Source organism: Gemmatimonadaceae bacterium, assembly GCA_035533015.1.
Taxonomy (GTDB): Bacteria; Gemmatimonadota; Gemmatimonadetes; order Gemmatimonadales; family Gemmatimonadaceae; genus JAGWRI01.
Window position 1 is genome coordinate 1 of the sequence record DATLUQ010000013.1, and the last position, 214,499, is coordinate 214,499.

Genomic DNA, 214,499 nt, shown 5'->3' on the forward strand with positions numbered 1-214,499 from the left:
GTCAACGCCGTGCTGGTATCGGCGGCGTGCTACTCGGTGTTCGTGCTCGTGCCGTTCGGGCGGTTGGTGGTGGCCGACGTGGTGCTGTACTCCCTGGCCCTGTTCCTGGAGTTCGGCTCGCTCATCGCGCTGCGCCGCCGCGAGCCCGGCCTGCGCGGCGCGTTCCGCATTCCCGTCGGCCGGGGCGGCGTGATCGCCCTGGCCGTCGTGCCTATGAGTATTCTGTTATTTCTGGTGTACGAGGGGCTGGTCGGGGGTGACTACGCCTGGCCGGCGCTGGCCGGCAGCGCGGGGGCCGTCGCGTGCGGTCCCCTGTGGTTCTACTTCGCGGCCCGTACGCCGCGCGGCGCCCGCCGGCTTCAGGGCCGCTTGTAGGCCGTCCCGTCCTCCATCACGAACGCCACCCGCCGGGTGGCGGTGATGTCCCGCGTCGGGTCGCCGTGCGCGATGGTATTCACGCCGGCATCGATCCGGGTAGGGAGATCGTGGCCGGCACCGCCGCGCCGAACAGCACGAACACGGCCGGCAGCATCGAGAACGGACGATCGAGACGCACGAAACTACCCCTGAATCAGGAAGGCGCAGGGGTGAGCACCGGGAGCCCGGCCGCCGTCCAGGCGTCGTACCCTCCGGTCATCGGGGTCACGTTCGCAAAACCTCGCCCAACGAGCACGCTGGCGCCAATCACGGCCCGGCTGCCGGCGTGGCACTGCACGATCACCGGGTCCTCCCGCGAGGCCGCGGCAGCCCAGTCGGCCAGGTCGCCCAGTGCCACGCCGATCGACCCGGGGATCACGCCCGCCTCGCGCTCGCCGGCGCCACGCACGTCCACGAGACGCGGAGGCCGCCTTCCCGCCAACCGCCGCCGCACCTCGGCCAGGTCGGCCCGGTCGAGGGTGGCCACCGGAGACCCCGATCGGCGCCGCGCCGCGAGCACCTCCGCCGCCACCGCCCATCCCGCCACGCGGTCAAAGCCGATGAGCCGCAGCCGCTGGACGAGGGGCGACACGTCGCTGGCGTTGTCGACCAGCACCACCACCGGCGCTTCCTCGGGGGCCACGGTGCCGAAATAGCCGCTGAACGATTTCGACTTTGGTACACAGATCGCGCCGGGCACGAACCCCGTGCAGAACGCGGCCGACGGTCGGGTGTCGATCACCAGGACGCCGCCGCGGATGGCCGCGTCCACCTCGCCGGCGTCGAGGCGCCGCGTCAGGTCCCCGGTCGGCGCCGCAGGCGCACCGTCGCGGTTCACGCGCTTCATGCGGGCGAAGTAACGCGGCGGCTCGGGCTGCGCGGCGAGGATCTCGCGCACGAATGCCGTCTCGTCGGTCTGGCGCAGCGCCGCGTTGACCAGCCGCTCGTAACCCAGCGTGGACTGAGGCATCGCGCCCAGCGCCTTGCCGCAGGCCGATCCCGCGCCGTGCCCGGGCCACAGTTGCAGATGGTCGGGGAGCGACGCGGTGCGGCGCAGCGACGCGAACAGCTGCCGCGCCGAGGTGTCCATCGTGCCGGCCACGTGCGCCGCGCGCTCGAGCAGGTCGGGGCGCCCCACGTCGCCCACGAAAATGAAATCGCCGCTCAACATGCCGACCGGCTGATCGGACACCGCCGTGTCGGTGACGAGAAAGGACAGATGTTCCGGGGTGTGTCCGGGGGTGTGCAGCGCGGTGAGGTGGATCGCGCCGACGTGGATCTCGTCGTTGTCGTGAACAAGCGTCGCACCGTCAGGCACCCGGTACTGCCAATCCGGTCCCCCCTCCGCCGACACCAGCAGGCGGGCACCCGTGGCGGCCGCCAACGCCCGCACCCCCGACACGAAGTCGGCGTGGATGTGGGTTTCCGTCACGTGCGTGATGGCGAGACCCTCGTCTTGCGCGGCGTCGATGTATCGCTGGATGTCCAGATTGGGATCCACGACAACGGCTTCGTGCGTGGCCTCGCAGCCGAGCAGATAGCCGGCCTGCGCCAATTCGTCGTCGTACAGGCGTCGAAGAATCATGGAATTTGGGGAGGTGATGCCTCGGCCAATCTAGCCGGCGGTAGCGCCGCGACGCCATGCGCCTCTGGCGCGCCCGGCGCACGGATGAGACGTTTCGTGCGCCGCTCCGGATTGCGCTCCCCCCATCGCCCTCTGCCGAGGTCGTCCCGTCATGCGCCGAGTCTTCCCCTCCGTCTCGTGGTCTTCTGCCGTCGCACTGCTCGCGGTCGCCGCGTCGGCCGCCGCCGCGCAAGCGCCCAAACGCCCGCTCACGCCAGCCGACTGGGACCACTGGCGCTCGATCACCGGCACCGCGATTTCGCCGGATGGCAAGTGGGTGGCGTACTCACTCACCCCCCAGGTGGGCGACGGCGAATTCGTCGTGCGCAGCACGGTTGGCCCCATCGAATACAGGGTGCCCCGCGGATTCATCGGGCGGCCCAACGTGACGCCGGGCTCTACCGGCCGCGGCGGCGGCCAGCCCGCCGGACGCATCGCGGCCGACTCGCGGTTCGCGGCCGTGCTGACGTACGCGCCGATGACGGCCTTCGATTCGGCGCGCCACAGTGGGCGGGGCGGCCGTCCCGGGCGGCCGCCCAAGTCGAAGCTCGCCATCATCGATCTCGCCACCGGGCACGTGACCATGATCGACGACGTGCGAGGCTTCGAGATGCCCGCCGACGCCGGCGGATGGATCGCGTATCAGCTCGACTCCGGCGATTCGACCGCCGGCGGTGGAAACGCGGCTGGGGAACCCGCAGGCGGGGGTGGCGGCCGCGGAGGTGGTCGGGGCGGTGTATCGCCGGTGGCTGAAGCGGGCCCGAGCGGGCGGCGCAAGCTTCCCGGGAGCACGCTGGTGCTGCGCGACCTTGCCACGGGTGCGGAAACGCGTATCGACAGCGTCACGACGTACGCCTTCGACGACAGTGCGAAGTGGCTCGGGTACGTCGTCTCGACCCGCGGCGGGGAGGGGGATGGCGCGTTCGTGCGCGTTCCTGGGAAGGACGCCCCCATCGCGCTCATGACGGGCAAGGGTGACTACCGGGGCCTGTCGTTCGATCGTGCGGGATCGCAGGTGGCGTTCATGACGGACCGCGACGACTTCGCCGCGCGGGTGCCGAGGTTCACGCTCTATTACGCTTCGCTCAAGGACGCGAAGCCGGTCGCGGTGGCCGGGGCAGGAAGCGTGGGCCCGGGCCTGCTCGTGGCCGACTACGGCCGCGTGGCGTTCTCGCGCTCCGGAACGGCGATCGAGTTCGGCGTGGCTCCACCACGCCCCGACACCGTGCCGCACGACTCGCTCTACGACAAGGCGATCTTCGATCTCTGGGCGTGGAACGACCCGCACATCATGCCGCAGCAGAAGGTGGACGCGGCGCGCGACCGCGACCGGACCTTCCTCGCGCTCTACCAGATCGCATCGAAGAGCCTGGTGCAGCTCACCGACGACTCGGTCCCCAACGCCACCGTATCCGAGGACGCGCGCGATGCGATGGAGACGAGCGACGTGCCGTATGCGATCCCCGCGATGTGGGGGGAGGGCGGGAGCGACGTGTATGCGGTCGACGCCGCCACGGGCCGGCGGTCGCTGATCAAGAAGGACCTGCGCGGCTCCCGCTCGACGCTCTCCCCGGGCGGCCACTTCGTCACCTACATGGACGGCGGGCACTGGTTCGCATACGACATGGCCACCGGGCACACGACCGACCTCACCGGGAGCCTCAACGGCGATCGGTTCGACAATGAACTGGACGACCATCCCGACATCGCGCCGCCCTATGGCATCGGCGGTTGGACGACGGACGACCGCTCGGTGCTCCTCTACGATCGGTACGACATCTGGGAGGTGGACCCGACGGGCGCGCGCGCTGCGGTGGTCGCCACCGACTCCGTGGGCCGGCGCGAACACCTGATCTTCCGCGTCGTCGATCTGGCTCGCGACAATCCATTCATCGACCCGCGCCAACCCGTGCTCGTCAGTGCGTTCAATGCAGACACGAAGGCCGACGGCTTCTACTGGCTGCGGCTCGGCGCGCGGCGCGCACCGGAGAAGATCCTGATGGCGGACGCCGACTTCGGGATCCCGCTCCAGGCCAAGCACGCGACGCAGCTCGTGGTGACGCGCGGAACGTTCGAGGAGTTTCCCGATCTCTACACGGGCGCGGACCTCAGCCATCTGTCCAGGATCTCCGACGCCAATCCCCAGCAGAAGGACTTCAATTGGGGTACGGCGGAACTGGTGCACTGGATCAGCGCCGACGGGATTCCCCTGGCCGGCATCCTGTACAAGCCGGAAAATTTCGACCCGGCCAAGAAGTACCCGATGATCACCTACTACTACGAGCGCCTGTCCGACAATCTCTACCATTACGTGCCGCCGGGCGGCCGCAACGTGATCAACCCGACGCACTACGTGTCGAACGGCTATCTGATCTTCGAACCCGACATCCCGTATGAAATCGGATATCCGGGACCGAGCGCGATGAAGGCGGTCGTTCCCGGCGTCGAGATGCTGCTCGGCCGCGGGTACGTGGACCTGAACGCACTCGGGCTCCAGGGGCACTCCTGGGGCGGCTACCAGACGGCGTACATGATCACGCAGACGCACATGTTCAAGGCGGCGATGGCCGGCGCGCCGGTGGCCGACATGTTCAGCGCGTATGGCGGGATTCGCTGGCAGTCGGGCCTCAACCGGTCCATGCAATACGAGCACACCCAGAGCCGCATCGGGGGGTCGATCTGGGAATACCCGCTGCGCTACATCGAGAATTCCCCGCTGTTCTGGGCCGACAAGATCACGACGCCGCTCCTGATGATGGCCAACGACGGCGACGGCGCGGTGCCGTGGTACCAGGGGATCGAGATGTACGTGGCGCTGCGCCGCCTGGGCAAGGAGGTATATATGTTCGATTATAACGGCGACGAGCACAACCCCACGAAGCGCGCCAATCAGATGGACATCGCCATGCGCATGCAGCAGTTCTTCGACTACCACCTGCGCGGATTCCCCGAACCCGCCTGGATGATCCACGGCATTCCCTACCTCCAGAAGGGGCGGGACCAGCTCGGGCATCCGGCCGGCGTGCTCCCGGCGTCCGCCGGCGGCGCCGACTCCTCGCGCACCCACTAACGGAGCGACTCCCATGGCCGACGTCATCGACTACAAGATCATCGGCGACGACCTCCAGGCAGTGATCATCACGCTCGACGCCGGCGAGCGGGTGATCGCCGAGGCGGGCGCGATGATGTACATGCAGGACGGGATTCGCATGGACACCACGCTCGACCCCAACGCCCAGGGCGGGAGCATGGTGGGCAAACTGCTGGGCGGCGCCAAACGGGCCCTGAGCGGCGACTCGTTCTTCATGACCACATTCACGAACGCGGCGGGCGTGCGCCGCGACGTGGCATTCGCCGCCGTCACGCCGGGCAAGATCCACCCCGTCGATCTCAAGGATTGGGGCGGACGGATCGTCGCCCAGCGAGACGCATTCCTGTGCGGCGCCCGCGGCATGAACGTCTCGGTGGCGTTCTCGCGCCGATTGGGCGCCGGCTTTTTCGGCGGCGAGGGGTTCATCCTGCAGCGCATCGAGGGCGACGGGCTGGTGTTCCTGCACGCCTCGGGCACCCTCTGCGAGATGCAACTCGCAGGCGGCGAGAAGATCCAGGTGGACACCGGCTGCCTCGTGGCGTTCGACGAACGCGTAGATTACGACATCGCGATGGTGCCGGGCATCAAGACCGCGCTGTTCGGCGGGGAGGGATTGTTCTTCGCCACGCTCACCGGGCCTGGCCGCGTGATCCTGCAGTCGATGCCGTTCTCCCGGTTGGCCGACCGGATCCTGGCCTCGGCGCCACGGGCGGGCGGCGCACGCAAGGAGGAGGGGGGGCTGGGCGGCGCGCTGGGACTGATGGGTGGCTTGCTCAACAACAGAGACTGACGCGTCGCGGCCGGCGCGCCGGGCGATCACCGTGGTGGAGGCGAGACTGGAGATGCCGGTGTCCGAAGATCGGGTCATTCCGTGAACGACGTGCCGTTCGCCGAGCCGTTCGCACGGTTCCGGTCGCTGCTCGACGAAGCCACGGCGTTGGACCGCGCCGTCCTTCCCGAGCCAACGGCATTCGCGCTCGGCACGGTGGACGCCGGCGGGCGGCCCGCGGTGCGGATCGTCCTGCTCAAGGGCGTCGACGAGCAGGGGTTCGTGTTCTACACGAACTTCGAGAGCCGCAAAGGGCGCGAACTCCGGGGCAATCCGCACGCTGCCCTCTGCTTCTACTGGCAAGCCCTGGAGCGCCAGGTGCGCGTGGAGGGCCTCGCGGCGCCGGTGGCCGAGGCCGACGCCGACGCCTACTTCGCCTCGCGGGCGCGGGGCAGCCAGATCGGCGCGTGGGCGTCCACGCAGAGCCGCGAGGAAGCCACCGAGGGACTGCTGCAAACGCGGTACGCGGAGTTCGAGCGGAAGTTCGAGGGGCAGGCCGTGCCGCGCCCGGCGTACTGGTCGGGGTTCCGGGTCGCGCCGGAGCGCATGGAATTCTGGCGCGGGATGCCCAGCCGGCTGCACGAGCGCGAGCTGTACGTGCGCGAGGGCGCGGGGTGGCGCGTGCGGACGCTCTTCCCGTAACGGACGTCGAGCCGCCGTGGCACGCGGGGGCGTGAGGCTGTAAGATTCCGCCATGGCGACACACACGGCGGAGCCGGCCCCTTCCGTGCCGGACGCGGGCGCGGCCGGCAGCGGCTGGACGATCGAATCGGCGCGGCAACTCTACAACATCGAAGGGTGGGGGGGCGGCTTCTTCGACATCAACGAGAAGGGGCACGTCGTGGTGCGCCCCGATCGCACGCAGCCGGAACACGAGCTGGACCTGTTCGAGCTCGAACTCGACCTCGAAGAGCAGGGCGTGGCCCTGCCGGTGCTGCTCCGTTTCTCCGACATCCTCCGCTCGCGCATCGACGCGCTCTCGGGGCACTTCCAGGCGGCCCGCGAGGAATACGGCTACGAGGGCGGGTACACCACCGTCTATCCCATCAAGGTCAATCAGCAGCGGCACGTGGTGGAAGAGATCGTGCAATTCGGTGCCGCGCACGGCGTGGGGCTCGAGTGCGGCAGCAAGCCGGAACTGCAGGCGGTACTCGGGCTGGCCGAGCACACGGCCCACGTGATCGTGTGCAACGGCTACAAGGACGAGGAGTTCATGCGCCTCGCGCTCATGGGCCAGAAGCTCGGCCACCAGGTGTTCATCGTCATCGAGCAGTTGAGCGAGATCGACGTGTTGCTCCAGGTGGCGGACGAGATGGAAGTGACGCCGACCGCCGGCGTGCGGATCAAGCTCGCCTCGCGCGGCTACGGGCGCTGGGCGGAGAGCGGCGGCGAGAAGTCCAAGTTCGGACTCAACGCGGCGCAGTTGGTGCAGGCAGTGGAGAAACTCCGCGCGGCCGGCCGACTCGACATTCTGCGGCTCATCCACTTTCACCTCGGGTCCCAGATCACCGACATCCGGTTCATCAAGTCGGGCCTGCAGGAGATCGCGCGGTTCTACGTGGAGCTGCGGTCCATGGGCGTGAACATCACGCACGTGGACGTGGGGGGCGGGCTGGGCGTGGATTACGACGGCACCAACTCGACGTCGGACGCCAGCGTGAACTACTCGCTGCAGGAATACGCCAACGACGTCATGTACACGCTGGCCGAGGCCTGTCGCGAGCACGAGCAGCCCATGCCGCACGTGATCAGCGAGTCGGGCCGCGCCCTCACGGCCCACCACGCGCTGCTCCTGCTCAAGGTGATCGACGTCGAATCGGTGGCCGAGCAGCCGCTGCCGCCGCTCACCGACGACGACCACCAGCTGCTGCACGAAATGGTGGCCGACTACAAGGATGTCTCGCGCAAGAACGCGTCGCGGCGGCGCGTCAAGGAAGTATTCCACGACGCGACGTTCGACAAGGAACGCGCCCACGAGTACTTCAATTCCGGCGTCTTGTCGCTCCGCGAGCGCGCGCTGGCCGACCAGATCTACTTCTCGACGATCAACCTCATCGCGCGGATCTGCCGCCAGAACCGCGACGCGTACGACGACATCATGGCCGACCTCGAGGCGACGCTGGTCGACCGCTACTTCTGCAACTTCTCGCTGTTCCAGTCGCTGCCCGACAGCTGGGCCATCGACCAGTTGTTCCCGATCATGCCCATCCACCGCCTGGACGAGGAGCCCACGCGGCGCGGGACGCTGCAGGACGTGACCTGCGACTCCGACGGCAAAATCGACCGGTTCGTGGGCGAGAAGAACGGCGCGCCAAGCCTCGAACTGCACGAGTTCCGCGACGGCGAGCCGTACGTGCTCGGGGTGTTCCTCACCGGGGCGTACCAGGAAATCCTGGGCGACCTGCACAACCTGTTCGGTGACACCAACGCCGTGCACATCCGGCTCGGACCGAACGGCGGCTACGACGTGAGCGACCTCGTGCACGGCGACACGGTGACCGAAGTGCTCAACTACGTCCAGTTCCGGGCGTCCGACCTGCTCCAGGTGTTCCGCCGCAAGGTGGCGGCCGCCAAGTATCTCACGCGGCAGGAAGCGAACACGTTCATCGCCGACTACGTCGCCGGCCTCGAAGGCTACACGTACCTGGAGGGCGAAGCGGCGCAGTGACGCCGCCCCATGCCCTGGTCCTCGCCGCCACCACCGGGCTGATCGGCGAATCGGCGGCGGCGCACCTGCTCGTCGCGCTGGCCGCGATCCTGGTGGCCACGCGCGCGCTGGGCGAGGTCGCGCAGCGGCTTCGCCAGCCCGCCGTGCTGGGCGAACTCATCGCCGGCGTGCTCCTCGGCGGGTCGGTGTTGGGCATCGTCGACGCCTCGAGCCCCGTGTTGTCCGCGATGTCGGAACTCGGGGTCATCCTGCTGCTCTTCGAGATCGGCTTGGAGACCGACGTCCGGAACCTCATCAAGGTGGGCGGCGTGGCCGCCACGGTGGCGTGCGCTGGCGTGGTGTTGCCGTTCGGCGCCGGCTATCTGGGTGCCGAGTTGTTCGGTCTGGGCCGGGTGCCGGCGCTGGTGTGCGGGGCGGCCCTCTGCGCCACGTCGGTGGGGATCTCGGCCCGCGTGCTGTCGGACCTGGGCATGCTCGACACCACGGAGGGTCGCGTCGTTCTGGGCGCGGCGGTGATCGACGACGTCATCGGGTTGGTGATCCTGGCCGTCGTGGCGGGCATCGTGGAGGGCGGGTCCGTGTCGCTGCCGCGAATCGCCCGGATTGCCGGAGTCGCCGTCGGGTTCGTGGTCGTGGCCGTGGCGGTGGGCTCGCGCGTGGCGCCGCTGGTTTTCCGGGCGGCCGAGAAGGTACGGGCGGCCGGCGCGCTCGGCCTGGTGGCCATCGCGTTCGCGTTCTTCCTGGCGTGGACGGCGCACCTGGCCGGATCGGCGATGATCATCGGCGCGTTCGCGGCGGGCGTCGTGCTGCACGATCTGCCGCAGCGCGGCGCCGTGCAGGAATCGACCACCCGCATCGGACAGTTCTTCGTGCCCATCTTCTTCGCCAGCGTTGGAGCTGCGGTGGATCTGCCCGCGCTCCTCCACGGCAGCGCGCTGCAGGTCGGGGCGATTCTGATCGGGGTGGGCATCGTGGGCAAGGTGCTGGCCGGGTACGTGCCGTGGTGGTTCAAGGGCGACAAACTGCTCGTGGGGGTGGCCATGGTGCCGCGCGGCGAAGTCGGGCTCATCTTCGCGCAGATGGGCCTCGCCTCGGGTGGCATCGACAACGGGCTCTTCGGCGCCATCATGCTGATGGTGCTGGTGACGACCTTCGTGACGCCGCCGGCGCTGGGCCGGCGCGCTGCGTCGCGGTTGCGTCAGGCGGCGGAACCTCAGGGTATCGATGACCTGGTCGCCGGACCATCCAGAAACAGAAAAGGGCGCTGACGCGGATTCCGCGTCAGTGCCCTCGATCGCGAAGGGCGCCGATTACATCCGGTCGGCCACCGCCTGCCAGTTCACCACGTTCCACCAGGCCTTGATGTAGTCCGGACGGCGATTCTGGTAGTGCAGGTAATAGGCATGCTCCCAGACGTCGAGTCCCATCACGGCGTGCTTGCCTTCCATGAGCGGGTTGTCCTGGTTGGGCGTGCTGGTAATCGACAGCTTGCCGCCGTCGGTGATCAGCCAGGCCCATCCCGACCCGAAGCGGCCGGCGCCCGCCGCGGCGAACTGCTCCTGGAACTTGGCAAAGTCGCCGAACGACTTCTTGATCGCGTCGGCCAGCTTGCCGGTGGGCTCGCCGCCGCCCTTCGGCCCCATGATCTGCCAGAACATGGAGTGATTCCAATGGCCGCCGGCGTTGTTGCGCACCGCGGTCCGCACCGCTTCGGGCACGGCGTTGAGATCCTTGAGCAGATCGTCCAGCGACTTGCCCTGGAACGCCGGCGCTTTCTCCAACGCCGCATTCAGGTTGTTGACGTAGCCACCGTGATGCTTGTCGTGGTGGATCTCCATCGTCCGCGCGTCGATGTGCGGCTCCAGCGCGTTGTTCGCGTAGGGCAGAGCGGGGAGGGTGAAAGCCATAGCGGTCTCCTTGGACGTCAGGCGTCCGATGCGATATCCGGAGCAGTCGCTCGGCGGCGCGCGCGCCACCATGCGATGGCGCCGGGCATGAGCGAGAGAACAATCACCACCATGATGACCACGTCGATGTGGCGATCGATCCCTGGAATGTAACGACCGAGGAAATATCCGGTGAACAGCATGCCCCAGATCCAGAGCAGACCGCCGACCACGTTGTATACGGTGTAGCGCCACCAGTCCATGGTGGCCACGCCGGCCACCACGGGCACGAAGGTGCGCACGATGGGCATGAACCGCGCGATCAGCACGGTTGCGCCACCGCGGCGCTCGTAGAAGTCGTGGGCCCGCAACAGATGCTTGCGCTTGAACAGCAGCGAATCGGGCCGGGAGTACAGTGCCCGGCCGGTAACCCTTCCGATGCCATACCCCGACGTGTTGCCGGCGATCGACGCCACCGACAGCAGGAGCCCCAGCAGATAGACGTCGAACTGGCCGAGCGCCGCGAACAGCCCCGCCGTGACGATCAGCGAATCACCCGGCAGGAAGAACCCCACGAGCAGCCCGGTTTCGGCGAAGATCACCAGCGTGAGCCCGACGTAGCCGCCCCAGGTGATCAACTCATGGACGTTGGTCAGGCGATGGAAGAGATCGAGAAGTTGGTCCATGAGGTGACGGGTAGGAGTGGCCCTGCCGCGAACCAGTGAACTTCGGCCCTCATGGAGGCCGGGTCAATGGGATAGGGCGCGCCCGCCTTGCCGCGGCGACGGCGGCGGAGCGAACTTCGCAGGGCCCGTCGTTCCCCTCTCGCCCGCTGCCGTGCTGTCCATCCACGTCGTTTCACACACCCACTGGGACCGCGAGTGGTACCACCCGGCGGCGCGCTTTCGCCAGGGCCTCGCCGCGTTGGTGGACGACTTGCTCGACGATCCGCCGGCGGGCGGCGCGAGCTTCCTGCTCGACGGCCAGGCGGTGCTGCTCGGCGACTACCTTGCCGTCCGGCCGGAACGCGCGCTCGACCTCACCACGCTCCTGCGCCGCGGAGCGCTCGAGGCGGGGCCCTGGTTCGTACTCGCCGACGAGCTGATTCCGGGCGCCGAGGCGCTCGTGCGCAACCTGATCATGGGCCTCCGCATGCTGCGCGCCTTTGGCGGGGAATCGCCGCCGGTGCTCTACTGCCCGGACTCGTTCGGGCACCCCGCAGCACTGCCCACGCTGGCCCGAGGATTCGGCCTCGAGATGGCCGTCGTGTGGCGTGGCTTCGGCAGCCGTCGGTGGCCCGCCGGCGACGCCTGCTGGTGGCGCGCGCCGTCAGGCGACCGCGTGCTGCTCTACCATCTGCCCCGGAGCGGCTACGAGTTCGGCGCCGACCTGCCGCCCGATCCCGTTGCCGCCGCAGCGCGGTGGCAGTCGATGCGCCACGAGCTGGCCGCGCGCAGCACGGTCGGCGCCGTGCTCCTGCCCAACGGCGCCGACCACCATGCCCGGCAACGGCGGCTGGGCGAGGCCGTGGCGGCGCTGGCCGATGCCGCGGCGCCCACGCGGGTGGAGGCGAGTTCTCTGCGTGTCTTCGCCGCCGCGGCGCTCGACGGCGCCGCGCATTCCGATCTGCCGGAGGTGCAGGGCGAACTGCGCGACTCCTACGGCTATACGTGGACGTTGCAGGGAACCTTGGCCACGCGGGCCCATCAGAAGCGCCGAGCCGCCCGTCTCGAGCGGTTGCTGGTGCGCGAGACGGAGCCGTGGGCGGCGCTCGCCGCCCGCCGGCCGGGGCGCTCGCGCCTGGGGTTGGTCCGCGCGGCGTGGCGCGACCTGCTGCTCGGCCAGCCGCACGACACGCTCTGCGGCTGTTCCATCGACGCCGTCGCGCGCGCATTCGACGGGCGCATGGACGAAGCGGGGGCGCAGGCGGCAGGGCTGCGCGACGACGCCGTGGCCGAGCTGGTCGGCCACGACCCCGAGCGCGCCAGCGCGTCGCGCGACGCGTGGCGGCCGCACCTGGTGGTGCGTAACCCCGCGGCGCGCCCGCGCGGCGGCGTGGCGATCGTCCAACTCTCGCGGTTTCTGGCACACGTGCGGGTGGGCCCTGGCTCGGGCGACGGTCCGCCGGTGCCACCGCGCCGAGCCGTGGCGCGGGTTCACGGGGCAGTGGCTGTGCAGGTGCTCGAGCGCGCGCTGGTGCACGAACGCTTCGAGTCGCCGCGCGCATACCCCGACGACGATCTCGTGGATCGCGCCCTGGCCGCCGTGTGGCTGGGCGAGCTGCCGGGCTACGGGCTTCGCGCCCTGCCGCTCGGCGGAGGACGCAATGCGGCGCAGGCCGTGCCGAATCCGGTGCGCGTTACCGAGCGGACGCTTTCCAATGGGCGGCTGTCGGTGGCCGTAGGCGACGAGGGTCGCGTGACGCTGCGCCACGAGGCCAGCGGTCGCGTGATCGATGACCTGTTGCGGCTCGAAGATCAGGACGACCTCGGCGACCTCTACACGCCTTCGTTGCGTGGCGAGGTTCGCTCGGCGCGCCTCGCCGGCATGCGCATCGTGTATCGTGGGCCCCTGCGCGGCGCCATCGAGACCCGATGGCGCGTGCGCGTGCGGACCGGCCAGGCTGTCACGGTGCGCGTGCGCTTCACCCTCGATGCCGACGCTGACATGTTGCGGCTGAGCGTGCGCGGCGAGAACGCGGCGGCCGATCACCGGCTGCGGCTCGATGTGGCGACGGACGTCGCGACGCCCACCGTGCGCGCCGACGCCGCGTTCGGGCCCGTGGAACGCGTGCCGCTGGTCCTCGCGCCCGACGAGGCGGCCATGGAAGCCGCCCCACCCACCGCACCGCTGCATCGGTATGTCTCGCTCAGCGGCGCGCTCGGCGGCGCCACGCTGTTCTCCGATGGTCTGGCCGAATACGAGGTGGACGGTGACGGCCGTGTTCACCTGACGCTCGTGCGCGCCGTCGGTGAACTCTCCCGCAACGATTTGCCCGAGCGGCCCGGACACGCGGGGTGGCCGTCGCCCACCCCCGAAGCGCAGTGCCGGGGTCCATTTGCCGCGGAGTGCGCGCTCATGCTGCACGACGCCTGGGGCGATGAGACGGCCGATCTCGTGGAGCGGGCGGCCGACGACGCGCTCGTGCCGCTCACCGGAGCCACGATCCGGTCGCTGACCTCGATCGCCCCGGAGATGCCGGGCCTCGAATTGCAGGGAAGGGGGCTCGCGTTCTCCGCGGCCAAGGAGAGCGAGGACGGCGCGTGGCTCGTGCTGCGCTGCGTGAATCTCCTCGACCGGGCCGTGCGCGGGCGGTGGGTGGTGGCGGGAGGCGTGCGCGAAGCGTGTCTGTCGCGGCTGGACGAGACGCCGGGTGAGGGGATCCCGGTGCGCGATGCCGCCGTGGAGTTCGCGGCGCCGGCCTGCGGGGTCGTAACCCTGTTGGTACGCTGAAGGACGGAGCGCGCTTCGCTCATGCTTGACTCCCCCGCTTCTCTGGTCCTGACCGCGCTCGCGGCGGCGTTGGTCATCGTCATGATTCCCCGCCTCGTCGCGGCGGTCCGGATCGCGTTCGGTGTTCGCCGCCAGGAACGCGCGCGCCTCGCGGCGCGCGAACCCGACTTCGACAGCGCGCGGGCGTATCACGAACGACTCCCGGACGCGGAGACACGGCAAGCGTTGGACGACCGCACCTGGCGCGACCTCGACCTCGACGACGTGTTCTGCCGGCTCGACTTCACGGTGAGCGAGCCCGGCCGTCAGCATCTCTACCACCTGCTGCGCACGCCGCGGTTCACGGCGGAGCCGCTCGCACGACTCGACCGGGCGGCGCGCCGGCTCAGTGACCGCGACGGGGCGGATGAACGCGTGAGAACCCCCCTGCGTGCCCTCCGGGATCCTCGGGCCGCCCGCCTCGTGGACCTCTGCTTCGACGAGCTGCCACCCCGTCCGCGACTCTGGCTGCTCTTCCCGGTCCTGACGACGGCGTCCGTGATGTGCCTGGCCCTCGTTCCCGTCTGGCCGCGAGCGGCGGTGTGGTGGGTTGGCGTGTGCCTCGTGAATGTGCTCGTGCAGCTCGCCTATAAGCCGCGGGTGAAGCGGTTCGTGCCGGCGCTGCACGAGGTCCCGGCCCTCCTGCGCGCCGCGGGGCAACTCGCGCGGCTCGACCTCGATGAATTCGCCCCCGAGCGCGCGGTGCTCGCCGAGGGAGTGCGGAGCCTGCGTTCGTTGGTCCGCCCCACCCGGTGGCTCATGTTCGAGCCCGGCCAGGCCGGCGGCATGATGAGCGACGTTTCCGGCAGCGCGTACGAGTACGCGAACATGCTCTTTCTGCTCGACGTGAATGCCTTCGTGTTCACGGTCGAGATCCTGCGGGCGTCCCGCGATCGCATGCGGGCGATGCTCGAAGCGATCGGCTACCTCGACGCGGCGCAGTCGGTGGCGACGTGGCGCGGCACGCTCTCACGCTGGTGCGTCCCGGAATTCACGCCGCCACAAAAGGCCATGCACGTCGAAGGACTCGTCCATCCCCTGGTCACCGACGCGGTGCCGAACGCGCTGGAGATCGACGGCGCGAGCGTCCTCATCAGCGGCTCGAACATGGCGGGCAAGACGACCTTCGTGCGAGCCTTGGGGGTGAACGCCGTACTGGCCCAGACGCTCTCCACCGTGTGCGCCGCGTCCTGGCAGGCCCCGTTCCTCCGCGTCCGCTCGTCCATCGGGCGGATGGACAGCGTCCTCGAGGGCAAGAGCTACTACCTGGCCGAGGTCGAGTCGATCCTCGCGCTCATCCGGGCCAAGGAGAGCGGCGACCAGCACCTGTTCCTGCTCGATGAGACGTTTCGCGGAACCAACACCACCGAGCGGGTGGCGGCGGCCTACGCCGTCCTGCGGCATCTGAATCGGGGCCGCGACCTCGTGGTGGTGGCCACGCACGATCTCGAGGTGCTCGATCTGCTCGACGGCGCGTTCGCGCCTCATCACTTTCGCGAGCAGATTGCGGGCGAGGCGTTGACCTTCGACTACCTGCTCCAACCGGGGCCGTCGTCCACCCGCAATGCCATCGCGCTCCTCCGGTTCATGCGGTACCCGGATGCCGTGGTTGCCGACGCGACCGCCCATCTTGACTGGCAGGCGCGGCGCGGCCCGCTCCCCGGCCGCGATCGCGAGCCTGGGTGATCGGGCGCGCGGCCGGCGCTACGCCCGGTCGCGCAGCAGGCCCCCCGCCTCGCCCGACAGCCGGTCGCGCAGCCAATCCCCGAGCAGCGTGCAGGCGCACACCGTGGCGATGAGCGCGAGGCCGGGCGCCAGCGCCACCCATGGGGCGGTCACGATGGCGTCTCGCCCGCCGGCGATCATGTTGCCCCAGCTCGGCGCCGGCGGCTGCACGCCCAGCCCGAGAAACGACAGTCCGCTCTCCAGCAGGATGGCATTGCCCACGCCGAGCGCCGTGGCTACGATGGCGGGCCCCAGCGCATTCGGCACCGCGTGCCGCCACAACACCCGCCCGCTCCGCGCGCCGAGCGCTCGTGCCGCGTCGATATACGGATGCGTCCGCACGCCCAACACTTCGGCCCGCACCATGCGTGCCACGCCCATCCACCCTGTGGCGATGAGTACGACGACCACGCTCGTGAGGCCGGGCCGCCACAACGCGGCGCATACTAAAAGTAGTATAAGACGCGGAACGGCGAGCAGCGCGTCGGCGACGGCCATGACCAGGCGGTCCGTGAGCCCGCCCATCCAGGCGGCCGTCGCCCCGACGGCCGTGCCCAGTGCCGCGGCCGCCCCCGAGCCCACGAGGCCCACGGCCAGCGAGATCCGGCCTGCCAGCATCATGCGCACGAACAGGTCGCGCCCGAACCCGTCGGTGCCCAGCAGATGGAACGCGCCCGTCGCATCGCGTGCCCCGGGCGGCAGGTCGCGCAGCGCGAGCACGTCGCCGATCGCCAACGGGTTCTGATGCGACAGCATGGGCACGATGATCACCGCCAGCGCCATCGCCCCGAGCAGGCCGAGCGCTCCGAGGGCGATCGGGTCGCGTCGCCGCGCGGTGGGCGGGCCGGCGCTCGTCACGGCGCGGCCCGCCGCGGGTCGAGGAGCGTGAGCGCGAGGTCGGCGGCGAGGTTGGCCGCAATCACCACGCCAGCGTACAGCATCGCGCACGCCATCACCACGGGGTAATCGCGCGACGCGATCGCGGTCAGCATCGCCGTTCCCATTCCGGGCCACGCGAACACCGCCTCCACGAACACCGAGCCCGCCACGAGGCCCGGCAGCGAGAGCGCGAGGAGCACGATCAGCGGGGGCAGCACGTTCCGCAGCACGTGGCGACCGAATACCCGGCTCGGGGCGGCGCCCTTGGCCCTCGCCGTGCGTACGAAATCCAGTCGCATCACGTCGGCCACGCTGTTGCGCGCGTACCGCGCGATGCCGGCCGCGCCGATGGCCGCCAGAATGGAAACCGGAAGTACGGCATGGCGCACGAGGTCGCGCGCCGCGGCCCAGCCGCTCAGTTCGGCCCCGGGGGTGTGCAGCCCGAACGCCGGCAGCCGCAGCCATTCCGGGAACCCCAGTAGGCTCGCGCCGTACGTGAACACCGCGACCAGGGCGAGTGCGATCCAGAAGGAGGGCATGGCAAAAACCGCCGTGGTGGCCACGGTCAGAGCGCGATCGACGGCGGTGCCGCGCCGCGCGCCCTGCACCATGCCGATCGGGACGCCGATCAGGAACGTCAACGCCAGCGACATGGCGCCGAGGCCCAGCGAGATCGGGGCCGCGCGGGCGAGAACCTGCGTCACCGGCTCGTGGCTGGCAAAGCTCTCCCCAAGGTCGCCCGTGAGCACGTCGCCGAGCCAGCGTGCATATTGCACGGGCCACGGCGCGTCGAGTCCGAACTGCTGGCGCAGCTGCGCCACGTCGGTCGGCGACGCGTTGGGGGGCACGAGCATCGTGGCCGGGTCGCCCGGCGCCAGCCGGACGAGCACGAACACCAGGCTCACCACGAGCCAGATCAGCACCAGCGCGTCGCGTACGCGGCGCGCAACCGGGAGGGCGGACACGCGTTGATTATGCGAGTGGCGCGGCGCGCGTCAATCGTGGCGACGGCGGCGGTGGTCGCGTGCGGGGCGCCCCCGCGGGCTCCGGGCGTGGTGGTCTACGCCTCGGGAACCGATCTCGAATCGGCCAATCCGCTCGTCACGATCCACCCGCTGTCGCGCCAGGTCCAGCGCTACGCGCTGTTCACCACGCTCGCCCGCTACGACTCGTCCCTCCGGCCGGTGCCCTACGCGGCGCGCGCGTGGACCTGGAGCGCCGACCGCCGCACGCTGCGCTTCGATCTCGAACCGGCGCTCCGCTGGGACGATGGCCGGCCGACCACGGCGCGCGACGTGGCGTTCACGCTGCTCGCCGCCAAGGACCCGGCCACCGGCTACCCGCGCGCCGGAGATCTCGCTGCGGTCGATACGGTGATCGCCGTCGACGACTCCACGGTGGACGTGCGCTTCGACGCACCGCAGCCGGGGTTTCCGCTCGTGCTGTGCGAGCTGCCCATCCTGCCCGCGCACCTCCTGGCCGCGGTACCGAGGCGCGCGATGCGCACGGCGGCGTTCGACGTGGCGCCGGTGGGCAACGGTCCCTTCCGGTTCGTGTCGCGCGAGCCCGGCCAGCGATGGGTGTTCGCTCGAAACGACGACTTTCCCGCTGCACTCGGCGGGCCGCCCTTGCTCCGTGGGCTCGTGATCGCGGTGGTGGACGAGGCAACCACCAAGTTCGCCGGCCTGGCAAGCGGCGAGCTGGACGTGGCCGGCGTCTCGCCGAACATGGCCGCCCTCGTCCGGCGCGATCCGACGCTCCGCCTCGTCGACTATCCGATCCTGTTCGAGACCGGCATCGTGCTCAACACCCACAGGCCGCCGTTCAATGACGTGCGCGTGCGGCAGGCGATCTCCCTCGCCATCGACCGCGAGCGGATCGTGCAAGCGGCGCTCGATGGGTTCGGCCGGCCGGCGGCGGGACCCGTCGCCCCCGAGGTTCCGTACGCCGACACCACGCCCCCGGTGTTCGATCCGGCGCGGGCCGACTCGCTGCTCGATGCGGCCGGTTGGCGCCGCGGCGCCGACGGACGCCGGATGCGCGGAGGCCACGCATTCGCCTTCGACCTGCTCACCGTGGGCACGTCCGACGACGCGCTGGAGCAGCTCGTCCAGGCGGATCTCGCGGCGCGGGGCATCACCATGGGCATCAGACAGATGGAATTGGGCGCGTTCCTCAGCGAGGCGCGCGCGCGGCCCAAGCGGTTCGACGCGCTCGTCACCGGCGTGTCGGGCGACCTCTCGCTGGCCTTCCTGCGCGCCATGTTCGAATCGCGGCAGGCCGGCGGGGCGCTGGACTACGCCGATTTTCACGAGCCGGCGCTCGATGCGGATTTCGCGCGCGCGTCGTTGGCGCGCACCGACAGCGCGCGCGGAGCGGCGTGGCGCAGCGTGCAAGCGGAGCTGGCTCGGCAGGAGCCCGTGGTCTGGCTGTACCATGCGAGGGGCGTTCAGGGTGTGACGCGACGGCTGCGCGGGGTCACGATGGATCTGCGCGGCGAACTCGCCACGCTAGCGCGATGGCGCCTCGTGCCGAGAGATTCCGGGTGATGGGTCTTCTCGTCGATTCCGAATTGCTGGCCGCGCGCCGCCTCGTGGCGGCCAGCGGCCTCGCACCGCTGGCCGACTCGCTGGCCGCTGATCTCGAGCGCCCGCTCGCGGCGCAGCTGCGTGTGCCGCGCGACAAGGCGCTGCTCTCGCGCGCCGGCGGCTATTGTGAACGCGACGGTTCGCCGCTCACCTTCGACCCGTGGACGCCGCACGAACACCACTGTCCTGCCTGCGGACTCGCGCACCGCGGCCCACTCCACGACCGGTGGTGGTTGTATCCATATCAGCTCTGGCTGGCCGAACGCGCGGTGCACGGCGCCGCGCTCTATGCGGTGCGCGGCGACGAACGCCACGCGCGATTCTCCGCCGACATCCTGTCGCAATACGCCGACGCGTATCTGCAATATCCCAATCGCGACAACGTCCTCGGCCCCACGCGCCCGTTCTTCAGCACGTACCTCGAATCGATCTGGCTGCTGCAGCTGTGCGTGGCGCTCGATCTGCTCGAGACCGCGGGATGGGCCGCGCCCGGTGCTGCGGTGCGCGAGCGGCTCATCGAGCCCAGTGTCGCGCTGATTGCCGGCTACGACGAGGGGGCGTCCAATCGCCAGGTGTGGAACAACGCGGCAATGCTCGCTGGCCGTCTGCTCCTGGGGCAGGAGTACGCGGTCGACCCGATCGTCTTCGGGCCGTCAGGCTTGCTGGCGCACCTCGAGGACGGCCTGCTGGACGACGGCACCTGGTACGAGGGCGAGAATTACCACCAGTTCGCGCACCGCGGCCTCTGGTACGGCGTGCAACTGGCGGAACGCGCCGGCTCTCGGCTGCCGGCCCACGTCGTGCCGCGCTTCGACCGCGGCTTCTCCGCGACGTTCGCCACGGCCCTTCCCGACCTCACGCTGCCTTCGCGCAAGGATTCTCAATACGCAATTTCGCTCCGCCAATGGCGATTCGCGGAGGTGTGCGAACTCGGGCTGGCCCGCGGTGACGATCCCGTGCTGGTCGCGACGCTCGCCGCGCTCTACGATCCCGCTGCCGCCGCGGCCACCGGCGACACGGGGCGCTCCACGTCGAGCGCCGAAGCGGAACGCAATGGCCGCGGCGTGCGCCTGACCCGGGCCGATCTGGGCTGGAAATCACTGCTTTTCGCTCGTGAGCATCTTCCCCCCCGCCGGCGGCTCGGACTGGAGAGCGTCCTACTCCACGGCCAGGGCATCGCCGTATTCCGACGAGAGCACGCCCAGGTGTTCGCCGCGCTCGACTACGGACAATCGGGCGGTGGGCACGGCCACCCCGATCGCCTGAACGTGCTGTTCTCGGTGGGCACCACGCGATGGCTCGACGACATGGGGACGGGGTCGTACGTGGATCCATCGCTCCATTGGTACCGCAGCACGCTGGCCCATAATGCGCCGTTCGTGGATGGCCACTCCCAGTGGCGCGTGGACGGCGTGCTCGAAGCCTTCGACGAACAGGACCAGGTGGGCTGGGCGCGCGCGCGGGTGTACGTCTGGCCCGACGTGCTTGCCGAGCGCACGCTCGTCGTCATGCCCGAGTACTTCATCGACCGGTTGCGGTGGCGCGCCGGCCATGCCGCGACGGTGGCGCTGCCCGTGCATTTCGACGCAGAGCTGGGGGGCGAGATCAAGAACGCCCGCGGACGATTCGCCGGTGCCGGTGGCCTCGAAGACGGCGACCAGTTCGTCACCACCGAACGCGTGCAACGCGCCGATGCGGGCGCCCGCGTGCTTCTCACCCCGCGCCGCGCCGACAGTGATCAACTTCGGTGCCTCGCGCGCGCCGGGACACCCACGACCTGGTACACGCTGTCGGGGCCCGGCCAGCCGCCGGCCGCGCGCCGCCGCTTCCTCGTGATCGAATCCACGAGCGCGCCCGTCGGCGAGGTGTGCATGGTGTGGGCCTGGTCGCCCGAAATCGAATCGGTGGAATGGATCGGCGACACGGTGCTCGTGCACTTTCGCGATGGGTCGCGTCACCGCCACGAGCCCGCGGTGGACGGGTGGCACGTCGAGATCGACCAGCAAGGCGCGTCGCACCACGTGGCGCTCGGCGGCATCATTCCCGAAGACGAATCACTCGAGGCAACCGCGGAACGAATGGGCACGCCGATTCCCGCCGAGGCGCGTGCGGCCGAAGCCGACGCCACGGTGGAACGCCCGCCCGACGATCACAACGGCGTACTCCTTTCGCCAGCCAAGTTCCAAGCCGGGTGGTGGGCGGACGCCACGCCGAGCGAACGGGCGCGGTATGCCGTGTACCACCTGGGCGCGTCCACCTACCGCCGGTCGGAGGAAACGTGGGAGGAGGCCGGCTCTCCCGTGGCCCGTGTGGCGGTTGCCGCCACGCCGAAGTCGCTGATCGTCGACATGCAGGTCACGACCCCGAGTCCGCGGTTCGTACCCGCCGACGCGGTCAATCCGTACGATAACGAAGCGCCCGACATCAACGGCGACGGCGTGCAACTCTACCTGCAGGCCAACGACAATGGCGGCGCGTGGGTGCTCGTGCCCGAGGTGCCCGGCCGGCCTGGCACCGTACGCGCCCGTCCGATCGACGGGTGGGGCAGCCTGAAGCTGTCCCGCGCGACGTGGCGCCGCACGAGCCACGGCTACGAATTGCGCGCTGAGGTGGCCCTGCGGGAGCCGCTGGAGGTGGGACACCAGTTCGCCCTCGACGTGCTGATCAATGAGACCGCGCCGGGCCGCGAACGGCGGCGAGGCCAGCTGATTCTGAGCGGGCCCGATGGGGAATTCGTGTATCTGCGCGGCGACCGCCACGATCCGTCGCGGCTCCTTCGCTTCACCATCGTCACGTGACTCACTCGCGATTGGCGCAGATCCGGGTCGTCCTCTACGAGCCGCAGGATCCGGTGAATATCGCCGCGACCGTTCGCGCGATGAAGAACATGGGCCTCGGCACGCTGCACCTCGTGCGCCCGGTGGAATACGACCCCCACCGCCTGGAAGGCATCGCCCACGGCACGCGCGACCTGATCGACCGCATCGTGACGTTCCAGGATTTCGATGCCGCGATCGCCGGCTGCGTGCGCGTGGTGGGGTTCACGGCACGCCGCCGCGCCGCGCGCTGGGCCGTGACCACCCCGCGCGACGAAGCCGCGGCCACCCTCGGTGCGGTGGAGCAGGGGCCCGTAGCCTACGTGTTCGGCCGCGAGGACAGCGGCCTTCCCAATGACGTGCTCGACCGGGTGCACGCCGCGGTCATGATCCCCACCACCGACCACGCCTCGCTCAACCTCGCGCAGGCGGTGCTCGTGGGGCTCTACGAACTGCACCTCGCGGCCGCCGACGCCACGCGCGCCGTGGCGCCGTCCCGCAAGGCCGCGCCCCCGCCCTCGGCCGAGCAGTTCGAGCAGTACTTCGCCGATCTCGAGCGGTCCCTCGACGGCATCGAATTCTTCAAGACGCGTGTTTCGGAGCACATCATGCGCACGCTGCGGTCGCTGACCTACCGCGCGGCGCCCGATGCCCGGGAACTGTCCCTCATCCGCGCCATGGCGCTCGAGGTCCTGAACTACCTTCGCCGCACCGATCGGGCTTGACGCGACTTCCACACCCCGCATTCTTCACGCCATGGTATTCAAACGATTTTTCGATCGCAGCGCCGCCGCCCCTCCCGCCGAGGTGGGCGACGCGTCCCCCGAGGAGTCCGACGACGGGGCGACGGAACCCGAAGACGACAGCGGCCTGCCCGAAGAGGCCCCTGATCGTTCGTGGGCGGAGCGCGCCGCCGCGGTCATCGCCGGCGGCGCGTCCACGGGCAGCAAGCGCACGGCGGCGCTCTACGGCACCGACGCGAGCGAAGCGCCCACGCACTTCATTCATGCGTCCGGGTGCCGGCTGGTCGCCACCGACGGTGATACCTACGTCGACTGCTCCATGGCCCTCGGCGCCGTCGCACTGGGGTACGCGGAGCCCAACGTGACCCGCGCCGTGCTCGATGCGATCGGTGGGGGCCACGTCTCGGCCCTCAACAGCACGTTCGAGGTCGCGGTGGCCGAGCGGCTGTGCGACGTCGTTCCTTGTGCCGAGCGTGTGCGGTTCATGAAGACGGGCGCCGAAGCGACGTCGGCGGCCGTCCGCATCGCGCGCGCCTACACCGGGCGCGATGTCGTGATCGCATCGGGATATCTCGGCTGGCACGACTGGGCGAGCGAAGGCACGGGGGTGCCGGAGGGTGCGCGGCGCGACGTCATCCGCGTACCGTACGACGACACCGCGGCACTCGAGACGGCCGTGCGCACGGCCGGCGACCGCCTGGCGGCGATCATTCTCGAACCTGTCGTGGAACGCATGCCGTCCACCACCTGGACAGCCCGTGCCCGCGAACTGTGCACGCAGCGTGGCGCGGCGCTCATCTTCGACGAGATGAAAACCGGATTTCGGCTGGCGCCCGGCGGATACCAGGAAGTCGCGAACGTCACCCCCGATCTCGCCACTTTCGGCAAGGCGCTCGCCAACGGGTTTCCGCTCTCGGCGGTGTGCGGCCACAAGGATATCATGGAGGCTGCGGCCAGGACTTGGATCTCATCCACGCTGGCCGGCGAAGCGAGCGCGCTCGCGGCGGCCATGACCGTGCTCGAGTGGCACGCCCAGGCCGACATCTGCGACACACTGGCCAAGAACGGAGCCGAGATGCGACGCGTGGTGTCGGCGGCGGTCGCGGCCAGCGGCATTCCCGGGGTGTCGGTGGAGGGACTCGACCCGATGTGGTTTCTGCGCTTCGAAGACGCCGCCGTGGAGGCCGAGTTCCTGCGGCGCGCCGCAGCGCACGGCGTCCTGTTCAAACGCGGTGCCTACAACTACGCGTCGATGGCCCACGACGAGCAGGCGATCCAGGAAATCGAACACGCAGCCAGCGCCTCGTTCGTCGAGATTCTCGAGGAGACGTGAGCCCCGTTTCGGCGCCTCCGTTGGGCGGCCCGGAGCCGCTGATCGACGTGCACGCGCACTTCCACCATGCCGGCGGTCCGCGCGCCGACTGGGCGGCCGTGAACGACGCCCGGTTCCGCGCCGGGGCGCGCATCGGCATCACGTATCACGTGGCGTCGGTCCTCGGCAGCTGGGGGTTCTCGTCGCCAATCTATTTCCCGTCGCCGCGTGACGTCACCGCCGGCAATGATGCCATGCTCGCCATCGCCGAGCGCGAACCGGCGTGCGTGCGTGCGTATGTGACGGTGAATCCCAATCACACGGCCCACGCCGTCCAGGAGATCGCGCGGTGCGCCGCGCGTGGAGCCGTGGGTCTCAAACTCGCCGCCAGCCGCCGCGCCGACGACCCGTTGCTCGATCCGGTGTGCGAAGCGGCCGCGCGACACGGGTTGCCGGTGCTGCATCATGTCTGGCAGCATCGGACGCGCGACTGGCCCACGCAGGAGATTTCCGACGGCGTGGACCTCGCCGCGTTGGCCCGCCGCCACGTGGGCGTGTCGTTCATCCTCGCCCATATCGGCGGGGGCGGGGATTATCTGCACACCCTTCCGGCCATCGCCGACACGCCCAACATCCTGGTCGACGTCTCGGGCAGCGGGGTCGATCGTGGAATGCTCGACGAGGCCATCCTGCAATTGGGCGCCGAGCGCATTCTCTGGGGATGCGACGTTACCATGGAAACCGGGATCGCCAAGCTCATGGGATTCGAGGCCATTCGCCTCGACGCGGGCCAGCGCCGGCTCATCCGCTACGGCAACGCGGTGCGGATATTCCCGGCGGGCAGCTTTCCCCTGGCCGAGCCGGCACCCGCATGATCGACGTCAATGCGCTCATCGGATCGTACCCGTTCCGATACGTGCCGCACCCCGATCCCGATGTCCTGACGCGCGTGCTGGAACGCGAAGGACTGAGCGGAGCGTGGGTGGGCCATCTGCCGAGCGCGTTCTATAGGGATCCGTCGGCCGGAAACGCGCAGTTGTACACGGCGCTGGCGCCGTATCAGCCCACCCTGCGCCCGGTGCCAGCCATCCGTCCCGATTGGCCAAAATGGGAGCAGGCCGTGCGCACCGCGGTAAAGGCGGGCGCTCCTGCCGTGCGCGCCTACCCTACCATCTGGCAATTCGGTCCGCACGATCCACGGATGAGGGAGCTTGCCCAGGCGTGCGGCGACGCTCGTTTGGCGCTCGTGCTCACCGTCCGGTTCGAGGACCTGCGCCAGCGCCATCCGCTCGATGCCGCCGGCGACCTCACCGCCGCTGCCATCCGCGACCTGGCGCGCTGCGGGCCCGGGGTGCGGCTCGTCGTGGCGGCCGCCGGCCGCGAGATGATCGAAGAGGTGCACTGGGGTCTCACCCCAGAAGAGCAACGCCGCGTGGTGTGGGACATCTCGTGGATCTGGGGTCCCCCGGAGGATCATCTGGCCAGGCTGTTTCGAACGATCGGCGCCGACCGGTTCGTGTACGGCACGCAGTGGCCCCTGCGCCTCACGCAGGCGCCGCGCGGGAATCTCGCGCTCCTGCCCGACGATGTCGCGGGGAAACCGCTTGCGGATCCCGATCGACTGTTCGTGTGACGCCGAGACCGCGCGGTGGGGTCTGGCCCTCAAAGTCTTAATACGAACGAAATCGTCGACAATACTTGCGCGAATCCGTTGCCACGGTGAAATTTTTCCGTCGCCCGCAGACTTGTGAATTTGTTCACAATATCGCCTCGCCCATTCACAAGGCTTCCGTTTTCCACGTGATACCCTTCCGCACCCGATCGCGATGACCAAGCGCAGGAAGTGGACCGCCATCCCGGGGCTGATCGCGCTCGCCACCGGGGCGGTGATGCTCTCCGCATACAGCGGCGCGTCGTCGTCGCAGAACAGTTCGCCCACGCAGCCCATCCCGTTCCAGCACGCGGTGCACGTCGGGAAACTGGGCATCAACTGCGTCTACTGTCATTACACGGCCAACAAGTCGCCCGATCCCGGATTCCCCGCCGTGTCGACGTGCATGGGGTGCCACTCGATCATCGGGCCCGACCGGCCGGCCAGCGACCTCGGGCCGGCGCGCAAGAGCGCCGGCATCCAGAAGCTGTGGGACTACGCCGGATATCCCGCCAAGCTCGCCAGCGCCAAGCCCATCCCGTGGGTGCGCATCCACAAGCTGCCCGAATACGTCCACTTTCCGCACATGCGCCACGTCAACGCAGGCGTCACCTGCCAGACCTGCCACGGGCCCATCCAGACCGAGGCCAAGGTGTACCAGTATGCCTCGCTCAACATGGGGTGGTGTGTGAGTTGCCACGTGAACGGCTACGACCCGGCCCAGGGCGAGGCGATGACGTCGATGGTCGCCGATGCACAGGGCCGCGCGGTCCTGCCGGCCGGCTACAAGATGTCCGCCGCGGCCACGCCCGATTCGGCGCGCACGAAGGCGCGTTACGACTGTTCCGTCTGCCACTACTGATGACCGCCCCGTTGATGCGTGGCTCCCGCTCGCTGATCTGCATCCTGACGCGCGCCCGGCGCGCCGTTCGCCGTTCGAGGACAACTTCATGAGCAAGGCTTCGGAACCGAAGGGGAAGGGCGTCAAGCGCCGGGATTTCTTGAAAATCCTTGGGGTGAGTGGCGCCGCCGTCGGTGCTGCCGGCTGTAGCCCTGAGAATGCCGGCAAGCTGATTCCGTATCTCGTGTCGCCGGATCAGACGGTGCCGGGGGTCGCCACGTACTACGCCACCACATGTCGTGAGTGCGCCGCCGCGTGCGGCGTCATTGCCGTGACGCTCAACGGGCGCACCATCAAACTCGAGGGTAATCCCGACCATCCTACCAGTCGCGGCGCGATCTGCGCTCGGGGCCAGTCGGCGCTCCAGGCACTCTACAACCCCGACCGCTTGCGCACGCCGCTCGTCAAGAAGAGCGGCGTATGGACGGCCATCTCGTGGGACGATGCCCTCACCCTGGTGAGCCAGAAGCTGGGGGAGGCCAGGAGCCGCAACGCGGCGGGCAGCGCGGTCTTCCTGAATCAGCACGAGAGCGGCAGTTTCCCCGACTTCGTCGATCAGTGGCTGGCGGCGTTCGGCATGAAGCCCCACGTGCGCGTGGACTTCGAGGCCGACCAGGCGGCCATGGAAGCCAACCGCCGCGCGTACGGCGTGTCATGGCCGCGGCTGGCGTTCACGGCTGCGCGGCTCGTCGTGTCGTTCGGCGCCGACTTCCTCGACGGCTGGGGCGCCTCCGTGCCGCAGCAACTCGACTTTGCCGACGCCAGGGCCAACATCGCCACGGCGCCGCGCGCCGTGTACATCGGCCCCCGGCGCACACTCACGGGGCTCAACTCGGACCAGTGGATTCCCTGCAAACCGGGCTCCGAGCTGGCCATCGCGCAGGCCCTTCAGGGCAAGTTGTCGCCGTCCCAGGCCGCAGAGGCGAGTGGCGTGAGCGCCGACGTGATCGGCGCGCTCGCCAAAGAAGTCGCCTCGGCCACGCCGAGCCTCATCGTCTCGGGCGTACGCACCGGCAATGCGCTCGACCTCGCACTGGCGGTGGCCGACCTCAACAAGTCACTGGGCAACGTGGGCAAGACGGTTCTGCCCGCCGAGCCGGTTACCGCGTTCGACGGCATCTCGCGCTACACGGAGCTGGCCGATGCCGTGGAGGATATGCGCGGCGGCAACGTCCCGTTGGCATTCGTGCGCGGCACGAACCCGGCGTACTATCTGCCCGCGTCGCTCCATTTCGCCGAGGCGTTCGCCAAGGTGCCGTTCAAGGTGGCGTTCGCCACGCAGCCCGACGAAACGGTGGAACTGTGCGACCTCGTGCTGCCCGACCTGCACTCGCTCGAGAGCTGGGGCGACGCGCAGCCGGTGAAGGGCACCCTCGGGTTGCAGCAGCCGACGATGGACCCGGTGTTCACCGGCACGCGGGGCGCCGGCGACGTGATGCTCGTGCTGGCCCAGAAGGATCCCACGGTGGCGGCCAGGTTCCCGCAGAAAGACTACCGGTCGTGGCTCATGGCGCATTTCGTCGGGGGCCCCGCGGCCTTCGCGGCGGGATTGCCCAAGGGCATCTCGGCGGGCACGATGCCCGTGCGCGCGACGCCCGCCGCAACCGCGGCGGCCAACGCTCCCGCGCTCGATTCCGCGTCGGGAGACTTCTATCTGATCACGTACCCGCATCCGCTACTCGGTGACGGACGCGGCGCCAACCGCCCGTGGCTGCAGGAACTTCCCGACCCGGTGGCCAAGATCGTGTGGAGTTCGTGGGTCGAGATCCATCCCGAGACCGCCACGCGGCTCGGCATCGAGCGCGGCGACATCGTCGAGGTGAAAACGGCGGACGGGACGGTGAAGGCGCCGGCGTATCTGTACCTCGGCGTGCGGCTCGACACGATCGCCATTCCGCTGGGGCAGGGGCATCGCTCGGCCACGCCGATCGCGGCCTGGGATCCGACACACCAGGATGCGACGCGGGACATCCAGTGGGGGTACGGGCGGTACGCGCGCAACGTGGGCGTGAATCCGTTCGATCTCATGCCGGGCGCTTCCGACGCGGCCGGTGGATTCGTGTGGACGGCGACCAAGGCCTCGCTCACCAGGACGGGTGACAGCGAGGTCATCCCCTCCACCGAAGGATCGGCGCGCCAACACGGTCGCGGAATCGCGCAGGCGATCTCGATCACCGACCTGCTCAGCGGCAAGGCCGAGGGTCCCACCGAAGTGCCGCTGCCCGGGGATGTGTCGCACGACTACCTGCCCGGCATGCGCGCGCCCGTCGCGGCCGACGCGCAGGGAGAGCTCGGCGCGCCGACGGCGGCCGATTCCGGCACGCACCTCGGGATGTACGATCCCAAGAACCCGCTCGGCATGGCCAAGCGGCGCTGGGCGATGACGATCGACCTGGCGCGATGCACCGGCTGCTCGGCGTGCGTCACGGCCTGCTATGCCGAGAACAACATTCCCACGGTGGGCGCGCACTGGCAGAACGCCACGGTCTACGCGGTGCAGAAGACCGGATATAACGTGGTCCGCGGCCGCGAGATGAATTGGATTCGCATCGAGCGGTACTTCGAGGGTGCCGATGACGCCAAGTTCGGCGAGGAGTTCGAGGGCCGCGTCGTGCCGATGCTGTGCCAGCAGTGCGGCAACGCGCCGTGCGAGCCGGTGTGCCCGGTCTTCGCGACGTATCACTCGCCGGACGGGCTCAACATCCAGGTCTACAATCGCTGCGTGGGCACGCGCTACTGCTCCAACAACTGCCCGTACAAGGTGCGCTACTTCAATTGGTTCGGGTACGGCGAGAAGGATCGCCGGCAGTACGCGTTCCCCGACCCGCTGAACTGGCAACTCAATCCCGAGGTCACGGTGCGCGGCAAGGGTGTGATGGAGAAATGCACGTTCTGCGTGCAGCGCATCCGCGCCGCCGAAAGCCGCGCCACGCTGGAGCATCGCGAGCTCATCCCCGATGAGTTCACGTCGGCGTGCGCGGCCAGTTGTCCATCCCGTGCCATCACGTTCGGCGACGCGGCGGACGAGCGCTGGTCGGTGAACCGGCTGATCGAGGACAGACGCGCCTATACCGTGTTCAAGGAAATCAACACCTACCCCGCGGTGGTCTACTTGAAGAAGGTCAACCATCCCTCGCCGGCAACGGCGGGTAACGCTTAAGGAGGGCACGGCATGGCCACGACTGCAGCGCCCTTCCCGGGTGCCGAGGAGCTGGGTCCCAACGTCGCTTCGGCGGATGTCCATTTCCCGGCGATCAAGAGCTACGAACAGGTCGATCGCGAGATCATCGCGACGATGCGCCCCACGTTGGGGTGGTTCGTGCTGCTCACGCTCGCCATCCTGTGCATGCTCATCGGGGCGGCGACCTGGACCTACCAGATATATGCAGGCCTCGGGGCGGCGGGCTACCAGCCCCCGGTGATGTGGGGCGTGTACATCGTCAGCTTCGTGTTCTGGGTCGGTATCGGTCATGCCGGCACGCTGATTTCCGCCATCCTCTATCTGTTCCGCGCCGGCTTCCGCACCAGCATCTACCGGGTGTCCGAAGCGATGACCGTGTTCGCGGTCATGACCGCCGGCCTGTTCCCGATTCTGCACCTCGGGCGCCCCTGGAAGTTCTTCTATCTGATCCCGTACCCGAACTGGCGGTTCATCTGGCCCAACCCGAAGAGCCCGCTGGTGTGGGACGTATTCGCGATTCTCACGTACCTCACCGTGTCGGCGACCTTCCTGTTCGTGGGACTGATCCCCGATTTCGCCGTGATGCGCGACCGCGAGAAGAACCCCATCCGCCAGCGGCTGTTCGCCACGCTCTCGCTGGGATGGCGCAACTCGGACAAGGAGTGGCGCCACTTCGCGCGGGCGTACCTGTTCCTGGCGGCCTTCGCCACGCCGCTCGTGCTGTCCGTGCACTCGGTCGTGTCGTTCGATTTCGCCATGGCCAACATGCCGGGCTGGCACGAGACCATCTTCCCGCCGTACTTCGTGGCCGGCGCGATCTATTCGGGCCTCGGGATGGTGTTCACCATCGTCATCCCGATGCGCAAGTTCTTCAAGCTCGAGCATTACATCACGCTCAACGATCTCGACGCCGCGGCCAAGATGTGCCTGTTCGTGTCGATGGTCGTGGGGCTCGCCTACCTCACCGAGTTCCAGATGGGGTGGCTGGCCGGCACGAGCTTCGAGCAGGAATACTGGTGGCAACGCGCCTTCGGTCAGTGGGCCTGGGCCGAGTGGATCATTCTCACCTGCAACTGCATGCTTCCGCTGTCGCTGTTCTCGCAGAAGCTGCGCCGCAACCCGACCTGGCTGTTCATCCTCTCGATCTTCATCAACATCGGGATGTGGTTCGAACGGTTCGTGATCATCGTCCCATCGCTGTCGCACGAGTTCGAGCCCTGGCAGTGGGGTACCTACGCGCCCACGTGGGTCGACTACTGCATCCTGCTCGGCAGTTTCGGGTGGTTCTTCATGTGGTTCCTGCTGTTCATCAAGCAGATGCCGGTGATGGCGATCTCCGAGTTCAAGGAACTCATTCCGGCGCGGCTGAAAGGCGCCGCTGAGGGAGGGGCCCATTGATGCAAGGCGTCATCGCGGCCTTTCATGAACTGGACTCCGCCGTGCACGCGGTGGAGGACCTGAAGAAGGAGCGGTTCGGGGAGATCACGGTCTATACTCCCACGCCGCACCACGAGTTCGACGAGGTGCTGGCGCGTCCGGAGAGCCACGTGCGGCGCTGGACGCTCATCGGCGGCGTGCTTGGCTGCACGTTCGGGTATTGGATCTGGGTGTGGATCTCGCGCTACTGGCCACTCGTCGTGGGCGGCAAGGCGATCGTCGCCTGGGTGCCGTACACGATCTTTGGATTCGAGGTGATGGTGCTCGTGGGCTCGCTTGCCACCGTGATCGGCATGTTCGCCAATTCGCGCCTGCCGCGGCTCACGATGACCGTGGGCTACGACCCGCGGTTCAGCGGGGGGCACTTCGGCGTGTGGGTCGAGACGACGCCCGACCGGGCCGACGCCGCGGCCGATCTCATGCGCCGCCACGGCGCGGAGGAGGTGCGGCATGAGCGCTGACCTCCGACGCCATTTCGTGCGGGCGGCGGCCTTCGGCTACGCCGCGGTCGTGCTCACCGGGTGCTCCTGGTTCAGCGACTTCAAACGCCAGCCGAGCTGGCACCCGTGGCAGAGCGAGGCCGACACGATTCCGGCGCGGGCCAACCCGCAGAACTCGGTGTCGGTGTACGGCTCCGTGGCGCCAGGATTCATCTATGGCCGTGGACACCTGCCGGCGTCCATCGATTCGATGTCGGGACTCGTGAATCCCATTCCGCCGGACGCGCGCTCGCTGGCCAACGGCCACAAGTACTTCGCCATCAACTGCTCCGTGTGCCACGGGTACACGGGGGCGGGCGACGGCGTGGCGACCAAGTACGGCATGGTGCCCATGCCGCTCACGTCCGATCAGGCCAAGTCGCTCTCCGATGGCTACATCTTCGGTATGATCCGTAATGGACGCGGCGTCATGCCGACCTACAACCGTATCGAGGAGCCCGACCGCTGGGACATCGTGAACTACGTTCGCGCGCTCCAGGGCAAGTTCCCGGGCGTGACGGTGGCCACGGGACCCGTAGGCAAACCGGGCGAGACCGGCACCACGCTGCCGGGCGTCACGCAGATGGGCCCCACGCGGCCCGCGCCCTACTATCACCAGGTCGGATCGCAGGCGATGATGACGCTCGATTCGGTGCAGCACGCCGTGGTCGGAACGCCGGCTGACACCACGAAGCAGGGAGGGCAACTGTGAGCCTCCACGAACCGCACGTCCCGACGCGCGACGAACTCCTCGCGGCCACCAGCAAGCCGCTGCCCAGGTCGCTCACCACGGTCAGCCTCGCCCTGACGGCCATCGGCGCCGCGGTGTTCATTGCTGGCTTGTTCGTCGACCCCGACCGTGCCTGGCACGCCTGGCATTTCAACTGGCTCTTCTTTGCCGGCGTTTCGTCCGGCGGTGCGACCATCGTCGCCGTCCAGCGCATCACCACCGCCCGCTGGTCGCGTCCGGTGGTGAGGATGCTCGAAGGCTACGTCGCCTTTCTGCCGGTCGCCTTCGTATTTCTGCTCATCTCGTTGTTCCTGGGCAAGGGACACATCTTCCCGTGGGCCCACGGCGGGTATCCGAATCCGGAAAAGGCGTTCTACTACAGCCCGCTGTTCCAGACCGTTCGCGATATCGTGGCCTTCGCGTTCCTGACCGTGTTGCCGCTCTGGTTCGTGTACAAATCGGTGCGGCTCGACGTAGGACAGATCCCCGAGAGCGGGGCGGGGTGGGCGGCCGGCATCCGCGCCCGCATGCGCCGCGGCTTCGGCGAGGAGCGCCGCGAGATCCACTCCACGCACTCCGTCCAGGGCAAGATCGCCGTGGCCATGGTGATCTTCTTCGCGTTCGGGTGGTCGGTGCTCGCCTGGGACCTGTCGATGAACCTGTCCATGCACTTCGAGAGCGACCTGTACGGCTGGTGGTTCTTCATGGGTGCGTGGCTCTCGGCGCTCATGGCGTTCACGATGATCGTCATGGCGTGGCGGCGGTACCTGGGCGCCGACGACCTGATCACCGAGCAACAGATTCACGATATCGGCAAACTCTGCTTTGCGTTCACCGCCTTCTGGGGCTATCTGACCTTCGGCCAGTACCTGGTGATCTGGTACGGCAACATGGGCGACCAGACGTTCTTCATGCGCTTGCGGCTCATCCATCCGTGGAAGGTGATCACCCTCGCCTCGATCTGGCTGGTGTTCGTGCTGCCGTTCTTCGGGCTGATCTCGAAGACCGCCAAGATGTACCTGCCCACGCACATCCTGTTCGCCACGTGCAGCCTCGTCGGCCTCTGGCTCATGCGCTATATCGAGGTTTATCCCTCGGCGTACGGTGTGACCGCCACGGCGCCGTTCGGCATGTGGGAAATCGGCGTCGGCGCGCTCTATCTCGGCCTCTGGGGCCTGTGCTACGCGAAATTCATGGACGCCTTCCCCCGCATGCGCCTCACCTTCATGACGTCCGAGTACCGCGACGAAGTGCAGGTTCCCGTGGACCCGAAGACGATGGAGCCGCTGCCGGCGCATGAGTAGGAGGGTAAGAGGAACTCCGCCGTTCGAGGGGCCCGGCACCGCCGGGCCCTTCCTTTTCCTCGCTGCTTGCCGTTGCGCCGTAGCGGCCCAGCGCTGTACTTGCCATGCGCTTTATATTTGTCATGACTGGGGCGTTAGCTCAGCTGGGAGAGCACCGCCTTTGCAAGGCGGGGGTCAAGGGTTCGAGCCCCTTACGCTCCACTTCCCCTTCCATGAGTATCCGCGCACGAGGACCACGGCTCCTGGGCCGGCGGGCCTCGTGCCCGTGACGGTCCGTCACGTTCCCTGCTCGCGGTCGCGTGTGCTATGACGATTTCCGTATTGCCCATCCCCACCGCTGGCCAGACCGCGCCCGACTTCTCCCTCGCCTCGACGGCCGGCTCGAGCGTCACCCTGTCGTCCCTCCGCGGGCGGCCCGTGCTCCTGGCCTTCTTCCCGCTCGCCTTCACCAGCACGTGCACCGCCGAACTGTGCGACATCCGCGACGACTACGACCGGTTCGCGGCCGCCGGTGTCACGGTCTATCCGATCAGCGTCGACTCGGTGGACTCCCTGCGCGAGTTCAAGAACAAGCATGGCATGAAGGTCGACCTGCTGAGCGACTTCAAGCGCGACGTATCGCGCCTCTACGGGACTCTCAGAGAAGATCGCTTCTACTCCAATCGCGCCTACTTCCTGATCGACGCATGGGGCGTGATCCGATGGGCACACGTCGAGGCAAAACCGAGCGACCGCCGCCAGAATTCGGAGATTTTCGCCGAGATTTCCAAACTCGGATAGGCGCGTGGCAGGAGTGCTACAGAGTCGGCAAACGGCAGTGGCTTTCGGTCAACTTGACCGCTCGGTTTCCGCTCCGTATGTTGGGCTTTCCTTCCCCACGGAGCCGTCAGCTGCCCCGCGCACCCCGCTCGTTATTGCCGCCCAACCCACCTTCCGCCACGGCGTCCCTCACCGATCGTCCTCTGCATCGCGTCACGAGGGCGTTCGCGCGCGGCGCCGGGCTCGATCAGGCCATCCCGGCAGCGCTCCGGGTGGTGTGCCGCGAACTGCGGGCCGTGGGGGCAAGCATCTGGATGGAAGACGCTGGCGTGTGGCGGCGTGCCTGGGCCACCGGGCGCGACGGGTTCACGGCCGAGGCCGCGCGAGGCGTCCAGGCCCGGCGGCGACCCGGGGGCGACCCGTATGTCGTGGTGATGCGGGTGGGCGAACGCCCCGTGGGGTTGCTCGTGGTGAAGGTCGGGCGTGATCCCGGCGCGGGAGGGCGCGACTTGTTGGGCGATGTGGCCGGCGTGCTCGCGCCGATCCTCGTTCAGTCGCAGCGTGCGCGCCAGCTCGAGGAGTCCGTGGCCGCCGGCACGCGCGCGATCGAAGCGCAGCGCGCCTTCTTCGAGCGCATCGTCGACGCGCTTCCCGTGGGGCTGTACGTGATCGATCGCGACTACCGCATCCGCGCCTGGAACAGCAAGCGGGAGACCGGCCTGCAGGGCGTGGCGCGCACGGAGGTGTTGGGGCACGCGATCTTCGACGTCCTGCACCGGCAGCCCGCCGATGTCCTCCGCGAGGAGTTCGAGGAGCTGTTCCACACGGGCGCGATCCAGCAGTTCCAGACCGAGTCGAGCGCCACCGGCGAACCGCGCGTGTACCGCCTGACCAAGATCCCGATGCGCGGCGATGGCGGGGAGATTTCCCACGCCATCACGATCGGTGAGGACATCACCGAGTGGAAGCAGGCCGAAGCGCGCATCGCCCAGGCGGAGAAGCTCGCCGCGCTCGGCACGCTCGCCGCTGGCGTGATGCACGAGATCAACAATCCGCTGGCCACGATCGCCGCCGCGTCCGAGTCCCTCGGCCTGCGGGTCAAGGATGGCCGGGTGGCGGGCGACGCGCTGGTGCAGGAGTTGCACACCGTGCTCGGCCTCATCGCCCACGAGGTGCACCGCTGCAGCACGATCGTGAACGGAGTGCTCGATTTCAGCCGGCCCACCCACGCCCATCGCGAACCGGTGGCCGTGAACGACATTGTCCGGCGGACGCTCTTCCTGCTCGGCCACCACGCGCGATTCAAGAACCTGCACGTGGACGTCTCGCTGGCGCCCGACGTGCCGGCCGTCGTCGGCAACGACGAGCAGCTCATCCAGGTGCTGATGGCGCTGCTCCTGAACGCCATGGACGCCATGCACGACCAGGGGACGATCGGATTGCGCACCGGCACGACGCCCAGTGGCGACGCGATGATCGAGATCGAGGACCACGGCGAGGGCATCCGCCGCGCCGACCTGCCGCGCATCTTCGAGCCCTTCTTCACGACCAAACCCGTGGGGCGGGGCACCGGGCTCGGCCTCTCGGTGTGTTATTCCATCGTCTCCGACCACGGAGGACGCCTGGAAGTGAACAGCGCGTTCGGACGCGGCAGCGTGTTTCGCGTGCTGTTGCCGGTGGCCGCAGGGGAAGATCGATGAACCAGGACCCGGGCATTCGCATCCTGATCGCCGAGGACGAAGCCAGACTGGCCGAGATCCTCGCGTCATATCTCAGCGGGCGCGGCCATTCGGTGCGCGTGACGTCCAATGGGCGGCAGGCGCTCGACGCGATCCGCACCGATTCGTTCGACGTTGCGCTGCTCGACATCGTGATGCCCGAGCTGGACGGCCTCGAAGTCATGCGGCAGGTGCGCGAGGACCCGGCGCCGCCGGAGATCATCATCATCACGGGCAACGGCACGATCGACAACGCGATCGCCGCCATGAAACTCGGCGCGTACGATTATATGACGAAACCGTACCGCATGGCCGAGATCGACGTCCTCGTGCAGCGGGCGTGGGAGAAGCGTCAGCTCGCGCGCGAGAACCAGTTCCTGCACCATCGCCTGTCGCGCATCGATGGCGCGCCTATCGTCCAGACGCGCTTCGCCCCCATGCAGGCGGTGCTCGACGTGATCGAGAAGGCCGCGCCGAGCGACGCCCCCGTGCTCATCACCGGGGAGTCGGGTACGGGCAAGGACCTGCTCGCCCGGGTCATCCACCATCTGTCGGGCCGCCTGGGGTCGTTCGTCGATCTCAACTGCGCCATGCTCTCCGACCAGAACCTCGAGACCGAGCTCTTCGGCTACGAACGCGGCGCCTTCGCCGGTGCCGCAGAGAGGAAGATCGGCTTCCTGGAGATGGCCACCAACGGCACGCTCTATATGGACGAGGTGAGCGAGCTGGAGTCGCGGATGCAGGGCCGCCTGCTCCGCGCGCTGGAGCACGGAAGCTACTTCCGTGCCGGCGGCATGCAGCGCGTGGAGATCCACACGCGGCTCGTCACGGCCACGAATCGCAATCTCGAGACGCTGGTGAGCGAAGGCCAGTTCCGCGGCGATCTCTTGTATCGCATCAACACCATCACGGTAGCGCTCCCGCCGCTGCGCGAGCGGACGGTGGACATCCCGCTGCTCGCCGAGCACTTTCTCCAACGGTTCCGGGGCCAGGGCGCGCCCACCCTGGCCAGCGATGCCGTGGAGATGCTGCAGGCGTACGAGTGGCCGGGCAACATCCGGGAGTTGCGCAACGTCATCGAGCGCGCGCTCCTCCTGCATCGCGGTCCGGTGCTCGCTGCCGCCGATCTGCCGATCACGCAGGCCCGGACGGCGCCCGGCCTGCCGGGCAGCCGGGTGTCGCTGGCCGACCTGGAGCGGCGACACATCGAATCGGTGCTCGCCCACATGGGGTGGCACCAGGGGCAGGCGGCCGATGTCCTCGGCATCTCGCCCAAGACGCTCTACCGCAAGATCCGCGAGTACGGCCTGCAACGGCCACGGCGGACCTGACCCATGCGTATTCTCGTCATCGAAGACGACCCGACGGTGGGCCAGCACGTCAAGCGCGGCCTTGAAGAGCAGCGATGGGCGGTGGACCTCGTCCCCGACGGCGAGGAGGGCGAACGCCGCGCCAGTTCCGAGGCCTACGACCTGGTGATTCTCGACATGCGGTTGCCTGGCAAGAGTGGGCTCGAGGTGCTGCAATCGCTGCGCGACCGGGGCTTCACGCGGCCGGTGCTCGTACTCACGGCGCAGGACGCCGTGGACGCCAAGGTCGCCACGTTGCGCGCCGGCGCCGACGACTACGTGACCAAGCCGTTCGCGTTCGAAGAGCTGCTGGCGCGCGTGGAAGCGCTGGCCCGGCGCCCGCGGGCCATCGCCTCGCCCGTCCTCCAGGTGGCCGATCTCGAACTCGATCTCGGCACGCGCGAGGTGCACCGCGGTCGCAAGGTCATCGAACTCACCCCCAAGGAGTTCACGGTTCTCGAATACCTGATGCGTCACCAGGGACGCGTCATGAGCCGCACCCTCATCACCGAGTACGCCTGGGGATACCACTTCGATCCCGGAACGAACATCGTGGACGTGGTGATCAACCACCTGCGCAAGAAGATCGACGCCGGTCGGCAGCAGCGATTGATCACCACCGTGCGCGGGGTCGGTTACATGGTCAAGGCCTGAACGCCGGCCCCGCCGGCCCCCCCGCATGTACAGCACGCGCACGCGGCTGACCACGGCCTACGCGGGCCTGCTGTTCGCGACGATGATCGCGTTCAGCGCGGCCCTCTACTTCGGGCGGCGCCTCGCCGCGAACGACGAGCTGGCGATCCAGGCGCACGCCGAAGCGGACCTCGTGCTGCAGACCATCGTCAACGCGCAGCGAAACGGCCGCGTGCTCACGACCGTGTTGGTCAACCCGCTCACCGGCCCCGTCATCCAGCCCACCAAGGCCATGGCCGAGGAGCTCGACCAGGTGCCCGGCTTCTTCCTGCTCGTCGATCCGCAGGACCGGCTGCTCTACTCGTCCACCACGCTGCAGCTGTTCAGCCACCGCGACCAGGACACGGTGTACACGGTCGGCCGCACGCTCACCGCCAACGGTCCCTCGGCCGTCGTCCCGTTGACCCAGGACACGCTGTTCGAGACGCACCTTCTCGTGGTGGCCGATTCGGATACCGCCACTGGGCCCAACATCTCGCGCATCGTCGCTGGCCTCCCCACCTCGACCGCCGAATTGGCCCCCCAGCTGCTCGTCGGCACGATGCTCCTGCTCGCCCCGGTGGTGTTGCTCATCTCGCTCGCCGCAGCGTATTACCTGGCCGGGCGCGCATTCAAACCGGTGGACCTCCTCATCAATGAAGTCGAGGCGATCACCGACGGTCGCAGCCTCCACCGCCGGCTCCCGACCGAAAACGCCGACGACGAGTTGGGCCGCCTGGCCGAGACGCTCAATCGCATGATCGCGCGCCTCCAGGCCTCGTTCGGCGCCCTGCGCCGGTTTACCGCCGATGCCAGTCACGAACTCAAGACGCCGCTCACCGTGCTCCGCGCCGACGTCGAGCGCGCCATGCACCCCACGACACCACAGGCGGACCGCTTCGTGGCGCTGGAAGAGGCCATCCAGGAGATCACCCGCATGGCTGATCTGGTGGACAGCCTCCTCACGCTGGCCCGCGCCGACGAGGGCCGGTTCGACCTGCACCGCGCGCCCATCCACCTCGAGCCCATCGTGCGCGACGTGACCGAGACGGCCACGATTCTCGGCGAGGACGCCGGCCTCGTCGTCACACTGCCGCTCGTCGAGGACGCGGTGGTGCTCGGCGACGCGGCCCGCCTCCGCCAGTTGTTCCTGAACCTCGTCACCAACGCCATCAAGTACACGCCCCGCGGCGGCAAGGTGGAGATGACGCTGAGTCATCGGAACAACAACGCGGTGGCGTTTGCCGTGCGCGATACCGGGCTCGGGATTTCGGCCGCGGACCTGCCCTACGTGTTCGAGCGGTTCTGGCGCGCCGACCGGGTGCGCTCCCGGGCCACGGAGCGCGGCGGGTTCGGCCTCGGGCTGGCCATCGCGCAGTGGATCGTGCAGGCCCATGGAGGCACGCTCAGCGTGCAGTCGCGCTTGGGGCGGGGAAGCGTATTCACCGTGCTCCTGCCCATGCTCGTCGAAACGGAACCGGCCCCGGAACCCGGCGCCGCCGCCGCTCCAGAGGCATGATGTGGGGGCCATGGCTTTCTAACGGCCGCTTCATCGACTTTTAATCTGAAGACCATTCCGCTCTCCAGATGAGGTCGTAGCTTACCCCGGGCAAGCTCCGAGCAGTCCTCCCCTCAGGCAGGATTCCCGAGCATCATGTTCAACAATCTCATCGAGTCGAAGGCCAAGAAGCAGCGAACCCCCGGGGGCATGGCGCTGAGTGTCGTGATTCACGCCGCGCTCATCGGCGGCGCCGTCTACGGTACGCTCCAGGCCGGCCAGCAGATCGAAAAAGTCCGGGCCGAGAAGGTCGAATTCATGAAGGTCGAGAAGAAGGAGCCGCCGCCGCCCAAGAAGGTCGCGGCGCCGCCTCCCGACGTGGTCGCTGCGCCGCCACCGCCCAAAGGCTTCCAGGTGCTGACGGCCCCGATCAAGATTCCCGACGTCCTTCCCAAGATCGACCTCTCCAAGAGTGTCACCAACGCCGCGGATTTCAGCGGCAAGGGTGTGGCGGGTGGTATCGCCAAGGGCGTCGTCGGCGGCACGCCGATCAATGAAGGCACCACGTTCTTCTCGTTCCAGGTGGAGAAGCAGGTCGAGATGGCGCCCGGCAATCAGCCGCCGCACTACCCCGACGTGCTCCGATCGGCAAATGTCGAAGGCGAGGTCATCGCGTCGTTCGTTGTCGACACCAACGGTCGCGCGGACATGAGCACGTTCAAGGTGATCAAGTCCACCCACGACCTGTTCGTGCAAGCCGTCAAGAACGCGCTCCGTGACTACCGTTTCTACGCTGCCGAGATTGGGGGGCACAAGGTCAAGCAACTCGTCCAGCAGCCCTTCCAGTTCACGCTGAACACTCATTAGTCTCGCTGCGGCCGCCGTCTGGTGGCGGCCGCTCACCCGCATCCTTTCTACCGGAGCTCGTCGAACCATGGATGTCTCACTGCTTGGCCTCTGGCACCAGATGGGCAATTTCGCCAAGGGGATCGTCTTCATCCTGGCGTTCATGTCCATCTACTCGCTCACCGTCATGGTTTCCAAGTGGTGGAACCTGCGGCGCGCGCAGAAGGAAACGATCAAGTTCGCGCCCGAATTCTCGCAGTTCCTCGAGGAGGACAACCTCACCGAGGCCATCAACCTGGCCGAGAGCTACAAGAAATCGCACGTCGCCCTCGTGCTCGGCGGCGCGCTCGGTGAGGTCAAGCCCCTCATCCAGGACGGCTCCGTGACCGTGGCCGACATCAACTCGGCCGAACGCGCCGTGGAGCGCAACATGCTCCTCGAGATCACCAACCTCAAGCGCGGCCTCGCCGTGCTCGCCACCGTGGGCGCCACCGCGCCGTTCGTCGGACTGCTCGGGACGACGATGGGTATCGTGAACGCGTTCACGGGCATGGCCGTCTCCGGGTCCGGCGGTCTGGCCGCCATCGGCGGCGGTATCGCCGAGGCCCTGATCACCACGGCGTTCGGCCTCATCGTCGCCATCCCGGCCGTGTGGGCGTACAACTACTTCACGACCAAGATCGACAATCTGACCGCGGAAATGACGTACGTGTCGAAGGAGATGATCGACTACCTGATCAAGGGCGTGTCGGGCGAGTTCGGCCGTTCCCGGTTCACGCGTGAATTCAACGCGTCCACCAGCGCCGGCGCTCCGATCAAGCAGTAAGCCCGTCCCTTCGAACTAGGAGTCAGGCCCATGGCCTTCTCACCAACCAGTGGGGGCGCGGTTCAGAGCACGCCCAACGTGACGCCGATGATCGACGTCATGCTGGTGCTGCTGATCATCTTCATGGTGGTCACGCCCGCCCTGTTGGCGGGGTTCAACGCAACCCCGCCCGAAGCGCAGAACATCAGGGATCATCCCGAAGACTCGAATTCCGACCACGTGCTCGGGATCGACGTCGACGGCCACTACTACCTCGACAAGAAGCCGATCGAATACACGCAGATCGGGGCGGCGATCAACGCCATCTACACCGCACCCGACCGCGACGACAAGGTGCTCTACATCAAGGCCGACAAGAACCTGGACTACGGCAAGGTGCTCGACCTCATGGACCTCGCGTCCAAGAACGGCGTGGTCGTCATCGCCATGATCGGTGACCAGAAGCCGCACACGGTGTCGACGGTGCCCGGCGACAGTAAGGACGCCCCGCCGCTCCCGCCGGGAGGAGGCAACTAATGGCCATGTCAACGGGCGGGTCGGGCGGTCTCAGCAACGAGATCAACGTGACCCCGATGATCGACGTGCTGCTCGTGCTGCTGATCATCTTCATGGCGGCGCTGCCCACCATGCGGAAAGCAATCGATCTGCAGCTCCCGCAGCCCAATCCGACGGCAGCTCCGGCCAATCCGAATTCCGACCAGATCGTGCTCGAGGTCGGGACGAACGGCTGCTACGCCGTGAACAGCAAGATCATCACGCACGATCAGCTGGCGCAGGAACTGCACGACATCTTCGATCCACGGCCGGACAAGATCATCTTCATCTCGGGCAATCCCAAGGTGAAGGTCCAGGACGTGATCGATGCCATGGACATCGCGCGCGGCGCCGGCGTCAAGGTGATCGGCGTCCCGCCAAAGGATGCGCCGGGACAGGGCACTCCGGGCACGTGTAAGGACTGACGCCACCCTCGTACCAGCACGACCTCACGGCGGCCGATCCGAAATGGGTCGGCCGCTGTGCGTTTGGCCGGCAATGAGCGCTCGGCACCCGCGCTCGCCGGTCGACGAACCCTTTCCGGCCGCCCGGTCGTATTACCATTCAGAGTGAGCGACGCCCAGCGCTCCCGCCACACATCATGACGCCTTCCCGCACCGACCAGACCCCGCCCTCGCATTCCGAGCGGCCGGCCTACCGGCCGCCGGTCGGGCTGCCCGAAGCGCGCGAGAACCGCCGAGCCGGTGCGGTCGTGTCGGTGCTCATCCACCTGCTCGTGATCTATCTGATCCTCGTTCCCTACGTTGCCCACCACCCGATTGCGGAGATTGCCCAGGGGGCGGGCGGCCCGGGGCCCGCCGGAGGCGGAGGAGGGGGCCGCGGGGGCACCGGAGGGCAGACGCGCCGGCAGACCGAGCACCTGGAGTACATCTCAGTGACGCCCGCTCCGGTGCCCCGGGCCGCCACGGTCCAACCCCCGCCCCCCAAACCGAAGCCGGTGGTCGTGCCGCCGGTGCCGAAGCCCGTGGTCATTCCGGAAGCGGTTTCGCCGGTGCCCACGACAGCTGCGCCGGCCGCCAAACCGCTCGACGTCGCATCGACGCTCGGCACAGGTGGCGGTTCGGGACATGATGGGTCGTCGGGGAACGGGCCGGGGCGGGGCGGGGGCACAGGGTCCGGCGTCGGTACCGGCCGCGGTTCGGGCACTGGCCCGGGCACTGGGGGCGGAACGCAGGCCAATTATCCGCCGCAGCCCATTGAGGTCTTCCTGCCACCCTATCCGATTCCCGACGACGTGAAGGGCTTCCATCTGGTGGCGGAATTCGACGTTGACTCCACCGGTCGCGTACTGAACATGGATTTCACGCCGACCCGGGATCGCGGGTACAACCGCCGCCTCACCGATGTGTTGCGCTCGTTCAAGTTCCGGCCCGGGACGACGCCGGACGGGACTCCGGTGCACATGAAGGCGCAGATCGTCGTCGATCTCTATTGAGCACCGGCGGCACCTGATCACAGCCGGCCGAGAACCGAGAGCTGACTGCGGATCGCCGGCGACTCACCGCTTGCCGTTCGGAGACGCTGCGCGCCGTTTCTGGGCCCGCTAACCTATTGTGGGTCCTTGTATTCCATCCTCCCGCACCAGACGTTATAATTCCGCGGCTTCCCGCCTCCCGGCGCGGCCCGATTGCCGGCCGCTCTCCCACATCCATTTGGGATTCGCATGACGAACGTGACCGCCCAGCACGACGAGTCATCGGCGCCCGCGCCCACCGGCTTCGTGAAGGCAATCACGCTTACCGATGCCACGATGCTCGTGGCCGGGGCGATGATCGGGTCGGGTATCTTCATCGTCTCGGCCGACATGGGCCGCTCGGTGGGGTCGCCCGGCTGGCTGCTCATGGCCTGGCTGCTCACGGGGGTCATGACCTGCTTCGGCGCGCTGACTTACGGGGAACTCGCCGCGATGTTCCCCCGAGCGGGCGGACAGTACATCTTTCTGCGCGAATCCATGAGCCCCCTGGTGGGCTTTTTGTACGGATGGACCCTGTTTGCCGTGATTCAGACGGGGACGATCGCCGCCGTGGGCGTGGCGTTCGGCAAGTTCCTCGGCGTGCTCGCCCCCAGCATCTCGCCCGACCGGTTTGGCTGGTTTCCGCAGTTGGACGTGTGCGCGGCCTGGCTGGGATGCTCGGATCCGTCCACGGCCATCCAATTCGGACTCTCTGCCCAGCGGCTCGTCGCGCTCGTGGCGATCGCCGTCCTCACCTGGGTAAATCTGCGCGGCGTGCGCGAGGGGAAGTTCGTCCAGACCTCGCTCACCATCGTGAAGACCGGGGTGCTGATCCTGCTCATGGGCCTCGGCCTCACGATCGGGCGCAATGCCACGGCGCTGGCCGCCAACTTCGGCCACGGGAATTTCTGGGGCCACGTGGACCTCACCGGCGCCTGGGTTGTGGCGTTCGGCGCCGCGTTCGTGGGGTCGCTCTTTTCCAGCGACGCCTGGAACAACGTCACCTTCGCCGCCGCCGAGGTGAAGAATCCCCAGCGCAATCTGCCGCGCGCGCTGATCATGGGGACGGGGCTGGTGACGCTGCTGTACTTCCTGACCAACGTGTCGTATCTGAGTGTGCTGCCCTTCCACGGCGATCCCGCAGGCGCCACCTCGCTTGCCCGCGGGATCACCGCCGCGACGCAGGATCGGGTCGGCACGGCGGCCATGGAGCAGATGTTCGGGTCGGCGGGCGGCACGATGATGGCCATCGGCATTCTGATCTCGACGTTCGGCTGCATGAACGGGCTCATCCTGGCCGGGGCCCGCGTGTACTACGCGATGTCGCGCGATGGGCTGTTCTTCAGAGCGGCGGGCACGCTGAGCGGCCGCGGTGTGCCGGCGGTGGGCCTGGTGCTGCAGAGCGTCTGGACGGCCGCCCTCTGCCTGAGTGGTACGTACGGGCAGCTGCTCAACTACGTGATCTTTGCGAACCTCGTGTTCTACGTGCTGACCACGGCGGGTCTGTTCATCCTCCGGGCCAAGCGGCCCGACGCCGAGCGTCCGTACCGGGTACTGGGATATCCGTTCGTCCCGGGACTGTACCTCGCCATGGCGGCGGGGGTTATGATTCTAATTCTGATGTCGCCGCAATCCCGGACCGAGGCGGTTTCCGGCCTGGTGATCGTCGCCGTCGGCGTCCCTGTGTATTTCCTCTGGCGCGCGGTGGAGAAGCCTGCCGCATGACTGCCGTGCCCTATGTCCGGCCGCAGCGTTTCGCCGCGGCCGGCCTCTGCCCGTCAACTTGGAGAACGACAACGATGCATCGGATGGACACCGTATTTCGCCGTGCCCTACCCCTGCTGATGGCGCTGCTGCTGGCCGTGGTCGCGGGAAGTCTCGCCGCGCCGGCCGCGCACGCCCAGACGCCGGGCGCCGCTGTGGCGGCGCCCCCCACCGCCGTCGTTGCCGCGCCGCCGGCGGCTGCCGTCGCAACGCCGGCTCCGCAGGAGGCCGGTGGCGAGGCCAACCTCAAGGTTCCCGACCTGTCGACCGTGAATTTCCTGGGCACGCCCGGCCACAAGCTGCTGATGTACGGGCTGATCGTCTGCGCCTTTGGCTTCGTGTTCGGCATCACGATCTTCAACCAGCTCAAGCGGCTTCCCGTGCACGAGTCGATGCGCGAGGTGTCGGAGCTGATCTACGAGACGTGCAAGACCTACCTGATCACGCAGGGCAAGTTCCTGATGATTCTGGAAGTCTTCATCGGGCTCGTCATGATCCTGTACTTCGGCGTGCTGCAGCATATGGAGCCGCTGCGCGTGGCGATCATTCTCGCCTTCAGCGTGCTCGGCATTGCCGGCAGCTATGGCGTGGCGTGGTTCGGTATCCGGGTGAACACGTTCGCCAACTCGCGCACGGCGTTCGCCTCGCTCAAGGGCAAGCCGTACCCGTGCTATTCCATTCCGCTCCGCGCGGGCATGAGCATCGGCATGCTGCTCATCAGCGTCGAACTGACGATGATGCTATTCATCCTGCTGTTCGTGCCCGGCGACTACGCGGGGCCGTGTTTCATCGGCTTCGCGATCGGTGAGTCGCTGGGCGCCTCGGCGCTCCGCATCGCCGGCGGCATCTTCACGAAGATCGCGGATATCGGCTCCGACCTCATGAAGATCGTCTTCAACATCAAGGAAGACGACGCGCGCAATCCCGGCGTGATCGCCGACTGCACGGGCGACAACGCCGGCGACTCGGTGGGCCCGAGCGCCGACGGCTTCGAGACGTACGGCGTGACCGGCGTCGCGCTCATCACGTTCATCCTGCTCGCGGTCAAGGATCCGACCGTCAAGATCCAGCTCCTCGTGTGGATCTTCGTGATGCGCATCGTCATGATCATCGCCAGCGGCATCTCGTATCTCGTCAACGAATCGTTCGCCAGGGCCAAGTACCAGCATGCCGACGACATGAACTACGAGGCGCCACTCACGTCGCTGGTGTGGCTCACGTCGATCATCTCGGTGGCCCTCACGTTCCTCGTGTCGTACCTCGTGATTCCCGACCTGAGCGGCAACCCCACTTTCTGGTGGAAACTGTCGGCGGTCATCACCTGCGGCACGCTCGCGGGCGCGATCATCCCCGAGTTCGTGAAGGTGTTCACGTCGGTCAGTTCCAAGCACGTGGCCGAAGTGGTGGAATCGTCCAAACAGGGTGGGGCGTCGCTCAACATCCTGTCCGGCCTCGTGGCCGGCAACTTCAGCGCGTTCTGGATGGGCATCACCATGGTCGCCCTCATGGGCGCGGGCTACATGGTCAGCCTCCACGGCTTCGACATGCTGATGCTGGCGCCGGCGGTGTTCGCCTTCGGCCTCGTCGCGTTCGGCTTCCTAGGCATGGGGCCGGTGACCATCGCCGTCGACTCCTACGGTCCGGTCACCGACAACGCGCAGTCGGTGTTCGAACTCTCGACCATCGAGCAGATCCCCAACATCGCCGCCGATCTCAAGAGCCAGTACGGGTTCGACGTGAACTTCGAGCGTGCCAAGCACCTGCTCGAGGAGAACGACGGCGCGGGTAACACCTTCAAGGCCACGGCAAAGCCGGTGCTCATCGGCACCGCGGTGGTCGGCGCCACGACGATGATCTTCTCGATCATCGTGGCGCTCACGGCCGGCCTCACGCAGAACCTCGACAAGCTGTCGATGCTGCATCCCCCGTTCCTGCTCGGTCTGATCACGGGCGGGGCCATCATCTACTGGTTCACGGGCGCGTCGATCCAGGCCGTGACCACCGGCGCCTACCGCGCGGTGGAATACATCAAGGCCAACATCAATCTCGAGAGCACCGAGAAGGCGTCGGTCAAGGACAGCAAGGCCGTGGTGGAGATCTGCACGAAGTACGCCCAGAAGGGCATGTGGAACATCTTCCTCGCCGTGTTCTTCGCCACGCTCGCCTTCGCATTCGTGGAGCCGTACTACTTCATCGGCTATCTGATCTCGATCGCGGTGTTCGGGCTGTATCAGGCCATCTTCATGGCCAACGCCGGCGGCGCCTGGGACAACGCAAAGAAGATCGTCGAGGTGACCCTCAAGCAGAAAGGCACGGAGCTGCACGCGGCGACGGTGGTCGGCGACACGGTGGGCGATCCGTTCAAGGACACCTCGTCGGTGGCGCTCAATCCGATCATCAAGTTCACGACGCTCTTCGGCCTCCTGGCCGTGGAGCTCGCGGTGTCGATGACGGCCCAGCGCGGCGCGATGTTCACCCGTGGATTCGCCGCGGCCTTCTTCCTGGTCGCCCTCGTCTTCATCTGGCGCTCCTTCTACCGCATGCGCATCGAGGTGGAGCCGGCGTGATGTACGCCGGTTCGCCGCGGCGCCGGAGGCGACCCTCGGTATGAATTCGCTGTTCGCGAGGAAGTCGGTCGCCGATTTCGAGGCCGACGTCGCCGAGCACGGCGGGCTCAAGCGCTCGCTCGGCAAATGGCATCTGACGGCGCTCGGCGTCGGCGCCACGATCGGCGCCGGCATCTTCGCGACCACGGGCACGGCGATCGTCGGCGACTCCCTCCGTCCCGGCGCCGGCCCGGCCATCATCTTCTCATTCATCCTCACCGCCGTGGCCTGCGGCTTCGCGGCGCTGTGCTACGCCGAGTTCGCGGCCATGGTGCCGGTATCCGGCTCGGCGTACACGTACGCGTACGCGTCGATCGGCGAGTTCGTGGCCTGGATCATCGGCTGGGACCTGATCATCGAGTACGCGGTGGGCAACATCGGCGTGGCCATCGGCTGGTCCGGGTACTTCCGCGAACTGGTGGGCCATTTCGGGATCAACCTCCCGGCCTGGACGGCCACCGACTACCGGTCGGCGCACGACGCGTTCAATCAACTGACCTCGGCAGGCGCGTCCGGCGTGGACGCCACCACGAAATACCTCGCCTCTGCATGGACGGCGGCGCCGCACCCGTTCGGCATTCCGGTGATCGTCAACCTCCCGGCCGTGCTCGTGGTGGCCCTGATCACGGTGATTCTCGTGATCGGCATCAAGGAATCGGCCGACGCCAACAACGCGATGGTGCTGCTCAAGGTGGCGATCATCCTGTTCTTCATCGGCGTCGGCATCTTCCTCATCCACCCGCACAATTGGACCAACCCGGCCACCGGCGGATTCAATCCCAACGGCGTCAAGGGTATCAGCGCCGCGGCGGCGATCATCTTCTTCAGCTATATCGGCTTCGACGCCGTGTCCACGGCCGCTGAAGAGACCAGGGATCCGCCCAAGGACATGCCGTTCGGCATCATCATGAGCCTCGTCATCTGCACGGTGCTCTACATCGCCATCTCGATCGTCATGACGGGCATGGCGCCGTGGAAGACGCTCGGGACGGCGGAGCCGATGATCACGGCGCTCCAGTTCGCCCAGGGCCCGGCGGCCCTCATCAACGCGTCGCGGTTCATCGTGTCACTCGGCGCCGTCATCGCCATGGGGAGCGTGCTGCTCGTCTTCCAACTCGGCCAGCCGCGCATCTTCTTTTCGATGTCGCGCGACGGATTGCTGCCGCCAGTGCTGGCCAAGGTTCACCCGAAGTACAAGACGCCGTACGTGGGCACGATCCTCACCGGCATCTTCGTGGCCGCCTTCGCCGCCTTCGCCAATATCGCGGAAGTGGTGGACCTCACCAACATCGGGACGCTCTTCGCGTTCGTGCTCGTGTCGGCCGGCGTGATCTTCCTGCGCCGCCTCGAGCCAGACCGCTACCGGCCGTTCCGCGTGCCTTGGGTGCCCCTCACTCCGCTCATTTCGATCGTCGCCTGCTTCTACCTGATGTGGCAGCTGCCGACGATCACCTGGATCAGGTTCGGGGTCTGGTTGGTGATCGGACTCGTCCTCTACTTCACCTACGGCTACACCCACTCCACGCTGCGCCTCCGCGAAGCGGCGCGGGGCGACCGGGCGTGACGGATGGCGCGGGGCAGGGGCCGACGCCGCTGGGCGGGCATCGCCCCGGCGGTGTTCCGACGGCGCCGCCCGCGCGCCGCAGCTTCCTCCGCCGCATCAGCCTTTCGCAGTGGATCCTCATCTCGATGGTCGTCGGCATTTTCATCGGATGGGCGTATCCCGAGAGCGCCAGGGCGCAGCACGGGTGGGCGGCCCCCGATCTCAAGATCTGGGCGACGCTCTTTCTTCGCATGATCAAGTCGCTCATCGTGCCCCTCATCTTCGGCACGCTGGTGGTCGGCATTGCCGGCCATGGCGACGATATGAAACGCGTGGGCAAGCTCGCCCTCCGGTCGATCATCTACTTCGAGGTCGTGACCACGCTGGCGCTCGTGGTGGGGCTCGCCGTGGTCAACATCGTGAAGCCGGGATCCGGCGTGCGGTTGGGCGCTCCCGACGCTGCGGCCGAGAGCGCGCTGACGGGCACGCACGCCACGTTCAGCAACGTCCTCGTGCACACCGTGCCGCAGAGTTTCTTCGAGGCCGCCGCCAACAACGAAGTACTGCAGATCGTCTTCTTCGCGATCATCTTCGCCGTGGCGCTCTCCCAGGTGCCGTCGGGCGGCGCCAAGAGCGCCATGCTCGCGTTCTGCGACGGGCTCTCCCAGGTGATGTTCAAATTCACGGGCATCGTGATGAAATTCGCGCCCATCGGTATCGGCGCGGCGATCGCGGTGACCGTGGGGACGAGCGGCATGGACGTGCTGCGCCAACTGGCCGTGCTCGTGCTCTCGCTGTACGCGGCGCTGATCATCTTCGCCGTTGCCGTGCTCCTGCCCGTGGCCCTGGTGTTCAAGGTGCCGATCAGGCGGTTCGTCGCCGCGGTCAAGGAACCGTGGCTCATCGCGTTCACCACCGCCTCGTCCGAGGCCGCGCTGCCGCTGGCCATGGAGCGCATGGAGGAGATGGGGGTGCCGCGCCGCATCGTGGCGTTCGTGATCCCCACCGGCTACTCGTTCAATCTCGACGGCACCACGCTGTATCTGGCGCTCGCCTCGGTGTTCGTGGCCCAGGCCGCCGGGGTGCACATGACGGTGGGCACGCAGATCGTCATGATGCTCACGCTGATGCTCACCAGCAAAGGCGTGGCCGGTGTGCCGCGCGCCGCGCTCGTGATCCTCTCCGGGGCACTGACCCAGTTCAACCTGCCGCTCGAGGGTGTGGCCATCCTGCTCGGCGTGGACGCATTCATGGACATGGCGCGCACGTCCATCAACGTGCTGGGCAATTGCCTGGCGTCGGCGGTGATGGCGCGCGTCGAGGGGGAACTGCCGGCCGCGGGAACGGAGCGGCGCGCGGCCTAGCTACACCGCGTTGCCCAGGAAGTGCATCGCCGACCGCACCGCCCCCCGCGCTCCCACCACTTCGTCCAGGCGCACCTGCGCCCCGGGCACCGCGTGCTTCAGACGGTGGGTCAGTCGCTTGCGCAGCGGCATCCGCGCGCCGAGCAATCCGCCGGTGAGAGCGATCGGCACGGCGGCCCGCTCGTCGGTGAACAGTTGCCGGGCCAGGGCGCGCGCATGGAGCGCCAGTTCTTCCGTGGCGATGTCGAGCAGCGCATTGGCCCGGAGGTCGCCGGTGTCGGCCACCTGGAACACCACGGGCGCCAGGGTGGCCAGCCTGGCCGGCGACGCATCGGCGCCCCAGCTGATCAGGTCGGTGACGTCGGGCGACTCGGTGGCCGTGAGAATGGCGCCGGTGAGCGCCGTCTCCGGCTCGCGGCCGTCGCTCGCCGCAGCCACGATGGAGAGCGCGCGCCGCCCGATCCAGGCGCCACCGCCTTCGTCGCCGAAGTCGGGGCCCCAGCCGCCGCACCGCGCCGTGGCTCCCGTAGGGCCGCGCCCGAGAGCCACCGAGCCTGTGCCGGCGAGCAGGAGAATGCCCGGGCCGTGCGGGAACGCGTCGTCGAACGCCACCGCGACATCGGTATGGATCACGACCTCGTCGGCGATCTGGCGCGCCGTGAGCGCCTCCCAGAGTTCGAGCCGCAGCGCCTCGCGCCCCGTGCCGGCAACCCCCGCGCACACGACGCGCGGCGTTTCGTCAATGCCGGCCTGGGCCAGCGCACTGCGCACCACGGCCGCAATGGCATCAGCGCTCGCGTCCACGCCCCCCGAGCGTACGGCGCTCGCGACGCCCGTCACTTCCACGATGGCGTGGCCCTGCTCGTCCGCCAGCAGCGCGGTCGTCTTGCTGCCCCCGCCGTCGATGCCGATTACGTATGCCGTCATGTCATACCCGCGCCGCTCGCGGGCCGGGGCGCGTGAGCGACGAAAGAGTTCCGGTGAGCAGGGTGATGGTCGTGCCGATCAGCACGTACCACGGCCACGCGATCGCCCCCAGCGGGCCGAGCATCGCAGCGAGGGAAGGATACGCACTGGCCAGTGGTTTCGCGAACACCACCACCGCCATCGCCGTGATCCCCACCGACATGCCGAGGATCGCGTCGCGCTGGGCGGCCCGGGGAACGAACAGCGCCAGGAAGAAACCTCCCAGCAGGCCGCCGTATGTGAACGATGCGATCGAAAGGGCGATCACGACCACCGGCGTTCCCTGCTGGCGAAAAGCCAACGCGCCCGCCGTCAGCACTACGCCCCAGAACAGCGCGAACAGCTTGCCCACGCGCAACGTGCCGGGGTCGGATGCCGAGTGGCCGGTGAGCGGCAGGTAGATGTCGTGCGTGGCCGAGGCGGCCAGCGCATTGATCGCGGCCGAGTGCGTGCTCATCGTGGCCGCGACGATCGCCGCCACCACCAGTCCTAATAGCCCCGGCGGCATGGCCTGGATGATGAACGTCGGGAACACGTCGTCGGGGGTGGAGAAGGGGCGGCCGGCGAAGTGGGCCCAGAGACCCACGCCGATGATGAGGAAGAGAGCCATCTGCGCGATCACCACCACTCCACTGCCGATCACCGCCTTCTGCGCGTCGCGCAGCGAACGGGCCGAGAGCAACCGCTGCACGATCAACTGGTCGGCGCCGTGCGACGCCATGGACAGGAATCCGCCGCCGAGCAATCCGGCCAGCATGGTGTACGGCCGGTCGAATCCCGTATACCAGTCGATCATGTGCAGCTTGCCTGCCGCGCCCGCCGAGTGCCAGATGGCCGGCCATCCCCCCGGCGCGGCGCGCCCGAGCAGCACGAGCGCCACCAGCCCGCCGAACACGTAGATGCCCGCCTGGATCAGCTCCGTCCACACCACGGCGCGCATGCCGCCCTTGTACGTGTACAGCACGGTGAGCGCGCCGAGGACGAGGATCGCTGCCGGCATCATGTACCGCGGTGGCACCGCGCCCGTGCCGCTGAGGATCATCGCCACGGGAATCGCCGTCGCGAATACGCGCACCGAGTCGGCCATGGCGCGCGTGCCCATGAACACCACCGACGTGAAGCGCCGGGTGGCCAGGCCGAAGCGCTGTTCGAGCATCGCATAGGCGGTGACGATCTCGCCCTGGTAGTAGCGGGGCAGCAGGGTGAAGGCCAGCGCGATGCGCCCCAGCAGGTAGCCGGCCACCACTTGCAGGAACCCCAGATTGCCGATGTACGCCAATCCGGGAACGCTGATGAACGTGAGGGCGCTGGTCTCGGTGGCGACCACCGAGAACATGACGGCCGGCCACGGGATGTCGCGGCCGGCCACGAAATAGTCCTTGGCGCTCTTCTGGCGGCGTCCGAGCCAGATGCCGAACGCCGTCGTCCCCGCGAGATATGCGACGAGGACGACGGCGTCGAGAAGGGTAAAACCGCGACTCAAGCGGTGAACGAGCTACCGCATCCGCACCCGCCAGTCGCGTTCGGATTCTTGAATGTGAAACCGGAGCCCTGCATCGACGACACGTAGTCGATGGTCACCCCGTTGAGGTACTGCGCCGAGAATGGATCGACCAGCACGCGCCAGCCGCCCTGGTCCACCACGAAATCGTCGTCCGCCGCCGCGTCCTCGATGAGCAGGCCGTACTTGAACCCGCTGCACCCGCCCGGCTGTACGCTCACGCGAAGGCCGCCCACCGTGGGATCGACGCCTTCCTGATCCATGAACTTCTTGACCTCGGTGCTGGCGACGTCGGTGACGACCACCATCACGTCGGGTTGCTGTGCCGTGCTCATCGAATCCTCCAAGTCGTTGGGTGGCATGAACTCCCACCCTCTCCAACGGCGAAATATAGCGGGGCCCGTCGGCGCTTCAAGCGCCGCGGCTCCCCACCGCCGCTCAGTGCGAGCCGCCCGTGCTTTGCACCGCCGCCGCTCGCTCCACCCGGTCGAGCACCGTCTCCACGGCATCGGCCACCTCGATGCGCACCGGCCCGATCTTGCTGTTCGCCCGCGTGGGGTCCACACGGTTGGTGAGGAGCACAATGAACAGGTCCTGCGCCGGATCGATCCAGATCGAGGTGCCCGTGAACCCGGTGTGGCCGAACGCCGCCGGCGACATCAGGTGGCCGGCCGAGTTGGTCCCATTGGGCTTTTCCCATCCCAGGGCGCGGTTGGAAAGCGCCCGATCCTGGACGGTGGTGAATGCGATGATCGTCTGCCGACGGACCACCCGCACGGGACCCAGCGCCCCGCCGTTCAGGTACATTTCGGCGAAGCGGGCAAGATCGTACCCGCTGCTGAACAGCCCGGCGTGCGCCGAAATGCCACCCAGATAGTACGCCCGCTCGTCGTGCACCTTGCCGCGCAGCTTGCCGCCGCGCCGCGGATCGACCTCGGTGGGCGCGATGCGCGGCCGCAGTGAGTCGGGCGGGTTGTACATGGTGTCGTGCATGCCGAGCGGCCCGAACACGTGCGCGGCCAGGTACCGGTCGAGGCGCTCGCCCGACACCCGTTCCACGATCTTCCCCGCCAGATACGCGCCGATGTCGCTGTACACGAATCTCGTCCCGGGCAGCGCCTCGAGCGGTTCGGCCATCATCAACTTGGCGATGCTGTCCCCGTTGGTGGTGATGCGATCGTAGGCGCGGAAGGCGGGGAGTCCCGATGTGTGAGTGAGCAGCTCCCGGACGGTGACCTCGGCCTTGTGCGGGCCGGTCCATTCCGGGAGGTAACGTTGGACCGGCGCGTCCAACGACACCTTGCCTTGCTCCACCAACTGCATCATCGCCGACGTCATCCCCACGACTTTGGTCAGCGACGCCAGGTCCCACATGGCGTGCGCATCGGGGCGGGGCGACGGATCCCAGTCGAGGTGCCCGGCGCCGTACTCGGCCACGATTCCGGCGTGATTGCCGACCACGGCATACGCGCCGGGAAAGGCGTGGTCCCGCACGGCTGCGTCGAGCACGAGCCGGAGCGTGTCGGACAGGGCGCGTCCGACCGTCGCCGACGACACCGTGGGGGCGGATGGCCCCCCCTGGGCGTACGCGGGGTGGGGCAGGGCGAGTAACGCCGCGGCGAAAGGAGTCCACGCCCGGGCACTAGGAAGGTGACGCATGAAGGAAGAATAAGCCCGCCGGCCCCGGCCCGAAACACTGTCGTTCCAGTTGCTACAAGTTGGTGAACTGGATACTTTTAGCCGCCGGGGCGTCGCTCCGGCTCTTTACTTTTTTGCCCCCCCGCCCCCGCCTGCAGTTCGCGCGGCGAGGCGTATGCCGAGTGCGCGTCTCGGAGCCGAATGAAGATTCTGCCGGACTGGCTGAAGAACGGATACCTGCGCCTCATCGATCCCGTCGCGGATTGGTGTGTCCGACACGGTGTGCACCCGAATACCATCACGGTGATCGGGACCGCGTGCACGGTAACGGGTGGAGTGGTGTACGGCACCGGGCATATCAGTGTGGGCGGGTTCTTTCTGGGGCTCACGGCCATCTTCGACGTACTCGACGGGACGGTCGCGCGCCGGTCCAACACCGCCTCGACGTTCGGGGCCTTCCTGGATTCCACGCTCGACCGGCTGGCCGACGGGTTCGTGCTCGGCGGACTGGCAGTGTTCTACGCGTTGAATTCGGTGCACCACTCATGGGCGAGCGTTCCGATGGTCGTGATGTGCCTGCTCGGGCTCATCGGCTCGTTCCTCACCTCGTACACCCGGGCGCGGGCTGAGGCGTTGGGAATCGACGCGAAGGTGGGCATGCTGCAGCGGCCGGAGCGCGTCGTGTTACTCTCGGTTCCGCAAGCGTTCTTCGGCCTGGCTCTTGACGGGGTCGTGCTGGCCGTCATCATCGTGGTCCTGACCGTCACGGCCTGGATCACCGTCTATCAGCGTGTGATGTGCGTCTACCACGCCACCACACCCACGGATGCTCCGTCGTCGGCGGGTTCCGGACAGCCATCGGCACCGCTGTCCACGCCGTCGTACGACGCGCATCCCTTGCTCAAAGGAGATTAACGTCGTGCAGGGATCGTCATCCGATACGCGCACGCCGCCGCGTCCGGCCACCGGCAGACTCGGTGTGCTCACGCCCGGGCTCGGCGCCGTTGCTACTACCTTCATGGCCGGCGTCGAGAGCATCCGTCGCGGGTATTCCAAGCCCATCGGGTCGCTGACGCAGATGGCGACGATCAGGCTCGGGAAGCGCACCGACAACCGGTCCCCGCTGATCAAGGACTTCGTCCCGTTGGCCGGGCTGACCGATCTCGTGTTCGGCGCCTGGGACCCCATTCCCGACGACGCCTACACCGCGGCCAAGAAGGCCGGCGTTCTCGAGGCCGCGGATCTCGAGCGCGTGGCGGATTTCCTCAAGGGCATCAAGCCCATGCCGGCGGTGTTCGACAATCACTACGTCACCCGTATCAACGGCACCAACGTCAAGAAGGGCAAGACCAAGCGCGACCTCGCCGAACAGCTGCGCCAGGACATGCGCGACTTCAAGGCCCGGCACAAGCTCGACCGTCTGGTCATCGTGTGGTGCGCGTCCACGGAGATCTTCATCCGGCCGGGCCCGCAGCACGCCACCGTGGAGCAGTTCGAGAAGGCGATGGAGAACAATGACGAGGCCATCTCGCCCGCCATGCTCTACGCCTGGGCCGCGATCATGGAGGGCATCCCGTACGCCAACGGCGCGCCCAACCTCGCCGTGGACACGCTGGCGCTGCAGCAGTTGGCCAACGATCGCGGCGTGCCGATCTCGGGCAAGGACTTCAAGACCGGCCAGACGTGGTTGAAGACCGTCATCGCTCCGGCGATCAAGGCGCGCATGCTCGGCCTCGCCGGGTGGTACTCCACCAACATCCTCGGCAACCGCGACGGCGAGGTGCTGGACGATCCGCAGTCGTTCAAGACCAAGGAAGAGTCCAAGCTCAGCGTGCTGCACACCATCCTGCAGCCCGAGCAATACCCCGACCTCTACAAGGACTTCTCGCACGTCGTGCGCATCAACTACTATCCGCCGCGCGGCGACAACAAGGAAGGCTGGGACAACATCGACATCTTCGGGTGGATGGGCTACCCGATGCAGATCAAGGTCAACTTCCTGTGCCGCGACTCCATTCTCGCCGCGCCCATCGTGCTCGACCTCGCGCTGTTCTCGGATTTCGCGCATCGCGCCGGCATGAAGGGAATCCAGGAATGGCTGAGCTTCTATTACAAATCGCCGATGGCGGGTCCGGGCTTGCAGCCCGAGCATGATCTCTTCATTCAGCAGACCAAGCTGAAGAACACGCTCCGCCACCTCATGGGAGAGGAGCAGATCACGCACCTCGGGCTGGAGTACTACCAGCCGTGACGCGATTCGCGCGTGCGGTGGCGATGGCGGCAGCCGCGGCAGTCCTCGCGGCCTGCGGGGGAGAATCGCGTCCGCTGCTGCACCTCCCCTCCAAGAGCTACGACTTCGTCATCGAACCGTCGGACATCCCGCCGCACGCCCGCGAGAGCATCACGTACAAGGTGATCGTTCGCGATCGCCAGACCCAGCAGCCCATCGAGAACGGCGAGGGCCAGATCTTCGCCAACACGCGCGACGGCGCCAGCACGTGGGACGGCTTCACCAACGGCCCCGAGCTGGGGACCTATTACGGCAAACTCAACTTCGTGATCGCCGGCCAGTGGGCCATGGCCATCCGCTTCCGGCGCGACTCCCTGCACCCATTGGAGCGCGTCGACTGGATGCAGGACGTATTCAACGAACGCCCCGATTCCACCCCGTGATGCGACACTTCTACCGGAGTCATCTCGTTCCCGCCCACGTGGTCGCCGCCGCCGACCGGTTCTTTCCTGAATTGGGCCTGGCGAGCACGGCCACGGCCGCGCGGTCGCGCACCTATTCCGGCCCGCTCGGCGCGGCGCGCGTCAACGTCAGGGCCGAAGGGGGCCACTACACCTTCATCGAGGTCGACACCGACCAGATGGGGGAGAGTCGCCTCGACCGCAACGTGAAGCGTTTCTTTTTGTCGCTCCATCGCGAGGAAGATCCGCGGCACGTGCTCGAAGCGGCGTACTGAGGCGGCAACGGTGCACCACGCCGAAGACCGTCCCGGCGGCCAAGCGAACGCGCCCGCACGGCCCCCGGTCGAATCCGGTGGCGTTTGGCAGTATGTTGGATTGGGGTGCATCACGCTCACCGCCGGTCTGTTCGGCGGTGGCATGCTGGGCGTCTTCGCGGCCAAGATCGTGGGTTGGGCGACGCACTGCGTCGCCGACCCCAACACGGGCGCGCCCTGCGCGTGGGGAAGCTATTGGTTCATCGGAGCGGCGGCGGGTGCGATTGCATTCCCGACGACCGTCTTCGTACTGAGAAGCCGCGGCCGCGCCGCGGCTGCCAAATCGGACAGAGGGTGATCCCGTGGCCCGCATAGATGTCATCATGCCGCAGATGGGCGAGTCGATCGCCGAAGGCACGCTCTCGAAGTGGCTCAAGAAGGTCGGCGATGCGGTCAAGCGCGACGAACCGATCTTCGAGATCTCCACCGACAAGGTCGACGCCGAGATTCCGTCACCGGAGGCGGGGATAATCGCCGAGATCCTGGTCACCGAAGGCCAGACGGTGGCGGTGCAGACGGTCGTCGCACGGCTCGAGACCGAGAAGGGGGCCGTGGTCGACGCGGCTGCCCCGGCGCCGGCCCCCGCTGCCGTCGCGGCGGCGATTTCGGCCCCCGTGACCCCGGCCGCACCCGTCGCCCCGCCGCCTGTCAGCGCTCCGATGGTCCCTTCCGGCAACGGCCATTCCCTCGAGGAGCGGCTCCGCACCAAATCGTCACCCCTCGTGCGCAAGATCGCGGCCGAGCACGGCATCGAGATTGCGGCCATGACGGGCTCCGGCATGAACGGCCGCGTCACCAAGCGCGACCTCCTGCAGTACCTCGACTCGGGCGCGCCGCGCCCGTCGATGCCCGCGCTGCCGGGCGCCGCGCATGTCGCGCCTACCCCCGAGCCGTGGCCGGGGGACCGCGTGGAACCGATGAGCAAGATGCGCGCGCTGATCAGTGAGCACATGGTGGTCTCGCGGCACACGTCGGCCCACGTGACGTCGATCATGGAGATGGACTTCACGCGCGTGGCCCGCATCCGCGCCGTGCACAAGGCGGAGTTCGAGGCCACCACGGGACAGAAGCTCTCGTACATGCCGTTCATCATCCGAGCCACCGTCGACGCGCTCAAGGCGTTCCCGGTGGTGAACGCATCGGTGGCCGGGGCCAGCGTGATCTACCGGAAGCCGATCAACCTCGGCATTGCGGTGGCGCTCGATTGGGGCCTCATCGTGCCGGTCATCCGGAACGCCGACGACCTCTCGCTCAGCGGCGTCGCCAAGTCCCTCAATGATCTGGCCGGGCGCGCCCGAGCCAAGAAGCTCGATCCGCGCGAAGTCCAGGACGGGACGTTCACGATCACCAATCCCGGCGTGTTCGGATCGCTCACCGGCACCCCGATCATCAACCAGCCGCAGGTGGCCATCCTCTGCGTGGGGGCGATCGAGAAGCGGCCAAAGGTGCTCACCGGTCCCGACGGCGAGGACACGATCGCCATCCGCACCTGTTCCTACCTCTCGCTCTCGTTCGATCACCGGATCGTCGACGGCGCCGTGGCCGACCAGTTCCTCGGTCACATCAAGCGCACGATCGAGTCGTTCCCCGACTCCGCCCTCTGACATGCCGCGCGCGCTCACCGTTCAGCGTACTCTCATCCCGCCGCAGGAGCGCAAGCGGTACGCCGAACGCCTGGCGCGGCGGCGGGAGTACTACGCCAAGGCGAACTGCCACTTCTGGGTGTTCGAGGAGGAGGCGTTGCCGGGAGCCTTTCTGGAATTCTTCGAAGCCCCTGACGTCGAGACATTGACGCGCGCCCACGCCGGCGCGCCGGATCCTGTCCTCGATGCCGGGCGCGTCTACATTGAAGTGGAGTTGGACTAGATGCCCATCCGCACACTGAACGTGAACGGGAAGACGTGGCGCGTCATGCCGTCGGGCCGCGTCACGCAGAGCGACCACGACGAGTTCTCGCTGCTCTTCGTCACCGGCGCCGGCGATGACCGCGAAGTGCGCGTCACGCGCTACTCACCCCAGGGCGCCCGCTCGCGCCAGCAGTCCCTGGCGCAGATGAACGACGCGGAATTGCAGCGCCTGTTCGGGTATTCGCAGCCGAGCTTCACGTCGCCCGAAGCCGACTACTCGGCGTGACGACACCGGCCGGCGCCACACCCGGTGGGGAGCGCGCCGCGTACGTCGATCTCCACACCCACTCCACGGCATCGGATGGTGCGCGCTCGCCCACCGACGTGGTGGCCGCGGCGCACCAGGCAGGGCTCGCCGCCGTTGCACTCACCGACCACGATACGGTGGCCGGCATCGCTGAAGCCCAGGCCGCGGCCGCCGAACTCGGCCTCCGTCTCGTGGCCGGCGTCGAGTTGAGTGCCGTGGAAGGCGACACGGAAACGCATGTCCTGGGCCTGCACCTCTCGCGCGTCTCGGAGATCGAGGCCGGCCTGATCGCGCTACGCGAGATGCGCCGCCAGCGGGCCGTGCGCATCGTGCAGCGACTCAACGACCTGGGCGTGCGCATCAGCTTCGAGTCGGTCGTGGAGCAGGCGGCCGGCGGCGCGATCGGCCGCCCTCACGTGGCTCGCGCACTCGTCCAGGAAGGCTGGGCCACCGACCTGCGCGACGCCTTCGACCGCTATCTCGGCAACGGCCGTCCGGCATTCGTGGCCAAGGACCGGCTGACGATGATCGACGCCGTGGCGATGATCCACCGCGCCGGCGGCATCGCCGTGATGGCGCACCCCGGGCACACCGGCAGCCGGACACGGCTGGAATCGCTGGCCGCGCACGGCATGGATGGGGTCGAAGTGCTCCACCCCAGCCATAGTGCCGAAGACGTGGCTCGCCTGCGCGCGCTGACCGAGCACCTCGGGCTCGTGCCCAGCGGCGGGTCCGACTGGCACGGCTCCGAGGACGGTCCGCGTACGCTTGGTTCCATGCACGTGCCGCAAGGCTGGCTGGCGCGCCAGGACGCGTACCTCGCCGCCATGGCGGCGAGCGCCGTCACGTAGTCCGTCTACACCGGAGGGACGATGGAACTGCGCGGACGGGTGGCACTGGTAACCGGAGCCGGAAGGCGCGTCGGACGCGCCATCGCCGTCGGACTCGGCGCGCGCGGCATGCGCGTGGCCGTCCACTACCACGGCTCGCCGACCGACGCCGAGGAGTCGGTGCGTCTCATCCGCGCGGCCGGCGGCGAAGCCGAGCCTCTGCGCGCCGACCTCGGCGACCCGGGCGCGCCCGGGCCGCTCATCGATGCGGTGGTGGGCCGGTTCGGCACGCTCGACGTGCTCGTCAACTCGGCCGCGATCATGGAGCGCACGCCCTTCGGCCAGGTGACCGCCGGACAGTGGGAGCGCATCTTCGCACTCAATCTGCGCGCTCCGTTCTTTCTCGCGCAGGCCGCGGCACCCCACCTGGCGGGCGGCGCCGGCGGCGCGATCGTGAATATCGCGGACCTGGCGGCGTTCGAGACGTGGCCGGGCTATCTGCCGCACGGCCTCTCCAAACTCGGCGTCGTGCGGCTCACCGAGTCGCTGGCCCGGATCATGGCGCCTGCCGTGCGGGTGAACGCGGTCGCGCCCGGCAACGTGCTGCTCCCCGATGGCTGGAGCGACGCCGACGCCGAGCGGCTACGGTCCACCACGCCGCTCGCGCGGAACGGTTCCCCGGCTGACGTCGTGCAAGCGGTGGCGTACTTGCTCGAGGCGGACTTCGTCACCGGCGAGACGATCGTCGTCGACGGCGGCCGTCGTGTCCGCGGCTAACCCGCGGTTCTCCGCGCCGCAGGCGTTCGGCCGCATCACGGTGGTCGGGGGCGGATGCTATGGGGGGTATTACGTGCGCCAGCTCCGGCGCGCGGTGGCGGCCGGCGCGGTGCGGTGCGCTGGCGTGACCGTCGTGGATCGCGATGCCGCGTGCCCGGTCGCGCGCCGCGTTGGCGCCGGTGACCCGCTGGTCCGCGTGGAGATCGCCGATTGGCGCGCGCACTTCGCTCGCTACCTGGCGGCGGCGCGCCGCGACGGTGACGCCGCCGAGGATGCCATCGTGCCGTCGCCGCTCATGCCGCACCTGCTGCGGGACTGGCTCGTGGACGCGGCGCGCACGCGGTGGCCCGGCCGCGACGTAAGGGTGGCGCCGCTCCGGGCGACGCCTCACGTGCCCTGGGAGCGGGCCGCCCCCGACGGCACGCACTACGTGAGCTTCGCGACGTGGATGTGTCCCATCAACTGCATAGAACCGGCGGTGTGCCCGCATACCAAGGGACCTCGCGACTGGAGCATGGCGCCCGCGATCCGCGAATACGCGGCCGCTCAGGCCGACCCGGGTACGGCGCGGGAGCCGATCCTCTTCCAGTGCACCCACCGCGCGTACGGCGTCGGTATGATCGATGTGCGCGACGTGCTGGCCGCCGACGCGGCGATCGCCGCATCGGGCGCGATCGGCGCGCCCGTGGATGTGCTGGTGGGCACGGTGTCGCACTGCCACGGCGCGCTCAGCCGCGTCGTCGTCGCGGCGGAGCCCGCCGTCGGGCAATTGCCCTAGCAGGGCGGGGCCACGGTTCCCCTCGCCGAGCAAACCGGCGAGATTCCATACCTATGGTAACGCCGGCGACCATCGGCTGCGCGCCGGCCCAAACGGTGAGAGACCAGTGGCCCATACCTACGAATATGAGGTCGTGATCATCGGTGCCGGGCCCGCGGGCCTGTGCGCGGGAATGTACGCCGGTCGCGGCATGCTCAAGACCGTCGTCCTGGAGCGCGGCGCGCCGGGCGGCGAGTTGCTCAATACGGAGTTGATCGAGGATTATCCCGGCTTCGAACACATTCTCGGCTATGAACTGGCCCAGAAGTTCGCCGACCACGCGACCAAGTTCGGCGCCGAGTTGCGCACGGGGGTCGTCGTCATGTCCGTCAAACGGCGCGATGACGGCCAGTTCGAAACCATTACGGAGGAGGGCGACGTCTATCTCTCGCCGACGGTGATCGTCACGGCGGGCGGTACTCCCGTGAAACTCGGCATTCCCGGCGAGTTGGAATACGCCGGCAAGGGCGTGTCGTACTGCGCCGTGTGCGACGGGGCGTTCTTCCGCGGGCACACGATCGCCGTGGTGGGCGGCGGCGATGCCGCGGTGGAGGAAGCCGACTACCTCACGCGCTACGCGGACAAGGTGTATCTCGTGCACCGCCGCGGCGAACTGCGCGCCTCGAAGATCCTGCAGGAGCGCGCGTTCGCCAATCCGAAGATTGAATTCATCTGGAACACGATGGTCAACCGCGCCGTGGGCGACGACCATGGGCTGCTCCACCATCTCGAACTGCACGACACCGTGACGGGCGCGCACCGCGATCTGCCCGTTACCGGCCTGTTCATCTTCGTCGGGTTCAAGCCCAACACCGGGATCATCGGCGAGCACGTGGACCACGATGAATTCGGCTACCTGCGCACCGACTGGAGCATGCAGACATCGGTGCCCGGATTATTTGCAGCGGGCGACGTGCGCGTGCAGATCACGCGCCAGGTGACGACGGCGGTGGGCGATGCCACGACGGCCGCCATTGCGGCCGAGAAGTACCTCAAGGCACGGGCCGACGCCGCTACCCCCGTGGGCGCGGCCTGAAGATGCGGGTTCCGTGATCACGATTCGCTTCGAGACCGTTGGCCCGTTCCAGGAGAACAGCTACCTGGTCGTCGATGACGCCACCGAGCGTGCGGCGCTGGTCGATCCCGGGGACGAACCCGAGCGGCTGCTTGAAATGGTGGCCCGCTCGGGCGCGACGCTTGATGCCATCTGGCTCACCCACGCCCACCTGGACCACGTCGGCGCCATCAATGGCGTGCGGCGGGTGCATCCGGTGCCGGTGTTCCTGCATCCGCTCGACCGGCCGCTCTACGATCGGGCGGCCGAGATCGCGGCGGCCTACGGGGTCCCGCTCGAGCAGCCCGATCCCCCCGACCGCACGCTCGCCGACGGTGACGTGGTCACCGTGGGTGCGCTGCGCTTCAACGTGCTCCACACGCCGGGTCACGCGCCCGGCCACGTGGTCTTTGTGGGCCCCGGGCTCGCGCTCGGTGGTGACCTCCTGTTCCGGGGATCGGTGGGTCGCACCGATCTCCCATTCTGCAACGGAGCCGACATGGAGGCATCGCTCGCCCGCGTGAGCGCACTCCCCGGCGAGATCGTCGTCTATCCAGGGCACGGCCCGTCGACCACCATCGACGAGGAACTGGCGAACAACCCGTTCCTGAACGGGACGGCGATGCCGGTGCGGCGGTGACCATCACGGGGCGCAGCGCCGGGCTGGCGCAGGTCGCGCTGTCGGCGTGGTGGCTGGGCGCGGCGATCCTGCTCGCGGCGGCCGTGGCGCCAGCGGCGTTCGCAGTGCTGCCAACGCGCAGCCTGGCCGGCGACCTCGTCGGCCGCTTGCTTCCCGTGATCTTCTGGGCTGGCATGGCGGTGTTCGCGTCCGTCATGGTGTTGGGCGCGTGGACCGACACCGCCTCCAAGTACAAGCCGCGCGTGCTCGCCGCCGCCGTCGGCGGCACGGCGTGCATGATCGCCCAGTTCGTGGTCGATGGGATGATCGCGCGCCTGCGGGCGCAGGCCCACGGGCCGGTGGACGCCCTGGCGCCCACCAACCCGCTGCGGGTGGCCTTCGGCCAGTTGCACCTGTTCAGCGTCGTCCTGCTCGGCGTGGCGATGCTCGCGGCCGCCCTCGTGCTCGTGCTCGCCTTGCGCGGGCAGCGAGATCTATCAGTACACTGATAACCTTCCGTTGGCTTCCCTGACTGTGGTTCCTGCCATGACCTCCGCGACCCGCTCCGAAACGGATCCCCTCGGCCCGCTCGATGTGCCGGCCGATGCATATTACGGTGTTCAGACCCAGCGCGCGCTCGAGAACTTTCCCATCAGCGGTCTGAGGCCGCTCAGGGAATTCGTGCGCGCCGTGGTCTGGATCAAGAAGGCGGCCGCCCTCACACACAAGGAAACCGGCCGCCTCGACGCCAAACTCGCCGACGCCATTGCCGCCGCCGCCGACGAGGTGCTGGCCGGCAAGCTCGACGCCCACTTCGTGGTGGACGTGTATCAGGCAGGCGCCGGCACCTCGCACAACATGAACGTCAACGAAGTGCTGGCCAACCGCGCCAACGAACTGCTCGGCGGCAAGCGCGGGGCGTATACACCGGTGCACCCAAACGACCACGTCAACATGGCGCAGTCCACCAACGACGTGATCCCGACGGCCATCCGGCTGGGCGCCCTCGACCTGTTGACCGGCCTCGACCGCGCGTTCGGCGCACTGCGCGACACCCTGGCCGCCAAAGGCCGCGCATTCGACGACGTGCTCAAGTCCGGGCGTACCCACCTGCAGGACGCCATGCCGATTCGCCTCGGCCAGGAGTTCTCCGCCTACGCCGATACGATCGACCGCAATCTGGCGCGGATCCGGCAGGCCGCTGACTTCCTGCGCGACCTGGGCATCGGCGGGAGCGCTGTCGGAACCGGCGTGAACGTCGAGCCGGAGTATCCCGCCCTCATGAACAAGTACCTCAAGCAGATCACGGGGCTCGATCTCCGCGCGGGCAAGGACCGCATTCAACTCATGCAGAGCATGGGCGACGCCGCGGCCTTCTCGGCGGTCGTGAAAGTGCTCGCCCTCGACCTCAGCAAGATCGCGAGCGATCTGCGGCTCATGGTGAGCGGCCCGCGCACGGGCCTCGACGAGATCACGCTCCCCGCCGTGCAGCCCGGCTCTTCGATCATGCCCGGCAAGATCAATCCGTCCGTCGCCGAGATGGTGAACCAGGTCTGCTTCCAGGTCATTGGCAACGACGCCTGCGTGGCTGCGGCGGCCGAGCACGGCCAGCTCGAACTGAACGTGATGATGCCCGTGATCGCCCACAACGTGATGTTCTCCATGATCATCCTCACCAACGCCGCGGCCGCGCTCGACGTGCGCTGTGTGGCGGGGATCACGGCCAACCGCGAGCAGTGCGCGTACTGGCTGGAGCGCTCGGCCGCGCTGGCCACGGCGCTCGCCCCGAAGATCGGCTACTCCAAGGCCGCGGACATCAGCAAGCGCTCGGTCAAGGAGGGCGTGCTCATCCGGGATCTGGTGAAGCGCGACCAGGTGTTGCCGCCGGCCGAGATCGATGAGGTGCTGGATCTGCGGAAGATGACCGAGATCGGGGTGCCGGGTGGAAAGCACGGAGGCGCGTAGGCATTCCCGGGCTGGCCGGGCTGGGGCTCCCCTTTCCGAGGGGAACGCCGGGCATTAACGTCCTCTTGTGCGTATCACCACCCTGGCCGAATACGGCGTGATCTGCGCGCTACACCTGGCGAAGCGCAGCGACGAGGGGCCCGTCACGGGCCGCGACATCGCGGCCAGTGAGCGCCTGCCCGTGGACTACGTGGAGCAGATTCTGCTCCGGCTGCGCCGTGCCGAGATCGTCAAGAGCACCCGCGGAGCACGCGGTGGCTACGCCCTGGCGCGCCCAGCCTGCGACATCACGGTGCGCGACGTGATCGCGGCTTCCGAACTCACCACCTTCGACCTGCACTGCGTGTCGCATCCGGTCGAGGAGGAGCGGTGCTCGGCCGCCCACGAGTGCAGCATTCGCCCGGTGTGGCTCATGCTGCAGCAGAAGATCGACGAGGTGCTCGAAGGGGTGTGCCTCTCCGACCTGCTGCACCAGGAGCGCGAGGTCCGTACGCGCGTGGGCCTCTCCGAGATCGCCGAACTCGATCGCGGGCGCGGTCTCCCCGTGTTGCAGAACGGCTGAGCCGACCCGGCCAGGCGATCCCTCGATGCCGATCTTCGGACGGTGGAGAGCCGAACGCCAATTGCAGGAGCGCGCCGAGCGCTTCGTCTCGGTCCTGAACGCCCCGCCTGACGGCACCGACGTCGCCTGGCTGGCCGCGGTCGCGACCCGCGGCGACACCGATCACGCTGCCTGGGAATTGCGGTATGCGCGGCGCGCTCTCGGGCTGGTCAGCGCCCAGCGCGACGCGCTGGACGACCGAACCGGCGCGATCGTGGCACACACCATGGCGGCGGCCTTCGAGCGCGACCGGAACATCGGGCGCGACCGCCTCGAGCTGGCACATCGCCAGTTCAACGCACGGCTGAGCGCCTATCGCGACGCGGTGGGCGCGCGCGTCTCCGGCGCCACCCCGGCGCGCCTCGGGCGCACGCTGCTGGCCTTCGCCGGAGGCTCGTTTCGCGAGGTCGATGCCAACGTGACGCGGGCCGGCGACTTGCTGGCCGGCTATCTCCAGGCGGCCAACGACTCACTCCGCGAGATCTTCGGCACGGCCACGCTGCCGGAGCACGTGCCCCCCTCGGCCATCGAGCGGCACTGAGCACCCGCCCCAAAAAGCCGAGGCGCGCTCCGACTGGAGCGCGCCCATGAGATTGCGGCAGAGAATGCCGAAGGCGGGACTCGAACCCGCACGGGCTTGCACCCACTGGCTCCTGAAGCCAGCGCGTCTACCAGTTCCACCACTTCGGCGCGAACGCGGATATTATTGACGGCTGACCATGAAGTCAACGAACGAAGCCAACGACACCGTTTCGATTGCGAAGAACAAGCGCGCCCGCCACGACTATCACATTCTGGAGACGTGGGAGGCGGGGCTCGTGCTGACCGGCACCGAGGTCAAGTCGCTCCGCGACGGCAAGGCACAACTCGTCGATGCCTATGGCATCGTGAAGGATGGGGAGGTCTACCTGCTCAACCTCCACATTTCCCCCTACAAGCAGGGCAGCTACAATAACCACGAGCCCACCCGCACCCGCAAACTGTTGCTCCACAAGCGTCAAATCCGTCGTCTGATTGGCGCGGTGGAGCGCGAGGGACTCACCCTCGTGCCCCTGGATCTGTATTTCAAGCACGGGGTGGCCAAAGTGACGCTGGCGCTGGGCAAGGGAAAGAAGCTGCACGACAAGCGCGAAACGGCCAAAGCGCGGGACGCCGAGCGCGAGATGGCGCGCGTGGGGCGCACACGGTGATCGCCCTCGTCCTCGCCGCGTTCCAGCTCGCTGCCGCCATGCCGGTGCGACCGGCCCCCGTCGCCGACCGCATCGGGCCGGCGCGTGCCGCCATCGGGTCGGACGGCCATCCCCATCTCCAGGGCGACACGCCGGCCGTCGTCGTCGTCGATGCCGGACACGGCGGCGTCGACAACGGGATGAGTGGCCCGATCGGTGCCACGCACAAGATCTACGAGAAGAACATCACCCTGCAGGTCGCCCTCAAGCTCGGTCGGGCGCTCCAGGCCCGGGGGGTGAAGGTCGTCTACACACGCACCACCGACACGCTGATCAACCTGTACGATCGCGGCCCGATCGCCAACCGCGCCCACGGCAATCTGTTCATCTCGATCCACGTCAACGCGTCCAACCCCAAGTGGAAGGACGCCGCCACGGCCCGCGGGTTCGAAACCTATTTTCTGTCCGAAGCGAAGACCGAAGACGCCCGTCGAGTGGAAGCCATGGAAAACTCGGCGGCCCGTTTCGACAGCGGCAGCCCCGTGTCCAAGGGTGATCCGCTAAGTTTCATCCTCAGCGACATGCAGCAGAACGAGCATCTCCGCGAGTCGATGAAACTGGCCGAAACCGTGCAGGATCAACTGGGGGCCGTGGAGCCGGGCCCGGACCGCGGCGTCCAGCAGGCGGCATTCGTCGTCCTCGAAACGGCGTTCATGCCGGCCGTGCTCGTCGAGATCGGCTTCGGCACGAATCCGCAGGAGGCCGCGTTCATTTCCAACCCGCGGTCGCAGACCAAGCTCGCTGGTGCGATCGCCGATGCGGCCGTGGATTATCTCAACGCCTACCGGGCCGGCGTGAACGGTGTGGCGGATCGCGTCGCCGGCCGCCACCAATGAGCCCGGAGTCCGTGCTTCGCGTCAGCGCTGCCGGACTCGAATTCCAGAATCCCATCGTTCTTGCCGCCGGAACCGCCGGCTATGGGCACGAGGTGTCGGGCGTGACGGATCTCGCGGCCATCGGCGGGCTGGTCACCAAGGCGGTGAGCCTCGAGCCGCGCCAGGGCGCCCCCGCGCCGCGCGTAGCGGAGTTCGAGGGCGGCATGATCAACGCCGTCGGGCTGGCCAACCCGGGCGTTGACGAGGTGTGCCGCACGCACTTGCCGTGGCTGGAGGTCGCCCTGCCAGGCACGCGAAAACTCGTCAACGTGGTCGGCTTCGTGGTGGACGAGTTCGCCGAAGTCGTGCAGCGGCTCGAAGCGAGCGAGCACGCCGGCGGTGCGATCGACGGCTACGAGTTGAACGTGAGCTGCCCGAACACCAAGGCCGGCGGGATGGAGTTCGGCGCCGACGACACGGCCCTCGCCGCGGTCGTCATGCAGGTGCGACGTGTCACCCATCGGCCGGTGTTCGCCAAGCTCTCACCGGCGCTCGCCGACATCGCTCATACGGCGCGGGTCGCCGTCGACGCCGGCGCCCACGGGATCACCGTGGTGAACACGATCCCCGGATTGGTGGTGGATGTCGAAACGCGACGCCCGGCGCTGGGCTTCGGCACGGGCGGCGTGAGCGGCAGCGCGATCCTGCCCGTAGGCGTGCTCGCCACGTGGAAGGTGGCGCGGGCCGTGCCCGTGCCGGTGATCGGCCTGGGCGGCGTCCGCCACGCCACCGATGTCGTGCAGTACGTACTGGCCGGCGCGTCGCTGGTTGGAATGGGCACCGCGGCCATGCGCGATCCACGGCGGCCGGAGCGGGTGGTGCGCGATCTCGTCCGCTGGTGCGCGGCGCACGGCGTGGCCAATCTCGCCGACCTGCGCGGCACCTTGGAGTGGCCCGCATGACCACCCCCATCGTGGCGCTGGACGTGTCCCGCGTGGCCGACGCGCTGGCACTGGTCGACCGGCTCGACGGGCTCTGCGGGTTCTACAAGGTCGGCTTGCAGCTGTTCACCGCCGAAGGACCGGCGATCGTCCGCGCGGTGCGCGAGCGGGGGCGGGGAGCGGAGGTGTTCCTCGACCTCAAGTTGCACGACATTCCCAACACCGTGCGCGGCGCGGTGGCAAGCGCGGCCGCCCACGGGGCGCGGCTGGTGACGGTCCACGCCTCTGGCGGACGGGCGATGCTCGATGAGGCGCAGGCGGCGGCAGCGGCGGGCGGGTGTTCCCTGCTCGCGGTGACCGTGCTGACGTCGCTCGACGCGGCGGCGCTGGCCGCTGCCTGGGGACGTGACGGCGGCAGTGGGCGCACGCTCGATGTGGGGGACGAGGTGCTGCGGCTCTCGGCGGTCGCGGCCGCTGCCGGGCTGCACGGGGTGGTGTGCAGCGGGCGCGAGGCGGGAGCGGTACGGAGCCGCTTCGGCGGGCGATTGGCCACCCTCGTGCCGGGAGTGCGGCTCGCGGGGATGCCGGCGAACGATCAGGCTCGGGTGGTGACCCCAGGCGAAGCCGTGCTGGCGGGCGCGGCCTACGTAGTGCTGGGTCGCACGGTGACTGCGGCCGGCGACCCGCGGATCGCCATGGAGCGGGTGTTGGCGGAGCTCGCGGCCGAAGGCTCGTCGGGGGGCTGAGCGGCGGGTGTTTCACCGTTCACTGGCGGCTTGCGTCAAGTTGCAGCCCCAATTACTCTTAAGGTCTGGCCAGGAATTCCTGGATACGTGATTTTTCGTCCGGACCGGAGCTTCCGTGAAAGTACGCAGCAGCGTGAAGCCGATCTGCGAGCACTGCAAAGTGATCAAGCGGAACGGCGTGATCCGCATCATTTGCAAGCGCAACCCTAAGCATAAGCAGCGGCAGGGCTAATTCATGGCGCGAATCAGTGGAGTCGATCTCCCGCGTGAGAAGAAGGTCGAGGTCGGCTTGACCTACATCTACGGCATCGGCCGCAAGACGGCCGCCGCCATCGTCCAGAAGGCAGGCATCGATGCCGCGTTGCGCGTGCGCGACCTGTCGGATGGCGACGTCAACAAGCTGCGCCAGGTGATCGAGCGCGACCATAAGGTCGAGGGCGCGTTGCGCACCGAGGTGGCGATGAACGTGAAGCGGCTGATGGACATCGGCTCGTATCGCGGCATTCGGCACCGCCGTGGTCTTCCGGTGCGTGGCCAGCGGACGCACACCAACGCCCGCACCAAGAAGGGGCCGCGCCGCGCGATCGCGGGCAAGAAGAAGGTAACCAAGTAATCCTATGGCGACTGGCAAGAAGTCCAAGCGCGTCGTGGAGGCGGAAGGCATCGCCCACGTGAACGCCACGTTCAACAATACGATGGTCACGATCACCGACGCGCACGGGAACACCGTGTCCTGGGGTTCGTCGGGCAAGGCCGGCTTCAAAGGCTCCAAGAAGAGCACGCCGTTCGCGGCAACGGTCGCGTCCGAACAGTGCGCCCGGGAAGCGCTCAGCCTCGGCGTCAAGCGCGTGCATGTGCGCGTGCAGGGCCCCGGCAGCGGGCGTGAGTCGGCCATCCAGGCGCTGGCCTCGGCCGGACTGCAGGTGAAGTCGATCAAGGACGTGACGCCGATTCCGCACAACGGCTGCCGTCCGCCCAAGCGTCGGAGAGTCTGAGTCATGAGTCGGTATCTTGGAGCGAGTTGCAAGCTGTGCCGGCGCGAAGGGACCAAGCTGTTCCTCAAAGGCACCAAGTGCTTCACCGAGAAATGCCCCGTCGAGCGCCGTCCGTACGCGCCCGGGCAGCACGGCCAGAGCACGGCGCGCCGCCGCAAGGCGTCGGAGTACGCCAAGCAGTTGCGCGAGAAGCAGAAGATCAAGCGCATCTACGGGCTGGGCGAGCAGCAGTTCCGCAACATCTTCGAGAAGGTATCCTCGCTGCCCGGCGTGACCGGCCACAATCTGCTCGCCAACCTGGAGAGCCGGCTCGACAATCTCGTCTACCGGATGGGATTCGCGGCCAGCCGCAAGGCGGCGCGTCAGCTCATCCGCCACCGACACGTCGAAGTGAACGGCAAGACGGTGGACGTCGCGAGCTACACGGTGCAGCCGGGCCAGGAGATCCGCGTGCGCGAGAAATCGCGGGAGCTGGTCTTCATCCAGGCGGCGCTGGAGCAGTCGAGCCGCGGTGGCTCCCTCTCGTGGCTCGCCGTGGACAAGGAGAGCTTCAGCGGCCGTATGCTGGAGCGTCCCTCGCGGCCGAACATTCCGATCGCCGCGCAGGAGCAGCTGGTCGTGGAGTTGTACTCCAAGTAATGCGGTAGGAGCGTAGGACAGTAGGACACAGAGACTGCGCCGACGTTTGCCGTCCTACCGTCCTACGGGATGGTGGGGGAGAGGCGGTGTGGTGGAGCTGGGCAGTGCAGTGCAAGGGGTCGGGACCCTAACTCCCATTCGAGCTTGCCGCGCGTTAGGGGCGGGGCAGGGCGACGCCGGTGATTTCCCGGTCGGACCGAGGTATCAACTGACTATGAGCAATTCGATCGATCTTCGCGGACTCGTCCGCCCGCAACTCGTCGAATCGACGACGCGCGATGATAATCCGAATGTGGCCGAGTTCCGGCTCCAGCCGCTGGAGCGCGGCTTCGGGCATACCCTGGGCAACGCGATGCGGCGCATGCTGCTGTCGTCGCTGCGCGGCTCCGCCGTGTGGGCATTCCGCATCGACGGCGTGGTGCACGAGCACCAGACCATCGCCGGCGTCGTCGAGGACGTCCACCAGATCATCGGCAACCTCAAGACGCTCACCCTGATGCTCGACGACGAGGTGGAGGAGGCGGTGGTGCACATCGCCAGGTCCAAGGCCGGCGTCGTGACCGCGGCCGACATCCAGGCGGCGAGCGGCGTACGCGTCATCGACCAGACGCACCACATCCTCACCCTGCAGGATCACCGCGACCTGACGATGGATCTGTACGTCAACAAGGGCCGCGGCTACATGGAGGCCGACCAGCATCCGCTCGACCGCGGCCGCCCGGTGGACCTCGTGCGCATCGACGCGATCTACAATCCCGTGCGTCGGGCCAACTTCTCGGTCGCCGAGACCCGCGTGGGTCAGCGCACCGACTACGACCGCCTCACGCTCACCGTGGAGACGAACGGCACGATCTCGCCGTCCGAGGCCGTGAGCTACGCGGCCGCGCTGGCCCAATCGCACTTCCAGTATTTCGTGGACTTCGGCTCGCACACCTCGGCGCCGCTGGTGCCGTCGGCGGAGTCGACCGACGCCGACGCGGCGCGTCTGGCGCAGTTGCTCAAGACGCCGATCGACGACCTCGAGCTGTCGGTGCGGTCGGTGAACTCGCTCAAGAACTCCAGCATCCGGTCGCTCGGTGACCTGGTGCGGCAGACCGAGAGCCAGATTCTGCAGGTCAAGAACTTCGGCAAGAAGTCGCTCCAGGAGATCGCCGATCTGCTCGAGCGTGAAGGACTGAATTTCGGGATGCGGTTCGAGGAGAACGGCGACGGGGTGCGCGTGATGGATTGGGGCACGCCGCCGAGCCGGGCTGCCGCTGCGGCGCCCGACGACATGGAGGAGTAGGTCATGCGGCATGCCAACGCCGGCCGCGCGCTGCGCCGTACCGGTGAACAGAAGCGCGCGCTGATGCGCAACCTCGCGACCTCGCTCATCGAGCAGGGCGCGATCGAAACGACGGAAGCGAAGGCCAAGGAACTGCGGCCGTTCGTGGAGAAGCTGATCACCAAGGCCAAGGCCGGCACGCTGCACGCCCGCCGCCAGGCCGGACGGGACATCGCCAAGCGCGCCGCCGCGGACAAGCTGTTCCAGGAGCTGGGACCGCGGTACGCCAAACGTCCCGGTGGGTACACGCGCATCCTGAAGACCGGCCACCGCAAGGGTGACGGGGCGGAGATGGCGCGCATAGAGTTGATCGAGGGCTGAACCATGGCAATCCAGAGAAACCGCTGCTACTGCTGCGACAAGGGCGTCGCCTTCGGAAACAATGTCTCCCACGCCAACAACAAGACGCGTCGCACCTGGAAGCCCAACCTCCAGGTGGTGCGGGTGATGGGGGGCGATGGCAAGATCGTCAAGGTCAAGGTCTGTACGCGCTGCCTGCACGCCGGCAAGATCAAGCGGGCGCCGCGCGGCCGCGCGGCCTGAACCGTGGCGCCACGGGCCGCGATGAGGGGGGACCGCACCGCGGCTCCCCCTTTTTTCTTCACGCCTGACTTCACCACCACGATCCGCCCTCCCACCCCATGCCCACCGCGCTGATCACCGGCATCACCGGACAGGATGGCTCCTACCTCGCCGAGTTCCTGCTCGACAAAGGGTACCGCGTCGTGGGCGTCGTCCGGCGCAGCTCCACCACGCCGTACGAGCGGATCGCGCACCTCATCGACCGCGTCGAGTTGGTCTCCGCCGACCTGCTCGACCAGACGTCGCTCACCGACGTCATGGGCGACTGCAAACCCGACGAGGTGTACAACCTCGCCGCGCAGAGCTTCGTGCAGACCTCGTGGTCGCAACCCGTGCTCACCGGCGAATTCACCGCCCTCGGCGTGACCCGCATGCTCGAGGCGGTCAAGAAGGCGGCCCCGAACGCGCGCTTCTACCAGGCCAGTTCGAGTGAGATGTTCGGCAAGGTGGTCGAGTCGCCCCAGATCGAGACCACCCCGTTCTACCCGCGCAGTCCGTACGGCGTGGCCAAAGTGTACGGCCATTGGATCACGGTCAACTACCGGGAGAGTTTTGGGCTGTACGCGGTGTCGGGCATCCTCTTCAATCACGAGAGCCCGCGCCGCGGCCTCGAGTTCGTGACCCGCAAGGTCACCGACGGCGCCGTGCGCATCAAGCTCGGACTGGCCACGGAACTGCGGCTTGGCAACCTCGAATCGCGCCGCGATTGGGGCTACGCCGGCGATTACGTGGACGCCATGTGGCGCATGCTGCAGCGGGATGCCCCCGAGGACTATGTCATCGGCACGGGGCACACCTGGTCGGTGCGGCAACTCTGCGAGAACGCCTTCAGGGCCGTCGGGCTCGACTATCGCGACTACGTCGTCCAGGACCCGCGGTTCCTCCGGCCCGCCGAGGTGGACCTCCTCGTCGCGAACCCCGGCAAGGCGCGCCGCGAGCTGGGATGGGAACCGAAGGTCGGGTTCGCGGAGCTCATCGAGATGATGGTCCGGGCCGACATGGACCGGCACGCCCCGCCCGGCCGGAAGTGACCAGACGCGCGCTCGTCACCGGCGGCGGGGGGTTCGTCGGCCAGTGGATCGGTCGCGCACTGCTCGGCCAAGGCTGGGAGGTCTACGCCGCTGGTGTCGGGACCCCCGGGGCGCGCGTGCTGAGCCGCACCGAGCATCAGGCCATCCATTGGCTGACCATGGACGTGCGCTCGCGGCAGGACGTGGCGGGCGCCCTCGACGAGAGCCGGCCCGACGCCGTCCTCCACCTGGCCGGAATCAGCTACCTGCCGAGCGCCGCCGACGCACCCGCCGAGGCGTGGTCGGTGAACGTCCTGGGCGCCGTGACCCTGCTGTCCGAGGTGACGCGGCGTCGGGCGGTCGGAGCGCTCGATCCGCGCGTGCTCGTGGTCGGAAGCGCCCAGCAGTACGGGCGCCACGATGCGGCGGAACTGCCCCTCTCCGAGACGGCAGAGCAGCGGCCGCTCACCGTGTACGCGGCGTCCAAGGCGGCACAGGAGATCGCCGCCCTCCAGGCTTTCCGCGCCGACGGCGTTCAGGTGCTCACGACGCGGAGCTTCAATCACTCCGGCGTGGGGCATGACGACCACTTCCTGCTCCCCGCGCTGGTCCGGCGGGTGCTGGCCATCCGCCGCGGCGCTCGCGACACGATCCGTATCGGGAACGGCGACACGATCCGCGACTATCTTCATGTGGCCGACGTGGTGGATGCCTACCTGGCGTTGCTCGACCGCGGGACGCCGGGCGAGGCCTACAACGTCTGCAGCGGGGAAGGGGTGGGGGTGCGCGAATTGACCGAATGCGTGCTGGATCGGGCAGGGGTGAGCGCCGAGATTTCGAGCGACCCGTCGCTGCAGCGTTCGGAGGACGTGCCGGCGCTGGTGGGCAATCCCGAGAAGCTGATCCGTGCCACCGGGTGGCGACCGCGCCTTACCCGCGACGATATCATCGACGATCTATTTCATGCCGCGACGCTCTGACATCCATCGCATTCTCGTCATCGGATCGGGCCCGATCGTCATCGGGCAGGGAGCGGAGTTCGACTACTCGGGCACCCAGGCCGCCAAAGCGCTCAAGGAAGAGGGCTACGAGGTCATTCTCGTGAACTCCAATCCGGCGACCATCATGACCGACCCCGAGGTGGCCGATCGCACGTACATCGAGCCGGTGACGCCCGAGTTCGTGGAGCTGATCATCGAGCGCGAGAAGCCCGACGCGCTGCTTCCCACGATGGGCGGCCAGACGGCCCTCAACGTGGCGATGGCGCTGGCCCAGTCGGGGGCGCTCGCGCGGCACGGCGTGGAACTGATCGGAGCCAAGGAGCGCTCGATCGCGATCGCCGAGGACCGCAAGCTGTTCGGCGAGGCGATGGCGCGCATCGGCCTGGCCGTGGCCAAGGGCGGCATCGCGACGAGGCTGGACGAGGCGCTGGAGATCGTCGAAGAGACGGGGTTTCCGGCGATCATCCGCCCCTCGTACACGCTGGGTGGCACGGGCGGCGGCATCGCCTACAACCGCGACGAGTTCGAGGACATCGTGCGGCGCGGGCTCGACGAATCGCCCACCACGCAGGTGCTCATCGAGCGCAGCGTGATCGGATGGAAAGAGTTCGAACTCGAGGTCATGCGCGATCACGCCGACAGCGTGGTCATCGTGTGCTCGATCGAGAATCTCGATCCGATGGGCGTGCACACCGGCGACTCGATCACCGTGGCGCCGGCCATGACGCTCACCGATCGCGAATACCAGGTGATGCGCGACGCTGCGGTGGCGATCATCCGCGAGGTGGGGGTGGAGGCCGGCGGCTGCAACATCCAGTTCGCCGTCAATCCGCGCGACGGGGAGATGCTGGTGATCGAGATGAACCCGCGCGTGTCGCGGTCCTCGGCGCTGGCGTCCAAGGCCACGGGGTTCCCGATCGCGCGCATCGGCGCCAAACTGGCCGTGGGCTACCGCCTCGAGGAGATCCCCAACGACATCACGAAGACCACGCCGGCGAGCTTCGAGCCGGTGCTCGACTACGTGGTGGTGAAGATCCCGCGGTTCGCGTTCGAGAAGTTCCCCCATGCCAATCCGTATCTCACTACGCAGATGAAATCGGTGGGCGAGGCGATGGCGATCGGGCGCACGTTCAAGGAGGCGTTGCAGAAGGGACTGCGCGCGCTCGAGATCGGGCGGCCGGGATGGACGGTGGCGCCGCGCCCGGTGGACGACCGGCTGCCCGACGACAGTGACGCCGCCCTGGCCGGCGCCCTGCGGCAGCCAACGCCGGAACGGATCTTCCAGATCAAGCGCGCGTTCGTGGCCGGCATGTCGGTGGCTGACGTGGCGGACCTCACCGCGATCGACCCGTGGTTCCTGCAGCAGATGCTCGAATTGGTGGATGCCGAGCAGTGGTACCGTGGATGCGCCTCGGTGGGTGCGTTCGAGATGCGGCGCATGAAGCGCATGGGATTCTCGGACCGCCAGTTGGGGGCGCTCCGGGGCGAGACCGAGCACGCGGTGCGCGCGCACCGGTGGGCGCTCGGCGTGCGGCCCTCGTACAAAATGGTCGATACGTGCGCGGGAGAATTCCCGTCGTCCACGCCGTACCTGTACAGCTGCTACGACGAGGAGACCGAAGCGCCGAAGAGCGGGCGCAAGTCGGTGATCATTCTGGGCAGCGGTCCCAACCGGATCGGGCAGGGGGTGGAGTTCGACTACTGCTGCGTGCGGGCCGCGATGGCGTTGCGCGAGCAGGGGTACGAGACGATCATGATCAACTCCAACCCCGAAACCGTCTCCACCGACTTCGACACATCCGACAAACTGTACTTCGAGCCGCTGACGCTGGAGGACGTGCTGGAGATCGTCCAGCGGGAGGAGCCGGTGGGGGTGATCGTGCAACTCGGTGGGCAGACCCCGCTCAAGTTGACGCGCCCGCTCGAGGCCGCCGGCGTCACGATCCTCGGAACGTCGCCCGACGCCATCGACATCGCCGAAGATCGGCGGCGGTTCGAGAAGATCGCGCGCGAGGTGGGGCTCACCCAACCGCCCAATGGCACGGCGACCAACGTCGAGGAGGCGGTCGCGGCCGCCCAGCGCATCGGGTATCCGGTGCTGGTGCGACCGTCGTACGTGCTGGGCGGGCGCGCGATGCAGATCGTCTACGATGCACCGTCGCTCGAGCACTATTTCGACACGGCGGTGAACGTGTCCGAAGACCGCCCGGTGCTCATCGATCGCTTCCTCGAAGACGCGTTCGAGGTGGACGTGGACGCGATCTCCGACGGCACGCGGGTGGTGATCGGCGGCATCATGCAGCACATCGAGGACGCCGGCATCCACTCCGGCGACTCGGCGTGCGTGCTGCCGCCGTACCTGGTCACCGAGCAGGACATGGAGGTCATGCGCGAGCAGACGGCGGCCATGGCCCGCGCGCTCGGCGTGGTGGGCCTGATGAACGTGCAGTACGCGATCAAGGACCACGTGGTGTACGTCCTCGAGGTGAATCCGCGGGCCAGCCGCACGGTGCCATTCGTGTCCAAAGCGATCGGCGTGCCGTTGGCGTCGCTGGCGGCGCGCGTGATGATGGGCGAGACCCTCGACGACATCGGGTTCACCGAGGAAGTGGCGCCGGGTTACGTGTCGGTGAAAGAGGCGGTGTTCCCGTTCAGCAAGTTCCCTGGCACCGACCCGGTGCTCGGCCCCGAGATGCGCTCGACCGGCGAGGTGATGGGGATCTCGGATTCGTTCGGAACCAGCTTTGCCAAGGCCCAGTTGGCGGCGGGGAACGGGCTCCCGCTCGACGGGACGATCCTCGTGACGGTCAACGACACCGACAAGCCGACCGTGACGCCGATCGCGCGGCGGTTCCAGGAGATGGGGTTCCGCCTGCTCGCCACGCGCGGGACGGCGCGTTACCTACGCCAGCGCGGTATTCCGTCGGACGCCGTGTTCAAGGTGCACGAAGGGCGACCCAACTGTCACGACCTCATCCTGAACGGCGACGTGCAACTCTTGGTGAACACGCCGCTCGGGAAGCACGCCCAGGCCGACGACTACACGCTGCGCCAGGCGGCGATCCGCAACCACGTGGCATACACGACCACGATGTCGGCGGCGAGCGCGGCCAGCGACGCCATCCTCGCCCTGCGGTCGCGCCGCCCGGCGGTGAAGTCGCTCCAGGAATGGCAGGCTGAACTCCGGGTGGAAGCATGAGCGACGCTCCGTTCATTCACGAGAGTTCCTATGTGGACGAGGGGGCCCAGGTCGGCCGCGGCACGCGCATCTGGCATTTCTGCCACGTGCTGGGCGGCGCGGTGATCGGAGAGCGGTGCAGCCTGGGCCAGAATGTCGTGGTCATGAACGGCGTGCGCATCGGGAACAACGTGAAGATCCAGAACAACGTCTCGGTGTACGAGGGCGTGGTGCTGGAGGACGACGTGTTCTGCGGGCCGTCGATGGTGTTCACCAATGTCGTCAACCCGCGCAGCCACGTCACGCGCAAGCACGAGTACAAGACGACACGCGTGCGCCGGGGTGCGTCGATCGGAGCCAACGCCACGATCGTATGCGGGGTGACGCTCGGCGAGTACGCGTTCATCGGTGCTGGCGCGGTGGTGACACGCGACGTGCACCCGTACGCCCTCATTGCCGGAGTACCGGGGCGCCGCATCGGCTGGATGTGCCAGTGCGGCGAACGGCTTCCCGACGTGGGCGCCGGCACCTGCCCGGCCTGCGGCACCACCTACGAGCGCCACGGCGAGGGGATCCGGCCCGCCGCGGCGCGCGGCTCCTGACCCCCGGCCAATGACCCATCGAACGTTCGACATCGCCGTCGTCGGCTGCGGCCGCATCAGCAAGAACCACTTCGACGCCATCGCCAAGACCGATGGGTTGCGGCTGGTCGCCGTGTGCGACGTGGACGCGGAACGGGCACGGTCGGCCGGTGAGGAACACGGCGTACCGTGGTTCACGTCGTACGAGGAACTGCTCGGTGGCGTGGCGTGCGACATCGTCACGCTGTGCACGCCCTCCGGGCTGCACGCTCCGCAAGGCATTCTGGCGGCGCGGGCCGGCCGGCATGTGCTCAGCGAGAAGCCGATGGCCACTTCCCTGGGCGCGGCGGACGATCTCGTGGAGGCTTGCGACGCCGCCGGCGTCCAACTGTTCGTGGTCAAGCAGAACCGGTTGAATCCGCCCATCCAACTGTTGCGCCGGGCGGTCGACAAGGAGCGGTTCGGGCGCATCTACATGGCAAACGTCACGGTGCGGTGGCAGCGCCCGCAGGAGTACTACGACGCGGCACCCTGGCGTGGCACGTGGGAGTTCGACGGCGGCGCGATCATGAACCAGGCCTCGCACTACGTGGATCTGATGCAGTGGCTCGTCGGCCCGGTGGAAAGCGTGGTCGCCAAGACGGCCACGCAGGCGCGCCGCATCGAGGCCGAAGATTCCGGGGCCGCAGTGCTCCGGTTCCGGTCCGGCGCCCTCGGGGTGATCGAGGTCAACGTTCTCACCTACCCCCGTAACCTCGAGGGCTCCATCACGATCCTCGGCGAGAAGGGGTCGGTGAAGGTCGGCGGCACCGCCGTGAACAAGGTCGAACATTGGTCCTTCGCCGAGTATGACGACGACGACAAACTGGTGGAGTCGGTGAACACGTCCCCGCCCAACGTGTATGGGTTCGGGCACCTGGGCTACTATGGCAATGTGCTCGCCGTGCTGCGGGGCGAGGCCAAGCCGGATACGGACGGGCGGGCGGGGCGGAAGTCGCTGGAACTGGTCTTGGCTATGTACGAGTCGGCCCGGACGGGGGCGACGGTCCCGATCCCGCTTCGCAGCGGAGCGTAGGACGGGGCCGTCCATCGGGAAGCCGACAAGAAACACGCCGGGAGCATTCCGATTGACCTCCACCGGCGGCCCGACGAAGTTTCGAAGTCCTTTGTACTTGCGGCGCTTTCGAAAGTCTGAATTCCACGGCCCGGACTCCGGGCACTGCCCCATGTGACCATGCCCGTTCCCCTGTTGGACCTGCGCGCGCAGCACGCCACGATCAAGGACGATGTCGTGAAGGTGCTGCTGGAGTTGGTGGACTCTCAGTCGTTCATTCTCGGCGCTCCGGTGGAGCGGTTGGAGCGCGAGGTCGCCGAACTGTCGCACACGCCCTACGCGGTGGGCTGCGCCAGCGGCACCGACGCCCTTCTCCTGGCGCTCCGCGCGGTGAACGCCGGCCCTGGCGACGAGGTGATCACCACCCCGTTCACCTTCTTCGCCACCGCCGGCACCATCCACAACGTGGGCGCGACGCCCGTGTTCGTGGACATCGAGCCCGACACGTTCAACATCTCGGTGGACGCGATCGCCAGGGCGATCACGCCCAAGACCAAGGCCATCGTGCCCGTGGACCTGTTCGGCCAGATGGCCCCGATGGAAGCCATCGCGCAGGTGGCGAAAGGCATCCCGGTGATCGAGGACGCGGCGCAATCGATCGGCGCGCGCCGGATGATCGACGGCGAGTGGCGCCTGGCCGGTGAGGTGGCGACCATCGGAACGTTCAGCTTCTTCCCGTCGAAGAACCTGGGCGGGTACGGGGACGGCGGGATGATGGTGACCCACGACAAGGCTCTGGCCGAGCGGCTCAAGCGCCTGCGGATGCACGGCGGCTCGCGACAGTACTTCCACGACGAGGTCGGGTACAACAGCCGGCTCGACGCGCTGCAGGCCGCGGTGCTCTCGGCCAAGCTGCCGCATCTCGCCGCATGGAGCGCCAAGCGGCGCGCCAATGCAGCGTACTACAACAAGGCGCTGGCCGGCGTCGCCCAGGTGAAGACACCGGTGATCGATCCGGCCAACGAGTCGATCTTCAATCAGTACACGCTGCGTTGCGAGCGGCGCGACGAGTTGCAGGCACACCTCAAGACGCGTGGCATCGGCACGTCGGTCTACTATCCACTGCCGCTCCACCTCCAGCCTTGCTTCGCCTACCTCGGCTTCCAGGCCGGGGCCTTCCCCGAGTCGGAGCGGGCGGCACGTGAGGTGCTGTCGCTACCCATCTATCCCGAGTTGACCATGGCCCAACTGGACGAGGTCGTGGGGGCCGTCCGAACATTCTATGGAGCCTGACATGTCGAAGCGCGCGCTGTTGGACAAGATCGATCGCCGCGAGGTGGTGATCGGAGTGATCGGCCTCGGCTACGTCGGGCTGCCGCTGGCCATTGAGTTTGCGAAGGCCGGGCTGCGCGTGGTCGGCTACGACATCAGCGATCGTGTGATCGGGATCCTCAACCGGGGCGAGTCGCACATCAAGGATGTGACGTCGGCGGATGTCGCGGCCATGCTCGCCGCCGGCCGGTTCACGGCGACGACCGACGAATCGCGACTGGCCGAGGTGGACGCGATCTCGATTGCCGTGCCCACGCCCCTCGTCAAGACGCGCGACCCGGATATGAGCTACATCATCGCGGCGGCCGAGACGATCGGCCGCCACGTCCACGCCGGCCAGTTGATCGTGCTCGAGAGCACGACGTATCCCGGCACGACGCGCGAACTGCTCAAGCCGATGCTCGAGCAGTCGGGCCTCACCGTGGGCAGCGACGTGTTCCTCGCGTTCAGTCCGGAGCGCGTGGATCCAGGCAATCCGCGATTCCACACCGGCAACACGCCCAAGGTCGTGGGCGGCGTCACGCCGGCCTGCACGGAGGTCGCGGCGGCGCTGTACCGGGTGTGCATCGAGAGCGTGGTCGAGGTGTCGAGCGCCGAGACGGCGGAGTTGTCGAAGTTGCTCGAGAACACCTTCCGTTCGGTGAACATCGGGCTGGCGAACGAGATGGCGATCATGTGCGACAAGCTGGGCGTCGACGTGTGGGAGGTGATCGAGGCGGCCGCCACGAAACCGTTCGGCTTCATGAAATTCACGCCCGGGCCCGGCATCGGCGGCCACTGTATCCCGCTCGATCCGCATTATCTCGCGTGGAAGATGCGCACGCTCAACTACAAGACGCGGTTCATCGATCTGGCGAGCGAGATCAACAGCCAGATGCCTGCCTACGTGGTGGAGAAGGTGGCGCAGGGGCTCAACGACCGGCGGAAGGCGGTGAACGGCAGCCGCGTGCTGGTGCTCGGGGTGGCGTACAAGCAGGACATCGACGACCTCCGGGAGAGCCCGGCGCTGGACGTCATCCGGCTGCTCGAGGCCAGCGGCGCCGACGTCGCGTTCCACGATCCGCACATCAACATGTATCGCGAGGACGACCACGAGAAGTTCGGCGTCGCCCTGACCGACGCGGAGCTGGAATCGGCCGACGCGGTGGTGATCGTGACCGCCCATGCCGCCGTCGATTACCAGCGGGTGGTCGACCACGCCGACCTGGTGATCGACAGCCGCAATGCCACGGTCCGGACTCGTCCGTCGCGGGCACGCGTCGTGACGCTGGCCACCGTGCGCGAGTCCGATGCGTTCTCGGAGGCCGGCCGCTGAGGCGCCCGTCTATCGCTCCTCTCTCGCCCTCGTCGAATGAACATCACTGTTGTTGGATCCGGATATGTGGGGCTCGTGGTGGGTGCCTGTCTCTCCGAGACGGGCAATGCCGTGGTCTGCGCCGACGTGGACGCGATCAAGATCGACGGCCTCAAACGGAACGTGCTGCCGATCTACGAGCCCGGGCTGGAGAGCTACGTCGAGCGTAACCAGCGCGCCGGCCGGCTTCGCTTCACGACCGAGGTCGGCGATGCGATCGCCACGGCCGACGTCGTGTTCATCGCCGTGGGCACGCCGCCCGACGAGGACGGCTCGGCCGACCTGCGGCACGTGCTGAACGTGGCCACGGAGATCGGCAAGCACATGAAGCGCGAGCTGGTGGTCGTGACCAAGTCCACCGTCCCGGTGGGCACGGCGGCCAAGGTCTCGGCGGCGGTCGGCGAGCACGCGCAGTTCCCGTATCACATCTGCAGCAATCCGGAATTCCTCAAGGAAGGCGCGGCGGTCGACGACTTCATGAAGCCGGACCGCGTGGTGATCGGGGTCGAGACCGACGAGGCGCGCAGCGTCATGGCCGAGTTGTACGCGCCGTTCGTGCGCACCGGGCGACCGATCATCTTCATGGATATCCCTTCGGCCGAGATGACGAAGTACACGGCCAACGCCATGCTTGCCACACGCATCTCGTTCATGAACGAGATCGCCAACCTGTGCGAACGCGTCGGCGCCAACGTCGATCTGGTGCGCAAGGGTGTGGGGAGCGACGACCGCATCGGGCCGGCCTTCCTGTTCCCCGGCCCGGGCTACGGTGGCTCCTGCTTTCCGAAAGACGTGAAGGCCCTCGTTCATACCGGCGGGCAGTTCGGCTCGCCCCTCGAGATCCTCACGGCCGTCGAAGCGGTGAATGACCGGCAGAAACTCCGATTGTTCGACAAACTGAAGCAGGCGCTCGGCGACGGACTGCGCGGGGCGCGGGTGGCCGTGTGGGGGCTGGCGTTCAAGCCGAACACCGACGACATGCGTGAGGCCCCGGCGCTCGTCCTCATCGACGCCGTCCTCGCCGCGGGCGGCACAGTGGTGGCCCACGACCCCGCGGCAATGGACGAAGCCAGGCGCCGACTCGACGATCGCATCGCGTTCGCCGAGACGGGGTACGCGGCGCTCGACGGTGCAGACGCGCTGGTCGTGGTCACCGACTGGAACGAATACCGGCACCCCGACTTCGGGCGGATCAAGCAGGCGCTACGCCGGCCCGTGGTCGTGGACGGACGTAACCTCTACGACCCGGGCAAGATGCGCGCTCTCGGATTCCAGTACCTGTCCATCGGCCGCGGAGTGGGGCCATGAGAATCGTCATCACTGGCGCCGCGGGATTTCTCGGCTCGCATCTCTGCGACCGGTTTCTGGCCGATGGGCACACGATCGTCGGGATCGACAATTTCGTCACCGGCCATCCGGACAACATCGCGCATTTGATGGGCGAGTCGCGGTTCGAATTCGTCCGCCACGACATATCCACGTTCACCTACGTGGCCGGCGACGTGGACGGCGTGCTGCATTTTGCCTCGCCGGCCAGCCCGATCGACTATCTCGAGTTGCCCATCCAGACGCTCAAGGTGGGATCGCTCGGCACGCACAACGCGCTGGGGTTGGCCAGGGCGAAGGGGGCCCGGTTCCTGATGGCCTCGACGTCCGAAGTATACGGCGACCCGCTCGAGCACCCGCAGCGCGAATCCTACTGGGGAAACGTGAACCCGGTGGGCCCCCGCGGTGTCTATGATGAAGCCAAGCGGTTCTCCGAAGCGATGACCATGGCCTATCACACCTATCACGGGCTCGATACCCGCATCGTCCGGATCTTCAACACGTACGGCCCCCGCATGCGGCCGCGCGACGGGCGCGTGGTGTCGAACTTCATCGTGCAGGCCCTGAACCACGAGACGATCACGATTTACGGCGAGGGCCGGCAGACGCGCAGCTTCTGCTACGTGGAGGATGAGGTCGAGGGGATCTTCCGGCTGTTCATGAAGGGCGACCACATGCCCACGAACATCGGCAATCCCACGGAGCACACGGTCACGCAACTCGCCGAGACCGTGAAGGACCTCACCGGCAGCCCGGCGCCGATCGAGCACCGGCCGCTGCCCGTGGACGACCCCCGGCTGCGCCAGCCCGACATCACCCGGGCACGGACGATGCTGGGATGGGAGCCCCGGATCGATCTGCGCGAGGGGCTGGGTCGGACCATCGCGTTCTTCCGGTCGCTGATGGGGACGTCGCGCATGGCGGCTCGCGATCCGCGGCCCGCGCGGAAACCGGGCGCGTGAGGGTGCGCCCCGGGCCCGCGGCCCGCTATCTTTCCCACCCTATGCATCGACAGACCCGCGGACTCGTCGCGGCGCTGGCGCTGGGGCTGGCCGCTGCGGCCTGCCGGCCGGCCTTCGTCGTCACGAAGTTTCCGACCAACGAGGCGCTGTTCAAGGCCTCGCTGACCGAATTCAATCAACACCGCTGGGACAACGCCGTCGAAGGATTCGACAAGTTGACCCTCGATCTCGGTGTGCGCGATACGCTGCTCGTGCCCTCGTACTGGTACCTCGGGCTGGCGCACGAACGGGCCGGCGACGACCTGCTCGCCGCCCAGGCCTTTTCGCGGCTCGTCGAATCCTTTCCGGACGACTCCCTGGGACCACGCGCGGCGCTTGAAGCCGGACGCAGCTACCAGCGGCTCTGGCGTGATCCGTCGCTCGACCAGACGTACGGTCTGACCGCGCTTCAGACGTACACGATGCTCATCCAGCTCTACGCCCAGACCGATACCATCGTCGCCGATTCCGCGCGAACTGACATCGCCAAGCTCAATGAATGGTTCGCCACCAAGGACTACGACACCGGAATGTTCTACTTCAAGAACAAGGCCTGGGACTCGGCGATCCTCTACTTCAAGAACGTCGTTCAGAAGTGGCCCGAAACGGAGCACGCGCACCTGGCGATGCTGCGGCTCTCGCAAGCCTACCGGACGATCAATTACACCGAGGACCTCGCCGACATCTGCAAGCAGATGCGATCGCTGTATCCCGGCGATTCCAGAGTCGGCGCCGACTGCCGCGGCGTGAAGTCCCCCGGCGATACCACAGCGGCCATCGGGCCGGCCCGGCGCCCGGCGGCGGGCCCGCTACCGCGGCTCTCGTTGCGGCGCTGACCGATGCGCCTCGGCGTCCTCGGTGGCAGCTTCGACCCTCCCCACGTCGGGCACCTGCTGGCGGCGAGCGATGCCTTCGAAGAACTGGCGCTCGATCGGCTGGTGTTCGTCCCGGCGGCCGCGCAACCGCTCAAGGCGGCGCGTTTCGTGGCCTCCCCTCAGCACCGGCTGGCGATGGTGCACCTGGCCGTCGACGGGGATCCCCGATTCTCAGTGTCTGCCATCGAAATCGACCGCGGGGGGTTATCTTACACGGTTGACACTTTGGCGGCATTTGCCGAGCGGTATCCGAACGCGGAGCGGGTCTTCCTCGTCGGAGCGGACGCCTTCGCCACCCTCGCGCATTGGCGCGAGCCGGCGCGGATTGCCCGGTTGGCTCGGCTGGCCGTCATGGGGCGGGTGGGGGTCGAGATCGCGCCACCGCCGGCGGGCGTGCCGGCCTCGGCCGTGATCCCGCTGCAAACGCGGCGAGTCGACGTGTCGTCCACCGAGATTCGCGAGCGGGTGCGGCTGGGCAAGCCGCTCCGCGGATTTGTGACCGAGGCCGTGGCGGACTTCATCACCACGGCTGGGCTGTACCGACAGGGGACTGCATGATCAAGCGAGTCATCTCCGCCGTCGTGGGCAACCGCCACGACCGGGAGCGCAGGAAGATCCAGCCGATCGTCGATGCGATCAACGAGCACGACGAACGGCTGCAACGCGTATCGGAGCAGGAACTTCGCTCCCAGACGCAGAAGTTTCGCGACGTCATTCGCCAACGCACCGAAGCGCTCGAGCAGCGGGCTGCCGAGCTGCGCGAGGCCAAGCACCACGCCAGCGAAACCCTCGAACGCGAACGGATCGACGACGAGTTGAGCGGTGCCGACGGCAAGGGCGGCGTCGAAGGGAAACTCCGCGATGCCACCGCCGAAGTGCTCGACGAACTGCTCCCCGAAGCGTTCGCCACCGTCCGGGTGGCGTGCCGGCGTCTGCTCGGGACGACGGTCCTCGTCACCGGGCACGAGATGGAATGGAACATGGTGCCGTATGACGTGCAGCTCATGGGCGGCATCGAGCTGCACCTCGGAAAGATCGCCGAAATGGCGACCGGTGAAGGCAAGACGCTCGTCGCGACGCTCCCGTTGTATCTGAACGCGCTGCCCGGCAAGGGCGCGCACCTCGTGACCGTGAACTCCTACCTCGCCCGCCGCGACGCGCAGTGGATGGGGCACGTGTACAAGTACCTGGGGCTCACCGTCGCCTGCCTCGACGACACCGAGCCCGGCACCGCCGAGCGCCGCGCCGCATACTTCGCCGACATCACCTACGGCACCAACAACGAGTTCGGCTTCGACTACCTCCGCGACAACATGGTCGTGCAACTCGACCAGCGCGTGCAGCGGGCCCACGTGTACGCGATCGTCGACGAGGTGGACTCGGTGCTCATCGACGAGGCGCGCACCCCGCTCATCATCTCGGGGCCCGTGGGCAACGACAACGACGGGCGCTACTTCGAGCACAACGCCGCCGTGGCCCGGCTGTCACGCAAGCAGACCGAACTGGTCAACACCCTGGTGGGCGACGCCGAACGCGACCTCGCAACCGGAGATACCGCGGCTGCCGGCATGAAGCTCTACAAGGCGCAGCTCGGCGGCCCCAAGAACAAGCGGCTGCTCAAGGTGCTGCAGGAAACCGGCAACAAGACCCTGCTCCAGCGCATGGAGCTGGATTACATCGCCGACCGCCGGCTGCCGGCATCCAAGCAGCAGTACCGCGAACTCGAAGAAGACCTGCTGTTCGTGCTCGACGAGAAGGGCCACTCGGTGCACCTCACCGATCGCGGCATCGACTTCATGTCGCCCAGCGACCACATGGCCTTCATCCTCCCCGACATCTCCGAGACCACGCACCGGGTGGACCACGACACCGCGCTGTCGCCCGAGGAACGGCTCCAGAAGCGCCGCGAACTGGAAATCGAATTCGCCGCCAAGAGCGAGAAGCTCAACATCATCCATCAGCTGCTGCGGGCCCACGCGCTCTACGAGCGTGATGTGAACTACGTCGTGCAGGAAGGCGAGGTACTGATCGTCGACGAGTTCACGGGCCGGACCATGCCGGGCCGCCGCTGGTCGGAGGGCCTGCACCAGGCCGTGGAGGCCAAGGAGGGCGTGACCGTGAAGGGGGAAACGCAGACCCTCGCCACGATCACGATCCAGAACTACTTCCGCATGTACTCCAAGCTGGCCGGCATGACCGGCACGGCCGAAACGGAAGAACGCGAATTCTTCGAGATCTACAAACTCGACGTGGCCGTCATCGCCACCAACCAACCGGTGATCCGCGACGACCGCCAGGATCTGGTGTTCAAGACGCGCCGCGAGAAGTACAACGCGATCGTCGACGAGACCAAGCGGCTTCACGCGCTCGGCTTCCCGGTGCTCATCGGTACAACGAGCGTCGACGCATCGGAGACGCTGGCCAAGCTGTTCCAGCGCGGCGGCATCGTGCACAACGTGCTCAACGCCAAGTACCACCAGCGTGAGGCCGAGATCGTGGCCGGCGCCGGGCAGCCGGGCGCGGTGACCATCGCCACGAACATGGCCGGCCGCGGCACCGACATCAAACTCGGATCGGGCGTCACCGAACCCAAGCCGTCCAAGATCACGGACCTCGACGGCAAGGACGCCAACATCATGGAGTCCGGCGGCCTCCACATCATCGGCTCCGAACGGCATGAGTCTCGGCGCATCGACCGCCAGCTGCGCGGCCGCTCCGGCCGCCAGGGCGATCCGGGGGCGTCGCAGTTCTTCCTCTCGCTCGAAGACGACCTGATGCGGCTGTTCGGATCCGACCGCATCGCCAAGCTCATGGACCGCCTGGGCGCCCAGGAGGGCGAGGTCCTCACGCACTCGATGATCACGCGGTCCATCGAGCAGGCCCAGAAGCGCGTCGAGCTGCAGCATTTCCAGGCCCGCAAACGGCTGCTCGAATACGACGACGTGATGAACCAGCAACGCGAGGTGATCTACTCGCTGCGGTCGTTCGCGCTCGAGGGCGGCGAGGAGCCCAAAGGGGAGGCGCTCCGCATGGTCGAACGCGCCCTGCGCGCGCGCGTCGAGGCCGCGTTGGCCGAGTACGAGATGGCGGAGGATTGGGACATCCCGCTGATCCAGCAGGATCTGCTCATGCACTACCTGCTGGCGGTGCCCGAGTTCGACACGCCGGATCTGCGGCCCACGAACGTCGCCGACGCCGTGCAGGCCGCGGTCGAAGCGGGGCGCAAGGCGTTCGCCGCCAAGTACGAGAGTCTCGAGCAGTTCAAAGACGACCACGGGGGCTATGCCGATCGCCTGCTGTCGCTCGTCATGCTCAACGTGCTGGACGAGAAGTGGAAGGACCACCTCTACGACCTCGATCAGCTCCGCAATTCCATCCAGTATCGGTCGTGGGGCCAGAAGGATCCGCTGGTCGAGTACAAGGCCGAGGCGTACGCGATGTTCGTGGACCTCATGGCCGACATCTACACCACGTTCGCGGAGCGCTTTCTGCGTGTGCAGCTGCAGTTCGCCGCGCCGGCGCCCGCGGCTGCTCCGCCGCCACGCCAGGCACCCGCGGCGCCCAAGAAGCGGTTCAATGCGCTGGGCGTGATGGAAGAGGCGCCGGCCGAACGGCCGGATGGCACCGGCAGCGACGAGACGCTCGACATCGGACCCGGCGAGCCTCCGTCGGAGACCGCAGTCCGGCGCGATCCGGTGGTCGTCGGGGCCGGGCGCCCCCGGACGCTCACCCAGCCCGCGCCGGGCGCCACCGATTGGTCGAACGTCGGGCGGAACGACCCCTGTCCGTGCGGCTCCGGAAAGAAGTTCAAGAAGTGCCACGGGGCGATGGGATAGACGACGGGGCGGCGTTGAGCCGCCCCGCTGCGCTTGCGGTGCCCTGCGGGGCGGTGGAGTAGCCGCAGCCCCCGGTGCGCGTTTTCGATGCCGGCGATCCCGGCCCGGTTCGGCATCCTTCGGTCTGACAACACATTCCGTTGTCGGCGCCCCGGAGGAACCATCGAATGTCTAGCCAGTCCCCTGCCCGAAAGCTTACTATTCAGGAGTTGCCCCGGTCAGAACGTCCGCGCGAGCGGCTGATCGACCTGGGGGCGCACGCACTGTCGTCGGCGGAGTTGCTGGCCATCGTGCTGGGGCCGGGGGGCGCGGGGCGGCCAGCCTTCGGGCTTGCGCAGGAGGTGCTGGCCATGGCGGGCGGGTCGCTGCGGCGCATCGCCATGCAACCGGTGGCGGCTCTGCGAGCGGTGCAGGGGGTAGGAATGGTGCGCGCGATTACCATCCACGCGTCGCTCGAACTGGGGCGGCGCATGGCTGCGGAGTCGCGCGAGGACGGGGTGCCCATCCGGTCGCCCCGTGATGTGGTTGCGGCGTTCGCGCCGCGGCTGGAAGATCTGCCGGTCGAGGAATTCCACGTGGCGGTACTGGACGCACAGCATCGGTTGGAACGGGACGTGACGGTCACGCGCGGCATTCTCAATTCGTCGCTCGTGCACCCGCGCGAAGTGTTCCGCGAGGCGATCGCGGAACGCGCCGCGTCGGTCATTCTCGTGCACAATCATCCGAGCGGCGATCCCACCCCCTCGCCCGACGACCGGGCCGTCACCGATCAGCTGGTGGCCGCGGGCCGCCTGCTCGACATCCCGGTGCACGATCACGTGATCATCGGACGCGGCCGCTACACCAGTTTTGCCGAGGCCGGCCTCCTGTGACCGCGACCGCGCTGCACGACGTGATCCCCGGGTGGGTGGACCCCGATGTCCCGGCCCACGAACGGCTCGACCGCGAGCTGTTGGCGCGTGCCTACCAGTTCAGCGCCGAGGCGCACGCGGGCCAGGTACGCAATTCGGGAGATCCGTACGTCACCCACTGCGTCGAGGTGGCGAAGATCCTCGCCGACCTGCAACTCGACTCGGTGACCGTGGCGAGCGGGCTGATCCACGACGTCGTCGAGGACACCAAGATGACCGTGGCCGACGTCGAGCGCGAGTTCGGCCCGGAGGTGGCGGGCATCGTCGACGGGTTGACGAAGATCGCCAAGCTGCCCACAGGGACGTCGTCGCAGGAACGCCAGGTCGAGAACTACCGCAAGCTCCTGCTGTCGATCGCCAAGGACGCGCGGGTGATCATCATCAAGCTTGCCGACCGGTTGCACAACATGCGCACCCTGGAGTGGTTGCCGCCCGAGAAGCGCCACCGCATCGCCCAGGAGACACGCGACCTCTACGCTCCGCTGGCCCACCGGTTCGGTATGGCCAAGATGCGGTGGGAGCTGGAGGACCTGGCCTTCAAGCATCTGGAGCCCGACGCGTACAAGACGCTGGCCAAGCAAGTCGCCCAGAAGCGCGGCGAGCGCGAACAGTTGATCAACCAGTTCAAGGAGCCGCTCGAGCGATCGCTGGCCCAGGCCGGCATCCAGCACGCCGAGGTCACCGGCCGGCCCAAGCACCTGTGGTCCATCTACAAGAAGATGACGCAGCGGCAGAAGCCATACGAGGAGATCTATGACCTGCTCGCCATCCGCGTGCTGGTCGACACGGTTCCCGAGTGCTACCACGCGCTGGGGGTGATCCACGACGGGTGGACGCCGGTGCAGGAGCGGATCAAGGACTACATCGCGCAGCCCAAGTCGAACGGGTACCAGTCGCTGCACACGACGGTGTTCGGCCCCGGCCGGCAGTTGTACGAGGTGCAGATTCGCACGCGCGACATGCACCGCACGGCGGATTTCGGCATCGCCGCGCACTGGCTGTACAAGGAGGACGTCAAGAGCGCCGACGAACTCGACCGCCACCTCACCTGGTTCCGCCAGATCCTCGAGCTGCAGCTGGACGCCAAGACGCCTGACGAATTCCTGGAATTCCTCAAGCTCGATCTGTACCAGGACGAGATCTTCGTATTCACGCCCACGGGGCACGTGATCCAGCTTCCCAAGGGCGCCACGCCGATCGACTTCGCGTTCGCCGTGCACACCGAGATCGGCCAGCACTGCGCCGGCGCGCGCGTGAACGGGCGCATCGCGCCGCTGTCGCGGCCGCTCCGCAATTCGGAGACGGTCGAGATCATCACCTCAGCGGCGGCGCGGCCCACGCGCGACTGGCTGTCGCACGTCCACACCGGGCGCGCACGGCACAAGATCCGCCAGGTGCTCAAGCGCGAGGCCCAGCAGTCTGCCACCAAGCTCGGGCAGGACATCCTCGATCGTGAGGTCAAGCGCCGGCGGTTGTCGCGGCCGTCGAGCGAGCAGCTGGCGCGCGCCGCCAAGGCGCTCGGCCTCAACGACGAGACGCACCTGCAGGCGTCGATCGGGCAGGGCGACGTGCAGATCGCCGCAGCGCTCAAGCAGATCTATCCCGAACTGGAAGGCACCGAGGCCACGCGACCCAGCGCCATCGAGCGTCTGGTGGACCGCATGCGCGGCCCCAAGGGCGTGCGCATCCAGGGCGTGGACGGCATCATGGTGCGCTATGCCCAATGCTGCCAACCCGTGCCGGGCGATCCCGTGGTCGGCTACGTGACGCGCGGCCGCGGCGTGAGCATCCACCGGGGTGACTGCCCGAACCTGCTGCTCCTCGCACACGAGCCGGAGCGCCGGCTGGAGATCGACTGGCAGGAGGCCGAAGGTGAACGGTTCGTCGTGCGCCTGGCCCTCGACGGGGTGGATCGACGCGGGATGTACGCCGATCTCGCCGCCGCCGTCACGTCCACCGGCACCGATATCCGCAGCCTTGACCTTCGCTCCCTCGACGGCAAGGTCGATGGATCGGTGGTGGTCGAGGTCGAGAACCTGACCCACCTGCAGAAGATCGTGAAGGCGATGCGCCGGGTGAAGGGAATCATCGAGGTCGCGCGCCGGGAACGGCTGTCCACGGACGAGTAGGAGCGCGGAACGGCGGGCGCCGGCTCCTCGCGGCGTTGTCACGGGTTGCGCTCCGCCGTACACTAATGGCTCCCGGTCTGCCGTTGGCCGTGGTGGACCGTCTGCCTTGAGCCGCGCTCGCCAGCTGCCAGCCCCCGACCGCACGCCGACCCATGGGAAAACTCGTCGTTCTGATGGTCACGGCCCTCGTGGACATGATCGGATTGGTCATGGTCATTCCGCTCCTCCCGTTCTACGCCGAGCGGTTCGGCGCGACGGGCGCCGCGATCGGCATGCTCATCGGGGCGTTCTCGGTGGCCCAACTGGTGAGCGCGCCGTTTTGGGGTCGGTTCTCCGACCGGCGGGGCCGGCGCCCGACGCTGGTCATCGGCCTCTTCACCTCCGCGGTGTCGTACCTGATATTCGCGTTTGCCAATAGCTTCTGGCTGCTCGTCGTGTCGCGTGTGGTGCAGGGCTTCGGCGGCGGCACGGTGGGCGTGGTCCAGGCGTACGTCACCGACCTGGCGGCGCCGGACGACCGGGCCAAGAGCCTTGGCTGGTTGTCCGCGGCGACGAGCTTCGGCGCCGTCGTGGGGCCCGCCGCCGGGTCCCTGCTCGCCGGAATATGGGGGCAGGCGGCCCCCGGGCTGGCCGCCGCGCTGCTCTCGCTGGTCAACATGGGGTTCGCGTGGCGGTACCTGCGCGAGTCGCGCGAGGCCGCGTCGACCACCACCACGATCCGCGGCCAGGGCACGCGGGAAGCGCTCTGGCACGTGCTGCGGAATCCCACCACCCCGGCCGCCCGCCTCATCTGGACCTATACCGTGGCCATCGGCGCGTTCTACGGCATGGTGGCCGTGTTCGCCCAGTTCCTCCAACGGCGCTTCCAGGTCGACGAGCAGACGATCGGATACTTCTTCATGTGGTTCGGCGCCATGGGCGTGCTCACCCGCCTCGCGCTGATCGGCCCGGCCGTGAAGTGGCTCGGTGAACTGCCGCTGTCGCGTGTCGGCCTCGTCCTCCTCGGTGCGGGAATGATCCTTTTCCCGCTCTCGCACGCCTATCTGACTCTCTGGATCGCGATGACCCTCATGCCGCTCGGCACGGCCTTCACCTTCCCCGGCGTGACCGCCACCCTGTCGCGCGTCGTGCCAGCGAACGAACGCGGCCTGTACATGGGGGTACAGCAGAGCTTCGGCGGCGCGGCGCGCGGACTGTTCCCCTGGTGGGACGGCATCGCGTTCGACCGCTACGGCATGGCGTCTCCGTTCGTGACGGCGGGGATTCTCTGTCTGGCCTCGATCGGCCTGGCGTTGGGACTCGAGCACCAGGTTGCCCTTCCCGAACAAAAGCCGAAAAACTAGATTTCCCCATCATGGCTGCCGAGTTCGATCTCCAGACCCCATTCGCCCCTGCCGGCGACCAGCCCAAGGCAATCGCGGAGTTGACGGCCGGGCTCCGGCGCGGCGATCGATTCCAGACGCTCCTCGGCGTGACCGGCTCGGGGAAGACGATGACGGTGGCCAACGTCATCCGCGACCTCGGGAAGCCGACGCTCGTGCTGTCGCACAACAAGACCTTGGCGGCACAACTGTACGGCGAGCTCAAGAGCTTCTTCCCGCACAATGCGGTCGAATACTTCGTGTCGTACTACGATTACTACCAACCCGAAGCGTACGTGCCGACAACCGACACGTACATCGAGAAGGACGCCTCGATCAACGAGGACATCGACCGCTTGCGGTTGCGCGCCACGTCGAGCCTCATGGAGCGCGAGGACGTGATCATCGTCGCCACGGTGTCGGCGATCTACGGCCTCGGCGATCCGGTGCAGTACCGCGAGCAGATGGTCACCCTGACCGCCGGGCAGCGCATGGCGCGCGACGACATCCTGCGCGCGCTGGTCAAGATCCAGTACAGCCGCAACGACGTGGCGTTCGAGCGGGGATCGTTCCGCGTTCGCGGCGACACGGTGGAGATCTTCCCGGCGTACGAGGAGCAGGGCGTGCGGGTGGAAATGTGGGGCGACGACATCGAGCGCCTCTCCAAGATCGACCCGCTCAGTGGCGAGACGATCGCCGTGCTCGAGACGGCGGCCGTCTACCCGGCGAAGCACTTCGTGACCCAGCGGCCGACCCTGGAGCGCGCCGTCCGGCTCATCCGCGACGAGTTGGCGCAACGGCTGGCGGTCCTGCGCGAGGCGGGCAAGCTGCTCGAGGCCCAGCGGCTCGAATCGCGGACGAACTTCGATGTGGAGATGATGCTCGAGATCGGGACCTGCGCCGGCATCGAGAACTACTCGCGGCACATCTCGTTTCGTGCCGAGGGCGAGCGGCCGGCGTGCCTGTTCGACTACTTCCCCGAGGACTTCCTCGTGGTCGTGGACGAATCGCACGTCTCGCTGCCGCAGATCGGGGGGATGTTCAACGGCGACCGGGCGCGCAAGCTGACGCTCGTGGACTACGGGTTCCGGCTGCCGAGCGCGCTCGACAACCGGCCACTAATGTTCGACGAATTCCTGTCGCTCACTCCGCGGGCGATCTTCGTATCGGCCACGCCGGGCGACCTGGAGCTGCGGCTCTCGGAAGGCGTGATCGTGGAGCAGATCATCCGGCCCACCGGGCTGGTCGATCCGGAGATCGAGATCCGGCCCGTGCGGGGCCAGGTGGACGACCTGCTGGGCGAGATCCGACTGCGCGAGCGGCGGGGCGAGCGCGTCCTCGTCACCACGCTCACCAAGCGGATGGCCGAGGACCTCACCGACTACCTCCAGCAGGTCGGCGTGCGGGTGCGTTATATGCATTCCGACATAGACGCGATCGAACGCATGGAGATCGTGCGTGGGCTCCGGCTGGGCGACTTCGACGTGCTCGTGGGGATCAACCTGTTACGCGAAGGGCTCGACCTGCCCGAGGTCTCGCTGGTCGCGATCCTCGACGCCGACCAGGAAGGGTTCCTCCGCAGCGACCGGTCGCTCATTCAAACCGTCGGCCGCGCCGCGCGGCATGTCTCGGGCATGGCGATCTTCTACGCCGACCGCATCACCGGCTCGATGCAGCGCTGTCTGGATGAGACCGGCCGGCGTCGAGAGCTCCAGGTGGCCTACAACCTCGAGCACGGGATCACTCCGCGGTCGGTGGTCAAGAGCATCGACGAAGTGCGATTCAGCACCCGCGTGGCCGACGCGCGCGGTGAACGCGAAGACAAGCGGGTCGCCGAGCCGGAGAGCGGGTACGATGCCATGGACCAGGAAGCTCTCGAGAAGATGCTCGACGAACAGATGCGCACCGCCTCCAGAGAGATGGACTTCGAACTCGCCGCCCAACTGCGTGACCAGCTGTTCGAGGTGCGCGCCCGCCGGACCCGGCAGCATTCCGGGGCCACGGACGCGCCGTCCGGCGCGTCTGCGCGCCGCCGCGCTGCCCGCTGAGGAGACGCCATCGTGTCACGACGTGCGTCGTCCCGTCACGCGGCCATGCCGGACGCGCAACTGACGGAATCCGAACTCATCGCCTGGGGCGAGCGGTTCGGCGCGGAATGCCAAGCTCCGATGACCGCGACCGTCGGCGGCGTGGAGCGCGCCCGCCCGCTGATCGTCGCGATCGAAGGTGACCTGGGGGCGGGGAAGACGACGCTCGCGCGCGCCATCTGTCGCGGGTTCGGCGTGACCGAAGACGTGACCAGCCCGACGTTCGCGCTCGTCCACCGATACGAGTCGGGTCGGGCGCCTGTGTATCACCTCGATCTCTACCGACTGGCGGGCCCCGGGGACCTGACGAATCTGGGCTGGGACGACATCATGAACGAGCCGGCGCTGGTGCTCGTCGAATGGCCCGAACGAGCTGGCGATCGGCTTCCGGCGGCGGCCCTGCGGGTGCGGCTCTCGCACCTTTCGGCCTCCCCGGCCATGCGGGCGCTCCACGTGGAATCACGATGATCACGCTCGCCCTCGACGCCTCAACGTACGTGGGCACCGTGGCGGTGTTCGGCGACGGCCGGCTGCTCGCCGAAGGCGAGACCGCCATGCGCGGCCGCGACGTCGAGCGACTGATGCCGGCGGTGTCCCGGGCGCTCGACGAAGCGGGGGTCGCCGTGCGCGATGTGCGGCGCGTGGTGTGTGGGGACGGGCCGGGAAGCTTCACGAGCCTCCGCATCGCGGCGTCGATCGCCAAGGGGATCGCGATGGGTTGCCGGGCCGAACTGCTGCGGGTGTCGTCGCTCGCCCTCATTCCGGCTGGGGCGCCGGACCTCGCCGTCGGCTCGTACCTGGGAGCGCTCGATGCGCTGCGCGGCGAGGCCTACTTCCAGCGCTTCCGGCGCGAGCCATCGGGCACCGTTGTGCCGGAGAGCCGTTTCTATCTTGGACCCCTCGAGGCGGTGACCAAGGCAGCAGCCGATCTCCCGGCGCGGATCGCCGCGCCTGAGGATCTGCTCGCGCTCCTGGCTTCGGTGGGCGAAGTGGCGCATGGCGCGCTGGTGGCGCTCGCGCCACATGCCCGGGGGGTGGCCAGGCTGGAGGGCGCGTTGGAGCCCGCCGATCTGGCGACGTGGGAGCCACGCTACGGCCGCCTGGCCGAGGCGCAGGTGAAGTGGGAAGCACACCACGGCCGTTCACTCCCGGCCTCGTGAGTGCAGTCATCGAGCCCGCAGTGCTTGCCGACACCGAGGAGATCTCGGTGATCGAGCAGGCCGTATTCGGTGATCCGTGGTCGGCCAACTCATTCCGGGCGCTCCCAGGCGACCCGCGCGTGTACTTCGCGTGCGCGAGGACGCCGCCGGTTGCCGCGGCGGCCGGCGACGCGGGTTCCACGCCGCGCCTTGGAGCGGGTGCCCCGCAGGGTGTGCTCGGTTATGTTGTGGCGATCTTCGCTGCTGACGAGGGCGAGATCGCGAACCTGGCCGTCTCGCCGGCGGCCCAGGGCAAGGGCGTGGGGGGACGGCTGCTGGATGCCACCCTGGCCGAAGCCGCACGGCGAAGGTGCACGGCACTGTACCTTGAGGTCCGGGAGTCGAACGCGGCGGCACGCAAGCTTTATGGATCGCGCGGGTTTGCGGAGATCGGACGGCGGATGGGGTATTATCAGAAGCCAGTGGAGGATGCGCTGTTGTTGCGGCGGCTTGTCGCCTCAAGGCTAAAGTAGTTTCTCATATTCGGAATGGAAGTATTTGTGTGGAAGTCATTTGATTGCGTGTTAGTGAACTGGATTGGACAATATGCGCGGCGAGTGTAGGGACCTTTTTCGCCAGGAGGAACTGTGAGTCGGAGCTTGAACAAGGTGACGTTGATCGGAAACTTGGGCAGCGATCCCGAGGTGCGGTCGACCACCGGTGGAAATCGCGTGGCGACGTTTTCTCTCGCCACCAGCCGCGCGTGGAGCGGGGCCAACGGGGAACGCCAGGAAAAGACCGAGTGGCACCGTTGCGTGGTCTGGAACAGCAAGTCGTCACAGCTCGCCGACGTCGTTGAAAAGTACGTCCACAAGGGTGACAAGCTGTTCGTCGAGGGGCGGATCGAATACCGTCAGTGGCAGGACAAAGAAGGCCAGACTCGCTACAGCACCGAGATCAACGTGCGGGAACTGATCATGCTCAGCGCGCCGCGGGGCGGCGGGGGCGGAGACTTCGAGGGCGAAGCGCCGCCGAGAGCCAGCCGAACGCCGACACCCAAGGCGAAGGCCGGAGCCGGTTCCGACGAGTCGTTCGAAGACTTCCCGGAAGCACTCCAGGACCAGGACGACGACCTGCCGTTCTGACCATCGCCTGGCGAACGGGGCTCCGGACACCCTCCTCGTGAGCGTGTCGGGGCCCCGTTTCCTATTATGCGGCCAAGTCGTCCTGTTCGAGCGGCGGTGGAGCCATCGCCGGCAAAGGGCAAGGGGGACGTTCGTCCTGCTGCCCGTCACTTTCCCGAAGCTGTCCGCGCGGCGGGCTAGCCCGCGGCCAGGGAGTACACCACCGGTCTCATGCGAACCCGCACCCTTGGCGCCCTACTCGCCGCCGCGCTGATCGCCCCAGCGGCGTTGGCCGGCCAGCAGCCGACCGGCACCACATCCGTTCCCCAGAGCCATACCGTGGTGAAGGGCGAGACTCTGTGGGGCCTCGCGCAACAGTTTCTGGGCGATCCGTTCAAGTGGCCGGACATCTACGAACTGAACAAGGCGAGCGTCGCCAATCCGCACTGGATTTATCCCGGGCAGGTGTTCAAGCTGCCTGGCACGGTGACGAGCGTGGGAGTGACAGTGGTCACGCCGCCTGCGGGCCCGCCGCCCACGGACACGGCTGCCAAGGCCGTCGCCGTGACCGAGCCTGCCCGGGTGACCACGGCCGTAGCGGAACCGGTGGAGAACACCTCGACGGGCCGGACGGTGTTCCAGCGCGAGTCGCCGCCGCCTCGCCCCGAGGAATCCCGGGGAGAGCGTTCGGCGCCGCCACCGACAGTACTCCCCGGCGAATACTTCGCGGCGCCGTACGTCGTCTCGGCCACCACGATTCCGGGTGCCGGACGGATCATGCAGTCCGGCGATGTCAATCCGCGGGGCCAGATTGACTCGCGAACCATCTTCAAGGCGTACGACGACGTGCTCGTCGATCCGCCGGCCGGCGCCGCGGGCGCGAAGGGCGAGCGGTACATGGCCTTGCGTCTAGGGCCGTCGATCCCAGGCGTTGGCCAGGTGATGATCCCGGTCGGAGTCTTGAAGGTCACACGGGCCCGCACGGGCACCGACGCCGTGATGACCCAAGTCGTGAACCTCTACGGTGAGCTGCGCCCCAACCAAATCCTCGTAGCGATGGACTCTGCGGCGCCGTCGAGCACGGTGCGGCCATCTCCGGTTGCCGACGGGCAGGAGACAGAGGTCAAGTGGGTGCTCTCCGACCCCGTGCTGCCGACGGTGAACAGCTACGTGGTGCTCGGCCTCACGGCGGCCGACGGTGTGAAGCCAGGTGACGAATTTGTGCTCTTCAGGGCAGGCCAGCCCGGTGCTTCATTGGCCGATCCCGCGACGCCGGAAATCCCGCTCGGGCGCGCGAAGGCCGTCCGCGTGACGCCCTTCGGCACCACGGCGATCGTGACGGCGCAGGAGCAGCCGGCGATCAACGTAGGCGTCCTTGCGCGCCTCTCGGCGAAGATGCCGTAACGCTTCGCAGCACGTGATGCTGTAACGACTTTCGAGGATTAGATTTGGGCGAACGCCATGATCGCGATCGCCCATTTCCTCGCCATCTCGCTCTATCTGGCCGCCGCCGCCCTGGCGGCGAGCCCGTTCGTGCGTCCTGTGAACGCACCCCTTCGGGGAGTGCTTGCACTCCTGAGCGCGGCCGTGGCGGTGCATCTCGGTGCGCTGGTCGTGCTGGCCGTTCGCACCGGGCACGTGTACGTAGCGGGGCTCGGACCGTCGCTTTCTCTGGCCGGATTGGTGCTGGCGGCGACCCTGCTCGTCGTGGAATTCCTGGCGCACGATGTGAGCCTCACGCTGGTCGCGGCCCCACTCGCGGCAGTGCCGACGGCATGTGCCAGCGTAATTGGCTTTGCGCGCTCGGCCGAACCGTCGGGCACCCAGGGAGTCTGGCTGGTCGCCCACATTGCCCTGAGCTTCATGGGAATTGCGGCGTTCGCGACGGCGGCGGTCGCGGGCGTGATGTATCTCGTTGAGCGGCGGCAGCTCAAGTTGGGGCGCTTGGACGCGATGTTCCGGCTCTTCCCGCCGCTGGCGACGCTCGACCGGGTGAATCACGTGGCCGCCCTGGCGGGATGGCTCGGCCTCACGGTTGGCGTCGTGCTGGCCGTCTCCTACGCCCTCGAATACGGCGGGATGCGTCCGGAGCAGTTGGCGTGGGGCGTGGCCGCGTGGCTCGGGGTGAGTGGCGTCGCGCTGGGACGGGTGGTGCGCGGTTGGCAGGCTCATCGCGCGGCGATCTGGTCGAGCGTCTCGTTCACGGTCGTGGTGCTGCTGTATGTGGTGCTGCGCGTCGCCGGCCCAGTGGCGGGGAAGTTCCATTGAGCGCGATCCCCGTGGTGATTGACGCGGCACGGGCCCGAGTGCTGGTCGTGGGAGGCGCCGCCGGTGACGGTGTCGCTCCGAACGCGCGCGTGACCGAGCACGCGCACGCGGCTGGGCGGTTGTTGATCACGGCGGCGGCAGAGGCAGTCGAACGCGGTCCGTTCGACCGCAGGCTGGCAGCGTGGCGGTGATCGTCGCCGGCGTGAGCCACCGGACTGCGGCGCTCGACGTACGGGATCGCCTCACCTTCCGCACCCCTGAGATCGGGCCGGCCTTGGAAGTCATCACGCGTGGATCAGGGGCTCAGGAAGCCGTGATGCTGTCGACGTGCAATCGTACCGAGGTATACCTCGTGGAGGGAGCGGGAGACGGCGCGGCGGCGGTCTGGTCGCTGTTCAGTGACCGGCTCGGCGCAGATGCCAGCGTCCACGGCTATCTGCGCCGGGATCGCGAGGCCGTGGCGCACCTGTTCCGCGTGGCGTCCGGGCTCGACTCGATGGTGCTCGGCGAAGCGCAGATCCACGGGCAGGTGCGCGACGCGTGGGAGACAAGCCGCGGCCATTCGGGAGTCGCTCTGAACCGGCTGTTCCAGACGGCGCTGTCGGCGTCGGGGCGTGTTCGAGAGGAGACGGCGGTGTCGCGCGGGGCGGCATCGGTGAGTTCGGCGGCGGTGCAGTTGGCCAAGCAGATCTTCGGCACGCTGCGCGGCCGCCGTGCGATGGTGCTCGGCGCCGGCGAGATGGCGGGCCTCGCCCTCGAGTGCCTGGTGAGCGAGGGCGTCAACGCGGCTGTGGTAGCCAACCGTACGCACGAGCACGCCGTGGAGCTGGCGTCGCGTTTCGCGGCGCGCGCGCTGCACTTTGATGACTGCTGGCGCGAGTTGCCGGACGTTGATCTCGTGCTGTCGTCAACGGCCTCGCCGCGGCCGGTGGTGACCGTCGACCGGGTGCGCGAAGCGGTCGCGCAGCGCGGCGACCGTCCGCTCTGTATTCTCGACATCGCCGTGCCGCGCGACGTGGAGCCCGAGGTGGGTGGGCTCGGCAACGTATTCCTGTACGACCTCGACCGGTTGCAGCAGGTGATCCAATCGAATCTCGATCGCCGGAGGGGCGAACTCCCGGCGGCCGAGGCGATCCTGAGCGACGAGGTGCAGCGATACTGGCAGTGGCTGGCGGGACTCGAGGCGGTGCCGGTATTGACGAGCTTCCGGGAGCGGATGGATGCGGTGCGCGAGGCGGAGCTCGCGGCCGCGCTCCGCCGACTGCACGGGCTCACGCCGGAACAGCGGTCGACGGTGGAGTACCTGGCCAAATCGTTGATGAACAAATTCATGCACGAGCCGTCGGTGCGGCTCCGCCAGGCCGCATCAAACGGACGTGGATTGGGCGTGGTCGATGCGATGTGCTATCTGTTCGCGCTTGAAAAGGAGCCGCCGCGGCCTCCCGCCGCCGGCTCCGATCTACCCGAGGAGGAGACTGGATGATGCGAATACTCGTGACGGGCGGGGCGGGGTTCATCGGATCGCACGTGGCCGATCGATTCATGGATGCGGGACACGCGGTGGCCGTCCTCGACGACCTGTCGAACGGGCGCCGCGAGAACGTGCCGGCCGGTGCGGTGTTCCACGAGATGGACGTTCGCTCGCCTGACGCGGCGGCCCTGGTGGGGGGTGGCGGGTTCGACGTCATTGCCCATTTCGCGGCGCAGATGGATGTGCGGCGGAGCGTGGCCGACCCCGTGTTCGATGCCCAGGTGAACATCCTCGGCACGCTCAATCTCCTCGAAGCCGTGCGCGCCGCCGGGCGGATGGGGACGACGCGATTCGTCTTCGCGTCCACCGGCGGCGCGATCTATGGCGACTCGGCGCCTCCACCCAATGTCGAAACGGTGCGCAAGGAGCCGGACTCGCCGTACGCCGTCGCCAAACACACGGCAGAGCAGTATCTGTCTTACTACGCCCGCATCCACGGATTGAACGCGGTGGCGATGCGGTTCGCGAACGTGTACGGGCCGCGGCAGGATCCGCACGGCGAGGCCGGGGTGGTGGCCATCTTCTGTGGCCGCCTGCTGGCCGGCCAGCCTCTCACCGTGTTCGGCGACGGGAACCAGACGCGCGATTACGTGTACGTGGGCGACGTGGCCGCGTCGATCGTGCGGGGGGCGCAACACACGCCGGCAAAAAGTGCCGGAATGGACGCTCGCGCGTTTAACATTGGGACGGGTGTGCCGACGTCGGTCGTGGATCTGGCGTCGGCGATGATGCGCGCTGTGGGGCGGACGGTGCCCATAGAGTTTGCGGCGGCCCGGCCCGGTGAACAGCGGCAGTCCTATCTCAACATCGACAAGGCGGCGGCCGAGCTCGGCTGGCGTCCCTCCGTTTCGCTCGCGCAGGGCCTCGCTGAGACGTACGCGTGGTTCGCAAAGCGCTCGCCCACCTCCATCGACTCACGCGCATGATTCTCGGGATTCTCCAGATCGGCGGTGCCATTCCCAACGGGGCCATCGACCTGATCACCAGCGCCGCGCTCAGCACCAAGATCGTGCTCGCCGTGCTCGCGGTCCTGTCGCTGCTCAGTTGGGCGGTGATGTTCGGCGCCTGGCGGCAGCTCAACAAGGCGGAGAGAGCGGGGCTGCAATTCCAGCACGCGTTCGAGCACGCGCCGCGGCTGGACGAGGCCGGCGCGCTCGTCAAGCGATCCAAGCCGGGGGCGCTGCCGCGCCTGTTCCTGCGGGCCATGCACTTCGTGTCGGAGGCCCGTGTGCGCAACCAGCAGGTGTACGAGATGACGAGCGACGGCGGCACGCCCACGGGAGCCGTGACGTACACGCTCTCGGCCACGCAGATCGAAACGCTGCGCCTATTGCTCGACGCCGAGGCATCCGAGGAGCGCGACCGATTGGGGCGATATCTGCCCGTGCTGGCCACGATCGGCTCGGCGAGCCCGCTGATCGGGCTGTTCGGCACCGTGCTCGGCGTGATCCAGGCGTTCCTGGGGATTGCGAGCAAGGGATCTGGCAACCTCGGCGCCGTGGCGCCGGGCGTGGCCGAAGCGCTGATCGCCACCGCGGCGGCGCTCGCCGTGGCCATTCCGGCCACGTTCGGCTACAACATCTTTGCCCACAAGTTGAACCGGTTCGACGGGATGATGGAGAATTTCGGCACCGCCGTGATCGCGCTGCTGGCGCGCGAGGGGCATATCTAACATGGCCCGCCGCCGCCATCGCCGGCTCGAACTCAACGCGGACATCAACGTCGTGAGCCTCATCGACGTGATGTTGCTGCTCTTGGTGATCTTCATGATCACGGCGCCGATGATGCAGGGCGGATTGGACATTTCGCTACCGAAGGCTGAGGCGCGGCCGATCACGTCGAAGAGCGGCATGACGATCACGGTGACGCGCGACGGCACCATCGCGGTGGACGATGGGACGCCGATGACCTATGCCGAGTTCCGCGCGGCGTTCCAGACGCTCGCCAAGGACCGCGCGGCTCAGGGCGTGTACGTGCGTGCCGACCAGCGCGTGGACTACGGGTTGGTGGTGCAGGTCCTGGCCGTGGTCAAGGCGGCCGGCGTTCAGGACGTGGGGCTGGTGGCCGAGCAGGAGCAGGTGCCCTGACGTGAGCAGTCGCACCGCCGGGCCCACGCTCACACTGCCTATCGGGGCGTCGGTGCTGCTGCACGCGGCGGTGATCGCGGCGCTGGTACTGCTGCGCCCACCGCCCGCTCCGGTCATGCCGCCGGTCTATCGCGTGAATCTCATCGCCGCTCCGGCCGGTCCTCGCGCCATCGGCACCGTGCAGGAGAAGCCGGCGGTGGAGCAGCCGAAGCCGGTGATTCCGCCCAAGGCGAAACCGACGCCGAAGCCGGCCAAGGTGGTCACGAGGAAGGCCGCGAAGCCGGCCCCGGCTACCAAGGCCGCCACGCCGGCTCCCTCCGAGGTGAAGACCAAGCCGGCCAACGCGAAGACGCCGGCCGCCGGCGGCGGCCCCGAGGGCGGGAAGGGCGCCGATGTGGCCACGGTGCACACACCGGGGATCGACTTTCCGTTCCAAGGGTACCTCGACAACATCGTCCGCCAGATCGCGCTGCGGTTCGACGCGGGGGGGGCCGGGGCGCTCACGGCCGAGGTGGCATTCCTCATTCATCGGGACGGCACCGTGTCGGACTTCCGGTTCCAGAAGCGGTCGGGTTCGTACGCGTTCGACCTGTCGGCGCAGGGCGCGATCGACGCCGCCGGGGGGGCACGCGCGTTCGGCGCGCTTCCCTCCGGGTATCCGAATGACGTCTTGCCCGTGATCTTCACCTTTGACCCGCGGATCATCCATTGATCAAGGCTTCCGTTTCGCTGGCCCTGGCCCTCCTATGCTTTGCCGTGCCGCTCGCCGCCCAGGACACGACCGGGCCGGGGGTGCACATCACGCTGACCTACGATCCTGGGGTGCGGCCGGCGGTGGTCGTGCTGCCGGTGCCCGGGGCCAACGGTGACTCGATCGCCGCGATCCTGCGGCGGGACCTCGACTACGGCGATCGGGTGAACGTGATCATCATCCCGGACTCGATGGCGGCGGCGATCCGGGGTGGACTTGATTCCACGGGCACGGCCAGCACGATGAACTACGGCGTGTTCAAGACCCTGGGGGCGCTCGCCGTGGTGCAGGCCCGGAACACCGAGCGCGGGCTGCACGTGGCCCTGCATGACGTGCTGCACAGGCAGGTGATCGACGTGAACGAGTTCGCACTGCCCCAGGACGTGGCGTCGAGAGGCTGGCGGCTGGCCGTGCACCGGGTGTCGGACGAGGTCGAGCGGTGGATCACCGGGGTGCGGGGCATCGCCGCCACCCGCATCGCGTACGTGCGGGACCACGCGATCCACGTGGTGGACAGCGACGGGGCTGACGACATCACCATACCCATGGTGGGCGAGGGTCTCTCGCCGGCCTGGAGCCCCGATGCGAGTTCGATTGCCTACGCCACCTTCGGGGAGAATTCGCGCATCGTGGTGTACGACCTGCGTACGGGGCAGTCGCGCGCATTCGGCGGCCGCCGCAACACCAACGTGAGCGCGCCAACGTTCAGTCCCGACGGCTCGGCGATCGTGTACGCCGTGGCCGGGGAGAACGGCGCGGATCTGTACAGTGCGCCGGTGGCGGGCGGGCCGGCGCAGCGCCTGACGGTGGGTGGAGGCACCGACAACAGCACGCCGAGCTTCAGCCCCGACGGCCACAGAATTGCCTTTACGTCGGGACGAGCTGGCCCGCCCGAGATTTATATTATGGATGCGGACGGGACGAACGTGAGTATGTTCACGGCATACGGGTTCAGCACGCAGAATTACCGATCGAACCCCGACTGGTCGCCGGACGGCCTGACCATCGCGTATCAGGCGTACGTGCCCGACGGCTCCGGGGTGTTTCAGATTTTCACGATGTCGCTGCGCGATCAGACGCCGCACCAGTTGACCAGCGATGCCCAGAACGAGGATCCGGCTTGGGCGCCCGATGCGCGGCACCTGGTGTTCAGTTCGACCCGCGGTGGCAACAAGCAGTTGTGGGTGATCGATGTGCAGTCGGGCCGGGTTCGGCAACTCACGCACGGAGCCTCGATGTCGCGGCTGGGTGCGTGGTCGCCGCGTCTGGCTCCGTAGGACGTGCCGAGTCGGTCGCGGCGCGCGCTGTAACGGTCCATACGTCGCCTTTCCTTCCTCGAGTCCAGGAGATCCGAACCATGCACGTTTCCCGAATCCTGCCTGCGGCCCTCGTCGTGCTGGTCGCCGTTTCGGCCTGCCACAAGAAGCCAGAGGTAGCTCCGACCCCTGTGCCGGCGCCGACGGACACCAGCGCGTTGCGAGCTCAGCACGTCCGCGATTCCCTGGCGGCGATCGACGCCGCCAATCGCGCCAAAGCGGCCGCCGACCAGGCGCGGGCCGACAGCGCGGCGCGGGCCGCAGCGGCTCAGCAGGCGCAGGGCGCGATGCGGGCCAGCCTCACCGCAGTCATCCACTTCGACTTCGACAAGTCCGACCTGCGCCCCGAGGACCAGGCGATTCTCGATGCCAAGGTGCCGGTCCTGATGGCCAATCCGAACGTGACCTTGCGGATCGCCGGCAACACCGACGAGCGCGGCTCCACGGAGTACAACCTGGCGTTGGGCCAGCGCCGTGCGGCCACGGCCAAGCGGTACCTCACGGACCACGGCGTTCCCGCTGCGCGCCTCGAGACGGTGAGCTATGGCGAGGAGCGTCCCCTGTGCACCGATCACGACGAATCGTGCTGGTCGCAGAATCGGCGGGACGAGTTCACGATCACGGGCGGCGGCGACGTCCCGCTCAAGTCGCCGGGCAACTGATGCGCGCGCGTCTGCTGCTCGCGCCGGTCGCGCTCCTGCTGACCAGCGGATGTCTCGCTTCCAAGGGAGACATCCGGCTGCTGCAGGACGACCTTACCTCGATGCAGGCGCAGCAGGCCCACCAGGCGACGTTGCAGGAACAGACCCGGGCCCGCGCGGATTCGCTGGCCCGGGTCCGGCTGGACTCGGCGATCGTGGCGCTGGGAGCGATTCACGACTCCCTCCGCGCGCTGAGCGAGCGCTTCACGAGCTATCAGGCCAACTCCAGCCAGGCAATGTACGAAGTGGGGCAGCAGCTGATCACGCTGCAGAATCGGGCGGGGATCAGCCAGCGCCAGATCCAGGACCTGGCGGCGCAGCTCGACACGCAGCACGCTCGGCTGAGCGGCGATTCGACGTCCGCCAAGGATACCAGCGCCGCGAACCAGGCGCCGGGGCCGGCGCAGCTGTTCGTGCTCGGCCGCAACCAATACAACAATGGGGCATTCAGCACGGCGCGCACGGCGTTCCAGGCGCTGCTCAAGCAGTATCCCAACTATTTCGGGGCGGCGACGACCGCCAACTACATCGCATTGACGTACGATGCGGAAGGGAACGGGGCCGCTGCCGACTCGGCGTACCAGTCGGTGGTCGCGCAGTATCCGCAGAGCGAGGAGGCGCCCACGGCGCTCTACAAGCACGCACTCTGGCTCCTCAAGAGCGGAAAACCCGATGACGCGCGTGCGGCGCTGCAGCGGGTGGTCAAGGACTATCCAGGCACCACGGCAGCCGGTCTCGCCGCGGATCGCCTGAAGTCGATGCCCGCGCCGTAGCGACGCCGATCCGCGAGAATTCGATGGCCGTCAAGAAGTCGGATGAGATGCCGTTCCTCGACCACCTCGAGGAACTGCGCTGGCGCCTGGTCTGGTCCATCGCCGCGCTCGGGGTGGGGCTCGTCATCGGGGCGTTCATCGTCATCCACTTCAACGCCATCCTGTTCCTCGAGAAGCCGATTCTTCCCTATCTCGGCGGGGCGAAGCTCAGGTACACGCACCCCGGAGACACGTTCTCCATCCTGATGGCGGCGTCGCTCGTCATCGGCGGCATCATCGCGCTGCCCGTGATCGCGTTCCAACTGTGGTCGTTTCTGGCCCCGGCGCTGTACAAGCACGAGAAGCGGATGGTCATCCCGGTCGTCGTCGCGGGCACATTGTTGTTCGCGTGCGGGGTGGCGCTGGCCTACTACCTGGTGCTGCCGCTGGCCCTGGCGTACCTGATGAACCTGGAGTCCGACGCGCTCCAGCCGATGATCCTGGCCACCGAGTACTTCGGCTTCGTAACCACGCTCTGCGTGGCGTTCGGCGTCGTGTTCGAGCTCCCGCTGGCGATTTCCGGCCTCACGTTCCTCGGCATCGTCAAGCCGCAGTTCCTGAGTAAGTACCGGCGGCACGCGGTCGTCGCCTGTTGGGCCCTCGCGGCGGTCATCACGCCGGGCGACTTCCTGGGCACGACGTTCGCCCTCGCCATCCCGTTGTACCTCCTGTTCGAGGTCAGCGTCGTGCTGTCCTACATCATCTTCCGCCGCCGCGAGCGGCGCCATGCGGCGTTGATGGCCGATGGGGACAGGGATGAGGGCGAGGCCAAGGCATGATGCGGTGGTGGTGGCTGGTCGCGCTGCTTGCCGTGCCAACGCTGGCCCGCGCGCAGGGCCGTCCGGTGCGCCGCCTTCCGGGGGACACCGCGCGCCGCCCCGCCATCAGGGACACCACGCGGCGTGACAGCGTGGGGACCGTGCAGTGGAGTCCCGCGGACTCCGTCATGCAGGCCCTGATGAGCCGGAAGGGCTACACGGTTACGCGGTACGAGGGCGGCGTGCTCAGCTTCGACGCGCTGACCCAGGGCATCGACCTCGCGGCGGCGTTGGCAAAGAAAGCCGCCGTCCAGCGCGGCGATCAGACCGTGATCACCGACTCGACCATCACGTACGACAGCCAGAGCCGCGGCGTGACCGTGACGAGCCGCGACACGGCGGGGGCCGGGTACGTGATCGTTCCCGGCGGCGGGCAGGCGCCGATCTCGGGGAAGACCACCGCCACGTACAACCTCAACGAACGGTCGGGGCGCATAAACGATGCCTCGCTCGCCGTGGACAACGGCGGCAACACCTGGTTCGTGAATCCGAAAGTCGTGAAGGTCGAGGGCGGGGACTCGACCAGGCACATCCCGTCCCGCATCTACGGCACGAGCGCGAGCCTGACCTCGTGCGACGATAGCATCGCCCCCGACTATCACTTCGAGGTTGGCGAGGTGAAACGCACCAAGAATCTGATGGTCGGCCGGCCCGCCGTGCTCTACATCGGCGAAGTGCCGGTGATGTGGCTGCCGTTCTTCTTCCAGGATATCCGCTCGGGCCGCCGCAGCGGCATGCTCACCCCGCGGTTCGGCGTGGCCGACATCGTCCGCAACAGCCCGAGTTATCGCCGCGACGTCGAGAACATCGGGTGGTACTGGGCGCTCAACGACTACATGGACGCGTCGACGTGGCTCGACTGGCGGAGCAGCGTCGGCGGGTCGGCCCTGGGCGATCCGGGATGGCTCCGCTTCAACGGCCAGTGGCGCTACCATTGGCGGAACCGATTCCTCACCGGGCAGCTCGCCGCCTCCTACACCGCGCAGCGCAATGGCCAGACGAATCTCGCCCTGAGTTGGGCCCACTCCCAGGAGTTCTCGCGCAACAGGTCGCTCACGCTGAACATGAATTACGTCACGAGCACCCAGCTGCAGCGTCAGAACACGTTCAATCCGTACGCCGCGCTGGCCACCATCTCGTCGTCGGTCAACTACCAGGACAAGCTCGGGCCCGTTCAGATCAGCGTCGGCGGCACGCGCAAGCAGTACCCCGGCCGCACCCAGGTGGACCAGACCTTCCCTACACTCAGTCTCAGCGCGACCCCGATCGAACTCGCTTCCTGGCTCACCTGGTCGCCGGGGTTCCACTACTCGGCGAGCCAGAGCCTGAACATCGACCAGGCCGGCCTGTTCAGCCAGCGCTACGGGACGTCGAGTACCGGAATCCTCGACTCGACCACCGTCAAGCGCAGCAGCTATCAGAGCCAGTTGAGCTTCGACACCCCGATCGAGATCTTCGGATTCAGCCTCAAGAACTCGTTCACGATCAACGACCAGCAGAACATCTTCCCGCAGGAATACCTCGTCTACCCCAACCCCAGCGACACCACCATCCACTACCGCCGCGTATTCGCCAGCACCTACCGTACGGACGTCGACTGGACCCCGAACTTCTCGCTCCCATCGATCGGCCAGAACGCGCTGGGCCTCTCGCCCAGCCTCGGGTTCTCGAACGTCGACCCCGGCGCGTTCTGGGTGCGCAGCCAATACACCGGCGGCCAGTTCGTGCACCAGGCCAAGCGGCCGACGTTCGGGCTCGGGATCTCGCCCACGATCTATGGCCTGCTGCCGGGCTTCGGCCCCTTCGCGCGGTTCCGGCACACGATCAGCCCCCAGATCAGCTTCACCTACGCCCCGCCCGCGTCCGTAAGCGACGCGTATCTCGCCGCCACCGGGCGCACCCGAGCGGGGTACCTCGGGTCGCTGGCGGAGAAGGCCGTGTCGCTCACCCTCAACCAGAACTTCGAGGCCAAGCTCAAGACTCCCGAAGACACCCTCAATCCGACCGCCGCAAGCCAGGCTCCGAAGATCAAGCTGCTGTCGCTCAACCTCTCGCCGATCACCTACGACTTCGAGCGGGCGGCCGCGACGCACCGGGCGATTTCGGGCATTTCGAGTTCGACCTTCTCCTACAGCGTCAGCTCGGACCTCGTGCCGGGGCTCTCGCTCAACGTCGGCTATTCGCTCTTCCAGGGCAGTCCCCTCAGCGACTCGGCGGTGTTCAAGCCGTTCCAGAACTCGGTTGCGGCCAGCTTCACCGTGAGCCAGGAGCACAATCCGTTCGGGTTCATCCTTGGCATGCTCGGCCTGGCGCACGATTCGGCGGCCAAGCCGCCCGCACCCCTGCCGGGCGGCCAGACGAGCGCGGACCAGCAGTTCGCCCGGCAGGTGGCCTCGCAGCCCGTGGCCGGTCAGGAGGCGCGCAGCACGCTCTACCTGGCGCCGGTGTCTCGGTCGTGGTCGGCATCGTTCAACTTCAGCTCGGCGCGTCAGCGGCCGCCGGTGGGCGGGACGGTGATCAATGCCGATCCCACAGTCTACTGCGCGCCGTTCAACGACCGCAGCAGCCCGTCGTACAACCCGCCGGCGTACGACCTGTGCGTGCAGCAGCAGAGCACAGCGCCCACGCTCGATGCGCCCATCCCCAACACCGCGGCGGGCGGTCCGGTGTATCTGAATCCGCCCACGTCGTCGGTGGGGAGCAGCATCCAGTTCCCGCTCACCGACAAGTGGTCGGCGGCATGGCGCACAACCTACAACCTGGTCCAGCATCAGTTCGCCAGCCAGGACATCCAGCTCGTGCGCGAGCTGCACGACTGGCGGGCAACGTTCTCGTTCACGCAGTCGCCGAACGGGAACTTCGCCTTCTCGTTCCAGATCGCGCTCACGGCGGAGCCCGACCTCAAATTCAACTACAACCGTGGCACGTATCGGTCGACGGGGACGCCGTAACTCCCAACCCGGCCCTTGAATTGTCTGCCGCGGCCGGAGATGTTCCGCCCATGACGACCCCCGTGGTGCTGGACGGCAACTCGCTCGCCATCGGCGACGTGGAGGCGGTGGCGACCGGCCGCGCCCCGGTCTCGTTGGCGGCGGCCGCCCGCGCCCGCGTGGCGCGCACGCGCGACATCGTGGCCGATCTGGTGCGGAGTGGCGCCGTGGCCTATGGAGTGACCACGGGGTTCGGCAAGCTCTCCGACATCGCCATCCCGCTCGACCGGCTGGCCGAGCTGCAGGTGAATCTTGTGCGCAGCCACGCGGCCGGCGTCGGCGCGCTCCTCCCGGAGCGCGAGGTGCGGGCGATGATGCTCCTGCGGGCCAACGTCATTGCCAAGGGCCATTCGGGGGCCCGCGCCGATCTGGTCGATCTGTTGCTGGCCATGCTGAACGCCGGCCTCTACCCTCCCGTGCCCGAGCAGGGGAGCGTGGGGGCGAGCGGTGACCTGGCCCCCCTCGCGCATCTGGCCCTGTCGCTCATCGGGGAGGGCGAGCTCTTTCGCGGCGCCGCGCGCGGCCCGGCCGCCGAAATGCTCCGGGCCGCGGGCCTGGCGCCCGTGGTGCTCGGGCCCAAGGAGGGGCTCACGCTGATCAATGGCACGCAGGCGCACACCGCGATCGCCGCGCTGGCGCTGGTGGATGCGCGTCAGTTGTGGGACGCCGCGCACTGCGCCGGTGCGATGTCGCTGGAGGCCCTGCTGGGCACGCCGGTGGCGTTCGACGCACGGATCCAGGCGGTGCGCGGGCAGCGCGGGCAGGCGACGTCGGCCGCCCTGCTGCGCGACCTGCTCGACCAGAGCGAGATCCGGGAGTCCCACCGCACCGGCGATCCGCGCGTCCAGGACGCGTACGCCCTGCGCTGCATGCCGCAGGTGCACGGTCCCGTGCTCGACGCGATGGAGTTTGCGGGGGATCTGGTGGCCCGCGAGTTGAACGCCGCCACCGACAACCCGCTGGTGTTCGACGACGGCACGCTGCTCAGCGGCGGCAACTTCCACGGCCAGGCGGTGGCGATGGCGCTCGACGTACTGGCCATCGCCCTCACCAACCTGGCCACGATCTCGGAGCGGCGCACCGACCGGCTGGTGCACCCCGATTTCAATCAGGGACTGCCGCCCTTCCTGTCGCGCGACGCCGGCGTCCATTCTGGTTTCATGATGGCGCAGGTCACCGCTGCGTCGCTGGCCAGCGAGTGCAAGGTGCTGGCCCATCCGGCGAGCGTGGACACGATTCCCACCGACGGCAACAAGGAGGACGTGGTGCCGATGGCGATGGCGGCAGCCTGGAAGCTGCGCCGCATCGTGCACAACGTGCGCCACGTGCTGGCGATCGAACTGATGTGCGCCGCCCAGGGGCTGGACTATCGCGCCCCCCTCAAGCCGGGGCGCGGAGCGGCCCGCGCGCACGCGGCGGTCCGGGCCCTCGTGCCGACGCTCGAGGGCGACCGCGTGCTGGCCGGCGACATCGCCCGACTGGCCGCGGCGATCGCCGACGGTCATTTCCCCGCCACCGTGAGTTGGTCATGAGCACGAGCACGCAGCATTCGCCGGTGCACACCGGCGCCCGCCCGGTGCGGGCGCCGCGGGGATCCAGCATCTCGTGCAAGGGGTGGCAACAGGAAGCCGCCCTGCGCATGCTGATGAACAACCTCGACCCCGACGTGGCCGAGCGTCCCGACGACCTCGTGGTGTACGGCGGCACCGGGCGCGCGGCGCGCAGTTGGGAGGCGTTCGACGCCATCGTCGATGCCCTCCGCACGCTCGATCATGATGAAACACTTATCGTGCAGAGCGGCAAGCCGGTGGCGGTGTTCCGCACCCATCGGGGGGCTCCGCGGGTGCTCATCGCGAACGCCAACCTCGTGGGCCGGTGGGCGACGTGGGACCACTTCCGCGAACTCGAGCGTGCCGGTCTCATGATGTACGGGCAGATGACGGCCGGCTCGTGGATCTACATCGGTTCGCAGGGCATTCTCCAGGGCACCTACGAGACGTTCGGCGCCATGGCCCGCCGCCACTTCGGCGGGAGCCTCGCCGGCCGGTTCGTCCTCACCGCCGGCCTCGGCGGAATGGGCGGCGCCCAGCCCCTCGCCGCGACGATGCACGGCGCCGCCTTCCTCGGCGTCGAGGTGGACGAAGCCCGCATCGACAAGCGCATCGCCACCGGATACTGCGACTGCAAGGCCCACACGCTCGACCGCGCGCTGGAACTGATCGACGAGGCGAAGGCCGCCGGACGCGCCCTCTCGGTGGGGCTCGTGGGCAACGCTGCCGAGATCCTTCCTGAGATCGTGAAGCGCGGCGTCGTGCCGGACGCCGTCACCGACCAGACGAGCGCCCACGATACGCTCAACGGCTACGTACCGGCCGGCCACACGCTCGGCCAGGCATCCGACCTGCGGGGCCGTGACCCGGCGCGCTACGTGGCCCTCGCCGAGGCGTCGATCGCCGCCCATGTGCGCGCCATCCTGTCGCTGCAGCAACGCGGCGCGGTGGCGTTCGACTACGGGAACAACATCCGCACCGTGGCGTTCGATCACGGGGTGGCGAACGCGTTCGACATCCCCGGGTTCATTCCCGAATACGTGCGCCCCTTGTTCTGCGAAGGCAAGGGCCCGTTCCGGTGGGTGGCGTTGTCGGGCGACCCGGCCGACATCCGCCGCACCGACGCCTTGATCCTCGAGTTGTTCCCCCACGACGAGCAGCTGCGCCGCTGGATCACGCTGGCCGGCGAACGCGTGCACTTCCAGGGGCTTCCGGCGCGCATCTGCTGGCTGGGGCAGGGCGAACGCGCCCGCTTCGGCGTGGCCATCAACGACCTCGTCGCCAGCGGAGAGATCTCGGCGCCCATCGTCATTGGCCGGGACCACCTCGACACCGGCAGCGTGGCGTCGCCGTTTCGCGAAACGGAGAAGATGAAGGACGGCAGCGACGCGGTGGCCGACTGGCCGATCCTCAACGCCATGCTCAACGTGGCGAGCGGCGCTTCGTGGGTGTCGTTCCACCACGGCGGCGGCGTGGGCATCGGCAATTCACTCCACGCCGGGCAGGTGATCGTGGCCGACGGCACACCGGAGATGCGCCTCCGGCTCGAACGGGTGCTGACCAACGATCCGGGCATCGGCGTGGCCCGCCACGCGGACGCCGGCTACGAGGAAGCCGTGGTGACGGCGCGCCGCGAGGGCATCAAGCTCCCGATGCTCGACCGCTGATCCATCGATGCTGTCGTCGCGGTTCCGTCCCTGGCACGTCCCCCTGTTCATCGGAAAGTACGCGTGGCTCGTCGCCCGCCGCATGCCCGTGCTCGTGCACTTCGAGGTCACTCTCCGATGCAATGCGCGCTGCGGGTTCTGCGACTATTGGAAGACGCACCCTGGCGCCCGGGACCAGGAACTGCAGAGCTTCGCCGATGCCGCGCGCTACTTCAATCCGATGATGGTCACGTTCACCGGTGGAGAGCCGCTCCTGCGACGAGACCTCGAGCAGTTGGTGAGCGCCGTCTCGGCAGCGGTGCGGCTCAAGTATGTGGCCCTCATCACACACGGCGCCATGCTCACCCCCGAGCGCGCGGCCGCTCTGTGGCATGCCGGCGTGCACCAGTTCAACATCTCCCTCGACTACCTCGATGAGCGCCATGACCGCGCCCGCGGCATCCCCGGCCTCGCCGCCAGGATCTTCGCCGCGATTCCCGGTATGCAGGCGCGCGGCATCGACAACATCCGGTTCAATACGGTCATCAAGCGCGACAACGTCGAGCAGATCCTCCCTCTCGTGCTCCGCGCGCAGGAACTCGGGGTGGGGGTCAACCTGAGCGTCTACACCGAAGCCAAGAACGGCAACGACACGCACGTGCTGGGCGGCGATCAGGCCCGCGATCTGGACGAACTGGTGTCCGCCCTGCTGGCCTTCAAGAAGGCTCACCGTGGCGTGATCACCAGTTCGGACTACTATTTGCGGCAGATCCCGCGTTACGTCCGCGGCGAGTTGCGCGAACCGTGCCGCTCGGGCATCCGAACCATCCACATCGATCCGGTGGGCCACGTGAAGCGTTGCCCGGACTTTCCCACCAACTTTCACTGGCGCGAGTTCCGCCGCTACCAACCGATCGCGTGCGACGCCTGCTACTACGCGTGCCGCGGCGAGGCGCAGGCGCCCCTCGAATGGTCGCGCGTCCAGGACGTGATGGGCACGACCCGTGCGGGGGCCGTGAGGTGAGCCGTTTCCTCCTGGTGAATGCCTCGCAGGTCGTGACCTGCGCCGGGCCGGCAGGGGCGCGGCGCGGCGGGGCGATGGCCGACGCCGCGCCGCGCGAACGGTATGCGGTGGCCGTGCGCGACGACCGGATCGACGCCGTGGGTCTGGAGGACGAGCTGCTGCGCGCCTATCCCGACGCCGATCGCGTGGACTGCGCGCGCGGATTGCTCGCCCCCGGCTTCGTCGACTCGCACACGCACGCGATCTTCGGGCGACATCGGGCCGCCGAACAGGAACTGCGCGCCGCGGGCATGGAGTACATGGAGATCGCCAGGCGGGGCGGGGGCATCCACGCGTCGGTGAGCGATCTGCGCGCGCATTCGGAGGACGAGTTGTACGCGCTGGCCCGGGGCCGTCTGCGCACGCTGGCCCGGAGCGGCGTGACGACGGTGGAGATCAAGTCCGGCTACGGCCTCTCGGTGGACGACGAACTGAAAATGCTCCGCGTGATCCGCCGGCTGGCGGCCGATCTTCCGTTGCGCATCGTCCCGACCTTTCTCGGGGCCCACGAGGTTCCGGTGGAACACCGCGGCTCGGCCACGCGGCGCCGCGACTATATCAATATGCTGATTGGCGATCTCATTCCGCGGGTGGGCGCGGAAGGGCTGGCGGTGTTCGCCGATGTGTTCTGCGAAACGCACGTCTATACGGCGGCCGAGTCCCGGGAAATCCTCGCCGCGGCCCGGCGCGCCGGGCTCAAACTCAAACTGCACGCCGACGAACTCACCTCATCGGGAGGCGCCGAGTTGGCTGCCGAGTTGGAGGCGACCTCGGCCGATCATCTGGCGGCGGTCTCCGCGGGCGGCATTGCCGCCCTCGCGGCCGCGCGTACCGTAGCCACGCTCCTGCCGGCCACGATGACCTTTCTCGGCAAGACCGCGCAGGCGCCCGCTCGCCGGCTGATCGAGGCCGGGGTCCCGGTGGCGCTGGCCACGGACTTCAACCCTGGCACTTCACCCACGCTCCATTTTCCGACGGTGCTCACGTTGGGCGTGAGTCAGCTCCACTTGAGCGCTGCCGAAGCAGTGGTGGCGGGGACGGTGAACGGGGCCGCGGCGCTGGCGCTGGCGGATTCCGTCGGCCAGCTCGCCCCCGGGTTCTCGGCCGATCTGGCCCTGTTCGACGCCGAAGATTATCGCGAACTGCCATATTGGTTCGGTGCGCCCCTGTGCCGGCGCGCCTGGGTGCGCGGCAAACCTTGTGACTGGTAGCACTTAGGGATAAGTTACAAGGCTCGTTATGCCCTGATGACGACCGCTGTACGTCCTTCTCCCGATGCTTTCCGGGCGCTGATGTCGAATATCGCCAAGCTCAAAAAGAAGGCGGCCGAATTCGAACAGAAACGGCAGCCGGACAAGGCGCTGGCCGCCTATATCGAGCTCCTCCAGGAGTATGAGGCGAGCCCGGAGGAGATGGATGTCGGTCTGTTCAATCGCGTGGGCGACATGCTGCTCAAGCAGGGCAACGTGGCCGATGCGGTGGACTACTACGAGCGGGCCGTCGACCACTACAGCGACGGCGGGTTCTTCAACAACGCCATCGCCCTCTGCAACAAGATCCTGCGCCAGTCGCCCGGGCGCGCGAGCGTCTACTACAAGCTCGGGAAGATCAGCGCCCAGAAGGGATTCACGGCGGACGCCAAGCGCAATTTTCTCGAGTTCGCCGACCGCATGCAGAAGGGCGGCAAGATCGACGAAGCGTTCCGCGCGCTGAAGGAGTTCGCCGACCTCTGTCCCGATCAGGACGACATCCGCCTCATGCTGGCCGATCAGTTGCAGAGGGCTGGCAAGTCCAACGAGGCGGTGCAGCAACTGCAGCAGTTGTATCAGCGCTATCTCGCCGAAGGCCGGAAGGGCGAGGGGGAGGCGACCGCCGAGCGCATTCGCTCCATCGATCCCACCGCCGAAGTGCGGGCGGGACACACGCCGCTCGGAACCAAGGCGCAAGAGCTCGTGTTCCTCGATCTCAACGAGGCGCCGCGGCCGGCGCGGGGAACCCCATGGCGGCAGGTGGCGCTCCCGCAGGCGCCCGCGCCGCCGATGGCGGAGCCGCCAACGGAAATGGAGCGGGCGGCTGACGTCGAGCCCACGTCGGCGAACGGTACCGTGTCGCCCGACGACCTCGAAGCGTCGCCCCTCGATGGCGTGACGCGCGCGACCGACCTCGCCGGCGACGCCGACGCGCCCATCGATGAGGCGGCGCCGGTGGCGGGTCTCGTGGGCACATCGTTCGATGCCCGCACGGCCGACGCCGTTCCGGGGACGCTCATCGACCTCGAACCGACGGCGCTGGCAGGGCCCGAGGAGGAATCGTCGGCCGCGGAACGGTTGTTGGAGGGCGGCGGGGAGCTCGGGTTGATGCCCCCCAATGCCGCCTCTCCCACGGCGGGCCTGCCACTCATGGGGCTCGACGACGAGGAAGTCCCGACGGATGCGGAGCCGCGCATGTCGACGCCCGCCGGCGAGTCGAATGTTGGCCGCGCGTCGACCCTCCTCGCAGCGCGCTCGGTGGAGGTGCTGCAGGCGGTGGTCCACGGCGCCCCCGACGATTGGGGTGCGCTCCGCGAGTTGGGCGAGGCGATGCTCGAAGCTGGCAACCGCGAGGGCGGGCTGCGCGCGTTCGAGACCGCGATGAAGGGCTACGAGACCGACGGCAACCTTGATGCGGCGGCGTCGATGGCCGACGAGATCGTGCGCGCCGATCCCGGCTCGGTGAAGCACTACCAGAAGCGCGTGGAGTACGCCTTCCGCTCCAACGACAAGCGGCGGCTGGTGGACGCCTACCTGGAGTTGGCCGACGCCCTGTTCCGCACCGAGCAACCCGACAAGGCCCGGGTGATCTATCATCGCGTGCTCGAACTGGCGCCCGACAATCTGCGGGCGCAGGCAGCGCTCAGTGCGTTCGCGGAAGAGCAGGCAGCGCTCACCCCGACGGCGTCGGCGGCCGTGCTCCCGGGCGGTCCGAGGTCGGTGACGCCGGGCGACGGATCGTTCGTCAATCTCGGCGACCTCATGCGCGAGGACGAGCGGCCCAAGGACACGCGCATGATCGTGGCCGAGGAGGAGCCGACGGGCGACGAGGAGGCCGACTTCGCCGACATGCTCAAGAAGTTCAAGCAGGGTGTGGCCGACAACGTCGAGGAAGAGGACTACCAGAGCCACTACGACCTCGGCATCGCGTTCAAGGAGATGGGGCTGCTGGACGAGTCGATCGCCGAATTCCAGAAGGCGCTGCGCAGCCCCGAGAATCGGGTGCGGACCTACGAAGCCATCGGCCAGTGCTTCATGGAGAAGGGGCAGTACCAGATGGCGGCCACCCTTCTGGGGCGGGGCCTGCACGAGAAGGGCATGACCGACGACAAATTGGTAGGCGTGCTGTATCTGCTCGGGCGCGCCTGTGAGGCGCTCGGCAAACCCGGGGACGCCCTGGGCTACTACCAGCGCATCTTCGTGGTCGACATCCAGTTCAGTGACGTGGCCGACCGGATGAACGCCATCGATCAGAGCGGGTCATGAGCGGCGTCGCCGCCCGTCCCCGCACCCCGGTGACCGACGCGCTGCGCGCCGTGCAGGCGCCGGTGCACGAGCGGCTCGAGCAAGTGCTCGGTGAGATGGAGCGCATCGTCAGTTCCGACCTGCCGATGGTGGAGCAGGTGAGCGGCCATCTGCTGCGCATGCGCGGCAAGATGTTCCGTCCCACGCTCACGCTGCTGGCGAGCGATCTGGAAGGGGAGTCGGAACCGCGTGCCGTGACCCTGGCCGCCGTGATCGAGCTGATGCACCTGGCCACGCTCGTCCACGATGACTCGGTGGACCACTCGGCGACGCGGCGCGGACTGCCGACCGTGAACTCGATGTTCAGCCATCAGGTGTCGGTCATCATGGGCGACTTCCTGTACTCACGCGCCCTCCGCGCGCTGGTCGGCATCCGTGACCTCGACGTGCTGCGCGTCGTCACGGACGTGTCGAGCGAACTGAGCATGGGCGAGATGCGCCAACTGGCGGCGATTGACGCGCTGAGCTTCGGCGAGCGCGAATACGAACTGCTCATCCGCGCCAAGACGGCGTCGCTGCTCTCCGCTGCCTGCGAGAGCGGCGCGCTGTGCGGGGCGGCCCGCCATCGGGCGCCGCTGGCACGGTTCGGCGACCGGCTCGGGATGGCGTTCCAGGTCATCGACGACATCCTGGACTATACCGAGGACGAATCGGTGACCGGCAAGCCCTGGGGCAACGACCTCCGCGAGCACAAGGTGACCCTGCCGCTCATCGGCGCCCTGCCCGCCATGTCACCCGCCGCGCGCCGACAGGTCGACGCCCTGTTCGGTGACGACCAGCCCCACGACGATGCCATTCAGAACGTGATCCGTATCGTGGGCGAGGCGGGGGGCATCGACTACGCCCGTCGCAGTAGCGAGCGGTATGCCCAGGAGGCCGAAGACGCGCTCGCGAGCGTGCCGCCGTCTCCCGCCTCAGGCGCGCTGCTCGACGCCCTGGCGTACGTTACCGACCGGCGCTGGTAGGCATGCCTCCCACGAGTTCGGCCAAGCACCGGCGTGGTTTTCATGCCATGGTGCTGTCCATCGGATTCATCGTCGGCGGTGCGTTCACCGAGATCTCTCGGCGCTGGCTCCCGGCGGGCGCCGTGAAGGAGTTCCTGACCACGGGCGTCACGCCGTCGATCGGCCCGTTGCCCATTGACCTCGTTATCATCAAGTTCAGTGTAGGCCCGGTGGCGCTGGACGTCTCGTTGCTCAGCCTCGTCGGCGTGTTCGTGGCGTACCTCATCGCACGGTCGCTCTTCTAGGAGACGGTATGAATTTCGGCAACTTCGGCCCACTCGAGCTGTTCATCGTCCTGGTGATCGTGCTCGTCCTGTTCGGCGCGCGGCGCGTACCGGAAATCGGGGCCTCACTGGGCAAGGGGATCCGGGAGTTCAAGCGCAGCATCAACGAGGTGCAACGCCAAGTCACGGATGAGCCCGAGTCGGAGCGCCGTATCGACCGCATCGCGCCCGGCGAGCCCGCCGCGCGCACGCGCGCGGAAGAAGAGCCGGTGCGCGAACCCAAGCGGCTGATCTGATCCGCGTCGGGCGGCCCCAGCCCTGCAAACGGCGCCCCTGCCATTGGCAGGGGCGCCGTTTGATTACGTCGCGCGCGCGGTAGCGGCTAACTCGAAGCGTGCCGCGTGGCCTCGTCGATGGCCTTGCGGCGGTCGTCGATCTTGGCCGCGTCGTGCAGGTCCTGCATGAACATCTGCAGGCGGGCCTGCTGCAGTTGCTGGATGCGCTGCTGCTTCTGGACGTCCTTCTGCTTGAGCCAGGCCGCGCTGTCGGCGGCGACCCGCCGGTCGACGCGCTCCACCGTGATCTGCGTCTCGTCGCGCACCGGCTCGCTCACCGTGTTGAGCGGTAGGCCGAACGCCGCCCCGATGGCTTCCGAATACTGACCCCCCAGCCCCGGCACGAACGACGTCCGCGTGAACGCGACGGCCGTCTTCTGGGCTGTCAACCCCATCTTCTTGGCAGTGGCTTCGAGCCCGCCCGACGCGGCGGCGGCGGCAAAGGCCCGAGCCGGTTCCATCATGCGGTCGAGGTGGTGTTGCGCGGCCAGTTCCGAACGGATCTGACCCTTGACCTCGTCGAAGGGGCGCAGCCCGCTCGGGATGAGAGAATCGAGCCGCACCATGTAGTAGCCGTTGTCGTCGTTGAACAGGTCGCTCACTTCGCCCTTGCGGGCGCCGCCGAACGCCCACGCGCTCGCGCTCGGCACCTGCTGTCCGCCCCACACCGCGGGCTGGTTCTCGGACGCCGTGATCTTGTAGATCGTCAGGTGGAGCTTCGCGGCGGCACTGTCGAGCTTGGTCGGATCCTCGGCGTTCCCGGCCAGGCTGGCCAGCGTATCGGCGCGAGAGTCCATACGCGCGGAGTTGGAATCCGATGGCTGGATGCGGAGCAGGATGTGACGGAGGGAGATCGAGTCGCCCTTGCGCGCGTCGACCTCGATCAGATGGTAGCCAAACGGGGTGAGCACGGGCTGCGACACTTCGCCGGGCTTGAGCGCCCACGCGGCCTTCTCGAACGCAGGAATGAACCGTCCCTTGGCGCTCATGCCGAGTTCGCCGCCGTTCGCGGCCGACGCGGTGTCCACCGACTCGCGCTTGGCCACATCGGCAAAACTCGTCTTACCCGAAACGATTTCCTGCCGCAGGGCCAGTGCATGCTCACGCACGGCCTCGCTGTCGGCCGCCGTCACGACGCGCGGAATCACGACCAGCGAGAGCTCGGCCACGCCCGGCAGCGTGAACTCGTCGTGATGGGAATCGTAATACGTGCGCATCTGCGCATCGGTCACCGCGTTCATGTCGCTCGAGTCGGGCACGTTGCCCCATGCCACGTACGTCACCGACGCGCTGTCGTGCGCATCGCGCCAGGCGCGCCACAGGTCGGCGTCGGACACGTACACCCCCGCCGTGACCTGCTCGAACAGCTTCTGCTTGGGAATCTCGGTGCGGTAATACTGCTCGAGTTGCACCAGGAACCCACCCTGGCGCGCCGCCGGGCTCGCCAGAAGCCGCTGGTACTTGGCCATATCGAACTTGCCGTCGGTCTGGAGGTCGGGCGACTGCTGGACCCACGGCGGTGGCGCGTACTTCGCGTACTCCTGAATCTCGTTGTCCGACACGGTGATGCCGCGCTTCTGGTACTCGCGATCGAGCAAGATCTGCATGACCATCTGATCGAAAACGGAATTCTCGATCTGGTGCTCCTCATCCTGCGTCAGCGAACGTCCGTTGTTCTGCTGCTCGGTTTGCACCTGGTTCTGTACATTCTGCATGTACGTCGCATACAGGATATCCTGGCCGTCCACCTTGGCCACCGGGGTGCTCGGGGTGACCGCAGCAGCATTGCCAAGGCCCGAGGTCTGGTACAGCAGGAATCCGATGATGAAGGGGGCCGCAATGACGAAAATCCAGATGTATTTGGCCCAGCTCCGCATGGTTTGCAGCACGCCGCGTTACTCCTGATGCGAGCGAAGGTTGCGCCTGAATGGCAGAACATGAAAACCTACCCGGGTCGCGGGCCTAAAATCAAGTCGGCGTGTGACTTCTGATTGACTTGAACTGTCTGCGATATGTATTGTTCGCACTCCAACCGCCCGCCGCCTGATTGAGGCTCCATATGGCGAGTTCCGCCCGCATCGACGAGTTGAAGAAGAAGTTCGACGAGAGCCCCCGTCGTTACTTCGCCCCCCTGGCCAACGAGTACCGGAAGGCGGGGGATTTTGACCAGGCCATCGCTATCTGCCGGGAATTCCTTCCCCAGCAGCCGAGCCATATGAGCGGCCACATCGTCTACGGACAGGCGCTCTTCGACACCCAGCAATTCGAAGAGGCGCGCACGGTATTCGACACGGCCCTCACGCTAGACCCCGAGAACCTGATCGCCCTGCGATCGCTGGGGGATATCGCACGCTACCTCGGCGACCTCGCCGGTGCACGAAACTGGTACCAGCGGGTGCTGGAGGCCGACCCTCGGAACGACGAGATCGCGTCCATCCTCACTGCCATGACCGCGGGGCCCGAACGGTTCGCCCCGCCCGAACTGCCGCCCGAACCTGCTGAGGCCCCGTCGGGCGAGATCACCTTGGGGGCAGCACTCTTCGATGTGCCGTCAGCCGAACCACCGGTACCCGAGGAGCCAGCGATAGCCGAGGAGGCCGCGCCGGATGAGCCGGCGCTTCAGGCTGAGACGGCCGCCCCGCCGGCGGCCTTCGAAGCGGCAGCGGAGGTGCCGGCACCGGCACCGTCACCGGTACCCGAACCGGTACCGGAACCGGAACCGGTTGCTGAAGGGTCGTCCCCACTCGCGCCCCCGGGCCTCCCGGCTGACGAGCTGTTCGAGTTCGAGGATCTCCACATCCGGCACGAAACACCGGTTTTGCCTCCGTTCAGCGCGTCCTCGTTCACGTTTCTGGGCGTCGAGATCGAGCGAAACGAGTCGTTCATGCCACGAGCGCAGCCGGCGCCCCCCGAGGCCGAGCCCGAGGAACCGATCGCGGAGGCGATGGACGCCGAGGAGCCGACCGCAGGCGCAATGGACACCGAAGAACCGCACGAGGCCGCTGAGGATGACGAACTCGCCGGTGCGACAGACGAAGCGATCCCGGAAGCGCCCGAACTTTCGGGATTCACGTTCGAGGCCTATGAGCAGATGGAGGCCGCGGCCGCCGCCGCCGAGCCTGCGCCCGATCCCTTTGCCACCGAGACGATGGCGGAGCTGTACCTCTCGCAGGGCCACGCCGAGGACGCCCTCCAGGTGTACCGAGCCCTCCTGGCGCAGCGCCCGGGCGACGCGTATCTGGAGCGCATGATCGCCGCTACCGAGGCCATGACCGCGCTGACGCCCGCCTACCCAATGGAGGCCGTGCCGGGTCCGGCGGAACCAGAACCCGTGGCCGAGGCAGCAGTGCAGCCCGAGTCGGAACCGGAGCTGGAACTGGAAGCGACTGCGAACGTCGAAGCCACGGAGTATTTTGAACGGGAGACGGAGCAGGCGGCGGCTCTGGATGATGCGGACGAGGAAGAAATCCAGGATCTGCCGGATTTGGACGTGTATGGGTTCGGGTTCGAGACGCCGGCGGAGTCCCGGGTGGAAATCTCCGAGACGACGGTCGAGGTGGTTGCCTTGTCGACGGTGGAGTCCGAGCCAGAGCCGGAGACCGCGCCGGCGGGCGGCCCTTCAATCCGGGATTTTCTGAGTGCCTTGGCCACCCATGCGGCAGGGGCTCGGCGGCCGGCGCCAGAGTCCCCACGCAACGATGTGATGGCGGTTGGCGACCAACCGGAACCGTCAACACGCGGCAGTGCGACCCCCGCTGCGGGGGCGCCCGTCAGCCTTTTCTCGCCCGATGCTGGTCCACCGGGGCCTCAGACGCCGGCCGAGCACGGCGGTTCGATCGACGGGCTGTTCGGAGCTGGGGCGGTGGCTGCTCCCGATCAGGCCGCGGCGGCCACGCTGGCCGGCGCGTTCGGGGTCGTGGAAGAGGAGCCGCCGCCGCCGCTTACCGGTGCGCCGGCGCGTCGCGCTACCGAAGAGCTGTCGCTCGACAACGTGTTCCGCGAGTCTCAGCCGCCGAGCGCCCCGCAGAGCGGCGGGTTCTCGTTCGATCGGTTCTTCGAGGGGAGTGCGCCGGCGGAGCGCGTCCCGGAAGGTGAGACGCCTACCGGCCCCCCGGCCGCCGACGCCGCGGAAGCGGACATCGAGCAGTTCAACTCGTGGCTGCAAGGGCTGAAGAAACGGTGAGAATCGCCGTCCTCAACGGCCCAAACCTCAACCTCCTTGGCACGCGCGAGCCCGAACTCTATGGAGTGGACTCACTTGCCGATGTGGAGCGGCGGTTGAGCGAGTTGGGCCACGAGCTGGGCCTGGAGGTCGAGTTCGCGCAGCACAATGGCGAAGGCGCCATGGTGGACGTGATTCACCAGTGGCGGGGCCGCGTGCACGGTGCAGTCGTGAACGCCGGGGCCTACAGCCATACGAGCCTTGCGATTCGCGATGCGCTCACCGGGGTGGCCGTACCGTTCGTGGAGGTCCATATCACAAATGTGTTTGCGCGCGAGCCGGAGCGGCGGCATTCCATGTTGGCCCCTGCGGCGGTGGGTTTGGTGTGCGGGCTCGGCGGGCTGGGCTACGAACTGGCGCTCCGGGGGCTGATCGCGCACCTCAAGGCTCATGGCTGACGCCCGACCGCGGCGGCTCGCGGCCCTGACCGATGCGCTGATCCCGGCGCAGCTCGATGCCCTTCTCGTCACCGGGTTGGCCAACATCCGGTATCTCACGGGGTTCTCGGGGTCGAGCGCGCTCGTCCTCGTCACGCCGCGGGAGACCCTGCTGATCACCGACTTCCGGTACGAGACGCAGGTGGCCGGCGAGGTCGGGTCGCTGGCCCGGATCGTGGTTGAGCCGGTGAGCCTGTGGACGGCGCTCTGGCAACAGCTTCAGTCGGCGTCTGGTGTTCGGGTGGTGGGGTTCGAGTCTCCGCATCTGATGCACCGCGACTTCCAGCGGCTGCTCGAGGCGGGGAGCCGGTGGCAATGGCGCCCGACCAGCGATCTGGTGGAGCGCCAGCGTGAACGGAAGGACGCCGATGAGGTGTCGCGCATCAAGCGCTCGGCCGACGTGGCCACGCGCGCCCTGGCGCGGACGCTGCCTGCCGTGCATCCGGGATTGAGCGAATTGCAGGTGGCCGGCCTGCTTGAGCACGCGCTCCGCGACGAGGGGAGCGAGGGGTTCGCGTTCCCGTCCATCGTGGCCGCTGGGGCGCGTGCCGCATTGCCGCATGCGCAACCCACCGGCCACCGGGTGGCGGCCGGGGACTTCCTGCTGATGGATTTCGGCGCGGTGGTGGATGGCTATTGTTCGGACGTGACCCGCACGGTGGTCGTTGGGCGGGCCAGCGCCGAGCAGCGCGAGGTGTATGAAGTGGTGCGCGGGGCCAATGAGGCCGCATCGGCGGCCGTATGCGCCGGAATGACTGGGCGGGATGCCGACGCGGTCGCGCGGAGCTACATTGAGCGGCGCGGGCTGGGGGATCTGTTCGGGCACAGCCTGGGGCACGGCATCGGACTGGAGGTGCACGAGGCGCCACGACTGGCCCGGACCAATGAGCAGGAGCTCCCGCCGGGGGCGGTGGTCACGATCGAACCCGGAGTGTACCGGGCGGGATGGGGCGGGGTGCGCATCGAAGACGATGTCTGGTTGAGCGCGGACGGACCGCGCATCCTGACGGAGTTACCGCGGGACCTACTCGAGCTGGTATAACACGACCTTGAGCGCCGCTTCAACGACCCTTATGATCGACCTTCGCTACGTCAAGAAACTCATCGCCATCATCGATAGCTCGACCGTCGATTCGATCGAGATCTCGTCCGACAAGGGGATGAAGATCCGGATTTCGAAGACGCCGTCGCAGCGCGGTACGGTGCAGATGGCGGCGCCCGTGTCGATGACGCCCATGATCGCGGGCGCTGGCGACCTGCGCGTGACGCCATCGCAGGGGCTGCCGGCTGTGGGTGCCGAGGCCGAAGGGGCGCCCAAGGCGCCGGCGCCCCCAGTGGGGTTGGAAGTGAAGTCGCCGATGGTGGGCACGTTCTACGCGGCGCCGGAGCCGGGAGCGAAGCCGTACGTTTCTGTGGGCAGCCGAGTCTCCAAGGGCCAGGTATTGTGCATCATCGAGGCCATGAAGATCATGAACGAGATCGAATCGGAATATTCGGGCGTGGTCCAGGACGTGATGGTCGAGGACTCGCAGCCGGTGGAATACGGCCAGGTACTCTTCCGCATCGACCGCAATGGATAACCGCCCCGTTCCGACCGGCGCGGCCCCGGATGCGCCGCCGTTCAACTTCAAGGCGGTGCTGGAGCAACTGGTCCGCCGCGGCGCCTCGGACCTCCATCTCAAGGTCGGCCGGCCGCCCACGCTGCGCGTGAACGGCGATCTGGAACCGCTCCAGCAGGCGCCGCTGCGCTCGGACGATCTCATGGCACTTGCCGAGCAGCTGATGACGGCGCGGCAGGTCAAGCAATTCGCGGAGGAGAAGGAGTGCGATTTCGCGGTGGGAGTGCCGGGGGTCGGGCGCTTCCGCGTGAACGCCTACCAACAGCGCGGCTCGCTGTGCTTTGCCATGCGCGCGATTCCGTACCAGGCGCGCACGATCGACGAGCTGAATCTACCGGCGGTGTTCAAGGAGATCGCGCTCAAGCCGCGCGGCCTGGTGTTGGTCACGGGCATCACCGGCTCGGGAAAATCGACCGCGTTGGCGGCGATGATTCAGTACATCAACGAGCATCGCAAGGCGAACATCATCACGATCGAGGACCCGGTCGAATTCCTGCACCGCGATATCAACTGCCACATCAGCCAGCGCGAAGTAGGCACCGATACGGCCAACTTCTCGCAGGCCTTGCGGCGCGTGCTGCGCCAGGATCCCGACGTCATCCTCCTGGGCGAGATCCGCGATCTCGAAACGCTCGACACGGCGCTCAAGGCGGCGGACACGGGCCACCTCGTGTTCTCGACGTTGCACACCACCGACGCCACGCAGACGATCAACCGCGTGCTGTCCTTCTACCCGCCGCACCAACAGGCGGAGGTGCGCTTCTCGCTGGCCAGTGCGCTGCAGGCCGTGGTGTCGCTACGCCTCGTGCCGCGGGCCGACAAGCCGGGGCGCATTCCGGCCGCCGAGATCCTCATCAATACGGCTGCCGTGCGCGAGCAGATCCGGGACATGACCAAGGCCCTCAACATTCCGGAACTGATCAAGGATGGCACCGTCCAGTACGGCATGCAGAGCTTCGATCAGTCGCTGATGCAGCTCTATACCCGCGGCCTCATCTCCTACGAGAGCGCGCTGTTCTACGCCACCAGTCCGAGCGAATTCGCACTGCGCGTGCAGGGAGTTTCCGGCTCGAGCGACACCAGCTGGTCGTCCTTCGAAGGCGAAGCGTCCAGCTGAGCGCGCCGGGTTGCATGCCTTTCGCCGTTCCCGGATGCGCTCCAGCCTTGATCCGAGACTCTCGTGTTTAAGAAGGTATTGATCGCCAATCGCGGCGAGATCGCGCTCCGCGTCATCCGCGCCTGCAAAGAGCTGGAAGTCGCGACGGTGGCCGTCTATTCCGAGGCCGACCGCGAATCGCTGCACGTGCGGTTCGCCGACGATGACGTGTGCATCGGGCCGGCGCCTGCGCGAGACTCGTATCTCCGCATCCCACGGATCATCGCGGCCGCCGAGATCACCGGCGCCGACGCGATCCATCCCGGGTACGGCTTCCTGGCGGAGAACGCCGAATTCGCCGAGACCTGCGCGGCCTCCAACATCGCGTTCATCGGGCCCACGGCGCAGCAGATCCGCGTGATGGGCGACAAGGCCGCCGCGCGCCAGGCGATGATCGCCGTGGGCGTTCCGGTGGTGCCGGGCACGCCGGGCCCGGTGGAAGACGTCGAAGAGGCGCTCGGGTTCGCCAAGGCGATGGGGTTTCCCGTGATCATCAAGGCGGCGGCCGGTGGCGGGGGCAAGGGCATGCGGGTGGCCAAGAACGCCGACGACTTCGCGCGTTCCTTTCAGCTTGCCCGCTCCGAGGCGCTGAGCGCCTTCGGCAACGGCGACGTGTACGTGGAGAAGTACCTGGCCCGTCCCCGACATATCGAATTCCAGATTCTCGGAGATCGCCACGGCCACGTCATCCATCTGGGGGAGCGCGACTGCTCGGTGCAGCGGCGCCACCAGAAGTTGATCGAGGAGGCGCCCAGTCCGGCCGTCACGCCGGCGCTGCGCGCCGAGATGGGTGCCGCCGCGGTGGCCGGCGCCAAAGCCATCGACTACGTGGGCGCCGGCACGATCGAGATGCTGCTCGACACCGACGGCTCTTACTATTTCATGGAGATGAATACCCGAATCCAGGTGGAGCATCCGGTGACCGAGATGATCACCGGTGTAGACCTCGTGAAGGAGCAGATCCGAGTGGCGGCCGGCGAGCCGCTGAGCGTGACGGAGATGCCTCCGCTGCGCGGCCACGTCATCGAAGTGCGGGTGAACGCGGAGGATCCGGCCCGCAACTTCCAACCGTCGCCCGGGCGCATCGAGACCTTCCATCCACCGGGCGGCCCCGGCGTGCGCCTCGACTCGCACGTCTACGCTGGATACACGGTGCCGCCGTACTACGATTCGTTGCTCGGCAAGCTCATCTGCCAGGGGCGGGATCGCGCCGAGGCCGTGCGCCGGGTGCGGGTGGCGCTCGAGGCCTTCGTGATCGAGGGGGTGACGACGACGATTCCGTTCCTGGCTCGCGTCATGGACAATCCCCGCTTTCAGGCGGGGGAGGTCGACACCAATTTCCTCGAGCGGGAACCCGATTTGATGAAGGAGCCCACCTAGATGCGCGTCGACGTCTTCTTCACGGCGCGCGAGGTCGGGCCGGGAGACGTCGCCGGGCGAGTGGTCGCCGTGATCGACGTGCTCCGGGCGTCGTCCTGCATCGCGGCCGCCCTCGACCACGGCGCCCGCGCCGTGGTCCCCAGCGACAACGCCGACACGGTCATCACCCTCGCCAAGGCGTTCGACCGGCAGGAGGTGCGGCTCGCCGGCGAGCGGCGCATGCGCAAGATCGAGGGCTTCGACCTCGGCAACTCGCCCCTCGAATTCACCACCGAGGCCGTCGAGGGACGCACGGTCCTGATGACCACGACCAACGGAACGGCGGCGTTCGCAGCGTCGCCGGGCGCGAAGGCCGTGTACGTCGGCGCATACGTCAACTTCACGCCGGTGCTCGCCGTGCTGCGCAAGGCGCTCCGGCGGGGGGCCGACCTGGCGATCATCTGTGCCGGCCACGAAGGCCGGTTCTCGCTCGAGGATGCGGCGTGCGCCGGCCGGTTCGTGCATCATGTGACGCGCCGGCTTACCGGCGTCGCGCACAACGACGCCGCGCTCGCTGCGGTGCAGGTGCACCGCAAGTTCGGCGCCGACGTGTGGCCGCTGTTCGAGACGTCCAGCCACGCCCAGGCCCTCGCCGAGGCCGGGTTCGCTGCCGATCTCGTGGCCTGCGCCACGATCGACGGGCATCCCGTGGTGCCGGTGTACCAGGACCGTCAGATCACGCGGCTGGCGCCGCCGGGGCGCTGAGTGCGCGACTCGCTCAAGCGCGAACTCACCGCCATCGCGCTGCTCCTGCTCGCGGTGTTCCTGGCCGGTGCGTTCCTCGTGCTCGGACTGGCGCAGCTGCGCGGCGGCGTGGACGTACGCGCCAACGTCGGCTGGGTGGGCGCGCACCTCGCGCGGCCGCTGGTGGCGCTGCTCGGTTGGCCCGGCGCCCTGCTCACCCCGCTCGTGCCCGCCGTGCACGCGCTGCGGCTGTTCGGACGCCTCGAATCCAATGCCGATCGATCGTGGATGATCTTCCTGGGCGGGCTGGTGCTGCTGGTTCCGGTGGTCGTAGCGCTGGGCAGCGGGCTCAAGCTCGGGGACGACGCGACCGCCGCCTCTGGGCTGTGGGGGGCGTTCGTGGCCTCGTACTGGAGAGCCTGGTTCGGCGGCATCGGCTCGTGGATACTCGCGGCGCTGGCGCTGTCGGCGCTGACGGCGGCGACGTTGGCCTGGAATCCCATCCGGGCGCTCGTCGGCGTGCGCTCCGCAAACGCTGACGCCGCTCGGCCCATGGATCGGGCGCTGGCGCTCGAGCCCCCGCCCGAGGAGATGCCGAGCATCGAGGGTGCGTTGGATCCGGTAGAGGGGGAGGCCGTGGCGCCGCCGCGGAACCGGGCCAAGAAGCCGCCGCGGATCGCGCCGGCGCCGGACCGCGACGAGCCGACGGCCTCCGAGGACGCCCCCGACGCCGAGTTGCCGAGCCCCGAACTCCTGACCAGGCCCCCGGCGCGGGCTGGCGACGGAGGCAAGCGCGAGCTCGACGAGATGGGCCAGAAGCTCATCGAGGCCCTGCGCACGTTCAAGGTGGACGGCCACCTGGTGGGCCGCACCACGGGCCCCGTGGTGACGCAGTTCGAGATCGAGCCATCGCCTGGGGTGAAGGTGCGGCAGTTCGCCAACCTGGCCAACGACCTCGCGCTCGCCATGCGAGCCCAGAGCATCCGCATCGTGGCGCCGATTCCGGGGCGGGGCGCCGTGGGCGTCGAGGTCCCGAACCCGCACTCCGAGATCGTCGCCTTCCGCGAACTGATCGAGTCGCGCGACTTTCAGGAAGCGCGCGCGGCACTGCCGATCGCTCTCGGCAAGGATCTCGAGGGCAAACCGGTGATCGCCGACCTGGCCAAGATGCCGCACCTGCTGATCGCGGGCGCGACGGGGTCCGGCAAATCGGTGTGCGTCAATACGATTATTACAAGTCTCATATATCGCCACACGCCGCGCACGCTGCGCCTGCTGATGGTGGATCCCAAGATGGTGGAACTGTCGGTCTACAACACCCTGCCGCATCTGCGCCACAAAGTGGTGACCGACAACCGCGACGCGGCGTTCGTGCTGCTCTGGGCCAAGCAGGAGATGGAGAAGCGTTACCGACTCCTCGCCGCCAACGGGTGCCGGAACATCCAGGAGTTCAACAAGCGGGTGCTGGACCGATCACCGCTCACGGAAGCGAAGGAGAAGGACGTGGGGCTGGCGGCGTTGCCATACACGGGCGACGTGCTGCCGTACATCGTGATCGTGATCGACGAGATGGCCGACCTGATGATGACGGTGCAGGGCGAGGTGGAAGGGCCGATCGCGATGCTGGCCCAGAAGGCCCGGGCCATCGGCATCCACCTCCTCCTGGCCACACAGCGACCGAGCGTCAACGTGATCACGGGCCTGATCAAGGCGAACTTCCCGAGCCGCATCGCGTTCCGGGTGGCGTCACAGGTGGACAGCCGCACGATCATCGACGGCGCTGGTGCGGAGGCGCTGCTCGGGAACGGCGATATGCTGTTCATTCCTCCGGGAAAGTCCGAGCCCGCGCGCCTGCAGGGCGCATTCATCTCGAGCGAGGATACTGAGACGCTAATGAAGTGGTACGAGGAGCGAGCGGAGGCCCGGCGGAAGGCACGACTGGCCCACGGTCTCGTGGTCGAGGAGTTCCCGGAGGAGGACGTGGTGGCCGCGGGTCGCGCGGCGCAGCAGGCGGAGGCGGGCGAAGGCAAGGAACCCGAGGCCGACGCCGGCGACCGCGACAAGCTGTTCCGCGAGGCAGCCGAAGCGGTGGTCCACAATCAGGGCGCGTCCACGTCGCTGCTGCAGCGGCGGCTGGGCATCGGGTACGGGCGGGCTGCCCGGATCATGGATCAGCTCGAAGCGGCGGGGGTGATCAGCAAAGCCGAGCCGGGCTCGAGTCGGCCCCGGGACGTGCTGGTGGGGCTCGACGAGCTGGCTCGCCTCTGCGGGCCCGACGCATGACGCGGCGCGAGATCGCCGGGGCCTTATTCGCGATTGCCCTGCTGTGCGCGCCGCGTCTCGCTAGGGCGCAGGACACCAGCACGACGCGAATGCCGCCGGGCGACACCATGCCCCCGCCGCGCACGCTCCCCGTGAACGGCTCGCTGCTCCGCCCCGAGCATCTTCGCTACCAGATGAGCATCGTGTGGCCCGACAGCACGCACGCGATCGGAACGCGAATCGTGGATGTCACGCAGAGCAGTTACGGTGCCTTTCCGGCCTGGCTGCTCGCCGAGCGGCGCGACGGAAGCGTGCCGTCCACCGACACGCTGTACCTGTCCTACGTGGACCTGCGGCCGCTGCACTGGTCATCGGTGATCGGGCCCTCCCGTCTGGCGCTCGAGTTCACGGCAGACTCGATCTACGGGGCGACGAGCGGCCCCAGCGGCCACCAGAACATCGCCCTGCCGCGGCCCGGCGACCTGCTCGCGGGCGGGCCGATGACCGAACTCGTGCTTCAGCTCATGCCGCACGCGGTGGGGCGGGTGGACTCGGTGTCGGTGCTCGAGATCGACCTGGGGTCCCACCGCATCACGCCGGGGGCGCTCACCGTGGAGGGCGAGCAGGACGTGGACACCGCCCTGGGCCAGATTCACTGCTGGGTGATCTCGCTGAGCACCGCGGGGCGGACGGCCCACTTCTGGGTGGCCGAATCGAACCCCGTCGTCGTGCAGGTCCGCCAGGACGTTCCGGGACGCCCCGGGGCGGTGTTCGAGCAGCGGCTGATCGCGGCCAAGTAGACCGCCGGCACCGCAGCCCGGCGGTCCACAAGATTCTGCGCCGGCCGGCCAATTTCTGGTGATGATCTCCCGGATTTCGGCCCCAGATTGGCCCCATGTCAGCGGCCACGCAGGCATTCGGGGAACTCGGGGAGCGCATCGCCGAACGGTGGTTGACCGGGCGTGGATGGCGGGTGTTGCACCGGCGGTATCGCTCAGGCCATCGCGACATCGACCTCGTCATGGAACGCGAAGGGCTCGTGGCGTTCGTTGAGGTCAAGGCGAGGTCAGGCGATATGTTCGGAGATCCGGTGGAGGCTGTTAACTGGCGTAAGAGAAGAGAGTTAGAGCGGTCCGCCTTAAGTTGGATCTCACGCCATGGCCGAACACACGAGTCCTACCGGTTCGACGTTGTCGGGGTGTTGGTCAAGGGACGGCGTGTTCTGGTTCGCCACGTAGAAAATGCGTTCTCGATGCAATACGGCCCTTGATTCCTTCAATGTGTTTCGTATTTTGTTCGGGGTAACGATTGGGGCGCCCGACGGGTACGATTAGCCCGCGTGGCCAGGGGTTCACGCTCAACCACAGGAAGTGCCGATCATGGCCGTCTCGACGATGCAGGACGACAAGAAAAAGGCCCTGAACCTGGCCATCGCGCAGATCGAGAAGAACTGCGGCAAGGGTTCGATCATGCGCCTCGGCGCAGATAATCGCGTTCGCGTGGAGGCGATCCCGACGGGCGCCATCAATCTCGACGCGGCGATCGGCGTGGGCGGCATCCCACGCGGCCGCGTGACCGAGATCTACGGACCGGAATCGAGCGGCAAGACAACCCTCTGTCTTCACGTCGTGGCCAATGCGCAGCGCGCGGGCGGTGTGGCGGCATTCATCGACGCCGAGCATGCGCTCGATGTGGACTACGCGCGCAAGCTGGGCGTGGATATCGACGGGCTGCTCATCTCGCAGCCGGACACCGGCGAGCAGGCGCTCGAGATCTGCGAGATCCTCGTGCGTTCGGGAGCGGTGGACGTGATCGTCATCGACTCGGTGGCGGCGCTGGTGCCCAAGGCCGAAATCGAAGGCGACATGGGCGACTCGCACGTCGGCCTGCAGGCGCGGCTCATGAGCCAGGCGTTGCGCAAGCTCACCGGGGCCATCGCGCGGTCGCGGACGTCGGTGATCTTCATCAACCAGCTGCGTGAGAAGATCGGTGTGATGTTCGGCAATCCGGAGACCACTACGGGCGGCAAGGCGCTCAAGTTCTACGCGTCCCTGCGCCTCGATATCCGGCGCATCGGCGCCGTGAAGGAGAAGGAGGACGTGGTCGGGTCGCACGTTCGCGTGAAGGTGGTGAAAAACAAGGTGGCGGCGCCGTTCCGCCAGGCCGAGTTCGACATCATGTACGCGGAGGGCATCAGCCACACGTCGCTGCTCGTGGACATCGGCGCAGAATCCAACATCATTGAGAAGTCGGGGGCGTGGTACAGCTACAAGGGGCAGAAAATCGGCCAGGGGCGCGAGAATGCCAAGCTGTATCTCAAGGACAATCCGGCGATGATGGCGGAGGTGGAGGAGAAGGTGAAAGCGGTGCTCGGGGTTGCGCCAGTCACGGCCGCGGCCGCGGACACGGAGGAGGCGACCGAGGAGTAACCCGGCGATTCGCTCGGTGACCGGCAAGAACTGCGTGCCGGGGAGACGTTACCTGAACGCGACGGGACCCGGAAACTCCCAACGCTGCAGGGTGCTGCTCCCCGGCACCTTCTTTTTCGGCCGGGTGCTCCCGGTCTTCGACCAACCGGTGCCGCCCCGGCGGGGGCGCCAGTGTCCGTAATCACCGCGCTCACGCCGCACCCTCGGCGCCAGGGCCGCGTGGACGTCCTGGTGGACGGCAAGTCGGTGGGCGCCATTTCGGGAGACGCGGTCGCCCGCCTGCGCCTGAGCGTGGGAACGGAGTTCGAGCCCGTGCGGCTGGCATTCGAGGCCGAAGCGGCGGCGCTGGCCACGTGGGACGCTGCCAGCCGCCTGCTGGCCGCGCGGGCGCGATCGCGATCGGAGTTGCGCCGGCAATTGCTGCGCAAGGGCGAGCCGGTGGTGCGCGTGGATCAGGTGCTCGACCGCCTGGAGCGGGCCGGTTACCTGGATGACGCCGATTACGCGCGCCAGTTTGCGCGCAGTCGGTCGCTGGTGCGGGGCATGTCGCGACGGCGTGTGCAGCAGGAGTTGGCCAAACGCGGCATCGCGCGCGAGGTGGCCGAGGCCGCGATCGCGGATGTGTTCGCGCAAGAAGGAGTGGACGAATACGCGGCCGTCGAACGGCTGGCCCGTAGGAAGCTGCCCAGTTTGGCCAAGCTCGATCCCATCATGCGCCGACGGCGGTTGTACGCATTCCTTGCGCGGCGTGGTTTCGAGTCCGACGACATTCAACGCGTTATCGGCGCGCTCGGCATCGAACGATTCGGCGATAGCGCGGAGGAGTAGACGAAGCGCCGGAGGTAGCCATGGGACAAGGCCTTGGCGGTCGCGCCGCCAACGCCTGCGCAACGGCGTGGCGGCCGGCGATTTGGTATATTGCGCCCGTATGCCCGAACGCGATTCCTCCCCGCTTTCCGCCGCCGACATTCGTGAACGGTTCCTGGCCTATTTCGAGCGCCAGGGCCACGTGCGCCGCGCGAGTTCATCGCTCGTGCCGGCCGACGATCCCACGCTGCTGTTCACCAACGCGGGGATGGTTCAGTTCAAGAAAGTCTTCCTGGGTATGGAAGATCCGCCTGACGGCAAGCGCCGGGCCACGACGGCGCAGAAGTGCGTGCGCGCCGGCGGCAAGCACAACGACCTCGAGCAGGTGGGGCACACCGCCCGGCATCACACTTTCTTCGAGATGCTGGGCAACTTCTCGTTCGGCGACTACTTCAAGCGTGACGCGATCCGGTTCGCCTGGGAGTTCGTCACCGGTCCGCGCGAACGCGGCAATCTGGCCATCGATCCCAAGCACCTGCGCGTGTCGGTGTTCCGGGACGATCAGGAAGCGCGCGCGCTCTGGAAGGAGGTCGCGGGACTTCCCGATTCGCGCATCTACGGGCTGAGCGAGAAGGACAACTTCTGGCAGATGGCCGACACCGGGCCGTGCGGGCCCTGCTCGGAGTTGTACGTCGACCTGGCGCATCTCGCCGGCGATTGGCGCTTTCCCGAGGGCGCCACCGGAGAATGGACCGCGATGGACCGCGACGAATTCTCCACCGACGCGTTCGTGGAGGGCGCGGAGGCGGGGCGCTTCCTGGAGATCTGGAACCTGGTGTTCATGCAGTTCGACCGGCAGGCGGACGGCACGATGCGGCCGCTGCCGCGCCCTTCGGTGGACACGGGGGCCGGACTGGAGCGCATCGCCGCGGTGCTGCAGCGGGTGACGAACAACTATCACACGGACCTGTTCGCGCCCCTGATTCGGGGGGTCGAAGAGGCAGTGGGGCTGCCGTACCGCGGCCGCACCCAGCGTGCCCCGGCCCCGATGACCGTCCGCGGCCGGCAGGCGATGGTCGATCCGGCTTCGTTCCGCGTGATCGCCGACCACGCGCGGGCGGTGGCGTTCCTGCTCGCCGACGGCGTCTTTCCGTCCAACGACGGACGCGGCTACGTGCTACGGCGCATCCTGCGGCGCGCGGTGCGCCATGCCTGGCTGCTCGGGAGGAGCGAGCCCACCCTGGTGCGTGTCGTCGAGGCCGTGATCGCGTGCATGGGCGACGTCTATCCGGAACTCCGCACGCGGTCGGCGCACCTGCTCAAGACCACACGGGTGGAAGAGGAGGCGTTCCTGGCCACGATCGAAGGTGGGCTGACACGGTTTGACCAGCTGGCGCCCGAGAGCGGCACACAACTGGGCGACACGATCCGCGGCACGATCAGTGGTGAGGACGCGTTCCGATTGTACGACACGTTCGGCTTTCCAATCGACCTCACCGAGCTGATGGCGCGCGAGCGCGGATACACCGTAGACATCGCGGCATTCGGTGCGGCGCTCGAGGAGCAGCGCACGCGCTCCAAGGAGGAGCGGAAGTCGCGGCGTCTTGCGGTGGAGGTCGACGAGTTGAGCGACGCCGCTGCGTGGGAGTTGGCTCCGGGGGCCCGTGCGGAGGACGTGTCGTTCGTAGGCTACGACTCGGTGGAGATCGAGACGCAGGTGACGGCGGTGCGCCAACTCGGGCCGGGGCGTATCGCGGTGCTGTTGCGCGAGACGCCGTTCTATGCGGAATCGGGCGGGCAGATCTCCGACCGCGGTGAGATCGCGGGCGACGGGTGGCGCGTGGACGTCGAGGATGTGCGCAAGATCGACGGGCGTCCTGCCGCGGTGGGGCGGATCACGGGAACGTTCGGGTTCGGGCGCGTCGCGGCCCGCGTGCCCACGCTGCGCCGCAAGGACACCGAGCGGAACCACACCGCCACGCATCTGCTTCACGCGGCGCTGCGCGAGGTGCTGGGCGATGCGGTGCACCAGGCGGGGTCGCTGGTGGCGCCCGACCGACTGCGGTTCGACTTCACGCACCACGGCCCGGTGAGCGCCGACAAGCTTGCCGCGATTCAGCGCATCGTCAACGACCGCATCTGGGCGGCGACCCCGGTGACGACGCGAGAGATGCCGTATGCCGAGGCGCGAGCCGCAGGGGCGATGGCCCTGTTCGGCGAGAAGTACGGCGACGTGGTGCGCGTGGTGACCGTGCCCGGCTTCTCGATGGAGCTCTGTGGCGGCACGCACGTGCGCAACACGGCCGAGATCGGGCTCTTCGAGATCGTGCACGAGACGGGTGTGGCGTCGGGCGTGCGGCGCATCGAAGCGGTGACCGGCCCGGGCGCGCACGCGTTGCTCGGCGAGCGAGCCCAGGCTCTCGTGCGCACGGCCGAACTGCTCAAGGTGTCGCCGGACGGCGTGGAGAAGCGGGCCCAGGCGCTGCTCGACGAGCGACGGGCGCTGGAGAAGCGACTCGAGGAGGCGGTGCGCGGAGGCGGCGACCAGATGCAGCGGTGGCTGGACGAGGCGCAGGAACTGAACGGCACCGGCGCCCGGTTCGTGGGCCAGGTGGTGCAGGCCGCGGATCTCAAGGAATTGCAGGCACTGGGCGACGCGCTGCGTGAACAGTTGCGCTCGGGGGTGGGCGTGCTCGCCGCGACGTTCCCCGACGGCAAGACGACGATGCTCGTCGTGGCGACCGACGATCTCGTGCAGCGCGGCGTGAGCGCCGGTGCGCTCGTGAAGGAACTGGCGGCGTTGGCCGGTGGGCGCGGCGGCGGCAAGCCGCATATGGCGCAGGCAGGAATTCCCGACGCCTCGCGGCTGCACGAGGCGCTGGGCCGCGCGGCGGGCCTCGCCGGTGCCCTCATCGAGAAGACCAGATGACGGTGGGCGCATGGCTGTCTCGCCGGACGCTGCGTCCTCCCGAGGCGCTGGACGCGCGCGTGCGCCGGGCGCTCGGCGGCCGGTTGGCGCTCGACGCCTCGGAGACGCACCGGGTGTGCGAGGCGGCGGCCGAGGAGGTGCTCTCGTCGCTGCTTGGCGCACGCGAGACGGGGCGCGAATCGGCGCTCGACCTGCTCGCCGTCGACGCCCTCGTCACATATGCGTTCGAGCATGCAGCGGCGGGTGGGGACCTCGACGCGATGGCGGTCGGCGCCATGCAACGCATCGCGGCGATCGGGGCGCATCACGCGGCCGCCGGAGACGGGGCGTGACGGCGCGCCGGGAACGGGCGCCGTGATCGACATCCACACGCACCTGCTGCCGGGCGTGGACGACGGATCGCCCTCGATCGATGTGTCGTTGCCGGTGCTGCAGCGATTCGCGGCTGGCGGCGTGGACGTGGTGGTGTGCACGCCGCACCTGATGGCGTCGAAAGCCGTGAGCGCGCCGTACAACCAGCACGCACAGATCCTGGCGTCGCTGCGCGAAGCGGCGCCGGCTGGGCTGGAGTTGAAGCTTGGCTGGGAGATCATGCTCGACACGCCCGGCACGGACCTGCGCCACCCACAGCTGTCACTTGGTGGCTCCAAGGCCGTGCTGGTCGAATTTCCACGGATGTCCATTCCGCCCAATGCGACCGATGAGTTGTTCCGCCTGCGGACGAGTGGGATCCTGCCGGTGCTCGCGCATCCCGAGCGGTACGTCGGATGCACGGTGGAACAGGTGGGCGAGTGGCGGCAGTCGGGCGCGACGATCCAACTGGACGGGGCGGCGCTGCTCGGCCACCATCGCATGTCCGAACTGGCGCGGGCGATCCTCGCCCGCGGATATGCCGACATCATCGCCAGCGACACCCATGGCGATAGTCGTTCGCTCATTGCGGTGCGCGATTGGCTGGTCGAAGTGGGCACGGCGGAGCAGATCGACCTGCTGACGAACGAGAATGCGCGGCGCTTGCTGGCCGACGAGCCGCTGCGGGCGGTGCCGCCGCTCGTCGTGCGCCAGGGCATGTTGGACCGGCTCCGCCGGTTGGTGCTTGGCCGCGCGCGGTCCGCGGGTTCTACACGACAGTGACCCAACGGCGGAGGCGCCGGAGTGACGCGATCATCGAGTAGGGAGTTCAGCGAAGCCCTTCGGGCGCTGTCCGACACGGCGCTCCACGTGGCCGACACCATGGGCGCCGAGCTCGACGAGGCGCTGCGCCTCGTGCGTGACACGGTGAAGGCGGGTGGTACGCTCTTCTTCTGTGGCAATGGGGGCAGCGCCGCCGACGCCCAGCACGTGGCCACCGAATACGTCGTGCGCTATACGCGCAACCGGCGTGCCTACCCGGCCGTTGCCCTCACCACCGATTCATCCCTTCTCACCGCGGCCGGCAATGATCTCGGATTCGACCAGGTGTTCGCGCGCCAGGTCGAAGCCCTGGCGGGGCCCGGCGACCTGCTCGTGATCCATTCCACCAGCGGCAATTCGCCCAACGTGCTGCGGGCCGCCGAGGCGGCCCGCGCGGCCGGGGCGAAGGTGCTGGCCTTCTCCGCCCGCGATGGTGGAGCGCTGCGTGCCCTGGCCGACCACGCGGTGGTGATTCCTACCGATCGAACCGACCGGGCGCAGGAACTGCATCTGTGTCTCGAACACATCATCTGCGACATCGTGGAGAAGACGCTGTGATCGATCTCGCCGGAAAGTGCGCGCTCGTGACCGGGGGCTCGCGGGGCATCGGCGCGGCGACCGTGCTCCTGCTCGCCGAGTCGGGCGCCGACGTCGTGCTCGGCTATCGAGCGCGGGCGGTGGATGCCGAGCGTGTCGCCGCCGAGGCGCGCGCGCTGGGCGTGCGGGCCGTTGCGGTGGCAGCCGACATCGCCACCTCGAACGGCGCCGACGATCTGGTGCGCGGAGCGGTGGCCGAGCTCGGCGCGCTCGACCTGTTCGTGGGCAACGCCGGCATCTGGCCGGTGGAGGAGGAGGACGTTACGCAGATCTCCGATGCCCGCTGGCGCCACACGATGGCGCAGAACGTCGATTCGATGTTCTACACCACCCGGGCCGCCGCTCGCGTGCTCCGCGACCACGGACGCATCGTGCTCGTGTCCAGCACGGCCGGCCAGCGCGGCGAGGCGTTTCATTCCGACTACGGGGCGTCGAAGGGCGCGATGATCTCGTTCGTGAAGTCCCTGGCCCCCGAACTCGCCAGGCGGGACATCACGATCAACAGCGTCGCACCGGGCTGGGTGGACACCGAGATGTGCGACGTACCCTACGCCGACGGCGGGCGGGAGCGAATCGCGGCCACGATTCCGCTGGGGCGTGTGGCCGACGCCCGGGACATCGCCGGGCCGATCGTATTCCTCTGTTCGGCGCTCGCCCGGCACATCACCGGAGAGATCGTGAACGTGAATGGCGGCAGCGTGCTCTGCGGATGATCGTTCTCATATTCACCGGCGGGACGATCTCCATGCGCCACGATCCCGCGGCGGGCGGGGCCGTACCCGCGCTCGCCGGGCGTGACATCCTGGCGCTCGCGCCCGGCCTCGATCGGATCGCGCAACTCGAGGTCGATGACTTCGGCGCCTTTCCCGGTCCGCATATGACCGTGGAGCGCGTGTGGGCGCTGCGTGCGCGCATCGCTGCGCATCTGGCGCGCCCCGAGGTCGAAGGCATCGTCGTCACCCACGGCACGGACTCCCTGGAGGAGTCGGCGTACCTCATGGCGCGATCGCTCGACACCGAAAAGCCCGTCGTCTTCACCGGCGCGATGCGCACGTCGAGCGACCTCGGGTGGGATGGGCCGGCCAACCTCGGTGCGTCGGTGCGCACGGCCGCCAGCAACGAGGCGCGTGGGTTGGGCGTGCTGGTCGTGATGGGCGATCGTATCTTCAGCGCTCTCGACGTGACCAAGGTGCACACGCACATGCCAGACGCGTTCGAGAGCCCTGGTCTGGGGCCGCTGGGCGTGGTGGACGACGGGCGCGTGATCGTGCGGCGCCTCGTGGAGGGTTCGTTGGCGGTGTTGGCCCCCGAGGCGCCGGCCCAGCCGGTGGACATTGTGTACGCCTGGGGCGGTGCCGACGCCCGCCTTCTCGACGCATCGCGCCAGGCCGCGCTGGGTGTGGTGGTGGCGGCGATGGGGCGGGGCAACGTCCCGCCGCCGATGGCCGAGGGGATCGACCGGTGGATTGCCGACGGCAAGCCGGTGGTGATCACCTCGCGCGCCCTGCGTGGCCGCGTGGGGCACACGTACGGGTACCCGGGCGGGGGGCGCCGGCTGTTCGAGGCCGGCGCGCTCTTCGCGGGCAGCCGCCGGCCCACGCAGGCGCGCATCGACCTCATGCTCGCACTCGGCGCCGGCGTCGACCTGCGCTCGGTGTTCGATGGCTGAGCACGACGACCTGCGCAAGCTGCGGCCGCCCAAGCCGGTGCTCGAGATCGCCGGGAGGCTGGAGAATGCCGGCCACGAAACATGGTGCGTGGGGGGCGCCGTGCGCGACGCGCTGCTCGGCCATCAGCACCTGGATTGGGATCTGGCCACGGCGGCGACCCCGGAACAGGTGCGCGCGCTGTTCGGCCATCGGCGCACGATTCCCGTAGGCATCGAATTCGGGACGGTGGGTGTGCTCGACGACACTAAGACGCTGCACGAGGTGACCACCTTTCGCCGCGACGTGCGCACGGACGGGCGCCACGCCGAGGTCGAGTTCGGCGTCTCGCTGGATGAGGACCTCGCGCGCCGCGACTTCACGATCAATGCCATCGCGTACTCGCCGCGGCTGGAGCGGTTGCACGATCCGTTCGATGGTCGCCGCGATCTCGAGCGGCGGCTGGTGCGCGCCGTGGGCGATCCGGGCCAGCGGATGCGCGAGGATCGGTTGCGCGCGCTGCGCGCGATCCGGTTCTCGGCGCGGTTCGGGTTCGCGATCGACCAGCCCACCTGGCGGGCCATCGTCGAGAGTGCGCCGTACCTGGGACGGCTGTCGCCCGAGCGGGTGAAGCAGGAGCTCGAGAAGACCATGGAGCAGGTGGCGGCGCCGAGTGCGGCGCTTCGGCGGTGGCGCGAAGCCGGGGCCCTCCCGGTGCTGGTGCCGGCGCTGGCCGGCGTGAGCGACGAGGTCGTGGACGCGCTCGATTGCCTGGCGAAGCCGGGCATCCCACACCGTCCGAACCGCCGCGTGCATCGAATGGCCATGCTGTTCAGCGACGTGCCCGCCAAGCAGATCGGGGCGGCGCTCACGGCGTTGCGCTGCTCCAAGCTGGAGATGACCTGGATCCAGATGCTGGTGGAACGCTGGCAAGCGGTAGGTGGATCCATGGGAAACGCACTGATCGCCGCCGCGCCGATCACCGACGCGGAGGTGCGGCGCTGGGTGGCAAGCGTGGGCCGCCTGCACCTCCCGGGGTACTTCCGGCTTGCCGGCGCGCGTTGGGCCGTGCGGCGTCGCGTGACGCCATCCGCGCCCTCGCCTCAGGCGATCCGAGCGCTCTACCGGCGCGCACTCCGCGCGGCGTTCCGCGATCCGGTGGATCTGCGCGATCTCGCGCTGGATGGCGACGACCTGCGGCGCGCCGGTATTCCCGCGGGGCCCGCGCTCGGCAAGATCCTCCAGGCGTTGCTCGATTGGGTGTTGGATGATCCGGCGCGGAACACGCCATCGGCGCTGCTGGCGCGCGCCGACGAACTGCGCGCGGCAGCCAGGTCGGAGGGACCGTGACCCGCGGCGGCAAGCGCGGAGCGCGCGCCACCGGCGGCGGAGACAAGGCCGGGGGGGCCTCACTCTGGGCGCGCCCCGACGATGCGCCCCTCGCCGCTCGCATGCGTCCGCGCACGCTCGACGAGTTCGTGGGTCAGCGGCAGATACTCGCCCCCGGCAAGCCGCTGCGAGCCGCCATCGAATCGGGAACCGTGGGCTCGATGGTATTCTGGGGACCGCCGGGTTCCGGCAAGACGACGCTTGCACGCCTCATCGCCCGGCACGCCGACCGTGAGTTCGTGCCGTTCTCGGCCGTCACCGAGGGCGTACCGCGCGTGCGTGAGATCGTGGCGGAGGCGGAGTCGCGCCGCCTGCTGGGGCGGGGGACGATTCTCTTCGCGGACGAGATTCACCGCTTCAACAAGGCGCAGCAGGACGCGTTCCTCCCGCACGTCGAATCGGGCACCATCACGCTGATCGGCGCCACCACCGAGAATCCGTCGTTCGAAATCATCGGCGCATTGCGGTCTCGCATGCGAGTGTTCGTGCTCGAGCCGTTGTCGGAGCAGGACATCGAGACGGTGATTCGTTCGGCATTGGCCGACGAGGAGCGCGGGTTGGGCGGCCGGAAGCTCGTGGTGGACGAACCCGCGATGGCGCTCATCGCCGCCGAAGCGGACGGCGATGCACGGCGCGCGCTCACGGTGCTCGAAGCGGCGGCGGCCCACGCCGGGCAGGGTGGGCGCATCGGGGAATCCGAAGCGCGGGAGGCGCTGCAGTTCCGATTCGCGCGATTCGACAAGGGCGGCGAAGAGACCTACAACATGCTGAGCGCGTACCACAAGAGCCTGCGCGGCAGCGATCCGCAGGGCGCGCTGTACTGGATGGCGCGGATGATCGACGGCGGTGCCGACCCGATGGTCCTGTTCCGGCGGGCGATCGCCATGGCAGCGGAGGACATCGGACTGGCCGATCCCGAGGCGCTCAAGCTCGCGGTGGCGGCGCGCGACGCGTTCCACATGCTGGGCGCCCCGGAGGGTTATCTTCCGTTGGCCGAGATGACCGTGTATCTCGCAACGGCGCCCAAGTCGAACAGTTCGAAACGGGCGCTGGACGCGGCGATGGCGGCCGCGCGGGACACGCCCGCCGAGCCGGTCCCGCTGCACATCCGCAACGCGCCCACGGGATTGATGAAGGAACTGGGGTATGGGCGTGGGTATCAATACGCACATGCGGTGCCCGAGGCGTACGTGCCGCAGGAATATTTGCCGGAGCGATTGCGGGGCACCACGTTCTTCGAACCGGGCGCGTTCGGATTCGAAAAGGAGATCGCCAGGCGGTTGGCCTGGTGGGCCGAGCGCAAACGCCGGGCCGATGAGGGAGACCACAGTGTATGAGGTGGCGAATGGTGCGGACTTCCGTAAGCAAAGTAGTATGGATGGCCGGGGCCTTGGCGGTCATGGCTGGGTGTGCGACCCTCGGCCGACAGTTCTTCAAGCAGCCGACGGTGGTGCTGCGCGACGTGCGCTTGGCGGGGCTCGGGATCACGGGGGGCAACCTGGATGTCGTGCTCGCGGTGTACAATCCCAACGGCTACCAGCTTGACGCTACGAGCCTCCATTATCGGTTGCTGGTTGACACCGTCGAGGTCGCCGATGGCAACGTGAGCGAGCGGAGTGCGTTCCGCGGCGGCGACACCACCATCGTGCACCTGCCGGTGACGTTCAGCTACGCCGGCGTGGGCGCGGCCGGTCGCGAGTTGACGCAGACCGGCGCGGTGAACTACCGCGTGGTGGGCGACATCACGGTCGATTCGCCGATCGGCAGCCGCACCTTCCCCTTCACGTCGAGCGGGCGTTTCACCACCGTCAACGCCACGATTCACTAGGGAGACGCGCATCGCACGAGAACTGATCGACGTCACGCAGGCGGCGGACCGGGCGCTGTTGGTCGGCGCCCCGTTGAAGCGCGCCGGCGGCCGGCGGGCACTCGACGAACACCTGCGGGAGCTGGCGCGACTGGCCGATACGGCGGGCGCGACGGTGGTAGGCGAAATGACCCAGCAGATCGACCGTCCGCATTCGGGCACGTACCTTGGCGCGGGCAAGCTCGACGAGCTGCGCGCCCGCGTCGGGGAGCTGGGCGCCACGCTCGTCATCTTCGATGATGAGCTGTCGCCCACACAGGGCAAGAACATCGAGGACGCCATCGGCCAGCGCGTCGTGGATCGCGCGGAACTGATCCTCGACATCTTCGCCACCCGCGCGCGGAGCAGCGAGGCCAAGATGCAGGTGGAACTGGCCCAGCTCGAGTACATGCTGCCGCGGCTCACCCGCATGTGGACCCACCTCGAGAAGTTCCGCGGGGGCATCGGCGTGCGCGGCCCCGGTGAAACGCAGCTCGAAACGGACCGCCGGTTGATCAACCATCGCATCAAGCTGCTGCGCGGGCGGTTGCGGGACGTGATGAAGGCGCGCGTGGTACAGCGGCAATCGCGGCATGGCGCGTTCAAGGCGTCGCTGGTCGGCTACACCAACGCCGGCAAGTCATCGATCCTGCGCGGGCTGGCTGGCGACGCCGGCGTGTTCGTGGAAGACCGCCTGTTCGCGACGCTCGATCCGCTCACCCGCGAAGTGGATCTGGGCGAGAACGCTCACGTGCTGGTGACCGACACCGTGGGGTTCATTCGCAAGCTGCCGCACCACCTCGTGGCGTCGTTCCGCGCCACGCTGGAGGAGACGAGCGACGCCGACATCCTGCTGCACGTCGTCGATGCCAGCCACCCCTTGTGGGAAGACCAGCGCCAGGTGGTGGAGCAAGTGCTCGAGGAGCTGGGCCTCCAGGACAAGCCGGTGCTGCTGGTATTCAACAAAGTGGACGCGCTGAGCGACGAGGCATTGCTCGCCCTCCAGGGGCGCATGGCCACCGCGTCGCCCGGGGCCATCTTCGTGTCGGCGAACGCCGAGGGGGGATTGGAGCCGCTGCGCCGGGCCCTGCAGGCGGCTGTGCGCGCACGCCGGCCGGTGTCGGAAATCCGCCTGTCGGCGGCTGACGGCAAGCTGCTCGCCTTCATTCATCGTGAGGGCGAGGTGCTGGAGCAGCGCACCGTTGATGATCGGCTGATCGTGCGGGCCCGGGTGAACGACGCGCTGGCCGGACGGCTGCGAAGCGCGGGCGCGGAGGTCGAGCAGGTCTGAGTATTGGCTATTCAAATATGACAGCTTATGACAAGAGTTGACAAATGGCGATGAAAATGGCCATAATTACTCGTCAACAATAGTGGGATGCCGAGCTGCCAGACCTGTTGAGCCCCAAACAACTCGCCGAATATCTGCAGTTGTCCCAGCGCACGGTGTATCGGCTGCTGGAGCGGGGCGACCTGCCCGCCGTCAAGGTCGGCGGGCAGTGGCGCTTCCGGAAGGCGACCCTGGACGAGTGGCTGGATGTGAACATGCATCGCCTCGACGCCGACTCCCTGCAGGCCCTCGAAGGTGACGAAGCGTCCGGGCAGCCGGTTCCCGCCATCGCCGACCTGATCGCCCCGGACAACGCGCGCATCACCGTGCCTGCCGGTTCGCAGGAGACCGTGATCCGGGCATTCGTAGAGAGCGTGCGGTTCCCGGAGCCGGTGTCGCGCGATCTCGTGTGCGAGCGCGTGCTCGAACGCGAACGGCTGTGCAGCACAGCGTTGTCAGGTGGGGTGGCGCTCCTGCACACGGCACGAAGCCGGCCGCGTGTGCTTCAGGCACACGATCTGGTGGCGATCGGTCGCGTTCAGTCGCCGGTGGAATTCGGGGCGTTGGACGGCAGCGTGACCGACACGCTCATTCTCGTGCTGGGGCGGAGCGAGCGCGACCAGCTCGTGCTGCTCGCCCGACTGACGCGGCTGTGCCAGGAGCCCGGTTTCCTTTCCGCGCTGCGTTACGCGACGGACGCCGCTCAGGTGATCGAGCTCGTCCGCCGTACCGCGAGCCGGCTGTTCGTCTCGGCTCAGTGACCGCCTCCGGATACCCATGCAACTGACGCTCCGCCAGGTCGCCTCGTACCTCGACGTGCCCGAGGCCACGGCCCGCCGCTGGATCACGGCGCGGGGGCTGCCGGCGCACCGCGTGAACGAGCGGCTCTACTGCAACGCCATCGAACTCTGGGAGTGGGCGGTGGAGCAGGGGATCCCGGTGTCGCGCAGCCTGCTCGAGCAGGCGCAGCGCGCGCCGGACGCGGTGCCCGCGCTGTCGGCGCTCATCGCGGAGGGGGGGGTGTACCGAGACGTCGGCGGAGCGACAAAGCCGGAGGTGCTGCGCCACGTGGTCGCGCTGCTGCCGCTTCCCGACGACGTGGACCGGGAGTTTCTGGTCACCGTGCTCGAGGCGCGGGAAGCGATGGGATCCACCGGCATCGGCGACGGCATCGCCATTCCGCATGTTCGCAATCCGATTCTCTTGCACGTGGCGCGATCCTTCGTCGCCCTCTGTCTGCTCAAACAGCCGGTGGAGTTCGAGGCGGTGGACCGTCAGCCCGTGGGCGCGCTGTTCCTAGTGGTGAGTCCCAACGTGCCGGCGCACCTGCGGATTCTTGCCAAGCTCGGATTCGTGTTGCGCGACGTGGAGCTTCGGCGGTTACTGCGCACGGCTGCGGCGACGGACGAGATTCTGGCGCGCATCTCGGCGTTGGAGGCGGGTTCCGCCTCGAGCGCGCGTCCGGACGCCACGCGGAGCGGAGCATGAGCCGGTGATGGCGTTCGCCGCCGCGATCGGGTGTTGGGCCATCGGCGCTCTTGCGGCGCTGGTCGCGCGCGGGCGTTCCATGCCTGCGGCCCTCGGCGCCGCGGGGGCCGTGGCCGGCGGGCTCGCGGCGCTGACCGCCGGTGGCACGGTGCTGGCAGGCGGCGCCCCGCGCCTGTGGGAGGCGCCGTGGAGCGTGCCCGCTGGCGCGCTCGCGCTGCGCCTCGATCCGTTGGCGGCGGTCTTCCTGTTGCCGATCGCAGTCATCGGGGCGCTCGGCGCCGTGTATGGCGTGGCCTACCAGCGAGAACATGCGCCGGCGCGCTCGAGCGCGGGGTCGTTCGCGGCCTACAACCTGCTGCTGCTGAGCATGGCGCTCGTGGTCACCGCCGCCAACCTGGTGCTTCTGATCGTGGCGTGGGAATTGATGACACTGAGCTCCTGGGCGCTGGTCGTGGAGGATCACGATCGTGGCGGTGTGCGCGTGGCGGGGCTTCAATACCTGATAGCTGGCCATCTCGCCACCGCGGCGTTGCTGCTCATGGCATTGCTGCTGGCAGGGGCCAACAACGGCTTCGCGATCGCGCCGCTCGCGGGTCCGGCGGCGGTGCCTGCGGGGGTGCTGTTCGCGCTGGCCCTCATCGGGTTCGGAACCAAGGCCGGGATCGTGCCGATGCACGTATGGTTGCCCGACGCGCATTCCTCGGCGCCTTCGCACGTGTCGGCGCTGATGTCGGGCGTGATGATCACGATGGGTTTCTACGGGATGGCGCGGTTCTTCCCGCTGTTCGGAGCGCCGCCCGTGTGGTGGGCCTACGTGCTCCTGGCGCTCGGCGCGGTGGGCACGGTCGGCGGGATCCTGTTCTCATTGGCACAGCGCGACGTGAAGCGGGCGCTCGCGTACTCGACGGTCGAGAACGCTGGGCTGACGGCGCTTGCCATGGGTGTCGGGCTCCTGGGCACGTCGCTGCACGATCCCGTCCTGGCCGGGCTCGGCTGGATGGCGGCGTTGTTGCATCTCTGGAATCACGCGCTGGCCAAGAGCCTGCTGTTTCTCGGGTTCGGCGCCGTCGCCCTCCGCGTCCACAGTCGGGAACTCGACGCCATGGGCGGAGTGCTGCGCCGCTGGAAACTGGTGGGCGGCGTGCTTGTGCTCGGCGCGGCGGCGCTCGCGGCGCTGCCCGGGCTCAACGTGTTCGCCGGTGAATGGCTCCTGTTGCGCGCGCTGCTTTCGGGAATTCTGAACCTCGCGGGGTTCGACCGCGTGGTGCTGCTGGGCGCCCTGGCCGCACTGGCGTTCGCGGGTGGGCTCGCCGTGGCGGGGTTCACGCGCCTCGTGGGCGTCGGCCTCCTCGGCAAGCCACGTTCACCGGAGGCGGCGGACGCGCGCGAACCGGGGTGGATGACGCGTCTGCCAATCGTGGTGTTGGGTGCCGGGTGCGTTGCGATCGCGGCGGTGCCGAGTCGGGTGGTGGGTGTGTTGGCGCCGGCGGGTAGGGGCACGGCGCCGGGCGCCGATGTCGCCGCGGCCGGCGCCGCGCTGCTCCCATTGACGGCGCTCCTGCCCGTGCTGGGCGCGTTGGCGGTGCTCGTCGCCGCGCTGCGCGCCGCATCGGCGCGGCGATCGCCGCGCCGCGCTGACGATACGTGGGGCTGCGGGTTCGCGGGTGCGACGCCGTCCATGCAATACAGCTCCACGTCGTTCGCGGGGGGGCTCACGACGGTCATGCAGCCGGTGCTCCGCGCGGAGACGCGGCGGCAGGGCATGGCGGACGGGCGCGGGGTGTCGGGGTCGCTGTGGCCTGCGGCCGCGTCATGGGCTTCGGCGACGGCGGACCGCGTGCTCGAAGAGGTCTATCGGCCGGTGTTCTCAAGTGCGGGGCGCGTGGCGGCGCGCCTGCGCGCGCTTCATCGGGCCCGGGTGACGACGTCCCTGCTGTACATGGTGGCGGCCGTCGCCGTGCTGCTCGCGCTGTTGTTCCGGTCGGGGCCGGGCTGATGGCGTTCGTGGCATGGAGCATCGCCCTCATGGTGGCGGCCGGCGTGCTCAACGCCGTGCTGTGGCGACGGCCCGATCTTGCCGACGCGACGTTTCGTGTGGGCCTGTTGGGCGCCGCGGTGGTGGGGTGCATCCCCGCGGTGCGTGTGCTGGCTGGAGGTTCGGTGCCCGACGTTTCGATCGCGACGCAGATGCCGGGCGGATCGTGGGTGTTCGGATTGGACGCGCTGTCGGCGCTGTTCCTGTTGGTGATCCTCGCCGTCGGTTCGGCCTGCGCGTTCTTCGGCGTGACCTACCTGCGGGCCGGAGCGACGCGGCGCGGGGCGCGCGCGTCGCTCTTCTTTGTCGCCACGCTCATGGCTGCACTGTCGGTGGTGGTGATCGCGCGGGCCGCGCTGCCGTTCCTGATCGCGTGGGAGGCCATGGCGCTGGCCTCGTACGCCGCGATCGTGCTCGATCACGGTCAGGCCGAGGTGCGCCGCGCAGGGATGCTCTATCTCGTGGCCACGCACGTCGGGACGCTGGCGCTGTTCGGGTTGTTCGCGGTGTGGGGAACGGGGGCCCGCAACCTCAGCTTCGCGTCGCTCGCGGCGCGGCCGCTCCACGGTGTGGCACAGGTCGCCGTCCTGGGCGCGGCGCTGCTCGGCTTCGGCATGAAGGCGGGACTCGTGCCATTTCACTTCTGGCTTCCCGAAGCCCACGCTGCCGCTCCGTCGCACGTCTCGGCCATCATGTCGGGCGTGGTGATCAAGATGGGGATCTACGGCCTGCTGCGCGTGAGCCTTCTGATGCAGGGGCCGCCCGCCTGGTGGGGGTGGCTGCTGCTCATGGCGGGCGCGGTCTCGGGCATCCTGGGCGTCGTGTGGGCGTTGGCCCAGCACGACCTGAAGCGGCTGCTCGCGTTCCATAGCGTGGAGAACATCGGGATCATCCTCTTAGGGATCGGTGCCGGTTCGCTGGGCATCACGTACGGCCATCCGCTGGTGGCCGTGCTCGGCTTTGCCGGCGCGGCCCTGCACACGGTGAATCACGCGCTGTTCAAGGGTCTGCTCTTTCTGGGCGCGGGTTCGGTGGCGCACGCGACCGGAACGCGTGAGATCGACCGCCTGGGCGGGTTGGCGCGGCGCATGCCCATTACCGCGATCACCTTCCTGTTGGGTTCGGCGGCGATCGTCGGGCTGCCGCCGCTCAATGGTTTCGTGAGCGAGTGGCTGGTGTACCGCGCCCTGCTCGACGCGGGCCTCGTGGCCAGCACGGCGCGCCTTGCCGTGCTCGCTGTCGCCGTGCTGGGATTGGTCGGTGCGCTCGCGCTGGCGTGCTTTTCCAAGGTAGTCGGCGTGATATTTCTCGGCAGCCCGCGCGATTCAACCGTGTCCGTCGCGCACGAGTCCCCGGCCGGCATGACCGGGCCGCTCATCGCGCTGGCGGCGGCGTGCGCGGCGATCGGGCTGCTGCCGGTCCTCGTGGTGGCGCCGCTGCTGCGGGTGGGTTCGCTGGTGGCCGGTACGTCGCCCACCGCGGTGTGGCTGGGTGGCGCGGACCCCGCCGCGGGCGCCGTCACCTGGTTCGTGCTTGCATTCGCGGCGACGCTGGCGGTGGGCTTGGTGATGCGGTCGCGATGGTCGGCGCGCCGGGGCTCCACGGTGGCCGGGACGTGGGGTTGCGCATTCACCACGCCGACGGCGCGGATGCAATACACCGCGTCGTCGTTCGCTGCGCCGCTGCTCACGGCCTATCGGAGCGTGGCGGGCCTCCACACCGAGCGCACGGCACTGGCATTGGCGACGCATGCGGCGGACCCGGTGCTCGACCGGATCATGGTGCCGGTGTGGCACGGGATCGAATCGGCGGCGCGGCGGATCCGCCCCCTGCAGCGGGGCCGGCTGTCGCAGTACCTGCTGTACATCGTGGCGGCGCTGGTGGTGGCGCTCGGATACCTGATGCTCGCGGGGTGGATGTCATGATGGCGTTCGTCGACCGGAGCGCGCTCGCGGCGCTGGCCGTCTTGTTGCTCGTGGCGCCGGCGCTTCCGGGGATCGCCATCAAGACCAAGTCGCTGCTCACGGGACGGCGCGGGGCGCCGGTGCTACAGTTGTATCGCGATCTGGCCAAGCTGGCGCGCAAGGGTTCGGTGTACAGCACCACCACCACGTGGGTCTTCCGCGCCGGGCCCGTGGTGGTGCTGGCGTCGCTTCTCGCGGCCGCGCTCTTGCTTCCGCTCAATGGCCGCGTCGCGCCGATTCATTTTGCCGGCGACCTCGTGGCGTTCGCGGGGCTGCTCGCCCTGGCGCGGTTCGCGCTCGTGCTCTCGGGCCTCGACACCGGTTCCAGCTTCGAGGGCATGGGGGCGAGCCGCGAAGTCACGTTTGCGAGCTTCGCCGAGCCGGCGCTGTTTCTCTGCTTCGTTGGGCTCGTGCTGGTCACCGGGCACCTGTCGCTCAGCAACATGCTAGGCCCGGCGCTCGCCACGGCATGGCCGCGCGACACGGCCTCGCTGGTGCTGGTGGGGCTGGCGCTGTTCGTGCTCCTGCTCGCCGAGAATTCGCGCGTGCCGGTGGACGATCCGGCCACGCATCTCGAGCTGACGATGGTCCACGAAGTCATCGTGCTCGATCACAGCGGGCCCGATCTCGCGCTCATCCTGTATGGCAGCGCGCTCAAGCTCTCCATCTTCGCGGCGGTGTTGGTGAGCATGGCGGCGCCGCGCGGCGCGCTCCCGATGTGGGCGGGGTTGGCGTTGCTCGTCGTGGGGCTGGCCGTGGTGGCCGTGATGGTGGGCGTCGTCGAGTCGGTCATGGCGCGCCTGCGGCTCACGCGCGTACCGCAGTTGATCGTGGGCGCCGGGGCCCTGGCGCTATTCGGCATCATCCTCCTGCTCCGCTGACCATGCAGACCAGCGCGGAACTGCTCCTCCTGCTCGTGGTGCTCACCAACTTCGCGGTGCTCGGCACCTCGCGGCTGCGCACGTGTATCCGCGCGGTGGCGGCGCAGGGCCTTCTCCTCGGCCTGTTGCCGGTGGCGCTCGCGTCGCACCTCACGTTGCACGTGGGGAGTCTCGCGGTGGGGACGGTGCTGGTGAAGGCGGTGATCCTGCCCTGGTTCCTGCTCTGGGCCATTCGCGAGGCGGCCGTGCGGCGCGAGGTGGAGCCGCTGGTCGGGTTCATCACCTCGCTGCTGCTGGGTGCGTTGGCGCTCGCCCTCGCGTTTGCGATCTCGGCGCGACTTCCCGCCGGCGACGTGCGCGAGCCGCTGCTCGTGCCCGTCGCCTTGGCCACGGTGATGATCGGATTGGTGGTGCTCACCACGCGGCGCAAGGCGCTCACGCAGGTCGTGGGCTACCTGATGCTCGAGAATGGCATCTATCTCTTCGGCCTCACGCAGACGGAGAGCGTGCCGTTCCTCCTGGAGCTCGGCGTTCTGCTCGACGTGTTCGCCGGCGTGTTCATCATGGGGATCGTGGTCTTTCACATCAACCGCGAGTTCGATTCGCTCGATTCGGCGCGGCTGACCGAGCTCAAGGACTGATGCGCCTGATTGCGTTGGTCCTACTCCCGGTGCTCGCCGCCGCGATCACCGGCGCCGTGCCGTCGCCGCGGGTGACGCGGTGGCGCGTCGCGGTGTTGGTCGGCACGGCGGCCGTGCATCTCGCCATCACCGCGACGTTGTGGGGCGCCCCAGGCGGGAGCGCGATCAACGGGTGGCTCGGCGACGATGCCCTCGGGCTCATCGTGCTCACGCTCACCAGCGTGCTGTTCTTCGTGACGGCGATCTACACCGTGGGCTACCTGCAGCGCGCGACGCCGCGTGGGGGCCGCGTGTTCGTGAGCGGCCTGCTCGGGTTCCTTGCCGCGACCACGGTCGTGGCGCTCAGCCAGCACCTGGCCATGCTGTGGGTGGGGCTCGAGGCGACGACCTTGACGGTGGCGCCGCTCATCTTCCACCGGCACGATCGCCGGTCGTTGGAAGCCGTCTGGAAGTACCTCGTGATCTCGTCGGTGGGCATCGCGCTGGCATTGCTCGGGATGTTCTTTCTTGCGAGCGCGCAGCACGGCGTCACTGGCAATCCGCTGATCCTCGGCGACCTCGTGGCGCACGCTCGCCAGTTGCAGCCGGCGTGGCTGCGCGCTGCGTTCCTGTTCCTGCTCGTCGGCTTCGGCACCAAGATGGGGCTCGCCCCCATGCATACATGGAAGCCGGATACCTACGGCGAAGCGCCGGCCCTCGTGGGCGGGCTGATGGCGGGCGCGCTCACCAGTTGTGCGTTCCTCGGCGTCGCGCGCATCACAGAGATCACCATGGCGGCGGGCCTCGGCCCGTTCGTGCAGCCGGTACTGCTCGGGTTCGGGCTGCTGTCGCTGGCCACGGCGGCGGCGTTCATCATCGGGCAGGGGGATCTCAAGCGATTGCTCGCGTACTCGAGCGTCGAGCACATGGGCCTGCTGGTGCTCGGGCTCGGCCTGGGCGGCGTGGGCGCGTACGGCACCGTGCTCCATCTCGTGAACAACGGCCTCGCCAAGGGCTGGCTGTTCCTCGTGGCTGGCAACGTGGTGCTGGCCACCGGCACCTCGGCGGCCGCGGGCAATCGCGGACTCATCCGCACGCTTCCGGTATCCGGCGTGCTGCTGGTGGCCGGCCTGTTCGCGGTCACCGGCTCGCCGCCGTTCGGCTTGTTTCTCAGCGAATTCACCATCCTCCGCGCCGCCGTCAACGGCGGACACCTGTGGATCGCCGTTGTCACGCTGCTGCTGCTCGCCGTGATCTTCGTTGGGATGGCCATGCTCATCCTGAACATGGCGCTCGGCGAACCCGAGCCTGGCGTGCCCGTGGTGCGCGAAAGCCCGTGGCTGGTGGCCGGTCCGATCGCGCTGGCGGGCGCGGTGCTGCTCCTCGGATTGTACATCCCGGCGCCGCTGCAGCGCGCGCTGGTGCACGCGGCCGCGGCGCTCGGCGGGAGGGCGCCGTGACAGCGTTCAGCGCGCTGGGCCTGCGCAATCGCCGCGCGGTGTCGTTCGAGGCCGTGCCGACGGAGTCTGTCGACGACTTTCGCCGCACCGTGATCGTGGCGGTGCGCGACGGCTGGCGGGTGGTCGCGCTGTTCGGCATGCCCGAAGGGAGCGACCGGACGCGCATCGTCGCCGTGCTCGCCGACGACACGCGCGGCGAACTTGGCGCGACGAGCACGGTGGTCGGCGATCGCTATCCTGCGCTCACGCCCGAGTGCCCCCAGGTGCACGCCTTCGAGCGGGAGATCGCCGAGCAGTGTGGCGTGACTCCCGAGGGCCACCCCTGGCTGAAGCCGCTGCGCCGGCATCTGCCCGATCATCGACCGCCGGCGCGCGCCGAGGTTGTGCTCGATCCCGAGCGCCATCCGTTCTTCCGCGTCGAGGGTTCCGAGGTGCACGAGGTGGCGGTGGGTCCAGTGCACGCTGGCGTGATCGAGCCGGGGCACTTCCGGTTTCAGGCCCACGGCGAGGAAGTACTGTTCCTGGAGATCATGCTCGGCTACCAGCATCGGGGTGTGGAGCGCCTGTTGGAGACGACGACCGCGGAGCGCGCCGTGCTCGTGGCGGAATCCATCGCCGGCGACACCGTGATTGGCCACGTGGGCGCCTACTGCGGCGCCATCGAGGCGCTGGCGCGTTGCCGGAAAACGCCGCGCGCGCAGGCGATCCGCGGCATCGCGCTCGAGATCGAGCGGCTGGCGAATCACATCGGAGATCTGGGCGCCATCGCAGGCGACGTGGCGTATCAACCGGCGGCCGCCTATTTCGGCGCGCTACGGGGCGAATGTCTCAATCTGTTGATGACGGTGTCCGGCAATCGGTACGGTCGCGGGTTGATCCGGCCGGGCGGGGTGAGCTGGGACCTCCCGCCGGAGATGGCGGCCGAGATGCGTTCGCGACTCGAAGTGCTGCGTCTAGAATTGGAGCCGGTGGCAGCGCTGATGTTCGAGAGCGCGTCGGTGCAGGCGCGCCTCGAAGGGGTGGGGGCGGTATCGCACGACCAATGCATCGAACTGGGATTCGTGGGGCCGGTTGCCCGGGCGTGCGAGGTGGCGCGCGACGTGCGGCACGACCATCCGTACGGAATCTTCAGGTTCGCGCACATTCCCGTGGCTACGGGATGGGCGGGCGACGTCCACGCGCGCGCGCTGGTCCGGTGGCACGAGGTGCGGCGCTCGCTGGAGTTCGCGATCGAACAGCTCGGCGCGCTACCTCGGGGCGAGACGCGTATCCCGTGTGGTCCGCTGCGCCCCAATGAACTCGTCGTGGCGTTGCAGGAAGGCTGGCGCGGCGAGTTGGCTCACGTGGTCGTGACCGACGATCGGGGCGCGATCCGCCGCCATAAGGTGGTGGACGCGTCGTTCCACAACTGGCCCGCGCTGGCCGCGTCGATGCCGGGCAACCAGATCTCGGACTTTCCCCTGTGCAATAAGAGTTTCAATCTCTCGTATGCCGGCCATGATCTCTAACGCCACGTGGCGCGCGCGCGCCGGAGAATGCCGATGTTCGATCTGCTGAGAACCCGAATGGCGCAGGGGATGCGCACGTCGCCGTTCCCCGGGCGCGACGTGGAGTTTCCGGACCGGTTCCGCGGCTTGCCGGTTCTTGAAGCGTCGCCTGGTGGTGCGCCACTGGACGTCGGCGCTTGCCTGTTCAGCCCCGAGGAGGCCGGCACCGGCGCCGGCGGCACCGTGCGCTACACGGCGGACTACCGCATGGCCGCGTCGAGTCGCGCGGCGCTCGTCTCGAGCACGGGGCAGGTGGAGCTCGCGGGGGCGCTGGACGCCGAGATGCGCCGGTTGTTCGGTCGCTCGCTCAAGCTCCGGTCCGTGGTGGCGGGTAGCTGTGGGGGCTGCGAAGGGGAACTCAACGCGATGAGCAACGTCGTGTTCGACATGGCGCGGTTCGGGGTGCAGTTCGTCGCCTCGCCGCGGCACGCCGACGGGCTCGTCATCACGGGCGCGCTGAATCGCAACATGCTCGCTGCCGTGCGGAAGACGTACGAGGCCACGCCCAGCCCGCGACTCGTGATCGCGGTCGGTGCATGCGCCATCGCGGGTGGACCGTTCGCCGGCAGCCCCGAGGTCGGCATGGATCCGGACCTGCCCATCGACCTGTACGTGCCAGGCTGCCCACCGCACCCCCTCACGGTGCTCGACGGTCTGCTGCGTCTCCTCGGCCGTATGCCCCGCGAACGCGTGCATTCGAGCGGTTGACGCGGTGGCTGCGCGCGAAGGCATCGCCGCATGAAAGATGGGGGCCCCTTCGGGGCCCCCATCTTTCATGGTCGCGCAGGGACTCGAACCCCGGACCTCTGGTATGTGAGACCAGCGCTCTAACCAGCTGAGCTACGCGACCGGAGCATGCCGAGCGGCACGCAGTCCGGAAAACCTAACCGCGCGCCGCGGCGGATGGTAGTGCGGTGCCTGGAGGCGGCCGTCGAGTGGGGCCTGCAGGATTCGAACCTGCGACCGTTGGATTATGAGTCCACTGCTCTAACCAACTGAGCTAAGGCCCCGACGATTCAGAAACATCACACCCGAGAACGCCGTAGACAACTCCGGGATGCGCTTGGCGGCAGCGTCTCCGGCTACGCCACCGGACGAGCGCCCGATTGCTGCAGCGCCGCTCCATACGGTCGGAATCCCACGCGGCGCACGAGGATCCACCCCAATCCCAGTCCGGCGCATGCGATCAACAGGTTAGTCACGTCCATGAACCGGCCCGAAACCACGGAGTGCCCAGCTTCGATAAGAACAGCGAGCCCCACTCCGGACCACAGATGCGACCAGCGACCGGCCAGACGGAGCGGCCACACCGCCAGGAGGCCACCGAGGGGGAAGTACAGGAAGAACTGTTGTGCGATGTGCAGTGCGCTGAAGACGTCCACGCGTCCGGCAAGCGCTTGGAGCGGCACGAGGTGGCCCACCGCGAACTGCGCGGCGATGGCGCGACCGCTCGTTTCCAGGATGAAGGGCCGCCATCCCCACAAGGCCAGGATCACGCCGTAGGCCCCGAGCGCGGCGCGGGCTCGCGCCGGACCACGCATTGTGCGCGAGAGTGGCGCGAGCCAGCGATGCGCCGCCCACGCACCCACGCTCCACGCCATGGCGTGCAACGCGGCCGCCTCCCAACGGATCGGGAGCCTGATGAACCCGTGCGCGAATTCGGCGGCGAACATGAGACCTGAGCCAACCGTGGCGACCCTGGGCCAGGCCGCGCCGGCCCCGCGCTCGCTGAGCATCACCACGACCAGGAAGCCCGCCGGCGCGAACAGCAGGAAGTCGGTGAGTGGAACGTGGGACAACGAGAGCGGCAGCGACGCATGCAACGCATCGCGCAACCAGGCCATCGGGCCACCCGGAATGTCCGGCAATTGTTCGCTGGTGAAGAGCGGCGTCACTGCCTCACACAGTGTCGCGATCACATACGGCCCTGCCAACAGGAAGGCAGGGATCCCGAGGTACGAGCGCGACCGCTTGTTCCGGCCGATCTCCGCGATTACCTGGGCCACTGCCAGTGCCCCGACGAACGCCCCGAACGTATTCGTCGCCAGGTCCACGATGCTCGCGGTGCGGGTGGGCGAGAAGACCTGCGTCGCCTCGACGGTCGCACTGAGTGCGCAGCCGACCAGGACCGCCTTCCGGACTTCGGCGCGGATCGCGCCCGACGCCGACGTCGCCACCCAGACCGCCCCCAGCCCCGCGAAGAGTGCCACGTTCCGCAATCCGTCGATCGCGTCGCGCCATCCCAGGCTCGGGTCCAGTGAGCGCGCGAGCCTCCGGGACGCCGCGGATAGGTCACCTGAGAGGTGGAGATCCGTCAGCGTCGCAAGCGCCACCACGGCCACGTACGCGATGCGCGCCGTTCGGTAGACCCGGGCGGAGACGTTCGTCGTTGTTATAGAAGCTCCACGTTGGGCACGAGGGCGATCATCGGTGCCCCTGGCGCTCGACGAACGCATCGTATGACGCCAGCACTTCTTCGCCGGTCACGGTGGCGGCGCCAAGTTTGCCCACCTCGACTCCGGCGGCGAAGTTGGCGATTACCGCTGCCTCGCTCGCCGTCGCCCCCGCCGCCAGTGTGGCGCCAAGATACGCCGTGACCGTGTCGCCGGCGCCCACCACGTCGTACACCTCGCGCGCCACAGTCGGGATTCGCAGCACGTTGCCATCGTGCGAAATGAGCGCCATGCCACGCTCGCCGAGCGTGAGCAGCAGGTGGTCCACGCCCAGACGGGCGAACACCTGGGGCAGCGCCCGCGTTTCATCGAGACTGATCTCGGCGCCCAGGGCGGCCTCCAGTTCGCGGAGGTTGGGTTTGAACACGGTCGCGCCGCGATACGCGAAGAAATTGCGGTACTTGGGATCGACGACGATGGGAATGCCGCGCTCCCGCGCCCACGTCATCGCCTTGGTGATCACCTCTGCCACCAGCACGCCCTTGTTGTAGTCCTCGAGCACGAGCGCATTGGACGCGGCGATCGCCGAATGCACGGCGTCGAGCAGGCGGTCGATCTCCCCGCGTCCGAGATCGGCGTCGTCCTCCTCGTCCACCCGCACTAGTTGCTGCGAGCGCGCCACGACGCGGGTCTTGGTGGTGGTGGGACGGCCGACGTCCACGAGGTGGTCAGACTCCACCGACATCGCGTCGAGCATCGTGCGAAGCGTGGATCCGGCTGCGTCGGTGCCCACCGCACCCACCAGATGGCAATGGGCGCCGATGGCGCAGACATTCTGCGCCACGTTGGCGGCCCCACCCAGCGCATAGCGCCGCTCGCGCACACGCACCACCGGCACCGGCGCCTCGGGCGAAATGCGGTCGACGTCGCCGACGAGATAGATGTCGAGCATGGCATCGCCGATCACGGCCACGCGTTGCGAGGGGGCCTCGGCGAGCAGCGCGGCGAGTCGGTCGCGGGAGATGGACAGGGGCATGGGGCAGAAATCTACGATGGCGGGCGGTGGACGGCGAACCGAACGCGGCGAAACTGATAACCGAAGCCCGCTGCCGTGCGCTGGCACGTGGGACATCTGCGCTCTGAGCCCGTGGGTGCAGCGACGAGCGGGGCCCTGGACAGAATATGCCCGTCCGCCCACCCTTTGTCCGCATGTCCCCTGCCGTCGTCCTCGCCATGGCCGTCCTCGGCATCTCGTTCGGCGGACCGCTCACCCGCCTTTCGGGTGCGCCGGCGCTCACCGTGGCCGCGGGTCGGCTGGGGTTCTCGCTCGTCGTGGTTGCCGTTGCTCTCGTGGCCACGGGGAGCTGGCGGCAACTCCGCACCCTGGGCCGGCGCGACCTACTCGTCGGTCTCGGCGCGGGCGGCATGCTCGCCGTGCACTTCTGGTCGTGGAATGCATCGCTGAACCTCACCACGGTGTCGGCGTCGGTGGTGCTGGTGGACATGCAGCCGGCCATCGTCGGGTTGCTGTCGGTCGTGTGGTTGCGTGAGATGCCGACCCGCCGCCAGTGGGGCGGGATCGCGATTGCGATGGTCGGCGCGGTCGTCGTCACCCTTCCCGATCTGATGCGCGAAGGGGCGGGCGTGGGTGGCCGCGCGCTGTTCGGCGACGCGCTGGCGTTCGTCGGGGCCATCGCCGGCGCGTGTTATTTCGTGGCCGGTCGCAAGCTGCGCGCCACGCTCGACCTCTGGCCCTACGTGGCCGTGGTGTACGGTGCGTGCTTCGTGGTGCTGATCGCGGCGGCGCGGGGCACGGGCGTCGTGCTGCTGCCGCAGCCGCCGCGCCAACTCGTCATCTTCGCCGCGCTGGCGCTGGGACCCATGCTGCTCGGACACACGGGCCTGAACTACGCACTGCGCTATGTGCCGGCGTACGTCGTGAACCTGGCACTCCTCTGCGAGCCCATCGGCGCCACGATCCTCGCGGCGCTGATTCCCAGCATCCACGAATTTCCCAACTGGGGCACGGTAGCGGGCGGCGCGCTGGTGCTATTCGGCATCGCCAGGGCCACCACCCGGGGCGCGCCTCCCGCAGTGGCCGACGCCTGACGCCTGACGGGCGCTTCGACAGGAGGAGCGGGCCGGCCGGGGTTATCTTTCGGGAGCGGCTTTCCTCTCGCGAACCCCTCTTCCCACTCCCGGCATGGCCGAGCTGCACCTCGATATCGCCGTCACGCGCGGCGACAGCACGGAATCGCTCCACCGCGTGCACGCCGCGGTGGTGCGCCCGTCTGGCGAGCTGGTGGCATTCGCCCGCGATCCCGGGCTGGTCACCCACTGGCGTTCGTGCGCCAAACCGTTCCAGGCGATGCCGCTGGTGGAGGCCGGTGGCTTCGAGGCGCTGGGATGGGGTGAGGAGCGGCTGGCGCTCGCCTGCGCCTCGCATGGCGGAGAGCCGGAGCACGTGGCGATCGCCGCGGCGATGCTCGCCGACCTGGGCCTGGTCGAGGGAGACCTGGCCTGTGGCCCGCACGAGCCGCTATCGGCGCGCGGGGCGCAACTGTTGCGCGACGCTGGTCAGACTCCGACGCGGCTGCACAACAACTGCTCGGGCAAGCACGCGGCCATGCTGGGTCGGGCCAAGACCGCGGGGTGGAGCACTGCGGGCTACCATACGGGGGCGCACCGGGTGCAGCAGGGGTGCCTCGCCTCGGTGAGCCGCTGGTCGGGGGTCGACCGCGACGCCGTCGGCTGCGCCGTGGACGGCTGCGGTGTGGTCGAGTATTCGTTATCGCTAATAGGCATGGCGACGGCGTATGCCCGGCTGGGGCAGGCGGCGGTGGACGGCGCACCGGGCCCCGCCCAGGTGGTCCACGCGATGGGGGCGCACCCCTTCCTCGTCGGCGGCACGGACCGGTTCGACACGATCCTGATGGAATTGACCGCCGGCCGGATCATCTGCAAGGTGGGCGCCGAAGGGGTGCACTCCGCCGTGAGCCTTGACCGCGGGGTGGGCGTGGCGATCAAGGCCGAAGACGGGGCGGGCCGCGCGCAGTATCCGGCGCTCCTCCGCGTTCTGCAGATGGTCGATGCGCTCCCGGCTCAGCTCCCGCCGCGACTGGCGGACCTGGCGCGTCGTCCGATCCTCAACACGCGGGGCGAGTTGGTCGGTGAGATCCGGCCGGTCGCCTGACGGCGCGCGATTTTGCGCCTTGCCCCGTGGAAACGATGACAACTCCTGCCCGCCGCATCGATACTCTGGTGACACTGGACGAGCCCACACGGCGGCTCGTGCGGTTATCGGCCGTGGTCACGGCCGGGAGCGAAGCGGAGCAGCGGGCGGTGATTGCCGCAGTGGTGGAGACCGTGCCGCCGCGCTGGGTAGAAGAGTTGTTGCTGCAGTCGTATCTGTTCGCGGGGTTCCCGAGGGCGCTCAATGCCATGCGGGAATGGCGGCGGGTGCACCCTGAGCCCGCCGCTCCACCGCCGGCCGGCGCACCGGACGAATGGCGCGCCGCCGGCGAACACACGTGCGCCATCGTCTATGGCCAGTTCTACGACCGGTTGCGGGACAACATCCGACATCTGCACCCGGCGCTCGATGAATGGATGATCATGGAGGGTTACGGGAAGGTGCTCAGCCGGCCGGAACTCGACCTCGCGCGGCGCGAGTTGTGCATCGTCGCGGCCTGCGCGGCCGCAGGGCAGGACCGTCAACTCCATTCGCACCTGCACGGGGCGCTCAATGCAGGTGTGGCGCCCGACGTGGTGTCGGCAGCCATCGAATCGCTCGATGGCGTGATCGGCTCTGATCTGCTCGAAACGGCGCGGCTGCTCTGGGCGCGCGTCCAGGGGAAATAGCATGTTCATCGATCGTGCAGTGGTGAAGGTCGAAGCGGGCACCGGCGGGTCCGGGCAGACCTCGTTCCGCCACGAGAAGTTCGTGCCGATGGGCGGGCCCGACGGCGGCGACGGCGGACGCGGCGGCGACGTGTTCGTGCGCGCCGACGCCAACCTGTCGACGCTCCTCGATTTCACCTACCGTGATTTCTGGAAGGCCGACCGCGGGCAGCACGGCGAGGGCAGCAATCGCACCGGAAGGTCGGGCTCCGACATCGTCCTCCCCGTGCCCCCGGGAACCGTGGTGCGCGACCTCGATGCGGGCGAGTTGCTCGGCGAGGTGCTCGAGGATGGTGATACGCTCCTCGTGGCCAAGGGCGGCCGCGGCGGCAAGGGGAACGCGTTCTTCGTGACCGCCACGCACCAGTCGCCGCGAGAATGGCAGCCGGGCGAGGAAGGTCAGACGCGCACGCTGGAGTTGGAACTCAAGCTGATCGCCGACATCGGGCTCGTCGGGCAGCCCAATGCCGGCAAGTCCACGTTGCTCTCCGTCATCTCAGCGGCGCGTCCCAAGATCGGCGACTATCCCTTCACCACGCTTGCCCCCAACCTGGGCGTCGTGCCGCTGAGCGGGCACCGGACGTTCGTCGTGGCCGACATTCCCGGCATCATCGAGGGCGCTCACGACGGCAAGGGTCTCGGACTGCAGTTCCTGCGGCACATCGAGCGTACGCGCATTCTCGCGTTCCTCGTTCCCATCGATTCCATGGACTGGCAGGTCGAGTACGATCAACTCCGCTCGGAGATCGCCGCATACTCACCCGAACTCGCCCTCAAGCCACACTGCGTCGTGTTCACCAAGATGGACCTGTGGGGCGACGACCCGGTGCCCGATATCGACGCGCCGGGTGCGTTCGCCGTGTTCGCCATCAGCGCGGCCAACCGCACGGGGCTTGAAGACCTGCTCGCTGGCTGGTGGGCGAAGACCCTCGAACTGAAAAAGGCCGTTGCGCCCAAGCGGGAGTTCTCCGACCTCCTCTGAAGCGCGCGCGGCGCTTGCGCTCTCGATGATCGACGGCATCGGGTGCGCAACCTTCCAGCAACTGATTGCACGATTCGGGTCCGCCCAGCGCGCGTTGGATGACGCCGAGTGGGCGCCGCAGCGTCAGGCGGCCGTAGCCGCTGCGGACTGCGCGCTGGGTGATGCCGCGCGCTCCGGTATGGAACTGCTCGCGTGGGGAGATCCCGCGCTCCCCGCGTCCCTGCGCGAGCTGAATGACGTACCGCCCGTGCTCTGGGCGTTGGGGGACCTCTCGCTCCTCGATGATCGTCCCCGTGTGGCCATCGTCGGGACTCGGCGCGCGACGGCGTACGGCACCCGCGTGGCCCGCGCGTTGGCCGGCGCTTTTGCCCGGGTCGGTGCCTGCGTGGTGAGCGGCCTGGCGCGCGGCATCGACGCCGCGGCGCATCGCTCGGCCCTCGACGCGGGTGGCACCACCATCGCCGTACTCGGCACCGGCGCCGACATCGTGTATCCCGTCGCCAACGGCACGTTGCACGGCGAAATTGCCGAACGCGGCCTGCTGCTCTCGGAATATCCGCCCGGCGAGCGCGCGAATGGCGGATCGTTTCCGCGCCGCAATCGCCTCATCGCCGCCCTCGCCCCGCTCACCATCGTCGTGGAGGCGGGGGTGAAGAGCGGCGCGCTCATCACGGCCGGCTACGCCACCGCCCTCGACCGCGTGGTCGCCGCCGTGCCCGGTCCCATGGACCAGCCGCAGAGCGAGGGCGCCAACCTTCTCATTCGCGACGGGGCGCACATCCTCGCGTCGGTGGAGGACGCGTTGGCGCTGCTCGGCCTCACGCGTCCGGTCCGGCTGCCGCCGCTCGAACCGGGGAGCGACGAGGCCGCAGTGTGGAACGCGCTCGGGCAGGGCGACGCCGATCTGGACGCGCTGTGCGCCCGATGCGCACTGCCCGCGCAGCGCTGCATGGCGGCCGTGACCGCGTTGGAGATCGCCGGGGCGGTGGAGTGCTCGATGGCCGGCGACGTGCGGCGGCGCATCGGGTAGCATGGCTGCCGCCGTATATTCCGGCGTGCTTCCCCGACATCTCTACGTCCACGTGCCGTTCTGCGCCAGGCGCTGCTCCTACTGCGATTTCTCGATCGCCGTGCGCGCCGTCGTGCCGGCCGGGGATTTCGCGCGGGCCGTCGCATCGGAACTGCGGATGCACTACCCAGGCAGCGAGCGCTGGGAGTTGGACACGCTGTACTTCGGAGGGGGCACGCCTTCCAAACTTGGCGGAGAGGGCGTGACCCAACTGCTCGACCTCATTCGGGGGCGCGTCACGCTCGCACCCGATGCCGAGGTCACGCTCGAAGCCAACCCCGAAGACGTGTCGCCCGCATCGGTCCGCGCCTGGCGCGCGGCCGGTGTCAATCGCCTCTCGTTGGGCGCGCAGTCGTTTGACGATCGCGTGCTCACGTGGATGCACCGCACGCACGACGCCGGGGCGATTCCGCGCGCCGTGGAGACGGCGCGCGCCGCGGGATTCTCCGACGTGTCGCTCGACCTCATCTTCGCGCTTCCTGATTCTCTCGAACGCGACTGGATTCGCGATCTTGAATCGGCGCTGGCGCTACGTCCTACGCACCTTTCGTTGTACGGCCTCACCGTGGAGCCGGCCACGCCTCTGGCGCGGTGGCGGGCCCGCGGCAAGGTCCACGAGGCGCCCGAAGAGCGATACGAGCGCGAATTCCTGGCCGCCCACGAGATCCTGGCCGCGCACGGGTTGGCGCACTATGAGGTTTCCAACTACGCGCGACCCGGCCACGAAGCACGCCACAATGCCGCCTACTGGCGCGGCGTTCCCTATGCGGCTGTCGGACCGTCGGCACACGCGTTCGACGGTGGGCGTCGCCGTTGGAACACGGCCGCATATGCGGCCTGGCTCGACCACGTTGCGGCGGGGCGCGATCCGATCGAAGGCGAGGAGCAGCTGACCGAGGATTCCCGCGCGCTGGAACTGGTGTACCTGGGGCTCCGCACGGCCGGGGGCCTCCAACTGATGCCCGGAGAGAGTGACTTCCTGGAGCCCTGGGTGGCCGCGGGGTGGGCGGAAATCGATGCGGATGGCACACTTCGGCTCACCCCCCTCGGCTGGCTCCGACTGGATGCGCTCACCGAACACTTGACCATTCGTCGAAGTCGTTACTAGATTTGAACTTATGGGTTCAGAACAGCTCACCAGTCGCGAGCGAACCGTACTCGAGGCCGTGATCCAGACGTACGTTGAAACTGCCGAACCGGCGGGCTCGCGAACGCTCTCGCGGCGGTTCGGGCTAGGGGTATCGCCGGCCACGATCCGGAACACGATGAGCGATCTCGAGGAGAAGGGATTCCTCGCCCACCCGCACACGTCTGCCGGCCGCATTCCCACCAACAAGGCGTACCGCGCATTCGTGGACTCGCTGCTCACGCGCGGGCAGGTAGCCGTGGTCGAACGCAACCGGCTGGCGCACGACATTGGCCGCGCCGATTCGCCCATCGAGACGATCCTCCGCCGGGCGGCGCAGAGTCTTGGCGTACTGGCGCAGGAGTTGGGCGTGGCGCTGGGACCCACGCTCGCCAAGACCGTGCTGCGGAGTCTCGACCTCGTGCGCGTGAGCAGCGAGCGGCTTCTCATGGTATTGCAGCTTGAAGGGGGCGTGGCGCGCACGGTGTTCGTGGAGGTGCACGGTGAGATCGCCGACGGCGTGCTGGTGGAGGTGACGGCCGTGCTCAACGAGCGTCTGGCCGGGCTCAGCCTCGATCAGATCAGCGCGACCGTAGGATCTCGGCTGCGCGATACGTCGGCGGGTGCCGATGCGCGCGAGTTGCTCAACATCTTCGTCCAGGACGCCGGCGTGCTGTTCGGGCCGACCCTGCCACTGGCCGATGGGGCGCTGGTGCTGGGGCAGGCTTCGGTGCTGGCCGGTCAGCCCGAGTTCTCGGAGGCCGAGCGGCTGCGCCGGCTGCTCGATCTCACGGAGAGTCCCCAGTCGCTGGCCGACGCCATCCGCGGGCGGCCGCAGGCGCACGGCATCTCGATCACCATCGGGCACGAGCACGCCGATCCGCGGTTGGAGGATTTCACGATGGTCACGGCGGAATACCACGCCGGTTCGCTGGCCGGGGTGATCGGCGTGATCGGCCCCACGCGCATGCCCTACGACAAGGTCATCGCCCTCGTCTCGCACACATCGCAGCTGCTCACCGAGCTGCTGGATTGAGAGTTCACTAATGGCAGATTTCTACTCCGTGCTCGGCGTGGTCCGCACGGCATCGGACGAGGACATCAAGAAGGCCTATCGCAAGCTGGCGATGACCTACCACCCCGACCGCAATGCCGGGTCCAAGGACGCCGAGGAGAAGTTCAAGGAGATCACCGAGGCATACGACGTGCTGCGCGATCCGCAGAAACGCGCCGCGTATGACCGGTATGGTGAAGCGGGGCTGCGCGGCGGGGCCGGGGCGGCGGGGTTCCACCATGTGGATCTCTCCGAAGCGCTCGGCATCTTCATGCGCGACTTCGGCCTCGGTGGCTTCGAGGAGTTGTTCGGCGGCGTCGCCGGTGGGGGACGGACGGCTGGCAGTGTGCGCACCGGCGCGGACGTGCGCATCACCATTCCGCTCACCCTGGCCGAGGTCGAGGCCGGGGTGGAGAAGAAGGTCACGGCCAAGCTGCTCGACACGTGCGGGCCCTGTCAGGGCACGGGCGCGGAGCCCGGAACGCGCGTGGAAACGTGCCCCAGTTGCGGGGGGGCGGGCGAGGTGCGGCGGGCGCAGCGGTCGTTCTTCGGGCAGTTCCTCACCGTCGTGCCATGCCCCACCTGCAAGGGCGATGGCACGATCATCCAGGCGCCGTGCAAGAAGTGCCGTGGTGAGGGCCGTGTGCGCGCTGAGCGGGAGTTGAGCATCCAGATTCCGGCCGGGGTGGCCACGGGGCAGTACATGACCATGCGCGCGGCGGGGAACGCCGGTGCGCGGGGCGGCCAGCGTGGCGACGTGCACGTGGTGTTCGAGGTGGCCGAGGATCCCCGATTCGAGCGCGATGGCGAGGATCTCTTCACCGAAGTGCTGGTCACCTATCCGCAGCTCGCGCTCGGCGCAGACATCAACGTGCCGACGGTCACGTCGAGCGTGTCGCTGCGCGTGCCGCCGGGAACGCACAGCGGGCAGATGTTCCACCTCAAGTCGCGCGGGTTGCCGCGCGTGAACGCCAACGGCACCGGCGACCTCCACGTGCGCGTGCAATTGTGGACTCCCGATCGCCTGAGCGACGAAGAGGAACGGCTCATCAAACAACTGGCGACGGTGCAGGCGAGCGTGCCCGTGGGAGGGCGCGAGAAGAGCTTCTGGGCCAAGATGAAAGAAGCGCTGGGTGCGTGAACTGGACCACCGTACGGGTGCGGCCGGCGGTGCACCGCGACGAGGTGCTGGCGGCGATATTCGCGGCCGGGGCGGGTGGCGTGCACGAGGACGGCGATGCCTTCGTCACGCAAGTGGACGAGGCCGTCGATATTGAAGCACTCATAGCGGCCATCGGCCGGGCCGACCCCGGGGCGACGGTCGAGACGGCGCCGCTCCCGGCGGTGGACTGGACCGAGGCGTGGAAGCGCGGTGTCACGGCCCACGACGTGGGTGCGCTCACCGTCACGCCGCCCTGGCTGGCCGAAGGGCGCGACCGCGCGCGTACCATCGTCATCGAGCCCGAGATGGCGTTCGGCACCGGCGAGCATGCCACCACGCGCGGCGTGCTCGCCCTGGCGCAGGGGGTACTGCGGCGCGGCGATCGCGTGGCCGACCTCGGAGCCGGAAGCGCGGTGCTGTCCATTGCGGCGGCGAAGCTCGGCGCGGTGAGCGTTGCCGCCATAGAGCTGGACCCGGACGCGATTGCCAACGCCGAATGGAACGTGGCGGCGAACGGCGCCGCCGATCGCGTGACCGTGATTCTCGGCGATGCGGCGGTGCTGCTGCCGCTCGTCGCACCGGTGGACGTGGTGCTCGCCAACATCCTGTCGACGGTCATCCGTGGGCTGCTTCCGGCCATCGGCGCCGCGCTGGCGCCGGGCGGGCGCGTCGTGTTGAGCGGCATCATGACGTCGGAGCGCGACGAGATGCGGGCCGTGCTCGGGACCAGCGGCTGGCGCGTCACCGCCGAATACGAGGAGGAGGCGTGGTGGAGCGTCGCGGCGGTTCGAGCCTAGCCACCTTCTTCGTCGAGGGCACCCTGGGGTCCGGAGTGCCGGTGTCGCTCTCCGAAGCCGCGGCGAAACATGCGCGGGTGCGGCGGCTGGAAGTGGGCGACGAGGTGCGGCTGACGGACGGGCGGGGCACCGTGGCGATGGGGGCGCTGATACGGCTGGATCACCGGGCCGGCGAGGTGGAGGTGGCGTCATGCGCGCGCGTGCCGCGGCCCTCGCCCCTCGCATTGCTCGTGCCCGTGGCCGACCGCGATCGCATGCTCTGGCTGGCCGAGAAGGCCGCCGAGTTGGCCGTCACCGACTGGCGTCCGGTGCTCTACGTGCGGTCGCGCAGCGTGTCGCCGCGCGGCGAGGGCGAGGCATTCGCACGCAAGGTCCGGGCACGGATGATCGGCGCGTTGGAACAATCTGGGGGCGCCTGGCTACCGGCGATCCACAACGAAGCGTCGCTCGGCGAGGCGCTCGCCGCGTGCGCCGATGCGCGCGGCTTGGTGCTCGACGCGGACGGAGCGGCGCTGCCGTCGCTGGCGCCATTCGGCGCGACGGCGATTGCCGTGGGGCCGGAGGGCGGATTGGAGCCGGCCGAGCGCGACGAGTTGGCGGCGTGCGGTTGGCGTGCCGCGTCGCTCGGGGGGACGACGTTACGATTCGAGACGGCGGGGGTCGCGGCGGCCGCGATGGTCCGCGCCGCGCAGGGCCGTTGACCGAGCCAGGAGGCTTCGTGTCCGATAATTGTCTGTTCTGCCGCATCGCGCGGCACGAGATACCGACCACCGTCGTCGTGGAGAACGACCAGTTCATGGCGTTCCGCGACGTGCACCCGCAGGCCCCGGTGCACATCCTGATCATCCCCAAGGCGCACGTGGCATCGCTGAACGATATCGGCGATTTCGCGATGGTGGGCAAGATGACGCAACTGGCCACCGAGATCGCCGAGCAGGAGGGCATCGCGCAGCGCGGGTATCGCGTGGTGATGAACACGAATGCCGACGGCGGGCAGACGGTGTTCCATCTGCACCTGCACTTGATGGGCGGGCGGTCGCTGGGCTGGCCGCCGGGGTGAGGGGCTAGGCCGGCGTCGTCGCGATCTCGCGCGGGAACTCGAGGTGGTGCTCGAGTTCCTCGCGGGCAGCGAGCAAGCGCTCCACCTCGCGTGATACTTCGGCCGCGATGTTCAGGTGCGTCGTCAGCCCGTCGACCGTGGCCGAGCCGGCGTGGAGGCGGAGCAGATTCAGCCGGATGGTTTCGAGCGCGCCGACGGTGTCGGTGAGCTTGTCGTGGATGGCGTCGCGCGTGGCTCGCACGTCCGCGTAGGCCTCCGACGCGCCGCCGTCCGGCGCCTCGGACAGCGCCTCCTGCAGTTCGTTGTACTGGGCGCGGAGCAGCTGCGCATCGTGCTGCAGCCGGTCCAGCACCTTCGGCAGATCGCCGAGGGCGAGGCGCGTCTCCTTGGGTAGCGTCTCGAACAGGTTCTCGGCGGCTAGTCCGAGCGCCAGTTCCGTCGCCCGATGCGTCATCACGGCGGAAGCCTTCCGGCGCCCCACGAGCCGACGCGCCATGGCGAACACGACGCGGCCGATGCGGCCGGTCCAAACGCGCTTCCAGAAGTTCCCGTCCACATCGTCACGTTGCTGGACGGCGGTCAGGTACCCCAGCGTGGAAAGGAATGCGCTGCCAGCACAGAATGCGAAAAGCGATATGCCCCACCCTGGAATGGTGATGGGGCCCAGAATCCTGGGTCCGAACGCGGAGCCGAGGATCCAGATGGTCGTTCCCGCGAGACCAAGCCCCGATGTCAGAGCCAACTGGCGGAGCGGAGTCTCGAACTTCGCCAGGCTGCGCCCGTATTGGGCCGCCCGCTCCTCGCGCGCCTGCTCGATCTCAGCCTGGAACGCCGGAGCCACGTCGGCCTGAGCGAAGCCCTGGCGGAGGAGCCGTCCGGCGGCGTGGACGAGGTAGGCCAGCGGACTGAGCACGCCCAGCGCGGCCAAGGTGCCATACGCCGCGGCGGTCCCGAACAGGCTGGACACGCCGACCGTCACCCCGAGCAACGCGAACGGAAAGATGATAGTGCCACCGCCGTTGAGGCGAGCGCCGTCTTTCGCGAAGACGCGCAACGCAACCGGCAGTTCCCGTCGCTGCTCGATCGCCACACCGAGTTGTGCGGCTACCGCCTCGGCGCTGGCGGGCCGCTGGTCCCGCGATTTCGCCAGGCAGCGGTCCACGATCGCCGCGATCTTGCGCGAGACCGGCGCGCCCATGGAAAGCAGGGGCGCGGCCGGCTCCGTGACCTGCTTGGCCAGCACCTCGGTGGGCGTCCTGCCCTCGAACGGCAACCGGCCCGTGAGCGCGTAGAACGCCGTGACGCCAAGTCCGTACAGATCGCTCCGGCCATCCAACTCCTGCCCCAGCGCCTGCTCAGGGCTCATGAACTCGGGGGTGCCAGAGATTCCCTCGCCGGTGGCGTCGGCGCTCACGGCGGCGATGCCGAAGTCGGCCACGAGCACGCGCCCGGTGCCCGATTCCAGCAAGATGTTGTCCGGCTTCACGTCGCGGTGAACGAGTCCTTGCGAATGGGCGTGGGCGAGCGCCCAGGCCGCGTCGCGCATGATGCGCGCCGCTTCGGAACTCGACACGGGGCCGCGGAGGCGCACGCGTTCCGCCAACGTCTCGCCGTCCACGTAGGCCATGGCGTAGAACACGAACCCCGTGCTCTCGTCCACCGCGTAGATCGGGATGATGTTCGGGTGCGATAGCTTGGCGGCCAGCCGCGCCTCTCGCAGGAAGCGGTCGCGCAGGGCGGGGTCGGCGGCCCGCTCCGGAGGTAGCAGCTTGATGGCCACCGGCCGGTCAAGGTGGACCTCGCGGGCTAGGTAGACGACCCCCATGCCGCCGCGGCCCAGTTCACGGTCAATCGAGTAGCGGCCGGCCAGCGCGAGCTGGAAGGTGACGAACAGCGAATCGGCGGGGGAGCCAGGCAGCGTCATGCGCCAGTATATACTAATCCCGCCGTATTTCCCCCAGCATTGACACCGCACCGGCGCTGTCGCTAAACTAAAGGGCTACGCACACTTATCCGGCGCCGCAAACGCCACGAAGGGGGGAGAGAACTATTGTCGGAAGTCATCATCCACGACGATGAAAACTTCGAGCGCGCGCTCAAGCGCTTCAAGAAGAAGTGCGAGAAGGCCGGAATCCTGTCCGACCTGCGCAAGCATCGTCACTACGAGAAGCCGAGCGAACGCCGCAAGCGCAAGCTCAACGCCGCCATCCGCAAGAACCGCCGGACGCGGTCGACCTAAGTGTCCGCGTTGATTGGGCAGCTGCACGCCGATCTCAACGCGTCGCGGAAAGCGCACGACAAGCCCGCCACGCTCCTGCTCGGCACGATCATCGCCGACGCCAGGAACCGCGAGATCGAACTCCATCGCGACCTCACCGACGAGGACGTGGTCGAGGTACTCCGGCGCGGCATCAAGAAACGGCGCGAGTCGATCGAGATGTACGTGACCGGCAAGCGGGAAGAGCTCGCGGACAAGGAACGCCACGAAGTCGAATTGCTCGAGAAGTATCTGCCCGCCGCCGTGGATCCACAGGAGATCCGCGCCGCCGTCAAGGCGGCGATCGCCGCCGGCGCCGCCAACGTGGGCGCCGTGATGGGCAAGGTCATGCCGCAGTTCAAGGGGCGGGCAGAGGGCGGGACCATCAACGCGATCGTACGCGAGGAACTCGCCCCAAAGGAGTGACGGTGTCCACCATGCACCCCACCGGAACCCGAATGGGCGACTCTCCCCGCCCGTTCGGGTTTTGCGTCCCGCCCCGGTAGCCCCGTGAACGCCCACGCCCTCGCGGTCCTGGAATTCCCCCGCGTGCTCGCCCTGGTGGCCGACCGCGCCACCTCGTCGCTGGGGGCCGCCCGCGTGCGGGGCCTCGCCCCGCGGATCGACCGTGCGTGGCTCGACGCCGAACACGCCCGGGTGGCTGCCGTGCGCGCCCTGCGCGCGGGCGAGGCCCCCTGGCATCCGGAGCCGATCCCCGACGCCACTGCCGCCCTCAAGCGGCTGCGCGTGGCGGGCAGCCGCTGGACGGCCGAGGAACTGCGCGCCGGCGGTCAGCTGCTCCGCTCGTCGCGCCGCACGCGCGAAGCCCTCACCGACCCCAGGACGCCGGCCGTCGCCCGCGCGGTGCTCGACGCGCTAATTAGCAAACTAATATCGCAGCGCATGGTCGAGGACGCCATCGACCGGACGTTCGATGATGAGGGGGCCGTGCGCGACGACGCGTCGCCCGAACTCAAACGGCTGCGCCGCGAGCTGCGACAGGCGGAGGGCGAGCTGGTGCGCATTCTGGAGCGCGCCATGGCCCAGATCCCGGCGCACCACCGGCCAGTGGACCTCTCAATCACGATCCGCAATGGCCGCTACGTGATCCCGGTACGGCGCGAGGGGCGCGGCGCCGTGGGCGGCATCGTCCACGACGCCTCGGCCAGCGGCGGCACGCTGTTCGTCGAGCCGCCGGCGGCCATCGAGTTCGGAAACCGGATGCGCGAGCTGGAAGCTGCCGAGGTCGAAGAGATCGAACGCATCCTCACCGAGCTGACCGAGCGGGTGCGCCCCCTGTACGAGCCCATGGTTGCTTCGCTCGACGCGCTCTCCGAACTCGACGGGCTGTTCGCGCGCGCCCGGTTCGCCGATGAATTCGACTGCGCCAGCGCCACGCTCGGCGCACCGGACGAAGGGTTCGACATCGCCCGTGGCCGGCATCCGCTGCTCGTGGCCCAGGGCATTCCCGTCGTCCCGTTCGACCTCAAGATGGAGCCCTCCGAGCGCACCCTGCTGGTGTCGGGCCCCAATACCGGTGGCAAGACCGTGCTGCTCAAAGCGCTGGGGCTCATCTCGGCGCTCGCGCAGTCGGGCATCCCCGCGCCGGTGGGACCGGCGTCGCGCATTCCCGTGGTGGACGACTTCTTCGCCGATGTCGGCGACGAGCAGTCCATCGAGGCCAGTCTCTCCACCTTCAGCGCGCACCTCAAGAACCTGGCCGAGATCATCCGTCAGGCCACGCCCGACTCCCTCGTCCTGATCGATGAGTTGGGCTCGGGAACGGACCCACAGGAGGGCGCGGCCTTGGGCTGGGCAATTCTCGAGTCCCTCACGCGGCGCGGCACGACGACCATTGCCACCACGCACCTGGGCACGCTCAAGGAACTGGCGGCGCACCAAGCCGGCGTGGTGAACGCCTCGCTCCAGTTCGACGCCGTGGCCCTCGCGCCGACGTATCGGCTGGTCAAAGGCGTGCCGGGACGGTCGTACGGGATCAGCATCGCGCGGCGGCTGGAGATGCCCGAGGCGATCGTCGAGCGGGCCGAGGAGCGGATTCCACAGAACGAACGCGACACGCGGGATCTGCTGGAACGGCTGGAGGCCCAGGAGAAGGAGCTGGCATCGCGGGAGGCCGAGTTGGAGGCCGTGCTCGAGGACGGCCGCCGCCGCATGGCGGACGTAGCCCGCCGCGAGCATGCCGTGCATGAGCGCGAACGCGAGGTGGAGCGCGCGGCGCGCCTCGAAGCCCGCCGCTATCTGCTCGATGCCCGCCACGACATTGAGCGGACGATCCACGAACTCAAGCGGTCGGGCGCCGACGCGATCGAAGAAGCGGGGAGGGAAGCGCGGCAGCGCGCCGAACGGCTGGCCGCCGACCATGCCGAAGCCTTGGCGGCGCTCGACGCGGCCGAGGCACGCGGGGCCGCCGAGCGGGCTCGGGGGCCGGCGGCCCCCGTGGCGCTCGCCCCGGGCGTGCGTGTGGCGGTGGGCACGTTGGGGGGCAAACCTGGGCGGATCGTGAACGTGCGCGGCGCCGAAGCCGTGGTGGCCGTGGGGTCGCTCAAACTCACCGTGCCGCTGGGTTCGCTGACCGCGACCGCCGAGCCGCAGCCCGGAGAAACGGCGGTCGCGTGGTCGGGTGACCTCCCCGAAGCGCACGCCCCGAGCGAGATTGATCTGCGTGGCCTGCGAGTGGACGAAGCGGAGAGCGTGGTGATGCAAGCGATCGATTCGGCGGTGCGCGCCGATCTGCGCATGCTTCGCATCATTCACGGCAAGGGCACCGGTGCCCTGCGCGAGCGCGTCTCGGAGATGCTCAAGAAGGATTCCCGTGTGAAGCAATTCCGACTGGGCGCCTGGAACGAGGGTGGCGCGGGCGTGACCGTGGCGGATCTGGCGTGATTCCGGACGACGTTGTGGAGCGCGTGGCCGACGCGGCCGACATCGTGCAGATCATCGGCGAGCACGTGAAGCTCAAGCGCGTGGGCCGCACGTGGCGCGGCCCCTGTCCCTTTCATCAGGGCACCCACCCCAACTTCTCCGTCACGCCGGGCGGCGGGTACCGCTGCTGGTCGTGCGGCGAGAAGGGCAGCGTGTTCACCTTCGTACAGAAGCGGCTCGGCATGGACTTCGTGGACGCCGTGAAATACGTGGGGCAGAAGGCGGGGATCGACGTGCAGGAGGTGTCACGGAAGCGCGAGGGCCCCGACGCGCGCGAGCCGCTGTGGGAGGCCAACGCCGCCGCCGCCGAGTACTTCCGGCGCATGTTGTGGGAAGGCGAGTCCGGCTTGGCAGCGCGCGAGTATCTGGCGCAACGCGAGGTGAACCAGGAGCAGGCCGACCGGTTCATGCTCGGATTCGCGCCACGCGAGATCGGCCTCATGCGGGCGCACCTGCAGACGCTGGGCTTCGACGACGAACGCCAGTTGCTGGCCGGGTTGCTCGTGAAGCGGGACGAGACGGAGGAGCCGCGGCCGCGGTTCCGTGGACGGCTCATGTTCCCGATCCTCGACGCGCAGGGCCGCGTGGTGGCGTTCGGTGGGCGGCTGATCGGGTCCGGCGAGCCCAAGTATCTCAATTCCGGGGAATCGCCCACGTTCATCAAGGGGCGCACGCTGTATGGCCTGTCGTGGGCCAAGAACGCCATCCGGCGTAGCGACCGCGCGATCCTGGTGGAGGGCTACTTCGACTGCGTGCGGTTGATGATGGCGGGGGTGGATGATGTGGTGGCGCCGCTCGGCACCGCGCTCGCCGAGCCGCAGGCCGAGCTGCTGCGGCGCTACACCCGCAACGTATACCTGCTGTACGACAGCGACACGGCGGGGCTCAAAGCCACCTTCCGCGCCGGCGACGAATTGCTGCGCCTCGGCATGTCGGTGCAGGTCGTCACGCTGCCGGAGGGGGAGGATCCCGACAGCTTCGTGCGCGCGCACGGCAAGGAGAAGCTCGAGGAACACCTCGCGCAGGCGATCGACGTGTTCGAGCGGAAGATCCAACTGCTCGACCGCGGCGGATGGTTCGGCGATCTGAGGCGCAAGCGTCAGGCGCTGGACCGGCTGCTGCCCACGCTCCGCGCGGTGACCGATCCGATCACCCGTGACCTGTATATCGCGCGGACGGCCGAGGCCGCGGGGGTGAGCCGGGACCTCCTCGAGCGCGAGATTGGACACGGTCCGGAGCCGGTGCGGGGGGGCGGGGGACCGCCGGACGCGCCGCCCGAGTATTACGAAGAGAGCGCCCCGGAAGTGCCGCGGCGTGCGGTGCGCCGTGACCCGCGGCGCACGCCCGGGGTTAGGACTGAATGGGAGCTGGTGCGTGTGATGTTGCAGCAGCCGACGTATGTTGAGACGGTGGCGGAACGCGTGGGACCGCAGGAATTCCGCGATCCGGCGCTGCGCGCGATCTACGCGCGGATGGCCGCCGCGGCGACCGAACGTTCCACGGAGCAGCTGGCGGCGGGGCTCGACGACGACGCGACCGCCGTATTGGAGCAGTTGCTCGAACAAGGCGGTGGCGACGAAGACGTCGAGCGTACGGTGAAGGATTGTCTTGCAGCGCTGCAGTTGGAACGGCTGCAGGACGCGCTGCGGGAGATCGATCGCCAGCTTCCGCTGGCCACGGGCGCTGAGCAGGACGCGCTCATGGTGCGCAAGCAGCAGTTGACGGACGAGTGGCGCTCTTTGGGCGGGCGCGGCTGGAAATCGTTCGGTAGACCACGCCCGTGACCAGGGAGAACGGTACGTGCATCAGGATGTGGTGATCTTATTGGAGGTCCAGCAGCAGGACGCGGCCATCTTCCAACTCGAAGACCGGCTGGCAGCGCTGGCGCCGCGGCTGGCGGCGCTGGAAGCCGACACGCAGCGTGCCGAGCACGCGCTGGCCGAAGTCCGTGCCGGCATCGAGGCCGAGGAGAAGCGGCAACGCGACGCACAGTTCCGGATCGATCAGCACCGGGAGTTGTTGAAGCGGCATGAGCAGGTGCTCAACACGGTGACCTCGCCGCGCGAGGCGGCGGCCGCGGTGGCGCAGACGGAACAGGCGCGCCGCATGCTGGCCGACGACGAGCAGGAAATGGCGTCGATCCACTCGCGCGTCGCGGAACTGCGGTCGCACGCTGCGGAGCGCGAGAAGGACGTGGAAGCCACGCGCGCCGCCCAGGCGGGGGCACGGGAGACGCTCGCCGCCGAACGTGGAGAAATCGAGCGGGCGGTGGCGGCTGCGCACGCGGAACGCGATGCGCGTTCCGCAAACGTCTCGCGCTCGCTCCTTACGCGGTACGACCGGATCCAGAAGCGACAGCGGTCGGTGGCCCTGTACGCGCTGCGGGGGCAGTCGTGCGGCAACTGCGACACGATCATCCCCATGCAGCGGCGGAACGTGATGGTGGGCTCGGGCACGCCGGAGGTCTGCGAAGGGTGCGGAGTGCTCCTGTACGCAGGCGAATGATGGTTGTTGAGGTGGGCTGCCGGACATAGCTTTCGCGCGTGACCGTCCCTGAAATCCGGCTGCGGAGCCGCACCCGGTGGGTGATGGCGGCGGAGCCCGACGCGCACGCCGTTGCCGAACTGGCCGCCGCCCTGCACCTGCCCGAGACGGTGTGCCGGTTGATGGTCGGCCGTGGGCACGCCGACCCGGAGCAGGCCAAGCGCTTCCTGCGGCCGCGGCTGGAGCACCTCCACGAGCCCTCCACGCTGCTCGACCTGGACCGCGCCGTGGAGCGCCTGAGCCACGCCATCCGCGGCGGCGAGGTGGTGCTCATCCACGGCGACTACGACGTGGACGGCATGTGCTCCACGACGATCCTGCTCAAGACGCTGCGCGCGTTGGGCGCCAACGCCGTGCCGTTCATTCCGCAACGGCTGCGCGACGGGTACGACCTCACCGACGCCGGAGTGCGGGCCGCGCAGGAGCACGGCGCGCGCGTCGTGGTCACCTGCGACTGCGGCACGAGCGCGCACGAGCCGGTACGTCGCCTCACGGCCGCCGGCGTGGATGTGATCATCACCGACCACCACCTGCCGGGCGGGCCGCTTCCCGACGCGTTCGCGATCATCAACCCCCAACGGCCTGGCTGCCCGTCGCCGGACAAGGACCTGGCCGCCGTGGGCGTTGCGTTCAAGCTCGCGCTGGCCCTCGTGCGCGCCTTCGGCGGCAACGAGCAGGCGGTGTACGAGATGCTCGACCTCGTGGCGCTCGCCACGGTGGCCGACATCGCCCCGCTGCGCGGCGAGAATCGCGTGTTCGTACGGTACGGGCTGCGGTTGCTCGCCGAGACGCGGAACGTCGGGCTGCGGGCCCTGATCCGCGCGGCGGGGCTCGACCGCAAGGCCATGACGGCCGGGCGCGTCGGCTTCATCCTCGCGCCGCGGCTCAACGCGGTGGGGCGGCTCGACCGTGCCATGCGCGGGGTCGAGTTGCTCACCACCGACGACGAATCCCGCGCCAACGCGTTGGCGCGCGAGTTCGAGGAGTTGAACGCCCGCCGCCAGGACCTGGACCGCCGCACGCTCGACGACGCGCGGCGCATGGCCGAGGGGCTGGACCTCGACCGCACGTACGGCCTCGTACTCGCCGGTGAGGGCTGGCACGCCGGCGTGATCGGGATCGTGGCCTCCCGGCTGGTGGAGGAGTTCGGGCGTCCCACGATCCTCATTGCGCTCGAGGGCGACGAGGGGAAGGGGTCGGGGCGCTCGATTTCATCGTTCGACCTGCACGGCGGCATCAGCCGCTGCCGCGACCTGCTCATCCGCTTCGGGGGGCACCGCGCGGCGGCCGGTGTGACCATCGCGCGGCACCAGGTTGCCGCGTTCGCCGAGCGGTTCAACGCGGTGGCGCTCGAGACGCTCACGGCCGACGATCTCGTGCCCGAATTGCGCACCGATCTGGAACTGCCCTTCGACGCGGCCACGGAGGATCTGGAATCGCTGCTCCGGCACTTGGAACCGTGCGGCGTTGGAAACCCGTCGCCCGTTCTCGTTTCGCGCGGTGTGACGTTGGGCGCCCCGCCCAGGGCGATCGGCAAGGACGGCCTCCGCCTGGTGCTGCAAGGGGGCGGACACACGCTCACGGCGATTGGTTGGGGGATGGCGGGCCGTCGTAGCGAGCTGGACCTGGGCCGGCCCATCGATGTGGCGTTCCGGCTCGAACGCGACGAATGGAACGGGGAATCGCGGCTGCAAGCCCGGCTGGCCGACTTCCGGGGCTGACCATGCGCATCGTGGGTGGAAGATGGCGTGGACGCCGCATCAAGCCGCCGGCAGACGATCGGGTGCGTCCCACCGCCGATCGCGTGCGCGAAGCGTGGATGAGCATCGTGTCGCCCTGGCTTCCCGATGCGCGCGTGCTCGATCTGTATGCCGGCTCGGGTGCGCTCGGGCTGGAGGCCCTGTCGCGTGGCGCGGCCGAGGCGCACCTGGTGGAGATTTTGCCGTCCTCGCTGCGGTGCATGGCGGACAATGCCGCAACACTGGGGGCGGGCGGCGCGGCCGTGATCCATCGCGGCGATGCGCTGCGATTCGCGCAGGGACTGGAGGCGCACGCCTACGACGTCGCGTTCGCCGATCCGCCGTATGGGCAGGGGTTGGCCACCCGGCTCGCGGAAGCCTGGCTGGCGGTGCCCTTTGCCGACATCCTAGGCGTGGAGCATCGCCGGGATGAGCATCTCCCGGGTGACGGCGAGCGGCGGGTCTACGGCGACACGGTGATCACGATCTTTCGCGTGGAATAGCGGTGGGCGGCGCGCGCGGCGGGTGCTATCATTAGCGGAGCGTGCCGGCGGAGGTTGAAGCGCCGCCGGCGGGAGCAGGCCGCGAGGACTCTCACGCCCCGAATGCCATGACGCGCACTGCCATCTACGCCGGAAGTTTCGACCCGATCACGCGCGGACACGAAGATCTGATGCTGCGCAGCCTCGGTTTCGTGGACCGGTTGGTCGTGGCCGTGACCACCAACGTGGCCAAGCAGCCCCTCTTTCCGGTGGCCGAGCGCGTGCAGTTGATCACGGCCGCAGTGGGCAACGAAGCGCGGATCGACGTGCGCGCATTCACCGGGCTGCTGGTGGATTTCGCCCGGCAGGTGGGCGCCACCCTGTTCATCCGCGGCCTGCGCGCGGTGAGCGATTTCGAATATGAGTATCAGATGGCACTCATGAACCGCCACCTGTCGCCCAATCTCGAGACGGTCTTCATGGTCCCGTCGCTCGATACGACCTACATCAGCGCGAGCCTGGTGCGCGAGGTGGCCAGGTTCGGAGGCGATCTGAGCGGCCTGGTGCATCCGGTGGTGGCCGAGGCCCTGCGCCGGAAGTTCGCTCCGGCATGAGCTTCCTGGCCGACGTCCGCGCGCGCGCCGCGGCGCTCCACCGACGCGTGATCTTTCCGGAGACGGCCGACGCGCGGACGCTCGAGGCGGTGCGGGCGCTCAAGGCGCAGGCCGTGGTGGTGCCGCTCGCGGTGCTGGATCCGGCGGCGCCCGCATCGCACGCCGCGGTGCGCGCCCTCGGCGTCGAGGTGGTCGATCCGTCCGCGGACGCGCGGGTGGACCAGATCGCGCACCTGCTGTACGCGGCGCGCCACGAAAAGGGGATGACGGAGGGCGAGGCCGCGCGGCTGGCCACCACGCCGCTGTACTTCGCCGACGGGTTGGTGCGGTTGGGTGTGGCCGACGCGTGCGTGGCCGGCGTGTGCCACACCACGGCCGACGTGCTGCGCGCGTCGCTGGCCCTGCTCGGTCCCGCCCCCGGTGTGCACACCGTGTCGAGCGCGTTCTACATGGTCGTCCCGCCGTTTCGCGGCACGGAGAACGACGAGGTGCTCACGTTCACTGACTGCGCGGTGATTCCGTATCCCACGGTCGACCAGTTGGTCGACATCGCGATCGCTGCGGCGCGCGACCGGCGGCGCATCGTGGGGGACGAGCCCGTGGTGGCGTTCCTGTCGTTCAGCACCTACGGCAGTGCCGGCGGTCCGAGCGTGGAGCTCGTCCGCCACGCCGTTCGGCTGACCCGGGCGTGCGCGCCGGACCTGGCGATCGACGGCGAGATGCAGGCCGATGCGGCGCTCATCGCGTCGGTGGCGGCCCGCAAGGTGCCCGGGAGCGTGGTGGGTGGGCGGGCCAACGTGCTCGTGTTCCCCTCGCTCGACGCCGGGAACATCGCCTACAAGTTGGTGCAACGCCTGGCCGACGCCACCGCGGTCGGGCCGATCGTGCAGGGACTCAAGCGGCCGTGCAGCGACCTTTCGCGCGGCGCGACGAGTGACGACATATTCCACGTGGCGGCAGTGACCGCCCTTCAGGCACACGACGGTGCGGCCACCGCCGCGCCGGCCCCCGAGGAGAACAAGGCATGAGCTTCACCATCACCAAGCAGGGCGACATTTCCATCGTCGAGATCGACGGCCAGTTGATCGTCGGCAACCGGCAGGAACTCAAGCAGAAGATGCTCGACGCGCTCGAGCACGGAGCACGCAAGCTGCTCGTCGACTTCACCAAGACCGGGTACATCGACAGCTCGGGACTCGGCGTGCTCGTCTCGCTCTCCAAGAAGATCCGCGAGCAGGGCGGGGAACTGCGGCTGGCCGCGCTCAACGAGGACCTGCGGACGCTGTTCGAACTGACCAAACTCGACACGCTGTTCCAGATCTCCGATAGCCGCGAGCAGGCGCTCGCGAGCTTCTGATCCACCAATCGAGTCGACGCTGACGCGAGGGTGAGCTCCATGCCTGGGCCGCGGGACCAGTTCCCGGAGGCGCGTATTCTCGAGTTCGAGATTCCGAGCGACGTGCGGTTCATCGAGCGCGTGGTCGAGGCCGTGCGCGCCGAGTGCCGGACGATGTGCTACACCGAGCGGCATGTCGCGCTCAACGTGCCGGTGGCGCTCACCGAGGCGCTCTCCAACGCCATCCTGCGCGGCAATGGCGAGCGCCGCGACCGGTCGGTGCTCATCCGGGCGCATGTCGGCGATGTGCGGTTGATCATGGAGGTGACGGACGAGGGCCAGGGGTTCGACCTCGATGCGTGTCTGATGGACCCGACCACCCCCGAGCGGCTGCTCAGCGAGGATGGCCGCGGCCTGTACCTCATGCTCAAGCTCATGGACCACGTAGAGCGTGTGCAGGCCCAACGGGGCAACCTCGTGCGCATGATCCTCAACCGCGCCTCATGAGCGATCTCACCTCGGTGCTCTCGGCGTTCAAAGAAGCGACGCGCTGCGAGGCGGCCGTGTGGGTCGAGCCGCGCGGCGGCGGACCGCCGCGCTGCGAGGCAGCCACCTATCGCGCTCCACCCCCCGAGCGATGGACGGGGCCGTCGGAGGGCGCGCAACGCGTCTCCACCCCGGACGGCCCCGCCCTCATCGCCACCGTGCCCGGGCCCCGGCACGCGTGGCTGCTCCTGGGGCCCAGTCCATCCAGCCGCGCCGCCCTCGAGACGCACCTCCGCTTCCTCCTCCCCGTCGTCTCGCACTTCCTCCAAGCGTCCCTCGAAGTAGAACACGCCGCAACCGAACTCGCCGACCGGTACGAGGAAATCAACCTCCTCTATACGATCGGAGAGATCCTCGGTCGTACGGTGGCGTTGGAGGAGGCGGCCCACACGATCCTCACCGAGATCTCCGAAACGGTGGGCGCCCGGCGCGCCAGCGTGCTCGTGTTCGACGAACCGTCGCGCGAACTCCGCGTGGTCGCCGCCCTTGGGGCACGCCCCGCGGCGCTGCCCTCCATTTCCGCCGATGACGAGTGCAGCGTTACGGCCCGCGTCTTCCGCACCATGCACCCGGAGATCGTCGAAGCCGCCGAATCACCGTGCCCGCAGGAGCGCGATCACCGCGACGGCGCCATGATGTCGGTGCCGATCCTCTGGAGCACGCCCCGCGGCGCCCAGGCGCTGGGGGTGGTCAATCTCTCGGGTCGGCGGAACGGCGAGCCGTTCTCCGCCGGCGATCAGAAGCTCATCGCCGCCATCGCCACCCAGATCGGCACAGCCATCCAGAACGCCCGCTTGGTGCGCCATTCCGTCGCCCAACAGCGGCTGTCGCACGAGATGCAGATGGCGCACGACCTGCAGATGAAACTGCTCCCCAGCGGGGCTGAACTGGCGGCCGACGCCGACGCCGCGGCGCGCGTGGTGCCGGCGGAAAGCGTGGGCGGCGACTTCTACAATTTCTTCCGGCTGGGCCGCGGTCGCGTGGGCGCGCTGCTCGGTGACGTGTCGGGCCACGGCTACCAGGCGGCACTCATCATGGCGCTCGTCATGAGCGCCTCGGCCATCCACTCCAAGACCACCGCTGATCCGGGTGAGACGCTCAATGCGCTGCTCGCGTCGTTGCGCGAAGAACTGACGGCCACCGAGATGTTCCTGTCGGCATTCTACGCCGTGATCGATCGCAGCAACGGCACGCTCCGCTACGCCAACGCCGGTCACCCGTCGGCGTTTCTCGTGCACGGCGACGGGTCGAGTGAACGACTGTCGGCGCTCGACCCGCCGCTCGGCCTCGGCGCCGAATCGCCCCACTCCGGCAAGCGCAAGTGGGACGCTAACGGCGACCTCCTGCTGCTGTTCACCGACGGCGTGAGCGACGCGCGCAATCGCGAGGGCGAGCGGTTCGGCGAGCGGCGCGTGCTCGACGTGGTCAGACGCCACTGCTCCGAAACGTCGTCGGCGATCGTCGAGCGCGTGTTCCAGGCGGTGGACGAGTTCCTGCGCGGCGCGCGGTTCCGCGACGACCTCACGGTCGTCGTGGTGCGGAGCTGACGGCCGCGCAGTGGCCGCCGGCCCTCCACGCCGTGACCGCGCCGGCTTCCCACCCGTTCGGAAGAGCCTCGGCCAACACTTCCTGAACGACACTCGCGCGCTCGCGCGCATCGTCGACGCGCTGCAGCTCACGGGCGTCGAGACCGTGCTCGAAATCGGCCCCGGCCGGGGGGCGCTCACGGAGCGGCTGGTGCCCCACGCCCGCCGCCTGGTGCTCATCGAGTACGACCGCGCGCTCGCCGATCTGCTGCGGCAACGGTACGCCGCCGTGCCAACGGTGGAGGTGGTCGAGGCGGACGTGCTGTCCACCGATCTCGGCGCGCTGGCCGGCGGACCGTACGTGTTGGTGGGGAACGTGCCCTATTACATCACGACGCCCATTCTCTTCCACGCCCTGGAGCGTCCACGACCCGAGCGCGCCGTGTACCTGGTGCAGCGCGAGGTGGCCGACCGGCTGGCCGCCGCGCCGGGGTCGCGGGTGTACGGCGCGCTGTCGGTGAACGTCCAGGCGGTGGCGATTCCGGAATTCATCGCCGCCGTACCGGCGGGGGCGTTCAGGCCGCCCCCAAAGGTGGAGAGCGCCATTGTCCGCATCGTGCCGCGGGAACCGCCGGCCGTGACCGCCGACGAGGAGACGCGCTTCCGCAAGCTGGTGCAGGAGGTGTTCGGCATGCGGCGCAAGCAGATGCGCCGCATCGTCCGCTCGGTGGCGGCGCTCGACGCCGAGGGCGCCGAGGCCGTGCTGCGCGCGGCCGGCATCGATCCCGAAGCGCGGCCCGAAACACTCAGTCCCGACGCCTTCGCGGCGCTGCTGCGGGCGCTGCGCCGCTAGTCGCGGTTGGTGAGCGCGAACGAGAGTCCTTCCAGCTCCATCGCCATGTTCACCGTCTTCACCGTGACGTCGGCGGGCACTTGCAGCTGAACCGGCGCGAAGTTGAGGATGGCCTTGACCCCGGCGTGCACCAGTCGGTTGGCGACCTTCTGCGCCACCTGCTCGGGGACGGTCAGCACCGCGATATCCGGGTGGTCGCGATGAACGTCGCGTTCGAGATGCGACCCGTCGCGCACCGTCACCCCCTCGAGGTCGGTGCCGATCGTCGCGGGATCGGTGTCGTACGCGGCGACGATTTGAAAGCCCCGCTGCCGGAACCCGTGGTGGCGGGCCAGGGCGGCGCCGATCTTCCCCGCGCCGACGATGATCACCTTCCACTCGCGGCCGAGACCGAGGATCTCTCGCAGCCGGCCGGCCAGTTCTGGCACCGAATACCCGAGTCCCCGCTTGCCGAACGAGCCGAAGAACGAGAGGTCCTTCCGGACCTGCGCGGAGGTCGTACCGCCCCGCTTGGCCAGTTCGTCGCTCGAAATGGTAGTCAGGCCGCGCCCCTCGAAGTCTTCGAGGAACCGGAGGTAGGCCGATAGCCTGCGAACTGTAGAATCCGCAATGCGTTTCACGGTATCCGAGGGCTTGTGAATTCATTCACAAGATAAGCGTGGGGTCGGCCAGGCACCAGCCGCCGGATCGGGACGCCGCAAGCCCGTGCGCGCGGGACGGTCGAGTGGCCGCAGCCGCGATTAACTTTGAGCATGCCCGTACACGTGACCTCTGAGATCGGCGCGCTCCGCGAAGTGCTGGTGCATACCCCGGGGCGCGAACTCCTCGCGGTGACTCCCAGCACCCGGGAGGACTACCTCTACGACGACATCATCGATGCCGACGCGGCGCAACGCGAGCACCGGCGGTTCATCGCCCTCCTGGAACGGTTTGGCACGGTCCATCAGGTGAGTGACCTGCTCGAGCAGGTGCTCGCGGTCCCGACGGCCCGCGAACAGCTCATGCGTGCTGCCATGGATATCGTGCCCTTGGAGCCGCTGGCCCGCGACATCGCGGCGCTCGATCCGGCTGCCGTGACCCGCATGCTGATCGAGGGCCGCGAAGACGAGGCCGGCCCGCTCGCCAAGGCCCTCAACGAGCCCGGCTATACGCTGCCCCCGCTGCCGAATCTGTTCTTCACCCGCGACAGCGCCATGGTGACGGGCGACCACGTGCTCGTCGGGTCCATGCGGTACGGGGTCCGATGGTCCGAAGAACTGATCATGAAATCGCTGTTCACGCACCATCCGGCGCTCGGCAATGCCGGCATCCTGTTCGACGGGGCCAGCGAACGGCGCACCAACCATACGTTGGAGGGCGGGGATGTCCATCCCCTCCGGCGCGACCTCGTGGTGATCGGATTCAGCGAGCGGTCGAGCCCGGCGGCCATCGACCAGCTCGCGTCGCTGTTCTTCGCACAGACACCCGTCACGGACATCATCGTCGTGGTCATGCCAAAGCAACAAACGGCGATCCACCTCGACATGATCTTCACGCAGGTGGACCGCGAACTGTGCGTGGTGTTTCCGCCGCACTTCGTGGGTTCGGAACGGTTGAGCGTGCTCCACTGGCGCAAGGGCGCGGCGCAGCTGCGCGAGATGCCCAACATGTTCGCCGCGCTCAAGGAGTGCGGCATGCCCATGGAGCCCATCTTCTGCGGGGGCACGCGCCGCACTGCACAGGAGCGCGAGCAGTGGGCGTCGGGGTGCAACTTCGTGGCGGTGCGCCCGGGCGTCGTCATCTCCTACCAGCGCAATGACATCACGCTCCGCGAGATGGAACGCATGGGCTTCCAGACCGTCTCGGCGGTGTCGTACCTCACCGGGCAGACGTCGATCGGCGATGGCGACCGCGCGACGATCGTGTTCGAGGGGTCGGAACTGGTGCGGGCGGGCGGCGGCCCGCGGTGCATGACGTGCCCGGTTGTGCGGGACGACCCGTGGGCGTGATCGGGCCGACCCGCCGGCTGGCGCGGCTCTCCTACGTGGTGGTGGACGTCGAGACCACCGGCACGTCGCACGGCCGCGGCGACCGCATCACCGAGATCGCGGCCGTCGTGGTGAAGAACGGTCGCGTCGGCCGGTCGTTCCACACGCTGATCAATCCCGAACGCTCGATCCCACGGTATATCACGCAGCTCACGGGTATCTCGTGGGCCATGGTCAAGGACGCCCCGCGGTTCGGCGATGTGAGCGACACGATCCGCGACCTGCTCGGCAGCCACGTCTTCGTGGCTCACAACGTGCCGTTCGACTGGGGCTTCGTGAACATGGAAATGGACCGCGCTGGCACCCCGCTGCTGGAGAATCCGCAGCTGTGCACCGTGCGGCTGGCGCGCCGCCTACTCTCGCACCTCCCGCGGCGGTCGCTGGATCACGTCACGGCACACTACGGCATCACCATCCAAGCCCGGCACCGTGCGCTTGGCGACGCCCTGGCCACGGCCCAGGTGCTCGCCCACCTGCTGGACGACGCGTTCGCGCGCGGCTGCGACACGTGGGCCGACCTCGACCGTCTGCTGCACCCGGCGGCACCATCGCGGCGCCGCTGGTCGGCCCTGCCGCGCTCCGCCACCGACGACCGCACGGCGTGACCATGGAACCGTCGATCGAACACCGCACGATCGGGAAGTGGAAGGTCCATGCCATTCAGGCCGGCGGCCAGAAGTTGGACGGCGGCTCGATGTTCGGCGTGGTGCCCAAGCCGCTCTGGGAGCGGCGCATCCCGGCCGACGAACGGAACCGCATCCAGCTCGGCATGCGATGCCTGCTCGTGGAACACGAGCGCGGCCTTGTGCTCATCGACAACGGGTTGGGAAACAAGGAATCGGCCAAGTTCCACGAGATCTACGGGGTGGAGAACGCGGGCGCGGAGGGGCGCACCTGGCTGGATGACGCGCTCCGGCAACTCCGCGTGTCGCCCGACGACGTGATGACGGTGATCGACACGCACCTCCATTTCGACCACGCCGGCGGCAACACGTATCGGGACGCCGAAGGACAGCTGCGTCTCACGTTTCCGCGGGCGCGGTACGTGGTGCAGCGTTCGGAGTACCAATGGGCAACGAACACCAACGAGCGCACGGCGGCCAGCTACTTCCCGCACAACTTCGTGCCGGTCATGGAGGCGGGGCGGCTGGCACTGGTGCAGGGGGAGGTGGAGATCCTGCCCGGCATCACGGTCATGCCTACCCCCGGGCACACGCCGGGGCACCAGTCGGTGCGATTGGCTAGTGGTGGGGAGACAGCGCTCTTCCTGGGTGACCTCGTGCCCACGGTGGCGCATCTGCCGCTCCCGTGGATCATGGGCTACGACGTGGAGCCGCTGGTCACACTGGAGACCAAACGACGGATCTTGCGGATGGCGGCCGAGCAACGGTGGCTGCTGGTGTTCGAGCACGACGCGACGCACGCCTGGGGGCACGCGGTGCACGACGGCAAGGGATACGCCTTGCAGACGCCGTAGCGGCCGGACCGCGAAGGCAGACGCCCCTGCCAACTGGTAGAGGAAACTGCCCCGCCATGAAGATCGACCGCGTGGCGTCGGGAACCCCACAGCGGAGCAGCTCCCACGTTGTGGCAGTCTCCGAGGGATTCGGATCATCCGTTGGATCGGAGTTCCATAAGTAGTTGTTGTTGGCCGTTGCCGGACTTGACGCCTGAGCTGAGCTGCCCTAAGTTCAACGGACACAACTTGGTAAGTGAAACGACGGGCTGTCGTTTCCACCCTCTGGCCCTTCGCTTCGGCGAGGGCGTGCTGCAGGAGTCCTAGCCGGTTCGCCGCGTCACTTGTCGTTCGAGTGTCGGCGCCGTCATGCGGACTCCCGGTGGGTCCGCATTTTTGTCTTCAGAACGAGGGTTTTGCCATCCAGGACACAACCAAGCGCGTGCGGGTCAACCGTCAGATCCGCATCAGTCCGCTCCGCGTCATCGGTGCCGACGGCTCGCAACTGGGAATTCTCGAAGTCGATGCCGCACTCCGCATGGCGGAAGAGCAGGGACTGGATCTGGTCGAAGTCGCGCCCACCGCTCGGCCGCCCGTGGTCCGCATCATGGATTACGGGAAGTACAAGTTCGAGATGGCCAAGCAGGCGAGGGTCGCGAAGAAGAAGCAGCACGTGATCGAGCTCAAGGAGGTCAAGTACCGCCCGGGCATCGACGATCACGACTTCGACACGAAGACGCGGCATGCGCGCCGGTTCCTGGAAGAAAAGAACAAGGTCAAGGTGACCATGATGTTCCGCGGTCGCCAAGTCACGCATCCCGAGCTCGGTCAGGCGGTGCTCGAGCGCGTGGCCACCTCCCTCGCCGACATCGGAAAGATCGAGAGCGCGGGGCGGTTGGAAGGCAAATCGATGACGATGATTCTCACGCCGAAATAAGCGAGCAGTTCATGCCCAAGATGAAAACCCACAAGGGTGCCGCGAAGCGCTTCAGCATCACCGGTAGCGGAAAGGTGAAGCGCAACAAGGCCCACAAGAGCCACATTCTCACGAAGAAGACGTCCAAGCGGAAGCGCCGACTGCGCCAATCGGGGCTCATCGCCACGAACGGCGAGGTGAAGAACATCAAGCGCCTGCTGCAGGCGTAAGGAGAGAGAACAATGCCTCGCGCCGTATCGAACGTTCCGCGCCTCAAGCGCAAGAAGCAGATCATGAAGGCCGCCCGCGGCGGCTTTGGAGCCCGCAGCAAGCTGTGGAAGGCCGCCAAAGAAAACGTCGAGCGCGGTTGGAAGTATGCGTACCGCGACCGCAAGAACAAGAAACGTGACTTCCGGCAGTTGTGGATCACGCGTATCAACGCTGGCGCCCATCAGCACGAGTTGACGTACGCCACGTTCATCAACGGGCTCAAGAAGGCCGGCATCGAGGTCAACCGGAAGATCCTCGCCGACCTGGCGGTGCACGACCCGGTAGCGTTTGCCGCGCTCGCCGACAAGGCGCGCTCCGCGTTGAACGCAGCGTAAGTTCTCGTTCTGCGATTCGGCGGCGGCAGCGCGGCTTCGGTCGGCGCTGCCGCCGTTTTTCGTCGTCCCATCCTCGACTTCACATGCGTCTCCCCGAACATCCTACCCTCCGCGACTACGCCGACCAGATCGGCCAGATGGCGTCCGCCGGCCTGGCCGCGATCGGTGACGCCCCGGGCCTCGATGCGCTCGAACAGGCGCGGGTCCAGTTCCTGGGCGACCGGCGAGGCGAGATCCTCGAATTCCAGCGGGCGCTCGGTGCCCTCTCCGCGGTCGAGAAACCAGAGGCCGGTAAGCTGTTCAACGCCGCGAAGCGGCAGCTCGAGCAGGCGCTCGACGAGCGACGCACCGAGTTGGGCCGCGCGGCGGGTGGCTACCGCCCGCCGCACGACCTCACCATGCCCGCTCGCCAGCAGTGGCGCGGCGCCAAGCACCCCGTCACGCTCGTCATCGAAGAGATCGCCGCCATCTTCCGCGAACTGGGCTTCACCATCGCCCTCGGCCCCGAAGCCGAAAGCGAGTGGTACAACTTCACGGCGCTGAACTTTCCGGCCAACCATCCGGCCATGGATATGCACGATACGCTGTACGTGCAGGACGAGGTGTTGCTGCGTACGCACACCTCGCCCGTACAGGTGCGCACGCTGCAGCGCTACCCGCCGCCCATTCGCATCCTCGCCCCCGGCAACGTGTATCGCCGTGACTTCTTCGATGCCTCGCACGCCCCGATGTTCGCGCAGATCGAAGGGCTGTGCGTGGACGAGGGCATCAGCTTCGTCGATCTCAAAGCGACACTCGGGCACTTCGCCCAGCGGTTCTTCGGGTCGGCGCGGGCGCGGTTCCGCCCCAGCTTCTTCCCGTTCACCGAACCATCGGCCGAGATGGACATCGAGTGTCGGCTGTGCCGGGGCGCCGGCTGCGCGGCGTGCAAGGGCACCGGCTGGATGGAGATCCTCGGATCGGGAATGGTGCATCCCGCAGTGCTCGACGCCGCGGGCCTCGACAGCGAGAAGTACACCGGATGGGCGTTCGGCATGGGACCGGCCCGCATCGCGCAGCAGCGCTACGGCGTGGGCGACATTCGGGTGTTCTACGATTCCGACGTCCGCTTTCTGGAGCAGATCGCCGAATGAACGTCTCGTACGAGTGGCTGCGCGCGTTCGTCCCCTTCGAGCAGACGCCGGCCCAGTTGCGGGATCTGATCACCGCGCACGCCGCGACGGTGGACGAGTTGGTGCTTCTGCGGCAGGACCTCGCCGACATCGTCGTGGCGCGCGTGGTCGAGGAGGCGCCGCACCCCGACTCCGACCACCTGCACGTGACCAAGGTGGACGACGGCAGCGGCGAATTGCTCGACGTCGTGTGCGGCGCTGCCAACGTCACGGCCGGCAAGCTGTACCCGTTCGCGCGCACCGGCACGACCATCCCCACAGGGGTCAAACTCGAGAAGCGCAAGATCCGCGGCCAGACGTCCAACGGCATGCTCTGCTCGGCGCGCGAGCTCAAGCTGGGCGACGACCACGAGGGCATCCTGGAGCTTCACGTGGACGTGCCCCCCGGCACGCCTCTGCTCCAGGCAGTGGCGATCGGCGACACGCAGCTTGTGATCGACGTGCTCCCCAACCGGCCGGACCTGCTGTCGCATCTCGGGGTGGCCCGCGAAGTGGGCGCGGCCACCGGCAAGCCGCTGGCGCTGCCGGCGATCGCCGGTGAGCCGCCGGTGTGGGAGGAACCGCCTCGCGTGGCCCGCGAGGGGGCCACGGCCGGCGTCACCGTCCGCGTGGACCACGCGCTGGCCCCGCGCTATATGGGATTGGTGATTCGCGGCGTGAAGGTGGGGCCGAGTCCGGAATGGCTGGTCCGGCGCCTGGAGAGCGTTGGCAGCCGCTCCATCAACAACGTGGTGGACGCCAGCAACTACATCCTCCATGAGATCGGCCAGCCGACGCACGCGTTCGACCTCACCACCCTCGGCGGGCACATGGTGCAGGTGCGCGCCGCCCGCCGCGGCGAGAAGATCGTCACGCTCGACGGCGTGGAGCGCGTGCTCGACGAATCGGTGACGGTGATCGCCGACGCGCAACGGGCCCACGCCGTGGCCGGCGTGATGGGCGGACGGGACAGTGAGGTCACCGACGCCACCACCGACCTGTTCCTCGAGGTCGCGGTGTTCGACCCCGCGCACACGCGGGCGGCGCGCAAGCGCCTCGGGCTCAGTACCGACGCCAGCTATCGGTTCGAGCGCGGGGTGGATTTCGCGCTGCCTCCCCTGGCCCTGGCGCGACTGGCCCAGCTCATCGTTGCGGTGGCGGGCGGCACCGTGGCGGGGGCCCCGGTGGACCTTCTGGCATCGGTGCCCATGCCGCGCGCCGTCACTGTGCGCTCGGCCCGCGTGGCCACCGTGCTCGGGGCGTCCGTGCCGAGCGCGGATGCGGCCGCGCGCCTGTCCGCCATCGGGTTCACGGTGGACACCGAGGAAGGCGATGGCGAGCTGCGCGTGGTGGCGCCTTCGTGGCGCGCCGACATCGTGGGCGAGATCGATGTGATCGAGGAAATCGCGCGGCTTCGCGGCTACGACTGGTTCCCCACCGAGATCCGCCCCTTCCGGCCCGGGAACTCGCCGGACGATCCGATCTGGGTGCAGGCGGCGCGGGTGCGCGAAGCAATGGTATCGCTCGGCCTGCTCGAAGCCCGTCCGATGCCGTTCACCCGCGGGGACGACGGCGGCATTGGCTACGTCCGCGTCGCCAACCCGCTGGCTGACGATGAGCCGTACCTGCGGCGCGACATCCTCGACTCGCTTGCCCGCCGCGCCGAGGACAATCTGGCGCAGATGCAGGGCACGGTGCGGCTGTTCGAGATCGGCTCGGTGTTCATGCCCCGGGCCTCGGCGATGCCCTCCGAAATGGTACGTGTGGGGGCGCTGGTGATGGGCGACCGGCATCCCGAGCACTTCGCGTCGGCCAAAGGGGAGCGATTCGACGAATGGGACGCCAGGGCGATCGCGGAACGCATGGCGCGCTCGGCCCATCCCGCGGCCGCGGTAGAACTCGAGGCAGCCGGCGACGGCTGGCTCTGGCGCGTGCTCGCGGACGGACGTGACATCGGGGGCGTGCGGCACGTGCCGCTCGACGCACCGGTCTGGGCGGCCCCCGCGTTCGGGGTGGAAGTGGAGTTGGCCGAGATGGCCAACGCTCCGGTGGCGGCCCCGGGGCACAACGCGCACGGTTCCGGGCCGGGGCAGCCGTTGCGCCACTGGCCGGCGTACCGGCCAGTGCCCACCACACCGGCCGCGGAGTTCGACCTGGCCCTCGTGGTGCCAGAGGCCGTGACCGCGGCCCAGGTCGAGGGTAGTATCCGCGCCACCGCTGGCGACCTCCTCGAACAACTCCGGCTGTTCGACGAGTACACCGGCAAGGGGATCCCCGATGGCACGCGCAGCCTGGCCTGGCGGTTGACGTTCCGGCATCCGGAGCGCACTCTACGCGATAAGGAAATCGAGGGTCGCCGGGCCAAGATCCTCAGCGTACTCGACCAGGAGCTGCATGTCCGACCGCGAACGTCCTGAGGTCGCCGCCCTCGGCGAGCTCGAACCGCTGGTGCGCAATCTGGGCGATGAACTGGCGTCCATGCGGCGCCGCGCGCTGCTGGCGGAGGCGCGGCTCAAGGAGTTGGAGTCGGCCGGCGGGGACGGCCCGGTGCGACCCAAGCTCGCCGAGAAGATTGCGAAAGTGGAGCGCGAGAACGCCAAGCTGCGCGACCGGCTGGAGAAGGCCAAGGAGCGGTCGAAGGTGATGCTCGACCGCGTGCACTTCTTGCGGCAGCAGGCGCAGACCCGGGGGACGCGATGAGCGGAGCCAAACAGTCGGTGAAGGTCTTCATCCTCGGCGAGGAGTACACGATTCGCAGCGACGTGCCGCCGGAGCAGACCAAAGCCATTGCCAAGTATCTGGACGACGCCATTCGCGCGGTCATGCACGGCGGCAAGGGGCTGGACGCGCAGCGGGCGGCGATCCTGGCCGCCCTGCAGATCACGAACGAGTTGTTCGAGGCGCGCGAGGGCGGCGAAGCAATGGCGGCCTCGATGAACGCGCTGAGCGCCGACGTGCGGCGGTGGCTGCCGCCCGCCAAGCGGGGAATGTGATGCGCGTGGTGCGCCGCTTCTTGGGGCCGGCGGTCGTCCTTCTTGCCACGCTCGGGGCGGGGCGTGGCGCGCCGCCCAAGTATCGTGTGGCGATCTTTTCCGGCGACCGACTGGTGGCCCGCATCGCGCTCACCGACAGCACCGACGTCGCGACTTTGCTGGACGCCGCGCGCGAGCCGATGACCGATCGCACGCGCGACCTGACGTATCGTCCCTACCTGAGCGTGTCGCTGTACGTGGCCATGCCGATGTCGGCCGAGATGCCGCTGGCGCGCGTGCCGTTGGACCAGGCGGATGCGCACGCCCGGTTCTATCCGGCCTATGGCGACGAGGCGCCGTTCTGGGTGTTCGACGCCGACGCCAACGAAGCGAGCCCGATCCGGTACGTGCTCCAGACGGGGCTCGATCTGCTGCAGCGACACGGGGTGCCGATCCGGCTGCGGCCGGGCGGGTGATCTCGCGACTCAAGCCAAACTCGTATGGTTCGCGCCGGTGTTTCCGTCGAAATCCTTGGCCGTCGCGGCGGCGCCAAACGGGCGTTGCCCGCTGCCTCCGACCAGACGGGTGCGCTGTTGGAGCATGTGTTGCCCCGAAGCGTCGAACACCTGCCGGAACCGGAGCACGTGCTCCATGGCTGGCACGACGCGCCTGGCCACGACCGTGGCCACGAGCCTGACCAGCCCCGAATGCGCGCGCGCGGCGCACCGACGCGCGCGGGGCGTGGCCAGCCGGCGCACGGATCCTACCGGTAGTCGTCCATCAGCGTCTGCAACGCCGCGTTGCCCGGGCACAACTCGGCGTACGGAAGATCCACCAGTGGCTGGGCGACGGTGTGGTTCACGGCGTGCATGTCCTGGCTTCTCTCGTCGATGTACAGGAGCCCGGTCACGACCTCGCCGCGGCGCTGATGCTCCCGTACGTGTTCGTAGGCGCCGTCGCGGTTCGTCGGGTCGTAGTTCTCGCCGGTCTTGCGGAAGCGCACCACGCTGCCGTCGTGCATCGTCACTGACATGGCCTGCCCGGCTCCCTCCGGCGCCTTGATCTCCTTGCGCATGGGGACGAAGTCCACGGGCGCCAACTCCTCGTAGTGCTCCCGGGTGTATCGGTAGCTCTTGGTGGACCCGACGTGGTCGTTGAAGCTGACGCATGGCGAGATGACGTCGATGAACCCGAACCCATTGTGCGTGAGCCCGGCCTTGAGCATCGGCACCAGGTGTTCCTTGTCGCCCGAGAAGCCGCGGGCCACGAACGTCGCGCCCAGGCTCAGGGCGAGCAGTACGGGATCGATGGGTGGTAGCTCGTTCGCCTCGCCCTTCTTGGACGTGGAGCCGACGTCTGCCGACGCCGAGAACTGCCCTTTGGTGAGCCCGTATACTCCGTTGTTCTCGAGCACATACAGCATGTTCACGTTGCGGCGGATGGCGTGGCAGAACTGGCCGAGCCCAATGGACAGCGAGTCGCCGTCGCCGGAGATGCCGATATAGGTCAGGGTGCCGTTGGCCGCGTTGGCGCCCGTAGTGAGCGCGGGCATGCGGCCGTGCACGCCGTTGAACCCGTGCGACTGGCGCATGAAGTACGCCGTGGTCTTGGACGAGCACCCGATGCCGCTCATCTTGGCGGCGCGGTGCGGCGGCACGTCGAGTTCCCAGAACGCCTGGATGATGGCGGCGGTGATCGAGTCGTGGCCGCACCCGGCGCACAGGGTGGACATCGTGCCTTCGTAATCGCGCCGGGTAAGGCCCAGCGCGTTCTTGGGCAGCGACGGGTGGGTGACCGGTGGTTTGGCGATGGACGTCATACAGCCGCTCCCTGGAGGTGCGCGGTCACGGCGCCCACCACGCGCTGCGCGGTGAGGGGCAGTCCGCCGTAGTCGAGAATGGGGGTCATGTGGTCGCGAGGCACGCCGGTCTCGATCGCGAGCATGGCGCGCAACTGGGCGTCGCGGTTCTGCTCCACCACGAACACGATTTCGTGCTCGTTGAGAAAATCGACGACTGGCGTGTCGAACGGGAACCCGCGCACGCGCATGTAGTTCACCGGCACGCCCTGGGCCCGGAGCCGGTCCACGGCCTCGAGCACCGCGGAGTGACAGCCGCCGATGGAGACGATACCGACGGCGGCGCCCTCCTGACGGTGGAATTCGGGTGCCGGCACGGACCGGGCGGCGCCGTTGATCTTGCGGGCGATCCGGTCCACCACTTGCTGATAGGCATCGGCGTCCTCGGTGTAGGCCGCGTTCTGGTCGTGGCCCGAGCCGCGGGTGAAGTAGGCGCCCTTGGCGTTCACGCCGGGGAGCGTACGGGCGGCAATGCCGTCGCCGTCCACGTCCTGGTAGCGCCAGAACTTCTTGATCATGGCCAGTTGGTCGGCCGTCAGCACCTTGCCGCGGTCGGGCCGGTAGGTGTCGTCCCAGGTGAGGCGCGGCACCATCCAGTCGTTCATGCCGATGTCGAGGTCCGACATCACGAACACCGGCGTCTGGAACCGCTCGGCCAGGTCGAACGCGTCCCGGGCCATGGTGAAGCACTCGGCCGGGTCAGACGGATAGAGCGCGATGTGCTTGGTGTCGCCGTGCGACGCGTAGGCCACCGCCATCAGGTCGCCCTGCTGGGTGCGCGTGGGCATCCCGGTGGACGGCCCCGTACGCTGGACATCAAAGAATACTCCTGGAACCTCGCCGTAGTAAGCGAGGCCGATGAACTCCTCCATCAGCGAGATGCCGGGGCCGGCGGTCGAGGTGAACGACCGCGCGCCGGCCCAGCCGGCGCCGATCACCATCCCGGCCGCTGCCAGTTCGTCCTCGGCCTGGATCATGGCGTACTTCCGTTCGCCGGTCACTGGGTCTTTGCGGTACTTCTCGCAGAATCCCTTGAACGCCTCCATGAGCGACGTGGATGGCGTGATCGGATACCAGGCGCCCACCGTGGCGCCGGCGTACACGCAGCCGAGCGCCGCCGCCGTATTCCCGTCGATGACGATCGAGCCGGCCGTGGCGTTCATGCGCTCGAGGTGCATGGGCAGCGGGCACTTGAAGGTCTTGAGCGCATACTCATGGCCCAGCGCCATGGCGCGGAAGTTGGCGTCGAGCAGCGACCGCTTCTTGGAGAACTTCTCGCGCAGCATCTCGCCCACGAGGTCCATGTCGATGTCGAGCAGCGCCGCCAGGGTGCCGGCGTAGACGATGTTGCGCAGCAGCGTGCGGTTGCGATCGCCTTCGAACGCCTCCACGCACATCTGGCCGAACGGCACGCCCAGGTACGTCAGGTCCTCGCGGACGAGCGATTCATCCAACGGCCAGGTGGAATCGTACGCGACGTAGCCTCCGGGCCGCACCGCGCCCACGTCCTGGGCGTACGTCGAGGTGTTGAGCGCCACCACGAGATCGATCGCCTCGGGCCGCGCCGTGTATCCGTCCTTGCTCACCCGGATCTCGTACCAGGTGGGCAGCCCCTGGATGTTCGACGGGAAGATGTTCTTGCCCGTCACCGGGATGCCCATGCGGAAGATCGCCTGCATCAGCAGCCCGTTGGCGCTGGCCGAGCCGGTGCCATTGACCGTGGCGATCTTGAACGCGAAATCGTTGACCCCGCTCATGCCGCACTCCCGCCCGCATAGGCCCTGATCAGATCGAACTTCTGCATGTCCCACGCCGCGGTGGGACACCGTTCGGCGCACAGCCCGCAGTGCAGGCAGACGTCCTCGTCCTTCACCATCAGCCGGCCGGTCTGGGGCAGCGCCCCCGATACGTACAGCGCCTGGTCCGGATTGAGCGCTGGTGCGGAGAGACGGGTGCGGAGGTCGGCCTCTCCGCTGCCGTCGCGGGCGATCGTGAGGCAGTTCACGGGACAGACGTCCACGCACGCGTCGCACTCGATGCACAGGTTGGCCGTGAACGCCGTCTCGACGTCGCAGTTCAGGCAACGCTGCACCTCGTGCGCCGTCTGCTCCGGGGTGAATCCCAGCTCCACCTCCACCGCCACGTCGGCGAACCGCTTGACCAGCGCTTCGTGCTGCATCTGCGCCCGCGGCGATGGATTGTAGTCGTTGTGGTAGCTCCAGGCGTGCATGCCCATCTTGGCGCTCACCAGATTCATCCCGTCGGCCGGGCGCTCCGTTACCGGAGCGCCCTGGCAGTGCTGGTGGATGGAGATCGCCGCCTGGTGGCCGTGCTCCACCGCCCAGATGATGTTCTCCGGGCCCCACGCCGCGTCGCCGCCGAAGAACACGCCGGCCCGGGTACTCTGGAACGTTTGCCGGTCCACCACCGGCATGTCCCACTTGGGATCGAACGCGAGTCCGATGTCGCGCTCGATCCAGGGGAACGCGTTGTCCTGGCCGATGGCGAGAATGACGGTGTCGCAGGGAATGACCACCGTGTCCAACACGCGGCTCTTCTGGCGGCCATCCTGCTCCGACCACTCGAGACGTTCGAACTCCATGCCCACGAGCTTGCCCTGCTCGATCACGAACCGCCTGGGCGCATGGTTCTCGAGGATCTCCACGCCTTCTTCCTCGGCGTCCTCCAGCTCCCATGCCGATGCCTTGAAGTAGGGGCGCGAGCGGCGCGCGATCACCTTGACGTCGGTGCCACCCAGTCGCTTGGACGTGCGGCAGCAGTCCATAGCCGTGTTGCCCACGCCGATGATCAACACTCGCGGCTCGATCTTCTCGATGTGGCCGAAATGCACCGAGCCCAGCCACTCGATGCCGATGTGCACCTGGTCGGTGTCCCAGCGGCCCGGAATATCGAGTTCCTTGCCCTTGGGCGCGCCGCTGCCCACGAACACCGCGTCGTAGCCTTCGGCCAGCAACGCCTTGAGGCTCGACACCGGCGTCTCGTAGCGGATGTCCACTCCCATGTCGAGGATGTTGTCCACTTCCTCGTCGAGCACCCGCACGGGAAGGCGGAACGCGGGAATGTTGTAGCGCATCAACCCGCCGGCCTGCGTGAGTCGTTCGTAGATCACGCACTCATAGCCGAGCGGCATGAGGTCGTTGGCCACGGTGAGCGACGCCGGTCCGGCCCCGACGAACGCGATGCGCTTGCCGTTCTTCTCCGCCGGGACCGCCGGCAGGCGGTCGTGAATGTCGTCGCGCAGATCGGCGGCAACGCGTTTCAGACGGCAGATCGCCACCGGCTTGCCGTCCACGCGCTCGCGCCGACAGGCCGGTTCGCAGGGGCGATCGCAGGTGCGGCCAAGAATGCCGGGGAACACGTTCGACATGCGATTGAGCATGTACGAATCGGTGTAACGGCCCTGGGCGATCAACCGGATGTATTCAGGAACGTTTGTGTGGGCCGGGCAGGCCCACTGACAGTCGACGACCTTATGGTAGTACCGCGGGCTCGCAACATCGGTCGGATCCATTCCGCACTCGCCTCGTTGGGCAGGTTGGGTGGAGTTTCGCGGGAAGAATGTGGGATTGCAAGCGTGATCCGTTACGAATCGGATTGCCTTTTTTCCTCGGCGCCCGTAGGTTAGATGCGAGTACCCTCTTCGCCCGTAGGTGCAAGCGCACTCGCAAGTTAGCTCCGCCCGCTTCACACCCTTCGCCGGTGTGGGGCCGGAACGTGAGCTGGGAGCGCGCTCGGCGGGCGCTGGTTCTCCCCCCGATTCCGCGGTTTCCTGGCCGCGGTGGAGCATAGATCCCAGATGAACGTCATCGCGATCATCGCCGCGCTGGGCGCCGTAGTCGTGGCGTCGCCGGCGTTTTTCATTTTCGGTCGCCGCCTGGGGCGGTCCGCCGAGCAACGGCGCCAGGTCGAAGCCGAAGCCACCGCCCAGCAGTTGGCCAAGCGCGTCGTGGAGGATGCCGAGCGCGAAGCGGAGAACCTGCGCAAGAGCGCCGTCGTAGCCGGCAAGGAAGAGCTGATCAAGCTACGCGAGACGTTCGAGCAGGACGCGCGCGGCCGCCGCGAGGAGGTCGAGCGCGAGGAGCGCCGCCTCGAGGAGCGCGAGTCGCTGCTCGACCGCAAACTCGACGCGTTCGATCAGCGCGAGAAGGATCTCGGCCGCCGGCAGAGCGATTTCGGCCGTCGCGAGAAGAACGTCGCTCAGCGCGAAGGTGAGTTGGAGAAGCTCATTGTCGAGGAGCGCCGCCGTCTGGAACAGCTGGCCGGCCTTTCGGCGCTGGACGCCAAGGCCGAGTTGATCCGCCGCATGGAAGAGGAGGCTCAGGCCGACGCCGCCAATCGGATTCGCGAGATCCGCGAGACGGCGCGCCGCAACGCCGACCGGGAAGCCAAGAAGATCGTGGCCCTCGCCATCCAGCGCATCGCCGCCGAACACACCGCGGAGAGCACCGTGTCGGCGGTGTCGCTGCCGAACGACGAGATGAAAGGACGCATCATCGGCCGCGAGGGCCGGAACATTCGCGCCTTCGAATTGGCCACGGGCGTGGATGTGATCATCGATGACACGCCGGATTCGGTGGTCGTGTCGTGCTTCGATCCCATCCGTCGCGAAGTGGCGCGCCTGGCGCTCGAGAAGCTCGTGTCCGACGGCCGCATCCATCCGGGGCGCATCGAGGAAGTGGTGGAGAAGTCGCGCCGGGAAGTGGACACGCAAATCGTGGAGATCGGTGAAGAAGGGGCGTACGAGGCGGGCGTGCACGGCCTCCATCCCGAACTGATCAAGCTCGTGGGGCGCATGCGGTGGCGTACCAGCTACGGGCAGAACATCCTCCAGCACTCCAAAGAAGTGGCGTGGCTGGCCGGCATCATGGCCGCGGAACTGGGGCTCGACGTGGCCATGGCCAAGCGTGGCGCACTGCTCCATGACGTGGGCAAGGTGCTCACGCACGAGCACGAGGGCACGCACGTGCAGTTGGGCGTGGAGGTTGCCACCAAGTACGGCGAGCACCCGCTCGTGGTGAATTGCATCGCCGCGCATCACGACGACGTGCCGCACGAGAGTGAGATCTCCGTGCTTGTTCAGGCGGCCGACGCGATCTCGGGATCGCGTCCCGGCGCCCGGCGCGAAGCGTTCGAGACCTACGTCAAGCGCCTCGAGGGGCTGGAACGCATCGCGTCGAGCTACAAGGGCGTGGAGCGCGTATTCGCCATCCAGGCGGGGCGCGAGGTGCGCGTCATCGTCGTGCCCGAGGAAGTGGACGATCCGCGCATGACCACGTTGTCGGAGGAGATCGCCCGGCGGATCGAGGCCGAGTTGCAGTATCCGGGACAGATCAAGGTGATGCTCATTCGCGAAACGAGGGCTGTGGACTTTGCCAGATAATACCGAGGGGCGCGGCGGTCTGATCGACGGCGTCGCGCTCGCCAAGAAGATTCGCGCGCGGGTAGCCGAAGAGGCCGCGTCGCTCGCCGCCCAGGGCACGACACCGGGGCTCACCGTGGTACTCGTGGGCGACGACCCGGCGAGCGCCGTGTACGTGCGCACCAAGGGCCGGGCGTGCGATGAGGTCGGCATCCGGTCCGACACCATCATTCTCCCGGCGTCCACCGCCGAGCCCGAACTGCTGGCGTTGGTCGACACGCTCAATGCCGACCGGTCGGTGCACGGCATCCTCGTGCAGATGCCCCTGCCCAAACACATCGACGCCGACGCCGTGATCCGCCGCATCGATCCCGAAAAGGACGTCGATGGATTCCATCCGGTCAACGTCGGGTTGCTGCTGGCCGGGTCCAAGGAAGGGTTCGCGCCCTGCACGCCGGCCGGCGTGATGGCCATTCTGCGCGCATACGGCGTGGAGACGCGCGGCGCCGACGTCGTCGTGATCGGGCGGAGCAACATCGTGGGCAAGCCGATGGCGTCGCTGCTCGTCCAGGCGGGCGCCGACGCCGACGCCACCGTCACCATCTGCCACTCGCGCACGCGCGACCTGGCGGGACACGTTCGCCGCGCCGACATCGTGATCGCGGCCGTGGGACGCGCCCGCCTGGTCACCGCCGACATGGTGAAGCCGGGTGCGGTGGTGATCGACGTGGGCGTGAATCGCGTGGCCGACGCGAGCGCCCCCAAAGGCTACCGCCTCGTGGGCGACGTGGACTTCGAAGGCGTGCGACAGGTCGCCTCGCTCATCACGCCGGTGCCGGGGGGGGTTGGGCCGATGACGATCGCGATGCTGATGCAGAACACCGTCCGCGCCGCCTTCCGCGCGCTGAACTGATGCCGCGGCGCCGCGAGCCCCGCGGGGCGGAGCAGGGCGGCTTTGAGTTGTTCCCGGCGGTGAGCGAGGCCGCCGGGATGATCCCAGCGGCCGCCGGCCCTGGGGAGAGCGCCGACACGGCCGTGGCGGTCACGTCGCTCACCCAGACGGCCAAGGCGGTGATCGAGGGCGCGTTCTCTCCCTTGTGGGTACGCGGCGAGGTGAGCGATTTCAAGGCTCATCGCAACGGCCACTGGTACTTCACACTGCGCGACGAGTCGGCTCAGATCCGCTGCGTCGTCTGGTCACGTGACCAGCGCGGCATTCCCGCGTCGCCCGACGATGGCATGCAGGTCTCGGCACTTGGCCAACTCACGGTGTACGCCGCGCGCGGCGAAATGCAGTTCACCATCCGGCGTATCGAAGCGGTGGGCGATGGGCTCTGGCGCAAGGCGTTCGAGCAGACGCGCGCGCGCCTCGAGTCCGACGGGTTGCTGGCCCCGGAGCGCAAGCGGCCGATCCCGAAGTACCCCCGCCGGATCGCCGTGATCACGAGCCCGACGGGCGCGGCGCTGCACGACATCACCGCCGTGATCCGGCGCCGCGCGCCTGGCGTCGAGGTGGTGGTCATTCCGGCCGCCGTACAGGGCGAGGCGGCGCCCCGCGAGTTGGTCGCGGCGCTCGACCGGCTGGCCCGCTGGCACGACGCCGACCTCCTCATCATCGGCCGCGGCGGCGGCGCGCGCGAAGACCTGTGGGCGTTCAACGACGAACTCGTGGCCCGGGCCCTCGCCGCCTGTCCGATCCCCACGATCTCGGCCGTCGGCCACGAAGTGGACGTCACGATCTGCGACCTCGTGGCCGATCTCCGCGCGCCGACGCCATCGGCGGCCGCCGAAGCCGCGGTCCGCGCCGTGAGCGAGCTGGCCACCGAAGTGCGGGCGCTCGGCGTGCGGCTGCGACGCGCGGTCGCGTCGCGCGTCGAGGTTGCGGGCATGCGGCTGCACCGCGCCGGCCGCGCGCTGGCCGGGCTTGCCCAGCGTGGCGTGGAACGGCGCCGGGCGCGGCTGGGTGCGCTGGCCGGCCGCCTCGATGCGTTGAGTCCGCTGGCCACCCTCGAACGGGGATACGCCGTGGCGCGCGACGATGAAGGCCATGTGCTGGCCTCGGTCACGCAATTCACGCCGGACACGGCCTTCCGCCTCACGCTCCGCGACGGCGATATCCGCGCGCGCACCACCGGCATCCAGGAGAAGGCATGAGCTTCGAAGCGCGGTTGCAACGGCTGGAGGAGATCGTGGCCGAGCTGGAGGGCGACACCCTCGACCTGGCACGCGCTCTCACGCTGTTCGAGGAAGGAATTGCGTGCCTGCGCGACGCCACGACCGAGCTGGGCAAGTCCGAAGCGCAGGTGCGCCGGCTTGTCGAACGAGACGACGGCACCTTCGAAGTGACCGACCTGCGTGAGTGATCCGGCGTTCGACTTCGGGCCCGACCGGGCGGCCGTCGACGCGGCGCTCTCGGCGCTCGCCGCGCGCGAAACGGCGGCGCTGCCGGGCCCCGTGGGCAAGGCCATTCGTTACAGTCTCGAAGGCGGCGGCAAGCGGCTGCGCGCGGTGCTCTTTCTGGCCGCGTACCGTGCCGCCGGCGGCGCCCAGGACGCCGCGGATCTGGCCGCCGCCATCGAGGTGGTGCACGCCTACTCGCTCGTGCACGACGACCTTCCGTGCATGGACGACGACGACATGCGCCGGGGGCGCCCCACCGTGCACCGGGTATTCGGCGTGGCGGTGGCCACGGCGGCCGGCGTGGCGATGGTGCCGCTGGCGGCGCGCGCGGCGGCTCGGGCGGCACGGACCATGGGGCTCGCTCCGATGGTGACCACCCACATCGTGGAAGAACTCATGCGTGCCTCGGGTGCCGGGGGCATGGTGGGCGGGCAGCTGCTCGACCTCGAAGGGGAGGAGCGCCGGAACTCGCTTGCCGAATTGGAGCGCATCCATCGCGCCAAGACGGGCGCGCTCATCGGGGCGGCGGTCACGCTGGGCGGGCTGTCGGCGGGCGCGAGCGCCGAGCGCATGGCTGCGCTCGACCGATTTGGGGCAAGCGTGGGCCTGGCGTTCCAGATCGCCGACGACGTCCTCGACGTCACGGCCACGACCGACGAACTTGGCAAGACCGCGGGCAAGGACGTGGCGTATGGAAAGACCACCTATCCGGCGCTGCTGGGCGTCGAAGGCGCCGTGGCCAAGGCCGACGCGCTGGTGGCCGAGGGGTGCGGCGCGCTGGCCGAGGCTGGGCTGCTGAGCCCCGGCCTCGAGCGACTGGCGCGATTCATCATCTCCCGCCGATCGTAGTACCTTTGTACGATGGCCGAATCCGGACTTCGCCTCCCATGAGCATCCTAGACGGCATCAATTCCCCGGCCGACCTCCGGCTGCTGAGCCGTGCCCAACTGAGCACCCTCGCCGACGAGATGCGCGCGCGGCTCGTCGACGTGTGTTCTCGAACCGGCGGACACATCGGCGCCGGGTTGGGCGTGGTGGAACTGACCATCGCCCTGCACGCCGCGTTCGACACGCCGCGCGACCAGCTCGTGTGGGACGTCGGCCACCAGGGGTATCCGCACAAGCTGCTCACCGGGCGCAACGACCGGATGGAGACGCTGCGCAAGGAAGGCGGCATTTCCGGGTTCCTCAAGCGCAACGAGAGCGAGTACGATGCGTTCGGGGCGGGGCATGCCGCCACCTCGATCTCGGCGGCCCTCGGCATCGCGGCTGGCCGGGACATCCGCGGCGAGACGTACAAAGTGGCCGCCGTGCTCGGCGACGGCGCATTCAGCAGCGGTCTGGCATACGAGGGGCTGAACAACGCCGGCCACTCGGACCGCGACATCGTGGTGGTGCTCAACGACAACGAGATGTCCATCGCCCCCAACGTGGGCGCGATGTCGAAGTACCTGAACTCGGTGCAGCGCAACCCGCTGTACAACCGGCTCCGTTCGGCGCTTGGCGACATCATGGACAAGGCGCCCAGGCGGCTAGCGGGCGTGTCGGGCTGGGTGAAGCGGTGGGAGGAGAGCGTCAAGACGTTCCTGACCCCCGGCGTGCTGTTCGAGGAACTCGGATTCCGCTACTTCGGCCCCATCGACGGCCACGACATCGGCGCGATGCTCGATACCTTCACCGCCGTGCGGAACATGAGTGGCCCGCGGCTGGTCCACGTGATCACGCAGAAGGGCAAGGGATTCCCGGCGGGCGAACATTCGGCGGGCGAGAAGTGGCACGCGTTGCCGCCGGGGTACGATCCATCCACCGGCAAGGCGCGCCAGGCGTCCACGGGAAATCCGGCGTACACGGCCGTGTTCGGCAGGGGCTTGGCCGCGCTCGCCCAGGAAGATCCACGCGTCGTGACGATCACGGCGGCGATGCCGAGTGGCACCGGGACATCGGTCGTCGCCCAGGCGGTGCCCGATCGGTTCTTCGACGTCGGGATCGCCGAAGGGCACGCCGTGACGTTCGCCGCCGGATTGGCCACCCGCGGGCTCAAGCCGGTGGTGGCCATCTACTCCACCTTCCTGCAGCGCGGCTACGACAACATCATCCACGACGTGGCCATCCAGTCGCTGCCCGTGGTGTTCTGCATGGACCGGGCGGGCCTGGTGGGCGAGGACGGCGAGACCCACATGGGGCTATATGATATCGCATATATGCTCGCCGTGCCCAACATGACCGTGACCGCGCCGCGCGACGGGCGCGAGATGCTCGGGCTGCTGCGGGCCGGCATCGGCCACGACGCCGGCCCGTTCTGCCTGCGGTACCCGCGGGCCACCGTTCCCGACGACACGCCCGAGATGGCGGCCATCGAGCCGGTGCCGTACGGCACGTGGGACGTGGCGCGCCGCGGCGCCGAAGTGGCCATCCTCGCCGTGGGGACGATGGTCGGTGCTTCCCTCGCCGCCGCCGATGCGCTCGCCGCCGAGGGGCTGAACGTCACCGTGGTCAATTGCCGCTATCTCAAACCGTACGACGAGACGACGCTCACCGCCGTGCTCACCGAGCACCGACACGTGCTGGTGGTGGAGGAGGGCACGGTGGTGAACGGATTCGGCGCGTACATGAGCGCGGTCATCGCGCGACATGACCCCGCAGTCCGCGTCGAAACGCTGGGCGTGCCGGATCGGATCATCTACGCGGCCCCGCGGAACCGTCAGCTCGCCCTGTGCGGGCTCACTCCCGAAGGAATCGCCGATCGCGTGCGTGCGCTGCACCGGAGCGAGGCGATGGCCGGGTGACGCGCCTGGGCGTGATCGGGCATCGGGGCTACGTCGATGCCGGCCTCGGGGAACTGTTGCGCTCGCTGGGGCAGATCGCGCCGCGGCTGGGCCTGGAGCTGTTCGCCGAATTGGATCTGCTCGAGGAGGGTGCGCCCGGCGCGCTGCTCGACGATCCGGCGGCGCTCGATGCGCTGCTCACCCTGGGGGGGGACGGCACGCTGCTGCGCGGCGCGCGCTTGCTCCAGGCCAACCAGGTGCCCATCCTCGGCGTGAACCTGGGGCGGCTGGGCTTCCTCACCGGCACGCCCGCCGACCAGTTCGAATCGGCCCTCACCCGCTTCGCGCACGGCGACTACACCGTCGAAACGCGGATCGCGCTCCATGCCTTCGTGCTCGACCCGTCGGGCGCGCCGCGGCAGGACTGGTTCGCCCTCAACGACGTGGTGCTGCACAAGGGCGGGTTCGCCCGCGTCGTGACGCTGCGCGTGGCCGCCAATGAGCAGACCATCGCCAGCTATGCCGCCGACGGCGTCGTGATCTGCACGCCGACCGGCTCCACGGCGTATTCTCTGTCCGCCGGCGGGCCGATCCTCTTCCCCACGCTCGAGACGCTGCTCGTGACGCCCGTGTCGGCGCACGCGCTGGCCATCCGGCCGCTCGTCCTGCCCGCCGACTGGGTGGTGAGCGTGCAATCGGAAGGCGGGCCCGAAGAATTGCTGGTCACGGTGGACGGCCAGCCGGGCACCACGTTCGCCATCGGCGAGACGCTCACCGTACAGCGCGCCGCGCACGGCATCGGCATCGTGCGCTTTCCGGGCGGCAGCTTCTTCAACACGCTGCGGCAGAAGTTGGGGTGGGGCGGGCTCCCGCAGCGCGACCAACCGCCGGCATGCTGATCGAACTTCGCATCCGTAACTTCGCCATCATCGATTCGTTGTCGCTGCCGTTGGCTCCGGGATTCAACGTGCTCTCAGGCGAGACCGGCGCCGGCAAATCGATCATCGTCGGCGCGCTCGGGCTGCTGCTCGGCGAACGGGCCAGCGCCGATGTGATCCGCACCGGCCAGGACCGAGCGACGGTGGAAGGCGTGTTCGACATCGGTGACCGTCCCGACCTGCGTCCATTGCTCGACGCGCACGGCATCGAGGTGGACGACGCGCTGGTCGTGCTCAAGCGCGAGGTGGCCGCGGGCCGGGCCCGCGCTTGGGTGAACGGGTCCTCGGTCACCGCCACGCTGCTCTCCGAGGTCGGGCGGATGCTCGTGAACCTGCACGGACAGCATGAGGCCCAGTCGCTGCTCGACGAGGGATCGCAGCGCGCCATTCTCGACGCGTTCGGCGACGCCGCGTCCGACGCGGCGGCCGTTGCCGAGGCGTTCGCGGCGCTGAGCGTCGCGCAGCGCGAGATCGCCGACCTCCAGACGCGCACCCGCGAGGCGCAGCGCCGCGCCGACTACCTGCGCCACGTGGCCCGCGAGATCGAAGACGCCAAGTTGGTCGAGGGGGAAGATGCGCGGCTGGAGGAGGAGGCCAACCGCCTCGAGAACGCCGACGAACTCCGGGGGCTCGCGGGCGGCGCGCTCGCCGCGCTCAACGAAGAGGAGCAGGGCATCCTCCCGCAGCTGGGCACGCTCGAACGGTTGCTGCACCAGCTGCAGCGGCTGGACCCCACCACCGGCCGGCTGCAGGAATCGTACGACGCGGCCTATTACGCCTTGGACGCGGTGGCCCGCGAACTCGACCGCTACGAGAACGACGTGGAGCTGGATCCGCAGCGCCTCGCCCAGGTGCGACAGCGGCGCGAGGTGCTGTACGGCCTGATCAAGAAGTACGGGCCCACGCTCGGTGATGTGGTGCACCAGGGGCACGAGGCGCGGCGCGAACTCGACCTCATCGATTCCTCGGAGCTTGATCTCAAGTCGCTGCGCGACCGCGAGGCCGCGGCTCTCAAGGCGCTCGACCACGGAGCGGGGGCGCTCACGCGCAAACGCTTCGCGGCGGCGGCCCGCCTCGCCCGGGCGGTGGACGAGGTGCTGCCCGATCTCGGCATGCCGGACGGACACCTCGAGGTGGCGCTGGTGCCGCGCGCCCGGATCGGCGCCGAGGGGGCGGAGGATGTGGAGTTCCGCGTATCGCTCAACGTGGGGCACGACGCGCGTCCGCTGGCCCGCGTGGCGTCGGGCGGCGAACTGAGCCGGGTGATGCTGGCCCTCAAGACCATCCTCGCGCGGTTGGACCACGTGCCGACGCTGGTGTTCGACGAGGTCGACGCCGGCATCGGCGGCCGCGTGGGGCTTCAAGTGGGCGATACCATGCGTGGCGTCGCCGCGAGCCATCAGGTCTTCGCCATCACCCACCTGCCGCAGATCGCGGCGCGGGCGCACCACCACATTCGCGTGAGCAAGGATGCCGCGGGCGGCGTCACCACCGCCGACGTGACCGTGCTCCAGGGCGATGCCCGCGTGGCCGAGATCGCCCGGATGCTCGGTGGCGATCCGGAGAGCGCGCTGAGTCGGGCCCATGCGGCCGAACTCCTCGAGACGGCATCGGCCGCCGCGGCCTCCCGCGGCAAGCCGCCGAGGACCCGACGCGGCTCGTGACCCGCTATAGCGCGCCGCGGCGGAAGTAGAACCGCACCGAGATCTGGTCGCGCCAGTACTTGGCCATGCGGGCCGCGCCGCTCAGCGCTTCGAGGTGCGTGAAGCTGATGTCCACCGGGAACGTCACCTTTCCGCGGTCGTACTCGGGCACCGTGGAGTAGGTGAGCGCAAACCCGGCGGCTTGCTGCGTGCCAGCGGCACTGGTCACGCCGTCGAGCGTGGCCACGGCGCCTGCCAGATTCCCCGCGGCTGCCGATGCGTAGGTGTTGGCGGCGACATGCATGAAGTCATATAAGGCACTGACGCCGAGGCGCGACGCGACCATGAAGCGCGGCGCCACCTCCACGCGCACCACCGCCCCCGGCGTGTACGGGTAGATGCCGGACGTGGAGGGCGGGAACGGCGCGCCATCGCCGATCGGGAGGGCGCCGGACTTGGTCTTGCCAAACGGCAGCAGGTATTCGGCGGCCGCCGCGAGGCCGACGCGCCCCCCGGTCTGCACGTCCCAGGCGAGACGGCCGTCCGCGGCCATCGTCCCCAGCCCGGTGCCGATGACCAGCGGATTGGTGGGCGTGGCCAGCTGCCCGGTGGGCAGGCGCAACGTGCCGGTGAACGTCGCCCGCGCGAGAAATGCCCCGGGACGCGACGCCTTCACCGAATCGGTGAAGTCGTCGAACAGCTGCAGCTTCGCACTCAGTTCGACGTCGCCCGTGCTGATCATCATGGTGCTCTTGAGCGAGTCGAAGCCCGCCACCGCCGGATTCTGGAGCAGCGTGCCCAGATCCTGCGTGCCCACCACGCCCCCCGCCGCGGCCGGGGCGGCGGTGATCAGGGCGCCACTGTTGAGAAACGCCTGGTACGACGAGTCGTATGACGTGAGGCGCGTGCGAATGAGCTGGTCGGCCGCGCTGCCGGCCACCGGCACCACCGGCGCGCCCGAGGACTGTGTATTGGTGCCGTAGACCGCGCCGAACGCCGTCGCGAATGACGACGTGCTCTGCAACAGCGCGGTCACGTCCCCCTGCCGCTGGAGGATGGTCGGGCAGTTGGCGTTCGCGGTTGCATTGGCCTGACACGCCTGGAGGGTCGATGCCAACGTCGCCCCCGCATTGACCAACTGGGCAACGACCATGCTGTCGCTGGCCAACGCATTCCTATTCACTTTGGCCGGATTCACACCGACGTTGCCTTCGGTGCCTAATGGATTCACTCGCAAGCTGATGACCGTACGGGTACGCACGAGCGGCAGCATCACGCCAATCGTGAGGCGGCGGGTGAGGCCGTATTCGACGCTGATCGGCGTGACGGAAATGCGCGCGTCGGCGGCTGCTGCCGTGTGTCCCAGCGTCAGGTGGAAGGGCGACCCGGTGAGCGACGAGATCGCGCTCTGTGTGGGGGCCAGCGCCGGCAGTTGCACCACGCCGAGGGAATCGAAGCTGTATTCCGCACCCAGCGGAATGGTTCGCTTCGTGCTGTCCGCGGGCGCGAAGCGGGAGTCGAATCGCGTCCACGCCGAGGATATCTGCACCCTGAACCGGCCCCGCGGCGCGACGGTGGCGTCGTCGAGGTGGCCGAGGTCCGCCTGCGCGCGCGCTGCGCGCGGCAGGGCCGCGACGAGCAGGGGAATCAGGGCAGTTCCGAGCAGGGTTCGAACGGCGCGCTTCCGGATCATGGCGGTACGCGAGTCGCTGGGGTGAAGGCGTGCGCTTATTATCCTATCGGGAAACCCGTCAAAGTTAACCTGTATCCCGTGCCCCTGCCTTCGCTCCCCCTCTCCGTCCCCCTCCCCATCCCGCGCGTGCCGTGGCAGATCACCGGCAATCACTGGCTGGCGGTGCCCTGCATTCATCCCGCCAATGGCGCCGTGCACGCCGTGGGCGTGCTTCATCGCGGCGCGCGCTCGGCGATCGAGTTCGCCGGCCACGCCGGGTTCGTGGACGCCCAGGGCCCGGCGCTGTTGCGTCCCACGATCGCCGTGAACGGCGCGTCGTACGACCTCGCGGCGTCACCCATGGCGTGGGAGCGCGCCCTCGGCTGGCTTCCGACCTTCACGTGCACGGTGGGACCGCTGGTGCTGCGCGGGACGGTGTTCGCGCCCTTCGGTCGCGACGCCGACATGGCCGGCGCCGTGTACGCGCTCTCAGTGGAGAACCGGTCCGGGTCCGCGTGCCGCGTGCGTGTGGGCGTCGAGGGCACGCTTGGGCACCGGCAACTCCGGGTGCGCACGCCGCGTCCGTTCGCGGATGCGCACCGGGCGTCGGTGGCCGGCGACCTCGTGCTGCTCGACGGCACCGGCGAACCCGGGCTGGTGGCGCTCGCCCTCGGTGCTGACGGGGACGCGATGGTTTCCGTGACCGGTGGCGAGGCGCCCGGGTATTCCATTGCCCGTGATCTCGACCTGCCGGCGGGAGCGCGCGAACAGGTGGCATTCTATCTGGCGGCCGGTCCCGAGCGCGACGGCGCGCAGGCCTCGGTGGCGGTGCTGCGCCGCCGCGGGTGGCGTGGGCTCCTCGCCGGCACGCGCGATGCCATCCAGGCGTTGGAACAGACCACCGGAAACGACGCGCTCGATCGTTTGATCAATCAGAACCTGCTGTTCGCGTATTTCTACGCCGTGGGGCGGGCACTCGATGACGCCCATTACTACTTGATGCGCACCCGGGCGCCCTGGCACAGTGCCGGCGTGACGGTGCGCGACTGGGAAGCGCTGATGTGGACGGTGGGCGCAGTGCAGCTGGCCGACGCGCCCCTGGCTCGCGAGTTGATCCTCCGGGCGTGTGAACTCCATGGCTACGCGCCGGGACGCGGCGTGCACTATCTGGACGGCACCCTGTTCGAACCGGGGTTCTCGCTGGAGGGGGCGGCGAGCTACCCGCTGGCCGTGGAGCGCTACATCCGTGACACCGGTGATGACCATATCGTGGACGAGCCCGTGTTGGGCGACACGCTGTACGTGGCGCACGACGAGCTGACCGACCGCCGCGACGCGGAGTGGCCGCTCTACACCACCGAGGTCGGGCCCTCCGGGGCGCCGGTGGCCCACCCGTTCACGCTTCACGGCAATGCCGTCGTGGCGATGGCGCTCGACGTGCTCCGTCGGACCCTCGACGAGGAAACGGCGCGCGACGTCCAGGATCCCGCGGCCGTGCGTGCGGCGCTACTGCGCCACTTTCTCGAATCGCGTGAAGGTGCGCAGGTATTCGCGTCGTCCATCGACATGGCCGGTGCGGCGTCCATGGAAGACGATCCGGTGGGGTCGGCGTTCTGGCTACCCCTCTACGAAACCGTGGAGCGCCACGACTCGAACTACCGGCGCACCGCCAAAGCCCTCACCCATCCGGCGGCCGAGTTGGCGCAGCATTGCGCGCGGCTCATCGGCCCCGAGTCGTCGACCCAAGTGAAGTGGTTCCGGCGCGCGCCGCTCGACGGAGGGTTCGCCGCGCAGTACGTGGATGGGGAGGGCAAGGCCACCGGAAACGGCGGCGATGCCTCGCTCTCGGGCCTCGTCGCGTGGAGCTTATGGTACGCCGTGCACGGGCTCGGGGAGCGCGGCTGACGTTCTTGTCGGCCCGCGGGAGCGCGGGCTATATTGGTGGGCACGCGGGAATAGCTCAGTTGGTAGAGCACAACCTTGCCAAGGTTGGGGTCGCGGGTTCGAGTCCCGTTTCCCGCTCTGATACGTGATGGTGTAGAATGAGGAGCGGCCGCGGCCGCTCCTTTTTTTCGCGCTCCCGCCGGGGTGGCGAAACTGGTAGACGCGAGGGACTTAAAATCGCTCACTGGTGCGATTCCTCCCTCTGAAGCGTGCAGTTTCCTGGGCCGAACGGGAATATAGTGGGGAAAACCGACGGCTGGACGGCCGGCCGCTGGCCTGTCAGAAATCTTGGGCGTTCTGGGGTGCCATGCGCCCGGCCGGGATCGAACCGGCATCCCCGCAGGGAGCGGATTTTAAGTCCGCCGCGTTTGCCATTTCGCCACGGGCGCGTCCGTCAGGATAGCACCTCCCTCGGCGATCCGCTACGCTCTGCCGGCGGCACCGCTCCCCCCCCAGCCTGAGTGGCCGAAGGTGGAGCGCGGCCTCGCCAAAGGTGTGCCTGCCTGGCCCCAATCCGACACTCGGCTCCATGCCCGAACCTGCTAATCGGCCGCTCGAGAGCGGGGCCGGTCCGCCTTCGGTCATGGCAACGATAC

At 68.4% G+C, this 214,499-nt stretch carries 195 protein-coding genes and 6 tRNA genes; 178 read left to right on the plus strand and 23 right to left on the minus strand.

The window, feature by feature from the left end:
* Positions 1 to 375 (plus strand): hypothetical protein (locus VNF92_02170; protein ID HVA56669.1); only part of this gene is annotated, 375 nt, incomplete at its 5' end.
* A 196-nt stretch (positions 376 to 571) separates the two neighbouring features.
* Here the strand turns inward: VNF92_02170 and VNF92_02175 are convergent.
* A complete protein-coding gene (locus tag VNF92_02175; GenBank protein ID HVA56670.1) occupies positions 572 to 2,002 on the minus strand; it encodes an MBL fold metallo-hydrolase in 1,431 nt (476 codons plus the stop codon).
* Positions 2,003 to 2,153: 151 nt separating this feature from the next.
* On the opposite strand from VNF92_02175, the gene VNF92_02180 reads away from it, so the two are divergent.
* From VNF92_02180 to VNF92_02200, 5 genes are all read left to right on the plus strand, one after another.
* Complete coding sequence (locus VNF92_02180) at positions 2,154 to 5,111, plus strand: prolyl oligopeptidase family serine peptidase (protein HVA56671.1); 2,958 nt, start codon at positions 2,154 to 2,156, stop codon at positions 5,109 to 5,111.
* Between the two features lie 13 nt (positions 5,112 to 5,124).
* Positions 5,125 to 5,922, plus strand: a complete 798-nt coding sequence (locus tag VNF92_02185; GenBank protein ID HVA56672.1) for a TIGR00266 family protein — start codon at positions 5,125 to 5,127, stop codon at positions 5,920 to 5,922.
* A gap of 81 nt (positions 5,923 to 6,003) precedes the next feature.
* A complete protein-coding gene (gene pdxH, locus VNF92_02190) occupies positions 6,004 to 6,603 on the plus strand; it encodes a pyridoxamine 5'-phosphate oxidase (GenBank protein ID HVA56673.1) in 600 nt (199 codons plus the stop codon).
* A gap of 52 nt (positions 6,604 to 6,655) precedes the next feature.
* The gene (gene speA / locus VNF92_02195; GenBank protein HVA56674.1) at positions 6,656 to 8,629 is read left to right on the plus strand and encodes a biosynthetic arginine decarboxylase; all 1,974 of its coding nucleotides are present in this window, start codon (positions 6,656 to 6,658) and stop codon (positions 8,627 to 8,629) included.
* Entirely contained in the window at positions 8,626 to 9,897 is a 1,272-nt protein-coding gene (locus tag VNF92_02200) for a cation:proton antiporter (GenBank protein HVA56675.1), read from the plus strand. Before speA ends, VNF92_02200 begins: the two co-directional genes overlap by 4 nt.
* Before the next feature lie 42 nt (positions 9,898 to 9,939).
* On the opposite strand, the gene VNF92_02205 is transcribed toward VNF92_02200, so the two are convergent.
* The gene (locus VNF92_02205) at positions 9,940 to 10,536 is read right to left on the minus strand and encodes a superoxide dismutase (protein HVA56676.1); all 597 of its coding nucleotides are present in this window, start codon (positions 10,534 to 10,536) and stop codon (positions 9,940 to 9,942) included.
* Positions 10,537 to 10,553: 17 nt separating this feature from the next.
* Entirely contained in the window at positions 10,554 to 11,201 is a 648-nt protein-coding gene (locus tag VNF92_02210) for a VTT domain-containing protein (GenBank protein HVA56677.1), read from the minus strand.
* 151 nt (positions 11,202 to 11,352) lie between these two features.
* Here VNF92_02210 and VNF92_02215 point away from each other — a divergent pair, with 151 nt between their 5' ends.
* Positions 11,353 to 13,968, plus strand: a complete 2,616-nt coding sequence (locus VNF92_02215) for a glycoside hydrolase family 38 C-terminal domain-containing protein (protein HVA56678.1) — start codon at positions 11,353 to 11,355, stop codon at positions 13,966 to 13,968.
* A gap of 21 nt (positions 13,969 to 13,989) precedes the next feature.
* Positions 13,990 to 15,693: a hypothetical protein gene (locus tag VNF92_02220; GenBank protein ID HVA56679.1), complete on the plus strand. Its 1,704-nt coding sequence runs from the start codon at positions 13,990 to 13,992 to the stop codon at positions 15,691 to 15,693.
* Positions 15,694 to 15,711: 18 nt separating this feature from the next.
* Here VNF92_02220 and VNF92_02225 read toward each other — a convergent pair whose 3' ends face one another.
* Together VNF92_02225 and VNF92_02230 are read right to left on the minus strand one after the other, a co-directional pair.
* The gene (locus tag VNF92_02225) at positions 15,712 to 16,590 is read right to left on the minus strand and encodes an ABC transporter permease (GenBank protein ID HVA56680.1); all 879 of its coding nucleotides are present in this window, start codon (positions 16,588 to 16,590) and stop codon (positions 15,712 to 15,714) included.
* Positions 16,587 to 17,576: an ABC transporter permease gene (locus VNF92_02230; protein ID HVA56681.1), complete on the minus strand. Its 990-nt coding sequence runs from the start codon at positions 17,574 to 17,576 to the stop codon at positions 16,587 to 16,589. Before VNF92_02230 ends, VNF92_02225 begins: the two co-directional genes overlap by 4 nt.
* Positions 17,577 to 17,591: 15 nt before the next feature.
* On the opposite strand from VNF92_02230, the gene VNF92_02235 reads away from it, so the two are divergent.
* The 27 genes from VNF92_02235 to VNF92_02365 all read left to right on the plus strand — a co-directional run bounded on the left by VNF92_02235 (position 17,592) and on the right by VNF92_02365 (position 50,706).
* Entirely contained in the window at positions 17,592 to 19,160 is a 1,569-nt protein-coding gene (locus VNF92_02235; GenBank protein ID HVA56682.1) for a peptide ABC transporter substrate-binding protein, read from the plus strand.
* On the plus strand, positions 19,160 to 21,997 hold the full coding sequence (locus VNF92_02240; GenBank protein HVA56683.1) for a heparinase II/III family protein: 2,838 nt from the start codon (positions 19,160 to 19,162) through the stop codon (positions 21,995 to 21,997). Before VNF92_02235 ends, VNF92_02240 begins: the two co-directional genes overlap by 1 nt.
* Positions 21,994 to 22,740: a TrmH family RNA methyltransferase gene (locus tag VNF92_02245; GenBank protein ID HVA56684.1), complete on the plus strand. Its 747-nt coding sequence runs from the start codon at positions 21,994 to 21,996 to the stop codon at positions 22,738 to 22,740. Before VNF92_02240 ends, VNF92_02245 begins: the two co-directional genes overlap by 4 nt.
* A gap of 31 nt (positions 22,741 to 22,771) precedes the next feature.
* Entirely contained in the window at positions 22,772 to 24,091 is a 1,320-nt protein-coding gene (locus tag VNF92_02250; protein ID HVA56685.1) for an aminotransferase class III-fold pyridoxal phosphate-dependent enzyme, read from the plus strand.
* Positions 24,088 to 24,945, plus strand: a complete 858-nt coding sequence (locus VNF92_02255; GenBank protein ID HVA56686.1) for an amidohydrolase family protein — start codon at positions 24,088 to 24,090, stop codon at positions 24,943 to 24,945. Before VNF92_02250 ends, VNF92_02255 begins: the two co-directional genes overlap by 4 nt.
* Positions 24,942 to 25,703: a hypothetical protein gene (locus tag VNF92_02260; protein ID HVA56687.1), complete on the plus strand. Its 762-nt coding sequence runs from the start codon at positions 24,942 to 24,944 to the stop codon at positions 25,701 to 25,703. Before VNF92_02255 ends, VNF92_02260 begins: the two co-directional genes overlap by 4 nt.
* 193 nt (positions 25,704 to 25,896) lie before the next feature.
* On the plus strand, positions 25,897 to 26,583 hold the full coding sequence (locus VNF92_02265) for a cytochrome c3 family protein (GenBank protein ID HVA56688.1): 687 nt from the start codon (positions 25,897 to 25,899) through the stop codon (positions 26,581 to 26,583).
* 88 nt (positions 26,584 to 26,671) lie between these two features.
* Complete coding sequence (locus VNF92_02270) at positions 26,672 to 29,782, plus strand: 4Fe-4S dicluster domain-containing protein (GenBank protein HVA56689.1); 3,111 nt, start codon at positions 26,672 to 26,674, stop codon at positions 29,780 to 29,782.
* Between the two features lie 12 nt (positions 29,783 to 29,794).
* On the plus strand, positions 29,795 to 31,201 hold the full coding sequence (gene nrfD, locus VNF92_02275; GenBank protein HVA56690.1) for an NrfD/PsrC family molybdoenzyme membrane anchor subunit: 1,407 nt from the start codon (positions 29,795 to 29,797) through the stop codon (positions 31,199 to 31,201).
* Entirely contained in the window at positions 31,201 to 31,701 is a 501-nt protein-coding gene (locus tag VNF92_02280; GenBank protein ID HVA56691.1) for a DUF3341 domain-containing protein, read from the plus strand. Before nrfD ends, VNF92_02280 begins: the two co-directional genes overlap by 1 nt.
* Positions 31,691 to 32,431: a cytochrome c gene (locus VNF92_02285; protein ID HVA56692.1), complete on the plus strand. Its 741-nt coding sequence runs from the start codon at positions 31,691 to 31,693 to the stop codon at positions 32,429 to 32,431. Before VNF92_02280 ends, VNF92_02285 begins: the two co-directional genes overlap by 11 nt.
* Positions 32,428 to 33,753: a hypothetical protein gene (locus VNF92_02290; protein HVA56693.1), complete on the plus strand. Its 1,326-nt coding sequence runs from the start codon at positions 32,428 to 32,430 to the stop codon at positions 33,751 to 33,753. Before VNF92_02285 ends, VNF92_02290 begins: the two co-directional genes overlap by 4 nt.
* Before the next feature lie 128 nt (positions 33,754 to 33,881).
* Positions 33,882 to 33,954 (plus strand) — tRNA-Ala (locus tag VNF92_02295).
* Positions 33,955 to 34,059: 105 nt separating this feature from the next.
* Positions 34,060 to 34,533, plus strand: a complete 474-nt coding sequence (locus VNF92_02300) for a peroxiredoxin (protein HVA56694.1) — start codon at positions 34,060 to 34,062, stop codon at positions 34,531 to 34,533.
* A gap of 134 nt (positions 34,534 to 34,667) precedes the next feature.
* Positions 34,668 to 36,212 (plus strand): ATP-binding protein, encoded by a 1,545-nt coding sequence (locus tag VNF92_02305; GenBank protein HVA56695.1) that lies wholly within the window; start codon positions 34,668 to 34,670, stop codon positions 36,210 to 36,212.
* Positions 36,209 to 37,561: a sigma-54 dependent transcriptional regulator gene (locus tag VNF92_02310; GenBank protein ID HVA56696.1), complete on the plus strand. Its 1,353-nt coding sequence runs from the start codon at positions 36,209 to 36,211 to the stop codon at positions 37,559 to 37,561. Before VNF92_02305 ends, VNF92_02310 begins: the two co-directional genes overlap by 4 nt.
* 3 nt (positions 37,562 to 37,564) lie before the next feature.
* Complete coding sequence (locus VNF92_02315) at positions 37,565 to 38,233, plus strand: response regulator transcription factor (GenBank protein ID HVA56697.1); 669 nt, start codon at positions 37,565 to 37,567, stop codon at positions 38,231 to 38,233.
* Between the two features lie 25 nt (positions 38,234 to 38,258).
* Positions 38,259 to 39,770, plus strand: a complete 1,512-nt coding sequence (locus VNF92_02320) for a HAMP domain-containing sensor histidine kinase (protein ID HVA56698.1) — start codon at positions 38,259 to 38,261, stop codon at positions 39,768 to 39,770.
* A gap of 135 nt (positions 39,771 to 39,905) precedes the next feature.
* Entirely contained in the window at positions 39,906 to 40,616 is a 711-nt protein-coding gene (locus VNF92_02325) for an energy transducer TonB (protein ID HVA56699.1), read from the plus strand.
* 67 nt (positions 40,617 to 40,683) lie between these two features.
* The gene (locus tag VNF92_02330; GenBank protein ID HVA56700.1) at positions 40,684 to 41,421 is read left to right on the plus strand and encodes a MotA/TolQ/ExbB proton channel family protein; all 738 of its coding nucleotides are present in this window, start codon (positions 40,684 to 40,686) and stop codon (positions 41,419 to 41,421) included.
* A 30-nt stretch (positions 41,422 to 41,451) separates the two neighbouring features.
* Positions 41,452 to 41,937, plus strand: a complete 486-nt coding sequence (locus VNF92_02335) for a biopolymer transporter ExbD (protein ID HVA56701.1) — start codon at positions 41,452 to 41,454, stop codon at positions 41,935 to 41,937.
* Entirely contained in the window at positions 41,937 to 42,380 is a 444-nt protein-coding gene (locus VNF92_02340) for a biopolymer transporter ExbD (GenBank protein ID HVA56702.1), read from the plus strand. Before VNF92_02335 ends, VNF92_02340 begins: the two co-directional genes overlap by 1 nt.
* Positions 42,381 to 42,556: 176 nt before the next feature.
* Positions 42,557 to 43,411, plus strand: coding sequence for a hypothetical protein (locus VNF92_02345; protein HVA56703.1), 855 nt, complete (start codon positions 42,557 to 42,559; stop codon positions 43,409 to 43,411).
* Between the two features lie 228 nt (positions 43,412 to 43,639).
* On the plus strand, positions 43,640 to 45,154 hold the full coding sequence (locus tag VNF92_02350) for an amino acid permease (GenBank protein HVA56704.1): 1,515 nt from the start codon (positions 43,640 to 43,642) through the stop codon (positions 45,152 to 45,154).
* Positions 45,155 to 45,228: 74 nt separating this feature from the next.
* Positions 45,229 to 47,760, plus strand: a complete 2,532-nt coding sequence (locus VNF92_02355) for a sodium-translocating pyrophosphatase (GenBank protein HVA56705.1) — start codon at positions 45,229 to 45,231, stop codon at positions 47,758 to 47,760.
* A 40-nt stretch (positions 47,761 to 47,800) separates the two neighbouring features.
* Entirely contained in the window at positions 47,801 to 49,363 is a 1,563-nt protein-coding gene (locus VNF92_02360; protein ID HVA56706.1) for an amino acid permease, read from the plus strand.
* On the plus strand, positions 49,360 to 50,706 hold the full coding sequence (locus tag VNF92_02365; GenBank protein HVA56707.1) for a dicarboxylate/amino acid:cation symporter: 1,347 nt from the start codon (positions 49,360 to 49,362) through the stop codon (positions 50,704 to 50,706). The genes VNF92_02360 and VNF92_02365 overlap by 4 nt, the downstream gene beginning before the upstream one ends.
* Here the strand turns inward: VNF92_02365 and VNF92_02370 are convergent, their stop codons facing one another.
* The 4 genes from VNF92_02370 to VNF92_02385 all read right to left on the minus strand — a co-directional run bounded on the left by VNF92_02370 (position 50,707) and on the right by VNF92_02385 (position 54,832).
* On the minus strand, positions 50,707 to 51,633 hold the full coding sequence (locus tag VNF92_02370) for a BadF/BadG/BcrA/BcrD ATPase family protein (protein ID HVA56708.1): 927 nt from the start codon (positions 51,631 to 51,633) through the stop codon (positions 50,707 to 50,709).
* 1 nt (position 51,634) lies between these two features.
* Positions 51,635 to 53,155, minus strand: a complete 1,521-nt coding sequence (locus tag VNF92_02375; protein HVA56709.1) for a sodium:solute symporter — start codon at positions 53,153 to 53,155, stop codon at positions 51,635 to 51,637.
* Positions 53,152 to 53,508: an iron-sulfur cluster assembly accessory protein gene (locus tag VNF92_02380; protein ID HVA56710.1), complete on the minus strand. Its 357-nt coding sequence runs from the start codon at positions 53,506 to 53,508 to the stop codon at positions 53,152 to 53,154. The genes VNF92_02375 and VNF92_02380 overlap by 4 nt, the downstream gene beginning before the upstream one ends.
* A 103-nt stretch (positions 53,509 to 53,611) precedes the next feature.
* Entirely contained in the window at positions 53,612 to 54,832 is a 1,221-nt protein-coding gene (locus VNF92_02385; protein ID HVA56711.1) for a serine hydrolase domain-containing protein, read from the minus strand.
* 180 nt (positions 54,833 to 55,012) lie between these two features.
* Here VNF92_02385 and VNF92_02390 point away from each other — a divergent pair, with 180 nt between their 5' ends.
* The 16 genes from VNF92_02390 to VNF92_02465 all read left to right on the plus strand — a co-directional run bounded on the left by VNF92_02390 (position 55,013) and on the right by VNF92_02465 (position 67,174).
* Positions 55,013 to 55,726 carry a CDP-alcohol phosphatidyltransferase family protein gene (locus tag VNF92_02390; protein HVA56712.1) on the plus strand — a complete coding sequence of 238 codons (714 nt, stop codon included), beginning with the start codon at positions 55,013 to 55,015 and terminating at the stop codon, positions 55,724 to 55,726.
* A gap of 4 nt (positions 55,727 to 55,730) precedes the next feature.
* Entirely contained in the window at positions 55,731 to 57,062 is a 1,332-nt protein-coding gene (locus VNF92_02395; GenBank protein HVA56713.1) for an inositol-3-phosphate synthase, read from the plus strand.
* Positions 57,059 to 57,484 carry a hypothetical protein gene (locus VNF92_02400; GenBank protein HVA56714.1) on the plus strand — a complete coding sequence of 142 codons (426 nt, stop codon included), beginning with the start codon at positions 57,059 to 57,061 and terminating at the stop codon, positions 57,482 to 57,484. Before VNF92_02395 ends, VNF92_02400 begins: the two co-directional genes overlap by 4 nt.
* A complete protein-coding gene (locus VNF92_02405) occupies positions 57,481 to 57,777 on the plus strand; it encodes a hypothetical protein (protein ID HVA56715.1) in 297 nt (98 codons plus the stop codon). The genes VNF92_02400 and VNF92_02405 overlap by 4 nt, the downstream gene beginning before the upstream one ends.
* A gap of 341 nt (positions 57,778 to 58,118) precedes the next feature.
* Entirely contained in the window at positions 58,119 to 59,420 is a 1,302-nt protein-coding gene (locus VNF92_02410) for a dihydrolipoamide acetyltransferase family protein (protein ID HVA56716.1), read from the plus strand.
* Between the two features lies 1 nt (position 59,421).
* Positions 59,422 to 59,682, plus strand: coding sequence for a hypothetical protein (locus VNF92_02415; protein HVA56717.1), 261 nt, complete (start codon positions 59,422 to 59,424; stop codon positions 59,680 to 59,682).
* Positions 59,683 to 59,949 carry a hypothetical protein gene (locus tag VNF92_02420; protein ID HVA56718.1) on the plus strand — a complete coding sequence of 89 codons (267 nt, stop codon included), beginning with the start codon at positions 59,683 to 59,685 and terminating at the stop codon, positions 59,947 to 59,949.
* Positions 59,946 to 60,821: a PHP domain-containing protein gene (locus tag VNF92_02425; protein HVA56719.1), complete on the plus strand. Its 876-nt coding sequence runs from the start codon at positions 59,946 to 59,948 to the stop codon at positions 60,819 to 60,821. The genes VNF92_02420 and VNF92_02425 overlap by 4 nt, the downstream gene beginning before the upstream one ends.
* 21 nt (positions 60,822 to 60,842) lie before the next feature.
* Positions 60,843 to 61,577 (plus strand): SDR family oxidoreductase, encoded by a 735-nt coding sequence (locus VNF92_02430; GenBank protein HVA56720.1) that lies wholly within the window; start codon positions 60,843 to 60,845, stop codon positions 61,575 to 61,577.
* Positions 61,564 to 62,355: a hypothetical protein gene (locus VNF92_02435; GenBank protein ID HVA56721.1), complete on the plus strand. Its 792-nt coding sequence runs from the start codon at positions 61,564 to 61,566 to the stop codon at positions 62,353 to 62,355. The genes VNF92_02430 and VNF92_02435 overlap by 14 nt, the downstream gene beginning before the upstream one ends.
* A 106-nt stretch (positions 62,356 to 62,461) precedes the next feature.
* Positions 62,462 to 63,430, plus strand: coding sequence for a thioredoxin-disulfide reductase (gene trxB / locus VNF92_02440; protein HVA56722.1), 969 nt, complete (start codon positions 62,462 to 62,464; stop codon positions 63,428 to 63,430).
* 13 nt (positions 63,431 to 63,443) lie between these two features.
* Positions 63,444 to 64,088: an MBL fold metallo-hydrolase gene (locus VNF92_02445; GenBank protein HVA56723.1), complete on the plus strand. Its 645-nt coding sequence runs from the start codon at positions 63,444 to 63,446 to the stop codon at positions 64,086 to 64,088.
* Positions 64,085 to 64,576, plus strand: a complete 492-nt coding sequence (locus VNF92_02450) for a DUF4149 domain-containing protein (protein HVA56724.1) — start codon at positions 64,085 to 64,087, stop codon at positions 64,574 to 64,576. Before VNF92_02445 ends, VNF92_02450 begins: the two co-directional genes overlap by 4 nt.
* A 37-nt stretch (positions 64,577 to 64,613) precedes the next feature.
* A complete protein-coding gene (locus tag VNF92_02455; GenBank protein ID HVA56725.1) occupies positions 64,614 to 66,032 on the plus strand; it encodes an aspartate ammonia-lyase in 1,419 nt (472 codons plus the stop codon).
* Between the two features lie 67 nt (positions 66,033 to 66,099).
* Positions 66,100 to 66,594, plus strand: coding sequence for an Rrf2 family transcriptional regulator (locus tag VNF92_02460; GenBank protein HVA56726.1), 495 nt, complete (start codon positions 66,100 to 66,102; stop codon positions 66,592 to 66,594).
* A 25-nt stretch (positions 66,595 to 66,619) separates the two neighbouring features.
* Positions 66,620 to 67,174, plus strand: a complete 555-nt coding sequence (locus tag VNF92_02465) for a hypothetical protein (GenBank protein ID HVA56727.1) — start codon at positions 66,620 to 66,622, stop codon at positions 67,172 to 67,174.
* 65 nt (positions 67,175 to 67,239) lie between these two features.
* Here the strand turns inward: VNF92_02465 and VNF92_02470 are convergent.
* Positions 67,240 to 67,323, minus strand: a tRNA-Leu gene (locus VNF92_02470).
* Between the two features lie 29 nt (positions 67,324 to 67,352).
* Between VNF92_02470 and smpB the strand changes: the two genes are divergently transcribed.
* The 52 genes from smpB (at position 67,353) to VNF92_02730 (ending at position 121,814) form a co-directional block, all read left to right on the plus strand.
* A complete protein-coding gene (gene smpB, locus VNF92_02475; protein HVA56728.1) occupies positions 67,353 to 67,823 on the plus strand; it encodes an SsrA-binding protein SmpB in 471 nt (156 codons plus the stop codon).
* A complete protein-coding gene (locus tag VNF92_02480) occupies positions 67,820 to 68,698 on the plus strand; it encodes an N-acetylmuramoyl-L-alanine amidase (GenBank protein ID HVA56729.1) in 879 nt (292 codons plus the stop codon). The genes smpB and VNF92_02480 overlap by 4 nt, the downstream gene beginning before the upstream one ends.
* Positions 68,699 to 68,709: 11 nt before the next feature.
* Positions 68,710 to 69,639, plus strand: coding sequence for a dihydroorotate dehydrogenase (locus VNF92_02485; protein HVA56730.1), 930 nt, complete (start codon positions 68,710 to 68,712; stop codon positions 69,637 to 69,639).
* The gene (pyrF, locus tag VNF92_02490; GenBank protein HVA56731.1) at positions 69,636 to 70,364 is read left to right on the plus strand and encodes an orotidine-5'-phosphate decarboxylase; all 729 of its coding nucleotides are present in this window, start codon (positions 69,636 to 69,638) and stop codon (positions 70,362 to 70,364) included. Before VNF92_02485 ends, pyrF begins: the two co-directional genes overlap by 4 nt.
* Positions 70,365 to 70,479: 115 nt before the next feature.
* Positions 70,480 to 70,596 (plus strand): 50S ribosomal protein L36, encoded by a 117-nt coding sequence (gene rpmJ, locus VNF92_02495; GenBank protein HVA56732.1) that lies wholly within the window; start codon positions 70,480 to 70,482, stop codon positions 70,594 to 70,596.
* A gap of 3 nt (positions 70,597 to 70,599) precedes the next feature.
* Positions 70,600 to 70,977 (plus strand): 30S ribosomal protein S13, encoded by a 378-nt coding sequence (gene rpsM, locus VNF92_02500; protein HVA56733.1) that lies wholly within the window; start codon positions 70,600 to 70,602, stop codon positions 70,975 to 70,977.
* Between the two features lie 4 nt (positions 70,978 to 70,981).
* A complete protein-coding gene (rpsK, locus tag VNF92_02505) occupies positions 70,982 to 71,359 on the plus strand; it encodes a 30S ribosomal protein S11 (protein HVA56734.1) in 378 nt (125 codons plus the stop codon).
* Between the two features lie 3 nt (positions 71,360 to 71,362).
* Entirely contained in the window at positions 71,363 to 71,998 is a 636-nt protein-coding gene (gene rpsD / locus VNF92_02510) for a 30S ribosomal protein S4 (protein HVA56735.1), read from the plus strand.
* Between the two features lie 214 nt (positions 71,999 to 72,212).
* Positions 72,213 to 73,283, plus strand: coding sequence for a DNA-directed RNA polymerase subunit alpha (locus tag VNF92_02515; protein HVA56736.1), 1,071 nt, complete (start codon positions 72,213 to 72,215; stop codon positions 73,281 to 73,283).
* Positions 73,284 to 73,286: 3 nt separating this feature from the next.
* Entirely contained in the window at positions 73,287 to 73,643 is a 357-nt protein-coding gene (rplQ, locus tag VNF92_02520) for a 50S ribosomal protein L17 (protein ID HVA56737.1), read from the plus strand.
* Positions 73,644 to 73,646: 3 nt separating this feature from the next.
* Positions 73,647 to 73,865 (plus strand): 50S ribosomal protein L28, encoded by a 219-nt coding sequence (gene rpmB, locus VNF92_02525; protein ID HVA56738.1) that lies wholly within the window; start codon positions 73,647 to 73,649, stop codon positions 73,863 to 73,865.
* 98 nt (positions 73,866 to 73,963) lie between these two features.
* Positions 73,964 to 74,935 carry a GDP-mannose 4,6-dehydratase gene (locus tag VNF92_02530; GenBank protein ID HVA56739.1) on the plus strand — a complete coding sequence of 324 codons (972 nt, stop codon included), beginning with the start codon at positions 73,964 to 73,966 and terminating at the stop codon, positions 74,933 to 74,935.
* A complete protein-coding gene (locus VNF92_02535) occupies positions 74,932 to 75,894 on the plus strand; it encodes a GDP-mannose 4,6-dehydratase (protein ID HVA56740.1) in 963 nt (320 codons plus the stop codon). The genes VNF92_02530 and VNF92_02535 overlap by 4 nt, the downstream gene beginning before the upstream one ends.
* Positions 75,878 to 79,114, plus strand: coding sequence for a carbamoyl-phosphate synthase large subunit (gene carB, locus VNF92_02540; GenBank protein ID HVA56741.1), 3,237 nt, complete (start codon positions 75,878 to 75,880; stop codon positions 79,112 to 79,114). The genes VNF92_02535 and carB overlap by 17 nt, the downstream gene beginning before the upstream one ends.
* A complete protein-coding gene (locus VNF92_02545; protein ID HVA56742.1) occupies positions 79,111 to 79,695 on the plus strand; it encodes an acyltransferase in 585 nt (194 codons plus the stop codon). Before carB ends, VNF92_02545 begins: the two co-directional genes overlap by 4 nt.
* 10 nt (positions 79,696 to 79,705) lie before the next feature.
* Complete coding sequence (locus VNF92_02550; GenBank protein ID HVA56743.1) at positions 79,706 to 80,749, plus strand: Gfo/Idh/MocA family oxidoreductase; 1,044 nt, start codon at positions 79,706 to 79,708, stop codon at positions 80,747 to 80,749.
* A gap of 159 nt (positions 80,750 to 80,908) precedes the next feature.
* Entirely contained in the window at positions 80,909 to 82,021 is a 1,113-nt protein-coding gene (locus VNF92_02555; protein ID HVA56744.1) for a DegT/DnrJ/EryC1/StrS family aminotransferase, read from the plus strand.
* A gap of 1 nt (position 82,022) precedes the next feature.
* Positions 82,023 to 83,375: a nucleotide sugar dehydrogenase gene (locus VNF92_02560; GenBank protein ID HVA56745.1), complete on the plus strand. Its 1,353-nt coding sequence runs from the start codon at positions 82,023 to 82,025 to the stop codon at positions 83,373 to 83,375.
* Between the two features lie 36 nt (positions 83,376 to 83,411).
* Positions 83,412 to 84,722: a UDP-glucose/GDP-mannose dehydrogenase family protein gene (locus VNF92_02565; protein HVA56746.1), complete on the plus strand. Its 1,311-nt coding sequence runs from the start codon at positions 83,412 to 83,414 to the stop codon at positions 84,720 to 84,722.
* Positions 84,719 to 85,702: a UDP-glucuronic acid decarboxylase family protein gene (locus tag VNF92_02570; GenBank protein ID HVA56747.1), complete on the plus strand. Its 984-nt coding sequence runs from the start codon at positions 84,719 to 84,721 to the stop codon at positions 85,700 to 85,702. Before VNF92_02565 ends, VNF92_02570 begins: the two co-directional genes overlap by 4 nt.
* 41 nt (positions 85,703 to 85,743) lie before the next feature.
* A complete protein-coding gene (gene bamD / locus VNF92_02575; GenBank protein HVA56748.1) occupies positions 85,744 to 86,577 on the plus strand; it encodes an outer membrane protein assembly factor BamD in 834 nt (277 codons plus the stop codon).
* A gap of 3 nt (positions 86,578 to 86,580) precedes the next feature.
* Complete coding sequence (gene nadD, locus VNF92_02580) at positions 86,581 to 87,174, plus strand: nicotinate-nucleotide adenylyltransferase (protein ID HVA56749.1); 594 nt, start codon at positions 86,581 to 86,583, stop codon at positions 87,172 to 87,174.
* Positions 87,171 to 90,452 carry a preprotein translocase subunit SecA gene (gene secA, locus VNF92_02585; GenBank protein HVA56750.1) on the plus strand — a complete coding sequence of 1,094 codons (3,282 nt, stop codon included), beginning with the start codon at positions 87,171 to 87,173 and terminating at the stop codon, positions 90,450 to 90,452. Before nadD ends, secA begins: the two co-directional genes overlap by 4 nt.
* Positions 90,453 to 90,619: 167 nt before the next feature.
* The gene (radC, locus tag VNF92_02590; GenBank protein ID HVA56751.1) at positions 90,620 to 91,324 is read left to right on the plus strand and encodes a DNA repair protein RadC; all 705 of its coding nucleotides are present in this window, start codon (positions 90,620 to 90,622) and stop codon (positions 91,322 to 91,324) included.
* On the plus strand, positions 91,321 to 93,492 hold the full coding sequence (locus tag VNF92_02595; GenBank protein ID HVA56752.1) for a bifunctional (p)ppGpp synthetase/guanosine-3',5'-bis(diphosphate) 3'-pyrophosphohydrolase: 2,172 nt from the start codon (positions 91,321 to 91,323) through the stop codon (positions 93,490 to 93,492). The genes radC and VNF92_02595 overlap by 4 nt, the downstream gene beginning before the upstream one ends.
* 152 nt (positions 93,493 to 93,644) lie before the next feature.
* Complete coding sequence (locus VNF92_02600) at positions 93,645 to 94,835, plus strand: MFS transporter (GenBank protein ID HVA56753.1); 1,191 nt, start codon at positions 93,645 to 93,647, stop codon at positions 94,833 to 94,835.
* Between the two features lie 11 nt (positions 94,836 to 94,846).
* Complete coding sequence (gene uvrB, locus VNF92_02605) at positions 94,847 to 96,901, plus strand: excinuclease ABC subunit UvrB (GenBank protein HVA56754.1); 2,055 nt, start codon at positions 94,847 to 94,849, stop codon at positions 96,899 to 96,901.
* A gap of 12 nt (positions 96,902 to 96,913) precedes the next feature.
* Positions 96,914 to 97,408, plus strand: coding sequence for a tRNA (adenosine(37)-N6)-threonylcarbamoyltransferase complex ATPase subunit type 1 TsaE (gene tsaE / locus VNF92_02610; protein ID HVA56755.1), 495 nt, complete (start codon positions 96,914 to 96,916; stop codon positions 97,406 to 97,408).
* Entirely contained in the window at positions 97,405 to 98,100 is a 696-nt protein-coding gene (tsaB, locus tag VNF92_02615; GenBank protein HVA56756.1) for a tRNA (adenosine(37)-N6)-threonylcarbamoyltransferase complex dimerization subunit type 1 TsaB, read from the plus strand. Before tsaE ends, tsaB begins: the two co-directional genes overlap by 4 nt.
* Positions 98,097 to 98,612, plus strand: coding sequence for a ribosomal protein S18-alanine N-acetyltransferase (rimI, locus tag VNF92_02620; protein HVA56757.1), 516 nt, complete (start codon positions 98,097 to 98,099; stop codon positions 98,610 to 98,612). Before tsaB ends, rimI begins: the two co-directional genes overlap by 4 nt.
* Before the next feature lie 114 nt (positions 98,613 to 98,726).
* Positions 98,727 to 99,224: a single-stranded DNA-binding protein gene (locus VNF92_02625; protein ID HVA56758.1), complete on the plus strand. Its 498-nt coding sequence runs from the start codon at positions 98,727 to 98,729 to the stop codon at positions 99,222 to 99,224.
* 210 nt (positions 99,225 to 99,434) lie between these two features.
* Positions 99,435 to 100,607, plus strand: a complete 1,173-nt coding sequence (locus VNF92_02630; protein ID HVA56759.1) for a LysM peptidoglycan-binding domain-containing protein — start codon at positions 99,435 to 99,437, stop codon at positions 100,605 to 100,607.
* Between the two features lie 57 nt (positions 100,608 to 100,664).
* A complete protein-coding gene (gene ccsA / locus VNF92_02635) occupies positions 100,665 to 101,471 on the plus strand; it encodes a cytochrome c biogenesis protein CcsA (GenBank protein HVA56760.1) in 807 nt (268 codons plus the stop codon).
* Positions 101,468 to 101,662 carry a hypothetical protein gene (locus VNF92_02640; protein HVA56761.1) on the plus strand — a complete coding sequence of 65 codons (195 nt, stop codon included), beginning with the start codon at positions 101,468 to 101,470 and terminating at the stop codon, positions 101,660 to 101,662. Before ccsA ends, VNF92_02640 begins: the two co-directional genes overlap by 4 nt.
* On the plus strand, positions 101,653 to 102,954 hold the full coding sequence (hemA, locus tag VNF92_02645) for a glutamyl-tRNA reductase (GenBank protein HVA56762.1): 1,302 nt from the start codon (positions 101,653 to 101,655) through the stop codon (positions 102,952 to 102,954). Before VNF92_02640 ends, hemA begins: the two co-directional genes overlap by 10 nt.
* Positions 102,951 to 103,928, plus strand: coding sequence for an NAD-dependent epimerase/dehydratase family protein (locus VNF92_02650; GenBank protein ID HVA56763.1), 978 nt, complete (start codon positions 102,951 to 102,953; stop codon positions 103,926 to 103,928). The genes hemA and VNF92_02650 overlap by 4 nt, the downstream gene beginning before the upstream one ends.
* Positions 103,925 to 104,674, plus strand: a complete 750-nt coding sequence (locus VNF92_02655; protein ID HVA56764.1) for a MotA/TolQ/ExbB proton channel family protein — start codon at positions 103,925 to 103,927, stop codon at positions 104,672 to 104,674. The genes VNF92_02650 and VNF92_02655 overlap by 4 nt, the downstream gene beginning before the upstream one ends.
* Before the next feature lies 1 nt (position 104,675).
* On the plus strand, positions 104,676 to 105,089 hold the full coding sequence (locus tag VNF92_02660) for a biopolymer transporter ExbD (GenBank protein ID HVA56765.1): 414 nt from the start codon (positions 104,676 to 104,678) through the stop codon (positions 105,087 to 105,089).
* A gap of 1 nt (position 105,090) precedes the next feature.
* Complete coding sequence (locus tag VNF92_02665) at positions 105,091 to 105,801, plus strand: TonB C-terminal domain-containing protein (protein HVA56766.1); 711 nt, start codon at positions 105,091 to 105,093, stop codon at positions 105,799 to 105,801.
* Positions 105,798 to 107,117, plus strand: a complete 1,320-nt coding sequence (locus tag VNF92_02670) for a hypothetical protein (GenBank protein HVA56767.1) — start codon at positions 105,798 to 105,800, stop codon at positions 107,115 to 107,117. Before VNF92_02665 ends, VNF92_02670 begins: the two co-directional genes overlap by 4 nt.
* Positions 107,118 to 107,197: 80 nt before the next feature.
* Positions 107,198 to 107,818: a peptidoglycan-associated lipoprotein Pal gene (pal, locus tag VNF92_02675; GenBank protein ID HVA56768.1), complete on the plus strand. Its 621-nt coding sequence runs from the start codon at positions 107,198 to 107,200 to the stop codon at positions 107,816 to 107,818.
* Positions 107,818 to 108,630, plus strand: a complete 813-nt coding sequence (locus VNF92_02680) for a tetratricopeptide repeat protein (GenBank protein ID HVA56769.1) — start codon at positions 107,818 to 107,820, stop codon at positions 108,628 to 108,630. Before pal ends, VNF92_02680 begins: the two co-directional genes overlap by 1 nt.
* A gap of 23 nt (positions 108,631 to 108,653) precedes the next feature.
* Entirely contained in the window at positions 108,654 to 109,448 is a 795-nt protein-coding gene (gene tatC, locus VNF92_02685; GenBank protein HVA56770.1) for a twin-arginine translocase subunit TatC, read from the plus strand.
* The gene (locus VNF92_02690; GenBank protein ID HVA56771.1) at positions 109,445 to 112,438 is read left to right on the plus strand and encodes a putative LPS assembly protein LptD; all 2,994 of its coding nucleotides are present in this window, start codon (positions 109,445 to 109,447) and stop codon (positions 112,436 to 112,438) included. The genes tatC and VNF92_02690 overlap by 4 nt, the downstream gene beginning before the upstream one ends.
* Positions 112,439 to 112,488: 50 nt before the next feature.
* The gene (hutH, locus tag VNF92_02695) at positions 112,489 to 114,009 is read left to right on the plus strand and encodes a histidine ammonia-lyase (protein HVA56772.1); all 1,521 of its coding nucleotides are present in this window, start codon (positions 112,489 to 112,491) and stop codon (positions 114,007 to 114,009) included.
* A complete protein-coding gene (gene hutU, locus VNF92_02700) occupies positions 114,006 to 115,694 on the plus strand; it encodes a urocanate hydratase (GenBank protein ID HVA56773.1) in 1,689 nt (562 codons plus the stop codon). Before hutH ends, hutU begins: the two co-directional genes overlap by 4 nt.
* Positions 115,695 to 115,701: 7 nt before the next feature.
* On the plus strand, positions 115,702 to 116,697 hold the full coding sequence (locus tag VNF92_02705; GenBank protein ID HVA56774.1) for a radical SAM protein: 996 nt from the start codon (positions 115,702 to 115,704) through the stop codon (positions 116,695 to 116,697).
* Positions 116,694 to 117,947 carry an imidazolonepropionase gene (gene hutI / locus VNF92_02710; protein ID HVA56775.1) on the plus strand — a complete coding sequence of 418 codons (1,254 nt, stop codon included), beginning with the start codon at positions 116,694 to 116,696 and terminating at the stop codon, positions 117,945 to 117,947. Before VNF92_02705 ends, hutI begins: the two co-directional genes overlap by 4 nt.
* 81 nt (positions 117,948 to 118,028) lie before the next feature.
* Positions 118,029 to 120,251 carry a tetratricopeptide repeat protein gene (locus VNF92_02715; GenBank protein HVA56776.1) on the plus strand — a complete coding sequence of 741 codons (2,223 nt, stop codon included), beginning with the start codon at positions 118,029 to 118,031 and terminating at the stop codon, positions 120,249 to 120,251.
* Entirely contained in the window at positions 120,248 to 121,255 is a 1,008-nt protein-coding gene (locus tag VNF92_02720) for a polyprenyl synthetase family protein (protein ID HVA56777.1), read from the plus strand. Before VNF92_02715 ends, VNF92_02720 begins: the two co-directional genes overlap by 4 nt.
* A 2-nt stretch (positions 121,256 to 121,257) precedes the next feature.
* Positions 121,258 to 121,539, plus strand: a complete 282-nt coding sequence (locus VNF92_02725; protein HVA56778.1) for a DUF4321 domain-containing protein — start codon at positions 121,258 to 121,260, stop codon at positions 121,537 to 121,539.
* Between the two features lie 8 nt (positions 121,540 to 121,547).
* Positions 121,548 to 121,814: a twin-arginine translocase TatA/TatE family subunit gene (locus VNF92_02730; GenBank protein ID HVA56779.1), complete on the plus strand. Its 267-nt coding sequence runs from the start codon at positions 121,548 to 121,550 to the stop codon at positions 121,812 to 121,814.
* An 86-nt stretch (positions 121,815 to 121,900) separates the two neighbouring features.
* Here the strand turns inward: VNF92_02730 and VNF92_02735 are convergent, their stop codons facing one another.
* On the minus strand, positions 121,901 to 123,742 hold the full coding sequence (locus VNF92_02735; GenBank protein HVA56780.1) for a peptidyl-prolyl cis-trans isomerase: 1,842 nt from the start codon (positions 123,740 to 123,742) through the stop codon (positions 121,901 to 121,903).
* A gap of 197 nt (positions 123,743 to 123,939) precedes the next feature.
* On the opposite strand from VNF92_02735, the gene VNF92_02740 reads away from it, so the two are divergent.
* The 30 genes from VNF92_02740 (at position 123,940) to VNF92_02885 (ending at position 158,501) form a co-directional block, all read left to right on the plus strand.
* Positions 123,940 to 126,036, plus strand: a complete 2,097-nt coding sequence (locus tag VNF92_02740; GenBank protein HVA56781.1) for a tetratricopeptide repeat protein — start codon at positions 123,940 to 123,942, stop codon at positions 126,034 to 126,036.
* The gene (aroQ, locus tag VNF92_02745; GenBank protein ID HVA56782.1) at positions 126,033 to 126,473 is read left to right on the plus strand and encodes a type II 3-dehydroquinate dehydratase; all 441 of its coding nucleotides are present in this window, start codon (positions 126,033 to 126,035) and stop codon (positions 126,471 to 126,473) included. Before VNF92_02740 ends, aroQ begins: the two co-directional genes overlap by 4 nt.
* A complete protein-coding gene (locus VNF92_02750; protein ID HVA56783.1) occupies positions 126,466 to 127,554 on the plus strand; it encodes a Xaa-Pro peptidase family protein in 1,089 nt (362 codons plus the stop codon). The genes aroQ and VNF92_02750 overlap by 8 nt, the downstream gene beginning before the upstream one ends.
* Before the next feature lie 31 nt (positions 127,555 to 127,585).
* Positions 127,586 to 128,092: an acetyl-CoA carboxylase biotin carboxyl carrier protein gene (accB, locus tag VNF92_02755; protein ID HVA56784.1), complete on the plus strand. Its 507-nt coding sequence runs from the start codon at positions 127,586 to 127,588 to the stop codon at positions 128,090 to 128,092.
* A complete protein-coding gene (locus tag VNF92_02760; protein ID HVA56785.1) occupies positions 128,085 to 129,248 on the plus strand; it encodes a type IV pilus twitching motility protein PilT in 1,164 nt (387 codons plus the stop codon). Before accB ends, VNF92_02760 begins: the two co-directional genes overlap by 8 nt.
* A 63-nt stretch (positions 129,249 to 129,311) precedes the next feature.
* Positions 129,312 to 130,667, plus strand: coding sequence for an acetyl-CoA carboxylase biotin carboxylase subunit (accC, locus tag VNF92_02765; GenBank protein ID HVA56786.1), 1,356 nt, complete (start codon positions 129,312 to 129,314; stop codon positions 130,665 to 130,667).
* Entirely contained in the window at positions 130,668 to 131,411 is a 744-nt protein-coding gene (locus VNF92_02770; GenBank protein ID HVA56787.1) for a 2-phosphosulfolactate phosphatase, read from the plus strand.
* Positions 131,412 to 133,673, plus strand: a complete 2,262-nt coding sequence (locus tag VNF92_02775; protein HVA56788.1) for a DNA translocase FtsK — start codon at positions 131,412 to 131,414, stop codon at positions 133,671 to 133,673.
* Entirely contained in the window at positions 133,670 to 134,452 is a 783-nt protein-coding gene (locus VNF92_02780) for a hypothetical protein (GenBank protein ID HVA56789.1), read from the plus strand. The genes VNF92_02775 and VNF92_02780 overlap by 4 nt, the downstream gene beginning before the upstream one ends.
* A 579-nt stretch (positions 134,453 to 135,031) precedes the next feature.
* The gene (recA, locus tag VNF92_02785) at positions 135,032 to 136,081 is read left to right on the plus strand and encodes a recombinase RecA (GenBank protein HVA56790.1); all 1,050 of its coding nucleotides are present in this window, start codon (positions 135,032 to 135,034) and stop codon (positions 136,079 to 136,081) included.
* Positions 136,082 to 136,252: 171 nt separating this feature from the next.
* Positions 136,253 to 136,909, plus strand: coding sequence for a regulatory protein RecX (locus tag VNF92_02790; GenBank protein ID HVA56791.1), 657 nt, complete (start codon positions 136,253 to 136,255; stop codon positions 136,907 to 136,909).
* Between the two features lie 100 nt (positions 136,910 to 137,009).
* Entirely contained in the window at positions 137,010 to 139,817 is a 2,808-nt protein-coding gene (alaS, locus tag VNF92_02795) for an alanine--tRNA ligase (GenBank protein HVA56792.1), read from the plus strand.
* Entirely contained in the window at positions 139,814 to 140,149 is a 336-nt protein-coding gene (locus VNF92_02800) for a hypothetical protein (protein ID HVA56793.1), read from the plus strand. The genes alaS and VNF92_02800 overlap by 4 nt, the downstream gene beginning before the upstream one ends.
* Before the next feature lie 22 nt (positions 140,150 to 140,171).
* On the plus strand, positions 140,172 to 140,951 hold the full coding sequence (locus tag VNF92_02805) for a CpsB/CapC family capsule biosynthesis tyrosine phosphatase (protein ID HVA56794.1): 780 nt from the start codon (positions 140,172 to 140,174) through the stop codon (positions 140,949 to 140,951).
* A 21-nt stretch (positions 140,952 to 140,972) separates the two neighbouring features.
* Positions 140,973 to 141,548 (plus strand): SIS domain-containing protein, encoded by a 576-nt coding sequence (locus VNF92_02810; GenBank protein ID HVA56795.1) that lies wholly within the window; start codon positions 140,973 to 140,975, stop codon positions 141,546 to 141,548.
* Complete coding sequence (locus VNF92_02815; protein HVA56796.1) at positions 141,545 to 142,300, plus strand: SDR family oxidoreductase; 756 nt, start codon at positions 141,545 to 141,547, stop codon at positions 142,298 to 142,300. Before VNF92_02810 ends, VNF92_02815 begins: the two co-directional genes overlap by 4 nt.
* On the plus strand, positions 142,297 to 143,256 hold the full coding sequence (locus VNF92_02820) for an asparaginase (protein HVA56797.1): 960 nt from the start codon (positions 142,297 to 142,299) through the stop codon (positions 143,254 to 143,256). The genes VNF92_02815 and VNF92_02820 overlap by 4 nt, the downstream gene beginning before the upstream one ends.
* Positions 143,249 to 144,583, plus strand: coding sequence for a CCA tRNA nucleotidyltransferase (locus VNF92_02825; GenBank protein HVA56798.1), 1,335 nt, complete (start codon positions 143,249 to 143,251; stop codon positions 144,581 to 144,583). The genes VNF92_02820 and VNF92_02825 overlap by 8 nt, the downstream gene beginning before the upstream one ends.
* Positions 144,580 to 145,959, plus strand: a complete 1,380-nt coding sequence (locus VNF92_02830) for a replication-associated recombination protein A (protein ID HVA56799.1) — start codon at positions 144,580 to 144,582, stop codon at positions 145,957 to 145,959. The genes VNF92_02825 and VNF92_02830 overlap by 4 nt, the downstream gene beginning before the upstream one ends.
* A 41-nt stretch (positions 145,960 to 146,000) precedes the next feature.
* The gene (locus tag VNF92_02835; GenBank protein ID HVA56800.1) at positions 146,001 to 146,450 is read left to right on the plus strand and encodes an LEA type 2 family protein; all 450 of its coding nucleotides are present in this window, start codon (positions 146,001 to 146,003) and stop codon (positions 146,448 to 146,450) included.
* Between the two features lie 58 nt (positions 146,451 to 146,508).
* Entirely contained in the window at positions 146,509 to 147,759 is a 1,251-nt protein-coding gene (gene hflX, locus VNF92_02840) for a GTPase HflX (protein HVA56801.1), read from the plus strand.
* A 107-nt stretch (positions 147,760 to 147,866) separates the two neighbouring features.
* On the plus strand, positions 147,867 to 148,559 hold the full coding sequence (locus tag VNF92_02845; GenBank protein HVA56802.1) for a helix-turn-helix domain-containing protein: 693 nt from the start codon (positions 147,867 to 147,869) through the stop codon (positions 148,557 to 148,559).
* 16 nt (positions 148,560 to 148,575) lie between these two features.
* Positions 148,576 to 149,286 (plus strand): PTS sugar transporter subunit IIA, encoded by a 711-nt coding sequence (locus VNF92_02850; GenBank protein HVA56803.1) that lies wholly within the window; start codon positions 148,576 to 148,578, stop codon positions 149,284 to 149,286.
* Positions 149,287 to 149,293: 7 nt separating this feature from the next.
* The gene (locus tag VNF92_02855) at positions 149,294 to 151,282 is read left to right on the plus strand and encodes a proton-conducting transporter membrane subunit (GenBank protein ID HVA56804.1); all 1,989 of its coding nucleotides are present in this window, start codon (positions 149,294 to 149,296) and stop codon (positions 151,280 to 151,282) included.
* Positions 151,282 to 153,246, plus strand: coding sequence for a proton-conducting transporter membrane subunit (locus tag VNF92_02860; protein HVA56805.1), 1,965 nt, complete (start codon positions 151,282 to 151,284; stop codon positions 153,244 to 153,246). Before VNF92_02855 ends, VNF92_02860 begins: the two co-directional genes overlap by 1 nt.
* Positions 153,243 to 154,166, plus strand: a complete 924-nt coding sequence (locus VNF92_02865) for an NADH-quinone oxidoreductase subunit H (protein HVA56806.1) — start codon at positions 153,243 to 153,245, stop codon at positions 154,164 to 154,166. The genes VNF92_02860 and VNF92_02865 overlap by 4 nt, the downstream gene beginning before the upstream one ends.
* Positions 154,167 to 154,168: 2 nt before the next feature.
* A complete protein-coding gene (locus VNF92_02870) occupies positions 154,169 to 154,807 on the plus strand; it encodes an NADH-quinone oxidoreductase subunit K (GenBank protein HVA56807.1) in 639 nt (212 codons plus the stop codon).
* On the plus strand, positions 154,807 to 156,246 hold the full coding sequence (locus VNF92_02875) for a proton-conducting transporter membrane subunit (GenBank protein HVA56808.1): 1,440 nt from the start codon (positions 154,807 to 154,809) through the stop codon (positions 156,244 to 156,246). The genes VNF92_02870 and VNF92_02875 overlap by 1 nt, the downstream gene beginning before the upstream one ends.
* Positions 156,243 to 157,754 carry a hypothetical protein gene (locus VNF92_02880; GenBank protein HVA56809.1) on the plus strand — a complete coding sequence of 504 codons (1,512 nt, stop codon included), beginning with the start codon at positions 156,243 to 156,245 and terminating at the stop codon, positions 157,752 to 157,754. Before VNF92_02875 ends, VNF92_02880 begins: the two co-directional genes overlap by 4 nt.
* Positions 157,755 to 157,787: 33 nt before the next feature.
* On the plus strand, positions 157,788 to 158,501 hold the full coding sequence (locus VNF92_02885) for a hypothetical protein (GenBank protein ID HVA56810.1): 714 nt from the start codon (positions 157,788 to 157,790) through the stop codon (positions 158,499 to 158,501).
* Between the two features lie 68 nt (positions 158,502 to 158,569).
* Here the strand turns inward: VNF92_02885 and VNF92_02890 are convergent.
* From VNF92_02890 to rfaE1, 4 genes are all read right to left on the minus strand, one after another.
* A tRNA-Val gene (locus VNF92_02890) sits at positions 158,570 to 158,643 on the minus strand.
* A gap of 86 nt (positions 158,644 to 158,729) precedes the next feature.
* Positions 158,730 to 158,803, minus strand: a tRNA-Ile gene (locus VNF92_02895).
* Between the two features lie 72 nt (positions 158,804 to 158,875).
* A complete protein-coding gene (locus VNF92_02900; GenBank protein ID HVA56811.1) occupies positions 158,876 to 160,249 on the minus strand; it encodes a VanZ family protein in 1,374 nt (457 codons plus the stop codon).
* Positions 160,218 to 161,222, minus strand: a complete 1,005-nt coding sequence (gene rfaE1, locus VNF92_02905) for a D-glycero-beta-D-manno-heptose-7-phosphate kinase (protein ID HVA56812.1) — start codon at positions 161,220 to 161,222, stop codon at positions 160,218 to 160,220. Before rfaE1 ends, VNF92_02900 begins: the two co-directional genes overlap by 32 nt.
* 173 nt (positions 161,223 to 161,395) lie before the next feature.
* Between rfaE1 and VNF92_02910 the strand changes: the two genes are divergently transcribed.
* The 11 genes from VNF92_02910 to VNF92_02960 all read left to right on the plus strand — a co-directional run bounded on the left by VNF92_02910 (position 161,396) and on the right by VNF92_02960 (position 171,336).
* Entirely contained in the window at positions 161,396 to 162,295 is a 900-nt protein-coding gene (locus tag VNF92_02910; GenBank protein ID HVA56813.1) for a DMT family transporter, read from the plus strand.
* 94 nt (positions 162,296 to 162,389) lie between these two features.
* Positions 162,390 to 163,379 carry an asparaginase gene (locus VNF92_02915; GenBank protein ID HVA56814.1) on the plus strand — a complete coding sequence of 330 codons (990 nt, stop codon included), beginning with the start codon at positions 162,390 to 162,392 and terminating at the stop codon, positions 163,377 to 163,379.
* A 35-nt stretch (positions 163,380 to 163,414) separates the two neighbouring features.
* A complete protein-coding gene (locus VNF92_02920) occupies positions 163,415 to 164,047 on the plus strand; it encodes a carboxymuconolactone decarboxylase family protein (protein HVA56815.1) in 633 nt (210 codons plus the stop codon).
* A gap of 1 nt (position 164,048) precedes the next feature.
* A complete protein-coding gene (obgE, locus tag VNF92_02925) occupies positions 164,049 to 165,068 on the plus strand; it encodes a GTPase ObgE (protein ID HVA56816.1) in 1,020 nt (339 codons plus the stop codon).
* A 25-nt stretch (positions 165,069 to 165,093) separates the two neighbouring features.
* Positions 165,094 to 166,098: a DNA-processing protein DprA gene (gene dprA / locus VNF92_02930; GenBank protein HVA56817.1), complete on the plus strand. Its 1,005-nt coding sequence runs from the start codon at positions 165,094 to 165,096 to the stop codon at positions 166,096 to 166,098.
* 1 nt (position 166,099) lies between these two features.
* The gene (gene hemW / locus VNF92_02935; GenBank protein ID HVA56818.1) at positions 166,100 to 167,245 is read left to right on the plus strand and encodes a radical SAM family heme chaperone HemW; all 1,146 of its coding nucleotides are present in this window, start codon (positions 166,100 to 166,102) and stop codon (positions 167,243 to 167,245) included.
* A 10-nt stretch (positions 167,246 to 167,255) separates the two neighbouring features.
* Positions 167,256 to 168,299, plus strand: coding sequence for a heat-inducible transcriptional repressor HrcA (hrcA, locus tag VNF92_02940; GenBank protein HVA56819.1), 1,044 nt, complete (start codon positions 167,256 to 167,258; stop codon positions 168,297 to 168,299).
* Between the two features lie 10 nt (positions 168,300 to 168,309).
* Positions 168,310 to 169,458: a molecular chaperone DnaJ gene (gene dnaJ, locus VNF92_02945; GenBank protein ID HVA56820.1), complete on the plus strand. Its 1,149-nt coding sequence runs from the start codon at positions 168,310 to 168,312 to the stop codon at positions 169,456 to 169,458.
* Positions 169,455 to 170,276, plus strand: a complete 822-nt coding sequence (locus VNF92_02950) for a 50S ribosomal protein L11 methyltransferase (GenBank protein HVA56821.1) — start codon at positions 169,455 to 169,457, stop codon at positions 170,274 to 170,276. The genes dnaJ and VNF92_02950 overlap by 4 nt, the downstream gene beginning before the upstream one ends.
* The gene (locus VNF92_02955) at positions 170,246 to 170,977 is read left to right on the plus strand and encodes an RsmE family RNA methyltransferase (protein HVA56822.1); all 732 of its coding nucleotides are present in this window, start codon (positions 170,246 to 170,248) and stop codon (positions 170,975 to 170,977) included. Before VNF92_02950 ends, VNF92_02955 begins: the two co-directional genes overlap by 31 nt.
* Before the next feature lie 17 nt (positions 170,978 to 170,994).
* Positions 170,995 to 171,336 carry a histidine triad nucleotide-binding protein gene (locus VNF92_02960; protein HVA56823.1) on the plus strand — a complete coding sequence of 114 codons (342 nt, stop codon included), beginning with the start codon at positions 170,995 to 170,997 and terminating at the stop codon, positions 171,334 to 171,336.
* A gap of 4 nt (positions 171,337 to 171,340) precedes the next feature.
* On the opposite strand, the gene VNF92_02965 is transcribed toward VNF92_02960, so the two are convergent.
* Positions 171,341 to 173,260, minus strand: a complete 1,920-nt coding sequence (locus VNF92_02965) for a serine/threonine-protein kinase (GenBank protein ID HVA56824.1) — start codon at positions 173,258 to 173,260, stop codon at positions 171,341 to 171,343.
* A 126-nt stretch (positions 173,261 to 173,386) separates the two neighbouring features.
* Between VNF92_02965 and rpsU the strand changes: the two genes are divergently transcribed.
* The 13 genes from rpsU to rsmA all read left to right on the plus strand — a co-directional run bounded on the left by rpsU (position 173,387) and on the right by rsmA (position 186,176).
* Positions 173,387 to 173,575 (plus strand): 30S ribosomal protein S21, encoded by a 189-nt coding sequence (rpsU, locus tag VNF92_02970; protein ID HVA56825.1) that lies wholly within the window; start codon positions 173,387 to 173,389, stop codon positions 173,573 to 173,575.
* Positions 173,576 to 174,019 (plus strand): GatB/YqeY domain-containing protein, encoded by a 444-nt coding sequence (locus tag VNF92_02975; protein ID HVA56826.1) that lies wholly within the window; start codon positions 173,576 to 173,578, stop codon positions 174,017 to 174,019.
* Positions 174,020 to 174,103: 84 nt separating this feature from the next.
* On the plus strand, positions 174,104 to 176,497 hold the full coding sequence (locus tag VNF92_02980; GenBank protein ID HVA56827.1) for an endonuclease MutS2: 2,394 nt from the start codon (positions 174,104 to 174,106) through the stop codon (positions 176,495 to 176,497).
* Positions 176,494 to 178,320, plus strand: coding sequence for a DNA primase (gene dnaG / locus VNF92_02985; GenBank protein ID HVA56828.1), 1,827 nt, complete (start codon positions 176,494 to 176,496; stop codon positions 178,318 to 178,320). The genes VNF92_02980 and dnaG overlap by 4 nt, the downstream gene beginning before the upstream one ends.
* 16 nt (positions 178,321 to 178,336) lie before the next feature.
* Entirely contained in the window at positions 178,337 to 179,041 is a 705-nt protein-coding gene (locus VNF92_02990; GenBank protein HVA56829.1) for a hypothetical protein, read from the plus strand.
* A gap of 38 nt (positions 179,042 to 179,079) precedes the next feature.
* Positions 179,080 to 180,801, plus strand: a complete 1,722-nt coding sequence (gene recJ / locus VNF92_02995; GenBank protein HVA56830.1) for a single-stranded-DNA-specific exonuclease RecJ — start codon at positions 179,080 to 179,082, stop codon at positions 180,799 to 180,801.
* A gap of 2 nt (positions 180,802 to 180,803) precedes the next feature.
* Positions 180,804 to 181,322, plus strand: a complete 519-nt coding sequence (locus VNF92_03000) for an RsmD family RNA methyltransferase (GenBank protein HVA56831.1) — start codon at positions 180,804 to 180,806, stop codon at positions 181,320 to 181,322.
* Between the two features lie 107 nt (positions 181,323 to 181,429).
* The gene (coaD, locus tag VNF92_03005) at positions 181,430 to 181,915 is read left to right on the plus strand and encodes a pantetheine-phosphate adenylyltransferase (GenBank protein ID HVA56832.1); all 486 of its coding nucleotides are present in this window, start codon (positions 181,430 to 181,432) and stop codon (positions 181,913 to 181,915) included.
* Positions 181,912 to 182,943, plus strand: a complete 1,032-nt coding sequence (locus tag VNF92_03010; protein HVA56833.1) for a phosphate acyltransferase — start codon at positions 181,912 to 181,914, stop codon at positions 182,941 to 182,943. The genes coaD and VNF92_03010 overlap by 4 nt, the downstream gene beginning before the upstream one ends.
* Positions 182,940 to 183,272: an STAS domain-containing protein gene (locus tag VNF92_03015; protein HVA56834.1), complete on the plus strand. Its 333-nt coding sequence runs from the start codon at positions 182,940 to 182,942 to the stop codon at positions 183,270 to 183,272. The genes VNF92_03010 and VNF92_03015 overlap by 4 nt, the downstream gene beginning before the upstream one ends.
* A 39-nt stretch (positions 183,273 to 183,311) precedes the next feature.
* Entirely contained in the window at positions 183,312 to 183,758 is a 447-nt protein-coding gene (locus VNF92_03020; protein HVA56835.1) for an ATP-binding protein, read from the plus strand.
* Positions 183,755 to 185,344: a GAF domain-containing SpoIIE family protein phosphatase gene (locus VNF92_03025; GenBank protein ID HVA56836.1), complete on the plus strand. Its 1,590-nt coding sequence runs from the start codon at positions 183,755 to 183,757 to the stop codon at positions 185,342 to 185,344. Before VNF92_03020 ends, VNF92_03025 begins: the two co-directional genes overlap by 4 nt.
* 10 nt (positions 185,345 to 185,354) lie before the next feature.
* Positions 185,355 to 186,176, plus strand: a complete 822-nt coding sequence (gene rsmA / locus VNF92_03030; GenBank protein HVA56837.1) for a 16S rRNA (adenine(1518)-N(6)/adenine(1519)-N(6))-dimethyltransferase RsmA — start codon at positions 185,355 to 185,357, stop codon at positions 186,174 to 186,176.
* Here the strand turns inward: rsmA and VNF92_03035 are convergent.
* Positions 186,173 to 186,796, minus strand: a complete 624-nt coding sequence (locus VNF92_03035) for a redox-sensing transcriptional repressor Rex (protein HVA56838.1) — start codon at positions 186,794 to 186,796, stop codon at positions 186,173 to 186,175. The two genes, rsmA and VNF92_03035, sit on opposite strands and share 4 nt — an antisense overlap.
* Positions 186,797 to 186,940: 144 nt before the next feature.
* Between VNF92_03035 and VNF92_03040 the strand changes: the two genes are divergently transcribed.
* The 11 genes from VNF92_03040 (at position 186,941) to VNF92_03090 (ending at position 195,779) form a co-directional block, all read left to right on the plus strand.
* Positions 186,941 to 188,164, plus strand: coding sequence for an arginine deiminase family protein (locus tag VNF92_03040; GenBank protein ID HVA56839.1), 1,224 nt, complete (start codon positions 186,941 to 186,943; stop codon positions 188,162 to 188,164).
* Positions 188,161 to 188,808, plus strand: coding sequence for an exonuclease domain-containing protein (locus VNF92_03045; protein HVA56840.1), 648 nt, complete (start codon positions 188,161 to 188,163; stop codon positions 188,806 to 188,808). Before VNF92_03040 ends, VNF92_03045 begins: the two co-directional genes overlap by 4 nt.
* 2 nt (positions 188,809 to 188,810) lie before the next feature.
* On the plus strand, positions 188,811 to 189,680 hold the full coding sequence (locus tag VNF92_03050) for an MBL fold metallo-hydrolase (protein ID HVA56841.1): 870 nt from the start codon (positions 188,811 to 188,813) through the stop codon (positions 189,678 to 189,680).
* Between the two features lie 421 nt (positions 189,681 to 190,101).
* Complete coding sequence (gene infC / locus VNF92_03055) at positions 190,102 to 190,596, plus strand: translation initiation factor IF-3 (protein ID HVA56842.1); 495 nt, start codon at positions 190,102 to 190,104, stop codon at positions 190,594 to 190,596.
* An 11-nt stretch (positions 190,597 to 190,607) separates the two neighbouring features.
* On the plus strand, positions 190,608 to 190,805 hold the full coding sequence (gene rpmI / locus VNF92_03060; GenBank protein HVA56843.1) for a 50S ribosomal protein L35: 198 nt from the start codon (positions 190,608 to 190,610) through the stop codon (positions 190,803 to 190,805).
* A gap of 12 nt (positions 190,806 to 190,817) precedes the next feature.
* On the plus strand, positions 190,818 to 191,180 hold the full coding sequence (gene rplT, locus VNF92_03065; GenBank protein ID HVA56844.1) for a 50S ribosomal protein L20: 363 nt from the start codon (positions 190,818 to 190,820) through the stop codon (positions 191,178 to 191,180).
* 137 nt (positions 191,181 to 191,317) lie between these two features.
* Positions 191,318 to 192,313: a phenylalanine--tRNA ligase subunit alpha gene (gene pheS / locus VNF92_03070; GenBank protein ID HVA56845.1), complete on the plus strand. Its 996-nt coding sequence runs from the start codon at positions 191,318 to 191,320 to the stop codon at positions 192,311 to 192,313.
* Positions 192,310 to 194,748 carry a phenylalanine--tRNA ligase subunit beta gene (gene pheT / locus VNF92_03075; protein ID HVA56846.1) on the plus strand — a complete coding sequence of 813 codons (2,439 nt, stop codon included), beginning with the start codon at positions 192,310 to 192,312 and terminating at the stop codon, positions 194,746 to 194,748. The genes pheS and pheT overlap by 4 nt, the downstream gene beginning before the upstream one ends.
* A complete protein-coding gene (locus VNF92_03080) occupies positions 194,726 to 195,031 on the plus strand; it encodes a hypothetical protein (GenBank protein HVA56847.1) in 306 nt (101 codons plus the stop codon). Before pheT ends, VNF92_03080 begins: the two co-directional genes overlap by 23 nt.
* Positions 195,028 to 195,324, plus strand: a complete 297-nt coding sequence (locus VNF92_03085) for a cell division protein ZapA (GenBank protein HVA56848.1) — start codon at positions 195,028 to 195,030, stop codon at positions 195,322 to 195,324. Before VNF92_03080 ends, VNF92_03085 begins: the two co-directional genes overlap by 4 nt.
* 5 nt (positions 195,325 to 195,329) lie before the next feature.
* On the plus strand, positions 195,330 to 195,779 hold the full coding sequence (locus tag VNF92_03090) for a hypothetical protein (GenBank protein HVA56849.1): 450 nt from the start codon (positions 195,330 to 195,332) through the stop codon (positions 195,777 to 195,779).
* Between the two features lie 9 nt (positions 195,780 to 195,788).
* On the opposite strand, the gene VNF92_03095 is transcribed toward VNF92_03090, so the two are convergent.
* The 4 genes from VNF92_03095 to VNF92_03110 are packed head-to-tail and all read right to left on the minus strand — an operon-like array spanning position 195,789 to position 200,693.
* Positions 195,789 to 196,061: a hypothetical protein gene (locus VNF92_03095; GenBank protein HVA56850.1), complete on the minus strand. Its 273-nt coding sequence runs from the start codon at positions 196,059 to 196,061 to the stop codon at positions 195,789 to 195,791.
* Positions 196,062 to 196,066: 5 nt separating this feature from the next.
* Positions 196,067 to 197,122, minus strand: coding sequence for a 2-oxoacid:ferredoxin oxidoreductase subunit beta (locus VNF92_03100; GenBank protein HVA56851.1), 1,056 nt, complete (start codon positions 197,120 to 197,122; stop codon positions 196,067 to 196,069).
* Positions 197,119 to 198,918: a 2-oxoacid:acceptor oxidoreductase subunit alpha gene (locus VNF92_03105; protein HVA56852.1), complete on the minus strand. Its 1,800-nt coding sequence runs from the start codon at positions 198,916 to 198,918 to the stop codon at positions 197,119 to 197,121. The genes VNF92_03100 and VNF92_03105 overlap by 4 nt, the downstream gene beginning before the upstream one ends.
* Positions 198,915 to 200,693, minus strand: a complete 1,779-nt coding sequence (locus VNF92_03110) for an FAD-dependent oxidoreductase (protein HVA56853.1) — start codon at positions 200,691 to 200,693, stop codon at positions 198,915 to 198,917. The genes VNF92_03105 and VNF92_03110 overlap by 4 nt, the downstream gene beginning before the upstream one ends.
* Before the next feature lie 285 nt (positions 200,694 to 200,978).
* On the opposite strand from VNF92_03110, the gene rny reads away from it, so the two are divergent.
* The 8 genes from rny to recN are packed head-to-tail and all read left to right on the plus strand — an operon-like array spanning position 200,979 to position 210,308.
* Positions 200,979 to 202,562: a ribonuclease Y gene (gene rny / locus VNF92_03115; GenBank protein HVA56854.1), complete on the plus strand. Its 1,584-nt coding sequence runs from the start codon at positions 200,979 to 200,981 to the stop codon at positions 202,560 to 202,562.
* Positions 202,552 to 203,454, plus strand: coding sequence for a bifunctional methylenetetrahydrofolate dehydrogenase/methenyltetrahydrofolate cyclohydrolase FolD (gene folD / locus VNF92_03120; GenBank protein ID HVA56855.1), 903 nt, complete (start codon positions 202,552 to 202,554; stop codon positions 203,452 to 203,454). Before rny ends, folD begins: the two co-directional genes overlap by 11 nt.
* Positions 203,454 to 204,695: an exodeoxyribonuclease VII large subunit gene (gene xseA / locus VNF92_03125; GenBank protein ID HVA56856.1), complete on the plus strand. Its 1,242-nt coding sequence runs from the start codon at positions 203,454 to 203,456 to the stop codon at positions 204,693 to 204,695. Before folD ends, xseA begins: the two co-directional genes overlap by 1 nt.
* Positions 204,692 to 204,904 carry an exodeoxyribonuclease VII small subunit gene (gene xseB / locus VNF92_03130; GenBank protein ID HVA56857.1) on the plus strand — a complete coding sequence of 71 codons (213 nt, stop codon included), beginning with the start codon at positions 204,692 to 204,694 and terminating at the stop codon, positions 204,902 to 204,904. The genes xseA and xseB overlap by 4 nt, the downstream gene beginning before the upstream one ends.
* The gene (locus VNF92_03135; protein HVA56858.1) at positions 204,897 to 205,790 is read left to right on the plus strand and encodes a farnesyl diphosphate synthase; all 894 of its coding nucleotides are present in this window, start codon (positions 204,897 to 204,899) and stop codon (positions 205,788 to 205,790) included. Before xseB ends, VNF92_03135 begins: the two co-directional genes overlap by 8 nt.
* Before the next feature lie 38 nt (positions 205,791 to 205,828).
* Positions 205,829 to 207,727 (plus strand): 1-deoxy-D-xylulose-5-phosphate synthase, encoded by a 1,899-nt coding sequence (gene dxs, locus VNF92_03140; GenBank protein ID HVA56859.1) that lies wholly within the window; start codon positions 205,829 to 205,831, stop codon positions 207,725 to 207,727.
* Positions 207,724 to 208,605, plus strand: a complete 882-nt coding sequence (locus tag VNF92_03145) for an NAD(+)/NADH kinase (GenBank protein HVA56860.1) — start codon at positions 207,724 to 207,726, stop codon at positions 208,603 to 208,605. The genes dxs and VNF92_03145 overlap by 4 nt, the downstream gene beginning before the upstream one ends.
* Entirely contained in the window at positions 208,599 to 210,308 is a 1,710-nt protein-coding gene (gene recN, locus VNF92_03150) for a DNA repair protein RecN (protein ID HVA56861.1), read from the plus strand. The genes VNF92_03145 and recN overlap by 7 nt, the downstream gene beginning before the upstream one ends.
* Before the next feature lie 4 nt (positions 210,309 to 210,312).
* Here recN and VNF92_03155 read toward each other — a convergent pair whose 3' ends face one another.
* Entirely contained in the window at positions 210,313 to 211,980 is a 1,668-nt protein-coding gene (locus VNF92_03155; protein ID HVA56862.1) for a hypothetical protein, read from the minus strand.
* A gap of 78 nt (positions 211,981 to 212,058) precedes the next feature.
* Here VNF92_03155 and VNF92_03160 point away from each other — a divergent pair, with 78 nt between their 5' ends.
* Both VNF92_03160 and VNF92_03165 read left to right on the plus strand, forming a co-directional pair.
* A complete protein-coding gene (locus tag VNF92_03160; GenBank protein ID HVA56863.1) occupies positions 212,059 to 213,864 on the plus strand; it encodes a hypothetical protein in 1,806 nt (601 codons plus the stop codon).
* 44 nt (positions 213,865 to 213,908) lie between these two features.
* Positions 213,909 to 213,981, plus strand: a tRNA-Gly gene (locus tag VNF92_03165).
* Positions 213,982 to 214,211: 230 nt separating this feature from the next.
* Here the strand turns inward: VNF92_03165 and VNF92_03170 are convergent.
* A tRNA-Leu gene (locus VNF92_03170) sits at positions 214,212 to 214,292 on the minus strand.
* Positions 214,293 to 214,499: the final 207 nt, after the last annotated feature.

Bases quoted from the DNA above. Each gene is read 5' to 3' on its own strand.
- VNF92_02875 (HVA56808.1), top strand. From the start codon at position 154,807: ATGCGCCTGATTGCGTTGGTCCTACTCCCGGTGCTCGCCGCCGCGATC.
- VNF92_02850 (HVA56803.1), top strand. From the start codon at position 148,576: ATGCAACTGACGCTCCGCCAGGTCGCCTCGTACCTCGACGTGCCCGAG.
- dnaJ (HVA56820.1), top strand. From the start codon at position 168,310: ATGGCAGATTTCTACTCCGTGCTCGGCGTGGTCCGCACGGCATCGGAC.
- VNF92_02885 (HVA56810.1), top strand. From the start codon at position 157,788: ATGTTCGATCTGCTGAGAACCCGAATGGCGCAGGGGATGCGCACGTCG.
- xseB (HVA56857.1), top strand. From the start codon at position 204,692: ATGAGCTTCGAAGCGCGGTTGCAACGGCTGGAGGAGATCGTGGCCGAG.
- VNF92_02555 (HVA56744.1), top strand. From the start codon at position 80,909: ATGCCCGTTCCCCTGTTGGACCTGCGCGCGCAGCACGCCACGATCAAG.
- pheT (HVA56846.1), top strand. From the start codon at position 192,310: ATGAACGTCTCGTACGAGTGGCTGCGCGCGTTCGTCCCCTTCGAGCAG.
- rfaE1 (HVA56812.1), bottom strand. From the start codon at position 161,222: ATGCCCCTGTCCATCTCCCGCGACCGACTCGCCGCGCTGCTCGCCGAG.
- hutU (HVA56773.1), top strand. From the start codon at position 114,006: ATGAGCACGAGCACGCAGCATTCGCCGGTGCACACCGGCGCCCGCCCG.
- VNF92_02835 (HVA56800.1), top strand. From the start codon at position 146,001: ATGGCCGGGGCCTTGGCGGTCATGGCTGGGTGTGCGACCCTCGGCCGA.
- VNF92_02750 (HVA56783.1), top strand. From the start codon at position 126,466: ATGGCTGACGCCCGACCGCGGCGGCTCGCGGCCCTGACCGATGCGCTG.
- VNF92_02345 (HVA56703.1), top strand. From the start codon at position 42,557: ATGACGCCTTCCCGCACCGACCAGACCCCGCCCTCGCATTCCGAGCGG.
- recA (HVA56790.1), top strand. From the start codon at position 135,032: ATGGCCGTCTCGACGATGCAGGACGACAAGAAAAAGGCCCTGAACCTG.
- VNF92_02220 (HVA56679.1), top strand. From the start codon at position 13,990: ATGCTTGACTCCCCCGCTTCTCTGGTCCTGACCGCGCTCGCGGCGGCG.
- VNF92_03020 (HVA56835.1), top strand. From the start codon at position 183,312: ATGCCTGGGCCGCGGGACCAGTTCCCGGAGGCGCGTATTCTCGAGTTC.
- VNF92_02705 (HVA56774.1), top strand. From the start codon at position 115,702: ATGCTGTCGTCGCGGTTCCGTCCCTGGCACGTCCCCCTGTTCATCGGA.
- pal (HVA56768.1), top strand. From the start codon at position 107,198: ATGCACGTTTCCCGAATCCTGCCTGCGGCCCTCGTCGTGCTGGTCGCC.
- VNF92_02280 (HVA56691.1), top strand. From the start codon at position 31,201: ATGCAAGGCGTCATCGCGGCCTTTCATGAACTGGACTCCGCCGTGCAC.
- VNF92_02920 (HVA56815.1), top strand. From the start codon at position 163,415: ATGACAACTCCTGCCCGCCGCATCGATACTCTGGTGACACTGGACGAG.
- VNF92_02865 (HVA56806.1), top strand. From the start codon at position 153,243: ATGATGGCGTTCGTCGACCGGAGCGCGCTCGCGGCGCTGGCCGTCTTG.
- VNF92_02870 (HVA56807.1), top strand. From the start codon at position 154,169: ATGCAGACCAGCGCGGAACTGCTCCTCCTGCTCGTGGTGCTCACCAAC.
- VNF92_03100 (HVA56851.1), bottom strand. From the start codon at position 197,122: ATGACGTCCATCGCCAAACCACCGGTCACCCACCCGTCGCTGCCCAAG.
- hemW (HVA56818.1), top strand. From the start codon at position 166,100: ATGGCTGCCGCCGTATATTCCGGCGTGCTTCCCCGACATCTCTACGTC.
- VNF92_03155 (HVA56862.1), bottom strand. From the start codon at position 211,980: ATGATCCGGAAGCGCGCCGTTCGAACCCTGCTCGGAACTGCCCTGATT.
- hutH (HVA56772.1), top strand. From the start codon at position 112,489: ATGACGACCCCCGTGGTGCTGGACGGCAACTCGCTCGCCATCGGCGAC.
- VNF92_02910 (HVA56813.1), top strand. From the start codon at position 161,396: ATGTCCCCTGCCGTCGTCCTCGCCATGGCCGTCCTCGGCATCTCGTTC.
- VNF92_02355 (HVA56705.1), top strand. From the start codon at position 45,229: ATGCATCGGATGGACACCGTATTTCGCCGTGCCCTACCCCTGCTGATG.
- VNF92_02530 (HVA56739.1), top strand. From the start codon at position 73,964: ATGCCCACCGCGCTGATCACCGGCATCACCGGACAGGATGGCTCCTAC.
- VNF92_02180 (HVA56671.1), top strand. From the start codon at position 2,154: ATGCGCCGAGTCTTCCCCTCCGTCTCGTGGTCTTCTGCCGTCGCACTG.
- pheS (HVA56845.1), top strand. From the start codon at position 191,318: ATGGCGTCCGCCGGCCTGGCCGCGATCGGTGACGCCCCGGGCCTCGAT.
- pyrF (HVA56731.1), top strand. From the start codon at position 69,636: ATGACCACCCCCATCGTGGCGCTGGACGTGTCCCGCGTGGCCGACGCG.
- carB (HVA56741.1), top strand. From the start codon at position 75,878: ATGCCGCGACGCTCTGACATCCATCGCATTCTCGTCATCGGATCGGGC.
- VNF92_02630 (HVA56759.1), top strand. From the start codon at position 99,435: ATGCGAACCCGCACCCTTGGCGCCCTACTCGCCGCCGCGCTGATCGCC.
- VNF92_02560 (HVA56745.1), top strand. From the start codon at position 82,023: ATGTCGAAGCGCGCGCTGTTGGACAAGATCGATCGCCGCGAGGTGGTG.
- rpmB (HVA56738.1), top strand. From the start codon at position 73,647: ATGGCAATCCAGAGAAACCGCTGCTACTGCTGCGACAAGGGCGTCGCC.
- VNF92_02860 (HVA56805.1), top strand. From the start codon at position 151,282: ATGGCGTTCGTGGCATGGAGCATCGCCCTCATGGTGGCGGCCGGCGTG.
- VNF92_02360 (HVA56706.1), top strand. From the start codon at position 47,801: ATGAATTCGCTGTTCGCGAGGAAGTCGGTCGCCGATTTCGAGGCCGAC.
- VNF92_02570 (HVA56747.1), top strand. From the start codon at position 84,719: ATGAGAATCGTCATCACTGGCGCCGCGGGATTTCTCGGCTCGCATCTC.
- rplT (HVA56844.1), top strand. From the start codon at position 190,818: ATGCCTCGCGCCGTATCGAACGTTCCGCGCCTCAAGCGCAAGAAGCAG.
- VNF92_02780 (HVA56789.1), top strand. From the start codon at position 133,670: ATGACGCGGCGCGAGATCGCCGGGGCCTTATTCGCGATTGCCCTGCTG.
- VNF92_02600 (HVA56753.1), top strand. From the start codon at position 93,645: ATGGGAAAACTCGTCGTTCTGATGGTCACGGCCCTCGTGGACATGATC.
- VNF92_03015 (HVA56834.1), top strand. From the start codon at position 182,940: ATGAGCTTCACCATCACCAAGCAGGGCGACATTTCCATCGTCGAGATC.
- VNF92_02210 (HVA56677.1), bottom strand. From the start codon at position 11,201: ATGGACCAACTTCTCGATCTCTTCCATCGCCTGACCAACGTCCATGAG.
- VNF92_02390 (HVA56712.1), top strand. From the start codon at position 55,013: ATGAAGATTCTGCCGGACTGGCTGAAGAACGGATACCTGCGCCTCATC.
- VNF92_02205 (HVA56676.1), bottom strand. From the start codon at position 10,536: ATGGCTTTCACCCTCCCCGCTCTGCCCTACGCGAACAACGCGCTGGAG.
- VNF92_02565 (HVA56746.1), top strand. From the start codon at position 83,412: ATGAACATCACTGTTGTTGGATCCGGATATGTGGGGCTCGTGGTGGGT.
- nadD (HVA56749.1), top strand. From the start codon at position 86,581: ATGCGCCTCGGCGTCCTCGGTGGCAGCTTCGACCCTCCCCACGTCGGG.
- VNF92_02825 (HVA56798.1), top strand. From the start codon at position 143,249: ATGGCTGAGCACGACGACCTGCGCAAGCTGCGGCCGCCCAAGCCGGTG.
- VNF92_02330 (HVA56700.1), top strand. From the start codon at position 40,684: ATGGATGTCTCACTGCTTGGCCTCTGGCACCAGATGGGCAATTTCGCC.
- accB (HVA56784.1), top strand. From the start codon at position 127,586: ATGATCGACCTTCGCTACGTCAAGAAACTCATCGCCATCATCGATAGC.
- VNF92_02415 (HVA56717.1), top strand. From the start codon at position 59,422: ATGCCGCGCGCGCTCACCGTTCAGCGTACTCTCATCCCGCCGCAGGAG.
- VNF92_02175 (HVA56670.1), bottom strand. From the start codon at position 2,002: ATGATTCTTCGACGCCTGTACGACGACGAATTGGCGCAGGCCGGCTAT.
- obgE (HVA56816.1), top strand. From the start codon at position 164,049: ATGTTCATCGATCGTGCAGTGGTGAAGGTCGAAGCGGGCACCGGCGGG.
- VNF92_02430 (HVA56720.1), top strand. From the start codon at position 60,843: ATGGAACTGCGCGGACGGGTGGCACTGGTAACCGGAGCCGGAAGGCGC.
- VNF92_02185 (HVA56672.1), top strand. From the start codon at position 5,125: ATGGCCGACGTCATCGACTACAAGATCATCGGCGACGACCTCCAGGCA.
- VNF92_02965 (HVA56824.1), bottom strand. From the start codon at position 173,260: ATGACGCTGCCTGGCTCCCCCGCCGATTCGCTGTTCGTCACCTTCCAG.
- VNF92_02265 (HVA56688.1), top strand. From the start codon at position 25,897: ATGACCAAGCGCAGGAAGTGGACCGCCATCCCGGGGCTGATCGCGCTC.
- uvrB (HVA56754.1), top strand. From the start codon at position 94,847: ATGGCTGCCGAGTTCGATCTCCAGACCCCATTCGCCCCTGCCGGCGAC.
- VNF92_02260 (HVA56687.1), top strand. From the start codon at position 24,942: ATGATCGACGTCAATGCGCTCATCGGATCGTACCCGTTCCGATACGTG.
- VNF92_02320 (HVA56698.1), top strand. From the start codon at position 38,259: ATGTACAGCACGCGCACGCGGCTGACCACGGCCTACGCGGGCCTGCTG.
- VNF92_03080 (HVA56847.1), top strand. From the start codon at position 194,726: ATGTCCGACCGCGAACGTCCTGAGGTCGCCGCCCTCGGCGAGCTCGAA.
- tsaB (HVA56756.1), top strand. From the start codon at position 97,405: ATGATCACGCTCGCCCTCGACGCCTCAACGTACGTGGGCACCGTGGCG.
- rpsM (HVA56733.1), top strand. From the start codon at position 70,600: ATGGCGCGAATCAGTGGAGTCGATCTCCCGCGTGAGAAGAAGGTCGAG.
- VNF92_02690 (HVA56771.1), top strand. From the start codon at position 109,445: ATGATGCGGTGGTGGTGGCTGGTCGCGCTGCTTGCCGTGCCAACGCTG.
- VNF92_02250 (HVA56685.1), top strand. From the start codon at position 22,772: ATGGTATTCAAACGATTTTTCGATCGCAGCGCCGCCGCCCCTCCCGCC.
- VNF92_02820 (HVA56797.1), top strand. From the start codon at position 142,297: ATGATCGTTCTCATATTCACCGGCGGGACGATCTCCATGCGCCACGAT.
- VNF92_02370 (HVA56708.1), bottom strand. From the start codon at position 51,633: ATGACGGCATACGTAATCGGCATCGACGGCGGGGGCAGCAAGACGACC.
- rpsK (HVA56734.1), top strand. From the start codon at position 70,982: ATGGCGACTGGCAAGAAGTCCAAGCGCGTCGTGGAGGCGGAAGGCATC.
- VNF92_02340 (HVA56702.1), top strand. From the start codon at position 41,937: ATGGCCATGTCAACGGGCGGGTCGGGCGGTCTCAGCAACGAGATCAAC.
- VNF92_03025 (HVA56836.1), top strand. From the start codon at position 183,755: ATGAGCGATCTCACCTCGGTGCTCTCGGCGTTCAAAGAAGCGACGCGC.
- VNF92_02270 (HVA56689.1), top strand. From the start codon at position 26,672: ATGAGCAAGGCTTCGGAACCGAAGGGGAAGGGCGTCAAGCGCCGGGAT.
- VNF92_02855 (HVA56804.1), top strand. From the start codon at position 149,294: ATGGCGTTCGCCGCCGCGATCGGGTGTTGGGCCATCGGCGCTCTTGCG.
- VNF92_02660 (HVA56765.1), top strand. From the start codon at position 104,676: ATGGCCCGCCGCCGCCATCGCCGGCTCGAACTCAACGCGGACATCAAC.
- coaD (HVA56832.1), top strand. From the start codon at position 181,430: ATGACGCGCACTGCCATCTACGCCGGAAGTTTCGACCCGATCACGCGC.
- speA (HVA56674.1), top strand. From the start codon at position 6,656: ATGGCGACACACACGGCGGAGCCGGCCCCTTCCGTGCCGGACGCGGGC.
- VNF92_02385 (HVA56711.1), bottom strand. From the start codon at position 54,832: ATGCGTCACCTTCCTAGTGCCCGGGCGTGGACTCCTTTCGCCGCGGCG.
- VNF92_02380 (HVA56710.1), bottom strand. From the start codon at position 53,508: ATGAGCACGGCACAGCAACCCGACGTGATGGTGGTCGTCACCGACGTC.
- VNF92_02335 (HVA56701.1), top strand. From the start codon at position 41,452: ATGGCCTTCTCACCAACCAGTGGGGGCGCGGTTCAGAGCACGCCCAAC.
- VNF92_02715 (HVA56776.1), top strand. From the start codon at position 118,029: ATGTCGAATATCGCCAAGCTCAAAAAGAAGGCGGCCGAATTCGAACAG.
- VNF92_03000 (HVA56831.1), top strand. From the start codon at position 180,804: ATGCGCATCGTGGGTGGAAGATGGCGTGGACGCCGCATCAAGCCGCCG.
- VNF92_02545 (HVA56742.1), top strand. From the start codon at position 79,111: ATGAGCGACGCTCCGTTCATTCACGAGAGTTCCTATGTGGACGAGGGG.
- VNF92_02650 (HVA56763.1), top strand. From the start codon at position 102,951: ATGATGCGAATACTCGTGACGGGCGGGGCGGGGTTCATCGGATCGCAC.
- ccsA (HVA56760.1), top strand. From the start codon at position 100,665: ATGATCGCGATCGCCCATTTCCTCGCCATCTCGCTCTATCTGGCCGCC.
- VNF92_03010 (HVA56833.1), top strand. From the start codon at position 181,912: ATGAGCTTCCTGGCCGACGTCCGCGCGCGCGCCGCGGCGCTCCACCGA.
- dxs (HVA56859.1), top strand. From the start codon at position 205,829: ATGAGCATCCTAGACGGCATCAATTCCCCGGCCGACCTCCGGCTGCTG.
- VNF92_02300 (HVA56694.1), top strand. From the start codon at position 34,060: ATGACGATTTCCGTATTGCCCATCCCCACCGCTGGCCAGACCGCGCCC.
- VNF92_03050 (HVA56841.1), top strand. From the start codon at position 188,811: ATGGAACCGTCGATCGAACACCGCACGATCGGGAAGTGGAAGGTCCAT.
- rplQ (HVA56737.1), top strand. From the start codon at position 73,287: ATGCGGCATGCCAACGCCGGCCGCGCGCTGCGCCGTACCGGTGAACAG.
- secA (HVA56750.1), top strand. From the start codon at position 87,171: ATGATCAAGCGAGTCATCTCCGCCGTCGTGGGCAACCGCCACGACCGG.
- xseA (HVA56856.1), top strand. From the start codon at position 203,454: ATGCCGCGGCGCCGCGAGCCCCGCGGGGCGGAGCAGGGCGGCTTTGAG.
- rpmI (HVA56843.1), top strand. From the start codon at position 190,608: ATGCCCAAGATGAAAACCCACAAGGGTGCCGCGAAGCGCTTCAGCATC.
- VNF92_02720 (HVA56777.1), top strand. From the start codon at position 120,248: ATGAGCGGCGTCGCCGCCCGTCCCCGCACCCCGGTGACCGACGCGCTG.
- VNF92_03085 (HVA56848.1), top strand. From the start codon at position 195,028: ATGAGCGGAGCCAAACAGTCGGTGAAGGTCTTCATCCTCGGCGAGGAG.
- VNF92_02455 (HVA56725.1), top strand. From the start codon at position 64,614: ATGACCTCCGCGACCCGCTCCGAAACGGATCCCCTCGGCCCGCTCGAT.
- dprA (HVA56817.1), top strand. From the start codon at position 165,094: ATGATCGACGGCATCGGGTGCGCAACCTTCCAGCAACTGATTGCACGA.
- VNF92_02900 (HVA56811.1), bottom strand. From the start codon at position 160,249: ATGCGTTCGTCGAGCGCCAGGGGCACCGATGATCGCCCTCGTGCCCAA.
- rny (HVA56854.1), top strand. From the start codon at position 200,979: ATGAACGTCATCGCGATCATCGCCGCGCTGGGCGCCGTAGTCGTGGCG.
- recN (HVA56861.1), top strand. From the start codon at position 208,599: ATGCTGATCGAACTTCGCATCCGTAACTTCGCCATCATCGATTCGTTG.
- VNF92_02315 (HVA56697.1), top strand. From the start codon at position 37,565: ATGCGTATTCTCGTCATCGAAGACGACCCGACGGTGGGCCAGCACGTC.
- smpB (HVA56728.1), top strand. From the start codon at position 67,353: ATGAAGTCAACGAACGAAGCCAACGACACCGTTTCGATTGCGAAGAAC.
- tatC (HVA56770.1), top strand. From the start codon at position 108,654: ATGGCCGTCAAGAAGTCGGATGAGATGCCGTTCCTCGACCACCTCGAG.
- VNF92_02725 (HVA56778.1), top strand. From the start codon at position 121,258: ATGCCTCCCACGAGTTCGGCCAAGCACCGGCGTGGTTTTCATGCCATG.
- rpsD (HVA56735.1), top strand. From the start codon at position 71,363: ATGAGTCGGTATCTTGGAGCGAGTTGCAAGCTGTGCCGGCGCGAAGGG.
- VNF92_02325 (HVA56699.1), top strand. From the start codon at position 39,906: ATGTTCAACAATCTCATCGAGTCGAAGGCCAAGAAGCAGCGAACCCCC.
- VNF92_02420 (HVA56718.1), top strand. From the start codon at position 59,683: ATGCCCATCCGCACACTGAACGTGAACGGGAAGACGTGGCGCGTCATG.
- VNF92_02680 (HVA56769.1), top strand. From the start codon at position 107,818: ATGCGCGCGCGTCTGCTGCTCGCGCCGGTCGCGCTCCTGCTGACCAGC.
- VNF92_03105 (HVA56852.1), bottom strand. From the start codon at position 198,918: ATGAGCGGGGTCAACGATTTCGCGTTCAAGATCGCCACGGTCAATGGC.
- radC (HVA56751.1), top strand. From the start codon at position 90,620: ATGTCTAGCCAGTCCCCTGCCCGAAAGCTTACTATTCAGGAGTTGCCC.
- VNF92_02915 (HVA56814.1), top strand. From the start codon at position 162,390: ATGGCCGAGCTGCACCTCGATATCGCCGTCACGCGCGGCGACAGCACG.
- bamD (HVA56748.1), top strand. From the start codon at position 85,744: ATGCATCGACAGACCCGCGGACTCGTCGCGGCGCTGGCGCTGGGGCTG.
- VNF92_02515 (HVA56736.1), top strand. From the start codon at position 72,213: ATGAGCAATTCGATCGATCTTCGCGGACTCGTCCGCCCGCAACTCGTC.
- nrfD (HVA56690.1), top strand. From the start codon at position 29,795: ATGGCCACGACTGCAGCGCCCTTCCCGGGTGCCGAGGAGCTGGGTCCC.
- VNF92_02655 (HVA56764.1), top strand. From the start codon at position 103,925: ATGATTCTCGGGATTCTCCAGATCGGCGGTGCCATTCCCAACGGGGCC.
- VNF92_02285 (HVA56692.1), top strand. From the start codon at position 31,691: ATGAGCGCTGACCTCCGACGCCATTTCGTGCGGGCGGCGGCCTTCGGC.
- VNF92_02240 (HVA56683.1), top strand. From the start codon at position 19,160: ATGGGTCTTCTCGTCGATTCCGAATTGCTGGCCGCGCGCCGCCTCGTG.
- VNF92_02350 (HVA56704.1), top strand. From the start codon at position 43,640: ATGACGAACGTGACCGCCCAGCACGACGAGTCATCGGCGCCCGCGCCC.
- VNF92_02465 (HVA56727.1), top strand. From the start codon at position 66,620: ATGCCGATCTTCGGACGGTGGAGAGCCGAACGCCAATTGCAGGAGCGC.
- VNF92_02800 (HVA56793.1), top strand. From the start codon at position 139,814: ATGACGGTGGGCGCATGGCTGTCTCGCCGGACGCTGCGTCCTCCCGAG.
- VNF92_02770 (HVA56787.1), top strand. From the start codon at position 130,668: ATGCGCGTCGACGTCTTCTTCACGGCGCGCGAGGTCGGGCCGGGAGAC.
- VNF92_02550 (HVA56743.1), top strand. From the start codon at position 79,706: ATGACCCATCGAACGTTCGACATCGCCGTCGTCGGCTGCGGCCGCATC.
- VNF92_02730 (HVA56779.1), top strand. From the start codon at position 121,548: ATGAATTTCGGCAACTTCGGCCCACTCGAGCTGTTCATCGTCCTGGTG.
- VNF92_03110 (HVA56853.1), bottom strand. From the start codon at position 200,693: ATGGATCCGACCGATGTTGCGAGCCCGCGGTACTACCATAAGGTCGTC.
- VNF92_02760 (HVA56785.1), top strand. From the start codon at position 128,085: ATGGATAACCGCCCCGTTCCGACCGGCGCGGCCCCGGATGCGCCGCCG.
- alaS (HVA56792.1), top strand. From the start codon at position 137,010: ATGCCCGAACGCGATTCCTCCCCGCTTTCCGCCGCCGACATTCGTGAA.
- hrcA (HVA56819.1), top strand. From the start codon at position 167,256: ATGGGTTCAGAACAGCTCACCAGTCGCGAGCGAACCGTACTCGAGGCC.
- VNF92_02310 (HVA56696.1), top strand. From the start codon at position 36,209: ATGAACCAGGACCCGGGCATTCGCATCCTGATCGCCGAGGACGAAGCC.